Source organism: Streptomyces sp. NPDC022552 (assembly GCF_055561875.1).
In genome coordinates this window covers 166,938-394,482 of the sequence record NZ_JBVHGJ010000003.1, presented here as the reverse complement: position 1 = coordinate 394,482, position 227,545 = coordinate 166,938, and the positions used below count along the sequence as shown (strand labels likewise).

Annotated in this window: 205 protein-coding genes and 1 pseudogene (2 of these 206 only partly in view); 119 read left to right on the top strand and 87 right to left on the bottom strand. The window is 71.3% G+C overall.

Annotated features, from left to right (window positions below; genetic code table 11):
- On the top strand, positions 1–449 hold the end of the coding sequence (locus tag ACZ3OF_RS11565) for a L,D-transpeptidase (protein WP_361667973.1). Its footprint begins 820 nt before the window's first position; 449 of the gene's 1,269 nt are visible here — the last part of the coding sequence; its start codon lies beyond the left edge, outside the window; it ends in the stop codon at positions 447–449.
- 87 nt (positions 450–536) lie between these two features.
- Here the strand turns inward: ACZ3OF_RS11565 and ACZ3OF_RS11560 are convergent, their stop codons facing one another.
- Positions 537–1,400 (bottom strand): helix-turn-helix domain-containing protein, encoded by an 864-nt coding sequence (locus ACZ3OF_RS11560; RefSeq protein ID WP_361667975.1) that lies wholly within the window; start codon positions 1,398–1,400, stop codon positions 537–539.
- Between the two features lie 141 nt (positions 1,401–1,541).
- On the opposite strand from ACZ3OF_RS11560, the gene ACZ3OF_RS11555 reads away from it, so the two are divergent.
- A complete protein-coding gene (locus ACZ3OF_RS11555; RefSeq protein WP_361667978.1) occupies positions 1,542–2,594 on the top strand; it encodes an NAD(P)-dependent alcohol dehydrogenase in 1,053 nt (350 codons plus the stop codon).
- 101 nt (positions 2,595–2,695) lie between these two features.
- Positions 2,696–3,052: a DUF1330 domain-containing protein gene (locus tag ACZ3OF_RS11550; RefSeq protein ID WP_361667981.1), complete on the top strand. Its 357-nt coding sequence runs from the start codon at positions 2,696–2,698 to the stop codon at positions 3,050–3,052.
- Here ACZ3OF_RS11550 and ACZ3OF_RS11545 read toward each other — a convergent pair.
- From ACZ3OF_RS11545 to ACZ3OF_RS11530, 4 genes are all read right to left on the bottom strand, one after another.
- The gene (locus tag ACZ3OF_RS11545) at positions 3,035–4,780 is read right to left on the bottom strand and encodes an ABC-F family ATP-binding cassette domain-containing protein (RefSeq protein ID WP_467304204.1); all 1,746 of its coding nucleotides are present in this window, start codon (positions 4,778–4,780) and stop codon (positions 3,035–3,037) included. The genes ACZ3OF_RS11550 and ACZ3OF_RS11545 overlap by 18 nt on opposite strands.
- A gap of 202 nt (positions 4,781–4,982) precedes the next feature.
- Complete coding sequence (locus tag ACZ3OF_RS11540) at positions 4,983–7,157, bottom strand: eCIS core domain-containing protein (RefSeq protein WP_467304202.1); 2,175 nt, start codon at positions 7,155–7,157, stop codon at positions 4,983–4,985.
- Positions 7,158–7,351: 194 nt separating this feature from the next.
- A complete protein-coding gene (gene msrA, locus ACZ3OF_RS11535; RefSeq protein ID WP_361667987.1) occupies positions 7,352–8,011 on the bottom strand; it encodes a peptide-methionine (S)-S-oxide reductase MsrA in 660 nt (219 codons plus the stop codon).
- A gap of 142 nt (positions 8,012–8,153) precedes the next feature.
- Positions 8,154–9,263, bottom strand: coding sequence for a hypothetical protein (locus ACZ3OF_RS11530; RefSeq protein ID WP_361667989.1), 1,110 nt, complete (start codon positions 9,261–9,263; stop codon positions 8,154–8,156).
- A 73-nt stretch (positions 9,264–9,336) separates the two neighbouring features.
- Between ACZ3OF_RS11530 and ACZ3OF_RS11525 the strand changes: the two genes are divergently transcribed.
- A complete protein-coding gene (locus ACZ3OF_RS11525; RefSeq protein WP_361667992.1) occupies positions 9,337–10,491 on the top strand; it encodes a cystathionine gamma-synthase in 1,155 nt (384 codons plus the stop codon).
- A gap of 108 nt (positions 10,492–10,599) precedes the next feature.
- On the opposite strand, the gene ACZ3OF_RS11520 is transcribed toward ACZ3OF_RS11525, so the two are convergent.
- Genes ACZ3OF_RS11520 through ACZ3OF_RS11505 form a run of 4 tightly spaced genes read right to left on the bottom strand, consistent with a single transcriptional unit; the run spans position 10,600 to position 12,095 of the window.
- Positions 10,600–10,791, bottom strand: a complete 192-nt coding sequence (locus ACZ3OF_RS11520) for a DUF1059 domain-containing protein (RefSeq protein ID WP_361596744.1) — start codon at positions 10,789–10,791, stop codon at positions 10,600–10,602.
- Between the two features lie 44 nt (positions 10,792–10,835).
- Positions 10,836–11,087: a hypothetical protein gene (locus tag ACZ3OF_RS11515; RefSeq protein WP_361667995.1), complete on the bottom strand. Its 252-nt coding sequence runs from the start codon at positions 11,085–11,087 to the stop codon at positions 10,836–10,838.
- Positions 11,084–11,548, bottom strand: a complete 465-nt coding sequence (locus tag ACZ3OF_RS11510; protein ID WP_467304197.1) for a sigma factor-like helix-turn-helix DNA-binding protein — start codon at positions 11,546–11,548, stop codon at positions 11,084–11,086. Before ACZ3OF_RS11510 ends, ACZ3OF_RS11515 begins: the two co-directional genes overlap by 4 nt.
- Before the next feature lie 31 nt (positions 11,549–11,579).
- Complete coding sequence (locus ACZ3OF_RS11505; protein ID WP_361435909.1) at positions 11,580–12,095, bottom strand: MarR family winged helix-turn-helix transcriptional regulator; 516 nt, start codon at positions 12,093–12,095, stop codon at positions 11,580–11,582.
- A gap of 147 nt (positions 12,096–12,242) precedes the next feature.
- Between ACZ3OF_RS11505 and ilvA the strand changes: the two genes are divergently transcribed.
- From ilvA to ACZ3OF_RS11490, 3 genes are all read left to right on the top strand, one after another.
- Positions 12,243–13,472 carry a threonine ammonia-lyase gene (gene ilvA, locus ACZ3OF_RS11500; RefSeq protein WP_361668001.1) on the top strand — a complete coding sequence of 410 codons (1,230 nt, stop codon included), beginning with the start codon at positions 12,243–12,245 and terminating at the stop codon, positions 13,470–13,472.
- A gap of 217 nt (positions 13,473–13,689) precedes the next feature.
- Positions 13,690–14,721, top strand: coding sequence for an ATP-binding cassette domain-containing protein (locus tag ACZ3OF_RS11495; protein WP_361668003.1), 1,032 nt, complete (start codon positions 13,690–13,692; stop codon positions 14,719–14,721).
- A gap of 5 nt (positions 14,722–14,726) precedes the next feature.
- Positions 14,727–15,524: an ABC transporter permease gene (locus ACZ3OF_RS11490; protein WP_361668773.1), complete on the top strand. Its 798-nt coding sequence runs from the start codon at positions 14,727–14,729 to the stop codon at positions 15,522–15,524.
- A 20-nt stretch (positions 15,525–15,544) separates the two neighbouring features.
- On the opposite strand, the gene ACZ3OF_RS11485 is transcribed toward ACZ3OF_RS11490, so the two are convergent.
- The 4 genes from ACZ3OF_RS11485 to ACZ3OF_RS11470 all read right to left on the bottom strand — a co-directional run bounded on the left by ACZ3OF_RS11485 (position 15,545) and on the right by ACZ3OF_RS11470 (position 21,486).
- Complete coding sequence (locus tag ACZ3OF_RS11485) at positions 15,545–17,863, bottom strand: protein kinase domain-containing protein (protein ID WP_361668006.1); 2,319 nt, start codon at positions 17,861–17,863, stop codon at positions 15,545–15,547.
- A gap of 49 nt (positions 17,864–17,912) precedes the next feature.
- A complete protein-coding gene (locus tag ACZ3OF_RS11480) occupies positions 17,913–20,294 on the bottom strand; it encodes a protein kinase domain-containing protein (RefSeq protein ID WP_467304193.1) in 2,382 nt (793 codons plus the stop codon).
- A gap of 106 nt (positions 20,295–20,400) precedes the next feature.
- Positions 20,401–20,898 (bottom strand): transcription elongation factor GreA, encoded by a 498-nt coding sequence (greA, locus tag ACZ3OF_RS11475; RefSeq protein ID WP_361435924.1) that lies wholly within the window; start codon positions 20,896–20,898, stop codon positions 20,401–20,403.
- Between the two features lie 186 nt (positions 20,899–21,084).
- Positions 21,085–21,486, bottom strand: coding sequence for a DUF4307 domain-containing protein (locus ACZ3OF_RS11470; protein ID WP_361668011.1), 402 nt, complete (start codon positions 21,484–21,486; stop codon positions 21,085–21,087).
- Between the two features lie 95 nt (positions 21,487–21,581).
- Between ACZ3OF_RS11470 and mca the strand changes: the two genes are divergently transcribed.
- Together mca and ACZ3OF_RS11460 are read left to right on the top strand one after the other, a co-directional pair.
- Positions 21,582–22,463 (top strand): mycothiol conjugate amidase Mca, encoded by an 882-nt coding sequence (gene mca / locus ACZ3OF_RS11465; RefSeq protein ID WP_361668014.1) that lies wholly within the window; start codon positions 21,582–21,584, stop codon positions 22,461–22,463.
- The gene (locus tag ACZ3OF_RS11460; protein ID WP_467304189.1) at positions 22,456–22,698 is read left to right on the top strand and encodes a hypothetical protein; all 243 of its coding nucleotides are present in this window, start codon (positions 22,456–22,458) and stop codon (positions 22,696–22,698) included. Before mca ends, ACZ3OF_RS11460 begins: the two co-directional genes overlap by 8 nt.
- An 87-nt stretch (positions 22,699–22,785) precedes the next feature.
- Here ACZ3OF_RS11460 and ACZ3OF_RS11455 read toward each other — a convergent pair whose 3' ends face one another.
- Entirely contained in the window at positions 22,786–25,998 is a 3,213-nt protein-coding gene (locus ACZ3OF_RS11455; protein WP_361668020.1) for a tetratricopeptide repeat protein, read from the bottom strand.
- Between the two features lie 244 nt (positions 25,999–26,242).
- Here ACZ3OF_RS11455 and ACZ3OF_RS11450 point away from each other — a divergent pair, with 244 nt between their 5' ends.
- On the top strand, positions 26,243–26,635 hold the full coding sequence (locus ACZ3OF_RS11450; RefSeq protein ID WP_361668022.1) for a rodlin: 393 nt from the start codon (positions 26,243–26,245) through the stop codon (positions 26,633–26,635).
- Positions 26,636–26,784: 149 nt separating this feature from the next.
- Positions 26,785–28,815 (top strand): thioredoxin domain-containing protein, encoded by a 2,031-nt coding sequence (locus ACZ3OF_RS11445; RefSeq protein WP_467304186.1) that lies wholly within the window; start codon positions 26,785–26,787, stop codon positions 28,813–28,815.
- Between the two features lie 22 nt (positions 28,816–28,837).
- On the opposite strand, the gene ACZ3OF_RS11440 is transcribed toward ACZ3OF_RS11445, so the two are convergent.
- Positions 28,838–29,872 (bottom strand): LCP family protein, encoded by a 1,035-nt coding sequence (locus ACZ3OF_RS11440; protein ID WP_467304184.1) that lies wholly within the window; start codon positions 29,870–29,872, stop codon positions 28,838–28,840.
- 180 nt (positions 29,873–30,052) lie between these two features.
- On the opposite strand from ACZ3OF_RS11440, the gene ACZ3OF_RS11435 reads away from it, so the two are divergent.
- The gene (locus ACZ3OF_RS11435; RefSeq protein WP_361668029.1) at positions 30,053–30,262 is read left to right on the top strand and encodes a hypothetical protein; all 210 of its coding nucleotides are present in this window, start codon (positions 30,053–30,055) and stop codon (positions 30,260–30,262) included.
- Positions 30,263–30,407: 145 nt separating this feature from the next.
- Positions 30,408–30,641 carry a chaplin gene (locus ACZ3OF_RS11430; protein WP_361668031.1) on the top strand — a complete coding sequence of 78 codons (234 nt, stop codon included), beginning with the start codon at positions 30,408–30,410 and terminating at the stop codon, positions 30,639–30,641.
- Positions 30,642–30,699: 58 nt separating this feature from the next.
- Here ACZ3OF_RS11430 and ACZ3OF_RS11425 read toward each other — a convergent pair whose 3' ends face one another.
- Both ACZ3OF_RS11425 and ACZ3OF_RS11420 read right to left on the bottom strand, forming a co-directional pair.
- Entirely contained in the window at positions 30,700–31,968 is a 1,269-nt protein-coding gene (locus ACZ3OF_RS11425; protein ID WP_361668775.1) for an FAD-dependent oxidoreductase, read from the bottom strand.
- 14 nt (positions 31,969–31,982) lie between these two features.
- Positions 31,983–33,293: a carboxylate--amine ligase gene (locus ACZ3OF_RS11420; protein WP_467304182.1), complete on the bottom strand. Its 1,311-nt coding sequence runs from the start codon at positions 33,291–33,293 to the stop codon at positions 31,983–31,985.
- A gap of 155 nt (positions 33,294–33,448) precedes the next feature.
- On the opposite strand from ACZ3OF_RS11420, the pseudogene ACZ3OF_RS11415 reads away from it, so the two are divergent.
- Positions 33,449–34,552, top strand: a pseudogene (locus ACZ3OF_RS11415) (glycoside hydrolase family 26 protein); the annotation flags it as partial.
- 655 nt (positions 34,553–35,207) lie between these two features.
- Here the strand turns inward: ACZ3OF_RS11415 and ACZ3OF_RS11410 are convergent.
- From ACZ3OF_RS11410 to ACZ3OF_RS11370, 9 genes are all read right to left on the bottom strand, one after another.
- Positions 35,208–36,350, bottom strand: a complete 1,143-nt coding sequence (locus tag ACZ3OF_RS11410) for a GNAT family N-acetyltransferase (protein ID WP_467304180.1) — start codon at positions 36,348–36,350, stop codon at positions 35,208–35,210.
- Positions 36,347–37,036 carry a YveK family protein gene (locus ACZ3OF_RS11405; RefSeq protein WP_361668036.1) on the bottom strand — a complete coding sequence of 230 codons (690 nt, stop codon included), beginning with the start codon at positions 37,034–37,036 and terminating at the stop codon, positions 36,347–36,349. Before ACZ3OF_RS11405 ends, ACZ3OF_RS11410 begins: the two co-directional genes overlap by 4 nt.
- A 7-nt stretch (positions 37,037–37,043) precedes the next feature.
- Entirely contained in the window at positions 37,044–38,177 is a 1,134-nt protein-coding gene (locus ACZ3OF_RS11400) for a glycosyltransferase (RefSeq protein ID WP_361668039.1), read from the bottom strand.
- Positions 38,174–38,986, bottom strand: a complete 813-nt coding sequence (locus ACZ3OF_RS11395) for a polysaccharide deacetylase family protein (protein WP_361668042.1) — start codon at positions 38,984–38,986, stop codon at positions 38,174–38,176. The genes ACZ3OF_RS11400 and ACZ3OF_RS11395 overlap by 4 nt, the downstream gene beginning before the upstream one ends.
- Positions 38,883–40,601 (bottom strand): lipid II flippase MurJ, encoded by a 1,719-nt coding sequence (locus tag ACZ3OF_RS11390; RefSeq protein WP_467304450.1) that lies wholly within the window; start codon positions 40,599–40,601, stop codon positions 38,883–38,885. Before ACZ3OF_RS11390 ends, ACZ3OF_RS11395 begins: the two co-directional genes overlap by 104 nt.
- A gap of 697 nt (positions 40,602–41,298) precedes the next feature.
- The gene (locus tag ACZ3OF_RS11385; RefSeq protein WP_361668045.1) at positions 41,299–42,597 is read right to left on the bottom strand and encodes an O-antigen ligase family protein; all 1,299 of its coding nucleotides are present in this window, start codon (positions 42,595–42,597) and stop codon (positions 41,299–41,301) included.
- A 2-nt stretch (positions 42,598–42,599) separates the two neighbouring features.
- Positions 42,600–44,039 (bottom strand): sugar transferase, encoded by a 1,440-nt coding sequence (locus ACZ3OF_RS11380; protein WP_361668048.1) that lies wholly within the window; start codon positions 44,037–44,039, stop codon positions 42,600–42,602.
- Positions 44,036–45,166, bottom strand: a complete 1,131-nt coding sequence (locus tag ACZ3OF_RS11375; RefSeq protein ID WP_361668050.1) for a glycosyltransferase — start codon at positions 45,164–45,166, stop codon at positions 44,036–44,038. The genes ACZ3OF_RS11380 and ACZ3OF_RS11375 overlap by 4 nt, the downstream gene beginning before the upstream one ends.
- Before the next feature lies 1 nt (position 45,167).
- The gene (locus tag ACZ3OF_RS11370) at positions 45,168–46,235 is read right to left on the bottom strand and encodes a DUF3344 domain-containing protein (protein ID WP_361668052.1); all 1,068 of its coding nucleotides are present in this window, start codon (positions 46,233–46,235) and stop codon (positions 45,168–45,170) included.
- Between the two features lie 382 nt (positions 46,236–46,617).
- Here ACZ3OF_RS11370 and ACZ3OF_RS11365 point away from each other — a divergent pair, with 382 nt between their 5' ends.
- The 3 genes from ACZ3OF_RS11365 (at position 46,618) to ACZ3OF_RS11355 (ending at position 48,219) form a co-directional block, all read left to right on the top strand.
- Positions 46,618–46,857, top strand: coding sequence for a chaplin (locus tag ACZ3OF_RS11365; protein ID WP_361668054.1), 240 nt, complete (start codon positions 46,618–46,620; stop codon positions 46,855–46,857).
- A gap of 260 nt (positions 46,858–47,117) precedes the next feature.
- Complete coding sequence (locus ACZ3OF_RS11360) at positions 47,118–47,711, top strand: hypothetical protein (protein ID WP_361668056.1); 594 nt, start codon at positions 47,118–47,120, stop codon at positions 47,709–47,711.
- 247 nt (positions 47,712–47,958) lie between these two features.
- A complete protein-coding gene (locus ACZ3OF_RS11355; RefSeq protein WP_361668059.1) occupies positions 47,959–48,219 on the top strand; it encodes a hypothetical protein in 261 nt (86 codons plus the stop codon).
- Between the two features lie 655 nt (positions 48,220–48,874).
- Here the strand turns inward: ACZ3OF_RS11355 and ACZ3OF_RS11350 are convergent.
- The gene (locus ACZ3OF_RS11350) at positions 48,875–49,213 is read right to left on the bottom strand and encodes a hypothetical protein (RefSeq protein ID WP_467304175.1); all 339 of its coding nucleotides are present in this window, start codon (positions 49,211–49,213) and stop codon (positions 48,875–48,877) included.
- A gap of 397 nt (positions 49,214–49,610) precedes the next feature.
- On the opposite strand from ACZ3OF_RS11350, the gene ACZ3OF_RS11345 reads away from it, so the two are divergent.
- Positions 49,611–50,123, top strand: coding sequence for a hypothetical protein (locus tag ACZ3OF_RS11345; RefSeq protein ID WP_361668064.1), 513 nt, complete (start codon positions 49,611–49,613; stop codon positions 50,121–50,123).
- A 290-nt stretch (positions 50,124–50,413) separates the two neighbouring features.
- Positions 50,414–50,683, top strand: coding sequence for a chaplin (locus ACZ3OF_RS11340; RefSeq protein ID WP_361668066.1), 270 nt, complete (start codon positions 50,414–50,416; stop codon positions 50,681–50,683).
- A 92-nt stretch (positions 50,684–50,775) separates the two neighbouring features.
- On the opposite strand, the gene ACZ3OF_RS11335 is transcribed toward ACZ3OF_RS11340, so the two are convergent.
- Both ACZ3OF_RS11335 and ACZ3OF_RS11330 read right to left on the bottom strand, forming a co-directional pair.
- Complete coding sequence (locus ACZ3OF_RS11335; RefSeq protein WP_361668068.1) at positions 50,776–51,642, bottom strand: tyrosinase family protein; 867 nt, start codon at positions 51,640–51,642, stop codon at positions 50,776–50,778.
- Positions 51,626–52,045 (bottom strand): tyrosinase family oxidase copper chaperone, encoded by a 420-nt coding sequence (locus ACZ3OF_RS11330; RefSeq protein ID WP_361668071.1) that lies wholly within the window; start codon positions 52,043–52,045, stop codon positions 51,626–51,628. Before ACZ3OF_RS11330 ends, ACZ3OF_RS11335 begins: the two co-directional genes overlap by 17 nt.
- Before the next feature lie 150 nt (positions 52,046–52,195).
- Between ACZ3OF_RS11330 and ACZ3OF_RS11325 the strand changes: the two genes are divergently transcribed.
- The 3 genes from ACZ3OF_RS11325 to ACZ3OF_RS11315 are packed head-to-tail and all read left to right on the top strand — an operon-like array spanning position 52,196 to position 54,376.
- Positions 52,196–52,699, top strand: coding sequence for a DUF5949 family protein (locus ACZ3OF_RS11325; RefSeq protein WP_361668073.1), 504 nt, complete (start codon positions 52,196–52,198; stop codon positions 52,697–52,699).
- Between the two features lie 29 nt (positions 52,700–52,728).
- Positions 52,729–53,373, top strand: coding sequence for a vitamin K epoxide reductase family protein (locus ACZ3OF_RS11320; protein WP_361668076.1), 645 nt, complete (start codon positions 52,729–52,731; stop codon positions 53,371–53,373).
- A gap of 1 nt (position 53,374) precedes the next feature.
- Positions 53,375–54,376, top strand: a complete 1,002-nt coding sequence (locus ACZ3OF_RS11315; protein ID WP_361668079.1) for a glycoside hydrolase family 26 protein — start codon at positions 53,375–53,377, stop codon at positions 54,374–54,376.
- A 22-nt stretch (positions 54,377–54,398) separates the two neighbouring features.
- On the opposite strand, the gene trhA is transcribed toward ACZ3OF_RS11315, so the two are convergent.
- Positions 54,399–55,070, bottom strand: coding sequence for a PAQR family membrane homeostasis protein TrhA (gene trhA / locus ACZ3OF_RS11310; RefSeq protein ID WP_467304170.1), 672 nt, complete (start codon positions 55,068–55,070; stop codon positions 54,399–54,401).
- A gap of 195 nt (positions 55,071–55,265) precedes the next feature.
- On the opposite strand from trhA, the gene ACZ3OF_RS11305 reads away from it, so the two are divergent.
- Entirely contained in the window at positions 55,266–57,092 is a 1,827-nt protein-coding gene (locus ACZ3OF_RS11305; RefSeq protein ID WP_467304168.1) for a phosphoenolpyruvate carboxykinase (GTP), read from the top strand.
- A gap of 166 nt (positions 57,093–57,258) precedes the next feature.
- Here the strand turns inward: ACZ3OF_RS11305 and ACZ3OF_RS11300 are convergent, their stop codons facing one another.
- From ACZ3OF_RS11300 to ACZ3OF_RS11280, 5 genes are all read right to left on the bottom strand, one after another.
- Entirely contained in the window at positions 57,259–58,164 is a 906-nt protein-coding gene (locus tag ACZ3OF_RS11300) for a poly-gamma-glutamate hydrolase family protein (RefSeq protein WP_467304166.1), read from the bottom strand.
- Positions 58,165–58,235: 71 nt separating this feature from the next.
- Positions 58,236–58,829: a hypothetical protein gene (locus tag ACZ3OF_RS11295; protein WP_361668090.1), complete on the bottom strand. Its 594-nt coding sequence runs from the start codon at positions 58,827–58,829 to the stop codon at positions 58,236–58,238.
- Complete coding sequence (locus tag ACZ3OF_RS11290; protein WP_467304163.1) at positions 58,816–60,390, bottom strand: substrate-binding domain-containing protein; 1,575 nt, start codon at positions 60,388–60,390, stop codon at positions 58,816–58,818. Before ACZ3OF_RS11290 ends, ACZ3OF_RS11295 begins: the two co-directional genes overlap by 14 nt.
- Positions 60,387–61,568, bottom strand: a complete 1,182-nt coding sequence (locus ACZ3OF_RS11285) for a toxic anion resistance protein (RefSeq protein WP_467304162.1) — start codon at positions 61,566–61,568, stop codon at positions 60,387–60,389. Before ACZ3OF_RS11285 ends, ACZ3OF_RS11290 begins: the two co-directional genes overlap by 4 nt.
- Entirely contained in the window at positions 61,565–62,683 is a 1,119-nt protein-coding gene (locus tag ACZ3OF_RS11280; RefSeq protein WP_467304160.1) for a hypothetical protein, read from the bottom strand. The genes ACZ3OF_RS11285 and ACZ3OF_RS11280 overlap by 4 nt, the downstream gene beginning before the upstream one ends.
- Before the next feature lie 112 nt (positions 62,684–62,795).
- On the opposite strand from ACZ3OF_RS11280, the gene ACZ3OF_RS11275 reads away from it, so the two are divergent.
- Complete coding sequence (locus ACZ3OF_RS11275; RefSeq protein ID WP_361668098.1) at positions 62,796–63,248, top strand: hypothetical protein; 453 nt, start codon at positions 62,796–62,798, stop codon at positions 63,246–63,248.
- Positions 63,249–63,314: 66 nt separating this feature from the next.
- Here ACZ3OF_RS11275 and ACZ3OF_RS11270 read toward each other — a convergent pair whose 3' ends face one another.
- Together ACZ3OF_RS11270 and ACZ3OF_RS11265 are read right to left on the bottom strand one after the other, a co-directional pair.
- Positions 63,315–63,707: an SCO4983 family protein gene (locus tag ACZ3OF_RS11270; RefSeq protein WP_467304158.1), complete on the bottom strand. Its 393-nt coding sequence runs from the start codon at positions 63,705–63,707 to the stop codon at positions 63,315–63,317.
- 115 nt (positions 63,708–63,822) lie between these two features.
- Positions 63,823–65,034 carry a pyridoxal phosphate-dependent aminotransferase gene (locus ACZ3OF_RS11265; RefSeq protein WP_361668102.1) on the bottom strand — a complete coding sequence of 404 codons (1,212 nt, stop codon included), beginning with the start codon at positions 65,032–65,034 and terminating at the stop codon, positions 63,823–63,825.
- A gap of 138 nt (positions 65,035–65,172) precedes the next feature.
- On the opposite strand from ACZ3OF_RS11265, the gene ACZ3OF_RS11260 reads away from it, so the two are divergent.
- From ACZ3OF_RS11260 to ACZ3OF_RS11250, 3 genes are all read left to right on the top strand, one after another.
- Positions 65,173–65,631 (top strand): hypothetical protein, encoded by a 459-nt coding sequence (locus ACZ3OF_RS11260; RefSeq protein ID WP_361668104.1) that lies wholly within the window; start codon positions 65,173–65,175, stop codon positions 65,629–65,631.
- A complete protein-coding gene (gene mptB / locus ACZ3OF_RS11255) occupies positions 65,628–67,112 on the top strand; it encodes a polyprenol phosphomannose-dependent alpha 1,6 mannosyltransferase MptB (protein ID WP_467304155.1) in 1,485 nt (494 codons plus the stop codon). The genes ACZ3OF_RS11260 and mptB overlap by 4 nt, the downstream gene beginning before the upstream one ends.
- A gap of 150 nt (positions 67,113–67,262) precedes the next feature.
- Complete coding sequence (locus ACZ3OF_RS11250; protein ID WP_467304154.1) at positions 67,263–67,940, top strand: GAP family protein; 678 nt, start codon at positions 67,263–67,265, stop codon at positions 67,938–67,940.
- A 28-nt stretch (positions 67,941–67,968) separates the two neighbouring features.
- Here ACZ3OF_RS11250 and ACZ3OF_RS11245 read toward each other — a convergent pair whose 3' ends face one another.
- Together ACZ3OF_RS11245 and ACZ3OF_RS11240 are read right to left on the bottom strand one after the other, a co-directional pair.
- Positions 67,969–69,573 carry an N-acyl-D-amino-acid deacylase family protein gene (locus ACZ3OF_RS11245; protein WP_361668107.1) on the bottom strand — a complete coding sequence of 535 codons (1,605 nt, stop codon included), beginning with the start codon at positions 69,571–69,573 and terminating at the stop codon, positions 67,969–67,971.
- Between the two features lie 14 nt (positions 69,574–69,587).
- A complete protein-coding gene (locus tag ACZ3OF_RS11240) occupies positions 69,588–70,871 on the bottom strand; it encodes an amino acid deaminase (RefSeq protein ID WP_361668783.1) in 1,284 nt (427 codons plus the stop codon).
- Between the two features lie 183 nt (positions 70,872–71,054).
- On the opposite strand from ACZ3OF_RS11240, the gene ACZ3OF_RS11235 reads away from it, so the two are divergent.
- The 4 genes from ACZ3OF_RS11235 to ACZ3OF_RS11220 all read left to right on the top strand — a co-directional run bounded on the left by ACZ3OF_RS11235 (position 71,055) and on the right by ACZ3OF_RS11220 (position 74,852).
- Positions 71,055–72,125, top strand: a complete 1,071-nt coding sequence (locus tag ACZ3OF_RS11235; RefSeq protein ID WP_467304448.1) for a sugar kinase — start codon at positions 71,055–71,057, stop codon at positions 72,123–72,125.
- Complete coding sequence (locus ACZ3OF_RS11230) at positions 72,122–72,883, top strand: IclR family transcriptional regulator (protein WP_361668112.1); 762 nt, start codon at positions 72,122–72,124, stop codon at positions 72,881–72,883. The genes ACZ3OF_RS11235 and ACZ3OF_RS11230 overlap by 4 nt, the downstream gene beginning before the upstream one ends.
- The gene (locus ACZ3OF_RS11225; RefSeq protein ID WP_467304151.1) at positions 72,880–73,290 is read left to right on the top strand and encodes a RidA family protein; all 411 of its coding nucleotides are present in this window, start codon (positions 72,880–72,882) and stop codon (positions 73,288–73,290) included. Before ACZ3OF_RS11230 ends, ACZ3OF_RS11225 begins: the two co-directional genes overlap by 4 nt.
- A 95-nt stretch (positions 73,291–73,385) precedes the next feature.
- Entirely contained in the window at positions 73,386–74,852 is a 1,467-nt protein-coding gene (locus tag ACZ3OF_RS11220) for a GntP family permease (protein ID WP_361668117.1), read from the top strand.
- 86 nt (positions 74,853–74,938) lie between these two features.
- Here the strand turns inward: ACZ3OF_RS11220 and ACZ3OF_RS11215 are convergent, their stop codons facing one another.
- Positions 74,939–76,276: a M14 family metallopeptidase gene (locus ACZ3OF_RS11215; RefSeq protein ID WP_361668120.1), complete on the bottom strand. Its 1,338-nt coding sequence runs from the start codon at positions 76,274–76,276 to the stop codon at positions 74,939–74,941.
- Positions 76,277–76,465: 189 nt separating this feature from the next.
- Here ACZ3OF_RS11215 and ACZ3OF_RS11210 point away from each other — a divergent pair, with 189 nt between their 5' ends.
- Positions 76,466–77,743 (top strand): Nramp family divalent metal transporter, encoded by a 1,278-nt coding sequence (locus ACZ3OF_RS11210; protein ID WP_467304147.1) that lies wholly within the window; start codon positions 76,466–76,468, stop codon positions 77,741–77,743.
- 99 nt (positions 77,744–77,842) lie between these two features.
- On the opposite strand, the gene ACZ3OF_RS11205 is transcribed toward ACZ3OF_RS11210, so the two are convergent.
- On the bottom strand, positions 77,843–79,543 hold the full coding sequence (locus ACZ3OF_RS11205) for a chitinase (RefSeq protein WP_467304145.1): 1,701 nt from the start codon (positions 79,541–79,543) through the stop codon (positions 77,843–77,845).
- A 441-nt stretch (positions 79,544–79,984) separates the two neighbouring features.
- Here ACZ3OF_RS11205 and ACZ3OF_RS11200 point away from each other — a divergent pair, with 441 nt between their 5' ends.
- From ACZ3OF_RS11200 to ACZ3OF_RS11135, 14 genes are all read left to right on the top strand, one after another.
- On the top strand, positions 79,985–80,926 hold the full coding sequence (locus ACZ3OF_RS11200; protein WP_361668129.1) for a hypothetical protein: 942 nt from the start codon (positions 79,985–79,987) through the stop codon (positions 80,924–80,926).
- Positions 80,927–80,959: 33 nt separating this feature from the next.
- Positions 80,960–81,664 (top strand): Flp pilus assembly protein CpaB, encoded by a 705-nt coding sequence (cpaB, locus tag ACZ3OF_RS11195; RefSeq protein WP_361668132.1) that lies wholly within the window; start codon positions 80,960–80,962, stop codon positions 81,662–81,664.
- Positions 81,665–81,671: 7 nt separating this feature from the next.
- Positions 81,672–82,961, top strand: a complete 1,290-nt coding sequence (locus ACZ3OF_RS11190) for an AAA family ATPase (protein WP_467304143.1) — start codon at positions 81,672–81,674, stop codon at positions 82,959–82,961.
- Between the two features lie 45 nt (positions 82,962–83,006).
- Positions 83,007–83,339: a TadE/TadG family type IV pilus assembly protein gene (locus ACZ3OF_RS11185; RefSeq protein ID WP_361668138.1), complete on the top strand. Its 333-nt coding sequence runs from the start codon at positions 83,007–83,009 to the stop codon at positions 83,337–83,339.
- Positions 83,336–83,704 (top strand): TadE family protein, encoded by a 369-nt coding sequence (locus ACZ3OF_RS11180; protein WP_467304141.1) that lies wholly within the window; start codon positions 83,336–83,338, stop codon positions 83,702–83,704. Before ACZ3OF_RS11185 ends, ACZ3OF_RS11180 begins: the two co-directional genes overlap by 4 nt.
- A 2-nt stretch (positions 83,705–83,706) precedes the next feature.
- Positions 83,707–85,050, top strand: a complete 1,344-nt coding sequence (locus ACZ3OF_RS11175) for a CpaF family protein (protein WP_361436042.1) — start codon at positions 83,707–83,709, stop codon at positions 85,048–85,050.
- 175 nt (positions 85,051–85,225) lie between these two features.
- Positions 85,226–86,167 (top strand): type II secretion system F family protein, encoded by a 942-nt coding sequence (locus ACZ3OF_RS11170; RefSeq protein WP_467304139.1) that lies wholly within the window; start codon positions 85,226–85,228, stop codon positions 86,165–86,167.
- An 11-nt stretch (positions 86,168–86,178) separates the two neighbouring features.
- Entirely contained in the window at positions 86,179–87,066 is an 888-nt protein-coding gene (locus tag ACZ3OF_RS11165) for a DUF5936 domain-containing protein (protein WP_361668145.1), read from the top strand.
- A 45-nt stretch (positions 87,067–87,111) separates the two neighbouring features.
- The gene (locus tag ACZ3OF_RS11160; RefSeq protein ID WP_361668147.1) at positions 87,112–87,813 is read left to right on the top strand and encodes a response regulator transcription factor; all 702 of its coding nucleotides are present in this window, start codon (positions 87,112–87,114) and stop codon (positions 87,811–87,813) included.
- 126 nt (positions 87,814–87,939) lie between these two features.
- On the top strand, positions 87,940–88,155 hold the full coding sequence (locus ACZ3OF_RS11155; protein WP_467304447.1) for a Flp family type IVb pilin: 216 nt from the start codon (positions 87,940–87,942) through the stop codon (positions 88,153–88,155).
- Between the two features lie 2 nt (positions 88,156–88,157).
- Positions 88,158–88,832: a pilus assembly protein TadG-related protein gene (locus tag ACZ3OF_RS11150; protein WP_467304445.1), complete on the top strand. Its 675-nt coding sequence runs from the start codon at positions 88,158–88,160 to the stop codon at positions 88,830–88,832.
- Positions 88,833–88,894: 62 nt separating this feature from the next.
- Entirely contained in the window at positions 88,895–89,434 is a 540-nt protein-coding gene (locus tag ACZ3OF_RS11145; protein WP_467304136.1) for a hypothetical protein, read from the top strand.
- Between the two features lie 11 nt (positions 89,435–89,445).
- Positions 89,446–90,048, top strand: a complete 603-nt coding sequence (locus ACZ3OF_RS11140; RefSeq protein ID WP_361668152.1) for an OmpA family protein — start codon at positions 89,446–89,448, stop codon at positions 90,046–90,048.
- A gap of 104 nt (positions 90,049–90,152) precedes the next feature.
- Positions 90,153–90,695, top strand: a complete 543-nt coding sequence (locus ACZ3OF_RS11135; RefSeq protein WP_467304133.1) for a DUF1707 SHOCT-like domain-containing protein — start codon at positions 90,153–90,155, stop codon at positions 90,693–90,695.
- A 177-nt stretch (positions 90,696–90,872) separates the two neighbouring features.
- Here ACZ3OF_RS11135 and ACZ3OF_RS11130 read toward each other — a convergent pair whose 3' ends face one another.
- Entirely contained in the window at positions 90,873–91,322 is a 450-nt protein-coding gene (locus ACZ3OF_RS11130; protein WP_361668156.1) for an endonuclease domain-containing protein, read from the bottom strand.
- A 213-nt stretch (positions 91,323–91,535) separates the two neighbouring features.
- Here ACZ3OF_RS11130 and ACZ3OF_RS11125 point away from each other — a divergent pair, with 213 nt between their 5' ends.
- Positions 91,536–91,871, top strand: coding sequence for a DUF7674 family protein (locus tag ACZ3OF_RS11125; RefSeq protein WP_361668159.1), 336 nt, complete (start codon positions 91,536–91,538; stop codon positions 91,869–91,871).
- A 197-nt stretch (positions 91,872–92,068) separates the two neighbouring features.
- Positions 92,069–93,301, top strand: a complete 1,233-nt coding sequence (locus ACZ3OF_RS11120) for a hypothetical protein (RefSeq protein WP_467304130.1) — start codon at positions 92,069–92,071, stop codon at positions 93,299–93,301.
- On the opposite strand, the gene ACZ3OF_RS11115 is transcribed toward ACZ3OF_RS11120, so the two are convergent.
- Positions 93,273–93,632 carry a DUF192 domain-containing protein gene (locus ACZ3OF_RS11115; RefSeq protein ID WP_361668165.1) on the bottom strand — a complete coding sequence of 120 codons (360 nt, stop codon included), beginning with the start codon at positions 93,630–93,632 and terminating at the stop codon, positions 93,273–93,275. The two genes, ACZ3OF_RS11120 and ACZ3OF_RS11115, sit on opposite strands and share 29 nt — an antisense overlap.
- A 40-nt stretch (positions 93,633–93,672) precedes the next feature.
- Here ACZ3OF_RS11115 and ACZ3OF_RS11110 point away from each other — a divergent pair, with 40 nt between their 5' ends.
- The gene (locus tag ACZ3OF_RS11110; protein WP_361668167.1) at positions 93,673–94,452 is read left to right on the top strand and encodes a prepilin peptidase; all 780 of its coding nucleotides are present in this window, start codon (positions 93,673–93,675) and stop codon (positions 94,450–94,452) included.
- Positions 94,453–94,477: 25 nt separating this feature from the next.
- Positions 94,478–96,133: a DUF2079 domain-containing protein gene (locus ACZ3OF_RS11105; RefSeq protein ID WP_361668169.1), complete on the top strand. Its 1,656-nt coding sequence runs from the start codon at positions 94,478–94,480 to the stop codon at positions 96,131–96,133.
- Here ACZ3OF_RS11105 and ACZ3OF_RS11100 read toward each other — a convergent pair.
- Complete coding sequence (locus ACZ3OF_RS11100; protein WP_361668172.1) at positions 96,130–97,287, bottom strand: winged helix DNA-binding domain-containing protein; 1,158 nt, start codon at positions 97,285–97,287, stop codon at positions 96,130–96,132. The genes ACZ3OF_RS11105 and ACZ3OF_RS11100 overlap by 4 nt on opposite strands.
- Before the next feature lie 108 nt (positions 97,288–97,395).
- Here ACZ3OF_RS11100 and ACZ3OF_RS11095 point away from each other — a divergent pair, with 108 nt between their 5' ends.
- On the top strand, positions 97,396–97,761 hold the full coding sequence (locus ACZ3OF_RS11095) for a winged helix-turn-helix transcriptional regulator (protein ID WP_361668174.1): 366 nt from the start codon (positions 97,396–97,398) through the stop codon (positions 97,759–97,761).
- A 344-nt stretch (positions 97,762–98,105) separates the two neighbouring features.
- Here ACZ3OF_RS11095 and mgrA read toward each other — a convergent pair whose 3' ends face one another.
- Positions 98,106–99,143: an L-glyceraldehyde 3-phosphate reductase gene (mgrA, locus tag ACZ3OF_RS11090; RefSeq protein WP_361596956.1), complete on the bottom strand. Its 1,038-nt coding sequence runs from the start codon at positions 99,141–99,143 to the stop codon at positions 98,106–98,108.
- 110 nt (positions 99,144–99,253) lie between these two features.
- Here mgrA and ACZ3OF_RS11085 point away from each other — a divergent pair, with 110 nt between their 5' ends.
- The 5 genes from ACZ3OF_RS11085 to ACZ3OF_RS11065 all read left to right on the top strand — a co-directional run bounded on the left by ACZ3OF_RS11085 (position 99,254) and on the right by ACZ3OF_RS11065 (position 105,194).
- Positions 99,254–100,015, top strand: a complete 762-nt coding sequence (locus ACZ3OF_RS11085) for an isoprenyl transferase (RefSeq protein ID WP_361668180.1) — start codon at positions 99,254–99,256, stop codon at positions 100,013–100,015.
- A gap of 421 nt (positions 100,016–100,436) precedes the next feature.
- Entirely contained in the window at positions 100,437–101,759 is a 1,323-nt protein-coding gene (locus ACZ3OF_RS11080) for a PhoH family protein (protein WP_361436079.1), read from the top strand.
- A 375-nt stretch (positions 101,760–102,134) separates the two neighbouring features.
- The gene (locus tag ACZ3OF_RS11075; protein ID WP_361668182.1) at positions 102,135–102,824 is read left to right on the top strand and encodes an aggregation-promoting factor C-terminal-like domain-containing protein; all 690 of its coding nucleotides are present in this window, start codon (positions 102,135–102,137) and stop codon (positions 102,822–102,824) included.
- Between the two features lie 118 nt (positions 102,825–102,942).
- Positions 102,943–104,505, top strand: a complete 1,563-nt coding sequence (locus ACZ3OF_RS11070; protein WP_467304123.1) for an AI-2E family transporter — start codon at positions 102,943–102,945, stop codon at positions 104,503–104,505.
- Positions 104,502–105,194: a hypothetical protein gene (locus ACZ3OF_RS11065; protein ID WP_467304121.1), complete on the top strand. Its 693-nt coding sequence runs from the start codon at positions 104,502–104,504 to the stop codon at positions 105,192–105,194. Before ACZ3OF_RS11070 ends, ACZ3OF_RS11065 begins: the two co-directional genes overlap by 4 nt.
- Positions 105,195–105,264: 70 nt before the next feature.
- Here ACZ3OF_RS11065 and ACZ3OF_RS11060 read toward each other — a convergent pair whose 3' ends face one another.
- Together ACZ3OF_RS11060 and ACZ3OF_RS11055 are read right to left on the bottom strand one after the other, a co-directional pair.
- Complete coding sequence (locus ACZ3OF_RS11060; RefSeq protein WP_137993612.1) at positions 105,265–105,798, bottom strand: alkyl hydroperoxide reductase; 534 nt, start codon at positions 105,796–105,798, stop codon at positions 105,265–105,267.
- A 6-nt stretch (positions 105,799–105,804) separates the two neighbouring features.
- Positions 105,805–106,359: a peroxiredoxin gene (locus tag ACZ3OF_RS11055; protein WP_260229113.1), complete on the bottom strand. Its 555-nt coding sequence runs from the start codon at positions 106,357–106,359 to the stop codon at positions 105,805–105,807.
- A gap of 132 nt (positions 106,360–106,491) precedes the next feature.
- Between ACZ3OF_RS11055 and ACZ3OF_RS11050 the strand changes: the two genes are divergently transcribed.
- Positions 106,492–107,445 (top strand): LysR substrate-binding domain-containing protein, encoded by a 954-nt coding sequence (locus ACZ3OF_RS11050; RefSeq protein WP_361668190.1) that lies wholly within the window; start codon positions 106,492–106,494, stop codon positions 107,443–107,445.
- A 52-nt stretch (positions 107,446–107,497) separates the two neighbouring features.
- Here ACZ3OF_RS11050 and ACZ3OF_RS11045 read toward each other — a convergent pair whose 3' ends face one another.
- The 3 genes from ACZ3OF_RS11045 to ACZ3OF_RS11035 are packed head-to-tail and all read right to left on the bottom strand — an operon-like array spanning position 107,498 to position 111,047.
- Positions 107,498–109,846: an ABC transporter permease gene (locus tag ACZ3OF_RS11045; RefSeq protein WP_467304117.1), complete on the bottom strand. Its 2,349-nt coding sequence runs from the start codon at positions 109,844–109,846 to the stop codon at positions 107,498–107,500.
- Complete coding sequence (locus ACZ3OF_RS11040) at positions 109,843–110,526, bottom strand: ABC transporter ATP-binding protein (protein WP_361668194.1); 684 nt, start codon at positions 110,524–110,526, stop codon at positions 109,843–109,845. The genes ACZ3OF_RS11045 and ACZ3OF_RS11040 overlap by 4 nt, the downstream gene beginning before the upstream one ends.
- Positions 110,523–111,047 (bottom strand): PadR family transcriptional regulator, encoded by a 525-nt coding sequence (locus ACZ3OF_RS11035; protein ID WP_467304114.1) that lies wholly within the window; start codon positions 111,045–111,047, stop codon positions 110,523–110,525. The genes ACZ3OF_RS11040 and ACZ3OF_RS11035 overlap by 4 nt, the downstream gene beginning before the upstream one ends.
- Positions 111,048–111,296: 249 nt before the next feature.
- Here ACZ3OF_RS11035 and ACZ3OF_RS11030 point away from each other — a divergent pair, with 249 nt between their 5' ends.
- Positions 111,297–113,486, top strand: a complete 2,190-nt coding sequence (locus ACZ3OF_RS11030; RefSeq protein ID WP_361668196.1) for a transglycosylase domain-containing protein — start codon at positions 111,297–111,299, stop codon at positions 113,484–113,486.
- A 118-nt stretch (positions 113,487–113,604) separates the two neighbouring features.
- On the opposite strand, the gene ACZ3OF_RS11025 is transcribed toward ACZ3OF_RS11030, so the two are convergent.
- The 3 genes from ACZ3OF_RS11025 to ACZ3OF_RS11015 all read right to left on the bottom strand — a co-directional run bounded on the left by ACZ3OF_RS11025 (position 113,605) and on the right by ACZ3OF_RS11015 (position 118,078).
- Positions 113,605–115,674, bottom strand: coding sequence for a SpoIIE family protein phosphatase (locus tag ACZ3OF_RS11025; RefSeq protein WP_467304111.1), 2,070 nt, complete (start codon positions 115,672–115,674; stop codon positions 113,605–113,607).
- 290 nt (positions 115,675–115,964) lie between these two features.
- Entirely contained in the window at positions 115,965–116,630 is a 666-nt protein-coding gene (gene fomD, locus ACZ3OF_RS11020; protein ID WP_361668201.1) for a cytidylyl-2-hydroxypropylphosphonate hydrolase, read from the bottom strand.
- A gap of 44 nt (positions 116,631–116,674) precedes the next feature.
- The gene (locus ACZ3OF_RS11015; protein ID WP_467304108.1) at positions 116,675–118,078 is read right to left on the bottom strand and encodes a class II fumarate hydratase; all 1,404 of its coding nucleotides are present in this window, start codon (positions 118,076–118,078) and stop codon (positions 116,675–116,677) included.
- A gap of 105 nt (positions 118,079–118,183) precedes the next feature.
- On the opposite strand from ACZ3OF_RS11015, the gene ACZ3OF_RS11010 reads away from it, so the two are divergent.
- Positions 118,184–119,710: a ricin-type beta-trefoil lectin domain protein gene (locus ACZ3OF_RS11010; protein ID WP_361668205.1), complete on the top strand. Its 1,527-nt coding sequence runs from the start codon at positions 118,184–118,186 to the stop codon at positions 119,708–119,710.
- Positions 119,711–119,818: 108 nt separating this feature from the next.
- Here ACZ3OF_RS11010 and ACZ3OF_RS11005 read toward each other — a convergent pair whose 3' ends face one another.
- The 5 genes from ACZ3OF_RS11005 to ACZ3OF_RS10985 all read right to left on the bottom strand — a co-directional run bounded on the left by ACZ3OF_RS11005 (position 119,819) and on the right by ACZ3OF_RS10985 (position 123,849).
- Complete coding sequence (locus ACZ3OF_RS11005) at positions 119,819–120,472, bottom strand: lipoprotein (RefSeq protein WP_361668208.1); 654 nt, start codon at positions 120,470–120,472, stop codon at positions 119,819–119,821.
- Positions 120,473–120,533: 61 nt separating this feature from the next.
- The gene (locus tag ACZ3OF_RS11000) at positions 120,534–120,929 is read right to left on the bottom strand and encodes a VOC family protein (protein WP_361668210.1); all 396 of its coding nucleotides are present in this window, start codon (positions 120,927–120,929) and stop codon (positions 120,534–120,536) included.
- A gap of 132 nt (positions 120,930–121,061) precedes the next feature.
- Positions 121,062–122,732, bottom strand: a complete 1,671-nt coding sequence (locus tag ACZ3OF_RS10995; RefSeq protein ID WP_361668212.1) for a fumarate hydratase — start codon at positions 122,730–122,732, stop codon at positions 121,062–121,064.
- A gap of 107 nt (positions 122,733–122,839) precedes the next feature.
- Complete coding sequence (locus tag ACZ3OF_RS10990) at positions 122,840–123,490, bottom strand: TetR/AcrR family transcriptional regulator (RefSeq protein ID WP_467304104.1); 651 nt, start codon at positions 123,488–123,490, stop codon at positions 122,840–122,842.
- Complete coding sequence (locus ACZ3OF_RS10985; RefSeq protein WP_361668216.1) at positions 123,487–123,849, bottom strand: DUF1304 domain-containing protein; 363 nt, start codon at positions 123,847–123,849, stop codon at positions 123,487–123,489. The genes ACZ3OF_RS10990 and ACZ3OF_RS10985 overlap by 4 nt, the downstream gene beginning before the upstream one ends.
- 116 nt (positions 123,850–123,965) lie before the next feature.
- Here ACZ3OF_RS10985 and ACZ3OF_RS10980 point away from each other — a divergent pair, with 116 nt between their 5' ends.
- Together ACZ3OF_RS10980 and ACZ3OF_RS10975 are read left to right on the top strand one after the other, a co-directional pair.
- A complete protein-coding gene (locus ACZ3OF_RS10980) occupies positions 123,966–124,679 on the top strand; it encodes a DUF1707 SHOCT-like domain-containing protein (RefSeq protein ID WP_361668218.1) in 714 nt (237 codons plus the stop codon).
- 250 nt (positions 124,680–124,929) lie between these two features.
- Positions 124,930–125,301, top strand: coding sequence for a WhiB family transcriptional regulator (locus tag ACZ3OF_RS10975; protein WP_361668220.1), 372 nt, complete (start codon positions 124,930–124,932; stop codon positions 125,299–125,301).
- 120 nt (positions 125,302–125,421) lie between these two features.
- On the opposite strand, the gene glpX is transcribed toward ACZ3OF_RS10975, so the two are convergent.
- A complete protein-coding gene (gene glpX / locus ACZ3OF_RS10970; protein ID WP_352190458.1) occupies positions 125,422–126,453 on the bottom strand; it encodes a class II fructose-bisphosphatase in 1,032 nt (343 codons plus the stop codon).
- 117 nt (positions 126,454–126,570) lie between these two features.
- Between glpX and ACZ3OF_RS10965 the strand changes: the two genes are divergently transcribed.
- Positions 126,571–127,104 carry a DUF4245 domain-containing protein gene (locus tag ACZ3OF_RS10965; protein WP_467304100.1) on the top strand — a complete coding sequence of 178 codons (534 nt, stop codon included), beginning with the start codon at positions 126,571–126,573 and terminating at the stop codon, positions 127,102–127,104.
- A gap of 87 nt (positions 127,105–127,191) precedes the next feature.
- On the opposite strand, the gene ACZ3OF_RS10960 is transcribed toward ACZ3OF_RS10965, so the two are convergent.
- The 4 genes from ACZ3OF_RS10960 to ACZ3OF_RS10945 form a co-directional block, all read right to left on the bottom strand.
- Positions 127,192–127,782, bottom strand: a complete 591-nt coding sequence (locus ACZ3OF_RS10960; protein ID WP_361668224.1) for a malonic semialdehyde reductase — start codon at positions 127,780–127,782, stop codon at positions 127,192–127,194.
- Between the two features lie 133 nt (positions 127,783–127,915).
- The gene (locus ACZ3OF_RS10955; protein ID WP_467304097.1) at positions 127,916–128,155 is read right to left on the bottom strand and encodes an exodeoxyribonuclease VII small subunit; all 240 of its coding nucleotides are present in this window, start codon (positions 128,153–128,155) and stop codon (positions 127,916–127,918) included.
- 10 nt (positions 128,156–128,165) lie between these two features.
- Complete coding sequence (xseA, locus tag ACZ3OF_RS10950) at positions 128,166–129,386, bottom strand: exodeoxyribonuclease VII large subunit (protein WP_361436130.1); 1,221 nt, start codon at positions 129,384–129,386, stop codon at positions 128,166–128,168.
- Between the two features lie 121 nt (positions 129,387–129,507).
- Complete coding sequence (locus ACZ3OF_RS10945; RefSeq protein ID WP_467304094.1) at positions 129,508–130,872, bottom strand: APC family permease; 1,365 nt, start codon at positions 130,870–130,872, stop codon at positions 129,508–129,510.
- Positions 130,873–130,953: 81 nt separating this feature from the next.
- Here ACZ3OF_RS10945 and ACZ3OF_RS10940 point away from each other — a divergent pair, with 81 nt between their 5' ends.
- On the top strand, positions 130,954–131,982 hold the full coding sequence (locus ACZ3OF_RS10940; RefSeq protein WP_467304092.1) for a 4-hydroxy-3-methylbut-2-enyl diphosphate reductase: 1,029 nt from the start codon (positions 130,954–130,956) through the stop codon (positions 131,980–131,982).
- Between the two features lie 80 nt (positions 131,983–132,062).
- Positions 132,063–132,803, top strand: coding sequence for a polyphosphate--glucose phosphotransferase (ppgK, locus tag ACZ3OF_RS10935; protein ID WP_361668233.1), 741 nt, complete (start codon positions 132,063–132,065; stop codon positions 132,801–132,803).
- A gap of 94 nt (positions 132,804–132,897) precedes the next feature.
- Here ppgK and ACZ3OF_RS10930 read toward each other — a convergent pair whose 3' ends face one another.
- Complete coding sequence (locus tag ACZ3OF_RS10930; RefSeq protein ID WP_467304090.1) at positions 132,898–133,521, bottom strand: DUF6542 domain-containing protein; 624 nt, start codon at positions 133,519–133,521, stop codon at positions 132,898–132,900.
- Positions 133,522–133,705: 184 nt separating this feature from the next.
- Here ACZ3OF_RS10930 and ychF point away from each other — a divergent pair, with 184 nt between their 5' ends.
- On the top strand, positions 133,706–134,794 hold the full coding sequence (ychF, locus tag ACZ3OF_RS10925; protein ID WP_361668236.1) for a redox-regulated ATPase YchF: 1,089 nt from the start codon (positions 133,706–133,708) through the stop codon (positions 134,792–134,794).
- Positions 134,795–135,282: 488 nt separating this feature from the next.
- Positions 135,283–136,026 (top strand): SDR family NAD(P)-dependent oxidoreductase, encoded by a 744-nt coding sequence (locus tag ACZ3OF_RS10920; RefSeq protein WP_361668238.1) that lies wholly within the window; start codon positions 135,283–135,285, stop codon positions 136,024–136,026.
- A 134-nt stretch (positions 136,027–136,160) separates the two neighbouring features.
- On the opposite strand, the gene ACZ3OF_RS10915 is transcribed toward ACZ3OF_RS10920, so the two are convergent.
- The gene (locus tag ACZ3OF_RS10915) at positions 136,161–137,159 is read right to left on the bottom strand and encodes an alpha/beta hydrolase (protein ID WP_467304087.1); all 999 of its coding nucleotides are present in this window, start codon (positions 137,157–137,159) and stop codon (positions 136,161–136,163) included.
- Positions 137,160–137,424: 265 nt separating this feature from the next.
- On the opposite strand from ACZ3OF_RS10915, the gene ACZ3OF_RS10910 reads away from it, so the two are divergent.
- The 10 genes from ACZ3OF_RS10910 to ACZ3OF_RS10865 all read left to right on the top strand — a co-directional run bounded on the left by ACZ3OF_RS10910 (position 137,425) and on the right by ACZ3OF_RS10865 (position 145,718).
- Complete coding sequence (locus ACZ3OF_RS10910) at positions 137,425–137,679, top strand: acyl carrier protein (protein ID WP_361668242.1); 255 nt, start codon at positions 137,425–137,427, stop codon at positions 137,677–137,679.
- A 39-nt stretch (positions 137,680–137,718) separates the two neighbouring features.
- Positions 137,719–138,534, top strand: coding sequence for a hypothetical protein (locus tag ACZ3OF_RS10905; protein ID WP_361668244.1), 816 nt, complete (start codon positions 137,719–137,721; stop codon positions 138,532–138,534).
- Entirely contained in the window at positions 138,527–139,717 is a 1,191-nt protein-coding gene (locus ACZ3OF_RS10900) for a beta-ketoacyl synthase N-terminal-like domain-containing protein (RefSeq protein ID WP_361668246.1), read from the top strand. The genes ACZ3OF_RS10905 and ACZ3OF_RS10900 overlap by 8 nt, the downstream gene beginning before the upstream one ends.
- Positions 139,714–140,493, top strand: coding sequence for an enoyl-CoA hydratase/isomerase family protein (locus tag ACZ3OF_RS10895; protein ID WP_361668249.1), 780 nt, complete (start codon positions 139,714–139,716; stop codon positions 140,491–140,493). Before ACZ3OF_RS10900 ends, ACZ3OF_RS10895 begins: the two co-directional genes overlap by 4 nt.
- A gap of 45 nt (positions 140,494–140,538) precedes the next feature.
- A complete protein-coding gene (locus ACZ3OF_RS10890) occupies positions 140,539–141,288 on the top strand; it encodes a 4'-phosphopantetheinyl transferase family protein (RefSeq protein ID WP_361668251.1) in 750 nt (249 codons plus the stop codon).
- Positions 141,289–141,337: 49 nt separating this feature from the next.
- On the top strand, positions 141,338–142,636 hold the full coding sequence (locus tag ACZ3OF_RS10885; RefSeq protein WP_467304083.1) for an MFS transporter: 1,299 nt from the start codon (positions 141,338–141,340) through the stop codon (positions 142,634–142,636).
- Between the two features lie 119 nt (positions 142,637–142,755).
- The gene (locus ACZ3OF_RS10880; RefSeq protein ID WP_467304081.1) at positions 142,756–143,772 is read left to right on the top strand and encodes a phosphoribosylglycinamide synthetase; all 1,017 of its coding nucleotides are present in this window, start codon (positions 142,756–142,758) and stop codon (positions 143,770–143,772) included.
- Between the two features lie 239 nt (positions 143,773–144,011).
- Positions 144,012–144,590 carry a DUF1062 domain-containing protein gene (locus tag ACZ3OF_RS10875; RefSeq protein ID WP_361668257.1) on the top strand — a complete coding sequence of 193 codons (579 nt, stop codon included), beginning with the start codon at positions 144,012–144,014 and terminating at the stop codon, positions 144,588–144,590.
- 204 nt (positions 144,591–144,794) lie between these two features.
- Positions 144,795–144,968, top strand: a complete 174-nt coding sequence (locus ACZ3OF_RS10870; RefSeq protein ID WP_361668259.1) for a hypothetical protein — start codon at positions 144,795–144,797, stop codon at positions 144,966–144,968.
- Between the two features lie 36 nt (positions 144,969–145,004).
- Entirely contained in the window at positions 145,005–145,718 is a 714-nt protein-coding gene (locus ACZ3OF_RS10865; protein WP_361668261.1) for a response regulator transcription factor, read from the top strand.
- Between the two features lie 43 nt (positions 145,719–145,761).
- On the opposite strand, the gene ACZ3OF_RS10860 is transcribed toward ACZ3OF_RS10865, so the two are convergent.
- From ACZ3OF_RS10860 to ACZ3OF_RS10840, 5 genes are read right to left on the bottom strand one after another with little or no spacing between them, the layout of a single operon-like run.
- Positions 145,762–146,817, bottom strand: coding sequence for an acyl-CoA dehydrogenase family protein (locus ACZ3OF_RS10860; protein ID WP_467304077.1), 1,056 nt, complete (start codon positions 146,815–146,817; stop codon positions 145,762–145,764).
- A 1-nt stretch (position 146,818) separates the two neighbouring features.
- The gene (locus ACZ3OF_RS10855) at positions 146,819–147,973 is read right to left on the bottom strand and encodes an acyl-CoA dehydrogenase family protein (RefSeq protein ID WP_467304075.1); all 1,155 of its coding nucleotides are present in this window, start codon (positions 147,971–147,973) and stop codon (positions 146,819–146,821) included.
- Between the two features lie 10 nt (positions 147,974–147,983).
- Positions 147,984–151,940: a non-ribosomal peptide synthetase gene (locus tag ACZ3OF_RS10850; protein WP_467304443.1), complete on the bottom strand. Its 3,957-nt coding sequence runs from the start codon at positions 151,938–151,940 to the stop codon at positions 147,984–147,986.
- Between the two features lie 5 nt (positions 151,941–151,945).
- Complete coding sequence (locus tag ACZ3OF_RS10845) at positions 151,946–153,070, bottom strand: M20/M25/M40 family metallo-hydrolase (RefSeq protein ID WP_361668268.1); 1,125 nt, start codon at positions 153,068–153,070, stop codon at positions 151,946–151,948.
- On the bottom strand, positions 153,067–153,945 hold the full coding sequence (locus ACZ3OF_RS10840) for a RimK family alpha-L-glutamate ligase (RefSeq protein ID WP_467304072.1): 879 nt from the start codon (positions 153,943–153,945) through the stop codon (positions 153,067–153,069). The genes ACZ3OF_RS10845 and ACZ3OF_RS10840 overlap by 4 nt, the downstream gene beginning before the upstream one ends.
- A gap of 253 nt (positions 153,946–154,198) precedes the next feature.
- Between ACZ3OF_RS10840 and ACZ3OF_RS10835 the strand changes: the two genes are divergently transcribed.
- From ACZ3OF_RS10835 to ACZ3OF_RS10775, 13 genes are all read left to right on the top strand, one after another.
- Positions 154,199–154,930, top strand: a complete 732-nt coding sequence (locus ACZ3OF_RS10835; protein WP_361668272.1) for a sulfotransferase-like domain-containing protein — start codon at positions 154,199–154,201, stop codon at positions 154,928–154,930.
- Between the two features lie 321 nt (positions 154,931–155,251).
- Positions 155,252–155,662 carry a hypothetical protein gene (locus tag ACZ3OF_RS10830; protein ID WP_361668275.1) on the top strand — a complete coding sequence of 137 codons (411 nt, stop codon included), beginning with the start codon at positions 155,252–155,254 and terminating at the stop codon, positions 155,660–155,662.
- A 1-nt stretch (position 155,663) separates the two neighbouring features.
- Entirely contained in the window at positions 155,664–156,716 is a 1,053-nt protein-coding gene (locus tag ACZ3OF_RS10825) for a BtrH N-terminal domain-containing protein (RefSeq protein WP_361668278.1), read from the top strand.
- Positions 156,717–156,756: 40 nt separating this feature from the next.
- On the top strand, positions 156,757–158,055 hold the full coding sequence (locus tag ACZ3OF_RS10820) for a DegT/DnrJ/EryC1/StrS family aminotransferase (protein WP_361668280.1): 1,299 nt from the start codon (positions 156,757–156,759) through the stop codon (positions 158,053–158,055).
- Positions 158,052–158,903 (top strand): transketolase, encoded by an 852-nt coding sequence (locus ACZ3OF_RS10815; RefSeq protein WP_467304070.1) that lies wholly within the window; start codon positions 158,052–158,054, stop codon positions 158,901–158,903. Before ACZ3OF_RS10820 ends, ACZ3OF_RS10815 begins: the two co-directional genes overlap by 4 nt.
- Complete coding sequence (locus ACZ3OF_RS10810) at positions 158,900–159,868, top strand: transketolase family protein (RefSeq protein WP_467304068.1); 969 nt, start codon at positions 158,900–158,902, stop codon at positions 159,866–159,868. Before ACZ3OF_RS10815 ends, ACZ3OF_RS10810 begins: the two co-directional genes overlap by 4 nt.
- Positions 159,865–160,044 carry a lysine biosynthesis protein LysW gene (locus ACZ3OF_RS10805; RefSeq protein ID WP_355832333.1) on the top strand — a complete coding sequence of 60 codons (180 nt, stop codon included), beginning with the start codon at positions 159,865–159,867 and terminating at the stop codon, positions 160,042–160,044. Before ACZ3OF_RS10810 ends, ACZ3OF_RS10805 begins: the two co-directional genes overlap by 4 nt.
- Positions 160,045–160,197: 153 nt before the next feature.
- A complete protein-coding gene (locus ACZ3OF_RS10800) occupies positions 160,198–162,060 on the top strand; it encodes a hypothetical protein (RefSeq protein WP_467304066.1) in 1,863 nt (620 codons plus the stop codon).
- A 114-nt stretch (positions 162,061–162,174) separates the two neighbouring features.
- Positions 162,175–163,206, top strand: a complete 1,032-nt coding sequence (gene argC, locus ACZ3OF_RS10795; protein ID WP_361668795.1) for an N-acetyl-gamma-glutamyl-phosphate reductase — start codon at positions 162,175–162,177, stop codon at positions 163,204–163,206.
- A gap of 22 nt (positions 163,207–163,228) precedes the next feature.
- Positions 163,229–164,101: a [LysW]-aminoadipate kinase gene (locus tag ACZ3OF_RS10790; RefSeq protein WP_467304065.1), complete on the top strand. Its 873-nt coding sequence runs from the start codon at positions 163,229–163,231 to the stop codon at positions 164,099–164,101.
- The gene (gene cysC, locus ACZ3OF_RS10785; protein ID WP_467304063.1) at positions 164,098–164,658 is read left to right on the top strand and encodes an adenylyl-sulfate kinase; all 561 of its coding nucleotides are present in this window, start codon (positions 164,098–164,100) and stop codon (positions 164,656–164,658) included. Before ACZ3OF_RS10790 ends, cysC begins: the two co-directional genes overlap by 4 nt.
- Positions 164,659–164,672: 14 nt before the next feature.
- On the top strand, positions 164,673–165,611 hold the full coding sequence (gene cysD / locus ACZ3OF_RS10780) for a sulfate adenylyltransferase subunit CysD (RefSeq protein ID WP_361668295.1): 939 nt from the start codon (positions 164,673–164,675) through the stop codon (positions 165,609–165,611).
- Complete coding sequence (locus tag ACZ3OF_RS10775) at positions 165,612–166,919, top strand: sulfate adenylyltransferase subunit 1 (protein WP_361668297.1); 1,308 nt, start codon at positions 165,612–165,614, stop codon at positions 166,917–166,919.
- Between the two features lie 76 nt (positions 166,920–166,995).
- Here the strand turns inward: ACZ3OF_RS10775 and ACZ3OF_RS10770 are convergent, their stop codons facing one another.
- A complete protein-coding gene (locus tag ACZ3OF_RS10770; RefSeq protein ID WP_467304060.1) occupies positions 166,996–168,186 on the bottom strand; it encodes an ATP-grasp domain-containing protein in 1,191 nt (396 codons plus the stop codon).
- A 260-nt stretch (positions 168,187–168,446) separates the two neighbouring features.
- Here ACZ3OF_RS10770 and ACZ3OF_RS10765 point away from each other — a divergent pair, with 260 nt between their 5' ends.
- The 7 genes from ACZ3OF_RS10765 (at position 168,447) to ACZ3OF_RS10735 (ending at position 177,274) form a co-directional block, all read left to right on the top strand.
- On the top strand, positions 168,447–169,586 hold the full coding sequence (locus ACZ3OF_RS10765; RefSeq protein ID WP_361668301.1) for a fatty acid desaturase family protein: 1,140 nt from the start codon (positions 168,447–168,449) through the stop codon (positions 169,584–169,586).
- Between the two features lie 279 nt (positions 169,587–169,865).
- Positions 169,866–171,815, top strand: coding sequence for an FAD/NAD(P)-binding protein (locus tag ACZ3OF_RS10760; RefSeq protein ID WP_467304057.1), 1,950 nt, complete (start codon positions 169,866–169,868; stop codon positions 171,813–171,815).
- Positions 171,816–171,899: 84 nt separating this feature from the next.
- Positions 171,900–172,658, top strand: a complete 759-nt coding sequence (locus tag ACZ3OF_RS10755) for an SDR family NAD(P)-dependent oxidoreductase (RefSeq protein ID WP_361668306.1) — start codon at positions 171,900–171,902, stop codon at positions 172,656–172,658.
- A 193-nt stretch (positions 172,659–172,851) separates the two neighbouring features.
- A complete protein-coding gene (locus tag ACZ3OF_RS10750) occupies positions 172,852–175,821 on the top strand; it encodes an AfsR/SARP family transcriptional regulator (RefSeq protein WP_361668309.1) in 2,970 nt (989 codons plus the stop codon).
- Positions 175,822–175,853: 32 nt separating this feature from the next.
- Complete coding sequence (locus tag ACZ3OF_RS10745) at positions 175,854–176,027, top strand: hypothetical protein (RefSeq protein WP_361668312.1); 174 nt, start codon at positions 175,854–175,856, stop codon at positions 176,025–176,027.
- A gap of 333 nt (positions 176,028–176,360) precedes the next feature.
- The gene (locus ACZ3OF_RS10740; protein ID WP_361668314.1) at positions 176,361–176,540 is read left to right on the top strand and encodes a lysine biosynthesis protein LysW; all 180 of its coding nucleotides are present in this window, start codon (positions 176,361–176,363) and stop codon (positions 176,538–176,540) included.
- A gap of 2 nt (positions 176,541–176,542) precedes the next feature.
- On the top strand, positions 176,543–177,274 hold the full coding sequence (locus ACZ3OF_RS10735; RefSeq protein ID WP_361668317.1) for a 2OG-Fe dioxygenase family protein: 732 nt from the start codon (positions 176,543–176,545) through the stop codon (positions 177,272–177,274).
- A gap of 105 nt (positions 177,275–177,379) precedes the next feature.
- On the opposite strand, the gene ACZ3OF_RS10730 is transcribed toward ACZ3OF_RS10735, so the two are convergent.
- Entirely contained in the window at positions 177,380–180,214 is a 2,835-nt protein-coding gene (locus tag ACZ3OF_RS10730) for a hypothetical protein (RefSeq protein WP_467304052.1), read from the bottom strand.
- Positions 180,215–180,272: 58 nt separating this feature from the next.
- On the opposite strand from ACZ3OF_RS10730, the gene ACZ3OF_RS10725 reads away from it, so the two are divergent.
- The gene (locus tag ACZ3OF_RS10725) at positions 180,273–180,833 is read left to right on the top strand and encodes a hypothetical protein (RefSeq protein WP_467304050.1); all 561 of its coding nucleotides are present in this window, start codon (positions 180,273–180,275) and stop codon (positions 180,831–180,833) included.
- 48 nt (positions 180,834–180,881) lie between these two features.
- Here the strand turns inward: ACZ3OF_RS10725 and ACZ3OF_RS10720 are convergent, their stop codons facing one another.
- The 4 genes from ACZ3OF_RS10720 to ACZ3OF_RS10705 all read right to left on the bottom strand — a co-directional run bounded on the left by ACZ3OF_RS10720 (position 180,882) and on the right by ACZ3OF_RS10705 (position 186,142).
- Positions 180,882–182,618 carry a type IV secretory system conjugative DNA transfer family protein gene (locus ACZ3OF_RS10720; protein WP_467304048.1) on the bottom strand — a complete coding sequence of 579 codons (1,737 nt, stop codon included), beginning with the start codon at positions 182,616–182,618 and terminating at the stop codon, positions 180,882–180,884.
- 23 nt (positions 182,619–182,641) lie between these two features.
- Positions 182,642–184,747, bottom strand: a complete 2,106-nt coding sequence (locus ACZ3OF_RS10715) for a peptidoglycan DD-metalloendopeptidase family protein (RefSeq protein ID WP_361668328.1) — start codon at positions 184,745–184,747, stop codon at positions 182,642–182,644.
- Between the two features lie 6 nt (positions 184,748–184,753).
- Positions 184,754–185,431 (bottom strand): hypothetical protein, encoded by a 678-nt coding sequence (locus ACZ3OF_RS10710; RefSeq protein ID WP_361668330.1) that lies wholly within the window; start codon positions 185,429–185,431, stop codon positions 184,754–184,756.
- Between the two features lie 270 nt (positions 185,432–185,701).
- Positions 185,702–186,142 carry a hypothetical protein gene (locus ACZ3OF_RS10705; protein ID WP_361668333.1) on the bottom strand — a complete coding sequence of 147 codons (441 nt, stop codon included), beginning with the start codon at positions 186,140–186,142 and terminating at the stop codon, positions 185,702–185,704.
- Between the two features lie 291 nt (positions 186,143–186,433).
- Here ACZ3OF_RS10705 and ACZ3OF_RS10700 point away from each other — a divergent pair, with 291 nt between their 5' ends.
- The 9 genes from ACZ3OF_RS10700 (at position 186,434) to ACZ3OF_RS10660 (ending at position 197,535) form a co-directional block, all read left to right on the top strand.
- Positions 186,434–188,218 (top strand): conjugal transfer protein, encoded by a 1,785-nt coding sequence (locus ACZ3OF_RS10700; protein WP_467304047.1) that lies wholly within the window; start codon positions 186,434–186,436, stop codon positions 188,216–188,218.
- A 103-nt stretch (positions 188,219–188,321) separates the two neighbouring features.
- Positions 188,322–188,582 carry a TrbC/VirB2 family protein gene (locus ACZ3OF_RS10695; RefSeq protein WP_361436166.1) on the top strand — a complete coding sequence of 87 codons (261 nt, stop codon included), beginning with the start codon at positions 188,322–188,324 and terminating at the stop codon, positions 188,580–188,582.
- Between the two features lie 106 nt (positions 188,583–188,688).
- Positions 188,689–189,288, top strand: coding sequence for a hypothetical protein (locus tag ACZ3OF_RS10690; RefSeq protein WP_361668338.1), 600 nt, complete (start codon positions 188,689–188,691; stop codon positions 189,286–189,288).
- 7 nt (positions 189,289–189,295) lie between these two features.
- Positions 189,296–192,310 (top strand): ATP-binding protein, encoded by a 3,015-nt coding sequence (locus ACZ3OF_RS10685; protein ID WP_467304045.1) that lies wholly within the window; start codon positions 189,296–189,298, stop codon positions 192,308–192,310.
- A gap of 39 nt (positions 192,311–192,349) precedes the next feature.
- A complete protein-coding gene (locus tag ACZ3OF_RS10680) occupies positions 192,350–192,880 on the top strand; it encodes a hypothetical protein (protein WP_361668343.1) in 531 nt (176 codons plus the stop codon).
- Between the two features lie 64 nt (positions 192,881–192,944).
- Complete coding sequence (locus ACZ3OF_RS10675) at positions 192,945–195,209, top strand: hypothetical protein (RefSeq protein ID WP_467304043.1); 2,265 nt, start codon at positions 192,945–192,947, stop codon at positions 195,207–195,209.
- An 11-nt stretch (positions 195,210–195,220) separates the two neighbouring features.
- On the top strand, positions 195,221–195,823 hold the full coding sequence (locus ACZ3OF_RS10670) for a hypothetical protein (protein WP_361668348.1): 603 nt from the start codon (positions 195,221–195,223) through the stop codon (positions 195,821–195,823).
- 127 nt (positions 195,824–195,950) lie between these two features.
- Positions 195,951–197,282 (top strand): WhiB family transcriptional regulator, encoded by a 1,332-nt coding sequence (locus ACZ3OF_RS10665; RefSeq protein ID WP_467304042.1) that lies wholly within the window; start codon positions 195,951–195,953, stop codon positions 197,280–197,282.
- 13 nt (positions 197,283–197,295) lie between these two features.
- Positions 197,296–197,535: a hypothetical protein gene (locus tag ACZ3OF_RS10660; RefSeq protein WP_361597077.1), complete on the top strand. Its 240-nt coding sequence runs from the start codon at positions 197,296–197,298 to the stop codon at positions 197,533–197,535.
- Positions 197,536–197,616: 81 nt separating this feature from the next.
- Here ACZ3OF_RS10660 and ACZ3OF_RS10655 read toward each other — a convergent pair whose 3' ends face one another.
- The 3 genes from ACZ3OF_RS10655 to ACZ3OF_RS10645 form a co-directional block, all read right to left on the bottom strand.
- Positions 197,617–198,000, bottom strand: coding sequence for a DUF4913 domain-containing protein (locus ACZ3OF_RS10655; protein WP_361668354.1), 384 nt, complete (start codon positions 197,998–198,000; stop codon positions 197,617–197,619).
- A 70-nt stretch (positions 198,001–198,070) separates the two neighbouring features.
- Positions 198,071–198,289, bottom strand: a complete 219-nt coding sequence (locus ACZ3OF_RS10650) for a hypothetical protein (protein ID WP_361668357.1) — start codon at positions 198,287–198,289, stop codon at positions 198,071–198,073.
- A gap of 94 nt (positions 198,290–198,383) precedes the next feature.
- Positions 198,384–199,502: a threonine synthase gene (locus ACZ3OF_RS10645; RefSeq protein ID WP_467304039.1), complete on the bottom strand. Its 1,119-nt coding sequence runs from the start codon at positions 199,500–199,502 to the stop codon at positions 198,384–198,386.
- A gap of 178 nt (positions 199,503–199,680) precedes the next feature.
- Here ACZ3OF_RS10645 and ACZ3OF_RS10640 point away from each other — a divergent pair, with 178 nt between their 5' ends.
- Positions 199,681–201,255, top strand: coding sequence for a S8 family peptidase (locus ACZ3OF_RS10640; RefSeq protein WP_467304037.1), 1,575 nt, complete (start codon positions 199,681–199,683; stop codon positions 201,253–201,255).
- 120 nt (positions 201,256–201,375) lie between these two features.
- On the opposite strand, the gene ACZ3OF_RS10635 is transcribed toward ACZ3OF_RS10640, so the two are convergent.
- Complete coding sequence (locus ACZ3OF_RS10635; RefSeq protein ID WP_361668364.1) at positions 201,376–202,842, bottom strand: translation initiation factor 2; 1,467 nt, start codon at positions 202,840–202,842, stop codon at positions 201,376–201,378.
- 218 nt (positions 202,843–203,060) lie between these two features.
- Between ACZ3OF_RS10635 and ACZ3OF_RS10630 the strand changes: the two genes are divergently transcribed.
- Positions 203,061–204,158: a DUF4190 domain-containing protein gene (locus tag ACZ3OF_RS10630; RefSeq protein ID WP_361668367.1), complete on the top strand. Its 1,098-nt coding sequence runs from the start codon at positions 203,061–203,063 to the stop codon at positions 204,156–204,158.
- Positions 204,159–204,298: 140 nt separating this feature from the next.
- Here ACZ3OF_RS10630 and ACZ3OF_RS10625 read toward each other — a convergent pair whose 3' ends face one another.
- Positions 204,299–205,642, bottom strand: coding sequence for a glycoside hydrolase family 18 protein (locus ACZ3OF_RS10625; RefSeq protein ID WP_467304035.1), 1,344 nt, complete (start codon positions 205,640–205,642; stop codon positions 204,299–204,301).
- A gap of 225 nt (positions 205,643–205,867) precedes the next feature.
- Here ACZ3OF_RS10625 and ACZ3OF_RS10620 point away from each other — a divergent pair, with 225 nt between their 5' ends.
- The 5 genes from ACZ3OF_RS10620 to ACZ3OF_RS10600 all read left to right on the top strand — a co-directional run bounded on the left by ACZ3OF_RS10620 (position 205,868) and on the right by ACZ3OF_RS10600 (position 210,928).
- Positions 205,868–206,620 (top strand): GntR family transcriptional regulator, encoded by a 753-nt coding sequence (locus tag ACZ3OF_RS10620; protein WP_361668372.1) that lies wholly within the window; start codon positions 205,868–205,870, stop codon positions 206,618–206,620.
- Positions 206,621–206,953: 333 nt separating this feature from the next.
- Positions 206,954–207,133, top strand: coding sequence for an SPOR domain-containing protein (locus ACZ3OF_RS10615; protein WP_352192255.1), 180 nt, complete (start codon positions 206,954–206,956; stop codon positions 207,131–207,133).
- Positions 207,134–207,188: 55 nt separating this feature from the next.
- Positions 207,189–207,632 carry a (deoxy)nucleoside triphosphate pyrophosphohydrolase gene (locus ACZ3OF_RS10610; RefSeq protein ID WP_361597106.1) on the top strand — a complete coding sequence of 148 codons (444 nt, stop codon included), beginning with the start codon at positions 207,189–207,191 and terminating at the stop codon, positions 207,630–207,632.
- Positions 207,633–207,775: 143 nt separating this feature from the next.
- Positions 207,776–208,195 carry an ATP-binding protein gene (locus ACZ3OF_RS10605; protein ID WP_361668375.1) on the top strand — a complete coding sequence of 140 codons (420 nt, stop codon included), beginning with the start codon at positions 207,776–207,778 and terminating at the stop codon, positions 208,193–208,195.
- Positions 208,196–208,342: 147 nt separating this feature from the next.
- Positions 208,343–210,928: a SpoIIE family protein phosphatase gene (locus ACZ3OF_RS10600; RefSeq protein WP_467304032.1), complete on the top strand. Its 2,586-nt coding sequence runs from the start codon at positions 208,343–208,345 to the stop codon at positions 210,926–210,928.
- 83 nt (positions 210,929–211,011) lie between these two features.
- Here ACZ3OF_RS10600 and ACZ3OF_RS10595 read toward each other — a convergent pair whose 3' ends face one another.
- Positions 211,012–211,719, bottom strand: a complete 708-nt coding sequence (locus ACZ3OF_RS10595; RefSeq protein WP_467304030.1) for a PspA/IM30 family protein — start codon at positions 211,717–211,719, stop codon at positions 211,012–211,014.
- Between the two features lie 98 nt (positions 211,720–211,817).
- Positions 211,818–213,977: a TPM domain-containing protein gene (locus ACZ3OF_RS10590; protein WP_467304027.1), complete on the bottom strand. Its 2,160-nt coding sequence runs from the start codon at positions 213,975–213,977 to the stop codon at positions 211,818–211,820.
- Positions 213,978–214,120: 143 nt separating this feature from the next.
- On the opposite strand from ACZ3OF_RS10590, the gene ACZ3OF_RS10585 reads away from it, so the two are divergent.
- Positions 214,121–215,149 carry a glycoside hydrolase family 18 protein gene (locus tag ACZ3OF_RS10585; protein WP_361668389.1) on the top strand — a complete coding sequence of 343 codons (1,029 nt, stop codon included), beginning with the start codon at positions 214,121–214,123 and terminating at the stop codon, positions 215,147–215,149.
- A 58-nt stretch (positions 215,150–215,207) separates the two neighbouring features.
- On the opposite strand, the gene ACZ3OF_RS10580 is transcribed toward ACZ3OF_RS10585, so the two are convergent.
- From ACZ3OF_RS10580 to ACZ3OF_RS10565, 4 genes are all read right to left on the bottom strand, one after another.
- On the bottom strand, positions 215,208–215,978 hold the full coding sequence (locus ACZ3OF_RS10580; protein ID WP_361668391.1) for a succinate dehydrogenase/fumarate reductase iron-sulfur subunit: 771 nt from the start codon (positions 215,976–215,978) through the stop codon (positions 215,208–215,210).
- Positions 215,975–217,858 carry a fumarate reductase/succinate dehydrogenase flavoprotein subunit gene (locus tag ACZ3OF_RS10575; RefSeq protein WP_361668394.1) on the bottom strand — a complete coding sequence of 628 codons (1,884 nt, stop codon included), beginning with the start codon at positions 217,856–217,858 and terminating at the stop codon, positions 215,975–215,977. Before ACZ3OF_RS10575 ends, ACZ3OF_RS10580 begins: the two co-directional genes overlap by 4 nt.
- 1 nt (position 217,859) lies before the next feature.
- Positions 217,860–218,696, bottom strand: a complete 837-nt coding sequence (locus ACZ3OF_RS10570) for a hypothetical protein (protein WP_361668397.1) — start codon at positions 218,694–218,696, stop codon at positions 217,860–217,862.
- Positions 218,697–218,777: 81 nt separating this feature from the next.
- Positions 218,778–219,008, bottom strand: coding sequence for a hypothetical protein (locus tag ACZ3OF_RS10565; RefSeq protein WP_361668398.1), 231 nt, complete (start codon positions 219,006–219,008; stop codon positions 218,778–218,780).
- A 260-nt stretch (positions 219,009–219,268) separates the two neighbouring features.
- Between ACZ3OF_RS10565 and ACZ3OF_RS10560 the strand changes: the two genes are divergently transcribed.
- The 5 genes from ACZ3OF_RS10560 to ACZ3OF_RS10540 form a co-directional block, all read left to right on the top strand.
- On the top strand, positions 219,269–221,701 hold the full coding sequence (locus ACZ3OF_RS10560) for an ABC transporter family substrate-binding protein (protein ID WP_361668401.1): 2,433 nt from the start codon (positions 219,269–219,271) through the stop codon (positions 221,699–221,701).
- A 345-nt stretch (positions 221,702–222,046) separates the two neighbouring features.
- Positions 222,047–223,948, top strand: coding sequence for a translational GTPase TypA (gene typA, locus ACZ3OF_RS10555; RefSeq protein WP_361668404.1), 1,902 nt, complete (start codon positions 222,047–222,049; stop codon positions 223,946–223,948).
- 483 nt (positions 223,949–224,431) lie between these two features.
- A complete protein-coding gene (locus tag ACZ3OF_RS10550; protein ID WP_361668406.1) occupies positions 224,432–226,075 on the top strand; it encodes a peptide ABC transporter substrate-binding protein in 1,644 nt (547 codons plus the stop codon).
- Between the two features lie 89 nt (positions 226,076–226,164).
- Positions 226,165–227,091: an ABC transporter permease gene (locus tag ACZ3OF_RS10545; RefSeq protein WP_361436229.1), complete on the top strand. Its 927-nt coding sequence runs from the start codon at positions 226,165–226,167 to the stop codon at positions 227,089–227,091.
- On the top strand, positions 227,084–227,545 hold the 5' portion of the coding sequence (locus ACZ3OF_RS10540) for an ABC transporter permease (protein WP_361668408.1). Its footprint extends 492 nt past the window's final position; the window shows 462 of its 954 coding nt (coding positions 1–462); it begins with the start codon at positions 227,084–227,086; its stop codon lies off the right edge, out of view. The genes ACZ3OF_RS10545 and ACZ3OF_RS10540 overlap by 8 nt, the downstream gene beginning before the upstream one ends.

The following is a 227,545-nucleotide window of genomic DNA, read 5'->3' as shown; positions in this document are numbered from 1 at the left end:
GCAAGACGGTCAAGACCATCCCGATCTCCGCCGGCTCCCCGGAGAACCCGACCTACAACGGTCAGATGGTGATCTCCGAGAAGTTCAAGGAGACCCGGATGAACGGCGCCACCGTCGGCTTCACGGACGACGACGGCAAGGGCGAGTACGACATCAAGGACGTCCCGCACGCCATGCGCCTGTCCACCTCGGGCACGTTCATCCACGGCAACTACTGGGGCCCGGACTCGATCTTCGGCTCGGCCAACACCAGCCACGGCTGCGTGGGCCTGAACGACGTCAAGGGCGCGGGCGACCCGAAGCAGCAGGCCGCCTGGCTCTACGACCACTCGATCGTCGGTGACGTCGTGATCGTCAAGAACTCCAAGGACAAGACGATCGCCCCCGACAACGGCCTCAACGGCTGGAACATGAGCTGGTCGGCGTGGAAGGCCGGCTCGGCGGCCTGACGGTCCGGCCCGTCCCGTACGTACGACAGCGGCGGCCCCCTCCCGGCACGGGAGGCGGCCGCCGCTCTCGTACGCGTACGGCAGGAGCTACCGGACGACTTCCTCCTCCACGCCCCACTGCGCGAGCAGCCGCAGCGCGTCCGCCGAGGCCGTCCCCGGCTCCGCCTGGTACGTCACGAGCACCAGGTCCGGGTCCGTCCCGGAGACCTTCAGCGACTCGTACTGGAGCGTCATCTCGCCCACCAGCGGATGCCGCAGCCGCTTGCTGCCGTGCCCCTTGTCCGCGACCGTGTGCGCCGCCCACAGCGAGCGGAACTCCTCGCTCTTCACCGACAGTTCGCCGACCAGCGCGAGCAGCGCGGGATCGTCCGGGTAGCAGCCCGCGTACAGCCGCAGCACGCTCACCACCTCGGTCGCCTTGCACTCCCAATCCAGGTACAGATCACGCGTGTTGGGCCCGAGGAAGACCAGCCGGGCCATGTTGCGCTCCTCCGGCTCCATCGCGGCGAAGTCGCCGAGCAGCGCCCGCGCCAGCCGGTTCCAGGCGAGGATGTCGAGACGGCGGCCGAGGAGGACGGCCGGGACGGAGTCCATCGAGTCCAGCAGATGCTGCAAGCCGGGCCGCACGTGCTGGGGCCGCACGATCGCCGCACGGTGCTGCTTCTTCTTCGCCGTCGGCTTGGCCAGATGCGTAAGATGCGCCCGCTCGGAGTCGGTCAGCCGCAGCGCCCGCGCGATCGAGTCCAGGACCTCCATCGACACATTGCGCCCGTTGCCCTGCTCGAGCCGGGTGTAGTACGCGACGGAGACGCCCGCCAGCTGCGCGAGCTCCTCCCGGCGCAGCCCCGGTACGCGACGATGGCGCCCGAACTCCGGCAGGCCCACGTCCTCCGGCTTCAACCGGGCCCGGCGCGAGCGCAGGAATTCACTGAGTTCGGCACTGAGATCCATGCGGCGATCCATGCGTCCCGATTATCCCAGGTCGTACGTCCGGACGGACGGATGTTCCTGACCCTGCCAGTGGTAGGCACGCTGGACGTAGGCAGAACAGGGGGCTGGGTGAGCCGCGGGCGCTCCGGCAGGCTGGTCGCCATGACCACCAACGTCTCCCTCGTCCCCGCCTACGCCGCCCCCGCCGCCAACGCCCCGCTGGAGCGCACCACCGTGCCGCGCCGGCCGGTCGGCGAGCACGACGTCCTCATCGAGATCAAGTACGCCGGAATCTGCCACTCCGACATCCACCAGGCCCGTGACGGCTGGGGTGAGGGCATCTTCCCGATGGTGCCCGGCCACGAGATCGCCGGCGTCGTCGCCGAGGTCGGCCCGGGCGTCACCAAGCACAAGGTCGGCGACCGCGTCGGCGTCGGCTGCTTCGTCGACTCCTGCCGGGAGTGCGAGTACTGCCTCCAGGGCCTGGAGCAGTACTGCACGGGCGGCTCGACGGGCACGTACAACGCCCTCGACAAGAACGGCGAGCCCACGTACGGCGGCTACTCCACCCACGTCGTCGTCGACGAGAACTACACCCTGCGCATCCCCGAGGGCATCGCCCTCGACGAGGCCGCCCCGCTGCTCTGCGCCGGCATCACCCTCTACTCGCCGCTCGCCCACTGGAACGCCGGCCCCGGCAAGAAGGTCGCGATCGTCGGCCTCGGCGGCCTCGGCCACATGGGCGTCAAGATCGCCCACGCGCTCGGCGCCGAGGTGACCGTGCTCAGCCAGTCGCTGAAGAAGCAGGAGGACGGCCTCAAGCTGGGCGCCGACCACTACTACGCCACCAGCGACCCGAAGACCTTCACCGAGCTCGCCGGCTCCTTCGACCTGATCATCTCCACGGTCTCGGCCCCGATCGACTTCGGCGCCTATCTGAGCCTGGTCAGGACGGACGGCGCCCTGGTGAACGTCGGCGCCCCCGAGGAGCCGATCGCGCTCAACCTGTTCTCGCTGATCGGCGGCCGCAAGACGCTCGCCGGCTCGATGATCGGCGGTATCGCCGAGACGCAGGAGATGCTCGACTTCTGCGCGGAGCACGGCCTGGGCGCGGAGATCGAACTGATCCGCGCCGACCAGATCAACGACGCGTACGAGCGGGTGCTCGCGAGCGATGTGCGGTACCGCTTCGTGATCGACGCGTCGACGATCTGAGGCGCTGGGAGTACGGGCGCTCCGGGGCGGTCCGGAGCGGGTGCCGGGGCATGACGTGCGGAGTAATCGACCCGTACGGCATGTCCCGGCACGCTTGCGTCATGACCGCTTACGCACTCGCGAACCTCAGCCCGCAGGCCTCCCTCCACGAGGAGGTCCTCGTGTACATCGAGCGCATCCAGTCCACGCTCGACCCCTTCGGCGGCCGCTTCCTCGTGCACGGCGCTCCCGAGCGGGAGGTCCGGGAGGGCGAATGGCCCGGTGACCTCGTCATGATCGCCTTCCCCTCGATGGACGACGCCCGCGCCTGGTACGACTCCGCCGCCTACCAGGAGCTGATCCCTCTGCGCGCCCGCCACATTCCGGGCGACGTGCTCCTCGTCGACGGCGTCGCCCCCGGCTACGACCCGGCGGCGACGGCCGCGATGCTGCGCGGGGCGTCAGGCGATCCGGCCTGAGCGCAGCTCCAGGCGGGTGCCGCCGAAGCCCGAGCGGAAGCGGTGGTCGTGGGAGACCGCGACCACCGCGCCCTCGAAGGCGGCGAGGGCCGCCTCCAGCTCCTCGACCAGGGAGAGCGCCACATGGTTGGTCGGCTCGTCCAGGACGAGGAGGTCGGCCGGCCGGGTCACCAGCCGGGCCAGCTCCAGCCGGCGCTGCTGGCCCACCGAGAGCCGGGCCACGGGCACGGTCAGGTCCTCCTCCCGGAAGAGACCGAGGGCGAGCAGCTCCACGGCGTGCTCCTCGGGCAGCCCGGGGCGGCCCGCCGCGTACGCCGTGAGCAGCGGCTTCGGGGACGGAACGGCGGGCAGCTCCTGGGCCAGGTACCCGACCCGGCCCGACCGGACGACCGTGCCGCCGTCGGGCCGCAGATCCCCGGCGAGAACCCGCAGCAGGGTCGTCTTGCCCGCGCCGTTGGGCCCGGAGACGATCAACCGGTCGCCGGGCGAGATCCGCAGCTCGTCGATCCGCAGCCGCTCGCCGACCACGACGTCGGCGAGCTCGGCGATCACACCGCCGCGTCGACGGAGCCCGCCACCCGGCCGGAGGCCGTCACCCCGCCCGGGACCGCCATCCGGCCTGAGGTCGCCATCCGCCCCGGGGCCGCCTCCCGGCCCCCGGTCGGTGGCCGCCGGTGTCGTGGAGTGGGGGGCGGTCGTCGTCAGTCGGGCCGTGAACCGTAGCGGTTCCGGTGGGGCCGGAACCGGCTCCCTGCGCAGCTGTTCGAGCCGTACACGGGCCGCCCTGACCTGCCCGGACAGCTTGTTCTCGTGCGAGCGGCGGTGCTTGCCGAAACCCTGCCGGGGGTCCTTCCCCGCCCCCGCGAGCCGCTGCCCGGCCGCGGCCACCAGCTCTTCCGTACGGGCCAGCTCCTCCCGCCACTCCTCGTGCTCCTGCGCCCAGCGGCGTCGGGCCGCCGCCTTCGCCGCGCGGTAGCCCGCCCAGCCGTCGCCGTACCGGTTCACCGCACGGGTGTCGCGGTCGACCTCCAGGATCGTGGTCGCCATCCCCTCCAGGAACCCGCGGTCATGGGTGACCGCCACGACCGTGCCGCGGTGGGCACGCAGCCGTTCCTCCAGCCAGCCCGCGGCGGCCCGGTCGAGATGGTTCGTCGGTTCGTCGAGCAGGAGCAGCTCGGCGCCCGAGGCGAGGACGCAGGCGAGGGCGAGCCGGGACTGCTCCCCGCCGGAGAGCGTGCCGACGCGGCGCCCATACGGGACGTGGCCGAGGCCGAGCCCGTGCAGCGCGGCGTCGGCCTGCGCGTCGGCCCGGTACCCGCCCCGCTCCTCGTACCGGGCGGCCAGCTCGCCGTACGCGACGAGCTCCTCGGGGGTCGCGGAGCCGAGCGTCTCCTCGGCCGCCCGCATCTCCCGCTCCATGGCGCGGAGTTCGGCGAGCGCCGCGTCGACGGCGTCGCGCACGGTGTGCCCGGGCCCGAGGCCGAAGGTCTCGGCGAGCGTCTGCGCGAGCCGCGCGACGCCTCCGGGGAAGCGGACGGTCACCTCCCCGCCGTCGGGGGCCTCCGCCCCGGCGAGCAGCCGGAGCAGCGTGGACTTGCCGGAGCCGTTCTCGCCGATGACGGCGGCCTTCTCACCGGGGCGGACGGTGAGCGTGAGCTGTTCGAGGACAGAGCGGTCCCCATAGGACTTGGAGACGTCTTTCAAGGTCAACTGGGCGCGGTCGCGCATGGGATCTTTCCCTGAGAGCTGGGGTCGGTTCGGGCCGCAGAGGGGACACCGGGACCACCGCCGCCGCGCCCAGGGGGGCGCCGGATCAGCGGGTCAGACCGTGTCCACGGCCGGAATCAGAGAAAGAAGTAGAACGAACCCATGCGTCCGAGTGTAGCCAGACGGCCCGCGGCCGCCACGGCCTTTTCCGGGCCGCCCCGGATCACCTCTTCTTCTCGTACTTCAGCGTCCGGTCGGCGTTGAGCTGTTCGACCAGCTTGAAGACGGCGACGGCCAGCGGCTTCAGCCGGCCCGTCCGCACGTTGTCCTGCATGCGCCGCAGTTCGGCGACGATCGCCTCCTGGTCGCCCCGCGGGCCGACGAGGTTCTGCTCGCCACCGAGGGCGCCGAGCGACTTGTGGACGGCCTCGGCGCTGTCCTGGTCGACCATGGCCCGCCCGGGCTGGGCCAGGTGCTCCCAGTTCTTGAGCAGATCGTTCCCGGCCGGCAGCGCGCCCAGCCACTGGCCGCGGGTCAGCGTGACGGTGGTCCGGGTACGGTCGTTGGCCAGCCCGCGCTCGACCTCGCTGCCGAAGACCAGGTCGCCGTCGGTGCCGGTCATTCCGGCGGCCTCCAGGACGAGCGCGGTGAACGCGGGCGGGGCAGCCTGGAAGTGGTTCCTCAGGTCCTGCGACAGCAGGCCGAAGGAGCGGGCGAAGTCCGTGCGGGCCATCAGGGCCCCGGCGATCGACTTGGCGTTGGATCCCGGCTGGAGCTTCTGCCCCTGGAGCAGGTAGGCGGCGAGGTGCATGACGAGACCCGTGAGCGCCTTCCTGTCGGACCCCGGCACCTCGAAGCCGAGCGTCGGAAGCAGTGCGGCGACCGCGGCGCCGGCGCCCGCGCGTGCCGCCGGGAGATCGCCGAGACCGCCCGCCGACAGGTCGGTGGACGCCTGCCGGCGGCCCTCGACCCGGCCCGAGCCCAGCAGGGGGACCCGCTCCAGCGCGCTCATCGGCTTGCGGTTCTCGAGGTAGTCGATCAGCTTCGGCAGCCGCTCCAGACGCGCCCCGAGCGTCGCCTGCGGGGCGAAGCTGAGCGCGTTGCCGTCCGGGTAGATCCGCAGACCGGCCCTGGGCTCCCCGCCGCCCGCCCGGACCTCCTCGGAGGGGATGTACTCGTCGTTCCTTCGGCCGTCGAGGTAGCCGGCCATGGCGGTCACGTCGTCCATGACCGACCCGACCTCCGCGACCGAGGTGAGCGGATCGGTGATCCACTCCAGGTTGGAGCCGCCGGTGGGGCTGGCATCCGCCGTCAGGTCGAACTTCGTGCCCTTCACGACGAGACCGTGGACGCGTCCCTTGCCGAGGTTCTCGCCCGCGAGGGGTGCCTCGGACACCTCTCCCCTGTTCAGCAGGGTCGTGATCAGGCCCGTGCGCTCGCCGTCCTTCACGTCGAGTGCGGCGAGGCGCTGCGCTCCGGCTTCGTTCAGCATGCCGTCCGCGCCGAACCACCGTGCGCGCAGGGCGTCCTGTTCGCCCGCGGCGACCTGCTTCCTCTCGCTCTCGTCGAGGCGCGCGTGGTACGGCGAGTACGGGGAGAGGAAGATGCCCAGGATCTTGGCGTCGATCAGCCGCAGTCGCTCCGCCGCGCGCTGGTCGCGGACCGCCTCGGAGTCCGCCTCCATCCTGCGGACGTTCCACTGTGCCTCGAACTCGAAGCCGACGGCGCGCTGCACCGCGCCCTGCCCCGCCTGCGCGTGGGAGCCGGCAGTGTGACCCTCGGCCTCTGCCCCGTGCTGGTGGGGGTGTTCGTGCCCGGCCGGCGCCGGTCCCGCCATCACCCGCGCCGCGTTCGCCTCTGCGGCCCGCTCGAAGCGGTCGGACGGATCGCTCACCCGCAGCCCGTCGCCACTGTCGGTTCCGGAGACGGGGCCCTGCCGCTGCTGGATGACATGCGTCAACTCGTGGGCGAGGGTGTGCTTGTCGGTGCCCCCGGAGCCGATGACGACGTGCTCCCCCGAGGTGTACGCGCGGGCGCCGAGCTCCGAGGCCGAACGCTGGGCGGCGGCGCCGGTGTGCAGCCGTACGGTGGAGAAGTCCGCGCCGAGACGGGCCTCCATCTCGCTGCGCAGGGGCGCGTCCAGGGCCGTGCCCGGCGAGCGCAGCACGTGGTGGGCGGCGGCGCGCTGCACGGGAGGCGCCTCTTCCCGTTCCTGCTCCTGCCGGCCGCCGAGCATCGCGGTGACGGCCCGGTTGCCGATGCTGCGCTGGAGCGCGTGGAGGTGCTGCGGGGAGAGCGGGCCCGGAGCGCGGTCGGAGCCGGTGGTGGTGGGTGCGGACTGCCGTGTCGATCGCCCGGGTTCTTGGCGATCCCGGCCGCCCGGCTCCTGAACGCGCATGGCATCTCCGGCGATTCCGACAGCGAAGCTCCGTCCGCGCCCCACGATGACCGGAGCCGGGCCGGCCCGGTAGTCCCCCGGGGGCAACGTCCGGGCACGCCGGCTGCCCCCGGGGGATCAGGCTCTCCTACGCGGTCCGCGCGGTGCGCCGAGGCCTACGTGGCGTGCGCATCCTGCGCGGCCCGCGTCGAGGCCTACTCGGCCTTCGCGACGCCGATCGGGCAGGAGACTCCCGTACCGCCGATGCCGCAGTATCCGGCCGGGTTCTTGTCCAGGTACTGCTGGTGGTAGCCCTCGGCCGGGTAGAAGGTACGGCCCTCGGCCGGGAGGATCTCCGTGCTGATCGTGCCGTAGCCGGAGCCCGTCAGGACCTTCTGGTACGCGACGCGCGAGGTGTCCGCGGCCGCGGCCTGGGCGTCGGAGTGGGTGTAGACCGCGGAGCGGTACTGCGTGCCGACGTCGTTGCCCTGGCGGAAGCCCTGGGTCGGGTCGTGGGACTCCCAGAAGAGCTTGAGCAGCTTCTCGTACGAGACCTTCGACGGGTCGAAGACGACCCGGACGACCTCGGTGTGGCCCGTGAGGCCCGAGCAGACCTCCTCGTAGACGGGGTGCGGCGTGAGGCCGCCCTGGTAGCCGACCAGGGTCGTCCAGACGCCCTCGGTCTGCCAGAACTTGCGCTCGGCGCCCCAGAAACAGCCCAGGGCGAAGTCGGCCACCTCAAGACCCTCGGGGTACGGGCCGAGCAGCGGGGTGCCCAGCACGGTGTGGCGCTCGGGGACCGCGAACTCGGACTCGGGCCGACCCTTGAGCGCCTGGTCGGGCGTGGGGAGGACGGGGGTGCGTGACAGGAACATGCGGCATCTCCTCGACGGTGGGCGTTACGCACAACGCCCGGGCCCCGGGAGGGATTCCCTCAGGGTCCGGGCGTCGGTCACGCGCGCGTGCCGCCACGGAGTGCCGCCGCGGGCCTCAGGCAGGGGCCCGCCTCCCGCCGCGTCAGTGCGGCAGGGTCGCCGGGCTTCCGCCGTTGGCCTCGTAGCCCGCCACCGCCAGGTTCCGGTACACCGTGTACTCCGCCGCCGGGTCCTCGCTCAGCGTCCACGGCAGGGCGCCCACATGACCGTCGACGTGGACCAGCTGGTGCATGGCCTCCGACCAGCGCTCCCCGCGGACCAGGAAGAGGACCAGCAGGTGCCGGACGTGCGCCAGCATCGGGTCGTCGGCGCGCGCCGAATGGACCGCGTACATCGCGCCCTCCATCGCCTTCCGCACCACCTCGGTCCGGAAGAAGTCCTGGACGAGCACGATCTCGGGCAGGTGCTCGTAGACCGCGAAGAGCGGGAGCGCGGCGAGCAGCGAGCCCTGCGGGGCGCGGGCCGCGGCCGCCGTCGCGAAGCGGTCGGCGTCCTCGCGCGAGCCGTGCCACTTCTCGCACCAGAAGTGCAGCGCGGCCAGGTGCGCGCCCATGTGCTGCGGCGCGCGGTCGATGATCTTCGCCCAGACCTGATCGAACTCCTCGTGGCTGTAGCCGAGTCCCCGCGCGACCGCGAGCTGCACGATGTACGGGACGGGGTCGCCGGGGGCGAGCAGCGCCGCCTCCTCGCTCACCTTCTTCGCCTCTTCGAGGATGATCCGGAAGTCGTCGCTGCCGGCCGAGGACGAGCGCCAGGCCTGCTGCACCAGGAACTCGGCGTGCACGGCCGCCCCGCCCGGGTCCTTCGGCGAGTCGGCCCGCCACGCGCGCAGCCACGCGCCGCCCACACCGGGCTTCTGCTGGAGCTCCAGCGAGGCCGCGCCCGCGAACGCCTGGACACGCTGCCAGCGGACCTCGCCCTCCTTCTCCGTGCCGGCGAGCAGCTGCGAGGCCGCACGCCAGTCCTGGGTCGCCTGGACCACGCCGAGCACGTCGAGCAGATCCCGGTCCGGCCCCGGCATCCGTACGTCCTGCTCCTCCTGGCGCAGGAAGCCGTACGCCTCGGGATCGGCGGCGTCCGGCGAGCCGGGCGCGACCTGCCGGATACCGACGCCGGACCGGCGGCGCCTCACATACGGGGTCACGATCGCGATCAGCAGCGCCATCGCCATCAGGAACCAGAGAATCTCCATGTGTCCATTGTCCAGGACACTCCCTGAGACATTGGGCGGCGGTCCCCGGCCCTCGGGACTACGCTCCTGACCCATGAGCGATGAGCACATCCACCAGAGCTTCGAGACCCGCGCGATCCACGCGGGCAACACCGCCGACCCGCTGACCGGCGCGGTCGTCCCGCCGATCTACCAGGTCTCCACCTACAAGCAGGACGGTGTCGGCGGGCTGCGCGGAGGTTACGAGTACAGCCGGAGCGCCAACCCCACGCGCACCGCGCTCGAGGAGAATCTCGCGGCCCTCGAGGGCGGCCGCCGCGGACTGGCCTTCGCGTCCGGTCTGGCCGCAGAGGACTGCCTGCTGCGGACCCTGCTGGCCCCCGGCGACCACGTGGTGATCCCCAACGACGCCTACGGCGGCACCTTCCGCCTCTTCGCCAAGGTCGTCCAGCGCTGGGGCGTGGACTTCTCCGTGGCCGACACCTCCGACGTCGAGGCGGTGCGCGGCGCGGTCAACGACCGTACGAAGGTGATCTGGGTCGAGACCCCCTCGAACCCGCTGCTCGGCATCACCGACATCGCGGCGGTCGCGGCCGTGGCCCGGTCGGCCGGCGCGAAGCTGGTCGTCGACAACACCTTCGCCTCGCCCTACCTCCAGCAGCCGCTGTCGCTGGGCGCGGACATCGTCGTGCACTCGCTGACGAAGTACATGGGCGGCCACTCGGACGTCGTGGGCGGCGCCCTGGTGACGGCCGACGAGGCGCTCGGCGAGGAGCTGGCGTACCACCAGAACGCGATGGGCGCGGTGGCCGGTCCGTTCGACTCGTGGATCGTGCTGCGCGGCATCAAGACGCTCGCCGTCCGGATGGACCGGCACAGCGAGAACGCGGAGAAGATCGCGGAGATGCTGACGCAGCACCCGAAGGTCACCCAGGTCCTGTACCCGGGTCTGCCGGAGCACCCCGGTCACGAGATCGCCGCCAAGCAGATGAAGTCCTTCGGCGGCATGATCTCCTTCCGGGTGGTGGGCGGCGAGGAGGCGGCGGTCGAGGTCTGCAACCGCGCGAAGCTCTTCACGCTGGGTGAGTCCCTGGGCGGCGTCGAGTCGCTGATCGAGCACCCGGGCCGGATGACGCACGCGAGCGTGGCGGGCTCCGCCCTGGAGGTCCCGGCGGACCTGGTCCGGCTCTCCGTCGGCATCGAGAACGTGGACGACCTGCTGGCGGACCTGCGCCAGGCCCTGGGCTAGTACCGCCGGGAGCGGGCCCGTACCCGAGTCGTACGACCGGCCCGCGTCCCTGACGTGTCCCGGCCGGGCGCCCCTCCGAGGGGCGCCCGGCCGCTGGTCACCGCCCGGTCAGGCCGGTACCTTCTCGTCCTCCAGCGATTCCCGGACCATCGCGCGCAGCTCGGGGCTGTCGTCGTGCCCGTGCACGGAGATCGCGTGTTCGGAGGCGGCCCGGACGACTTCCTCCTCCTCACCGGTGATGGTGAGGGTGCAGCCCATCACGCTGGGGGTCTTGCGGCAGTCGGCGACTTTCCTGGTCATGGGTCCTCCTCGACTCGCCCGCTTCTTCCAGGCTAAGGCCGCCGTCACCAGCCTTCGAGCGGTGGCGTCGTCTCCGCGGGCGGCACGCTCCAGGGCTCGGCCACCGTCGCCCAGACCGCGAACGCGAGCACGGCCGCGACCACCAGCAGCCACAGGGCTCGCCGTACGGCCCGGTCGCGGTGGAGCAGCCGGGCGCCGCGCGCCACGGCCCGCGCGACCAGCTCGGCGGGGACCTGCGGATGCGGGGATTCCAGCATCCGCCGGACCTCGTCCTCCTTGTCCTCGTGGCGGCTCACGAGACGACCCTCCCGCCGCGCCGGTCCCGCAGCGCCGAGACGGACCGGGCGCAGATGGCCCGTACGCGCTCCTCGGCCAGTCCGAGCAGGGCCGCGGTCTGCTCCTCGGCCACCCCCTCGTACAGCCGCAGCACCACGACGAGGCGTTCCTGCGGGGTGAGCGCGGCGAGGAGGCCGCCCCGGCCGCGGTGGTGCCGCCAGGCGGTGCGGGCGAAGCGGGTGGCGAGGTCGGCGCGGGTGCGGTCGTACGGGTCCTCCCCGCGCAGCCGGTCCCAGTGGGCGTAGGTGTGGGCGAGGGAGGCGGTCAACAGCGCCTGGGCGCGGGGGTTGGCGTCCCGCGTCTCGGCGGTCAGCAGCGTCGCGGCATGCAGCAGCCGGCCCGCCGCCCCCGCCACGAACGCCTCGAACTGCCGGGCGCGGAAGCGGTTCTCGCCCGACGGGCCGTCCTGTCGATCTCGCACGTCCTCATATGAGGACAGGGCGGGGCCGGGGTCAAGAGGTCGCGGCGGACTCCGTGTCCGTGGCGGGCGGCAGGCCCGACTGCCGGGCGGAGAGCGCGGAGTTGAAGCGGGTGAGCAGGGTGCAGAACGATTCGCGCTCCGCCGGGGTCCAGCCGTCCGTCACCTGAGCCATCAGCTCGCGGCGCGAGGCGCGGACCTCCTCCAGGCGGGCCAGGCCGCGCGGGGAGAGCTGGAGCACGACCGCGCGCCCGTCCTCGGGGTGCGAGGTGCGCTTGACCAGGCCGGTGTCGACGAGCGGGGCGACCTGGCGGGTGACGGTGGACGAGTCGATGCCCATGCCCGCCGCGAGCGCCTTGACGCCCATCGGACCTTCCTGGTCGAGCCGGTTCAGGAGCAGGTACGCCGCCCGGTCCATCGAGTTGCGGAGCTGTCCGGTGCCGCCGAGACGGGTCTGTTCGGCCCGGCGGGCGAAGACGGCCACCTGGTGCTGGAGGGCATCGAGGAGACCGGGGTCAAGCTCAGTCGTCATGTCCTGAGATGTGGGCATGGCTGTGGGGGCTCTCTCGTGCGGTGGTCGGTTGGTGGGGGACAGAGTACGCGGACCCGCGAGAGTCCGTACCTGCGCTGCGCAAACCGGCTGCGACGGGCGCTCTCCGGGCGGCCACCAGCCCCTTGAGCTGCGAGACTTGCTGTCATGAGCTTCCGTAGGCCAGACCCCTTGCACCCGCTGATCCTCGACGATGTGCGCGGGGCGCAGAAGATGCTGTCCGGGGTGGCCCGAGTGACCGCGATGGAGGGCAGCCGCCATCTGTCGTCGCTGGTGGGAGCCCCGGTCCACCTCAAGTGCGAGAACCTTCAACGAACGGGCTCGTTCAAGCTGCGCGGCGCGTACGTACGGATCGCGGGGCTGCGGCCCGAGCAGCGGGCGGCCGGAGTGGTCGCCGCCTCGGCGGGCAACCACGCGCAGGGGGTCGCCCTCGCCTCCGCGCTCCTCGGGGTGCACTCCACGGTCTTCATGCCGGTCGGCGCCCCGCTGCCGAAGGTCGCGGCGACCCGCGAGTACGGCGCCGAGGTGCGGCTGCACGGCCATGTCGTGGACGAGACGCTGGAGGCGGCCGAGGAGTACGCGGCGGAGACCGGCGCGGTCTTCATCCACCCCTTCGACCACCCGGACATCATCGCGGGGCAGGGCACGGTCGGCCTGGAGATCCTGGAGCAGTGCCCGGAGGTCCGCACGATCCTGGTGGGTGTCGGCGGAGGCGGTCTCGTCGCCGGTATCGGGCTCGCGGTGAAGTCCGTACGCCCCGACGTGAAGGTGATCGGCGTCCAGGCGGAGGGCGCCGCCGCCTATCCGCCGTCGCTGGCCGCCGGGCATCCGGTGGCGATCGAGTCGCCGGTGACGATGGCGGACGGGATCAAGGTCGGCCGGCCGGGCGACGTGCCGTTCGCGATCGTGCGCGAGTACGTGGACGAGATCCGTACCGTCTCCGAGGACGCCCTCTCCTCGGCGCTGCTGCTCTGTCTGGAGCGGGCGAAGCTGGTGGTCGAACCGGCCGGCGCGAGCCCGGTCGCGGCGCTGCTGAGCGACCCGACGGCGTTCCAGGGACCGGTGGTCGCGGTCCTGTCGGGCGGGAACGTCGATCCGGTGCTGATGCAGCGGGTGCTGCGCCACGGCATGGCGGCCGGGGGCCGCTATCTGAGCCTGCGGCTGCGGGTGACGGACCGGCCGGGCGCGCTGGCGACGCTGCTCGCGGTGCTGACGGTGGTGGACGCGAACGTGCTGGACGTGAGCCATGTGCGCACCGATCCCCGGCTGGGTCTGACGGAGGCGGACGTGGAGCTGCACCTGGAGACGAAGGGTCCCGAGCACTGCCGGGAGGTCGAGGCGGCGCTGCGGGACGCGGGGTACGTGGTGCTGACGTAGCGGGCGGCATGGCTCGCCGAACAGCGGCGCCGGGGATCGGTCTTCGACCCCCGGCGCCGCTTTTTCGTCTTGTGCATCTGCTGATGTGCGTGCGAGGGCTTGTGTATCGCGATATGTCGCGTTAGCTTTGTGGGTCAGGTCACAAATTCAGTGGGCGGCGGCTGCCGTTCAAACCTAAACTTGGGTGGAAAACGCCCAAATCCCTGGGAGAACCCACATGCCAGGCGCGATCTACGCCGAAGGTCTGGTGAAGACCTTCGGCGACGTACGAGCTCTGGACGGCGTCGATCTCGACGTACCCGAGGGCACGGTCCTGGGCCTGCTCGGCCCGAACGGCGCGGGGAAGACGACGGCCGTGCGCGTACTGACGACGCTGCTCCAGCCGGACAGCGGAAAGGCCTCCGTCGCCGGAATCGACGTGCTGAAGCACCCCAACGAAGTCCGGCGCTCGATCGGCCTGTCCGGGCAGTTCGCGGCTGTCGACGAGTATCTGACCGGCCGCGAGAACCTCCAGATGGTCGGCCAGCTCTACCAGCTGAGCGCCAAGCGGGCGAAGCAGCGGGCGGTCGAGCTCCTGGAGCGGTTCAACCTCACGGACGCGGCCGACCGCACCGCCAAGACGTACTCCGGCGGCATGCGCCGCCGCCTCGACCTCGCCGCCGCGCTCGTCGTCTCCCCGCCGGTGATGTTCATGGACGAGCCGACGACCGGTCTCGACCCACGCAACCGGCAGGCCCTCTGGGAAGTCATCCAGGAACTCGTCGCGGGGGGTACGACCCTGCTCCTGACGACTCAGTACCTGGAGGAGGCCGACCACCTGGCACACGACATCTGCGTCATCGACCACGGCAAGGTGATCGCCCGCGGCACCGCGGACGAGCTCAAGGCCCAGACGGGCGGCGAGCGCGTCGAGGTCGTCGTCCACGAGCCGGAGATGATCGACCCGGCCCGCAACGTCCTCGCCCGCTACGGAGTGGCGGGCATCGGCCACGGTGAGGTCTCCGTCGAGAACCACACCCGCAAGCTCACCGTCCCGGTCACCGGAGGCGCCAAGCTGCTCGCCGAGGTCATCCGCGACCTGGACACCGTCGGCGTCGAGATCGACGACATCGGTCTGCGCCGGCCCACGCTCGACGACGTCTTCATCTCGCTGACCGGCCACGCGGCCGAGCGGGAGGAAGAGGAGAACGGCGGGGAGCCGCAGGACGCCAAGGGCCCGAAGCGTGACCGGCAGGAGGCGGCGAAGTGAGCACCATGAACGACTCCCTGGTCATCGCCCGGCGGAACCTGATTCGCATGACCAGGATTCCCGAGATGATCCTCTTCGGGCTCATCCAGCCAGTGATGTTCGTGATCCTCTTCACCTACGTCTTCGGCGGCTCGATGAGCATCGGCGGCACCACCGACCCGGACGTCTACAAGAACTTCCTGATGGCCGGCATCTTCGCCCAGACGGTCACGTTCGCCACGGCCGGCGCGGGCGCGGGCATCGCCGACGACATGCACAAGGGCCTCATCGACCGCTTCCGCTCCCTGCCGATGGCCAGGGGCGCGGTCCTCACCGGCCGCACCCTCGCCGACCTCGTGCAGACCGCGCTGACACTGCTGGTCCTGGCGATCGTCGCGCTGATCATCGGCTGGCGGCCCGGCTACGCGGAGCCGACGACCTTCGGGAAGGTCCTGGCAGGCTTCGCCCTGCTCCTCCTCCTCGGCTACGCCTTCACGTGGATCGGTGCGCTCATCGGCCTGTCCGTGCGCACGCCGGAGGCGGCGACGTCCGGCGGACTGATCTGGCTGTTCCCGGTCACGTTCATCTCGAACGCGTTCGTGGACTCCAGCCAGATGCCGTCCTGGCTCCAGCCGATCGCGGAGTGGAACCCGTTCAGCGCCACGGTGCAGGCCTGCCGCAAGCTCTTCGGCGACCCCGGTCTGTCCCCGTCCGACGCATGGCCGATGCAGTACCCGGTGTGGGCGTCGCTGATCTACTCGGTCCTGATCATCGCCATCTTCCGTACGCTCTCCGTCCGCAAGTACCGGCGCGCGGACGGCTGACGCACCCTGCGGACCGGCGCCTAGGGCGCGTAGCCCGACACGATCTGGCCGTCGAAGGTGGTGACGAAGAGCGCCCCTCCGGCGGCCAGAAAACTGTTCGCGCCCTGGGACGCGGAGCTGCCCTCCGCCGTCTCGACGTCGATGCCGTTGCCTCGGTCGTCCGACGCCTCAGGGTCGTCCAGGGGCATCGACCGGATCTGCGTTCCCGTGGTCACCAGCAGCCGGTCGCCGGCGAAGGCCAGTTCCTCCGCGCCCGCGTGCTCGGCGTCCTTCCAGCGCTCCTTGCCGGTCGCCAGGTCGTACAGACGGAAGGTCTCCCGGTCGCTGAGCGCCACGACCCCCTGCGCGTTCACCGCGAAGCCGCCCCAGCCCTGGGTGTCCATGGCGAACGTCCGCACGTTCTTCAGCGTCTTCCCGTCGAAGACGGCGATCCCACGGCCCTCACCGGCCTGGCACAGCACGGACCCCTTGTGGACGACGAGGGAGAAACAGCCCGTCGCCCCCGCGCCCCGTGCGGTCTCCTTGCCGGTACGGGCGTCCAGCGCGACCGGCGTCCCTCCCGCCGGTACGTACACCCGCCCGCCGGTGGCCACCGGCACCTCCGGGATCGACGCCAGCGGAGTGCGCCACAGCTCCTTGTCGGTCTCGCCCAGCTTCACCGCCGTGACCAGACCTGAGGTCTCGTCGGCCACGTTCAGGTACGTCGTGTAGAGCACGCCGTCCAGCAGGTCGGTGCCCTTCACCGCCCAGCCGCCGTCGGGCTCGGCGATCCGGCCCCGCTCCCTCCCGTCCTCCAGGCCGTGCACCGTCACACCGTCCGCTCCCGTGATGTACACGCGGTCCCCGACGACGGCCGGATGCTGCGCCGTCGGCCGCGGCAGGTCCCCGCGCCCCGGCCGCGACCAGAGCTTCGTGCCGTCGGCCGCCTTGAGGGCGACGACCGCACCGCCGTCCCCGGAGCAGACCAGGACCTCGGGGGAGAGGGCACACGGACCCACGCCCTCGTCCACCTTCACCGACCAGGGCGACCAGCCGGCCGGGCGCGCGGCGCGGTCCACGCCCTCCTTGCCGTAGTCGTTGACGTGCCCCTCGCCGCCGTACGGCTGGACGACATGATCGAGCGCGGCGGGCTTGCTCCCGGTCGTCGGCTCGTCCCCTCCGCTCGGAGTGGACCCGCCCGAACCGGAGCCGCCCCCTGCCGTACCCCCGCCGGACGAACCGCCCCGCTCCCCGTCGTCGAGCAGGGATATGCCCACGGCCCCCAGCACGGCGACCGCCACCGCACCCGCCGCGACCGCCGCCCAGGGACGCCGGCGCTTCACCGCGCCCGGGGCGGGGGCCGTGTCCGGCCGGGCCGTCATCGCCGTCGGGGAGTACGGAACCTGCGGGGCGAGCGTCGGCAGGTCGGCCACGCCCGCCCCGGACGCCGCGGCCTCACCGATCCGCCGTGCGGAGTCTCCGTACTCCGCCAGCAGCGACAGCACCCCGCCCGGCCACGGGAAGGCCGCCGGCACCTCGGCCCCCAACAACCGCACCAGCTCCGCGGCCGACGGCCGCTCCGCGGGGTCGAGTCGCAGGCACCTCTCCACCACGGGCCGCAACTCCTGCGGCACACCGTCGAGTTCGGCGTCCGCCCGGCTGATCCGGAAGACGACCGACGCCATCTCCTCGTCATGGAACGGTCCGCGCCCGCTCGCCGCGAAGGCGAGCACCGCGCCGAGACAGAAGACGTCCGAGGCCGGCACGACCGCCCGGCTGCCGATCAGATGCTCCGGAGACATGAACCCCGGCGAGCCCACGACCAGACCGGTCGAGGTGAGCGCCGTCGCCTCGAAGGCCTGCGCGATGCCGAAGTCGATGAGCTTCGGCCCCGAAGCCCCGAGCAGCACGTTCGCGGGCTTCAGGTCCCGGTGCAGCACCTTCGCCCCGTGCACGGACTCCAGGGCACGCGCGAGCGCCGCGCCCAGCGCGCGTACGGCGTCGACCGGCAGCGCGCCCGCCCGCTGGACGGCCTCGGCGAGCGAGGGCCCGGGCACGTACTCGGTCGCCAGCCACGGCACGGCCGCGTCCGCGTCGGCGTCGACGAGCAGCGCCGCGTACGGGCTGTTCACGGCCCGCGCCGCCGTGATCTCGCGGCGGAACCGGGTCCGGAAGTCCCCGTCGACCTCCAGGTCCTCCCGGACGGTCTTCACGGCGACCATCCGGTACGGATCGGCCGTCGGCGCGTCCGCCCGGCACGCCAGATGGACCTCGCCCATGCCGCCCGCCCCGAGCCGGGCGAGCAGCCGGTAGGGGCCGACGAAGCGCGGGGGCTGCCCCGCGGGCAGTGCTACCAGCACGGAAGGGGGTTCCTCTCGGTTCTCAGCCGGTCACGTCGGTTCTCGGCCGTCACTTCGGCAGCTCTACGGAGGCGACGACGCCCTTGTCGAAGACGACATGGGCGATCCCGCCGATCGGCAGGACCTCCGGCTCCCGGGTCGTCTTCGCGAAGCTGTGACCCCAGTCGGGGTCGTACGTCTCCTCCGGGACGCGCGGACCGGGCGCGCCCGGCACGGCCGTGGTCGTGAGTCCGGCCGGCTTGCCGTCCTTGCCGAGGCGCACGGTGTACAGCGCGCTGTAGTCGGCGTAGACGACCTGGTCACCGGCGATCAGCGGCGTGGACCAGTTCTGCTGGAGGCCCTTCGGGGCGGCCTTGGCCGCGTACGTGCCCAGCGGCGTGCCGTCGCGCAGATCGTGGACCTGGAGCCCGCCGTCGAACGTGACGGCGGCCGTCGGGCCGATCACGGCGGGACGCAGTTTCTCGACCGGTCCGGGCAGGCTGCCCTTGAGGGCGAGGGTGGCGGAGTCCAGGACCCGCAGCCGCGGCTCCGCACCCCGGCCGAGGGGGCTGTCCACGCAGTACGCGGTCGCCCCGACGACGTTCACCGACCAGCAGTTCTCGGCGTCCTTGTCGGCCTGGCCGCGCACCTCCCCGGTCTTCGCGTCGTAGGCGACGAGTCCGCCGTCGCTCAGCGCGTACACCCGGCCCCCGGCGAAGGCCACCGGCTCGTAGGGGCGCGTCTCGGACCTCGGGGTCGTGGCGTTGGTCAGCTCCTTCTTCCACAGTTCGGTGCCGTCGGCGAGGGAGTAGGCGGCCATGCCGACCCGGTCCATGGTGAGTTCCGTGGTGGTCTCCGTGGCGGCGAAGACGACACCGTCACCGACGATCGGGCGGGAGCTCGTGCCCTGCGCGCCCCAGGCCGGCTTCTCCCAGCGGACCTTGCCGGTCCGGGCGTCGCGCACCTGGAGCCGATCGGGGACGGCGAGGACGACGGAGTCGTCGTGGACGGTCGGCCGGGTCGCGCTGTCCGCGACGAACACCCCACCGGAAGGGCTGGTCCAGCTGTCGTCCGACTTCGTGACGCCGAGCGTCGCCGACCACAGCTTCTTCCCGTTCGCCGTGTCCAGCGCCTCGTACCGCCCCTTCGTCGTCCGGCAGACCAGCACCGTCGTGCCCGCCGCGCAGCCGAAGGCGGGCGCGGAGAGCTTCGTCGTCCAGCTCTTCCAGCCGGCGGGACGCTGGGCGGGGTTCTGCGGCACGATCCCGGAGGAGTCCGCGAGGCCCTTGAAGTCGACCCCGGCGATCTTCGGCTCGGCCTTCGACACCGGCGGTGCCGCCGTGACCGGGGGCTTCTTCTCGTCCTCGGGCCGCAGCAGGTAGGCACCCACACCACAGGCCACGACCGCGAGCGCCACCGCACCCGCGATCAGCGCCCGGCGCCGCTTCCCGCGCGGGGGCTCCGGGGGAGCGGTCGGCGCCACCGGCGGCATCGTCGGCAGCTGGTCCAGCCCTGGCGCCGCGGCGGGCGCGGCCGCGGGGACCTCGAGGAGCGGGCCGCCCGACGCCACCAGCTGCGCGAGCTCCCGCCCGTACTCCCCGATGTGCTCCCGCACGCTCTCCGGCCACGCGGGCCGTCGTTCGCCGCCCAGGAGCTCCACCAGCTCCGCCGGTGAGGGCCGCTCGGCCGGGTCCGCGTGCAGACACGCGGCGATCACGTCCCGCAGCTCCTCCGGCACGCGGCCCAGGTCCGCCTCGGCCCGGGAGACGCGGTAGAGGACGGCCGCCAGGGGCCCGTCCCCGAAGGGGTCCTCGCCGGTCGCCGCGTAGCAGAGCAGCGAGCCCAGGCAGAAGACGTCCGAGGCCCCCGTGACATGGCGCGCGCCCGCGACGTGCTCGGGCGACATGAACGCGGGGGTGCCGACCATCATCCCGGTCGCCGTCATCGTCGTGGCGCCGTTGCTGCGGGCGATGCCGAAGTCGATCAGGCGGGGCCCGTCGACGGAGAGCATGACGTTGCCGGGCTTGAGGTCGCGGTGCAGCACCCCGGCCGTGTGCAGATCGGCGAGCGCGCGGGCGATCCCGGCGCCCAGCTCCCGCACGGTCGCCACCGGCAGCGCGCCGCCCCGCCGCACGGCCTGCGACAGGCTCGGCCCGGGGACGTACGCGGTGGCCAGCCAGGGCACCTCGGCGTCCGCGTCCCCGCCCTCGGGAGCGGCGGCGTACGTGCTCCGCACCAGGCCCGCGACCTTGATCTCGCGGCGGAAGCGGTCCCGGAAGGCGGGCTCGTTCGCGACATCCCGCCGTACGGTCTTCACCGCCACGTAGACCCCCGCGGCGGGGCCGTTCGACCGGCCGAGGAAGACCTCGCCCATGCCGCCGGCCCCCAGCCGCGCCAGCACCTCGTACGGTCCGATCTGCCGTGGTGCGCCTGCGCGCAGCGGTCCCAGCACGTGCTTCTCCCCCTTGTGACGCGACGTCAGCCCGCATCATGACATGTGCGCGCAGAACGAAGGGCCGGACCCCCGAGGGGGTCCGGCCCTTGATCGTCGCTACGGCTCAGCCGGTGTACGGCTTGGCGCTGAGGATCTTCACCGTGGCCTTGTTGCCGTTCGGCAGCTCGTACTCGGCGTCCTCGCCCGCCTTCTTGCCGTTGACGCCCACGCCGAGCGGCGACTGCGGCGAGTACGTCTCGATGTCGCTGCTGGCGTATTCGCGCGAGGCCAGCAGGAAGGTCATCGTGTCGTCCTCGTCGCCGTCGAACGCGATCGTGACGACCATGCCGGGGGCGACGACACCTTCGTCGGCCGGGGCCTCGCCCACCTTGGCGTGTTCGAGGAGCTGGGTCAGCTGGCGGACCCGGAGCTCCTGCTTGCCCTGCTCTTCCTTGGCCGCGTGGTACCCGCCGTTCTCGCGCAGGTCGCCCTCCTCGCGCGCCGCGGCGATCTTGGCGGCGATCTCGGTTCGCGCGGGACCAGACAGGTACTCCAGCTCGGCCCTGAGCTGGTTGTACGCCTCCTGGGTGAGCCAGGTGACGTTGTCGCTGGTCTGGGTCACAGGTGCTCCTCGTAGGTACTGGGAATACAAAGCATCGCCCTACCCAGAAGGATTGTCCTCCCTGAGTGGGCGAAACCACGAGCCTAACAACGAGTGGCGAAAAGGGGGAGGACATAAACCATCAAGATGACGTCATCCCTGGTCAGCGCGTGATCGGGTGGCGCGCCACCCGGTGCCTACCCACCGCTATCGCGCGGTACACCCGATGAGCTCGGCGCTGGTCGCCCGCGCGGTCGTACGGATGGACACGACGCTGTCGATCCGCTCGCTCGCCTCGTCGAAGCGGACGTCCTTACGGCCGACCTCGGCCCCGTCCTCCGAGCGCGAGCGCAGGGTGCAGACCCCCCGGGCGTCGGCGTCCTTGCGCACCTCCAGGTGCACCTGCACCTCGGTGTCGCTCACCACGTCGAACTTGATCGTCTCCGCGCTGATCCTGCTGTCGACCACGTAGAACCAGCCGAACCAGCCGAGCAGCCCGAGGAACAGCACGCCGAGCACGGCGCCGGCGATCTTGAGCTTGCGGTCGGCGCGCTCGTCCGCGGAACGCCCGTAGCGCCCCTCGGGCAGCCGCTCTCGCACCGCGCTCATGATCGTTCCTCTCGCCGCGGGGGTGGGAATTTTCCGCCCCCCGGTTCCGTCACTATAGAGACCTCCCTCCACGCCACATCACAGAGGATCGAGCCTTGACTGAGCAGCTGCGACTGATGGCCGTTCACGCCCACCCCGACGACGAGTCGAGCAAGGGCGCGGCGACCATGGCCAAGTACGTGTCCGAGGGGGTGGACGTGCTCGTGGTCACGTGCACGGGCGGCGAGCGCGGCTCCATCCTCAACCCCAAGCTCCAGGGTGACGCCTACATCGAGGCGAACATCCACGAGGTGCGGCGCAAGGAGATGGACGAGGCCCGGGAGATCCTGGGCGTCGCGCAGGAGTGGCTGGGCTTCGTCGACTCCGGCCTGCCGGAGGGCGACCCGCTGCCGCCGCTGCCCCAGGGCTGTTTCGCCCTGGAGGACGTCGACACGGCCGCCGGTGCCCTGGTCCGCAAGATCCGCGAGTTCCGCCCGCAGGTCATCACGACCTACGACGAGAACGGCGGGTACCCGCACCCCGACCACATCATGACCCACAAGATCACGATGGTGGCCTTCGACGGCGCCGCGGACACCGAGAAGTACCCGGAGGCCGAGTTCGGCCCGGCGTTCCAGCCCCAGAAGCTCTACTACAACCAGGGCTTCAACCGCCCCCGGACCGAGGCCCTGCACCAGGCGCTCCTGGACCGGGGTCTGGAGTCGCCGTACGGCGAGTGGCTGGAGCGCTGGAAGGAGTTCGAGCGCACGGAGCGGACGATCACGTCGTTCGTGCCCTGCGCGGACTTCTTCGAGATCCGCGACAAGGCGCTGATCGCGCACCGTACGCAGATCGACCCGGACGGTGGCTGGTTCCGGGTGCCGATGGAGATCCAGAAGGAGGTCTGGCCGACGGAGGAGTACGAGCTCAGCAAGTCGCTGGTGCCCACCTCCCTCCCCGAGGACGACCTCTTCGCGGGCATCCGCGACAATGCCTGACATGAGCGCACACCTGGCACTGACCCAGCTTGTCCCCTTCGCCGCCGAAGAGCTGGACAAGAACAAGGTGACCCCCGGCGTCCTCGGCTTCGTCGTCTTCGCGGTGATGGCCGTGGCCGTCTGGATGCTGATGAAGTCGATGAACCGCCACATGGGCAAGGTCTCCTTCGAGGAGGCCCCTGACCCGAAGGCGCCCGCCGCCGCCCAGGGCGGCAAGGCGGCCGCGCAGGAGTAGCGGCGGCACACGCCGTGGTGCGGGCCCTCGGAGGAGGGCCCGCACCACGGCGTCCCCGTGCTCACGCCGGCTACGCCACCTCGACGGCTACGCCACCTCCACCGGAACGCCCATCACCTCCCGGGCGTGGCGGTTCGGCACCATGCCCAGGTCCCACGCCTGCCAGCCGGCGTCCAGCTGGACGCCGCGCTCCAGGACCAGGGCGTACGCTTCGGCGCAGTCCTCGACCTTGCCGTCCCGTCTCGGATGACGGTCCTGGCGCAGCAGGGCCAGCTCCTCCTGCGCCACCGCCGTGCCCACCTCCACGCCACCCGGGGAGGCGTACGGGAGCAGCGTGCAGCGCAGGAAACGGGCCCAGTCGGCGCCCCGGCGGTCGTCGTACGACAGGAAGAGCCGCTCCGACTCCCCGCACAGCTCCAGTGCCTGCGCCGCCTTCCCGTTCCCCGCGTCCACGATCGCCAGCTCCAGGCAGGTCCAGGCCTCGCCGTGCGCCACGCCGATGCGGTGGAAGTCCGCCCGTGCGTCCACCAGGAGCTGCCGGGCGAAGCCGGAGTTGCGCAGGTTGCCGGTCTGCGCGGCCCGCTGGTCGCGGGTGACCCGCCCCGAGTGGTGCCGGGCGCAGGCGAGCCCGTACACGTCCCGCATCCGGGAGAACATCGTGCGGGCCCGCTCCAGCTCCCGTACCGCCTGATCCAGGTCGCCGCGCTCCTCCAGCGCGTGGCCCAGGTAGTACAGCGTCCAGGCCTCGCCCCGGGCGTCCTCCTGGTCGCGGTGGCGGGCGAGCGCCTGGCGCAGGCCGTCGACCGCCGGCGCCACCTCGCCCTCGACGAGCCGCGCGCGGGCGAGCTGCGTCAGCGCCCACGCCTCGCCCCGCCCGTCGCGGGTCCGCCCGTACAGCTCCAGCGCCCTCCCCAGCTCGGCGTCGGCCCCCTCCACGTCGCCCATGCGCAGGCAGACCTGCCCCAGCTGGAAGTGCGCCCACGCCTCGCCGTGCACGGACTCGTTCTCCCGGTGCAGCTCCAGGGCCGCGTGCAGCAGGGTCAGCGCCTCGGCCAGGTTCGCCCGGTCCCGCTCGACCGCCGCCAGGGCGTGCAGGGTCCAGCCCCGGTCGGCCGCGAGCGACTCCGGCTCCTGGAGCACCAGGGCCTCCCGCAGCTTCGCCGACGCCTCGGTCAGATTGCCCTGGTGGTGCAGCGTGATCCCGAGCGAGCAGAGCGCCAGCGCGGCCCCGGCGTCCTGGTGCGCCTCCTGGTAGAGGGAGACCACCGAGGTCAGCGTGGTGCGCGCCTTGTCGAGCTCGCCGAGCTGCCGGGCCGCGATACCGGTCCGCCACTGCACCGACCGGGACAGCAGCCCCTGCCCGACCGCGTCGGTCAGCTCGTTGATCTCGCCGAGCCGGTAGAGGTCGCCGCGCAGCAGGCAGTAGTCGCAGAGCGCGCCGAGCAGATTCAGCACGGCCTGCTGGTCGACGCCCTCGGCGTGCCGCAGCGCCGCCGTGATGAAGCTCGACTCGTCGTCCAGCCAGCGCAGCGCGGCTTCCAGCGAGCCGAAGCCGTGCCCGTCGAACCGGTCCGCGCGGGTCGACATCTTGCCGTCGACCATCCGGATCACCGCGTCCGCGAGCTCCGCGTAGTTCTGGATCAGGCGCTCCTGCGCCGCCGCGATCGCCGCCGCGTCCTCCTCGTCCCGGAGCCGGGCCGCCGCGAAACCGCGCACCGCGTCGTGCAGCCGGTACCGCTCTCCCCGGACATGGTCCAGGAGCCCGGCGCGGGCCAGCTCCGCGAGCAGCCGCGCCCCCTCCTGCCCGCTCGCGCCGAGCAGTGCCCCGGCCGCCGCCGCGCCCAGCGAGGCCCGCCCGGCGAGCGCGAGGCGCCGCAGCAGCCGTCGGCCGTCCTCGTCGAGATCGGTGAAGTACCCTACGGAAAGCGCCCGTTCGAGCGGTGCCGGGCCCCAGTCGGGCCGGTCGAGCAACCGCGCCAGATCGCTCATCGAGCGGTGGCCGAGCGAGGACCCGGCGACCCGCAGCGCCAGCGGCAGTCCGCCGCACAGCTCCCGGATCTCCCCGCAGGCCTCGGAGTCGTACGGCCCCGGGTCGGGCGCCCCGGCCGCCTCCCGCAGCAGCTCCTCCGCACCCGCCGTGTCCAGCGCGGCCACCGGCAGCCGGTGCACCGACGCCGGTACGTCCTCCCCCAGCTCCAGCGGCTCCCGGCAGGTCACCAGGACCAGGCTGTCCGAGCGCTCGGGCAGCAGTGTGCGGATCTGCTCCGCCTCCACCGCGTCGTCGAGGATCACCGTCACCGGCAGCCCGGTCAGATGCTGGTGGTACAACTCGGCCAGTCTGCGCACCTGTTGCTCCGCCGAGGACCGCTCGCGGAACAGCAGCTGCTCGCGCGGGGCGCCCAGCCGGTTCAGCAGATGCAGCAGCGCCTCCCGGGTCGTCAGCGGCTTCTCACCGTGGGTCCCGCCCCGCAGGTCCACCACGCACGCCCCGCGGAACTGGTCCCGCAGCGCGTGCGCCGCCCGGACGGCGAGCGTCGTACGGCCCGCGCCCTGCTCCCCGTGCAGCATCACCACCGTCGGCCGCGTCCGGGTCGACGCCCGCCCGGCCTGCACCCACTGGGTGATCTGGGCCAGCTCGGCCCGCCGGCCCGTGAACGGCCCTCCCGTGTCGGGGAGATGGCCGAAGGACTGCTCCAGGACGGTCCGCCGCCGGGCGGCCGCGCTGCGGTCGACGCCCCGCAGCTGGGACACGACCTTCTGCGCGGGCTGCTGCGTGGTGGCGAGCAGCACCCGCTGCTGATCGATGAACGGCCTCACGCCCCGCACGTCGAGCGCCGTCAGCCACTGCAGCCGCAGCTGCTCGGGGCCGCCCGGCTGACCGAGGGCGCCCGCCCGGCGGTGCGCTGCGGGCCAGTGCCCCGCGGTCACCTTCAGGACGGTCGCCGCCGCGCCCGCCACCGCCACCACGGCCCCGGCGGCCAGCGCCGTCCCGGCCGCCGTGCCCAGTGCCAGGTCCGTGCCGAAGGCCGCGACCGCGGCGACGGCGGTGACCAGCGACGGAGTTCCCACGGCGGCTCCGCTGAATCGATCCCCCAGGGACCGGTGGGCCGCCTCCGACTCCTCGAGGGCCCGTAGATAGGCCGTGTACTCCTCGCCCGCACTCGCCGCCATGGTGTCCAGCGCGGTCCGGCCGCGTGCCAGCAGGGCCGTGGCGTCGAGGCGGCCTCCGGAGCGCCGCACCTCCTCCTCCACGGCGCGTGCCAACAGCCGTTCGGCTTCGGCCCGGTGGCTGTCCCGCATGTACGTCCCCCTCCGAGAGCGTCCGCTTCCGGCCCCAAGTGTCCTGCGGGACGCGCGTCGGCGCGAGGGAGCGGGGGCGACCGGAGTCCCGAACGCCTGCCCCTCGACACGGCGTCCGATGGCGTTCATCTGCGTAATAGCGCGTCCGAGTGATGCCCCGGAACCAATCGTGCTGGGGGCAGTTGATCAGCGTGCTTCGGCTAACGGAGCATTCCAGGGCCCTCGAGCTCAAGAAGGAAGACTCGTGATCAAGAAGGTTCTTGCTACGGCGGCAGTTGCGGCCTCGGTCGTCGGCGTTACGGCGACGGCTGCGTCGGCGGCCGGCAACGACGGCGGCAGCGCCAACATCATCGGTAACACGTCGAAGCAGTCGATCGGCAGCAACTCCACCGGTGGCTACATGAGCCCGAACTTCGGTCTCGTCAACGGCGGCGTCCTGCACTGCTTCGACGTCCAGAAGCTCCAGGCGCAGGTCCCGATCGGCGTCATCGCCGTCCCGGTCGCGGTCCAGGACGTCCTCGGCAACCCCGTGTCGAACCAGACCTGCAACCAGAACGCGGTGCAGCAGAACGGCGACAACGCCCTGTCGCACATCCTGGGCGAGGTTCTGTCCCAGAACGGGAACGTCGGCGGCTGACACCGACCGTACCGCTGAAAACGGCCCCGTTCCTCGCATTCGACCTGCGAGGAGCGGGGCCGCTTTCCGTATGGGTATAGCTGCCCCGTTCGCACGCCGCCACCCGTGGCGTACGACCGGGGCCTTGTCGTGTGCGCGAGGATGGAGACATGCCGAACAGACTGGCCCATGAGACGTCCCCCTATCTCCTGCAGCACGCCGACAACCCGGTCGACTGGTGGCCGTGGTCGGCCGAGGCGTTCGAGGAGGCGGGCCGCCGCGACGTTCCCGTGCTGCTCAGCGTCGGCTACAGCAGTTGTCACTGGTGCCATGTGATGGCCCACGAGTCCTTCGAGGACGAGGCCACCGCCGCCCAGGTCAACGAGCACTTCGTCGCCGTCAAGGTCGACCGCGAGGAGCGCCCCGACGTCGACGCCGTCTACATGGAGGCCGTGCAGGCGGCGACCGGTCAGGGCGGCTGGCCGATGACCGTCTTCCTCACCCCCGACGCGGAGCCCTTCTACTTCGGTACGTACTTCCCGCCCGAGTCCCGGCACGGCATGCCCTCCTTCGCTGACGTCCTCGACGGCGTGGCCCGCGCCTGGGCCGACCGCCGTGAGGAGGTCGGCGAGGTCGCGGCGAAGATCGTCGAGGATCTCTCCGCCCGCTCGCTCGCCTTCGGCGGCGACGGCGTGCCCGGCGAGCAGGAGCTCTCCCAGGCGCTGCTCGGCCTGACCCGTGAGTACGACAGCCGCAGCGGCGGTTTCGGCGGGGCACCCAAGTTCCCGCCGTCGATGGCGCTGGAGTTCCTGCTGCGCCACCATGCCCGTACCGGAGCCGAGGGCGCCCTCCAGATGGCCGTCGACACCTGCGAGGCGATGGCCCGCGGCGGGATCTACGACCAGCTCGGCGGCGGCTTCGCCCGCTACTCCGTGGACCGTGAGTGGGTCGTCCCGCACTTCGAGAAGATGCTCTACGACAACGCTCTGCTGTGCCGGCTGTACGCGCACCTGTGGCGGGCCACCGGCAGTGACCTGGCCCGCCGGGTCGCCCTGGAGACGGCCGACTTCCTGGTCCGTGAACTGCGCACCACGGAAGGCGGATTCGCCTCCGCGCTCGACGCGGACAGCGACGACGGTACGGGCCGGCACGTCGAAGGCGCGTACTACGTGTGGACCCCGGCGCAGCTCGCCGAGGTGCTCGGCGAGAAGGACGCCGCCTATGCCGCGCGGCACTTCGGTGTCACCGACGAAGGCACCTTCGAGGAGGGCGCGTCCGTCCTCCAGCTTCCCCAGGACGCCGGAGTAGCCGACGCCGAACTGACCGCCTCCGTCAGGGAGCGCCTGCTCGCCGCCCGCGAACGGCGCGAGCGGCCCGGCCGTGACGACAAGATCGTCGCCGCCTGGAACGGCCTCGCGATCGCGGCCCTCGCCGAGACCGGAGCCTTCTTCGACCGGCCCGACCTGGTCGAGCGCGCCACGGAGGCCGCCGACCTGCTCGTACGGGTCCACATGAGCGAGGACGCGCGGCTCTTCCGTACCTCCAAGGACGGCAGGGCCGGAGCCAACGCCGGGGTCCTGGAGGACTACGCCGACGTCGCCGAGGGCTTCCTCACGCTCGCCGGGGTGACCGGCGAGGGCGTCTGGCTGGAGTTCGCGGGCTTCCTGCTCGACATCGTCCTCGACCAGTTCGTCGCCGAGGGCGGGGCGCTGTACGACACGGCCCACGACGCCGAGACGCTGATCCGCCGCCCCCAGGACCCCACCGACAACGCGACGCCCTCCGGCTGGACGGCCGCCGCCGGTGCGCTCCTCTCGTACGCCGCCCACACCGGCTCCGAGGCGCACCGCACCGCCGCCGAAGGCGCGCTCGGCGTGGTCAAGGCGCTCGGCCCGCGCGCGCCGCGGTTCATCGGCTGGGGCCTGGCCACGGCCGAGGCCCTGCTCGACGGGCCCCGCGAGATCGCGGTGGTCGGCCCCGGCGGCGACGACGCGCTGACGCGCGCACTGCACCGCACCGCGCTGCTCGGTCCGGCGCCCGGCGCCGTGGTCGCCGTCGGAGCCTCGGACGGCGAGGAGTTCCCGCTGCTCAAGGACCGCCCGCTGGTGGTCGGCGGAGCCGCCGCGTACGTCTGCCGCCACTTCACCTGCGACGCGCCGACGACGGACCCGGCCGACCTGGCCCGCGCGCTCTCCCGCTGAGGAGAGCCGCTGCGGACAGCCGTCACGGACAGATGAGGGAGGCGCCTCCGGCCGGCCGGTACTCGCCCAGACCCCGCGGGATCTCGCTCGTGGAGTCGGGGCGGGCCTTCGGCAGCGGCCGGTCGGAGCGCAGCGCCTCGAAGACCTCCTCCGCATGCTCCTCGTCCACCGCGACGGACGACCCCACGCCCGTGATGAGGGGGTTGAAGCGCCGGATCGGGATCATCGCGAACTCCGTACGGTCCGGGGTGAGGTGCCGCAGCCGGGCGCCGAGGATCAGCATCTCGGTGACGGTCAGGGAGCGCTCGTCCGGTGCCGTGCCGCGCAGGGTCGACGCGAGCTGCCGCAGCCGGGTGGGGGCGGCCAGATCCGCCCGGATCGTCCGCAGCATGTTGGCGACGAACCGCTGCTGCTTCTGGATCCGGCCGAAGTCCATCTTCCCGTCGGCGCGCCGCGACCGTACGTACTGGAGTGCCTCGCCGCCCCCGACGTGACGGGTCGTGCCCGCCGCCAGGTCGAGCCCGGTGACCGGGTCCTCGAGCGGTGCTTCGGTGCAGATCGGCACGCCGCCGCGGACGCGGTTCACGCCGTCGACGAAGCGCCTGAAGTCGATCTCCAGATAGCGGTGGACGGGCGTGCCCGTCATCCGCTCGACGGCCTCGACGGTGAACGAGGGTCCGCCCTCCGTGTGCGCCGCGTTGATCTTCGCCGGATGCGCCTCGTGCGTCTTGCCCGTCCGCCGGTCGACGTGGTTCCCGGGGAACTCGGTGAGCGAGTCGCGGGGCAGACTCACCACGCTGACCCGGTCGTTGGCGGCCGAGATGTGCACCAGCATCAGCACGTCGGTGCAGTCGCACCCCTTGCCGCCCGCGTGGTACCGCTTCAGCTCGGCGGCCGTGAGGCCCTCCCGGCTGTCCACCCCGGCCACCAGGACGGTGAGCCCGTGCCGGGGCGCCGGCAGGGCCGGGGCGACGGCGATCGCCCCGGACGCGAGGGTGACGAGCGCCGCGGAGACGAGCACCAGCCGGCCGGGGCGGCGGAATTTCCTGACGGTCACGGGGCACACCACCTGACTCCGAAAATGGGATGAGCGCACAGTAGACCCATATGCCTCGCACACAGGTTCGCGACGCGACATGGCGCGGACGAATCACCCGGCTGCGGGGTCTGTGTAATGATGCGAGAACCGCTGTGGATGGGAGGGAAGATGGCGCCCGATCCCGGGAAATGGGAACGGATGGCCTTCATTCCGAAGAGCCGTTATGTGGCGGACCCGCCACCTGCCGACCGGGGACCCTTCCCCGTCTATTCCTCGTTGGTCCAGCAGTGGGCCCAGGCCGGGCGCACCGTGCCGGGGATGCCGGACCGCGAGTGGGAGCGGCTGGTCTCGATGCCGATCTGGCCCGACGACGTGCGGACGCGATGGAGCCGGGGCTCAATGGAGTGAATACCGGCCGGTCGGCGATAAGCCGGTTTCCTTTTCGGGGCATGGTCGTTGTGATGTGTGCGGCGGAGGCCGGGACGCTTCTGTGTTCACCGGCGATTCGCGAAATCCGTGAAATTCCGTCCGCCGCGGAAGGGACGTAAGAGAAATGAAGTGCAAGAAGGCCGCGGTCGTCGTCGCCGGACTGTTCATGGCCCTGGGTGCGGCCGCCCCCGCGATGGCGGACTCCGAGGCGTACGGCGCGGCGATCGGTTCGCCGGGTGTCCTCTCGGGCAACGTCGTCCAGGCTCCGATCCACATCCCGGTCAACGTCTGCGGCAACTCGGTGAACGTGATCGGGGTCCTGAACCCGACCGCCTTCAACACCTGCATCAACGCCTGACGCACGCTCAGGGCCGGCCCCCGGAGTGTCCTTCGACGCCCCGGGGGCCGGCCCTTCGTCATGCCCGCCCGGCGGGCGTCCGCGCCGTACCCGTACGAGGACGGCCCACCGCGCCACGGGACGTGGCCCGCAGATGCTGCCGGACCCCGCGCACCAGCCGCCCCGCCGTGTAGCCCGCGCCGAACACGAACCGCATCGAGGGGCCGTACGACGGTGCGGTGAGCAGCCCCGCGAGGAACAGGCCCGGCCAGGACGACTCGAACAGAGCCCCCACCTCCGGCGCCCCGCCCACGCGCCCGCCCGCGCCGACCGTACGCAGCGACTCACGGAGCACGGGGGAGAGGACCTCGGCCCGGTCCAGGCTCGGCGTGAACCCGGTCGCCGCGATGACGTGGTCGGTCTCCAGGACGGACGGACCGTCCGGTCCGGTCACGTCGAGCCGCAGCCGTCCGTCGGCGGTCGGCGCCGCCGCGACGACCCGCCGTCCGAGGCGTACGTCGGTGACGGCCGCGAACCGTTCGCGCAGCCACCACGCGCCCGCCGGGCCGAGCGCCGAGCCGAAGATCCGCTCCCGGGTGGGAGCGGGCAGCCGCCGGAAGAGCCCGGGGGTGTCCGCGTACAGCCGGTTGTGCCAGCCGCAGCCCAGGCCCGTGTGCGGGGCGCGCAGCGACTGCCACAGGCCGCGGTCGAGGGCCGGTGGGAGGGTGTTCCAGTTCAGCCGGTCCGAGCGGGCCAGGATGCGGGTGCGCGCGCCCTGTTCGGTGAGGATCGCCGCCGTCTCCAGGGCGGCCTGTCCGGCGCCGACGACGGTGACGTCCCGCCCGGCGAAGCCGTCCAGTTCGCCGTGGTGGCTGCTGTGGGTGACGTACTGGCGCGGGAGCCCGCGCAGCGGGCCGGGGATCTCCATGAACGGCAGGACGCCGACGGCCAGGGCCACCGTGCGCGTACGGAAGCGCTCGCCGTCCTCCGCGGCGACCTCGAAGCCGTCCGCGTGCGGGGCGACCGAGGTGATCAGGCGCTCGTCGAGGGCGGGGGCCGTCCGGCGGGCGAACCAGTCGCCGTACTCGGCGAAGAAGCCGACCGGCAACGGGACGCCGTGCTCGGCGCGGGCGCCGCGCGTCGCCGCGTAGGCGTCGAGCCCGAACGCGCCGCGCGGGTCGGACAGGTGGGAGGCCCACGGTTCGGACTTCAGGAACATGCCCGAGGGCATGGCCCGCCAGGAGGCCATCGAGCGGCCGAAGGTCCGCAGGTTCAGTCCGTGGGCCGCGGCGTGGGCGGCCACGGAGAGGCCGTAGGGTCCGGCTCCCACAATCACCAGGTCGTACATCGTGCCTTCCGTCTTCATCGTCGGGTCGTACGGGCGGAGGCGGTACGGGCCGGGGCCATCGGCGGCGAGACGGCTGCCACCTTCCGGGCGCGGCCGGACCGGATCAGTCGACGGAGCGTCATCAGGCCCTTGCGCAGGGCGTGGAGAAGCCATGCGCCGGCCATCGCGAACCCGGGCGCGAGGTCGTCGGCGGCGAACCAGGCCGTCTCCGTCCGCCCGCGCGGGACGCCGCCGGGCTCGGCGCCGTGCCGCCCGCGGGGTGAGGTGAGCACGGAGAGCGTGGCGTAGTTCTCGACCACGAACCGGCGACCGTACGAGGGGGAGTGCCCCGGAATCCGACGTCCGGTCAGGTCCAGGTGCATGGCGCGGACGACGTCGAGCCCCGCCGGGTCCGCGAAGAGCCGGAACTGGGCGCCGGGCCGCGGGTTGAAGTCGAGCAGGTGGTACGCCCCGGTGGCGCGGTCGAGCCGGAAGTCGAGGTCGAACACGCCCCGGTAGCCCAGCGCGGAGTGCAGCTCGCGCGCCATCCGCTCGATCGCCGGGTTCGCGGTCCAGCGGCCGACGGCCGTGAGCCCGGCCCCGCTCGGCCACGACCGCTCCTTCCGCCCGGCGGCCAGCGTGGCGCAGCGCCCGGCGGCGTCCGCGTAGCCGTGGACGAACCAGTCCAGGTCGCGGCCCGCGGGCAGCAGCCGCTGGAGCAGTAGCCGGCTGCCGGCCTCCGGCGTACGGGCGTACAGGGCGCGGACCTCGGTGAGCGACCGGACGATCGACGTACTGCGCAGCCCGGCGCCGGGCGGGAGCAGCCACGGCCGGCTCCACTTGGCGACGACCGGGAGCCCGAGCGTCCAGGCCATGGCCGCGGCCTCGTCGGCGCTCTCCGGGAGTTCGGTCGGGGGGTGGGGGAGGGAGAGGGCGCGGCAGGTCTCGGCGAGGGCGGCCTTGTCGGCCACCCTGGCGAGCTGCTCGGCCGACTGGTCCGGCAGGAGGTAGCGGTCCGTCAGTTCGGCGCGGTGCTCGGCCAGGGCGAGGGCGCCGAGGTCGTCGAGGGGGAGGAGGAGCGCGGGGGTCGGATGCTCGGCCGAGAGCCGCAGCAGGAGGTCGGCGAGGGCGGCCGGGAGAGCCGTGGGGGAGGCGGGCGCGGGGCGCGCGTGGACGGAACGGACGTAGCGGGAGCGGGCGGCGGGGCTGGTGCGCGACTCCAGCACCGCGTGGACCGGGATGCCCGCCCGGCCCAGGGAGCGCGCGGCGCCGAGGGTGCCGTGATGAAAGGGGTTCCGGTCGAGCCGCACGAGGACGGCGGGGACGCGGGTGTCAAAACTCGGCACGGCTTTCCTTCATCTTGGTGCCCCAACTGGGCGATGAAATACACCAATGGACTACTGATCAGGTGGGAGTCGCGTTCACGGTCGGCTTATTAGGAATACTTTCTGAGTATCGGACTGACGGTGCATCAAGCGGCGCGGATCGTGAAGGAGTGGCCATGGCCAACAGGAAGCGGAAAGCATCGAGAGTGTGGCTGGGGGTGTTCACCGCAGGTCTCCTTGCCTCAGGTTCCGTCGTGCTGTCCTCTCCCGTTCACGCCGCCGAATCCGTAACGACACGAGACCCCGAACCGACTCTCTCCACCGCACTGGGCGCGTTTCTCGAATCGGGACCGCCCGGCGTCGGCCGGATCGGTCAGCTGGAGCGATGGCTCGGCGGACGGGAGCTCCGGGTCGGCCACACCTACCTCCCGGGCGACCTGTGGTCGAACATCGAGAGCCCTCCCGGCTTCCTGGACGCCTGGGCGGCCTGGCGCAACCAGCGGGCCGACCGGCTGTTCGTCCTGAACGTGCCGATGCTGGAGCGGAACGAGGCCGGGGTCTCCGACCACGAGGTCCGCCGCCAGCTCCAGCTCGGCGCGGCGGGGTACTACGACCACCACTTCAAGAAACTGGCCGAGCGGCTCGTCGCCCTGAAGGCCACGGACACCGTCATCGTCCTCGGCTGGGAGATGAACGGAACGACGTACACCCACCGGTGCGCGCCCGACCCGACGTCGTGGAAGAAGTACTGGACGCGGATCGTCACCGCCATGCGGTCCGTTCCCGGTCAGGAGTTCCGCTTCGACTTCAATCCGAGCCGGGGCAGGGACGCCATTCCGTGGACGGAATGCTATCCGGGTGACGACGTCGTCGACATCATCGGCATGGATTCGTACGACCAGCCGGCGGGTGCGGACTTCGACCGGCACATCGACGAGCCGTATGGGCTGCAGAAGCAGGTGGATTTCGCGGCCGAGCACGGCAAGGAGATCTCCTACCCGGAATGGGGTCTCTTCCGGAACGGGGACAATCCCGAGTACATGCGGCGGATGCTCGAATGGATCGACGAGCACCAGCCGCTGTACCACACGATCACGGACTACTGCCCGCACGGCGTCTGGCAGTGCGACAACAACCCGAAGTCCTCGCAGGTGTTCCGGCAGATGCTGATGGGTGACGAGCCGGAGGTCCCGGAGGTCCCGACGGAGCCGGAGCTTCCCGAGGTTCCCGAGGTACCCGAGATCCCGGCCGAGCCCGAGCTGCCGGAGCTTCCGGACGTACCCGAGTTCCCGGAGATTCCGGAGTTCCCGGAGTTCCCGGAGTTCCCGGAGTTCCCGGAGTTCCCGGAGTTCCCGGACATTCCTGAACTCCCGGACGAGCTCGAGATCCCCGAGGTGCCGTCGGAGCCGGAGGACCCGGCGCTCCCCGAGCCGAAGCCGGAGGTCCCGCCGAAGCCGGAGCCGAAGCCGGAGCCCAAGCCGGAGCCGAAGCCGGAGGCCCCGCCGAAGCCGGAGCCGAAGCCGGAGCCGAAGCCGGAGCCGGAGCCGGAGCCGAAGCCGGAGGTCCCGCCGAAGCCGGAGCCGAAGCCGGAGCCGAAGCCGGAGCCGGAGCCGGAGCCGGAGCCGGAGCCGAAGCCGGAGCCGAAGCCGGAGCCCAAGCCCGAGCCCGAGCCGAAGCCGGAGCCCAAGCCCGAGCCGAAGCCGGAGCCCAAGCCCGAGCCGAAGCCGGAACCCCTGCCCGTCCCGGCGCAGAACTGCTGGACCGTGAATCTCGGTCCGTGGGTCCAGAGCTGGATCGGTGACCAGGTCTGCGTCCCCAAGGTCGACATGAACTGGAAGGACGAGGTCGAGGCCGAGGTCAACGACGCCTGGGAGAACGTCCTGGACAGCGACTCCTGGCCCTTCTGACACCAACCCCGCGCGGCGGCGGAGGAGATCATCCTCCGCCGCCGCGCGGCCGTACCGGCAGCCGTGCGAGCGCCCGCCCCACCCACGCCCGCTCCCGCGCCTGCCGCGCCGCCCAGCGCCTGCCGTCCGCCGCGCCCGCGCGCAGCCACAGCAGCGGAGCCGTACCCCGGCCCGTCAGCATCAGCCGCTGATTGGGTACGGACTCCGGCCGCCAGTGCTGCTTGTACGGCTCGTTGCCCCGCAGCATGCTCAGCGTGGCCCGCCCGCTGGCGCTGGTCTCCCGGGCCCCGTGGCGCAGCAGCATCGTCGCCACGTCGATCTTCCGCGCGCGCAGCACGGGATCCGCGCCGTAGAGGTATCCGCCCGCCAGCCGGGGTGACATCAGGGTCAGGTCGGCCGCGACGACGTCACCACCCAGCCGGAACTCCGTGACGCGCGCGTCCCCGCGCTCGACCATCGGCCGCACGGCCCGCGCGAGATGCTGGGCGAACCGGTCGCTGGTGTGCTCGGCGGTCACACCGCGCCCCTGCCACTGGAGCTGATGGAGCCTCAGCAGATGGCCGAGCGCGGTCGGCACCTCGTCCCCGGACACGATCCGCTCGTCGATCCCGAGCGCGTCCAGCTTGCGCAGCTTCGCCCGCATCCGCTGCTGGGCCTTGCCCGTGGGGATCCGTTCGACAAGGGCGTCGATCGGCAGAGCGGGAAGCTCCAGGCAGAGCGAGTCCGGGAGCCGTCGGCGCGGTCCCCGCCAGCGGGCGAACACCTGCTCGGCGGACGCCCCCGGCCGGACCTCGCGAAGATCGACCACCGTGCCGCGCGCCGCTTCGGCCAGCGCCCTGGCCAGCGCGGGAGCGGCCTCGGGGCACGCGTCGTCGAGCAGGACGTCCGTGAAGTCGGTGATCGAGCCGCCGAGCTGGGTGAGGACGGGCAGGGGGCCCGGGGCGCGCATCAGGGGCGCCGCGGCGACCAGTTCGCCGTCCTCCCGCCGTACGAGCACGACCCGTAGCGCGCCGGGCGTCCCGTACGACTCCCACCAGGAGTGCAGCCAGGAGTGGGACTGGAAGGGAGTGGCCGTCGAGCAGCGGGCGTACAGCGACGCCCACCGCTCGCCGAGCCGGCCGAACTCCGCACCGTCCCGGCAGACCTCGCTTCTCCAGCCGTCCCCCGTCACACCGCCCCCCGTCCCACCGTCTCCGACGCCGGTTCCGCCTGGGTCTTGCCGACCGCCGGGCCGGGGACGGAGGCCGAGGCGGGCCGGGAGTGCCGGGCCTCCGTGCGTGCCGCGCGCTGGGGGCGCACGAGCAGCGCCAGACCGCCGAGCAGACCGCCCGCGCAGCCGCCGACCAGCGCCGAGAGCGGGGCCGAGGGAGAGACGGGCTTCACGGGCTTGGTCGCCCGGGAGAACTGCACGACCTTCACGCCCGTGCTCCCCGAGACGTGCGTGCTGTTGAGGATCAGGGCGCGGGCGACACCGTCCGCCATGGCGACGGCCTTGCCCGGCGTGGCGGACCGCGCGGTGAGGGAGATCATCGGCGCGTCGGGGGAGGTCTCGGCCTGCACGCTGTCGCGCAGGACCGCGGCGGAGACGCCCGCCCACACCTGCGCGTCGCCGGTCACCGCGATGTCGGTGGCGACTCTTCCGTACGCCTGGGCGAAGCCGAGCGCGGCGGCCGGGTCGGACTTCTCGCCCGGGACGACGATGACGTAGCTCGTGGCCGCGTACTGCGGGGCCTTCGCGGCCCCGTAACCGCCGCCGAGCACCGCGCCGATCAGCACGGACGAGGGCAGCACCCACCAGCGGCGGGGGGTGCGCAGGACCGTCACGAGACGGGAGCGTTGGGGACTCAGGGAGCTCATCGGTGACTCACTTCGCGAGGAGAGGGGTGCCGTGGACGGCCTGTTCGTAGAGGGACATCAACTGCCGGGCGCTGTGCGCGATGTCGTAGCGGCGTGCCGCGGCGGGCTGCGGCAGCCGGGCGAGCCGGGCGTCGCGGATGCCGCGCAGCGCGGAGACCAGCTCGGGTACGGACTCGCCGACCCGACGGGCCCCGGGGGCAGCGTCCGGCGGCAGGTCGTCGATCGCCGGGCACGCCACGTACAGCGCCGGCAGCCCGGCGGCCAGCGCCTCGACGACCGCGAGCCCGAAGGTCTCGTCGGGAGAGGTGGAGACGAAGACGTCCATCGCCGCGAGCAGCGACGGAAGATCGGGGTCGGCCGAGTCCGCGGACGGCGGGTCCTCGCAGGCGCCCGTGAGGAGCACCCGGTCGGCTGCCCCGCACTCGCGCGCCACGGCGAGGAGCCGCGCGCGCTCCCCGCCCTCCCCGACCAGCAGCAGCCGCGCCCCGGGCACCGACGCCACCGCCCGTACGAGCCGGTCGAAGCGCTTGCCCGGTGCGAGCCGGCCCACCCCGCCGACGACGAACGCGTCCTCCGGCAGGTCGAGCAGCTTCCTGGTCATCCGGCGCGCGTCCTCGTCGAAGCCGAAGCGGGCCCGCTCGATGCCGTTGGGGACGACCTGGACACGGGACGGTGCCACCCCCCATGCCTCCAGACGGCGGGCGACGCTGGGCGAGACGGCGACCGTCGCCGAGCCCAGCCGCTCCGTGGCCAGATAGAGCGCGCGGGTGCCCGCCGACAGCGGCCTGCCCTCGATCTGTGTGTCCCCGAGGGAGTGCTCGGTCGCCACGACGGTACGGACACCGCCGAGGCGGGCGGCGATCCTGCCGTACACGCAGGCCCGGTACAGGTGGGTGTGGACGAGGTCGTAGCCGCCCCGGCGGACGAGCCCCGCCAGGCGGGGAAGTGCGCCGAGGTCCCGGTTGCCGGCCATGCCGAGATCCGTGACGGGGACCCCGTCGGACTCGAGGCCACGGGCGACCGGGCCCGGGTTGGTGAGCGTGACGACCTCGCTGCGGACCGGAAGGTGACGCAGCATCAGCCTGAGCTGCTGCTCGGCGCCGCCGATCCCGAGACCGGTGATGATGTGGAGGACCTTCATGACATCTCCCGGACGGCGTCGCGGCCGGACGCACCGGCGAAGCCGGCGTCGAGGTCGCGGGGGTGGCGGCGGCGCAGCGGGTGCAGAAGCCGCTTGGCGGTCAGGCGCCAGGAGGTGTCCTGCTCGTCGATGTGGACTCGGGGCAGCGCGTGCGCGCAGGTCAGCGGGCCCGGGTCGATGGCGCAGCCGTACCGGTACCCCGCCTCCCGTACGGACCGCACCGCGCGCGCGTCGATGTCCCCGTACGGGTAGCAGAAGCCCTCCACCGGGCCGCCCGTGATCTCCTCCAGGAGCTCTCGGCTGCGCCGGGTCTCCTTGGCGAGCGTCTCGGTGTCGACCGTGGGCAGCGAGACGTGCCGCAGTCCGTGCGAGCCGATCTCCATGCCGGCCTCGGCGACGGCCACGATGCCGTCCTCCGTCAGCAGCGGCTTGCGCGGGCCGTCGTCGTCCCAGGCGTTCACGCCGCCGATACGGCCGGGCAGGACGTAGACGGTGGCCGTGAAACCGTGGCGGCGCAGCAGGGGCAGGGCCGAGTCGGCGAAGTCGGCGTACCCGTCGTCGAAGGTGAGACCGACGAGCCCCTTCGCGCGGCCCGCGGCTCGCGCGGCGAGCAGCTCGCGCACGGAGACACCGCGCAGCCCTCGGTCGTTCAGCCAGTGCAGCTGCCGGGCGAAGCGCACCGGCGAGACGGTCACCCGGTACGGATCATCCGTGGTGTCGGCGATCGAGTGGTACATCACCACCCACGGGGGCGGCTTCGGTAGCAGTCGACGGATCGCGGCGGTGCGGGGCGCCGTGGCAGCGGGCATGGGCGAGCCTTCGTGACGCGGTACGGGTGAGGGGAGGGATGTCCGGCGCATGGGCGGCGCAGGCGAGGAAGAGCAGGAAGACGGCGACCGAGACCACGCTCGCGACGGCGAGGGAGAGCACCGCGGGCTCGACCAGGGCCGAGCACAGCCAGCCGGCGGCGGTGGCCCATGCGGCGGCGGTGGCCAGCCGCAGCAGCCCCTCGCCGAGGTAGCGGATCCGGACCGGGATGGCCTGGCGGCGGGCGCCGAGCAGCATCATCACGGCGGTGAGCGTGATCCCGAGGGCGTTGGCGGCGGCGATGCCGGCGGCGCCCCACAGTCCGGCGCCGACGACCCCGGCGACGGCCGTCACCGCGAGACCGGCGGCCATGGCGGCGGCCGGGTACCAGAGCGGGCGGGAGGCGGAGAAGTAGCAGCGGACCAGCGTGCCGACCAACGTCTGGCCCAGCAGACCGAGGGCGTAGACGCGCATCACGGCGGCGGTCGCGGCGGTGTCGGAGTGGTCGAAGGCGCCGCGCTGGAAGAGGACTTCGACGATCTGCGGGGCGGCGGCGATGACGATCGAGGTGCCGACGAGGACGACGACGGAAGCGAGCAGGAGGTCCCGCTCCACACGGCGGCGCGCACCGTCCGCGTCGCCCGCCGCCATGGCGCGGGCGACGACGGGGAAGCTGACCGTGCACAGCATCAGCGAGAGGATCATCGGCATCTGCGCCACCTTCTGCGCGTAGTTCAGATGCGAGATCGCGCCGGAGGGCAGGGGCGAGGCGAGGAAGCGCTCGATGAGGATCTGGGACTGGCGGGAGACGGTGAAGGCGATGACCGGGGCGATGAGGCCGAGCACGAGGAGCCGCCCGTCGCCGGTCGGCGCGCCGTGCGGTACCCGCTGCCGGCCGCGCAACTCCCGCACGAGGTAGGGCGCCTGGACCGCCACCATCAGCACACCCCCGACGGCGACCCCGGCCGCCGCCGCCCGTACGCCGAAGGGCTCGCGCAGCACCACGATCGTGCCGATGATCCCGATGTTGTACGCGACGTAGATGGCGGCCGGGGGGAGGAAGGAGCCGTGCGCCCGGAGCGCTGCGGAGCAGTAGCCGGCGAGTGCGAAGGTCAGGACGCAGGTCGCGGTCAGCCGGGTGCAGTCGACGGCGAGCTGCGGGTCGGGGAGGCCGGGCGCGAGGGCGGCGACGAGGAGCGGCGCGGCGAGGATCAGCACCCCGGCGAGGGCGGACATGACGAGCGCGAGCCGGGGCAGCGTGGAGCGTACGAGCGCACGGACGGCGCCCCGGCGGGTGAGGGCGCGGCTGAACGCGGGCACGAGGATGAGGGCCATCGCGTCCTCGATGAGCAGCGTCGACGCGAACTCGGGCACGGTCCAGGCGACGAGGAACGCGTCGGTCTCGGCCCCGGCACCGAAGTAGCGCGCCAGGCTCTGGTCCCGTACGAGACCGAGCACGGCCCCCGCCGCGGTGAGCCCGGCCGTCACGGCCGCGGCGCGCGCGAGGAACCCGCCGGAGCCGGCGGACTTCGGCGCCTTGTGCCGCGCCCGCCTCGGGGCGCCGCCGCCCGCGTCACGTGGCGGACGGGGCCGCCAGTCCTCGGGATAGTCCACCACCGCCGGAGCGTCCGCCGCCCGGAGAGCCGGCGGCTGGACGGCCGTCGCGGCCCCACCGGGGCGGGTGCCGACGGGGGTCTTGGCCGCCGGGCGGCCGACGGGACGTACCGCTGCCGGGCCCGCGGTCCCGCCGTGAGGCCGGCCGGCCCGCGCATCGGCCTGCGGCTGGTGCCGGACGAACCGCTCGTGCGCGTCCGCCGCTCCGGTCCGCAGGGCGGCCGAGCCGTCGGCTCCGCCGTACGGCGGGTGCGGCGGCATCGGGGGGACGGGCGGAGGGAGTTGCCCGTCGGCACCCGTCGTATCGGGCACGACGCCGCCGTACGGCGGCGGGGCCGACGGGGCCGGGCCCGCGCGGTGGCCGGACACGGACCCGAGCCGCGGAGCCGCCGTGGGCCCGCCCGCGAGGTGGCTCCGGCCGGCACCGGCTCGGCCCGTAGGTCCCTCGGCGGACCGGGCCGCCGGGCCGCCGGGCAACCGGCCGGCCGCGGCCCCCGGGCCCGTGCCGGCGGGGGCAGGGCCCGGGCCGGTCCGGCCCGCGAGGCCGTCCGGGACCGGGGACGTCGTGCCCGCCCAGCGCCGGCCGCCCGACGCGAGGTCGGGCGTGGACCAGGGGTCCGTCCACACGGGCGTACCGCCGGCCCCGGAGCTCTCCGGAGGCGGCACCCGGTCCGTGGACTCGGGCTCCCCGCCCCACGGGTCACGCACGTTTCACCTCCGCCAGCGACCACCAGGCCGCGAGACCGAGGACTACCGACATCAGGACCGTCGAAGGCCCTCCGATGTCCGCGTAGAAGAAGTCGATGAGCTGCCACGACAGCAGCCCGATCGCGACGAGCCCCAGCCGCCGCACCGCCCCCACCAGCAGCGCCGCCCAGCTGCCCGCGAGGGCCAGCAGACCCAGCAGGCCCTGCTCGCTGAGCACCAGGAGATACATGTTGTGCGGGGAGAGCAGCGGCTGGCGGCGGAACGAGGCGCCCGCGCCCGCCGTGTCGCTGCCGGACGACAGGGCCACCGAGGCGTGCGAGTCGCGGTACGCGGGAAAGCCCTTGAGCCCCACCCCGGTCAGCGGATCCGACCGCCACATCTCACCGGCCGCCGCCCACATCGTGTACCGGTCCGTCACCGACTGGTCCGGAGCCCCCGCCACCTGCGTGATGCTGGCGACCCGCTCCTTCACCATGGCCGAACCGACCCCGAGACCGCCCACCAGGACCACCGCGAGCGCGCCCACCACGAGCGCCACCCGCCCCGCCCGCCGCAGCCCCGACAGCACCAGCTGGATCGCGATCGCCAGCACCGTCGCGATCCACGCGCCCCGGCTGAAGGAGAGCACCAGAGGGAGGAACAGCAGCCCCGCGCAGACCAGCGCCGCGGTCCGCGCCCGGCCCCGCCCGCTCCCCAGCGCGATCCCGGTGACGATGACCAGGCCGTAGGAGACGACCGTCGCCATCCCCATCACGTCGGTCGGTCCGAACGTCCCCACCGCCCGGATGTCCTCGCCCTGGTACGACGCGCCCGTCCCGGTCAGATACTGCGTGACCCCGACCGCGCCCTGGAGCAGCGCCAGACCGACCAGCGCCCACGCGACCACCGCGAAGTCCCGCCGGTCGCGGATCATCAGCAGCACGGCCGCCGGGACGAGCACGAAGACCTGGACGTAGCGGGCGACGCCCGGGAGGCTCGCCGCCGGATCGTTCGAGGTGATCGCCGCCAGACAGATCCCGAGCACCGGCAGCCCGAGCACGACCGCCGCCGCGCGGCTCAACGGCCGCGCCCCGCTGCGCACCACCCGCACCAGGCAGATCAGCACGAGCAGCCCCGAGGCCGCGTCAGCGACGGTCCCCGTACCGCCGGTGCCGCCCTCCGCGCCGCCGCCGCCCGGGACGAGCAGCAGCGCGATCACCGCCAGGACCGGGGACAGCGCCCCGGCCCGGCGCGCACAGTCCCGTACGTCGGTCCCGGCCGCGCCGGGCAGCACCCAAGCCGCCGTCGCCATCATCAGCTCCCCGCCGGTCGGACCAGGCCCGCCGCGGTGCGCAGCAGGATCCGGACGTCCTGCCAGAGCGACCAGTGGTCGATGTAGTGGTTGTCGAAGCGGCAGCGGTCCTCGATGGACGTGTCGCCGCGCAGCCCGTGCACCTGCGCCAGGCCCGTCAGCCCGACCGGCATCCGGTGCCGGTCCGCGTAGCCGGCGTGGATCCGGCTGAACTGCGTGACGAAGTACGGCCGCTCGGGGCGCGGCCCGACGAGGCTCATGTCCCCGCGCAGCACGTTCCACAGCTGCGGCAGCTCGTCGAGCGAGGACTTCCGCAGGAAGCTGCCGACCGCGCTCATCCGCCGGTCGTCGGCGACGCTCCACCGGGTCGCGGACTCGGCCTCGTCGGCCGGGCGGATCGTACGGAACTTCAGCAGCGTGAACAGCCGCCCGTTCTGCCCCACCCGCTCCTGCCGGAACAGCACCCCGGGTCCGTCGGTGAGCCGTACCGCCAGCGCGCACAGCAGCAGGACGGGCAGGGCGAGGGCGAGCGCCGGACCGGCCAGGACCACGTCGAGCGCGCGCTTCGCACCCTGCCCGGGCCGCTCGCCCAGCGGGACCAGGCGACGGCAGGCGTACCCCCAGAGGTGGTCGCCCATCGGCCCGTCCTGGTCCCGGCCGCCCACCCGCCAGGTGGCGCAGCCGTAGTGCTGGAAGAGCGTCACCAGACTGCTGTCGTCGGTCAGGAAGACGGCGTCGCGGACGGTGTTCTGGATGACCGCCCGATGGATCTCCTCGGCCGACGTGAGCACCGGAAGCCCGGGCTCCCCGTCCGGCCGCGGCCCGACGATCCCGACCGGCCTGATGCCGTACTCCGGGTGCTGCGCGAGCGCCGCCGCCAACCTGCGCGCGGCGGCGGGACCGCCGACGACCAGCGCGGAGCGCGGATGCGTCCGGGCCCTGCGCCGCCTGCGGGCGTGCACGGCGGCACGGCCCAGGCAGACGGCGGCGAGCTGTGTCGCGTACGCGGAGCAGAGCGCGCCCGGACCGATGGCCAGGGCCGGGGCGTACGCGGCGACGGCCGCGGCGGTCACGCACCAGGCCACCCCGGCGCGCCCGGCGAGCGCGGGCAGTTCGTCCAGTACGGAGGTGAGGGCGCCGGACGGCCGGTGCAGGCCCGCGTGGGCGTTGAGGACGAGCACGCACGCGGCGACCAGCAGGAACAGCCGGAGCCCGCGCTGCGGTTCGGGCAGCAGCGCGGCCGCGAGCAGCACGGCGAGACCGTCGGCCGCGATCAGCGGTACGGCGGTGAGCCGCGGCGGCGCGGGCCGGCGCGGCGGCAGCGCCAGCCGGTCCGGCCTGCCGCGCTGCGGTGCGAGGGAGGCGAGTCCGGGGGCCGGGCCCTGGACCGCCGAGGGCCAGGGGCCCGGTGAAGGAGGAACGCTGGTGCTTTCCGTAGTCACGGCGAAATCGGCTCTCTGTGCTCGGTGCACCGCACTCCGGCCAGCTCGCGGTACACACCCGCGACGGCCGCGCCGGTGCGCCGCACATCGAATCTGCTGAGTACGTGCTCGTGGGCCTCCCGGCCCAGGGTTCGCCGCAGCTCCGGCCCGCCGAGCAGGCGGCCGACGGCGGCGGCGAGGGTGGCCGGGTCCTCGGGCGGGACCAGGCACAGGGGTTCGTGGCCGGGCGGCAGGCTCTCGCGCGCCCCGTCCACATCGCTGACCACCACCGGGCGTCCGCTCGCCATCGCCTCCAGGGGCGCGAGCGCCATGCCCTCCCAGCGGGACGGCAGGACGACGAGATCGGCAGCCCGGTACCAGGGCGCGGTGTCGTCGACGTTTCCGGTGAACCGCACCGACGGCGGAGCCGCGGCCCGCAGCCGCTCCCCCTCGGGCCCGTCGCCGACCAGCACGAGCCGGGCGGTGGGAACCTGCTCCAGGACGGCGGGCCAGGCGGCGAGCAGGACGTCCTGCCCCTTCTGCCGGCAGAGCCGCCCGACACAGACGACGGTGGGCCCGTCGGCGGAGCCGTCCGCGACGAGGTCCGTCCCGGCCGGCGCCCCGAACCGCGCCACGTCCACACCGTTGTGGATGACCGACCAGGGCGCGCGGACGCCGGCGGCCTCGCCGGTACGGCGTTCCGCCTCGCTGACGCAGATGATCCGGTGCGTCCAGCGCGCCGCCCACCCCTCCCAGCGACGGGCCGCGGCGGCGACCGCGCCGTCGACCGCCTCGAAGGACCAGGCGTGCGGCTGATACACCGTCGGGATCCGCCCGCGCACGGCCAGTCGGGCGCACAGCCCGGCCTTGGCGCTGTGCGCGTGGACCAGGGCGGGTCGGGTCGTACGGATCACCCGCGCGAGGTCGCGGGTCTCCCGGACGAGGCGGGGGCCCGGGTCGCGCCCGGCCCGCCAGTCGAACGGGTCCGCGCCCTCGGCCCGGACGGCCGCGGCCAGCGGCGTGCCCGGCGGGCACGCGACGGCGACCCGCAGCCCCGCGTCGAGCTGGGCGCGCACGAGGTCGACGACGACCCGTGCGACCCCGCCGTCACCGGGCTGGACCGCGTGAAGAACGGAGAAGGACAGCACGTCAGCGCCGGACGTCCGCCTGGAGGAAGAGCGCCCCGAGCCAGACGGTGTCCTGCCGGGTGCCGATGCGGACGTGGAAACGGTCGGCTCCATGGCGCAGCGCATCCCCCAGATCGAAGACGTCGGAGTCGTACCCCAGGGTGTTCTGATGAGCGGGAAGTCGTTCGATCCGACCGGCGCCGAAATCGGTGATGCTGGAGTTCATCACGTCGTCCGCGGAATTGGCTGAATCCGAGAGCGGAACGCTCTTCGAGCGGCTCGTCTCCACCGCGAGGTAATCCCCGGAAGTGCCCCGGTCGCCGTCATAGGCGACCACTCCCAGTTGTCCGGAAGCGCCCTGCGGAACAGCCGTTTCGCCCATCGCGACCCGCAGCTCACCGCCGTTCGGACCGACCGTTTCGAAGCCGTCCCAGAGCGCCAGCCGGCGCAGCGGCTCGTCGGCGTTCTCGTACGCGACGACCAGCGTCCAGCCGCCCCAACCACCCACCGCGGAACGGCCCATCGCCACGTTGACCTGGGCCACCGTCCACATCCCGTCCCGGGCCGAGCGAACGAGGTCGGTCACGTCCGCGGAGGCCTGGAAGGCGTCGGCGCCGTCCGCCGTGCGGTGGCCGATCGTGGAGTCCGCGAGGACCGCCTTGTACCGGCCCCCCGGCTCGGCGATCAGGACCCTGCCGTTGTCCTTGTGCGGCTTCTGCTCGCCGACCTTCAGGTTTCCGCCCCAGTAGAGACGGGCGTAGCTGACCCGGGAGCCCTCGGGGACACGGACCTCGGCGCTGCTGGAGTTGTAGGTGTTGGGGTCGCTGTCGACGTCGACGTACCCGATGGCGAAGCCGTCGTTGCGGGTGCCCGTGTCCGTGGCGTTCCCGGCGGCCGTGGCCGAGGTGTTGGCGGCGCGGACGATCCCTCCGTGCTGCACCACCTGGTACCGCGGGGCGAAGGGGACGCGGGGAGCTTCCCTGGGCTGGGGCGCGGCGGCGGAGGCGGCCGGCAGCGCGGCGGACAGGGCCGCACACGACAGGGCGCACAACAGACCGCGACGCACGGCACGAACCGCTGAATTCCGCATACAGGTTCTCCGCTTTGATGAGAGAAGCAAGGGAACACCCGTGAAGACCGGGAGAGAAGAAGATGTCGACCGTGCGAAAAGGCTGTCCGCGCGGCTGGACCGTAAGCGACGCTCGGGAACGTTATAACCCCGGCGTCGGGCGATAGTAAGCATTAGATGCTCACAAACGCTAACTCCCGTACCTGTTCGGCAGTTTCCTCGTTGTGCGTGTTGCGCCATTGTTCGGCCACTCGCTCGAATGGCCCTCTTATGGCCCAAAGATCGGTTGAACGTCACCCGTTCGGGAGAGCAACCGATGAATTGCGGCAGCGTTGTTGAAGGAGTCGGACGAAACCGTCCGCGCCGTCTCTGTGATCTGCCAACAATCGAGGAGCGCTTCTCCATGTCCCGTATCGCGAAGGCTGTAGTCCTGTCCGTGGGTGTCGCCGCGTCCGTCGCGGGTGCCACCGGTGTCGCCTCTGCCGACTCCCTGGCTGAGGGCGCGGCCGTGAAGTCCCCGGGGGTTCTGTCCGGCAACGTCGTCCAGGTCCCGATCCACATCCCGATCAACCTGTGCGGCAACACCGTCAGCGTCATCGGCGCCCTGAACCCGGCCTTCGGCAACAGCTGCGCCAACTTCTGATCTCGCACGCCGGATCGTGGTCCTTCCGAGGCCGGCGCGCCGCCCCTTCCCGGGGCGGCGCGCCGGCCTTCTGCATCATTCGGACGCACCCTCGTGCGCCGCCCGGTGCAACGGCGTACGCCCCTCGGAGGGCCAGGTCAGGGCAGCGGATTCACTCGAACGGAGGGGGTGGCGCTCCGTAGCGTTCCTGTTGCGGAGCGCTATATATGCAGCGCACGGTGGCGGAGATGTTGTCCGACGCATAAGGAAAAGGAACACATATGCGTCCCCTCGCTTGCAGCCGCCTCACCGTCCTGGCGATAACCGCCGCCCTCACCCTCGGCGCGGCCGGAACCGCCGTCGCCGACGAACACCACCCGTCCCGCGTCTCCGCCGTGACAGCCGAGATGCCCCCCTCCGAGATCGAGGCGCTCAAGTCGAAGGTCGCCACGGCGGTCGACGCCGCCAAGGGCATCACGCCGGCATCGAGCCCCAAGGTCTCGGCCGAGGTCGGAGCGGCGTCCGCGAAAGCGGCGCCCACCGATGTCATCTCCGACGCCCTCGCCACCGCCCAGCAGGCGGTCGCCGGTCTTCTCGCGGCGGTCACCGGCGGTGTCAGCGGCCTCGTGCCGCAGGTCACCGCGCCCCTCACCTCGCTGATCGACTCGGTCCTCTCCGGGGTGCTCGGTGGGCTGCCGGCGCTGCCGACGCTTCCGGCCCTTCCCGTCGAGCTGCCGGCGCTGCCGGTCGAGCTGCCGGAGGTGGAGGTGCCCGAGGTGGAGCTTCCCGAGGCGGAGCTCCCCGAGGTCGCACCGCCCGAGGTGGCCGTGCCCGAGGCGGCCCTGCCCGAGGTGGCTCTGCCCGTCCTCTGGTAGTCCCGCCTCATCACCCGACGCCGTGCCGCCCGGTTTCCCCCGGACGGCACGGCGTCCGGGTATCCGATCCGCAAATAGCACCGGGTCCAGTCATTCGAGTGCAGTGAGGAGAAAACCCTGCTCTCGGAGTTTCCGGCGAGCGTACCTCTCGTTACAGAAGGCAGAACGACGTACAGGAATCGCCCAAGAGGCCTGTACAGCAAGCGACTTGCTTGCACAGTGACGCCAAAGAGGAAGGATTCGATTCATGAAGCCCACCAAGGTCGCCGCGATCGTCGCCGGTTCTGTGATGGCTCTGGGTGCTGCCGCGCCCGCCATGGCCGGCGAGGCGATGATGCCCACCAGCCTGAACGGTGGTCTCGGGACGCTCGCCAGCGAGGGTCTGAAGACGGACGCGCTGAGCAGCACCACCGACGGCTCCGTGGTCAAGACCGTGGGGGACACCGCCAACCAGCTCAACAAGACGACCCAGAACGCCCCGCTGCTCGGCGGCCTCCCGGTCGGCTGACCAGCCCTCAGCAGGACTGCTCCACCCGCGCCGTCCCCCGGCGCGGCGGATCGCGTACGCGGTCCCGACCCTCCTGGATGGAACCTCGCTCCGCCTGGCCCGGGCGGACGCTCTCGCCAGGCGCATGCCGCTGCCCACAGTGATCGGCTGATCGAATGATTTTCAGATCGGCTGCCGTGTGGTCACGGCTTCCGCAGTGTGCCGCTCCCTAGGCTCTCGCCGACCCCTCACGGAAGGTCGGCCCATGGAGAGACCGAGGGCGGCAGCGCTCGACCTCGCGCCGCTGTCCGCGGCGCCGTTGCCTGGTGTCCCTGAGCCTGACGTTCCGTAACCAGTCCGTCAGTCACTGACGCACTGAGTGCGCGGACAGGCCGGTCGGAGCGAGGGGGGTCACCGCCGGTCTCTCCCTTCTCCAGAGGAAGATCGGTATGCGATCCATCATCAGCCGGAAGCTGATCACCGCGGTGGCGACGACGGGCATCCTGTCACTGACGGGAGGCCTCGCCCTGGCGGCGAACTCCCTGAGCGGTGACGGTGATTCGCCCGAGCCCGACCCGGGCCACCACCTGCAGATCCCCCTCCCCGAAGACCTGTGCGGCCATTCCGTCCACCTCGGCGACCTGTGCGCCCAGCCGGCCGAGGACGAGCCCGGCGGTTACGGGGATGACGACGGTCCGGGCACCGAGACCCCCACGCCGCCCACGAAGCCGCCGACGTCGCCGCCCACGAAGCCGCCGACGTCGCCTCCGACGACTCCGCCTACCAAGCCGCCGACGACTCCGCCTACCAAGCCTCCGACGACTCCGCCTACCAAGCCTCCGACGTCGCCTCCGACGAAGCCGCCGACGACTCCGCCTACCAAGCCGCCGACGTCGCCTCCGACGAAGCCGCCGACGACTCCGCCTACCAAGCCTCCGACGACTCCGCCTACCAAGCCTCCGACGTCGCCTCCGACGAAGCCGCCGACGACTCCTCCCACGAAGCCGCCGACCACTCCGCCCACCAAGCCGCCGACGACGTCGCCCAGCCACCCCGGTGGGCCCGGGGGGCCGGGGGAGTCGCACGGTCCCGACAAGCCCCACCTCCCCGACACCGGTGGTGACTCCATGACGATGGGCGCGGCGGCCGTCAGCGCCGCTCTGATCATCGGCGGTGCCGTCGTCTACCTCCGCGCCGGGCGCATCGTGGGCACCGGCCGCGCCGGACGGCGTGAGCGCCGGCACTGACGTCCCGTACTGACGACGCGTCAACCAAGACCCCCACCGTCACCGGTGGGGGTCTTCGACGTTGCTGCACTCAGGGGAATTTCGCGACGTTCCCTCCGCCGGGCTCGTTCTCATGGCGCAGCACCTCAGTACCGTCGACACTTGCTCTGAAGGGCCTACGCAGTCATGAATCTGCGCTCTCACGCCGGCATGGGAATCCTCATGACCGCTCTCGCCTCCGCGGCCATGGCCTCCCCCGCCGTCGCCGCCGACGCGCCGGTCGTCGTTCCGCTCCAGGGACTGGAGCCGGTGATCCCGATGGACGCCCCCACGGTCGCCAGCGGGGTGCCCCTGCCCGTGCCGGGAGGCCCCACCGGCTTCCAGGAGGGGCAGGCCGGCCTGTTGCCGGACGTCAGCCTGCCCCGGGTGCCGTTCACGAGCACGCTCCCGCAGACCGTCCTCGCGGCCCCGCTGCCCGAGGTCGTCGAGGGCAGCGAGCCCGGCAAGGCCCTCTTCACCACCCCGCGCTCGGAGATGGCGGCCGCCACCCCCGGCGCCACGGTCGGCAACCCGGTCGTCGCACCGCGCGGTGACCGGCTCGGGCTGCCGGACCTCGCGGTTCCGGAGGTCGGTGTCGTCGCTCCGATGCTGCGCGGAGCGCTGGACTCCCAGCTGGGTCTGGCGCAGCCGACGGCCTGACGGCGTTCTTTTGTACGACCAATGGCCCGGCGGGTGAAGACACGATTCTTCCCCGCCACCCGAGGGGTCGTTGCTCGTTACAACGGAAGGCTGGTCGCATGGCCGTGGCCCACAGATCCCGGGCTCGTCCCGTCGTATCCGACGGCGGGCGTACCCAGCGGGTCTGCGGGCCTTCCCTCACTTTCATTCCCGTCCGGCGTAAAGGCCGTGACCCGTACGTCATTTCGGCGTTGAACGGGAATGTCGGCCGTGATACTCGCGGTCGCCTTTCCACGTCCAAGGAGTTCTTGATGTCTCGCATCGCGAAGGCTGCCGCTGTTCTCGCCGGCACGGGTGCCGTTGCCCTCAGCGGAGCCGGCATGGCCGTCGCCGACTCGGGCGCCCACGGTGTCGCCGCCCACTCGCCCGGCGTCGGCTCGGGCAACGCCGTCCAGGTCCCGGTCCACGTGCCGGTCAACCTGTGCGGCAACACCGTCACGGTCATCGGCCTGATCAACCCGGCGTTCGGCAACCAGTGCGCGAACGTCGACGGTCACGGTGACGGCGGCTACGGAGGCTGACGCCCCCGCTCTCGTCCTCGAACGTCCCCCCGGCCCAGGCGGTCGGGGGGACGTTCTGTCATGCGGACCGGCGGATCGCGTGCAACCTCGGATCACGCGTACCGGTAGATCGTGCTGTGGTCGAGCATCTCGGCCGGGGTGACCTGCCAGGGCCCCATCTTCTCGTCGCGGGCCGCGATCCGGCGGTACTGCGACTCGCCCAGCTGCGGCGGGTGCGTGGGGAGATAGCCGGCCCGCGGGTTGCGCTGCTGCCAGCGCGACCAGAGGAGGTCCACGAAGGAGTGGTGGAGCCAGAACACCGGGTCGTTGACCGAGGCACCGCCGAGCATCAGACCGCCGACCCAGCGGTGGACGCGGTTGTGGATGCGGAACCGCGTGTTGCCCCGGCCCGGGGCCCAGCCCTCCAGCGCGTTGCGGAACCCCGACCCGCTCGTGGAGTTCCAGGGCTCGACGTCGTACACCGTCTCCCGCATCACCTCGTCGAGCTGCGCCTTCGTGGGCAGCGTGATCGGGTCCTGGGGGCGGCCGAAGTCCCTGGTCAGGAAGCGGCCTTCGGTCATGCCGTGCTTCACCGTCCACCGTCCGCCCGCGTAGGCGAAGGGGCCGGTCATCACCTGGAGGTCCTCGCGGCGCCCGTTGCCGCCCAGGAAGTCCTCGCTCCAGAGGGAGGCGGCCGGTGTGTTGTCCCGGGTCCAGTCCCAGTACGGCACGGTGACGGTCGGGTCGATCCGGCGCAGCGCCCGCTCGAACTCCAGCAGGAACTTGCGGTGCCAGGGCAGGAAGCTGGGCGTCATATGGGCCACGCGCAGGCGGTTGTCCCCGTCGGCGACGTAGTAGTCGATGTGTGTACGGACGAAGTCGTCGTACGTGCCGGCGCGCTTGAGCTCCAGGACGGCGGCGACGAACTTCTTCCGCTCGGCGCTCGTCAGATCGCGCTGGTTCTTACGTGTGTACGCCACGAGGGCTCCCTCCCTGGTGGACGCCGTGGGCGGCGGCGTAGCGGGTCAGCGGTTCGGACCCCAGTCCGTCCACGGCCGCGCGGGTGGCCGCCAGTGGTGTCGCGTGGGACTCGTAGTGGTCGATGGGGGTGAGAAAGCCGCCGTCGGCGCGGCGCATCAGATGGAGCGGCCGGCCGTCGACGAGGACCAGGGGCTCACCCGAAGGGCCGGCGAGGCTGCGGATGCGGCGCCCGCGGTACATCTCGTCGAAGGGCGCCCCGAACGGCTGCTCGGCGGTGTCGCCCGAGGCGCGGGGCAGGCCCTCGCGTGGTGTGGCGGCGATGCGGGCCAGGGCGCCGCCGGTGAAGGCGGCGACGGCCAGGGTGAAGAGGGACCGCAGTGCGGCACGGCGCGGGACGATCATGAGTGATCTCCAAGTGGTCGGAGAATGCCCTCAGGGCACAACGATGGAAACCCGACTTCGTTGCGAGGGAAATGCCAGCGGGTGGAATGTCGGCCGTTCGAGTGAATTCAGCGCGGGGAGGCGGCTGTTCGACCACTAGCATCCGGGTCCATGACTTCTCCCTCCGCCGTTTCCGCGGCGCGCAGCGACAATCCGCTGGGAACGCTCACCGTCGTTCCGTGGACCATCGGTCCCACCGACGACACCCCCGTCACTCCTTTTCTGATGGTGTATTCCCTCGGGGACGGCCGGGACGGCCCCGAGGCCGGTGAGGAAGCCATGAAGGCCGCCCTCGAAGGCATGGGTCTGCCGCTCGGGGACCGGGTCGTCGACGCCTCGCAGGAGCGCGCGACCGGCGCCCATCTGCTCGTCGAGGCCCAGCGGGCCGTGCTCACGCTGCCGTTCATGAAGGCGCAGTGCCCGGTGCCCGCGGAGTGGGAGGCGGCCGCCAAGGAGAACGGGCACGTCTATCTGATCTGCTCGGTGCGCCCCTGGCCCGACGCCGTGCCCGGCGAGGCGGTCACGGAGGAGCGGCTGAAGAGCTTCGTCACCGACGACCAGGTCGTCGGCGCCGCGGCGCACGTCCTGCTGCCGGTGCGGCGCCTGCAGGGCTGAGCGGAGAGCGACGGAGAGGGGGTGGCGGCATGGCGACGGTGAACGTACGCGGCGGGGTCCCGGGCCAGCGGCAGGAGGAGTCCCCGGAGAGCGCGGGGGCGGTCGGCGCGAGCCGGGCCCTCGGCCTGCTGCTCGTGATCACCGGGGCGGCCGGGGTGCTGGCCGGCTGGGTCATCACGATCGACAAGTTCAAGCTCCTGGAGGATCCGAACTTCCAGCCGGGCTGCAGCCTCAACCCGGTCGTGTCCTGCGGCAACATCATGAAGAGCGAGCAGGCGACGGTGTTCGGCTTCCCGAACCCGATGCTCGGTCTCGTGACGTACGGGATGGTCGTCGCGATCGGCGCCGGGCTGCTCGCGGGGGCCCGCTACCGTGGCTGGTTCTGGCTCGGACTCAACGCCGGGATGCTCTTCGGCGTCGGGTTCTGCACCTGGCTGATGCAGCAGTCGCTGTACGAGATCAACGCGCTCTGTCTGTGGTGCTGCCTGGCCTGGACCGCCACGCTCGTCATGTTCTGGTACGTGACCTCGCACAACGTCCGTACGGGCGTCCTGCCGGCGCCCGCCGCCGTGAAGGGGTTCTTCGAGGACTTCACCTTCGCGCTGCCGGTGCTGCACGTCGGGATCATCGGGATGCTGATCCTGACCCGGTGGTGGGACTTCTGGACCAGCTGACGTGACCCTTCCCTCCTGGCCGCGGGCCGCACTGACGGTGCTGCTCGCGGCCGTTCTCGCGCTCGTCCTGCTGCCCGCCGCCCGGCTCGCGCCCGGGGACCGCGCGGCCGCTCCCGTACCGGAGCGGCCGGACGTGCCGTCCGGGTTCTTCACCGGTTCCGACGCGGCCGGGGTGCTGCGGATCGCCGAGGTGCAGCGCTGGCTCGGCGGGACCTCGCTGACCGTCGGGCACACCTATCTGCCGGGCGACCACTGGTCGAACATCGAGGGGCATCCCGCGCTCTTCGAGCCGTGGGCGCGGTGGAAGGAGGAGCGGCCCGGGCGGCTCTTCGTCCTGAACGTGCCGCTGCTCGACCGCAGCGAGGAGGGGCTGCCCGACGAGGAGGTCCGGGCGGGTCTCAGGAGCGGCGCGGGGGGCGCGTACGACGCGCACTTCCGCGCCCTGGGGGAGCGGCTCGTGGCGCACCGGCTCCCCGACGCCGTCCTCGTTCTGGGCTGGGAGATGAACGGCACCACCTACAGCCATCGCTGCGGGCCGGACCCCGAGGCCTGGAAGGCGTACTGGCAGCGGGTCGTGGGCGTGCTGCGGGACGTGCCGGGGCAGCGGTTCCGGTTCGACTTCACCGCGAGCCGGGGGCGGGACGCCGTCGAGTGGCCGCGGTGCTACCCGGGCGACGCGTACGTCGACATCATCGGGCTCGACGCGTACGACCAGCCCGAGGGGGTCGGGTTCGAGGAGCAGGTGACCGAGGACTTCGGGCTCGCGCACCATGTGCGGTTCGCGGCGGAGCACGGCAAGCCCGTCTCGTACCCGGAGTGGGGGCTCTTCCGCAACGGGGACAATCCGGCCTACGTACGGGGGATGCTCGACTGGTTCGCGCGGCACCGGCCGGTGTACCAGACGTTCACGGACTACTGCCCGCACGGGGTGTACGGGTGCGCGGACAATCCGGAGTCGGGCCAGGTCGTCAGGGGTGCGCTCGGCGTGCCGGACGCACCCTGAGGGTGTCGGCGATCCGGTCGGCTCAGGCGTTGTAGGCGACCAGCGAGATGCCGATGTAGTGGACGATGAAGGCCGCGAGGGTCAATGAGTGGAAGACCTCGTGGAAGCCGAACCAGCGGGGTGACGGGTTCGGGCGCTTCATGCCGTAGATGACCCCGCCCGCGCTGTAGAGCAGCCCGCCGACGATCACCAGGACGAGGACGGCGACGCCGCCGGCCCGCATGAAGTCGGGCAGGAAGAAGACCGCCGCCCAGCCCATCGCGATGTAGCAGGGCGTGTACAGCCAGCGAGGGGCACCGACCCAGAAGACCCGGAAGGCGATGCCCGCCGCCGCGGCGATCCAGACCGCCCACATGAGCGGGCGCCCGGTCGAGTCGGGCAGGAGCAGCAGGGTCAGTGGGGTGTAGGTGCCCGCGATGATCAGGAAGATGTTGGCGTGATCCAGGCGCCGCAGGATCGCCTCGCCGCGCGGTCCCCAGGTGCCCCGGTGGTAGAGCGCGCTGATGCCGAAGAGCAGGCAGGCCGTGACGACGTACACGCCACAGGCGATCCGGGCGCGGGGCGAGTGGGAGAGGGCGACCAGGATCACCCCCGCGATGATCACGGCGGGGAACATCCCGGCGTGCAGCCAGCCTCTGAGCCGCGGCTTCACGAACTGCTCGATCTCGTTCACCGAGGGCATGGCTGAAGTCATGAGACGAATGCTACCTACGCACCCGTAGGTCCCGAACGGGAGTGGCGATGCTCACGTGGGCGGCCCTCTGGACATATGGGCACTTGCGTCGGATGATCAAATGAGTGTGGTCGGCACCGGATGAGCAGCTACGACGCATCCGGGTCGCAGCCCCCACGGGGCAGACATCTAAAAACCCCTCATCAAGGAGCAATCGTGGCGCGCGAGAACGCGGCTCCCACCACCGCCGTCCCCACCCAGCACCAGGAACTGGTCGCCTGGGTGAACGAGATCGCCGAGATCACGCAGCCGGACAGCATCGTCTGGTGCGACGGATCCGAGGCCGAGTACGAGCGCCTGTGCGAGGAGCTCGTCGCCAAGGGCACGTTCAAGAAGCTCGACCCCACGCTGCGCCCGAACTCCTACTACGCCGCCTCCGACCCGTCCGACGTCGCGCGCGTCGAGGACCGGACCTTCATCTGCTCCGAGAAGGAGGAGGACGCGGGCCCGACCAACCACTGGAAGGCCCCCGCGGAGATGAAGGAGATCTTCGCCGGTGAGGAGGGCATCTTCCGCGGCTCCATGAAGGGCCGCACCATGTACGTCGTGCCCTTCTGCATGGGCCCGGTCGGCTCCCCGCTCTCCGCCATCGGCGTCGAGATCACCGACTCCGCGTACGTCGCCGCCTCCATGCGCACCATGACCCGCATGGGACAGGCCGTCCTCGACGAGCTCGGCACCGACGGCTTCTTCGTGAAGGCCGTCCACACCCTGGGCGCTCCCCTGGCCGAGGGCCAGGAGGACGTGCCGTGGCCCTGCAACTCCACCAAGTACATCTCGCACTTCCCCGAGACCCGCGAGATCTGGTCGTACGGCTCCGGCTACGGCGGCAACGCCCTGCTCGGCAAGAAGTGCTACGCGCTGCGCATCGCCTCCGTCATGGCGCGTGACGAGGGCTGGCTCGCCGAGCACATGCTGGTCCTGAAGCTCACCCCGCCGCAGGGCGAGGCGAAGTACGTCGCCGCCGCCTTCCCGTCCGCCTGTGGCAAGACCAACCTCGCCATGCTGGAGCCCACGATCTCCGGCTGGACGGTCGAGACCATCGGCGACGACATCGCCTGGATGCGTTTCGGCGAGGACGGCCGCCTCTACGCGATCAACCCCGAGGCCGGCTTCTTCGGCGTCGCGCCCGGCACCGGTGAGCACACCAACGCCAACGCCATGAAGACCCTCTGGGGCAACTCCGTCTTCACCAACGTCGCGCTCACCGACGACGGCGACGTCTGGTGGGAGGGCATGACCGAGGAACTGCCCAAGCACCTCACCGACTGGAAGGGCAACGACTGGACGCCGGAGTCCGAGACCCCGGCCGCCCACCCGAACGCCCGCTTCACCGTCCCGGCCGGTCAGTGCCCGACCATCGCCCCGGAGTGGGAGGACCCGAAGGGCGTGCCGATCTCGGCGATCCTCTTCGGCGGCCGCCGCGCCTCCGCCGTGCCGCTGGTCACCGAGTCCTTCACCTGGCAGCACGGTGTCTTCCTCGGCGCGAACGTCGCCTCCGAGAAGACCGCCGCCGCCGAGGGCAAGGTCGGCGAGCTGCGCCGCGACCCGTTCGCCATGCTGCCGTTCTGCGGCTACAACATGGGCGACTACATGGCGCACTGGATCAAGGTCGGAGCCGACGCGGACGCCGCGAAGCTCCCGAAGATCTACTACGTCAACTGGTTCCGCAAGAACGAGGCCGGCAAGTTCGTCTGGCCCGGCTTCGGCGAGAACAGCCGCGTCCTGAAGTGGATCGTGGAGCGCCTGGAGGGCAAGGCCGAGGGCGTCGAGACCCCGATCGGCATCCTCCCGACCGCCGACGCGCTCGACACCGAGGGCCTGGACCTGCCGGCGGAGGACCTGGAGTTCCTGCTCAAGGTCGACCGCGACGTCTGGCGCGAGGAGGCCGCCCTGGTCCCCGAGCACCTCAACACCTTCGGCGACCACACGCCGAAGGAGCTGTGGGACGAGTACCGCGCGCTGGTCGAGCGCCTGGGCTGAGCCCGTACCCCTGAGGTACCACTCTGAGGTACCACCGAAGACTCGTGGCGAGTCGCCCCGAACACCGCCCTGACCAGTGGGGTCACGAACGGCTCGCTGCGACGCACACCGGCCCCCGGAGCCCCCTCACGGCTCCGGGGGCCGGTGCATGTCCGCGGGGGGCGCCTCAGAGCAGCGGCTGACCGGCCTCGACCGTCGCGATCGCCCGGCGGCACGCGTCACGGAGCCTCACGAAGTCGCCGTTCCAGCTGCTCGCCCGGCCGCCCCGGCTGTCCGGGTCGTCGAAGAGGCTCTTGCGCAGCTCGGTGGTGAGCTCCAGCTGCGCGCCCATGCCGAGCATGGTCCGGTTGCAGGGGTTCGCGGCGTGGTCGCCGTTGTACTCCGTGAGCAGCGTGGCCCAGGCGGGTGCGAGGGAGTCGATCGCCGGGAAGCCGGCCGCGTTCAGCTCCGTCACCAGTGCCGTACGGAAGGCCTGGTTGCGGCCGCCGACGACCGCCATCCGGCGGTCGCCGGCCGGGGGGTACGTGCCGGTGGGCAGCTTCAGCTGGTCGAACGTGCAGCCGTGCAGGCTGAGTACGTTGAGATGGCCCGCCGCCGTCGCCAGGGCCACATGGTCGTCGCAGTTCTTCGAGGTGACGTGGAGGTCCTTGTTGCCGGCGGAGAGCAGGCCCTCGAACATCCAGTAGTCGTGCGTGGTCGGCAGGACCGGGGCGCCCGCGGCGTCGCCCGGGCTGTAGCCGGCGATGCCCAGGCAGAGTTCGCTGGTGCCGATCTCGATGCCACCGCCGTGCAGCGCGAGGATCGCGGTGCGCCGGAACGGGGCGACGGTGGTCATCGAGGTGTCGAACTGCTCGTGGCGCCGGAACCGGCGGCTGAAGGTGGTGCCCTCCTGGCCGGCCAGCTCACGGTAGAGCGCGGTGTTCGAGGGGTACTCGAGCTCCACCGCGTTCGCCGGGGTGGCGGTGGCCAGTTGGGCGAGCAGCGGGGAGCCCGCCGTCGCCGCCGCGGCCAGGGCCGTGAGGACCGTGCGGCGGGAGGCAGAAATCGGTGCGGAAGCATGATCCGGGGTCATGGCCGGAACATAACCGATCGTGACGGTGGGATGTGGATCTTTCCCCGGCCATGCCACGGAGAGGTGTCAGGTCAGGACTTTCCGCGTTCCTCCAGATAGCGCGTGTGCGTCTGCTGCCGGATCGCCTCCGCGTCCTGAAGGGCGGCGGCGATGGCCGAGGCCTCCTCGTGGAGCGCGGCCAGCTGGCGTTCCAGATGGGACTCGGGGGCCTCGGAACCCGGCGTGACCCGGTGCCACCAGCGGGTCCGTACGAACGTGTCCACCGCCTCCGGGATGTCCTGGCGCACCGCGCGCGCCAGGACGTGCAGGTGCTCCGGGTCGCTGACCCAGCCCGGCGCGAGGAGCGCCTCGACCAGCTCGTCCAGCTCGGTGAGACGGTCGGCCGCCGCCGACGGCAGCTCGACCTCGGTGAGGTACTCCCGCAGGGTCGCGAAGTCCGTCCGCAGGGCGTCGAGCTGCTCGGCCGCGTCCGGGAACGCCGGGGCGGGCGGCCGCTCGGGCGGGGCGATCAGCGCGCCGGCGGCGTACAGGCCGACGACGACCAGCGGCCACAGGGAGCCGGCCGCACCGGTGAGGGAGAGGGCGAGCCCCACGATGCCGCAGGCGCTGCCGGTGAGGTTCTTGCGGGACTCCAGGAACCGCAGGACCGGATTACTGGTAGCCACGGATCTCCTCGAAAGCTCCGTCCAGCGAGCCCTTGTTCGCGTCGAAGAGCCGGCCGCCGGTGAGGGTCGCGATGTGGTCGAGTTCGGCGCGGTCGGAGTCCCCGAAGAGGATCGGGAAGACCGGCGTCCGCTGCTGGGCGGGCGACTGGCTCTTGAAGAAGGCGTCGAACGCGCCGGCCGGGTCGCCGTCGGTGTTCTCGCCGTCCGTCATCAGCACGATCGACGTGAACGTGTCGTCGGCGGTGTCGCTGCCGAGCTGGGAGTACGCCTCCTTGAGGCTGGAGTAGATCGCCGTGCCGCCCGAGGCGGTGAGCCCGCTCGCCTGCGCGCGCATGGCCTCGATGGCCTTGTCCGGGGCGGCCGGGTCGACCGTGTACGTACGGACCTCGTTCCGCTTCACCGAGGAGCCGAAGGGCATCAGGGTGACCGTCTCGCGGTCCCGGAAGTCCCCGGTCAGCTCGGCGAGCGCCGACCTCAGCCGGGGGAGCCGGTCGCCCGCCATCGAGCCCGAGGTGTCGAGGACGTAGACCGTGCGCGAAGGGCGGCGGAGCTTGTTCTCGTACGCGTCGAGGAGGCCGTCGGCGACGGCGCGGCTGCCGGGGAAGGGCAGTTCGCGGCGCTGGTCGGCGGTGAGCGGCTCGGCGAGCTCCACGCCTGGGACCACCGGGCGGCGCAGGGTCCGATTGGTGATCATCCGCTGGGCGGCCGGGGTGCGCAGATGCGCGGTGAGGCTCGCGGCCGCCTGTTTCGCGTCGGCGCTCGCGGAGGTGAGGAGGGTGAAGGGGTAGTCGGCGGTGACCACACCGTCGGCGGGACGGACGACCGTGAGCTTCTCGGGCCCATTGAGCAGCACCGACTCGTAGTTGATCAGCGCGTCCACGTCGGTACGGCGGGACCAGGCGGTCGCCAGCCACCCCGAGGAGCCGGAGGTCAGCTTCTGGCCGCCGAAGAACTCCTTGAGCTTCGGCGTGGCCGCGGCGACGTCCTTCTCGGTGAGCGCGGACTGGGCGCCGGAGAGACCGGAGGCGATGGAGACCAGGGCGGAGAACCCCGAGTTGGACCGGGCCGGGTCCGTCATCCCGTACCCGAGCTTCTTCTCGGCGACGGCCTGGTGGATCTGCGACCAGGTGACCTTCGCCGGGTCCCAGCCGAGGCGGGTCACGGCCGCCGGGCGGATGCCGAGGGCCACCGGCGAGGTCATGACCGGCGTCTCGCCGGTGATCTTCTTCGCGGTGTCGGGGCGCAGCCGCAGATAGTCGTTGGAGGAGAGCCAGACCGCGTCGTACGCCTTCTCGGCGGCACCGGACGCGATCTGCTCGACGGCGTCGAGCGTGCCGACGTAGGTCGGCTCGACGGTGACCCCGGTCGCCTTCCGGGCCTCTTCGAGGACCGGCTCCATGTCGGCCAGCTCGGAGGAGGCGAGGACGCGCAGCGTACGGGGGGAGGCGGCGCCGTCGTCACCCGTGCCGCCGGCGTCCGTGCCGTCGGCGGTGCAGGCGGCCACCGTCAGGGTGGCCAGAAGGGCGACGGCGGCCGTCACACGGCGGCGGAGGGATCTCATGCGAGGCCGCCTTCCAGGGCGCTCGTGCGGCGGGTACGGTCCAGATACGAGCCGGCCGACCGGAGTTCGGCGGTCAGGGACTCGACCGTCGCCGCCATGGACTCGGTCGCCTGGACCTTGTACGTGTCGATCGCGTCGAGCGTCCGGTAGATCTGCTGGAACGCCGTGCGCAGCGTCTCCGCGCCCACCGCCGGGTCCGCCGCGATGCGCTGGATCTCACCGCTCTGCGTCGCCAGCATCTCCGCGTTCCCGCGGATCAGGTCCTCGGTCGTCGAGCGGAGCACATCGACCTGCTCGGCCACCTTGCGCTGGTTCTCCAGCGCGGAGGAGAGCATGACCGCGATCCGCAGCGCCGAGACCGTGGTCGTCGCCGCCCGTTCGACGCCCTTGATCAGCTCGTCGTTGTTGCGCCGGACCACGTCCATCGCCAGATACCCCTGGGCGCATACGGCCAGCTGGGTCAGCAGGTCCTGGTGCTTCTGGCGGACCGGGAAGAGCACGTCCGAGCGGAGCGCGTCCGCCGCTACCGGGTCCGGGGTGAGGGCGATGCGCTCCTCGACGGCCCCGTCGAGGGCCTCGGTGAGCACCGCGTACTCCTGGAGCTTGCCCATGGTCTCCCAGAGCCGGGCCCGCTCGGTCTGCAACGCCGCGTTGTCGCGGCGCAGCTCGTCCTGGCCGCCGCGCAGCGCGCCCACGATCTTGGTCAACGTCCCTTGGGACGAGGCGTACTTGGCGACGTGGTCGCGCAGCTTGTTGCCGCCCGGCAGCTTGGACAGGAACCGGCGCGCCCCCTTCCCGGGGGTGTCACGCGGGTCGAGGTCCTCGACGGTGCGGCGCAGCTCGACGAGCGAGGCACCGACCCGGGACCGGGCGTCCCCGCCGCCCTCGCCGAGCGAACGGACCGTCCGGTCGAGCATGCGGTTCGACTGGGCGGCCGCACTGCGCATCTCGCCCGCCCCGAGCGCCGCGATCTCCCCGATACGGCCCGCGAACTCGGGCGAACGGGTGTCGAGCCCGGCGAGCGAGCCGACGTACTCGACCGCGCGCCGGCTCATCTCCGTGACGACGGACTCGTCCAGCGGGACCAGGCCGGAGGCCTGCTCGGTACGGACCGGGGGCACCGGCTCGGGCGGGGTGAGGATCAGTTGCGCGGTGGCAGGGTCGTTGGGCGTGGTCATGCGGAGTCCCCCTGGTTGCGGGCCCGCTGTGCCATCTCGTGCAGCACCTCGCTGGTGGGCACGGGCGCCTGGCGGACCCCGGTCAGTGTCTGGTTGAGGCGGTCCTTGAGGCCCGCGGTCGCGGCCGTGAACTCGGCGGCCGCGCCCTGCGGGCGGAAGCCGTGACGTACCGCGAGCTTGCGCAACTCCGGGTCGGAGGTCAGGAGTTCGCCGACGGCCCGGCCGTTCTCGGTGAGCGGTACGAGCGTGTGGTCGCTGATCACCGTGGTGTCCGGGTAGAGCACCACGAGATCGCCCATCTGCTGCTTGGCCATGAGCGGGGAGGCCACCTGGGACTCGTACACGAGCACCAGCGGATTGCCGACGCCGCTGACGAAGTCCCGGAAGGGTGCGTCGGAGCTCGACTGCTGGGCGCCCTGGACCCCGATCAGCTTCCGCAGCAGCGGCGCCGTGCGGTCCACGGCCGCCTTGTCGCCGGCGACCTTGCCGCCGTCGGCGACATAGCCGGCCGCGGCGAGGTAGAGGGCGCCGGAGTTGGAGGCGATGGGGTCGGTCGAGGTGATGAAGACCGTGCCGCTCAGCTCGGGGTGGCCGCTCGCTCCCTTGAGCTGCTGCCAGGTCCTGTCCGCCTTCGCGGCCTTCAGATAGGGGTCCATGAGCAGGGTGCCCGTCTGGCCCCCGGAGCCCAGCTGCACCAGACCGTTGTCGGCGAGGACCTCGGCGGCGGCGCGATGGGCGACGACGACCAGCGGCGAGTAGAAGGGCCGCAGCGCGGCGCCCTTCACGTTCTCCTTGGACCGCAGCTCGTCGGCGGGCGCCTTGGAGGACGGGAACGCGAAGTCGTGGCCCTTGAGGGGCAGCTCCTCCATGTCCCAGGACCCTGAGGTCTCCGTCCGTACGGTGAAGCCCTTGTCGGCCAGGGCCTTCACGACCTTCGGGTCGGCGAAGAACTCCGCCTTCTCCGACCCGATCACTCCTCGCACAGTCTTCGTTGCCGTGCCCTTGTCCTTGTCGCCGCCCGCCACGAGGACGGCGGCCACGCCGCCCAGGAGCAGGACGGCAAGGACGATTCCCAGGATGCGTCTCACGAGGGCAGGTTGCTCACGGAAGCCCACATTCCAGGGGGAGTTGGGTGGACGGGGGGTGAAGTGGTGATCCCGGTACAGAACCGGAGTGCGGGGGGGGCGGGTGTGGGGGAGAACGGGCCCGCGCAGGCCCGCGTGTACCGTGATCGCACTCTGGGGAGGGGGTGGCGAGGTGCCGCGGTGGGCGATCGTTCTGCTGGTCGTGGTGGGCTCGGTGGTGGTGCTGGCGCCCGTCGGCCTGCTGGTCGGGTTCGTGTACGTCTACGGGGAGAACCACGAGGACATGCGGTTCCCGTCGGACGACGTGACGGTGGCCCGGTGTGCGGTGGACCCCGTGTCGCAGCGGCCGGTCGCGGAGTTGACGGTCACCAGCCAGGCGGCCGGCAAGGGTACGTACACCGTGATGCTCGACTTCCAGGACCGGGAGGGCCGGTTCGTCGAGACGCGCTACCCGGCCGTCGAGGACCTGTCGCCGGGCGCGACGGACCGGGCCGTCGTCGTGGGATTCCGGCCGATCGAGGGCGGCGAGCCGAGGTGTGTCGTGAGGGAGGCGCGGTTCGAAGCGACGGAGCCCAAGGAGACGGCCTCGCCGTAACGGGGCCGCGTCGCGGGGGAGGTGGCACCCGGGCCGCGCGCCTCCCCGGCACGCGGCCCGGGGCCGTCAGGGGGCGCTGACCAGCTCGGACGAGGCCAGCGCCGCGGTGTGCGCGTCCATGCGCTCGGCGGCGAGGATCGCGGCGGCCGTGTCGGCCCGGGAGGCGGCGACGACCAGGGCGCGGCCCGCGAGGGCGTGGGCGCGCCGGTGGAGCGACGGCGTGTTCGAGCCGCTCAGGCCCGCGTGCCGGGCCGGCGGCGCGCCGCGCAGCCGCGCGACCTGCCGGGCGATGAGGTCACCGGCCTCCGTGTCGCCCAGCTCGTCCGTGACGGCGAGGAGGGCGGCGAGGTGTCCGGCGAGCTGGATGTCCAGCTCCTCCTCGCGGGAGCGGTGCGGGTACGCGTCCTGGTCGTCGTCGGCCATCCGGTGGACCGACTTCGTGCGGATCGGTTCGTACATGGGACGGCCTCCTGAGGTATCTCTGGATCCATCCTAGCTTGGATTCAATCTAAAGTTGAGTGCGGTCCGAGAGTGAGGCCCTGGGCAGCACCCGCCGCACCCGAGGCGTGGCAGGTCAGTGCTGGCTGTATCCGTCCAGGAAGGTGCCGATCCGGGTCACCGCGTCCGCCAGGTCGCCGGCGTTCGGCAGCGTCACGATCCGGAAGTGGTCCGGCTCGTGCCAGTTGAAGCCGGTCCCGTGGACCACCATGATCTTCTCGGCCCGCAGCAGGTCGAGGACCATCTTGCGGTCGTCCTTGACCTTGTAGACGCTCGGGTCGAGCCGCGGGAAGAGGTACAGCGCGCCCTTCGGCTTCACACAGGTCACGCCCGGGATCTGCGTCAGCAGGTCGTACGCCACGTCACGCTGCTCCAGGAGCCGCCCGCCCGGCAGCACCAGGTCCTCGATCGACTGCCGGCCCTGCAGGGCGGCGGCCACCGCGTGCTGCGCCGGCATGTTGGCGCACAGCCGCATGTTGGCGAGGATCGTGAGGCCCTCGATGTACGAGGTGGCGTGGGCCTTGGGGCCGCAGACCGCGAGCCAGCCGGAGCGGAAGCCGGCCACCCGGTAGTTCTTGCTCATCCCGTTGAACGTCAGGACGAGGAGATCGGGGGCGATCGCGGCGGTGGGGGTGTGTGTGGTGCCGTCGTAGAGGATCTTGTCGTAGATCTCGTCCGAGCAGACGACCAGGTTGTGGCGGCGGGCGATCTCCGTGAGGGAGCGCAGCATCTCGTCGTCGTAGACGGCGCCCGTGGGGTTGTTCGGGTTGATGATCACGATCGCCTTGGTGCGGTCGGTGATCTTCCGCTCGATGTCGGCGAGGTCCGGCATCCAGTCCGCCTGCTCGTCGCAGCGGTAGTGCACGGCCGTACCGCCGGCCAGGGAGACCGAGGCGGTCCACAGCGGATAGTCCGGGGCGGGGACGAGCACCTCGTCGCCGTCGTCGAGCAGCGCCTGCATCGACATCTGGATCAGCTCGGAGACACCGTTGCCGAGGTAGATGTCCTCGACGGAGAGCGGGATGCCCTTGGTCTCGTAGTGGCTCATCACCGCGCGGCGGGCGGACAGCAGGCCCTTCGCGTCGCCGTAACCGTGTGCGTCGGCGAGGTTGCGCAGCACGTCCTCGAGGATCGCCGGCGGGCACTCGAACCCGAAGGCGGCCGGGTTTCCGGTGTTGAGCTTGAGGATGCGATGACCCGCGGCCTCAAGCCGCATCGCCTCTTCGAGCACCGGACCCCGGATTTCGTAACAGACGTTGGCGAGCTTCGTGGACTGGATCACCTGCATGTCGAGAGCTTACGGCGGTGCGGCGCGGGACGCCTCGTGTTTTGGGACACGTCGGGCAGAACGGAGGGCCGTCTGGGCGGGGCAGGGGGGTGACCTCGCGCGCCGGCGCGCGGCGCCCGCTCCGTAGAATGCGCGGCCATGAGCCACCAGGACGACCTCGCCGCCGCCCCCCGGAGCCGCCGCCGTCATGCCACGAAGCGGCGGGCCCGGGGCGGGCGCCGCCTGCTGGCGGGTGCCGGTGTCGTCGGCCTCGGGCTGCTGGCCGCCGTCCTCTCCGGAGCGTTCCGGCCGGGGCAGACCGGCGGGGCGCCGGCGGGGGACGACGGGCGGCCGGGAATGCCGTCGCTGATCCAGGCCGATCCCTCGGGCGACGACGGGTCGGGTACGAGCGGCACGTCGGCGCCGTCCTCGACCTCCGCGCCCCGGTCCGCGTCCGCCTCCCCGTCGACGTCCGTGCAGGCGAACGCCTCCGCCACGGCGACCACGCGTCCCACCGCGACGGACGACGCGTCCTCGGACGGCTCGGTCGACGGTGCCACGAGCGACAGGCCCGGGAAGTCGGGATCGGCCCCCGGGCAGTCGAAGCGGCCGAAGTGAGGCAGGACGCCGTGGCGTGGTGGAGCCGTGCGGGGAGTGTCACCGGTTGCCGGTGGCTGGGGGCGTTCGGCGCGCTCGCCGTCACCGTGGGCGGCTATGCGGCCGGCACGCTCCCGGCGCGTGAGCCGTGGGGGGTGTGGACGGCCCGGGGGTCCGTACCGGCCGTGGCCGGCGCCCTCCTCGCGTACCTCGGCCTGACGCTGCTCGTCGTGGCCTGGTGGCGGTACGGGGTCCTGCTGGCCCGTGGCCTACGGGACGCCAGGGAGCGGGTCCTCTCCACGCTCACGTGGTGGACCGCGCCGCTGGTGCTCGCGCCACCGCTGTACAGCGCCGACGTCTACAGCTACATCGCGCAGGGCGCCATGGTCCTGGAGGGGTACGACGTGTACGGGGCGGGGCCGTCGGTCCTCGGCCCCGGCGACCTCGGGGCGGACGCGGCGGCGAGCGTCGGCGGGAACTGGACGGACACCCCGGCGCCGTACGGACCCGTCTTCCTCGTCCTCGCCCGGGCGGTCGTCCAGCTGACCGGCGGCGAGATCGTGCCGGCCGTGCTCGGCATGCGACTGATCGCCCTCGGCGCGCTCGCGCTCATCGTCTGGGCCGTTCGGGGGCTGGGGGGCGGCGGCGGTGCGCTCTGGCTGGCCGCGCTCAACCCGCTGCTCCTCATCCACGTCGCCGGCGGGATGCACAACGACGGCCTGATGATCGGGCTCATGCTCGGCGGGGTGCTGCTGGCGCAGCGGGGGCGGTGGGTGCTCGGCTGCGTACTCGTCGGACTCGCCATGATGATCAAGTCGCCGGCGGCGGTCGCGTTGCTCTTCGTCGGGGTGATGATCGCGCGGCGCGACGGTGGCGTACGGGGCGTGGCGAAGGGGCTCGTACTGCCGGGGCTCGTGGCGGGCGCGGTCGCCGTGGGCGCGACGGTGGCGGCCGGGACCGGGTTCGGCTGGCTGCGCACGCAGAGCGTCGCCGGGGCGATCCACACCGCGCTGTCGCTGACCAGCGACGTGGGGCTGGGCCTCGGGCTGCTCCTGGCGGACGACCCCGATCCGGTGAAGGGCGTGGTCCAGAAGCTCGGGCTGCTGGCGGCCGTGGCGATCATCCTGACGCTGGCATGGCGGGCGTGGAAGGGGCGGATCGATCCGGTGCCCGGGCTCGGGCTGTCGCTGGTGGCCCTTGTGGCGCTCTCGCCGATGGTGCAGCCCTGGTACCTGCTGTGGGGCGTCGTCGTGGTGGCCGCGACGCCGGCCTGGCGTACCCGGGTGGGACAGGTGCTCGCCGTCGTGTCGGCGGCGCTCGCTTACGAGACCGCGCCCTCCGGGGCCACGCCGTGGTACGGCTTCGTGGCGGCGGGCGTGGTGCTCGCCCTGGGACTCGTGTGGGCGCGGCGGGAATCGTGGGCAGGGCCCGCCGAAGGGATCGCGCCGTCGGTCCCGGCGCGTCGGACGGCGCAGGACGACCAGGCCGCCAAGCCGTCGTAGACGGCGCGCGGGAGGCCGCCGGCGGCGCGGGGGGCACCAGGCTGTGACCCGTTCGGACGGCGCGGGGACGGGCGCTCGACGGGTGGCCGCTCGATAGCGTTCCCGGCGGGGCACCTCGGAGCGGCCGACGTGCGGGAGGGAGGCCGTACCGTGCTGCTTCAGGCGATCGGGGCCCTGCTGCCCGCCGCACTCGCCGTCGCGCTCAGCCCCTTCCCGCTGATCGCCGTCGTACTGATCCTGACCGGCCGGCACGGACGCCGCAACGGCACGCTGTTCGCCTTCGGCTGGGTCGCCGGACTCGCGGTCGTCGCCACCGTGGTCGTGGTGCTGTTCGGCGCGGCCGACGAACCCGACAGCACCTCCTCCTCGGTCGCGGACTGGGGCCGGGTGGTCGCCGGAGCCGCAATGATCGCCCTCGGGGTGCGCAAGTGGTGGCTGCGGCCGAGGGCGGGTGACGATGTCGAGGAGCCGCGATGGATGGCACGGCTGGACGGCGTGACGGCAGGGCGGTCATTGCTTCTAGGCGCGCTTCTGTCGGGCGCCAACCCCAAGAACTTCGTCCTGACGGCGTCGGCCGCCACGGCGGTCGTCGAAGCGGGCCCCCACGAGGTCGATCTCGTGGTGGCCGTCGCCGTCTTCGTGCTCCTCGGTTCCTGCTCCGTCCTCGGGGCCGTCGCCGTCGAGCTCGTCGGCGGCCGGCGAGCGGGGGCGCTCCTGGACGGTGTTCGGAGGTTCATGGTCGCCAACAGCACCGTGATCATGGTGATCGTGCTGCTCCTCCTGGGCGCCGACGTGCTCGGCGACGGGCTCACCGGAATCGGCCGGTGACGCGGCCGCGCACCGGACACCCGTCACGTCACGGCTGCCTCCTGACGGCCCGGCCGGCCAGGACATCGGTCCGCCTGCCGTCCTCGATCACGAACTCTCCGCCGATCAGCACGTGCGGTATGCCCACCGGGAGGGTGCGGGGGGCCGCGTACGTCGAGCCGGCCGCGACCGTTGCCGGGTCGAAGAGGACCAGGTCCGCCACGTAGCCCTCGCGGACCAGGCCGCGGTCCGGGAGGCGGAGCCGGGCTGCCGGGCGGGACGTCAGGTGCGCCACGCACTCCTCCAGCGACAGGACGCCCTCGTCCCGCGCGTACTTCCCGAGGTACTCCGGGAACGTCCCGTACGCCCGCGGGTGCGGCTTGAGGCCCTGGAGGATGCCGTCCGAACCGCCCGTGTGGACCCGGTGGCGCATGATCGTGCGGACGTTCTCCTCGTGCCCGACGTGCTGGAGGATCGTCGAGCCGAGCCGGTCCTCGATCAGCAGACGGCGGGCCGTCACCCACGGCGCCTCGCCGCGCATCTCGGCGGATCGGGCGATCGTCCTGCCCACGCAGTGCGCCAGAGCCGGGTCGCTCACCCCGGAGATCTCGATCGTGTCCCACTCGATCGGCACCCCGTGGCAGCCGTCCGAGCCGAGCTCCTCCAGGTGGTGGCGGATGCGTTCCGAGGTCTCCGCGTCCCGGAGCCGCGCCAGGACCGCCTCCGGGCCGCCCTCGCTCGCCCAGCTCGGCAGCATCGCCACGAGAGTCGTGCAGCCGGGCGTGTACGGGTACGTGTCGAGAGTGATGTCGGAGCCCCGCTCCAGCGCCTCGTCGAGGAGAGCCAGGAGGTCCTGCGCCCTGCCCTTGTTCACGCCGAAGTTCATCGTCGCGTGCGCCAGGTGCAGCGCGCAGCCCGCGTCCCGGGTGAGGGCGACCATCTCCTCGTACGCCTGGAGCGCACCGGCGCCGTACGAGCGGTGGTGCGGGCAGTAGTAGCCGCCGTACGCCGCCACGACCTTGCACAGTTCCGTGAGTTCGGAATCGGGCGCGTACATGCCGGGGGTGTAGGTCAGGCCCGAGGACATGCCCACCGCGCCCTGCTCCATGCCCTCCGCGACGAGCTGCCGCATCCGGTCCGTCTCGGCCTCGGTCGCCGGGCGGTCGTCCCAGCCGACCGCGTACATGCGTACCGTCCCCTGGGGGATCAGATACGCCGCGTTCACCGCGATCCCGCGGTCGAGACGGTCCAGGTACTCGCCGACCGTGCGCCAGTCGAAGTCGATGTCGGAGCCGTCGCCGTTCCAGCCCGTGATCGACCGGCGGACCTCCGCGAGCGTGCGGTCGTCGACCGGGGCGTACGACAGCCCGTCCTGGCCCAGGACTTCGAGGGTCACGCCCTGCGCGGCCTTCGCGGTGTGCTCCGGGTCGCGGAGCAGCGCGAGGTCGCTGTGGGCGTGCATGTCGATGAAGCCGGGGGACAGGGCGAGGCCCTCGGCGTCCAGGACGCGCCGGGCGGTGGGGCGCTGGCAGCCCGCCGCCGCGGCCTCCTTGACGATGGCGGCGATCCGGCCGCCGTCGACGGCGACGTCGGCGCGGTACGAGTCCCCGCCCGAGCCGTCGATGACGTCCACGTCGCGGATGACCAGGTCCATGGTGGCCGGCTCCTCTAGAAGAAGGTACGGATGTAGTCGACGACCGTGCCGTCCGCCTCGACCAGCGGGATCAGCTGCCACTTGTCGAAGGACGTACAGGGATGGGACAGGCCCATGCCCAGCCAGTCGCCCACCTCGATCTCGGCGCCCGGTTCCGTCCGTACCCAGCCGTGCTGGTCGGACAGGCCGGTGACCGCGATGCCGTCGGCGGGGCGGACCGCGCCCGTGCGGGCGTCGCGGACGACCTGCGCCTCGGGGAGGTGGAGGTCGTACGCGGCGTCGCGCTTGCCCGCGTTGGTGAACGCCTGCTCGGGCGTCGGGCGGGAGACGACCTGCGCCCAGAGCCGGAACGCGGGCTGGAGCGCGCCCTCGTCGGGGACCCGGTTGAACGGGGTGAGCTCGCGGTAGTGGCCGGAGTCGTGCGAGACGTAGGCGCCCGATCGGAGCAACTTCAGTACCGGGAGGGAGAGTCCGGGGATCTCCGCGAAGACGTCGGCGACCGCGTCGAACCAGGCGCTGCCGCCCGCGCTGATCACGATCTCCTCGATCTCCGGGGAGAAGCGGCCGGCCTTGTCGAACTCCACGGCGATGGCGGTCAGTCGGCGCAGCCAGGCGTGGACGCGGTCGGTGTCCGCCCGCGGGACCTCGCCCTCGTAGCCCGCCACGCCGACCAGGCGCAGGGTCGTGGTCGTGGCGACGGCGTCGGCGACGGCGGTGCAGTCGGCCTCCGTACGGGCTCCGGTACGGGCTCCCTCGCCGCCGCCGAGCTCGACGACGACGTCCACGGGCCGGCGGGCGCCCGCCTCGGTGAGCGCCTCGTCCATCAGCTCCACGCCGCGCACGGAGTCGACGTAACAGACGAAGCGGAAGTCGGGGTCCGTGTCGAGCTCGGAGGCCAGCCAGCGGAGGGCGGGGGCGTCGACGAGTTCGTTGGCGAGGAAGATCCGTGCGATGCCGTGGGCGCGGTAGACGCGGGCCTGGTGCGGGACGGCGGCGGTGATGCCCCAGGCGCCGTGCTCCAGCTGGCGGTCGAAGAGCTGCGGAGCCATCGAGGTCTTGCCGTGCGGGGCGAAGGCGAGGCCGTGGCGTTCGGCGTACGTCTCCAGGAGGCGGAGGTTGTGCTCGACGGACTCGGCGGAGAGGGCGAGGACGGGGGTGGTGAAGCCGCCCGTGAAGAGGTTGCGGCGCTGGGCGGCCAGCTCGCCGACGGTCATGCCTTCGGCGTCCGGGGGCAGGGCCTTGAAGCGGTGGTCGACACGCTCGTTGGCCAGCTGAGGGGTGGGCCGGTCGGCGGGCATGGAGTCCTCCTCGTCGAGGTGTTGCACGATGTGCAACGGTCATTGCGCATATCGCTTGAGGCTGTCTAACATCCGGGCCAACGCCGGGTCAATGGACCCGTACGACCGACGAGGAGTCCGCACGTGACCGGAGCCCCGCCCGTGGACGCGCCGCCCGTGGACGTCGTCTGCCTCGGCGAGTCCATGGTCACCTTTCTGCCCTCCCGGCCGGGCCGCCTCGCCGACGCCCCCTCCTTCGCCCGCACCATAGGCGGCGCCGAGTCCAACGTGGCCTGCGCGCTGGCCGCGGCCGGGCACCGCGCGAAGTGGGTGAGCCGGGTGGGCGCGGACGGCTTCGGCGACCACCTGGTGGAGGCGATCGGGGCGTACGGGGTCGACGTGTCGGCGGTGGGACGGGACGCCGTGCGGCCCACCGGGATCTACTTCCGTACCGCCACGGACCGGGCGACGGCCGGGCACGAGGTCGCGTACTACCGGGCGGGGTCCGCGGCGTCGGCGATGTCGCCGGCGACCGTGCCGTACGACTCCGTCGCGGACGGACGGGTGCTGCACCTGTCGGGCATCACGGCCGCGCTGTCGGACGACTGCCTGGGCCTGATGCGCTCGCTGACCGCGCCACGGGCAGGCCGGCCGGTCGTCTCGTTCGACGTGAACTTCCGCGCGGGACTGTGGCGCGACGCGTCGGTCGGCGGCCGGGTGCTGCTCGAGCTGGCGCGGGGCGCGTCCGTGGTGTTCGTGGGGGAGGACGAGGCGGAGGAGGCGTGGGGGGTGTGCGGGGCGGCCGCGGTGCGGGCCGCGCTGCCGGAGCCGGAGGTTCTCGTGGTGAAGCGGGGTGCGGCGGGTGCGGTCGTGTTCGAGCGCCGCGCCGAACAGGGAGCCCCACCCCCGGACCCCCGCGCCTCACACGTCGGCGAGGCCGGGTTCGATCCCCGCGCCGTCAACTCCGGCGGGGCTGGAAGCGACGCCGTCACCACCGTCCCCGCCCCCCGCGTCGACGTCGTCGCGGCCGTCGGTGCCGGTGACGCCTTCGCCGCAGGGTTCCTCTCCGGAACCCTTCGGGGGCTGCCCGTTCGGGAACGGATCCGGCACGGGCACCTGATGGCCGCCGCCGCGCTCACCGTCCCCGGGGACCTGGGCGCCCCCGCCCGTACCGCACACGCCGACCGTCTCGTCGCCCTCGACGACGAGGGCTGGGGGAGACTGCACCTCGGCCCCGGCTGGACCGGGGAGGACCAGGAGGTACGTACGCCATGAGCCAGACCGTCGACCGCGCGCTCAGCATCCTGCCGCTGCTCGCCCAGGGGCCCGCCGACCTCGGACAGGTCGCCGACCGGCTCGGGGTGCACAAGTCCACCGCGCTCCGGCTGCTCCGCACCCTGCACGAGCACGGGCTCGTCTACCGCCAGCAGGACCAGCGCTACCGCCTCGGCGCCCGCCTCTTCGCCCTCGCGCAGGAGGCCGTCGAGAACCTCGACATCCGGGAGATCGCGCACCCCCACCTCACCGCGCTCAACGAGCAGATCGGACACACCGTCCACCTCGCCGTGTACGAGGAGAGCGAGGTCCTATACATCGACAAGGTCGAGAGCCGCTACCCCGTCCGGATGTACTCCCGCATCGGCAAGCCCGTCGCGATCACCGTCGCCGCCGTCGCCAAACTGCTGCTCGCCGACCTCCCCGAGCCCGAGCGGCGCGCCGTCGCCGGAAAGCTCGACTACCCCATGTACACGCCCCGTTCGACCCCCAACGCGGCCGCCTTCCTCAAGGAGCTTGCGACCGTACGCGAACAGGGCTGGGCCACCGACCTCGGTGGCCACGAGGAGTCCATCAACTGCATCGGCGCCCCCATCCGCGGCGCCGACGGCCGCGTCGTCGCCGCCATGTCGGTCTCGGCGCCCAATGTGGTCGTGACGGCCGAGGAACTCCTCACCCTGCTCCCGCTGGTGCGCCGCACCGCCGACGCCATCAGCCGGGACTACTCAGGCAACACCCCTACCAAGGACCGGACATGACCGAGAAGATCGCCCTGACCCCCGCCACCCACACCGCCCCGCCCGCGAAGTTCTCGCACGGCGTCAAGAAGAGCAACATCCTCCAGGTCGCCGGCCAGGTCGGCTTCCTGCCCGCCGAGGAGGGCAAGGCACCCACCCCGGCCGGCCCCACCCTGCGCGAGCAGACCCTCCAGACCTTCGCCAACGTCAAGGCGATCCTGGAGGAGGGCGGCGCGAGCTGGGACGACGTGATGATGATGCGCGTCTACCTCACCGACGTCGACCACTTCGCCGAGATGAACGAGATCTACAACGCGTACTTCGAGGAGCAGGGCCTCAAGGCGCCCGCCTCGGCCCGTACGACGGTCTACGTCGGCCTCCCCAAGGGCCTCCTCATCGAGATCGACGCCCTCGCGGTCCTCGGCTGACCTGGACTGATCTTCCTGAAACCGCCGCTCCACGGCACGGCGTCCGCCCCGGGACGCCGTGCCGCGCTCCCCCCTACCCAAAAACGAGGCCCCCCTTGCTGCTCGCCGCCGCACCTCCCGCCGCCGAGACCCCACCCCACACGGGTGGTCTGCTGATGCTGATACCGGGTACCGCCGGACTGCTCACCGTCGCCGCCCTCGGTATCGCCCTCCTCCTCGTCCTGATCATCAAGGTCAGGCTGCAGCCGTTCGTCGCCCTGCTCGCCGTCTCCATCAGCGTCGGCCTCGCCGCCGGTCTCTCCGTCACCGAACTCTTCGGCACGGTCCAGAGGTCCGCCGCCACGTCCGTCATCGAGACCGGCATGGGCGGCATCCTCGGCCATGTCGCGATCATCATCGGCCTCGGCACCATGCTGGGCGCGATCCTCGAGGTCTCCGGCGGCGCCGAGGTGCTGTCCTCCCGCCTCCTCGGCCTCTTCGGCGAGAAGCGGGCGCCGCTGGCGATGGGCCTCACCGGGCTGATCTTCGGCATCCCGGTCTTCTTCGACGTCGGCATCTTCGTCCTCGCGCCGATCGTCTACGCGGCCGCCAAGCGGTCCGGAAAATCGATTCTGCTCTACTGCATGCCGCTCCTCGCGGGTCTCTCCATGACCCACGCCTTCCTGCCGCCGCACCCCGGTCCCGTCGCGGCCGCCGGACTCCTCCACGTCTCGCTCGGCTGGGTCATCCTGATGGGCATCGTCGTCGGCATCCCCGCCGTCCTCGCCGCCTGGGCCTACGCCGCCTGGATCGGCAAGCGCATCTTCGTCGAGGTCCCGCAGGACATGGTCGAGGCCGCGGAGGACGCCAAGGCCCAGGTCGCCGCCGAGCGCAAGGACGGTGCCTCCGAGGCGCCCGTCTCCCTCGCCACCGTGCTCCTCATCATCGGTACGCCGCTGGTCCTCATCCTCGCCGCGACCTTCTCCTCCATCGCCCTGGACGAGTCGACCGCCCGCTCCGTGATCGAGTTCTTCGGCAACCCGTTCGTCGCCCTGACGATCGCGCTCCTCCTCGCGTACTACCTGCTCGGCATCCGGCGCGGCTGGTCCCGCAAGTCCCTGGAGCAGGTGTCCACGTCCTCGCTGAAGCCGGTCGGCAACATCCTGCTCGTGGTCGGCGCCGGCGGTGTCTTCGGCGCGGTCCTCAAGGCGAGCGGTGTCGCACAGGCGCTCTCCGACACCTTCAACGACGTCGGCCTGCCGGTGATCGTCCTCGCCTACCTGATCTCGCTCGTCCTGCGCGTCGCGCAGGGCTCGGCTACGGTCGCCATCGTCACGACCGCCGGCATCGTGCTGCCCCTGGTCGAGGGCGGCGACCACTCGCAGGCGTTCCTGGCCCTGGTCATCATGGCCATCTCGGCGGGCTCGATCTTCGCCTCGCACGTCAACGACGGCGGCTTCTGGATCGTGTCCAAGTACTTCGGCATCTCGGAGCGGGACACCCTGAAGTCCTGGACCGTCCTGGAGTCCGTCCTCTCGCTGGCCGGCTTCGCGGTCGCGGCCGCCCTGAGCCTGGCGGTCTAGGGCTCCGCGCGGAAACGAGGGAAGGGCGCCCCGGAGTCCCGGGGCGCCCTTCCCGTACCGTCAGCTCGCGCCGGCGGCCCGTACCGTCAGCTCGTGCAGTACTGCGCCTGCTTGCCGATCGAGCGGTACATGCAGTCCGCGTTCTCCAGGAGCTGGAGGACGGCGTCCCTGTTGCGGCTGGTCTCGCGTTCGATCACCTCGTCGGGCGGGTAGAAGCCGCCGTTCCAGGACGAGGCCGGATACATCTCGAAGGTGTAGCCGAAGATCTTGTGCGCGCCCCAGAGGTAGTCGTCGATCGACCCGTCCGTGATGTACAGGTCGCTGGACTGCTCGGGGGTGTAGCCGTTGCTGGCCGCCATCTTCTGGCCGACGGTCGCGAACGCGTCGCGGTCGTCCTGGGTCAGGCCCGGCGCGGTGTTCGCGGTGGTCCAGCCGTAGGGCCAGAGCACCAGCTCGCTGTACGTGTGGAAGTCGATCGCCGCCCTGATCTGCTGCTTGCCGCCCACCACGCGCGACCGGACGAAGTCGGCGACGACCTTCACCTCGGGGGCCGACTCGGGGGCTGTGCCCCGGTAGGTCTCGGAGCTCTTGGAGCCGGAGGAGCCTCCGCAGCAGCCCCACTTGTAGTCCCAGTTCCGGTTCATGTCCGTACCGACGTAGGACGAGCCGGAGTTGGGCTGCCGGTTCTTGCGCCAGCTGCGGTAGGAACCGGAGGCGATGTCGTACTCGCCGCCGTCCGGGTTGAGGTCCGGCACGATCCAGATCTCGCGGTTGTTCACCATGTTCGTGACACGGCTGTCGGAGCCGTAGCCCGCGCCGAGCTCGCGCAGCAGGTAGAGCGCCATCTCGACGGTCAGATGCTCACGGGCGTGCTGGTGGTGGGTGAAGAGCACCTCGGGCTCGGCCTCGTCCGTGCCGACGTTGTCGCTGATCTTGATGGCGACGATGTCCCGGCCCTGGTACGTCTTTCCGATGACCCGCTTGTTCATGATGTTCGGGTACTGGGTGAGGCGCTGGTCGATCTCCGCGTTCATCTCCGCGAAGTTGTGGTACTTCGAGTCGGCGGAGGGGAAGTCGAAGGGCTCGACGGCCATGCCCTTGACCGACCGGTCCGGCGGCGCGGGCAGCGCCTCCGGGCGGTGGCCGAGCGCGCGGAGCTTGCGCAGCTGGGCGGAGTTGGCGCTGACGACGACGCTGTGGTCGTCCGCCTCGTCGATCGAGACGCCGGTCGCGGCGAGCGCGGTGCGTTCGGCGACCGTGGACGGGCCGTGGATCTCGTACTGGCGGATCACTTCCTCGGTGGCGGCGGTCGGTTCCGAGTCGGCTCCGGCCTGGTACGCGCCGGCGGAGAGAGGCGCCGCGAGGGCGAGCGCCAGAAGGGCCGCGAGGGTGGCGGACCTTCTTCCGCGGGTTCGAAGTCGCATGCTGTCTCCTGGGTGGGGAGTGTGGGGGTGTGCGACAGGCTGTGCGGGTGTCAGGGCACATCGTCCGGCGCTGACATGAACTGGTCAAGAGGGAGTTCGGCCATGCCCTCTTGTGCTGCCGCGTCGCACCCGCTTTGGTGACCTGGGCCAACCAGCAGATCACACAGGACGGGTGAAAGGCGGTCGGACATGGCGGAGATCGCTCGGGAGGAGGGCACCGGTGACACGGTCGCCCGCCCGCGCAAGGCCGCGTGGCGGTCCATCGGCCCCGGCATCGTGGTCGCGGCCACCGGCGTCGGCGCCGGAGACCTGGTCGCGACCCTGGTCGCGGGCTCGAAGTTCGGCTACACACTGCTCTGGGCCGCCGTCATCGGCTGCCTCGTCAAGATCTCCCTCGCCGAGGCCGCGGGCCGCTGGCACCTGGCCACCGGCCGCACCCTCTTCGACGGCTGGCGCAGCCTCGGCTCGTGGACCACCGTCTACTTCGTCGGCTACGTCGTCGTCTGGGGCTTCGTCTACGGAGCGGCCGCGATGTCCTCCAGCGCCCTGCCGCTCGGCGCGCTCTTCCCCGGCCTCATGGACCTCAAGGCCTGGGCGGTGCTGTGCGGTCTGGTCGGCCTCGTCTTCGTCTGGTTCAACCGGTACGCCGTCTTCGAGAAGGTCATGACCGTCCTGGTCGGCGTGATGTTCGTCGTCACCGTCTATCTGGCCGTGCGCGTCACGCCCCACCTCGGCGACGCCGTCGCCGGACTCGTCCCGGTCCTCCCCGCCGGCTCCCTCGTCTACACCCTCGGCCTGGTCGGCGGCGTCGGCGGCACCATCACCCTGGCGGCGTACGGCTACTGGATCAACGCCAAGGGCTGGCGGGACAGCGGCTGGATGAAGGTGATGCGGCTCGACAACCGCGTCGCCTACGTCACCACCGGCATCTTCGTCGTCGCGATGCTCTTCGTCGGCGCCGAGCTGCTGCACTCCTCCGGCATCGCGATCGCCAAGGGGGACAAGGGGCTCCTCGACCTCAGCGGCGTCCTGTCCGAGCGGTACGGGAACGCCACCGCGAAGCTCTTCCTGGTCGGCTTCTTCGCCACCTCCTTCACCTCGCTCATCGGGGTCTGGCACGGCGTCAGCCTGATGTTCGCCGACTTCGTGGCGCACTACCGGCCCGCCCTCGTCCCCGCCGGCACGGAACGCGACAAGTCGCTGCCGTTCCGCGCGTACCTCCTCTGGCTCACCTTCCCGCCGATCGCACTGCTCTTCCTCGACCAGCCGTTCGGGCTCGTCATCGTGTACGGCGTGATCGGCGCGTTCTTCATGCCGTTCCTGGCGCTGACCCTGATCCGCCTCCTGAACTCCTCCCGTACCCCCGCCGAATGGCGCAACGGGCCGCTGAGCAACACGATGCTCGCGGCGGCCGGGCTGCTCTTCGTCGTGCTCTGCGTCCAGCAGGTGCGCGAACTGCCCTGGTGAGTGGGCCCCTGGCGGGCGAACTGCCCTGGTGAGAGGGGTGTGCACGCGCGGACAGCGCCGCCGGGGGAGCGGCGGCGCTGCACGTACGCGATGTCCCCGCTACGGGAGGTTGTGCACGTGCGGTCCGACCGCGTTGGACCAGGCGTTGCCGGCCGTCGCGTCCCAGTTGGTCGACCAGGTCATCGCACCGCGCAGGTTGGGCCAGGTCTGCGAGGGCTTGAACGAACCGCAGTTGGTGCCGCGTGCCAGGCAGTCGAGCGCGTTCCTCACGATCGACGGGTCGACGTAGCCGCTGCCCGCGCCACGGGTCGAGGCCGGCACGCCGAGTCCGACCTGGGAGGCGTCGAGGCCGCCCTGGAGCTGGATGCAGGCGAGCGCGGTGAGGAAGTCCACCGAACCCTGGCTGTACACCTTGCCGTCGCAGCCGAGCATCGAACCGCTGTTGTAGTACTGCATGTTGACGACCGTGAGGATGTCCTTCACGGCCAGCGCGGTCTTGAAGTACTCGGTGCCCGTGTTCTGCATGTCGATGGTCTGCGGGGCCATCGTCAGCACCATCGACGAACCGGCCTTGGCGGAGAGCTGGCGCAGCGCCTTCGTCAGGTACGTGGAGTTGATGCCGTGCTCCAGGTCGATGTCGACCCCGTTGAAGCCGTACTCCTGCATCAGGGCGTACGCGCTGTTCGCGAAGGCGGTGGCGGAGGCGTCACTGTTGATCGTGACGTTCCCCTTCTCGCCGCCGACCGAGATGATGACCGACTTGCCGGCCGCCTTCTTGGCCGCGACGTCGGCCTTGAAGTCGGCGACGGAGGCGTAGCCGACGGCCGGGTCGAGGTTGAAGACGATCTGGCCGGGCGTGGTCGTGGAGTCGGCGAAGGAGACGGCGATGATGTCGTACTGCGCCTGCACGTCCCGCAGCTTCTGGACGGTGGCGCCGTTGTTGAAGTTCTGCCAGTAGCCGGTCAGCGCGTGCTTGGGGACGGACGGGCCGGGGCCCGGGTTGGTGGTGCCGGTGCGGGCCGAGACGGCTGTGGACCTGGCCGACTCGCCCGCCGCGTTGGTGGCGGAGACCTGGAACTGGTACGAGGTGTTGGCGGCGAGGCCCGTCACGGTGGCCGAGGTGCCGGAGACGGTCTGCGCGAGCGCGCCGTCACGGTAGACCTTGTAGCCGGTGGCGCCGGAGACGGCGTTCCAGCTCAGCGCGACCGAGGACGAGGTGACCGTGCCCGCGGCGAGGCCGGCCGGGGTCGACGGGACGACCGGGTCGGGGTCGGTGCCGCCGCCCCCGTCGGGGCCGAAGACGGAGACGTCGTCGACGTGGTAGGCGGCCTGGCCGTACCAGCCGTGGGTGTAGACGGTCACCGAGGTGGTGCTCGCACCGGTGGTGAAGCTGGTGGTCAGCTGCTTCCAGGAGGAGCTGTCGGGGGTCCAGGTGGAGACGTCCGTGGTCCCGGTCCCGCTCGCGCCGAGGTAGGCGTACCCGCCCTGGACCCAGGCGCTCAGGGTGTACGTGGAGTTGGGCTTGACGGTGACGACCTGGCTGCAGCGGGCGTTGTCCTGGCCGGCCGGGGTCGCCTTGAGGGCGCCCGCCCCGGTCCGTACCGGCGAGGAGACCGCGGCGCCGCTTCCCGCGGTACAGGTCCAGTTGGCGGTGCCGGACTCGAAGCCCGCGTTCTTGGCCACGTTGACGTCCGCGGCCTGGGCGGTGCCCGCGCCGCCGACGAGAACGAGCCCGGAGCCGACGGCGAGCGCGAGGGCGCTGCCGATCCATCTGCGCGAGCGTGTGGTGGTGCGGTCCACTTTGCTGCCTCCGGTGGGGGAGTGTGGGAGGGGTCGGGAACGGTGGCCACCGCTTGGGGGAACAAGCTGGTCCAGACCAATCGACTTGTCAAGACCTCTGGCGGGGAGGGGGAGTTGACGGGGGCCGGGCGTGAGGGCCTGGCGCGCACTGCCGCAGGGCCTGGGCGGGGGCTTGGGTGGGGCCTGCGTGAGGCGCGGGCGCGGACCCGTGCGGGCCCACGCGCGGACCCATGCGGGGGCCCACGCGGGGCCCACGCGAGGGCCCATGAAGGGCCCAGTGTCAAGTCCCTCGCAAGACCCGTTCGGGCCCAGATTTCTCTTTGTGCTTGGCGGATTGTGTGTTCACCACCCCGCGGGACGTGGATAAAGTGCAGAGGCACCGCCGTGCAGTGACGCGGTGAACGCAGTGAGTCATGGGGACATGGGGACGGGGAGCCCGACGTGCCGACAGCGATCGCGGTCACCAGCGCCGATCTGGTGCTGCCACCGACCGACCAGCAGACACCCACCGCCGCCGTCCTGCCCGCACTCGAGACCCGACCGCTCGCCTCCGCCGTCGCCGACCTCCAACTCCTCCTCGACCGCTACGGTCACGTCGTCGTGGTCTGCCCGACCTCCCTGCCGAAGACGGCCGAACAGCGACTGCACGCCGGCCGCGCCCTCCTGGAGAGCGACCGGATCGCCCTGGTCAAGACGGACCTGCCACCCCTCGGCGTCGCCGTCCTCGCCCGGCAGCTGCGCCAGCTCTCCGTCTGCGACTTCAGCCCCGGTGTCGTCGCCTCGGCGGCCCGGCTCCTCGCCCACTACATCTACGCCGGGGCCGTCCTCGGCTCGGTCGCCAAGCTCGACCGCGTACCCGTCGGCCTGAAGTCCCACCTCAAGGGCTGGCTTCCCGGCGCCCAGTTCGCCGTACTGGCCGGACCCGCACCCCAGCTCGTCCGCGTCGGACCGGGCGTCGAACCACCCGCGGGACCCGAGTTCGCCACCCAGCTCCTCCTGGCCAGAGGCCAGCTGCAGACCGACTGGCCCACCGGCACCCTCGCCCCGCGCTGGCAGGTCCAGGCGGTGCACGAGGCGCCGCTGCCCGCCGAGTCGCCCGGCTGGTGGGGGACGGGAAAACTAGTGGAGTTCGCCGCGTACCTGCCGGACATCGCCGTCCTCCACCGGCTGGTCTCCTCCGTACGGCGGGAGTCCTGCCACTGGTGCGGGATGGAACTCATCGGCGACCGCTGCGCCTTCTGCTGCGCCCCGCTGACCGCCACCGTGCCGCCCGCCGGAGCCGTCGCCGGATCCCGCGCCTCCGGACCGCCCCCCGCCGCGGCGGAACCGCGGGCGCTCCGGTCGTCCCGAGCGCCCCGGGCGCTCACGTCCCCCGTCCGCTGAGCCACACGTACCCCCGATCGAGGTTGTCCGGCAATGAACTCCCGCCAGCGTCGTGGCGTCATCCTCCTGCTGCTGTCCGTCCTGTGCGCCCTCGCTGCCTTCGCCGGTGTCCTCTCGGTGATCGACGACGTGAACTCCAAGGTCGGACCCGAGGTGACGGCGTATCGGATCAAGGGCAAGGTGAAGCCCTACACGCCGCTGAACGCCGGGCAGTTCGAGAAGATCTCGATGCCGAAACGCTGGCTCTCGGACACCGCCGTCACCGACCTCGACCAGATCGACGGGAAGATCGCCGTCACCACCCTCGAATCCGGCTCGATCCTCCAGTCCGACATGATCGTCCCGCGCCCCGCGCTCCAGCCCGGCCAGCAGGAGATCGCCATCATGATCGACGCCGCCACGGGAGTCGCCGGCAAGATCACTCCCGGTGCCACGGTCAACATCTACGCCACGTTCGCCGGCGAGAAGGGCGGCCAGGCCGCCCAGTCCAAGGTCATCGTGAGCAACGCCCGCGTCCTCGACATCGGCGAACTCACCCCCATCTCCGACCGCACCGACCGGAGCAGCCGCCCCACCGAGGCCGTCCCCATCACCTTCGCGCTCTCCACGATCGACACCCAGCGCGTCGCCTACGCCGAGTCCTTCGCCGAACACGTCCGGCTCGCCCTCGTGGCGCCCGGCAGCGAGCCCACCCTCGCCCCCGGCGACCGCACCTACACGCTCGACAAGGACAAGTGAGGCCGGTATGACCACCAGGATCCTGCCGGCCGTCGCCGACCCCGACGCGGCCCGGACCGTCACCAGCCTGCTCAGCCAGCTCCCCGACGCCGAACCCGCCCCGCCCGTCGCCGACTCCACCCAGCTCGTCGACACCCTCGCCCGGCTGGCCGCCGAGTCCGTCGCCGAACTCCCCGAAGTCGTCCTGGTCCACGAACGGATCGGCCCGGTCCCCGCACTCGAACTGGTCCGCGAGGTAGCCCTCCGCTTCCCCGCCGTCGGCGTCGTCCTCATCACCGCCGACGCGAGCCCGGTGCTCTTCTCCGCCGCCATGGACTCCGGCGCCCGCGGCCTCGTCACCCTCCCGCTCGGGTACGAGGAGCTCGCCAGCCGCGTCCAGGCCGCCGCCCAGTGGTCCGTCGGGGTCCGCCGCCACCTCGGCGGCGGCGCCGACGTCCTCACCGGCCCCGGCGGCACGGTCGTCACCGTCAGCGGCGCCAAGGGCGGCGTCGGCACCACCATCACCGCCGTCCAGCTCGCCCTCGCCTCCCGGGCCTCCGGCCGCAACGTGGCCCTCGTCGACATGGACCTCCAGGGCGGCGACATCGCCTCGTACCTCGACGTCCAGTTCCGCCGCTCGGTCGCCGACCTCGCGGCCGTCGACGACATCGCGCCCCGCGTCCTCCAGGACGCCCTGTACGTCCACGAGACGGGCATCGCCCTGCTCCTCGCCCCCGCGGAGGGCGAACGCGCCGAGGACGTCGCCGACCGCTCCGCCCGCCAGATCGTCAGCGCCCTGCGCTCCCGCTACGACGTCGTCATCGTCGACTGCGGCACGTACCTCGACGGCGCCAACGCGGCGGCCGTCGAGATGGCCGACACGGCGCTCCTGGTCACCACACCCGACGTGGTCGCGGTGCGGGCGGCGAAGCGGACGGTACGGATGTGGGACCGCCTCCAGATCCGCAAGGCGGAGGAGAGCACCCTCCTGGTGAACCGGTACACACGGGCCACCGAGATCCAGCCCGCCCTCATCCAGAAGATCACCGGGACCCGGATCGCGGGCGTCGTGGTCCCCGCCAACTTCAAGGAGCTGCAAGGCGTCGTCGACGCCGGCCGCATGCACGAACTCGACGCCCGGTCCAGCGTGAAGCAGGCCCTCTGGTCGCTGGCCGGCGAGCTGGGACTCGTCGGCACGCCCGGTCAGGACGGTCACGGCGGCCGGGCCGGGCAGGGCGGGCGCGGCGGACAGGGCGCGGTCGCGGTCGGTACGGGGAAGCAGCTCGCGCGGCTGACCCGCGGCAAGGGCGGGCGCTGAGCCATGCCGGTTTCCGGGCGTACACCGCGGGACGACAGGGGGCAGGTGGCCGTCGAGTTCCTCGGCATGGTCCCGCTCATCCTGCTCACGCTCGTCCTGCTCTGGCAGTGCGTCCTGGTCGGCTACACCTTCACGCTGGCGGGCAACGCGGCGGACGAGGCGGCCCGGGTCTGTGCCGTGGACGGCGACTACGCCGGGGCCGGGAAGCGGCATGTGGGCGAGGCGTGGTCGGCGCGGGTGAGCTGTACCTCGTCGGGAGACCTGGCCCAGGCGAGGGTGGAGCTGAAGGTCCCGGTCCTCTTCCCCGGCGCGATCGACTTCCCCTTCACCGTGCCCGCCGAGGCCGGAGCCGTGAAGGAAGAGAGGGCCCGGCCATGAGGAAGCCACGCGACCGGGGACAGGTCGCCGTCGAGTACCTCGGCTTCCTGCCGATCCTGCTGCTCGTCGCCCTCGCCGGCATCCAGCTCGGCATCGTCGCGTACGCCGCACAGCAGGCGGGCACCGGCGCGCGGGCAGCCGCGCGTGCCGGCACGCTCGACGAGGCGACACTCGACCCGCAGAGGGCGGGCCGGGCCGCGATGAGCGGTTGGATCGGCGAACGCAGCCGCATCAGCCCGTCCGAGGGATCCGGTGAGTTCACGGCGACGGTGACCGTACGGATCCCGTCCGTCGTCCCCTTCTGGGACGGATTCGGTTCCGTGACGAGGAGCGCCACCCTGCCGCTGCCCGAGGAGGACGAGTAGCCATGAGTCTGCGGGCCCGTATCAGCACACCCGACGAGACCGGTGCCGGAGGAGCCAGGGAGGACGGTCACCTCGTCGCGACCTTCCGCGCCAAGCTCCTGGAGGAGATCGACCTCACCGAGATGTCGGCCCTCGCCGCCGCGGAGCGCCGCGCGCGCCTCGAACGCGTCCTCGGCCACATCATCAGCCGCGAGGGCCCGGTCCTCTCCACCGCCGAACGGGCCCAGCTGATCCGCCGCGTCGTCGACGAGGCGCTCGGCCTCGGCGTCCTCGAACCGCTCCTCGAAGACGCCTCCATCACCGAGATCATGGTCAACGGCCCCGACCAGATCTACATCGAGCGGGCGGGCCGGGTAGAACTCCTCCCCCTCCGCTTCGCCTCCCACGAACAACTCATGCAGACCATCGAGCGGATCGTCTCCACCGTCAACCGGCGCGTGGACGAGTCCAATCCGATGGTCGACGCCCGGCTGCCGTCCGGCGAGCGCGTCAACGTGATCATCCCGCCGCTCTCCCTGACCGGGGCGACCCTGACGATCCGCCGTTTCCCCCGCGCCTACACCCTGCGCGAGATGGTCGGCCTCGGCTCGCTCGACGAACAGATGGTCCTGCTGCTCGCCGGACTCGTCCAGGCCAAGTTCAACGTGATCGTCTCCGGCGCCACCGGCACCGGGAAGACCACCCTCCTCAACGCGCTCTCCGAACTGATCCCGGAGGGCGAACGGGTCATCACCATCGAGGACTCGGCCGAACTCCAGCTCCAGCAGTCCCACGTCATCCGCCTGGAGAGCCGCCCGCCGAACATCGAGGGCCGCGGCCAGGTCACCATCCGCGACCTCGTCCGCAACTCCCTGCGCATGCGCCCCGACCGCATCATCGTCGGCGAGGTCCGCGGCGGCGAGACCCTCGACATGCTCCAGGCGATGTCCACCGGACACGACGGCTCGCTCGCCACCGTCCACGCCAACTCGGCCGAGGACGCCCTGATGCGGCTCCAGACGCTGGCGTCGATGTCCGAGGTCAAGGTCCCCTTCGAGGCGCTCAGGGACCAGATCAACAGCGCCGTCGACGTCCTCGTCCAGCTCACCCGGCACGCCGACGGCACCCGACGCGTCACCGAGATCGCCGTCCTCGCGTCGAACGGACGCGAGCGTTTCACCCTCGCCACCGTGTGCGCCTTCCGCGCCCGGCCGCTGGCGGCCGACGGACGCGTCTACGGCGTGTACGAGTACCACCCGCTGCCCCGCCGGGTCGCCGACCGGCTCTACCTGGCGGGCCAGCCGATCCCCCAGGCCTTCGGCGTCGCCGCGTCCGACGACCAGCTCGCCACCCGAGAAGCGAAGTAGCGGGGGGCGGAGATGAGACGGCGCGCGGCCGGAGAAGCGACGGAGTGGGACGGCGTGAGGCGGAGATGCGACGCCGGGGGACGGCGTGCGACGCAGTGGGACGGCGGCACGTGGAGTGGGACGGCGTGAGGCGGAGTGAGGCGGACATGAGGCGTGAGGCGGAGACGAGGCGGAGATGAACTCACTCACCTGGCTGGTGACCGGCGTCGCGCTGCTCGCCTGCGTCCTCGGCGTCCTCGGCGTCCGCCTGTACGCGCGCGGCGCCGCCGACCGGGCCGCCCTCGTCGCACGGCTGACCCAGAGCGGCGCCCCGGAGAACACCGGCCGCCGCAGACGAAGCTTCCGCGGCATCGACCGGCGCGTACGACGTACCGCGTTCGGACGGAAACTGGAGCTGCGGATCTCCGCCACCGGCCTCGACGTCACGCCCGGCGAGTTCGTCGTCGCCATGACGGTGCTCGTGATCGTGCTGTGGATCGCCGGACAGGCCGCGCTCTCCGCGTTCTTCGGTCCGATCTGCGGACTCCTCGGCCTGTGGGTGGCCATGGGCTTCCTCAACTGGCAGCGCCAGAAGCGCATCGAGAAGTTCATCAACCAGCTGCCCGAGCTGTCGCGGATCCTCGCCAACGCCACCCAGGCCGGACTCGCCCTGCGGATGGCGCTCAGCATGGCCGCCGACGAGATGGAGGCACCGGCCGGCGACGAGCTGGAGAAGGTCGCCCAGCAGCTCGCCGTCGGCACCTCAATCGACGACGCCCTGGGCGAACTCGCCGAACGACTGCCCTCCCGCGAACTGGTCGTCCTCGTCACCACCCTCGTCCTCGCCAACAAGGCGGGCGGCACCGTCGTCTCCTCGCTGCGCAACCTCACGGAGACCCTGGAGGAGCGCAAGGAGACCCGCAGGGAAGTCCGTACACAGCTGTCCCAGGTGAGCATGACGGCGTACGCGGTCCCGGTCATCGGCATCGGCTCGCTGCTCCTCATCGACAACATGCAGCCGGGCGCGCTCGACCGGATGACCGGCACCGGCCTCGGCCAGTTCGCCGTCGTCACCGCCTTCGCGCTGTACGTCGTCGGCTTCGTCATCATCCGCCGCTTCTCGAAGATCGATGTGTGAGGAGGCTGGACATGGAGCTTCTCCTCGCCCTGGCCGCCGGCGTCTCCGTGGCCGGGATCTGCTACGGCATCCGCCTCTACCGGGCCGACGCCAAGCTCCCTGACGACCTGCAACTCGCCCTGGAGGTCGGCTCCACGCGCACCGGCGCCGTCGACTCCGTCGTGGACCGGCTCGGAATGCGCTACTCCGCCGCCGTCCTGCGCGCCATGGGACCCAAGCGGGTCAACGCCGTACGCCGCCGCATCGACCTGGCGGGCAACCCCGGCGGCCTGACCATAGACCGCTACGGAGCCCGGCGCGCCGTCTACGGTTTCCTGGGCGGCCTCGGCGGCCTGATCATGCTCTCCGACGGTGACGTGCTCGTCGCGCTGCTGCTCTTCGCCTTCGGTGCCTTCTGGACCGAGGTCGGCATCTGGTCGGCGATCCGCATCCGCAAGGACCAGATCGAGCGGACGCTGCCGGACTTCCTCGACGTCCTCGCGGTGGTCGTGTCGGCCGGACTCGGCTTCCGGCAGGCGCTCGACCGGGTGGCGGACCAGTACGAAGGGCCCTGGTCGGACGAACTCCGCATCACCCTGCGTCAGATGGACATGGGCGTGAGCCGACGGGAGGCCTTCGACGAACTGCGCCGGCGGAACGACAGCGAGCAGGTCGCCCAGTTCGTCACGGCGCTCCAGCAGGGCGAGGAGCTGGGCGCGCCGATCGTGGAGACGCTGATACAGATCGCCAACGACATGCGGAGGACGGACGCGCAGAACGCCCGCCGGAAGGCCGCGAAGGCGGTCCCGAAGGCGACGATGGTGATCACGACGCTGATGGTCCCGGCGACGATGATCCTGCTGGGCGCGGGTCTGTTCCTGGGTACGGGGACGAACCTCGGCTCGATCACGGGGGAGTGACTCGGTGACGACGACCCTGCACGGCGCCGAGGAGGTGGGCGCACGATGACACTGACCGTGGTCGTCGCCGACGACAACCCGGTCGTACGGGCGGGCGTGCGGGCCCTGCTCGACGCAGCCGGCACGGGTATCCGCGTCGTCGCGGAGGCCCCCGACGGCCGCACGGCGATGGACGAGACGCGCCGCCACCGCCCGGACGTCGTCCTCCTCGACGTCCGCATGCCGGTCGTGGACGGCCTGACGGCCCTGCCGCACCTGGTGCGGGTGGCACCCGTGCTGATGCTGACATACAGCGGCGAGAGCGAGGTGGTCCAGGAGGCGCTGCGGCTGGGCGCGGGAGGCTACCTGGTCCACGGCGAGTTCACGGCGGAGGAACTGGTGACGGCGGTCTGCGACGTACGGGCGGGCCGGGCACGGTTCACACCGACGGCGGCGAACGCCTTGGTGGGAGTGGTGCGAGGTGCGACTGCACATGGTCTCGGAAGGCCAAACGTCTCGGATCCACTGCGATTTGGCGGAATGCCTTCGCAGGTGCAATCGGATGTGGCACGCTTTGGGCTGAGCGTGAGGGAGGGGGAGGTGATGGACTTGATCGCGTCGGGCCTGAACAACCGGCAGATCGCCGACACGTGCTTCATCAGCGAGAAGACGGTCAAGAACCACATCAACCGCATCTTCGCGAAACTCCACGCCACCTCCCGCAGCGAAGCCATAGCGGCCTGGCTGGGCACACGGGCGGCGTCATGACCGCCGACACGAGGTGGGCCCGGGTTTGGGCCTACGGGCCCTGTGGGGAGGAGGGGTTGGGGGCGTACCGTGCGCCTGCCGAGCTCGGCATCGGCACGGGGACGTACGAATCCGGAGGGGACGACCATGAGCGACCTCATGCTGAAGGCTGCGACGAGGGCGAAGGTGCACTTCGGCGACTGGCTCCGCGCCAGGACGGCGAACGACCGCGGGCAGACGGCGGTCGAGTACCTGGGGATCATCGTCGTGGTGGTGGCGATCGTGGTGGCGATCAGCGGCACGGACATCGGCAACACGATCAAGACCGCTATCTCGAACGAGATCGCCGATCTGCTCGACTAGTACTGGTCGGCAGAGCCAGGGACTCCGGACAGGCGTTCCCCATCTACATCACCGTGATGGCGGGCCTGCTCTTTCTCGCGTTCGCGTACTTTGCCGTCGGCCAGGCCGCAGCGAACCGAAATGGCGCTCAGACGGCGGCCGACGCCGCAGCACTGGCCGCTGCCCAGGACGCTCGCGACCAACTGCGGGACGGCTGGCTGGGGGTCATCCTGGACCCCACGCAGTGGGGAGAGTTCCTCTCGGGCGGGGAGTACGACGAGTACGCGGCCTGTCAACGCGCGGCTTCGTTCGCTGCGAAGAACGACGCGGATCTCTCGGGAGAAGGATGCGTACCGCTCGCCTTCGGCGAGCACGGCTTCCGGGTGGAAGTGCGAGCCCTCGACAGCGTCGGGCGATCGGTGATCCCCGGTACGGAGAACCAGCACGCCACGGCGACAGCCACCGCCGTGATCGAGCCGCTCTGCACCTTCGAGGCTCCTGAACCGACCGTGGAGCCCGAACCGCCCGAACCGACCGAAGAACCCGATCCGGACCCTGAGCCGGACCCGAGCCCCACGCCAACGGAACCCGGCCCGATCCTGGGTCTTACCTGCGACGGTGTCCCCTGGACGATCGACCCCGACCGGCCGGATCTCCCCACCGTCGCCGACCTCTTCACCGTTCGACTGGCCGACTGACAAACGAAGGATTCCCGTTCATGAGTGTTCGGTACGCAACGACGGCCCTCAGGAGGTGGGCCGTGGCGGTCACGACGGCCGGCCTGGTCCTCGGCGTAGCCGGCTGCGGCAGCGAGGACGAGCCTCCGAAGAGTCAGCCGCCCGCGACTTCATCGGCGCCCAGCCAGAGCCAAGGCAACGAGAAACCTCAGTCGGAGGCGCCGGAGGAGACCTTGGCCGTACTCAAGGGGCAGGATGGCTTCGAGTTGACGATCACGTCGGCCGAGCGCGATCCGGGCGGCTTCCTCACGGTCAAGGGCCGGCTGAAGAACACAGGTGACAAGGGGCGAGCGATTCCGGCCGGGGTGAAGGGTAACGAGACCGAAGTGCTGAAGCACGGCAGTTCTCTGGGGGGTGCGACCCTCGTGGACACCGTCGGGAAGAAGCGCTACTACGTTCTTCGCGACACGGACGGCAGGCCATTGACGACGACCGGCCTCGACATCCTCGGCTCCGAGGACTCGGCCGAGGTCTTCATGCAGTTCCCCGCCCCCGCAGCAGGAACCAACGAAGTCACCTTCCAGCTCCCCACCTTCGAACCCGGCACCATCAAACTCTCCTGACGGACGCCGCCATGACTCCCCACCGCCTCGCCGCCCTCGCCGCCTTCACCCTCGTCCTCTCCGTCGGAGGCGCCACCCCCGCCCTTGCCGACGATCCCCCCAACTCCACCTCCAGCGCCTCCCCACCCCCCGCGATCGACGCCAACTCGCCCGAACTCATGCTTCCCGACGGGGCCACCCTCGCCGCGCCCAAGGTCCTCGACATCAAGCAGGTCGTCGAGGAGGAAGGCGGGGAGCAGCGGCGGGAGGACACCAACGTCGACGTGACCTTCGCGCTCCAGGCCGAGGTGCTCTTCGGGAAGGACAGCGCCAAGCTCAGCCCCGCCGCCACCGCCCGGATCGCCGCCATCGCCGTGGAGATCAACAAGCAGAACTCCAGCCGCGTCCGCGTCTTCGGGTTCACCGACAACCTCGGGACGTACGAGCACGGACTCAAGCTCTCCAAGCAGCGCGCCGACGCCGTGCAGCAGGAGCTGTCCAAGACGCTCGATCCGGGGAAGACCTTCGACATCCGCGGATACAGCGAGGACTACCCGATCGCCGACAACGCCACCGAGGAAGGCCGCACCAAGAACCGTCGCGTCGAGATCTCGTTCCCCCGGACCACCCCGTAGCGCTGTGGCCGGCCGCGACGACACGCGTTCGGCCCGTGCCAAACGGCTTGCCCGCCAAGGGAATTGGCGTATTCGTGTCGCAGGTACGGAAGTAGAGTGACAAGGTGACCGCTCTGCCGGAAGACCGATCGCGACCGATCGGCGAAGACGACCGCGCCACGGCTGTGCGGCGCCTGCAGGAGGCGTACGCCGAAGGGCATGTCTCGCACGAGGACCTGGACGCATGCCTCCACCAGGTACTCACCGTCGAGACGCGCGGTGAGCTGGCGTCGGCTCTGGCCTCGCTCCCGGAGGAGAAGGCCATCACGACGTCCACGATCGGCGCCGCGAGCGGACGGATCAAGCGGCGCGGTGCGTGGCGGGTCCCCCGGAGCCTGAAGGTCGAGTCCGCGTTCGGCAGGGTGCACCTGGACCTGTCCCGGGCGGTCATCGAGCATTCGGCGGTCGACATCGAGCTACAGCTCGGCACCGGGCGGGCGAAGATCACGGTGCCTCGCGACGCGGTCGTCGAGCTCGAGGATCTGACCACCGGGTGGAAGGACGTGCGCTACAAGCCCCCGCAGGGCTCCCGCCCGGGCGGGCCGAGGATCCGGATCTCCGGGGCCATGGGCTACGGACGGCTGAAGATCCGCCATGCGCACCGCTGACGTTTCCCCGCCACCAGGCACGGGGCGCCAGGCACCCGCCAGGCAACAGGCGCGAGGCAACAGGCACCAGGCGCGAGGCACCTGGCATCTGGCCCCCGCCTGGAGCCGGGCCCCCGCCGGGCACCCGGCCCCCGTCAGACACCGGCACCGCACCCGATCGACCCGCCAACGCCTGGCTCACGAGCACAACTGCCCCAACACCCCCCGGATCGTCGCGATCACGGACTCCGGGCGGTGGAAGACGTCCCGCGCCGTGAAGCGCAGGACCCTGCGGACCTCCGGGCAGTCCGCGAGGTCGTTGTAGCGGCGGATGTCGCGGTCGTGGGCCTGGCGGCTGCCGTGGAAGGTGTAGCCCTCGATCTCGACCGCCAGGCCCTCCACACGGAAGAGGAAGTCGGGGCGCAGGGAGCGGCCGGCTCGGGTGTGGAGGAGCGGCTGGGACTCGGGGCGGAGGCCCGCGTCCCGCATACGGAGGCGGGCGACCGTCTCCGCGGGGGAGCCGCACGCCGTGTCGGCGAGCGGCAGCCAGCGGCGGGCCCGGGCCGCACCCGGCAGATCCGCTGCCAGCCCTCCGCGCGGAGCCGCCCCGCCACACGGCCCGGCGGCCAGCCCGCCCCGTACGCCCACACGGTGAGAACCACCCCGCCCCGGGCGATCCTCACCAGCTCCTCCGTCTCTCCCGCCATGACTCAACGATCCACGGACGGGGGAACGTTCGCATCCCCTGTGGATAACTTGGGCCTTCATGCCGCATCCTGGTCGGAACGGGCGGAACGGGCGCCGGGACTGCTGCTCCGAAGTGGACTGCCGATGGAAACGACATCCCCCAGCGTGCGACTGGTGAGCGACCTCGTGACGCACATCCCCGAGTTCCGGGACGCGTACGACGACCACGTGTTCAGTCAGGGCGGCGTGCTCCCGCACGTGTTCTTCTGGGACGTCGTCCAGAACACCGTGCGGTCCTTCCTCGGCGAGGACCCGTCGGCCGCCGACTGGCGCCGTACGCTCGCCTTCCTGGAGGAGCAGAGCGCCCGCGGGGAACTCGGCGTCGACGAGGTCATCGTCACGTCGTTCCTCAACGATCTGCCGTATCCCCACGAGCCCGGGTACGCCATCGTCCAGGAGCTCGGCCCGGTCATGGCCGCGCGGTTCGGCCGTATCCGCCCGTCGGGGTGAGCGGCCCCGCCCCCGGGCCGGTCCCATGACGCCTCCTGCCCCGGCCGGCCATTGGGTGCCCCCTGCCCCGGCCGGCCACCGGACGCCCCTGCCCCCGGCCGGCCACCGGACGCCCCTGCCCCCGTGCCGGCCGCCGGTCGTCCCCAGCCCTCGGGCGGGTCGTCGAGCGGTGCCGGTCGGCGGACATAATCGAGCGCATGTCCCCAGACCGGCCCCGCACACCGGATTCACCTGAATCGCCCGAATCACCCGAATCGGCCGAGTCGCTCGACTCGCGCGATCCGCTCCACTCGCGCGATCCGCTCGACTCGCCCCGCGATACGCCCGCCCTCGCCCTCGGCGGTTACGCCGCCACCCGCGTCATCGGCCTCGCGATCCTCGCCCTCGCCGCCGTAGTGACCGGCAAGGACGGGCTGCACCGGCTGTCGGGCCGCTGGGACTCCGTCTGGTACGTCCGTATCGCCGAGAACGGTTACGGGTACGAGGTCACGCTCCCCAACGGCAGCGTCCACTCCGACCTGGCGTTCTTCCCCCTCTTCCCGGCCCTCGAACGGGCCCTGGCCACCGTCCTCCCCATCGACGCGGCCACGGCCGGACTTCTCGTCTCCTGGACCGCCTCGCTCGCCGCCGCCTGGGGCATCTACGCGGTCGGCTCCCACGTCGCCGGGCGGCCGGCCGGTGTCGTGCTCGCCGTCCTCTGGGGGGTGTACCCGACCGCGTTCGTGCAGTCGATGGCGTACACCGAGACGCTGTTCACCGCGCTCGCCGCATGGTCGCTCCTGGCCGTGCTGCGCGACCGCTGGATCCTGGCCGGGGTGCTGTGCGCGTTCGCCGGGCTCACCCGGCCGACGGCCGCCGCCCTGATCGCCGCCATCGGGATCACGGCCCTCGTCACCGTCGTGCGCGAACGGAAGCTGCCCGCAGAGGGCACCTCCCGGGCCGCCGGGCCCAGGGGGAGCGTGGTGGCCGGTGTCCTCCTCGCGCCCCTGGGCTGGCTCGCGTACGTCGTCTACGTCGGTGTGCGTGAGGGCAGCGCCACGGCCTACTTCGACGTCCAGGCCGCCTGGGGGAACTCCATCGACGGCGGTGTCGCCCTCGCCCGCTTCATCTGGGGTCTGCCGCCGCTCGCCGCGCTCGGTCTGTGTGCCGCGCTCGCCCTGCTCGGCTGGCTCGTCGTCCTGTGTGTACGGCAGAAGCAGCCGCTGCCGCTGCTCGTGTACACGATCGGGGTCGTCGTCGTCTCGCTCATCGGCGCCGCGTACTTCGGCTCCCGGCCGCGTCTGATGATGCCCGCGTTCGGTCTCCTGCTGCCGGCCGCGGCGGCGCTCGTACGGCTCCGTGTGCGCAACCGGGTCCTGGTGCTCACCGGCCTCGCGCTCGCGTCGGGCGCGTACGGCGCCTTCACCCTCCTCGGTTCGGGACCACCGTGACCCGGTCGCCCTTCCGCAGCCCCCAGTCGGCCATCGCCCCGCCCTCCGCCTCGAGGACGTGCCGCGCGCGCGGGCGCACCATGCCGAGTCGCCCCGGCCTCATGGTGACCACGGCGAGGACCGTGAGGTTCCGGTCCAGATAGGCCACGTCGATGGTGAAGCGCATACCGAAGGTGTGAATGCTGTTGGTCGGGGTGATGAGCATCGCGCCCTCGATCCCGTCCCGGCCGAGCAGGCCGCGTCGTCGCGCACGGTAGGTGGCGGCGATCTCCAGCCCGACCTGCCCCGTGGGCACGGTCAGTGTTGCCGCCCCGTCATGCCATCTCCCCATGGGGGAGACGGTAGCGGTGGGTCTGGGTAGGGTGCGGCGGGTGTTCGTCACGCTGATCGCCGTCGCCGCGTTGTGGGGTGCCGCCGCCGGGCTGCTCGTGCCGCGCGCCGCGTTCCGGCTCTCGGTCGAGCCGGAGGAGCCGTGGCGCGACAGCTGCGAGGCGGGTCACGAACTGGCCGGCCCGGCGCGCGGCTGGCTCGGCGCTCCGGTGTGCGCGGCCTGCGCGACTGCCCCCGGGCAGGTCGTCGCTCCGGCCGCGGACCCGGCTCCGGTCGGGCGGCGGCCTCTCGCCGCGCCTCTCCTCACCGCCCTCGCCTGTGCCGCGCTCGCCGCCGCCACCGGACCCCGCCCCGAGCTGGCCGTCTGGCTGCTCCTCGCGCCGTTCGCGGTGCTCCTCGCCACCGTCGACGCGCGCGTGCGCCGGCTGCCGGATCCGCTCACGCTCCCGCTCGCCGCGGCCACCCCGCTGCTTCTGCTCGGCGCCGAGCTCCTGCCGTACGACGCCGGCTCCTGGCTCCACGCGCTGCTCGGCGGACTCGCCCTGGGCGCCGGGTACTTCGTCCTGTTCCTGATCCGGCCGGGCGGCATGGGTCTCGGTGACGTCAAGCTCGCGCTCTCGCTCGGTGCGGCCCTCGGCTGGTACGGCTGGGGCATCCTCTTCGTCGGTACGTTCGCGGCTTTCCTCGCCGGTTCGCTGTACGGGCTCGGTCTCGTCCTCGCGCGGCGCGGGAGTCGGAAGTCCGCGATCCCCTTCGGGCCGTTCATGATCGGCGGCGCCCTGGTCGGGCTGCTCCTCGGCGCGCTCTCCGCCTCCCCCTGAGGTCTGCGACCTAGCATCCAGACACATGCGGACAATGACTGCCAAACCGCCCGTGGTGTCGCAGCGGGTGGCCACTCCGGCCCCCGCCCCCTGGCATCGGCGGCCCGCCGTCCTCCCCTGGGCGTGGGCCGGAGCCCTGTCTCTTCTGTACGCGACCGTCGCCGTGCGCCGCCACCAGCTCCTGCGTACCACCGGCTACGACCTGGGCATCTTCGAGCAGGCCGTCCGCGCCTACGCCGAACTCCGCGCCCCCGTCGTCCCCTTGCGCGGCCCGGGCTTTCACCTCCTCGGCGACCACTTCCACCCCCTCCTCGCCGTCCTCGCCCCCCTGTACCGCCTCTGGCCCTCTCCCCTCTGTCTCCTCGTCGCGCAGTCCGCCCTCCTCGCCCTCGCCGTCGTCCCCCTCGCCCGCTGGGCCCGACGCGCGCTCGGCGTCCGGGCCGCGCACGTGGTCGCCGCCGGGTACGGGCTCAGCTGGGGCATCGCCTCCGCCGCCGCCTTCGACTTCCACGAGGTCGCCCTCGCCGTACCGCTGCTCGCGTTCGCCCTCGAAGCGCTCGGCCGCCGGCGCTGGGGTGCGGCCGTCGCCTGGGCCGCGCCCCTGCTGCTCGTCAAGGAGGACCTCGGGCTGACCCTGGCGGCCGTCGGCGTCCACATCGCCGTCAAGGGGCCCCGGCGGCTCGGGGTGGCCACGGCGGCCGTCGGCCTCCTCGGCTCGCTGGTCGAGGTCAAGCTGCTGCTGCCCGCGTTCAACCCCGGCGGCGCCTACGCCCACGGCGGGCACCTCTCCGACGGACACGGCTCGCTGCTCTCCACCCTCGCCCACGCCCCGCTCGACGCCCTGCGCCCCGACATCAAGGCGATGACCCTGATCCTGGTCTTCGCCCCGTCCGCACTGCTCGCCCTGCGCTCCCCGCTGTCGCTGATCGCGGTGCCCACGCTCGCCTGGCGGATGTTCTCGGAGAACACCTTCCACTGGGGCACGGCGTACCACTACAGCGCGATCCTCATGCCGGTCGTCTTCGCCGGCCTGATCGACGTCCTCGGCCGCGAGCGACACGCGGCGGGGACGCCGTCCGCCGATCCCTCGTCCGCAAGGACACCGTCCGCGAAGAGACCGTCCGCCGGTGCGTCCTCCGCCAGTGCCTCCCCCGCCGATCCCGCGAAGAAACCGTCCGAGGGTGCCTCCTCCGCCCACGCGTCGCCCGCCCATGCGGCATCCGCCCGGAACGTCCGCGCCTCGCTCGCCATCGTCCTCGCCGTGACCGTCGTGATGATCCCGTCCTTCCCTTTGGCCCAGCTCGTCCAGCGGCCCACCTGGCGGACCACGCCGCACATCGAGGCCGCCCGCGCGCTGCTCGCCCGCATCCCGGACGGCGCCACGGTCGCCGCGTCCAACCGGCTGGCCCCGCAGCTCACTTCGCGCTGCGAGGTCGTGATCTTCCCGACCTTCCCGGTGGACACGCGACTCGATCTCCGGGAGACCGGCCCACTGCCCGCCCCGACGGCCGAGTGGATCGTCCACGACGCCGTACCGCCGGAGGCCTGGCCCCAGCAGAGCGGCCCCTGGCCGTACCCGCGGGAGCAGCAGGAGAGGGAGCTGAGGGCGGCGCAGGAGTCGTACGGGTACGAGGTCGTGGCGGCCCGTGACGGCGTGACGCTCCTGCGCCGCGCCCGCTAGGCGTGGGGGCCGACCGCCACCGTGCCCACCACCAGCTCCGGCCTGCCTTCCAGGATCGTCGCCACCCGCTCGGCCTGGGCCTCGACCTCCCGCAGGCGCGCCGCGCCCAGCCGCTTCAGCGGTTCGACCGTCACCGTGATCCGCTTCCCCGAGCGCCGCTGGTGCCAGACGCCCGCCACGACGCCGTCCACCAGCAGGACCGGGTAGTTCCCGGCCTGGCCGCCCGCCAGTGCCCGGTCGTGGGCGGCGCCGGGGAAGAGCCGTTCGCGTGGCTGCGAGGCGATGGTGAAGGCGTCGAAGTACGGCAGCAGCCGCACGCCGCGCGCGGCGCGCTCGTCCGGGAAGCCGGTGTCCCCGGCGACGACCCAGCCGGTCGCGCCGTCGAAGGGCACCTCCTCGATCCGGCCGGCCGTGGCCAGCGAGGTGAAGAGTCCGGTCGCCCAGCCGGCCGGCGCCGCCAGCCATTTCGCGAAGTGCTGCGGGGACGCCGGACCGTAGGCGTACAGATAGCGCTCCACCAGCTCGCCGAGCGCCTTCGTCCCCTCCGCCGGGTGTACGCCGGGGTTGGTGTACGTGACCTTCCGGCCCCGGTCCCGGCCGAAGCAGAGCACGCCGCGGTGTCCTGCCAGGTGGGTGATCTGCCGCCAGCGGGGCCACTTGTCCTGGAACGCTTCCATCACCCGGTCACCCGCCCAGGGCCCGGTGCGCGCCACGATCGCGTCGGTCAGTTCGTCGACGGTCAGCTCGGTGTCCGTCAGGGCGTCCGCGACGGCGGCCAGGACCTGGTCCGTCTGCGCCGCCGTCATCCGTACGTCGGGCGGCAGCGGATTCGCCCCGCCGGGGATCGCCGACAGGGCGCCGGTCCACATCGGCAGATCGGCGGCCGGCAGCAGATGGACCGTGCCGCGCGGGCCGAACGTCTTGACCAGCGTGCCGTCCTCCCAAAGGGCCGTCCGTACGTCCGCCCGTGTGGCGTCGGCGGTGCGCAGGGCGACGGACAGTTCGGCCGCGGACAGGACCTGGGCGTGCGCGCCGAGCATCGCGGCGGTCACCGCCGCCGGCGGGGCGTCCGTCGGCTCGTCCAGGAACTGCCGGTGGATCCGGCGGGCGTCGGCCTGCGCCCAGGTGACCTGTGGCGGGGTGGAGGTCGTCATGGTCCGACGGTAGGGCGGGAATAGGTCAGGGCCTGTCCGCCTTGGCCGTGGAGCAGGGACGTCGAGGAGTCGGCGCGTCGAAGAGTCGGGACGGGACGGGGAGTTGGCATGGCCAAGGGGCGGTTGACGTACGGCTGTGGGCTGGATGCGGCCGTCGACGTGGTCGGCGGGAAGTGGAAGCCGCTGATCCTGTGGGCGCTGCACGCGCACGGCCCGACCCGCTTCGGGGAGCTGAGGCGGCAGATCACGGGCGTCAGCGAGAAGGTGCTGATCCAGCAGTTGCGCGAGCTGGAGGCCGACGGAGTCGTCCACCGGGAGGTCTACCCGGAGGTTCCGCCCCGGGTGGAGTACTCCCTCACGGGGCTCGGCGAGGCGCTGAACACCGCGCTGCTGCCGCTGGGGGAGTGGGGCGAGCGCTTCATGGCCGAGATCCTCGCCGCCAAGGAGGCCCAGCGGTCCGTGGAGGCGGTCTGACCCGCGGCGCCGTCAACCGGGTGCCCTTCGTCGAGGGTCCCTCTTGGGAGGTACGGAACCCGCCGCCACGCCGGGGCACAAACCCGCCAGCGGGCCCTGTGGCCCTTGTCCCGACTGGGCTCCGCGTCATCCCGGACAGGCCGTCCGTACCGCTTGGCACGCAGCACGGCTTCTGAAGGGTTATGGTGGAAACCCCCCCTCGGGCCGGTCCGTATCCCCCCCACGGACCGGCCCGTTTTTTCTTTCCCCCGGCCCGCCGCCTCGGCCTCCCGGCCCGCCGCCTCGGCCTCCCGGCCGCCGCCCAGGACCGGTATCGCCTCGTCCCGTGCCTCGGCGCGGTCGCCTCAGCCGCGTCCGGCCCAGATGTTGGTGCCCTCGGTGTCCACGGCGAAGGAGTCGATCTCCGTCAGCTCCGCCTCCGTCAGCGGAGGCCCGGCCAGCGCGGCCACGTTCTCCTCCAGCTGCGCGACGCTGGACGCGCCGATCAGCGCCGAGGTCATCCGCTCGTCGCGCAGCACCCAGCAGAGCGCCAGCTGCGCCAGCGACTGCCCACGGCGCTCGGCGATGCCGGCCAGGCCGTGCAGCCGGCGCATCACCTCGTCGGAGAGCAGGTTCGGGTCGAGGGACTTGCCCTGCGTGGCCCGCGACCCCTCCGGGATGCCCTTCAGGTACTTGTTCGTGAGCAGACCCTGGGCCAGCGGCACGAAGGAGATGCAGCCCATGCCGGCCGCCTCCAGCGTGTCGAGGAGGGCGTCCTCCTCGGTCCAGCGGTTGATCATCGAGTACGACGGCTGGTGGATGAGCGCCGGGACGCCCATGTCCTTGAGGATCCGCGCGGCCTCGGCCGTCTGCTCGCTGTTGTAGGACGAGACGCCGACGTACAGCGCCTTGCCCTGCTGGACGGCGGAGGCGAGCGCCCCCATCGTCTCCTCCAGCGGGGTGTGCGGGTCGAAGCGGTGCGAGTAGAAGATGTCGACGTAGTCGAGGCCCATGCGCTTCAGGGAGGCGTCGAGCGAGGACATCAGGTACTTGCGGGAGCCCCACTCGCCGTACGGGCCGGGGTGCATCTCGTATCCCGCCTTGGTCGAGACGATCAGCTCGTCCCGGTACCGGGCGAAGTCCTGGGCGAAGATCTTGCCGAAGTTCAGCTCGGCGGAGCCGGGCGGCGGCCCGTAGTTGTTCGCCAGGTCGAAGTGGGTGACGCCGAGGTCGAAGGCGCGGCGCAGGATCGCGCGCTGCGTGTCGAGCGCGCGGTCGTCGCCGAAGTTGTGCCAGAGGCCGAGGGAGACGGCGGGGAGCTTGAGTCCGCTGCGGCCCGTGCGGCGGTACTCCATGTGCTCGTAGCGGTCCGCCGAGGCGCGGTAGATCGGGGAATCAGTCACGTATCTCTGCTTATCACGGACTTGTGACAGTCCCGGGCTGGGAGCCTGTTACCCGTCCGCAGTAATGTGTCGGCTTCGGGGACCGCCGCAGCATGGAGGGGTTAAGAACAGTGAACCTGCGCGACCTGGTGTACGGGCTATACGCACGCCGGGTGGAAGGCCGCCTCGACCACACCCAGGTGCCCAAGCACATCGGTGTCATCCTCGACGGCAACCGGCGCTGGGCCAAGGCCTCCGGTGGGACCCCCGAGCAGGGCCACAAGGCCGGCGCGGACAAGATCCAGGAGCTGCTCGGCTGGTGTGCCGAGACGGACGTCGAGGTCGTCACGCTCTGGATGCTCTCGACGGACAACCTGAACCGGCCCGAGGACCAGCTCGTCCCGCTGCTCTCCATCATCGAGGGTGCGGTGCGCGCCCTGGCCTCCGACGGCCGCTGGCGGGTGCACCACGTGGGCACGCTGGACCTGCTGCCGGCCCGTACCCAGTCCGTACTGAAGGAGGCCGAGCAGTCCACGCGCGACAACACGGGGATACTCGTGAACGTCGCCGTGGGCTACGGAGGCCGTCAGGAGATCGCGGACGCGGTCCGCTCGCTGCTTCTGGAGCACGCGGAGAAGGGGACGAGCTTCGAGGAGCTCGCCGAGATCGTCGACGTCGAACACATCTCCGAGCACCTCTACACGCGCGGCCAGCCCGACCCGGACCTGGTGATCCGTACGAGTGGTGAGCAGCGGCTGTCGGGCTTCATGCTGTGGCAGAGCGCGCACTCCGAGTACTACTTCTGCGAGGTCCACTGGCCGGCCTTCCGTAAGGTCGACTTCCTGCGGGCGCTGCGCGACTACGCCGCCCGTCACCGCCGCTACGGCACCTGACGCACCTGAGGCGGGCGCGGGCGCGGGCGGTACGGAAGCGGAAGCAGCCCGTACGCCCGGAGCGGTACGGGAGCGGTACGGGAGCGGTACGGAAGCAGCCCCGGAAGCCCGGGAAGGCCGGAAGAGCGGATTCCGTCGCGGGACGATCACCGGACGTTCGACTCTGTTCACGAACACGTCGTCATATGCCATGGCATGGCTGAGGGTCTTCCAGGGAATACCCCTTCCAGAGTGAGCGGCACGGAGACCGCCACCCGGGAGGCCCGTTGCACCAGGACGACCGTGCAGGACATGTACGGACGGAGCGGAGGGCCGGAGCTCGGCCCGCGCATCGTGGCCAGAGCCCGGTCCCATCCCGCAGCGACACCGCTTCCGTCGCGCCCCGACCTCTCAGGGGTCGTCAAAGGGGGTCTGTCCTTCCGTGGTGACCAGCACTAAGCGCCGCTTGTCCGACAGGCGCACCTATGTACTCGACACCAGCGTCCTGCTGGCCGACCCCAACGCAGTGTCACGGTTCGACGAGCACGAGGTCGTGCTCCCGATCGTCGTGGTCACCGAGTTGGAGGCCAAGCGGCACCACCCCGAGCTCGGCTACTTCGCCCGGGCGGCCCTGCGCCTCCTGGACGACTTCCGGGTCCGGTACGGGCGCCTGGACTCGCCGCTCCCCATCGGGGAGCTGGGCGGCACCCTGCGTGTCGAGCTGAACCATTCGGACCCCGGTGTGCTCCCGGCCGGCTACCGGCTGGGGGACAACGACTCCCGGATCCTGGCCGTCGCGCGCAATCTCCAGGCCGAGGGGTACGACGTCACGGTCGTCTCCAAGGACCTGCCGCTGCGCATCAAGGCGTCCTCGGTCGGTCTCCTCGCGGAGGAGTACCGCGCCGAGCTCGCCATCACGGACTCCGGCTGGACCGGAATGTCCGAACTGGCCCTTTCGGCCGACCAGGTGGACATCCTCTACGACCAGGAGACGCTGTACGTGCCGGAGGCCGCCGAGCTTCCGGTGCACACGGGCCTGGTCCTGCAGTCCGAGCGGGGCAAGGCGCTCGGCCGGATCACGGCGGAGGGCAACGTCCGGCTGGTGCGCGGTGACCGGGAGGCCTTCGGCATCCGCGGCCGCAGCGCCGAGCAGCGGATCGCGCTGGATCTGCTCCTCGACCCTGACGTCGGCATCATCTCGATGGGCGGCCGGGCCGGTACGGGCAAGTCGGCGCTCGCCCTGTGCGCGGGCCTGGAAGCGGTCCTGGAGCGCCGGCAGCACCAGAAGGTGATGGTGTTCCGTCCGCTGTACGCGGTCGGCGGCCAGGAGCTCGGCTATCTGCCGGGCAGCGAGGCCGAGAAGATGAGCCCCTGGGCGCAGGCGGTCTTCGACACGCTCTCGGCCGTGGCGGGCCGTGAGGTCATCGAGGAGGTGCTCGGGCGCGGGATGCTGGAGGTCCTGCCGCTCACCCACATCCGGGGCCGCTCCCTCCACGACGCGTTCGTCATCGTGGACGAGGCCCAGTCGTTGGAGCGGAACGTCCTGCTGACCGTTCTGTCCCGGATCGGGGCGAATTCCCGGGTGGTGCTGACCCATGACGTCGCGCAGCGCGACAACCTGCGGGTCGGCCGGTACGACGGAGTCGTCGCCGTCGTCGAGAAGCTGAAGGGGCATCCGCTCTTCGCGCACGTCACGCTGACCCGCTCGGAGCGCTCGCAGATCGCCGCCCTGGTGACCGAAATGCTGGAGGACGTTCAGATCTGACCCGTTTCGCACACTCCCGTACGGGTACGGGAGTTGGCGCCGCCCGGCAGAGCGCAGGAGCTTAGCCGGGCGGCGTCGTGCTGTCCGGGGAATCGGCCAAATCTCCTGCGACTTACGAGGTGTGAGCTTTCACACGCAACTCAGAATTGCCTTGCGGTATCGGCGTCCGGCAGAGTCTTGCTTCCGTCAGGCCCCGCATACGGCACACGTGCACCTCCAGAGGTGCTGCACCACACAACTCAACAGCCGTTCGCCGTATGCCGCCCACAGCACCACGGGCCCGTGTCTTCTGTGACCCAGTATTCGGAGACCAGCGCCAGGGGCACGATTTCGCCCACGTGGTCACCTCTGTGGGCGATGCTGGAAGGAAACCGTGTGAGCCGGATCTCGGTCCGGGGATTCGCGGTGGCTTCGGCCACTGCGGTCACCACCGTCGGCGCCGTCGTGGGCGTTGCCTCGGGCAACACCCAGCCCTCGGGCGACAACTTCGAGGCCACCGCGGCCGACACCACGCTGCTCGCGGACATCCCCGTGGGCGAGCAGGCCCAGGTACAGGTCTCCTCGCTCTCGGAGCAGGCCGACGTCCAGGCCGCCGCGGCCGACTCGGCCATGAAGAAGTCCGCGGAGGAAGCGGCCCGTGTTCAGGCCGCCAAGGACGCAGAGGCGAAGAAGAAGGCTGCCGACAAGGCGGAGAAGGAGCGCAAGGAGGCCGCCGAGCGCGCCGAGCGTTCCTCCGTCCGTGACGCGTCGAGCTTCTCGGCCCAGGGGTCCTACTCCATCTCCGAGGTCAAGGCGATCGCTCGTCAGATGATCCCGGCCTCGCAGTTCCAGTGCTTCAGCAACATCGTGGACCACGAGTCCGGCTGGAACTACCGCGCGACCAACCCGTCCTCGGGCGCGTACGGTCTCGTCCAGGCACTCCCCGGTTCGAAGATGTCGTCGGCGGGCGCCGACTGGCAGACGAACCCGGCCACCCAGATCAAGTGGGGCCTGAACTACATGAACAACCGCTACGACAGCCCCTGCGGCGCGTGGAACTTCTGGCAGGCCAACCGCTGGTACTAGTACCGGCGCTCTCAACCCTGCTGAGCCCCTCACCGTCCTACGGTGGGGGGCTTCATGCGTGTAGGTTCGGGCCCACGTGCTCCCCGGGGGAGTGAGCGGGGGAAGAGGGAAGAAAGAGATGTCGAGACTGCCAGGATGGCTGAGTCGGCTGGGCGACGAGCTGAGCCGCATGGGCGAACGCCTGGACGAGCGCCGTGCCCGCGCGGAGCGCGCGCACGACCTGGGCGTGGACGACGTGTCCACGCCCGGCGGCGGCTCCGGCGGGGGTGGCAGGCCGGGCGCCGGGCCGGAGCGTGACGACGAAGCGGCCACGGGCCACGGCCCGGAGGGAGCACCCGAGCCGGCGTCCGGCGACGACCGGTTCGCCAAGGGCGCGTCCTCGTCCGAACCCACATCCGGTGCCGACCGTGAACCCGGGCGCGAGGGAGGCCGCGAGGCCGAGCGGTGGCCCGGCAAGCGGCGGACGCCGCAGCGGAGCGCCGCGGCCGTCTCCGTACCTGCGCCCCCCGACTACGCCCCCGCCGTCGCCGCCCGGCCGGACCCCGTCGCCGCGATCCCGTGGGGCATGCGGGTCGCTGCCGAGGCGGGCTGGCGGCTGCTCGTGCTCGCCGGCACCCTCTGGGTGCTGATGAAGGTGATCAGCTCGGTGCAGCTGGTCGTCCTCGCCTTCGTCGCCGCCCTCCTCATCACCGCCCTGCTCCAGCCGACCGTCGCGCGGCTGCGCAAGATGGGTCTGCCGCGCGGGGTGGCCACGGCGGTCACCGCCGTCTCCGGCTTCGTGATCATGGGGCTCGTCGGCTGGTTCGTGGTCTGGCAGGTCATGGACAACATCGACAACCTCTCGGACCGTGTCCGGGACGGTATCGAGGAGCTGAAGCGCTGGCTGCTGGACAGCCCGTTCCATGTGACCGAGAAGCAGATCAACGACATCGCCAAGAACCTCAGCGACACGATCGGCGCGAACACCGAGCAGATCACCTCCGCCGGGCTCCAGGGCGTGACCGTCGTCATCGAGGCGATCACCGGGATACTGCTCGCGATGTTCTCGACCCTCTTCCTCCTCTACGACGGGAAGAAGGTCTGGCAGTGGACGCTGAAGCTGGTGCCCGCCCAGGCCCGGCCCGGTGTCGCGGGCGCGGGGCCGCGGGCCTGGCGGACGCTGACGGCGTATGTGCGGGGAACGGTGCTGGTCGCCCTGATCGACGCGGTCTTCATCGGCCTCGGGCTGTACTTCCTCGACGTGCCGATGGCCGTCCCGCTCGCCGTCTTCATCTTCCTGTTCGCCTTCATCCCGCTCGTCGGCGCCGTGATCTCCGGCGCCCTGGCGGTCGTGGTCGCGCTGGTCACCAACGGGGTGTTCACCGCCCTGATGGTGCTCGTCGTGGTCCTGGCCGTGCAGCAGATCGAGGGCCATGTGCTCCAGCCGTTCATCCTGGGCCGCGCGGTACGGGTCCATCCGCTCGCCGTCGTCCTCGCGGTCGCGGCCGGCGGACTGACCGCCGGCATCGGCGGCGCGGTGGTCGCGGTGCCGCTGGTCGCGGTCACCAACACCGTGGTCGGCTACCTGCGCGCGTACAGCCATGAACAGGCCCTGCTCAGTACCCCCGAGCCGCGGGGCGCGACCGCGTTCGCCGTCGCGCCGACCCCGGCGCCCGGCTCCAAGGACCGGGGCGACGCGTGATCTCCGAGCCGGAGCTGGTGGGCGGGGCGGACTTCCCGGCCGGCCAGGTCCTCACGCCGGAGCCGACCGAGCCTCGGGAGCCCCGCCCCCGCCGCCCCTGGCTGTGGGCGCTCGGCGGCGCGGTGGTGGCTTCGGCGGTGTGGGGCGCGGGACTGTACGCGTACGAGCGGAGCCAGGACGAAGGGCCGGACCTCGGGGGGTACCGCACCGTCGCGGACCTCTGCGAGAAGGCGGAGCTGAAGGCGCTGACCGGGATCCTCGGCGCGAAGTCCACGGACGTCGGGGCATCGGCGGAGGACCACGCGGCGCTCCACACGGCGCACTGCTCGGTGACGCTCGGCGCGCCGGACACCGGCTACAGCGTCTCGCTCACGTACCGGCTGCACAAGGTGACCGACCCGGGGCCGGAGTTCGCGGCCATGCACGAGAGTCCCGCCATGTCGGACTACGAACGGGTCGAGGGCGTGGGGGAGAGCGCCTACACCGTCCTGCACCCGGACGACGAGGGTGCCGAGATGAGCGTGCTGGACGGGCAGGTCGAGCTGATGATCTCCCTCAGCGCGAACGTCGTCTGGGACGAGGACGAGGGCCGGGGGGTCGTCGAGACCGAGAAGATCGACCTCTCCGGTATCGAGACCGTGCTCGCCCAGGACCTCGACGCGCTGATGGCCGCGCTCAAGAAGCCCTGACGGCCGCGCTCAGGACATGACGGAAGGGCCCCGGGGAAACCCGGGGCCCTTCCTGTCGAGCGTGTTCGCCCTACTCGGCGATGAGCGCTTCCGCGTCCAGCGTCACGCCGACCGCCTGGATCACCGAGGCGATCTTGACGGCCTCCTGGATCGTCTCGCGGTCGACACCGGCCTTGCGCAGGACCTGCTCGTGCGAGTCCAGGCACTGGCCGCAGCCGTTGATCGCGGAGACGGCCAGCGACCACAGCTCGAAGTCGACCTTCTCGACGCCCGGGTTGCCGATGACGTTCATCCGCAGACCGGCGCGCATCGTCCCGTACTCCGGGTCGGACAGCAGGTGCCGGGTCCGGTAGAAGACGTTGTTCATCGCCATGATCGCGGCGGCGGACTTGGCCGCCGTGTACGCCTCGGGCTTGAGGTTGGCCTTGGCCTCCGGCTCCAGCTCCGCGAGGACCTTCGGCGAGCGCGAGGCGATCGCGCAGGCGAGGACCGTGCCCCAGAGCTGCTGCTGCGGGAGCTCGCTGTTGCCGATGACCGAACCGAGGTTCAGCTTCAGGTCCTTGGCGAAGTCCGGTATGGCGGACTTGAGTTCATCGAGAGCCATGGCGGATCACTCGCCCGACAGGAGCGCGACCGGGTCGAGGGTGTTCTCGCCCTTGGTCCAGTTGCACGGGCACAGCTCGTCGGTCTGCAGGGCGTCCAGGACCCGCAGGACCTCCTTGGGGTTACGGCCCACGGAGCCGGCGGTCACCATGGTGAACTGGATCTCGTTGTTCGGGTCCACGATGAAGACGGCGCGCTGGGCGAAGCCGTCCTCGCCCTCGACGCCGCAGTCGCGCATCAGCTCGTGCTTGGAGTCGGCGAGCATCGGGAAGGGCAGGTCACGCAGGTCGGCGTGGTCCTTGCGCCAGGCGTGGTGCACGAACTCGGAGTCGCCGGAGGCGCCGAGGATCTGGGCGTCGCGGTCCGCGAACTCGTCGTTCAGCTTGCCGAAGGCGGCGATCTCGGTCGGGCAGACGAAGGTGAAGTCCTTGGGCCAGAAGAACACCACGCGCCACTTGCCCTCGTAGGACTTGTGGTTGATCTGCTCGAACTCCTTGCCGCTCTCCAGCGACACGCAGGCGGTCAGGTCGTAGGTGGGGAACTGGTCACCGACAGTGAGCACGCGCTCTCCTTGCAAGTTGGAAGGTCCCTTTTGAGGTCTTCCGTGAGGGGTTGGACGGGCTTCATCCTGGCACGGAGTGCATTGATCAGTGAAATAGCTAGACTGCGTCGGGTTGATCGAAGGTGGTTATCAGTGATCCCTGCACGACGTGTGAAGCAGCCCAGCCTGTCCCAGCTCAGAGCCTTCGCGGCGGTCGCGGAGCATCTGCACTTCCGGGACGCGGCGGCGGCGATCGGAATGAGCCAGCCGGCGCTCTCGGGCGCGGTTTCGGCTCTCGAAGAGGCACTCGGTGTCCAGCTCCTCGAGCGTACGACGCGCAAGGTGCTGCTCTCGCCCGCGGGTGAGCGGCTCGCGGTGCGGGCCCGGGGTGTGCTGGACGCCGTGTCGGAGCTGATGGAGGAGGCGGAGGCGGCGCAGGCCCCGTTCACGGGGGTGCTGCGGCTCGGGGTGATCCCGACCGTCGCGCCGTATCTGCTGCCCACCGTCCTGGGTCTGGTCCATGAGCGCTATCCGGAGCTCGACCTCCAGGTCCACGAGGAGCAGACCTCCTCGCTCCTGGAGGGGCTCGCGGCCGGCCGGCTCGACCTGCTGCTGCTCGCCGTGCCGCTGGGTGTGCCCGGCGTCACCGAACTCCCGCTCTTCGACGAGGACTTCGTGCTCGTCACCCCGCGCGGCCACGCGCTGGCCGACCGGGACGACATTCCGCGCGAGGCCCTGAAGGAGCTGAACCTGCTGCTCCTCGACGAGGGACACTGCCTGCGCGACCAGGCCCTCGACATCTGCCGGGAGGCGGGGCGTACGGAGGGGACGCCGGTCACCACGACCGCGGCGGGTCTCTCCACGCTGGTCCAGCTGGTGGCGGGCGGGCTCGGGGTGACGCTGCTCCCGCGCACGGCGGTCAAGGTCGAGACCGGGCGCAACGCGGCCCTGTTCACCGGCTGCTTCACCGACCCCGCGCCCTCGCGCCAGGTCGCCCTCGCCATGCGCACGGGTGCGGCCCGGCAGGCGGAGTTCGAGGAGCTGGCGGAGGCGCTGCGGGGTGCGATGAGGCGCCTTCCGGTACGGGTGGTGGGCGCCGGCTCCTGAAACCCCCGGTTCCAGGATCCGACGCCCAGGCGTCGTACATGCGCTCGACGGGTTATTCGGTCCTCAGCCCGTCCGCTCGCATCAGGCGCCACAGCACCGGCATGCTCAGCAGCGTGACGGCCGCGATCAGCGCGATGCCGATTCCGGTGACGGGCAGGAAGACCCACCAGTCCAGGACCTGTTGCCCCGTCATCTTCAGCAGGACGACGCCGAGTCCGAGCCCGCCCGCCACGGCCAGGGCGAGGCCGAGCGCGATCGGTACGGCCGTCTGCCACAGCACCGACCAGCTCAGTGTGGTGCGCCGGGTGCCGAAGGCGACCAGCGAGGAGAGCAGCCGCTTGCGGTCCCTGAGCTGTTCGAGCGTGGTCACCAGGAGCGAGGCCGCCACCAGGAGCATCGTGAGGGTGGAGCCGACGAGGATGCCGGTGCGGACGCTGGCGAACTGCGCGTTCCGCTCGGTGTTCTTGAGCGTGCGTACCCACGAGGTCGGGTCGAGGGCCACCGCCGTGTTCCGTACGTACTCGGCGGCGTCCGGCACGGCCGGGTCGAGCCGCACCATGGCGAGCGCGGCGGGATCGTCGAGCCGGGCCGCGTCGATCGACGACGGGGTGGCGAGGATCCCGAACTCGTACATGCCCGTCGGGTCGGGGCGGGAGTCCACGATCCGGGCGGTGGTGGGCAGGCGCCACTGGGGGAGCGTGCCCTTGTGCTCGTCCGGGTCCCGCAGGGCGACCGTCCGGCCCGGCTTCGCGGTCTGCGTGACCCAGCTGTCGGGCGGCGCGCCCTGGGCGCCGTGGGCGAGGGCGATGAAGACGTCGCCGTCCGCGCAGGAGGGCAGCTTCGCGAACTCGCGGAGGGAGGCGCAGTCGCCGACCTTGATCGAGGTGAGCGGGGCGAAGTCCTCGCCCTCCTTGAGGGCGCCCGGCCGCCACGCGTAGGACGTGATCGTGCCGGACACTCCGCTGACGCCCGGGGTCTGCCTGAAGCGGGTGATCATCTCCCGGGCCTCGTCGCCGGTCGTCGCCTCCGTCTCGGCGACGAGCTGGGCCCGTGTGGAGTCCTCGCCGGTGGCCTGGGTGAATCCCTGCTCCATCGCCTGGAAGAGCATCTGGAGCGCGATCGCGCCGGCCGCCGCGACGACGATGCCGCTGACGGCGCGGGCCGCCGTCCCGCTGCTCAGCTGGAGCCTGCGGACGGCGAGCTGCCAGGACACCGGCCCCCGGTGCAGCCGCTTCACACCGGCTTCGACGAGCCACGGCAGCAGGGTGGTGAGGCCGATCAGGGCGAGCGTGACACCGGCTCCGATGCCCACGGTGTCGATGGCGGTCTGGTTCACCTCCACCGTCCCGAACAGCGGCACGAGCAGGGCCACGCCCGCCGCCAGGAGCAGCAGCCGCCACCACAGCCGGCGGCGGCGCGGCGCGGCGGAACGGACGACGCCGAGCGGCTCGATCGCCACGCCACGCAGGGCGAAGAGGGTGACGACGACCGAGGCGACCGGGACCACGACGAGGACGAGTGCGGCGAGGGCGGGCACCGGCACGACGTCGGACGGGAACGCGTTGACGTCCCAGATGGTGACCGTACCGGCGAACTGCCGGGCCACGGCGAAGAGTCCGACGCCGACCGCGAGGCCGAGGAGCGCGCCCGCCAGGGACTCGCCGGCCGCGATCCGCCGGGTCGTCGCGGTGTCCGCGCCGACGAGGCGGAGCGCCGCGAGCCGCCGGTCGCGCTGTTCGCCGCCGAAGCGGACGGCGGTCGCGATGAAGACGAGCACCGGGAGGAGCAGGACGACGGAGGCGACGAGGACGAGGAGGATCAGGAACGCGTTGAACGGTTCGGCGGGCACCGACCAGCCGTAGCGCGATCCGCGACCGTCGTAGTTGTCGGTGGTGAGGAAGTCGACGTGGGCGACGTAGCGCAGTTCGGCGGGGCCGATGAGTCCCGCGTCGCCGATCGTCCCGACGGCCTCGTAGGGGAGCCGCTCCTTGAGGAGGGTGCCTTCGGGGGAGTCGAGCAGGTCGCGGAGCGCGGGCGAGACGAGCATCTCGCCGTTCGCGGGCAGCTTCGCCACGCCGGGCGGGAGAGGTGTCTCCGTGCCCTCGGGGCGCAGGAGGAGCCCGGTGACGGAGGTGTCCCGGTAGGTCGTGGTCTGTCCGAGGTGGAGAAAGGTGTCGGCGCGGGGGCCGGTCTCCTGCTCGCTGCCGTCGACGGAGCGGGTCGCCTCGCGGACCTCCCGCTGGAAGAGCATGCCGGGCAGGGAGGCGGCGGCGAGCAGCAGGGCCACGCCGAAGCCGACGCCGAGCGCGGTCAGCAGGGTGCGGAGCAGGCCCGACCGTCCTCCGGTGACCGCGAACCGGGCGCCGAGCGTCAGATCGCGGGACCAGGTACGGAGCCTCATACCGCCCACTCCGTGTCGCGCACGGCGCCGTCGCGGACGACGACCTCGCGGTCGGAGTAGGCGGCGACGCGGGGCTCGTGGGTGACGAGGACGACGGCGGCGCCGGTGTCACGGGCGGCGTCCGTGAGCAGCTCCATCACGCGTTCGCCGTTGAGGGAGTCGAGCGCGCCGGTCGGCTCGTCGGCGAAGAGCACCCGGGGCGCGGTGACGAGCGAGCGGGCGACCGCGACCCGCTGGCCCTGGCCGCCGGATATCTCGCCGGGCCGCTTGCCGGCGATGTCGCCGACCTCCAGGCGGTCCAGCCACTCCCGGGCGCGGGTCTCGGAGCTCCTGCGCCGCTCGCCGTTCAAGCGCAGCGGAAGGGCGACGTTCTCGACGCAGGTCAGCTCCGGCACGAGCTGTCCGAACTGGAAGACGAAGCCGAAGTCGGTGCGGCGCAGGGCGCTGCGTTCGCCGTCCGACAGGGCGGTCAGCTCACGCCCGTCGTAGGTGATGGTTCCGGCGTCGGGTCGGACGATCCCGGCGAGGCAGTGCAGCAGCGTGGACTTCCCGGAGCCCGAGGGGCCCATCACGGCGACGACCTCGCCGGCCCGGATGGCGAAGTCGGCGCCGGAGAGCGCCGGGGTCGGTCCGTACGCCTTGTCCAGGCCCGTCGCCCGGAGCAGGGGGGTGGCGGTCATCGGCTGATCTCCTCGGCGAGGCGGTCGAGCCGGGCGGCGGTCAGCTCCAGCCAGCGCAGATCGGCTTCGAGGTGGAAGAGCGCGTGGTCGCAGATCAGCTGGTCGGCGAGGTCGCCGCCCTTCTTGCGCCGGGTCAGGTCGCGCATCAGCCGAAGGTGCTCCGCGCGCTGGACGTCGAGCAGCTCGGCGGCGCCGCGTCCGGTGAGGAGCGCGAGGACGACCTTGGTGTAGAGCGTGGACTGGAGGTACGGCTCAGGCTTCTCGGGCCGGCTCAGCCACTGCTCGACGTCGGTGACGCCGGCCTCGGTGATGGCGTACCGCTTCCGCTCGGGGCCTTCGCCGGCCTCGATGCTGTCGACCTCGACCAGGCCGTTCTTCAGCAGCCGGGACATCGTCGAGTAGACCTGCCCGTAGTGCAGGGGACGGTCGTGGCCGAACTTCTCGTCGAAGGCGCGCTTCAGGTCGTAGCCGTGGCGCGGACCGGACTCCAGGAGCCCGAGAAGGGTGTGTCCGATTGACATGCCGTCACTCTACACCCTGTGTATACGCACAGTTTATAGCTGCGCTGACCAGGGGTGACGTGAGTTGTGACCTGCGCCGCACAACCATCCGTGCCTCAGGAGCGTCGGTTCCAGCGGGACAGGTGCTGATTCTCACGTCCGGAAAAGACCGGATCGAGTGCACTTTGTCAGCATCGGCGGTGTTAGCTTGCTGAGCTGATTCGGAGCGGACACCTGCCCGAGACCACGACGAGCGGAGCGACGGAGAACATGGGCCGAGCGGACAAGGGCCAGGGGAAGAAGGGCGGGCGCATACGCCGTCTCTTCACCTGGAAGAAGATCCTGGGCACGTTCTTCGTCGGCTGCCTGCTCCTGATGGGCGCGTTCTACACGATCTACGTGATGGTCCCGGTGCCGACCGCCAACGCCCAGGCGACCATGCAGAGCAACGTCTACAAGTACGCGAACGGCAAGATCCTCGCCCGCACCGGCGAGATCAACCGCGAGATCGTTGGCCTGGAGAAGATCCCGCGCGAGGTGCAGTACGCCTTCGTCGCCGCCGAGAACAAGACCTTCTACAAGGACAACGGCATCGACATCAAGGGCACCGTCCGCGGCGCCCTGAACACCATCTCCGGCAAGGGCAAGCAGGGTGGTTCGACCATCACCCAGCAGTACGTGAAGAACTACTACCTGGACCAGGACCAGACGGTCACCCGCAAGCTCCGGGAAATGGTGATCGCGCTCAAGGTCGACCAGCAGAGTTCGAAGTCGGACATCCTCGCCGGGTACATGAACACGAGCTTCTACGGCCGCAGCGCGTACGGCATCCAGGCCGCCGCCCAGTCGTACTACGGCGTCGACGCCGCCAAGCTGAACGTCGCCCAGGGCGCCTACCTCGCCTCCCTGCTCCAGGCCCCCAACCAGTACGACTGGACCGCCGCCTCGCCCACCGGCCGCAAGCTGGTCGAGGAGCGCTGGAACTACACCCTCGACAACATGGTCGAGGAGGGCTGGCTCGACCCGGCCGAGCGCGCCACGCTGAAGTTCCCCGCCCCGCTCAAGGAGAAGGCCGCCCCCGGTATGGAGGGGCAGCGCGGCTACCTCGTCGAGGCCGCCAACCAGGAGCTGATGCGTCAGGGCATCAGCGCCGAGGACATCAAGGCCGGCGGCTGGACGATCACGCTCAACATCGACGAGCAGAAGCAGAAGGACCTGGTCAAGGCGGTCGAGCGGCAGCTCGAGAAGAAGCTCGACCGCAAGGGCGACAAGAAGGACGCCACCGTCCAGGCCGGCGCCACATCCGTCGACCCGAAGACCGGCAAGGTCGTCGCGATGTACGGCGGCATCGGCGCCACCGAGCACTGGACGTCGAACGCCACCCGCCGCGACTACCAGCCCGCCTCGACGTTCAAGCCGATCGTCCTCGCCTCCGCCCTCGACAACCGCGCCCTGACCCAGGACGGCCGGAAGATCGGCCTCGGCACGATCTACGACGGCACCAGCAAGCGCCCCGTCGTCGGCAGCTCCATCCCCTTCAAGCCGGAGAACGAGGACAACCGCAGCTACGGCCCGGTCACCGTCCAGAAGGCCACCAACAGCTCGATCAACTCCGTCTTCGCGCAGATGATCGTGGACGTCGGCCCGGGCCCCACCAAGAAGACCGCGCTCGACCTCGGCATGAAGGACGGGGCGGACTTCGGCGAGACGCCCGCGATGTCGCTCGGCACCATGGGCGCCTCCACCTGGGACATGGCCGGCGTCTACGCCACGCTCGACAACCACGGCGTCAAGGTCACCCCGACGATCGTGAAGTCCGCCGAGCACAAGGACCGCAAGGCCGACCCGGTGAAGTCGATCGGCGGTCAGGTCATCAGCCGCGAGGCCGCCGACACCGTCACCAAGGGAATGACCGGCGTCGTCCGCAACGGCTCCGGCTTCCGCGCCGCGGGCGACTACGCGGCGGCGGGCAAGACCGGCACCTCGGAGAACAACCGCTCCGCCTGGTTCGTCGGCTACACCCCCGAACTGGTCACCGCCGTCGGCCTCTTCGGCGAGGACCCCAAGGGCAACCAGGTCACCCTGACCGACACGATCAACCCGGGCCGCGCCAACGGTGGCCGTACCCCCGCCGAGATCTGGGGCGACTACACCACCGCGGCGCTCGACGGCGGCTCCGACGCCCGGTTCGACCTGGAGACCGACGGCTCCGGTGACGTCGTGGAGCCGGACCCGACCCCGACGCGGACCGGCGACGCCCAGACGTCGACCCCGCCGCCCGTCACCCAGTCCCCGGACCCGACACCGCCGCCGACCTCGACGGCGACCACGCCGCCGCAGCCGACGGACACGATCACGGTGCCGCCGCCGCCCACGGAGACGACGGACCCGGTGCCACCGACGATCGAACCGCCGGTCGACGGCGACACCGAGAACGACGACGGACGCACCCGACGGTGACACGACGAAGGCCGGACCCGAGAGGGGTCCGGCCTTCGCCGTACGTCGCAACGCTCGGGCGGGCGTGACCGCTCAGGGCTGGACGTGAGGTCCGCGCCGCACGCTTGCGGCCGAACGCTCAGGAGCGCGTGGCCAGTTCGAACCAGACCACCTTGCCGCCCGAGAGCCGCGTCGCCCCCCACCGTCTGGCCAGCCGGTTCACCAGGAACAGCCCGCGTCCGCCCTCGTCCGTGTCCCGCGCCCGCCGCTGGCGCGGCAGCTGCGGGGAGTCGTCGCCGACCTCGCAGCGCAGGACGTCGGTCCTGAGCAGCCGCAGGGTCACCGGCCGCTCCGCGTACCGCACGGCGTTCGTCACGACCTCGCTGATCAGCAGCTCGACCGAGTCCGAGAGCTCCTCGAGGTCCCAGCGCGCCAGCGCCCGCCGGGCGAGCCGCCGGGCGCGACCGGGCGCCGCGTCCTCCGGCTCCAGGAACCAGTACGCCACATCGCTCGGCGCGATCCCGTCGAAGCGGGCCGCGAGCAGCGCGATGTCGTCGTCCCGGTCGCCGGGGCCGAGCATGTCGAGGACGTCGTCGCAGAGGGCCTCCAGGGGCGGTGAGTGGTCCGGGCCGGTCAGCTGGGCGGTCGCCGCCAGGCGCTCGCGGAGCTGCTCTATCCCGGTCCACACGTCCCGCAGCCGCGACTCGACCAGGCCGTCCGTGTACAGCAGCAGCGTGGCGCCCGCCGGGGCGTCCAGCTCGACCGCCTCGAAGTCGACCCCGCCCACGCCGATCGGCGCGCCCGGCGGCACGCGCAGGACCTCCGCCCGGCCGCCGAGGTGGAGCAGTATCGGCGGCGGATGGCCCGCGTTGGCGATGGTGATCCGGTGCGAGACCGGGTCGTACACCGCGTACATGCAGGTCGCCATGCGGTCCTGGCCGAGCCGCTGGGCCTGCTCGTCGAGGTGGTGCAGGACCTCCTGGGGCGGCAGGTCGAGCCCGGCCAGGGTCTGCGCCGTGGTCCGCAGCTGGCCCATGATCGCCGCGGAGGTCATGGAGTGGCCCATGACGTCGCCGACGACCAGCGCCACCCGGCTGCCGGGCAGCGGGATCGCGTCGTACCAGTCGCCGCCCACCCGGGCCGTCTCGGCGGCCGGAAGGTAGCGGGAGGCGAGCCGGACGCCGGTCGGCTGCGGCAGCGAGTCGGGGAGCATCGTGCGCTGGAGCTCGTCGGCGATGTACGCCTCACGGCCGTACAGCACGGCCTTGTCGATGCCGAGCGCGGTGTGGGTGGCGAGCTGGGCCGCGACGAGCAGGTCGTTGGGCTCGAAGGCGGGCCGTTCGGGACGGCGCAGGAAGACGGCGGCGCCGATGACCCGGCGGCGGCCCCGCAGCGGGGCCAGGATCGCGCGGTGGCCGCCGGGCAGGACGTGGTCCCGCCCGAGCAGCTCGGACAGGGCGGCGCGGGCGGCGGCGGAGTCGCCGAAGACCGGCCGCACCCCGCGCAGCACCTCGGCCAGGGCCCCACCGGAGCGCACCTCGCAGAGTTCGGCCGCGGGGGTCGGGTCGGGGTCGGGGACGAGGGTCAGCTCCTCGCCCTCCACGTCTGTTAAACGGAGCCGGTCGGTGCGGCGCAGCCGCAGCACGAACGGCGCGACCGGCCGTTCGTCGCCCACCGGGAGCGGGTCGCGCAGATAGACCAGGATCGCGTCGGAGAAGGTCGGCACGGTCGCCCGGCAGAGCCCGAGCACGATCTCGTCGAGGTCTATCCCGCGCGCGATCCGCCGCGTCGCCGCGCCCACGAACCGCAGCCGGTCGCCCTCGCGCCGGGCCGCGGCCCCGTCCTGTGCCGGCGGGGCGCCGGGGGTTTCCGGGGCGCTCGGGGTGGCGGGTGTGGCGTTCACGGCCATCGCGACCGCCGGGGCGGCCGTCTGCGCGGGCGTGCCGCCTCCGGCGTCGCCCGCCGTGTGCGGCGCCGCCTGCCCGGGCACGGGACGGCCGGTGCCGTCGCCCGTACCGTCCGCTGTGTGCTCACGGTCGGTGCCCGGCGTGCCGTCGGGGCGTCTGCCGGCGGCGGCGGACCGGGGACCTGCCGAGCCGGGCTGCGCCGGCACCGGCGCCTCGGCCGCTTGCTGCCGGGGGCGGGTGCGCTCGTGCGGCCGGGCAGCCAGCGGCTGCCGGCCTTCGTGGGAGGTGGGATGCTCCGTCACGCGTGGGATTCCGTCCGTCCGGGCCGGTGGTGCGATGCACTCGCTCTTCTCGCCGATGCCGCGCCTTCACGGGGGATAAACCCCTGGCGCGCGGTGGATCTGAATGCCCCGCGAGCAGCGGCTACGACAGGGGTCGGCACACCCGGGCAGACGTCCGGCACTGCTCTCCCCCTCAAGGATGACTTACGGTCAGGTCCTGCGCTGTGCTCTGTGGTTGACACCGTGTTCGGTGGATCATCGTCGTGCGGAGGACGATCCTACGTTTGCACCCCAGGGGCGCATCAAGGGTCTCACGGTGCGGTGTGCACCGGGGTGCGATCCCAGTCCGACGGCAGTTCGGGCACGGTCCAGCCGGGATCGGGCCGCCAGTCCTCCCACCCGTCGCGGAACGGCGTCCCCCAGGCCCGGATCACCTCGACGGCGGCGTCGCCCGCCGCACGGACCCGCGCGGCCTGCGCCGCGTCCATCAGACCGGCCCGCTGGGCCTGCGCGAACTCGTCCTCGTCCCGCCACAGCCAACTGCGGTCGGGGTAGACGGAGATGTCGAGGAAGTGGTCCACGGAGTCGACGCCGCCGGACCACCGGGTGCGCGGCTCCTCCAGGTTCACGTACCAGCTGCGGAACTGCCAGCCGCGTTCCCAGAACAGCCAGACCGACCAGGGGTCGCCCGGCCGGGCCAGCTTCAGCACACCCGTACCGAACCAGCGCGAGCGGACCGTGGTCCGCGGGGCGGTGTAGCGGGTGGCGAGCGGTTCCTGGTGGACGGGCGTGCCGTCGGCGAGCACCGGCTTGACGCACTCGGTGCCCGGCGCCATCCAGACGGCGAGCAGGTCGGCGGTGTCGCGCACGACCGTCACGGGACGGCAGATGTGCACGTCGCCGGATGCGTTGTCGCGGTAGCGCCAGAGGATGTGATCCCCCGGCGCCCAGTGCTGAGAACCGCCCGATCCTGTCATGCGCAGATATTAGGGGCGCACCCCCTCGGCCGCTGCGACGCAGGTCACGGATGAGTCATACGCAGCACGTCGAGTGCCTCGTCCAGCTGTTCGACCGTCAGGTCTCCCCGGTCGACGTACCCGCCCTCCAGGACCACCTGGCGGATCGTCTTCCGTTCGGCCAGGGACCGCTTGGCCACCTTCGCCGCCTCCTCGTAGCCGATGTACCTGTTCAGCGGGGTGACGACGGACGGCGAGGACTCGGCGTACTCCCGTGCCCGTTCGACGTTGGCGGTGATCCCGTCGACGGTACGGTCGGCCAGCAGGCGCGCGGCATTGGCCAGAAGTCGTACGGACTCCAGCAGGTTCTTGGCCATCACCGGGAGCATCACGTTGAGCTCGAAGTTCCCGGCCGCGCCCGCCACCGCCACCGTGGTGTCGTTTCCGGTCACCTGTGCGGCGACCATCAGGACGGCTTCGGGAATGACCGGATTCACCTTGCCCGGCATGATCGACGAGCCGGGCTGGAGGTCGGGGAGGTTGATCTCGGCCAGGCCGGTGCGCGGGCCGCTCGCCATCCAGCGCAGATCGTTGGAGATCTTCGTCAGCCCGACGGCGATGGTCCTGAGCTGGCCCGACGTCTCCACGAGGCCGTCCCGGGCGCCCTGTGCCTCGAAGTGGTCGCGAGCCTCGGTCAGGGGCAGGCCGGTCGTGCCGGCGAGTTCGGCGACGACCGCTGCGGAGAAGCCGGGTGGCGTGTTGATGCCGGTGCCCACCGCCGTACCGCCGAGGGGGAGTTCGGCGAGCCGGGGGAGCGAGGCGCGCAGCCGCTCGACGCCGTACCTGACCTGCGCCGCGTAGCCGCCGAACTCCTGGCCGAGGGTCACCGGCGTGGCGTCCATGAGGTGCGTACGGCCGGACTTCACCACCGTCGCGAATTCGGCTGATTTCCGCTCCAGCGCGGCGGCCAGATGGTCGAGGGCGGGGATGAGGTCGTGGGTCACGGCGGCCGTCGCGGCGATGTGGATCGAGGACGGGAAGACGTCGTTGGACGACTGCGAGGCGTTCACATGATCGTTGGGGTGGACCTCGCGGCCCTCGGGGAGCCGCTCGGTGGCGAGCGTGGCGAGGACCTCGTTGGTGTTCATGTTGGAGGAGGTGCCCGAGCCGGTCTGGAAGACGTCCACCGGGAAGTGCTCGTCCCAGCGCCCCTCGGCGACCTCGGCGGCGGCTGCCGCGATCGCGTCCGCGCGGTCCTGGTCGATCACCCCGAGCGAGGCGTTGACCTTGGCGGCGGCGGCCTTGATCCGGGCCAGGGCCTCGATGTGGGCGCGCTCCAGTCGCTGCCCGGAAACGGGGAAGTTCTCCAGGGCCCGCTGGGTCTGGGCCCGCCACTTGGCGTGCGCGGGAACCCGCACCTCGCCCATCGAGTCGTGCTCGATCCGGTACTCGCTCGTGTCGTCGCTCATGACGTCAACCTCCATGCAAAGGTGAGCACTTGTCTTGTTCTGGCTATTCCCATTGCGCTTACCGGCCAGTAAAAACCGTGGGTAACCCCACTTCCAGGAGGCGCAATGAGGCGCACCAGGTACAGACTCCGTTGGGCGATCGCGGTCACGGCCGCGGCCGCCGCGGCCTTCGGAACGACGGCGGCCGCCGCACCCGCCGGCGCGGCCCCGAGCACACTCCGTACCGTCTCCGCCGTACCGCTGCCGCCCGAGCTCGAGGCCGTCCGGGCCGCCGAGGCGACCAGGATCTACGGCAGCCCCGAGGAGCGCCCGCTCGCGCAGCGCAAGAGCGGCCTGATCTCGCTCGGTGACAGCGAGATCTCCGGCGAGGGCGTCGGTACGTACGAGCCGCCCACCAACGGACCGAGCAACTGGTGCCACCGCTCGCCCGAGGCCGCCGTCCACCGCACCGGGATCCCCGCGGACCTCACGTTCAACGTGTCCTGCTCCGGTGCGTACAGCGGCAACATCAGGATCGGCGGTTCCAAGCAGTACGCCGACGAACTGGTCCAGAGCGACAGCCTGGCCATCAAGGCCCGCAACACCCGGATCAAGATGGTCGTCCTGGTCGCCGGAGCCAACGACGATCTCCAGTTCGGTCCCGTGATGACGGACTGCGTCACGCGCTATCTGACCCTGCAGGGCCCGTGCGAGTCGAAGTACGCCCCCGGCTGGCAGGCCCGGGTCGACGCCCTCGTGCCCAAGGTCGAGCAGACCGTCCGGGACCTGAGGACCGTGATGCGCGACGCCGGGTATGCCGACGGCGACTACAAGCTGGTCGTCATGGGCTACCCGAGCCCCATCGGCCCGGACTTCCCCGACAACCCGAACTTCCCCGGCAAGCTCGCCTGCGGCGGTCTGGGCTACGACTCCGACACCGTCTGGGGCCGCAACACCGCCGTCCCCGCCTTCGAGCGCGGCATGCGCAGGGCCGCGGCGAACACCGGCGCGACCTACCTCGACAACTCGCGGCTCTTCCACGGCCACGAGGTCTGCATGGAGGACACCTGGGCCCGCGGTCTGTACATCGACCTCTCCAAGCCCGGCACCCCGGACGAGAACTCGGTCCGGCAGTCCTTCCACCCGAACGCGAGCGGCCACCGCGCCTTCGCGTCCTGCCTCACGCAGATCTACAACTCCGGCCTCCGCGAGGCCAGTTGCGCGGACGTCAACTCCAGCGGGACGCCGACCCTCTTCCCGTACGCCTGGGACGACGTCTACCGGCCGCTGAAGAACCAGGCCACCGGCAACTGCGTGGACATCGAGGCGGCCACGTCGAGGAACGGCACCGCCGTCCTCGGCTGGGACTGCCACGGCGGCCGCAACCAGGGCTGGTGGTACGACTCCGCCCGCCGCACAGTCCACACGGAGCTGACCCAGGACCGCTGCCTGGACGTCCCGGGCGCCCGCTACCGGGCGGGCGAGGCGCTGGTCGTCTGGAACTGCTCGGGCTCCGCGAACCAGCAGTTCGTACGCGACGGGGCCACGATCAAGCCCGCGGCCGCGACCGGGCTCTGCCTGACGCAGGCGGCGGCGAGGCAGCCGCTGAGGCTCCAGACCTGCGACGGCTCGGCGAACCAGCGCTTCGCCTGACCGGCCCCACGACGCCGTGGCCCCCGTCCGGTGCGGGACGGGGGCCACGGTCATGCCCGGAGGGCCGGTCGGATCCCGGGGACGCCCGCCCTCCACGGGCCGTGACCTCTAGAGGGCCTTGAGACTGGTGCGGGCCAGCTCGTAGGCAGGGAGCATCTCCCGGTGCTCCTCGGTGTCGAGTCCGCCCAGGTGGACGATGACCGTCCCCTTCGGAGTGGCGACGGCGAACGCGCGCTCCTCCTTCGACTCCTCCATCAGCTTGTTGTAGACGGTGTACGTCACCTCCACGGCCGGCAGCTCACCGGCCTTCGTCTCCTTGTAGGAGACCTTGGAGGTGTTCTCCTCCGCCTTCACGAACCCTTCGAGCGCGGTACGCGCAGGGCCCTCGCCCGCCGTCCAGACGCGCAGATAGCCGATGTTGCCGGCCGGCTTGGCGTCGATCTCGCAGGTCATCGTCGCGGGCCCCTGCTTGCCGAGGGCGGCGAAGACCTCGTCGTCGGTGGCCTTGACGGCCTGCGGCTTCCAGTCAGCGGCCAGGCCGAAGGAGACCGGCAGCGCACAGGCGGTCCCCGAAGCCCCGACGGACGCGGCGGCCTCGGCGGACGTACCGGAACCGGCCGCCGCGGTGGTCGCGGCGGCGTGGGGCGCCTTGTCGGGCGCCGAGTCGGGGGCGGGCTTCGCGCCGGTGCCGCAGCCGGTCAGCGCCCCGGCGGCCGCCAGGACGGCGAGGGCCGGGACCACGGCCCGTATCGGATGTCTCATGCGCGCAGGTTATCCGGGCCGTCCCGGCCCCCACCTCCGGGTTTCCACCGGGCGGCGGGCGCTACCGGGGCGCGGCCAGGACGTCCAGGTAGTGCTGGTTCTCCATGACACCCAGGACGTTCCCGAACGGGTCGGTCACCGAGGCGGTGACGAATCCCGGGCCGCGGGGCGTGAGCGGCTCGTACTCCTTCGCGCCCAGGGCGAGCAGCCGGGCGAGCGTCGCGCGCACGTCGTCCACGTGCCAGTAGACGATCGCGCCGCCCGGCCCGTCCGCCGCCGCGGCGGGCGCGTAGGCGCGGTCGATCAGCCCGAGCTCGTGCTGGTGGTCGCCGATGCGGAACTCCGCGTACCCGGGCCGCTCGAAGTACGGCTCAAGACCCAGCAGTTCCGTGTACCAGGCCTTCGCGGCCGCCAGGTCGTCGGCCCAGAAGCTGACGGTGGTGAGACCTCGCAACATGGATGTTCCCCTCTCCTCGTCGGATGACGGGATCGTAGGAGCCAATGAGGTCTGATCCTGACCTAGTTCTAGGGGGATGAGGGCGCCGGTGGAGGGGCCCCGCAACCGGGGCCCCTCGGGCCGGCGTACGGGTCAGGCGAGGCCGGGGCCGCGGACCGGGATGTGGGTGAACGTCGGCTCCGGGGCCGGGTTCTGGAAGAAGTCGTTGCCCTTGTCGTCCACGACGATGAACGCCGGGAAGTCCTCGACCTCGATCTTCCAGACCGCCTCCATGCCGAGCTCCTCGTACTCGACGACCTCGACCTTCTTGATGCAGTCCTGCGCGAGGCGCGCCGCCGGGCCGCCGATGGAGCCCAGGTAGAAGCCGCCGTGGCTGCCGCACGCGTCCGTGACCTGCTTCGAGCGGTTGCCCTTGGCCAGCATGACCTTGGAGCCGCCCGCCGCCTGGAACTGCTCGACGTAGGAGTCCATCCGGCCGGCCGTCGTCGGGCCGAAGGAGCCGGAGGCGTAGCCCTCGGGGGTCTTGGCCGGGCCCGCGTAGTAGACCGGGTGGTCCTTCAGGTACTGCGGCATCTCCTCGCCCGCGTCGAGCCGCTCCTTGATCTTGGCGTGCGCGATGTCGCGGGCCACGACCAGCGGGCCGGTGAGCGAGAGCCGGGTCTTGACCGGGTACTTGGTCAGCTCGGCGAGGATCTCGTCCATCGGCTGGTTGAGGTCGATCTTCACGACGTCGCTCTCGGTGGAGAGGTGCTCGTCCGTCGTCTCCGGCAGGAAGCGCGCCGGGTCGGTCTCCAGCTGCTCCAGGAAGACGCCCTCGGCGGTGATCTTCGCGACGGCCTGGCGGTCGGCCGAGCAGGACACGGCGATCGCGACGGGCAGCGAGGCGCCGTGGCGCGGCAGCCGGACGACACGGACGTCGTGGCAGAAGTACTTTCCGCCGAACTGCGCGCCGATGCCGATCTTCTGCGTGAGCTCGAAGACCTTCTCCTCCAGCTCCTTGTCCCGGAAGCCGTGTCCGGTCTCGGCCGAGCCCTCGGTGGGCAGCTCGTCCAGGTAGTGCGCGGAGGCGTACTTCGCGGTCTTCAGCGCGAACTCGGCGGAGGTGCCGCCGACGACGATCGCCAGGTGGTACGGCGGGCAGGCGGCCGTACCGAGCGAACGGATCTTCTCCTCCAGGAACTTCATCATGCTCGCCTCGTTGAGCACGGCCTTCGTCTCCTGGTAGAGGAAGGACTTGTTGGCCGAGCCGCCGCCCTTGGCCATGAAGAGGAACTTGTACGCGCCGCCGTCGGTCGCGTACAGCTCGATCTGCGCGGGCAGGTTCGAGCCGGTGTTCTTCTCCTCCCACATGGTGACGGGGGCCATCTGCGAGTACCGCAGGTTGAGCTTGGTGTACGCGTCGTAGATGCCCTTGGACAGGGCCTCCTCGTCGCGGCCGGGGGTCAGCACGTTCTGGCCGCGCTTGCCCATGACGATCGCCGTGCCGGTGTCCTGGCACATGGGGAGGACACCCGCGGCCGCGATGTTCGCGTTCTTGAGGAGGTCGAGCGCGACGAACTTGTCGTTGCTCGACGCCTCCGGGTCGTCGATGATCCGCCGCAGCTGGGCGAGGTGGGCCGGGCGCAGGTAGTGCTGGATGTCGTGGATCGCCTCGGCGGCGAGGGTGCGCAGCGCCTCCGGCTCGACCTTGAGGAACGTACGGCCGTCGGCCTCGAAGGTGGAGACACCTTCGGCGGTCACCAGGCGGTAGGGCGTGGTGTCCTCTCCCAGGGGGAGCAGATCGGAGTACGAAAACTCTGGCATGACGGCAGCCATTCCTCACTCGGCAGACAGCGGCGCCACCTCCATTGGCGGCGCCTCCTCCAGCGTAGAGCGCGGCCGGGGGACCGATCCTGTGAGGTAAGGCTCACTTAGGCGGAGTGTGGCAGCGGTGTGCGGTGGAGGGAGATCAGCAGCCGCCAGGTGCGGTCGGCGAGCTGCTCCGGGGAGGCGTCGATCAGGCCGTGCACCCAGTCCGCGAGCAGCCCTCCGAAGGCCGCCGCGACCGCGGAGGCGACGAGGGCCGGCTCGGGACCCCGGGCCAGTTCTCGCTCGCGCAGGCTGTACGCGCGCAGCTCACGGTGGAGCAGCTCGCCGAGCGGCCCGCCGCCGCCCGGTCGCAGCAGGCCGCGGTAGAGCGGCGCCCGGGGCTCGACCGCGGCGAAGAAGGCGGCGAGGGCGGGCGGCGGGGCGGCCGGGTCGGGCGTACCGCGCCAGGCGTGGAGGGCCTCGACCGCGTCCCGTACGACATCGGCGCAGGCGTCGACGGCGAGGGCCTGGAGGTCGGGGTAGTGCAGGTAGAACGTGGCCCGGCCGACGCCGGCCCGGCGGGCGAGCGCGGCGACCCCGACCTCGTCGAGGGGGCGCTCGGCGCACTCCTCCCACAGCGCGGCGCGCAGCCGCGCGCGGGTGCGGGCGGCGCGGGGGTCGGTGGCCCCGGGCTGGGTCGGGCCCGGGTCGGTGGCGCGGGGGGCGGTCGAGCCGGGGCCGGTGGCGCGGGGGTCGGCGGCTGAGGCGGTCATCCCGCCCACAGTACGGCGGCGAGGGCGAGCGCCCCGGGCAGTGCCTGCGCGAACAGGATCCGGCGGTTGGCGGTGAGGCCGCCGTACACCCCGGCGATCACCACGCAGGAGAGGAAGAAGACCTGGACCCGGTACCCGGTGGGGTCGTCGGCGATCAGACCCCACACCAGACCGGCCGCGAGGAACCCGTTGTACAGGCCCTGGTTGGCGGCCAGGGGCGCGGTCGCGCGGGCCATGGGGGCGTCGAAGCCGGAGAGTCCGCGCCCCGGGCGGCGCTCCCAGAGGAACATCTCCAGGACGAGGATGTAGGCGTGCAGGGCGGCGACAAGGCCGACGGCGACGTTCGCGATGATGGACATGTGTCCAGGATAGCTGGACAGGTGTCCAGAAACTCGGGCGACGGCGGGGCGTCGCGTTCGAGGCGTCCCGTCGTGCCCACTAGTCGCGATCTATCGCGTTTCGCTAGGCTGGGGTCGTGGACCTCGAAAAGCAGCCTCAGAAGCCGGTCGCCCCCGCCGAGCCCGTCCCCGCTCCGGCCGTTCCCGCCGCCGCTCCGGGGGATTCCCTGCGTGCGTCGGACGCCGACCGGGACCGGATCGCGGACATCCTCAGGGACGCCATGGCCGAGGGGCGGATCGACGCCGAGGAGCACTCCGAGCGGATCGACGCCGTCTACCGCGCCAAGACCGTGGGCGAGCTGGAGCCGATCGTCCGCGACCTGCCCGCGGGGAACCGCCCCGGCCGGCAGCCCGAGGTGTCGTACGCCTACGGCCCCGACGACACCTCGGGGCCCGCCGACAACCTGGTCGCCGTCTTCTCCAGTACCACCCGTAAGGGCCGCTGGCGCGTGGGCCGCAGGACCAACGCCTTCGCGCTCTTCGGCAACATCGAGATCGACCTGACCGAAGGGCTCTTCGCCCAGCGGCTGACCACCATCAACGCCACCTCGATCTTCGGCAACGTCGAGGTGCGCGTCCCGGAGAACATCAGCCTGCGGGGCAACGGCACAGGGATCTTCGGCAACTTCGAGGTCGTGAACCTGGAGGCCGCCGACCCGCAGGCCCCGGTCGTCGTGATCAACGGCTTCTCGGTCTTCGGCAACGTCGAGGCCAAGCCCAAGCGCGGCAAGTGGATCACGGACCTTCAGAACCACGTGCAGGACAAGCTGCGCAAGCACCTCGGCCACTGACCCCCGGCACCTGACCCACCACCCATGGTCCCCGGGCCCGCCTCCCGGGTCCCGAGCCCCGGCCCTCATTCCAGGCCGTGCTCCCCGGCCTCTGATCCACGCCCCTGACCAGGGGAGACGGAGTGACCGGATTCCGCCCATGGGATTCCGCACTCCGGAACTCGGCGGCACGCAGTGCATAGGCGCGCGTACAGCGGGTAGGGCTTGCTGCATCGTCTCTCGCTCGCGAAGCCGTCGTCAGGAGTAGACCGTGCTGCAACTGCCGCATCAGCCCCTCCAGGTCGCCGCCGTCCCGCCCCAGCGTGCCCCCGCTCGGGAGGACGAGGCCGGTCCCTGGCACACGGAGGCGGTGTGCCGTCGGGACGAAGCCGGGCTGTTCTTCGCCCCGTCCAAGGAGCCGACCGCCTCGCGGCTCTCCCGCGAGGAGGCCGCCAAGCGCGTCTGTGCCCGCTGCCCCGTCATGGTCGAGTGCCGGGAGCACGCGTTGCTCCAGCCCGAGCCGTACGGAGTGTGGGGAGGGCTCACCGCGGCCGAGCGCCGCGTCGTGCTCGCCCGGCGCAGGCGGCGCGAGGTGGAGCTCAAGAAGGCGGCGTCCGCCGATCCCATCGCCGCGGCCGGCTGACGGGGCCGAGCGGCTCCGTCGACGTCGGCCGTACGTACGGGAAGGGGCGCCCCCACCGCACATGGGGGCGCCCCTTCCCGTACCGCACTGCCCTGTCGTGCGGCGCGGTCACGTGGCCTGCTACTTGGCGCGGTCGAAGTCGATCTTGCTGTACGCGCGGAGCTTCGAGAGCCGGTGCGTGGAGTCGATCTGGCGGATCGTGCCGGACTTCGAGCGCATCACCAGCGACGACGTGGTCGCGGTCTCCGAGCGGTAGCGGACGCCGCGCAGCAGCTCGCCGTCCGTGATGCCGGTGGCGACGAAGAAGACGTTCTCGCCGCTCACCAGGTCGTTGGTGGAGAGCACCCGGTCCAGGTCGTGCCCGGCGTCGATCGCCTTCTGGCGCTCGGCCTCGTCCTTGGGCCACAGCTTGCCCTGGATGACACCGCCCAGGCACTTTATGGCGCAGGCCGAGATGATGCCCTCGGGCGTGCCGCCGATGCCGAGGAGCAGGTCCACGCCGGTGCCCTCGCGGACGGCCATGATCGAGCCGGCGACGTCGCCGTCGGTGATGAACTTGATCCGGGCGCCGGTCTCGCGGATCTCCTTGACGATGCCCTCGTGGCGGGGGCGGTCCAGGATCACGACGGTGACGTCCTCGGGGGCCATGTTCTTGGCCTTGGCGACGCGGCGGATGTTGACCGAGACGGGCGCGTTGATGTCGACGAAGTCGGCGGCCTCGGGGCCGGTGACCAGCTTGTCCATGTAGAAGACCGCGGACGGGTCGAACATGGTGCCGCGGTCGGCGGCGGCCAGGACGGCGATCGCGTTGGGCATGCCCTTGGCGTTGAGCGTCGTGCCGTCGATCGGGTCCACGGCGATGTCCACCTCGGCGCCGGTGCCGTCGCCGACCCGCTCGCCGTTGAACAGCATCGGGGCTTCGTCCTTCTCGCCCTCGCCGATGACGACGACGCCGTTCATCGAGACGGTGGAGATCAGCGTCCGCATCGCGTTCACCGCGGCGCCGTCCGCACCGATCTTGTCGCCGCGGCCGACCCAGCGGCCGGCGGCCATGGCGGCGGCCTCCGTGACGCGGACCAGCTCCAGGGCGAGGTTGCGGTCGGGGGCCTCGGGAGAGACCTCCAGCTCGGACGGCAGGGAGTGCTCGGTCATCGGAGCGCACCTTTCTGTACGGCGACGGCCGGAATAAAGAGGGTGATGCGACTCTATCGGTACGTCGACAAATTGAGCAGAGGGGCCCACGGATGAGCACAACACCATGATGCGACCATGGGGGGCGTGGCAGGTATGCGAGGCAGGCAGACGGTACGCGGGATGTTCCAGTCCCTGGCGGTGATCATGGCCGCGGCGGGCGTGATGTATCTCTTCATCCCGCACGACGAGGACGCGGATCCGGTCAAGGCGAAGGACTACCGGGTCGAGCTGGTGACGGCACAGCGGGCGGCGCCGTACGCGGTGCTGGCCCCCGAGGGCCTCGGGGAGGGGTGGAAGGCGACCGTGGTCTCGTACAAGCGCGAGCAGCACGACGCCTGGCAGCTGGGCTTCCTCGACCCGGACACGCAGTACGTGGCGATCCACCAGTCGACGGAGGAGCCCGACAAGTACGTGCCCGACGTCACCCAGAGGGCCAAGGACTCCGGCAGGACGCAGACGGTCGCCGGTCAGGTCTGGCAGCGCTGGGAGGGCCCGAAGTACGACGCCCTGGTCCGCACGGACGGCGGCGCGACGACGGTCGTGACGGGGACGGCCTCGTTCGAGCGGCTGGCGGAGATGGCGGGCGCGCTGCAGTCGAAGAAGGCGTGAGCGTCACGCTACGTGCGGCACGTGTGTGTACGCGAAAGCCCCCGGACTCCTGGAGTCCGGGGGCTTTCGCGTGGCTGCCGACGGGGGTCAGACGGTGGTGACGACCTCGTCGTAGGCGAGGCGCGGGGAGCGCGGGAACCAGGCGTCCTCGCCCGGCTTGCCGATGTTGACGACCATCAGCGGGGTGTGGTCGGCGTCCAGGAACTCCTTCTGGAGTCCGGCGAAGTCCAGGCCGGTCATCGGGCCGGCGGCCAGGCCGGCGGCGCGGACGCCGACGATGAAGTACGCGGCCTGCAGGGCGGAGTTCAGGAGCGCGGCGCTCTCGCGTGCCGGGCGCTCGGAGAAGAACATGTCCTTGGCCTGCGGGAAGTGAGGCAGCAGCGCCGGGAGCTCCTCGTGGAACTCGTTGTCGGCAGAGAGGATCGCGACCAGCGGCGCGGCGGCGGTCTTCGCCTGGTTGCCCTCGGCCATGTGCTTGACCAGGCGCTCGCGGGCCTCGGGGGAGCGGACGAGGGTGATGCGCAGCGGGGTCTGGTTGAAGGCGGTCGGCCCGTACTTGACGAGGTCGTAGATCGCCTGGACCTGCTCGTCGGTCACCGGCTCGTCGGTGAAGGTGTTGGCGGTCCGGGCCTCACGGAACAGGAGGTCCTGGGCGGCGGGGTCAAGGGCGAGGGACATCTGCGTACCTTCCGGGCAAGGGGGTTCGAGCGATGCCCTCACCGTACGGCGGAGATTGGTTAACTTTCAACCAAATGAACCGGATAGTGATCCGGTTCACATCTCCGCCGGTCGCATGAGGTCTCCGACGGCCTCAGTCGGACTCGGCAGGTTCGGCCCCGTCGCCGTCGTCAGGAGCGGACATCGCGGCGTCGAGGCGGGCTCGGGCGCCTTCCAGCCAACGCCGGCACACCTTCGCCAATTCCTCCCCACGCTCCCAGAGCGCGAGCGACTCCTCCAGGGTCGTTCCGCCCGTCTCCAGACGGCGAACGACCTCGATCAACTCGTCGCGTGCCTGCTCGTATCCGAGCGCCTCTTCCGTGGTGGCTGCCATGGGAACCACCCTATGCGTCGGGTCCGACAGCGCGCCGCACCGTGAACTCACCCGCCGCGACCCGCGCCCGCAGCTCCTCGTCCACGGCGACCTCCTCCGGAGACCGCACGACCGTCCCGTCCGCCTTCTGGAGCACGGCGTACCCGCGCTCCATCGTCGCGGCGGGCGACAGCGCGCGGACGCGGGCCCGGGTGTGCGAGAGCTCCGAGTCGGCCCGGTCGAGCAGATGCCCGAGCGTCCGGCGGCTGCGCGCGAGCAGCGCGTCGAGCTCGTCCTCGCGCAGCTCCACCATCCGCTGCGGATGCTCCATGACCGGCCGCCCGAGCGCGTGCGCGAGCCCGCGCTCCTCCCGGTCGAGCAGCCCACGCACGGTCCGCAGGGCCCGGTCCCGCAGGCCCTGCACCCGGTCGAGCTCCTCGCCGACGTCCGGTACGACCTTCTTGGCGGCGTCGGTCGGCGTGGAGGCGCGCAGGTCGGCGACGAGGTCGAGCAGGGGCGAGTCCGGCTCGTGGCCGATCGCCGAGACCACCGGCGTACGGCAGTCGGCGACGGTACGGATCAGCTGCTCGTCCGAGAACGGCAGCAGGTCCTCGACGCTGCCGCCGCCCCGCGCCACGATGATCACGTCCACCCCTTCGTGCGCGTCCAGCTCCTTCACGGCCTGGACGACCTGGGGCACGGCCTTCACGCCCTGCACCGCCACGTTCCGCACCTCGAACCGCACGGCCGGCCAGCGGCGCCGCGCGTTCTCCAGGACGTCCCGCTCGGCGGCGGAGGCGCGGCCGACGACGAGGCCGACGAGCTGGGGGAGGAAGGGCAGCGGCTTCTTGCGGTCGAGCGCGAAGAGGCCCTCGGCGCCGAGGCTCCGCTTGAGCTGTTCCAGGCGGGCCAGGAGTTCGCCGATGCCGACCGGCTTGATCTCCACCGCGCGCAGCGACAGCTGCCCGCGCGGCGCGTACCACTCGGGCTTGGCGTGCACGACGACGCGGGCGCCCTCGGAGACGATGTCGGCGACGGCGTCGAAGACCTGGCGGTAGCAGGTCACGCCGATGGAGATGTCGTACGAGGGATCCCGCAGCGTCAGGAACACGACTCCGGCACCGGGCCGCCGCGACAACTGCGTGATCTGCCCCTCGACCCAGACGGCACCGAGCCGGTCGATCCACCCCCCGATCAGCCGGGAGACCTCTCCGACGGGCAGCGGGGCTTCGGCGGACGTGTTGAGAGCCATGCGCCGAGCGTAGTGGCGACCACGGACATCGCGGGGCGCCGATGGAGGGAGCCTGCAGGACCCCGACCCCTCAAGGCGGCCTGACCCCCGCCGGCCGCTCACCCGCCCCGCCGCTTTCGGCTCACTCGCCACGTCGCCCGGTCGACTCGCCGCGCGTCGCGCCCTGGACCGCCAGGACCACCAGGCCGATGCCCAGCCAGATCACGCCGACCATCTGCGCCGTGGCCGACGCCTCCACGATCACCGCGATCAGGATCGCCGCCCCCACCACCGGCATCGCGACGTGCCACAGCCAGTGCGGCGGTCCCTCCATCCGCCGGACCGCGAACCAGCCCACCACGCTCGCGTGCAGCAGCACGAACGCCGTCAGCGCCCCGATGTCGACCACCGACACCAGGTGGTCGAGGCCGTCGTCCCGCTGGGCGGCCCAGACCGCCGCCACCATCGTCACCACCGCCGCCAGCAGCAGAGCCACCCGCGGCACGCCCCCGTCCGTGCGGCCGAGCAGCCGCGGCAGCCGCCGCTCACGGCCCATGGCGAAGAGCAGCCGGCCCGCCGCCGCCTGCCCCGCCAGCGCCGCGAACGCCGCGCCGATCGCCTTCGACACCGCCACCAGGTCGTGCAGCCACGTCCCCACGGACACGTCCACCGCGTCGTAGAAGGCCGAACCCTGCTTCGCCGGATCCGCGGCGAGCTCCGCCGACGACAGCGGTTCCAGGAGCGCCACCAGATACGTCTGCGCGACGAAGAGCACGCCGGCGAGCACCAGGCAGAGGAGGACCGCCCGCGCCACCTTCTCCGAACCCCCGGTGACCTCCTCCGCGAACGAGGCGATCGCGTCGAAGCCGAGGTACGAGAGCACAGCCACCGACACCGCGCCCAGGACGGCCGCCGCCGAGAACGTCTCGTCACCGGCCAGCGGCGACCACCAGTCGCGCCGTGCCCCGTCCCGTACGAGTACGACCACCGCCGACACCACGAAGACCAGCAGCACCACGATCTCCATGGCGAGCACCGCGAAGCCGACCCGCGCCGCCGCCCGCACCCCCCACAGATTCAGCAGCGTGGTGACGACCACCGCGATCGCCGTCCACACCCACCGGTCCACCTCCGGGACCAGCGCCTCCATCGCGATGCCCGCGAAGAGATAGGCCACGGCCGGGATCAGCAGGTAGTCGAGCATCGCCATCCACCCGGCGATGAACCCCGGCCCCTCACCCAGGCCCTTGCGCGCGTACGTGAAGACGGAGCCCGCGAACGGGGCGACCCGCACCATCTGCGCGTAGCTGAAGGCGGTGAACGCCATCGCGACCGTGGCGACGACGTACACGAGCGCCACCGCGCCGTGCGACTTCGCGTCCAGCGTGCCGAAGACGCCGACGGGGGCCATGGGCGCGATGAAGAGCAGCCCGTAGACGACAAGGTCGCGGAACCCCAGGGTCCGCCGCAGTCCGGTGTGCGCTGCCACCTGAGCTTCCTCGGCCATGCGCCCCAGTCTCGGCCACGTTCTCGATCACTCGCCGCACCGACGCGGCCGCAGCCGGCCGTGGTATCACGCGGCCTTACGATGGGACGCATGACTGCTACGCCCGCGTCGACGCCCGAAAACGCGACCACGACGAACCGCCCGAAGCGTGTCCTGCTCGCCGCTCCCCGCGGCTACTGCGCGGGTGTGGACCGTGCCGTGATCGCGGTGGAGAAGGCGCTGGAGCAGTACGGCGCGCCGATCTACGTGCGCCACGAGATCGTGCACAACAAGTACGTCGTCCAGACCCTGGAGCGGAAGGGCGCCGTCTTCGTCGACCAGGCGACCGAGGTGCCGCCGGGCAACATCGTGATGTTCTCCGCCCACGGTGTCGCCCCGACCGTCCACGAGGAGGCCCGTGAGGGCCGTCTGAAGACCATCGACGCGACCTGCCCGCTGGTCACGAAGGTGCACAAGGAGGCCGTGCGGTTCGCCAAGGAGGACTTCGACATCCTCCTGATCGGCCACGAGGGCCACGAGGAGGTCATCGGCACCTCCGGCGAGGCCCCCGACCACATCCAGCTCGTCGACGGCCCGGAGGACGTGGCCAAGGTCGAGGTCCGCGACCCGTCCAGGGTCGTCTGGCTCTCCCAGACCACGCTCTCGGTCGACGAGACGATGGAGACGGTGGACGCGCTGAAGGAGAAGTTCCCGCAGCTGATCTCCCCGCCGTCCGACGACATCTGTTACGCGACGCAGAACCGCCAGCTGGCCATCAAGGAGCTCGCCGGCCAGGCCGAGCTGGTGATCGTCGTCGGCTCGAAGAACTCCTCGAACTCGATCCGTATGGTCGAGGTCGCCAAGCAGGCCGGCGTGCCGGCCGCGTACCTGGTCGACTTCGCGAGCGAGATCGACGAGGCCTGGCTGGAGGGCGTCACCTCGGTCGGCCTGTCGTCGGGTGCCTCGGTGCCGGACGTCCTGGTCCAGGAGGTCCTGGAGTGGCTCTCCGAGCGTGGCTACGCGGACGTGGAGATCGTCAAGACGGCCGACGAGTCGCTGACGTTCTCGCTGCCGAAGGAGCTCCGGAACAGGGACCTGCGCGCCGAGGCGGCGAAGCTCGTCAAGGAGTAGCCTCCCGCGTCCCCTCTTCGGGGGGTGGCGGAGTGGCGCCCAAGGAGTAACTCCCGGGCGCAGCCCTTACCGTGGGGGCCATGAACGTCTTCGGAGTGGACATCGGCGGCTCGGGCATCAAGGGCGCTCCCGTCGACCTGGAGCGCGGTGAGCTGGCCGAGCCCCGCCACAAGGTACTGACCCCGCATCCCGCCACACCTGACGATGTGGCGGGATGCGTCGTCGAGGTCGTGGAGAACTTCGGCTGGACGGGCCCGGTGGGCGTCACCTTCCCGGGCGTGGTCACCGGCTCGACGATCCGCACGGCGGCCAACGTCGACAAGGGCTGGATCGGGGTCGACGCGGGCAAGCTCCTGAGCGACCGGCTCGGCGGGCTCCCGGTGACGGTCCTGAACGACGCGGACGCGGCCGGCGTCGCCGAGATGACCTTCGGCGCGGGCCGGGGCCGTAAGGGCACGGTGATCCTGCTGACGCTCGGTACGGGCATCGGTTCGGCGCTCTTCGTCGACGGCCGGCTCGTCCCGAACACGGAGCTGGGCCATCTGGAGCTGAAGGGCCACGACGCGGAGAAGCGGGCGTCGACGAAGGCCAAGGAGGACGAGGACCTCAGCTGGGAACACTGGGCGACGCGACGCGTGCAGAAGTACCTGGCGCATGTGGAGATGCTGTTCTCGCCGGAGCTGTTCATCATCGGCGGCGGGGTGAGCCGTAAGGCGGACAAGTTCCTGCCGCTGATCGAGGGCATCAGCGCGGAGATCGTGCCGGCGGAGCTGCAGAACAACGCGGGGATCGTGGGCGCGGCGATGGCCGCGGCGGGCTGAGGGCGGGGGCTCGGGCGGGCTCGTACGGGCCTCTCGCCCACGGAGCTGTCGCCTCTACCGCCTGCGGAGCCGGGTGGCCTGCGGGGCAGGCCGCCTACGGAGCCGGTCGCCGCTGAGGGGTGGCCGGCCGTGCGGCGGCGCGCTGGCGGCGCCCCATGTCGCGTACCTTCCGGACGCAGGTGATCAGTCCGGCGACGAGCGTGCCGCCGTACAGCCACCCGGCCTGCACGGCGAGGGCGGTGACGAGGGCCATCGCCTGCCCGCCGAAGCCTCCGGTGCCGCCCGAGATGGGCACGACGCCGACGGCGAAGGCGATGGGGACGCTGATCGGGGCGGTGACCAGGTCGGCGGTACGGACCCAGAGCGCGGTCAGGGCGCTGACCGGCAGGAACAGCAGCCCGTAGACGAGCGGTGAGCCGTCGAGGATCAGCCAGTCGAGGAAGCCGAGCACCAGCATGGTGGCGGAGGCGAAGAGCCCGGCGCCGAGGCCGGTCAGCCGCGGGTTGGGCAGTCGGCGCAGGGCGAGGACGACGGGCGGCACGGGCGGTGCGGGCCGTCGTGCGGGCGCGGTGGCCCGCTCGACGCGGCCCCGGCCCGGGCGGCCCGGGCGGGCGGCGACGCGATAGACGGCGGCGCCTTCCACGAGCGCGCCCGGCGGCGTGAGAGGGGTTTGCGGCCGTCGGCGGCCTTGAGGCTGACTTGTCCGTTGCTGCTCCACTACACCAACGTAGGTCGGGAAGGCCCGGGGGAGCGGCACAGGACACGCCCTTTGGGTGACGTTGCCGTAGAGAACGGCCGAAGGTCGGCGTCGCAGGCCGGTTCGCACCGCCCGTAAACTGGGGGATCGGCCCACACACCGCACCCCAGTCGCACCCCCATCCGTACTCCAGGAAGTCGCCACCGTGTCGCTCACGATCGGAATCGTCGGTCTGCCGAATGTCGGCAAGTCGACCCTGTTCAACGCCCTGACCAAGAACGACGTCCTGGCGGCCAACTACCCGTTCGCCACGATCGAGCCGAACGTCGGCGTCGTCGGTGTCCCCGACGCCCGTCTGACGAAGCTGGCGGAGATCTTCAGCTCGCAGCGGATCCTCCCGGCGACGGTCGATTTCGTGGACATCGCGGGCATCGTCCGCGGCGCGAGCGAGGGCGAGGGCCTGGGCAACAAGTTCCTGGCGAACATCCGTGAGTCGGACGCGATCTGCCAGGTCATCCGCGCCTTCAAGGACGAGAACGTCGTGCACGTCGACGGCAAGGTCTCGCCGAAGGACGACATCGAGACGATCAACACCGAGCTGATCCTCGCCGACCTGCAGACGATCGAGAAGGTCCTGCCGCGTCTGGCGAAGGAGGCCCGCATCAAGAAGGACGTGGCCCCCAAGGTCGCGGCGGTCGAGGCGGCCAAGGAGATCCTGGAGCGCGGCGACACGCTGTTCTCGCAGGGCATCCTGCAGGGCTCGGACAAGGCGGAGCTCCTGCACGACCTGCACCTGCTCACGACGAAGCCGTTCCTCTACGTGTTCAACGTCGACGAGGACGAGCTGACGGACGACGCCTTCAAGGACGAGCAGCGCGCGCTGGTCGCCCCGGCCGAGGCGATCTTCCTCAACGCCAAGCTGGAGCAGGACCTCGCCGAGCTGGACGAGGAGGACGCCATGGAGCTCCTCCAGTCCGTCGGCGCCGAGGAGCCGGGCCTGGCGATCCTGGCCCGCGTCGGCTTCGACACCCTGGGCCTCCAGACCTACCTGACGGCCGGCCCGAAGGAATCCCGCGCCTGGACGATCAAGAAGGGCGCGACGGCCCCCGAGGCGGCCGGCGTGATCCACACGGACTTCCAGAAGGGCTTCATCAAGGCCGAGGTCATCTCCTTCGCCGACCTCGTGGAGACGGGCTCGGTGGCCGAAGCCCGCGCGGCGGGCAAGGCCCGCATGGAGGGCAAGGAGTACGTGATGCAGGACGGCGACGTGGTGGAGTTCCGCTTCAACGTGTAGCGGCCGGCATCACGAAGGGTCCGACTCTTTGGAGTCGGGCCCTTTTCCCGTTGCTGGGGATGGTGCTGGGACGGGATGAGGACGCCCGTGCCGGGTCGGGGCCTGTCCTGCGGGGCGGCGGGGCGGCTGGGCGCACGGGCGAGTGGCCCTCCCGCACGTTTCTTCACGACTTCGAGGTCGCTCGCGACATCGTTCGGCCCGAGCTAGAGCGGGCGATAGGTCTGGTACATGCCTTCCAGTGACGTGGCCGCTGCATCGGCCACGTCCGTCCGCGGACCTGCCACACACCTCTCCAAGAATGTGCGGACCCGCTCACCTGGCCAGCCGGCCGCTGCTGCCGCAGCCCAGAAGCGCAGTCCGTCGTGAGATGGCAGTGGTGCGAGGAAGTCGAGGATGCACTGTCGCCATGCTGCGCGCGGTGCCGGAGCCGGAGACCGTCGACGCAGTCCGCGCTGAGCGGAAAAGATCTCCGACGGTACGATCATCGCATGACGCGCAATGTAGTGATCAGCGGTGGTGGAACGGGGCTCGGGCTCGCGGCCGCGCGGACCTTTGCGGCGGGTGGGGACCGGGTGCTGCTGCTCGGGCGGCGGCGCGAGGTGCTGGAGGAGGCCGGCGTTCCGGGCGCGAGCGTGTACGCGGCCGATCTGACCGAGCCCGAAGAGGTGCGGGGCGTAAGGAAGTTCGTGGACGCGGAGCTCGGCGGCCGGGTCGACGTGCTGATCCACAGCGCGGGCGGCAACGGCGGACTCGAGCCCCCGGTCGCCTCGGACGATCCGCTGGACGCCATCGCCCACGACTGGACCGTCAACTTCCGGATCAACACGCTCACGGCCGCCCTGCTGACGGAGGCGCTGCGCGAGCAACTCGCCTCTCCCGGCGGCCGGGTGCTCTTCCTGAGCTCCATCGCGGCCTACCGCGGGTCGAACGCGAGCCCGTACGCCGCCTCCAAGGCCGCGCTCCACCCGTACGCCCATGAGCTGGCCCGCGTCATGGGCCCGCGGGGGATCACGGTGAATCTGGTGGCGCCCGGCTTTATCGAGGACACCGGGTTCTTCGGCGGGCCCCCGCCCGAGGAGCGGCGGGCGATGTGGATCGGCGAGACCTCCACCGGACGCGCGGGCACGCTCGAGGACATCGCCGAAACCCTGCACTGGCTGGCCTCTCCCGCCGCCGGGCACATCACCTCGCAGGTGATCCAGGTCAACGGCGGGGCCGAGCGCGGGCATTGAGACCCGGGAGCGGGTCCGCCCCACGGCAACGACAGGGCTCCCGCGTCGCCGGGCCGGCGATCTCGATCGCCGGCGCGTCGACGCGGGAGCCCTGTCTCACGTAACGGGCCTCGTCGCGGGGCCGTCGGCGCCCCTCAGACGCCGGAGGGCACCCTCTCCTTCGTCGCCGGAGCGGCGTCCTCCGTGGAATTCAGGAGGTCGGTCCCCAACCGCCGACGCAGATATCCGGCGATCAGCGCCAGGGCGTCCCTGGACGTCTGGAGTTTCGCCGCCACGGCCAGAAAGCCGTGCGGCAGACCCGGGTAGTCGTGGTGTTCCACCGGTACGCCCGCCGCCGAGAGCGCGTTCGCGTACGCTTCGCCCTCGTCCCGTACGGGGCACAGTTCGGCTGTCAGAATCAATGCCGCGGGAAGTCCGCCGTACTCGGCCGCCTTGAGCGGTGAGGCATACGGGGAGTCGCCGTCGGCGGGATTCGCGAGATAGTGATTCCAGAACCATGCGCTCGAATGCGCGTTGAAGAACATGAGGTCTTTGTTCTCGCGCATGGACTTCGAATCCATGTTGTTGTGCAGCGGCGGGTAGACCAGCACCTGGGCGGAAATCTCAGGACCCTTCTTGTCCCGCGCCATCAGAGCCATGGTCGCGGCCAGGTTGCCACCGGCGCTGTCTCCCGCGACGGCGATGCGCCGACTGTCCGCGCCGAATTCAGCAGCATGTTCCGCTGCCCATTTCACCGCGGTGTAGCAGTCGTCGACAGCTGCCGGGAACGGGTTCTCGGGCGCGAGTCGGTAGCCCACGGACACCACGACGCAGGGGACCATGGTGGCCAGCGCGCGGCAGATCGAGTCCGAGGTGCTCAGAGAGCCGACGACGAAACCGCCGCCGTTGAAGTACAGCACCATCGGGAGCGGTTCGTCGCTCCGCGGGCGGTACACCCTGACCGTCTGCCGGCCGGCCGAGCCGGTGAAGTCTACGTCGAAAACCTCTTCCGGGTGCTCGTGCCAATCCCAGTTCACTGCTTCGGTTTCCGCATCCGCGTGGCGGGCCTCTGCCACCGACATCTTGTAGAGCGGGGTGAATCCGGTCACCTCGCGATAACGCCTGATCATCGCATAGGTTGGATCAAGCGGCATGGAAACTCCTCAAACTCTCCGCCATCGTTTCCGTACTGTGGGCGCGGTGAGTGGTGACCGGACGACACGCGCCCGATCCGCCGCGCCAGAACGGACGGTAGGATCACCCTCCGATTTGGCGCGTCCGCACCGCGCTGGTCCGAGCGGAAGCGTTTCGCTGATAATTCCTCTGCACGGGTAAGTCTCGCGATTACTGCGGGCCAACCTCCCCCCTGCCAGACTCGATTCACGTTCGAAGCGTGTTCGGCAATCGCTAGGAGGGGAAATGTCTGACATTCTCGATGAGCAGCTCGTGACTGCGCTCAAGGGAGTCGCTGAACTGCCGGAGGAGTTCGAGGTCACCGGCGAGCAGAACCTCAGGTCGGACCTGGGAATCGACTCCCTGGGGATGATCGACCTGGTGATGCACGTGGAGGAGTCGCTCGGCATCAAGATCGGCGAGGAGTCCATCGGTAATTTCGCCACCGTCGCCGACCTCCAGAACCACGTCCGCGAGCTGTCCGTGACGGCGGCCGCGTAAGTCCCCCTGCCCCCTGTTCCTGATGCAACGGAGTGCCGTGTGTTCGAGTTCAGTCTCCGTCAGGTCGCGCTCTGCGGACAGCAACCCGGGGAAGAGCCAGGAGAACTGGCCGAGCCCCCGTCGGATCTGACCGCGGTCATCGGAACCATCGGTGACCAGTTCCGCGACTCCTTCACCCGTCTCTGCCTGTACCTGGCCCGTACCCACGACGAGGCGCCGCAGACGCGCACCGACGACACAGTGGTGATCGGTACCGAGTACGGCAACACCGCGGCGCTGGCCAGGCTGCAGCGTCGCGCGGAGACCGACGGCAGGATGCTGTCCGCCAAACACTTCCCGAACGCCACGTCGAGCTCCGCCTCGGCGTTCGTGAACATCGGGATCGGCGCCACCGGCAGGAATCTGACGCTCAACGCGGGTCTGCTCACGCCCGTGCTGGCGATCTGGCAGGCCCTGCTCGCGCTCGCCGTCGACAGGTCGCCGATCAGCAAGGTGCTGATCGGCGACGTCTACTCGCCGGAGGCGCTCCTGGACGCCGGCCGCGAATCCCACGGCCTGCGGTGTCGGTCGGGGCTGACCCACGCCACGTTCGTCAAGGGCAGCGAGTTCCGGGCGGAGTTCGACTTCATGTCCGACGACGACGAGACCGCGGCGCTCGGCGGACAGATCGGGTCGAGCCGGTCGGACGACCGCAACGGCGCTTTCGTCACCGCCGAGTTCCTCGCATTGATCCAGACGCTGGAGGTGGGCGAGCGGGCCGTGCTCACCTGCCGGGGTCCGCTCGCGCGCCGCGGCGCGCTGACCGTCACCAGGCAGAGCGTCGACACGGCACGTAACGGAGGTCGCGGTGAATAGGTCAGCACGAATCTTCGTCACCGGCCTGGGGATCATCTCTCCGGCCGGCGCGGGCACCGCCCCGTTCTGGGACGACCTGTGCGCGGCACGCAACCGTTTCGCCGACCTCACCCCGCTGTACCCGGGGATGAAGGAGGGCATGCTCGGCGGCCGGGTGCCCAAGGACGCCTGGGACATCGCGCTCGAACAGGTCAGTGAGCAGACGCGCGCGAAGCCGCGGGCGGCGTCGGTGTTCGCCGAGTACGCGGCGCTCGAAGCGCTCCGCGACGCGGGCCTGGCACGCGGCGACGACCTGGTGCGCGACGCCGTGGTGTGCATCGGCACCAGCGACGGTCAGGCCGACGCGCTGGAGGACCTCGTCGCCGGACGCAGGGACATCGTCGAGACGGGCGGCTTCTCCAGCTACTCGATCACGGCGGACGTCGCGGCGGCCGTCGGCGCTCGGGGGCCGGCGTTCACCACGCAGAGCACCTGCGCCTCGGCGAACGTGGCGGTGTCCAGCGCGATGGAGATGCTGCGCAGCGGGGTCGCCGACACCGCGGTCGTCGGCGGCTGTGATCCGTACTCCGAGAAGAACATCATCGGCTTCAGCTCGCTGCAGACCATCGGCGCCCAGCGGTGCAGGCCGTTCTCCGCCGACCGGCGCTACGTGACCCCGTCCGAGGGCGCCGGCATCCTGGTGCTTCAGACGGAGGACGCGCTGCGCCCCGGGCAGCGCCCGTACGCCGAACTCCTCGCGACGGCGATCACCAACGACGCGAGCCACCCGACGGCGCCCGACCGCAGCGGTGTCGAGGCGTGCCATCGCCGGGCGCTCGACGAGGCCGGGATCACCGCCGCCGACGTCGACGTGATCTTCGCCCACGGCACCGGTAGCCGGGCCAACGACACTGTCGAGGGCGGCATCTTCACCGAGATCTACCCGCGAGCTGCGGTGACCGCGATCAAGGGAACGGTCGGGCACCTGATGGGCGCGGCCGGTGCGGCGGGCGCGGTGGCGTCCTGTCTGACGATGCGGCACCGGCTGGTGCCACCGACGGCCGTGGACCACACGGAGGTCGAGGGCGGTCTGAACCTGGTCACCGGTGCGCCGCTGGCGCTGCCCCGCCTGCGGTATGTGCAGAGCAACGCGTTCGGCTTCGGGGGCAACAACGCGATCAGCATCTTCCGGAGCGTCGCGTGAACGCGCCGCTCCGGCTGACCCACGACGGTCCGCTCGCGATTCTCACCATGGACAGCCCACCGTTGAATCTGTTCGACCTCGCGATGTGGGACGCGTGGGAGGCGGCGGTCGCGCGGCTCACGGACGATCCGCCCCGGGCGCTGCTGATCAGGGCGGAAGGACGTGTGGTCAGCGCGGGCGTCGACGTCCAGGTGTTCGCCGACACCGATCCGGCCGACGCGGAGTCGTTCTGGGCGAGGCAGCTGCGGATCACCCAGGCGGTGGAGGCGCTGCCGTGCCCGACGGTGTTCGCCGCGCACTCGCTGACGCTGACCGCCGCGTTCGAGCTCGCGCTCGCCTGCGACCTGATCGTCTCGACGGGGTCCGCGAGGTTCGGACTCGTCGAGCGCAAGGTCGCCTTCACCCCGTCGATGGGCGGCACCCAGCGACTGGCCGAGCGCGCCGGCCCGGCGCGCGCACGCGAGCTCGTGATGACCGGCGACCTGTACCGCGCGTCGGAACTCGCCGAATGGGGCGTCGTCAACGCGCTGTTCGAGCCGGCCGGCTTCCACGAGGCCGCACGCGCCTATGCGATGCGGCTGGCCACCGGGCCGACCGTGGCGCACGCGGCGACCAAGCGGATCGTACGCGCGTACCTCGACGGCGGGGTCCCGGCCGCCGACGCCGTGCTCGCCCCGACCGCGGCCGGCGTCGTGCGCAGCGAGGATCACCGCGCGGCCGTCGCGGCCTTCCTGGCGGAGGGTCCGGAGCACCGCACGGCCTACGCCGGCCGGTAGGCCGTCTCTTTCGGATCGGACGGGATCAGGAGTGGAGGGAGAACCGTGGAGGAGCGGAGCGACCGGGCCGACGCCTGGTACGTCGGCGTCGACCAGGTGCCCGAGTCGCTCGCCGTCCTCCTGGACGAGCGGGACCGCGCCCGCCGCCGGCGGATCGCGCGCCCGGCGGACCGGAGCCGCCATCTCGCCGCGTGGGTGCTGGCGCGCCTCGTCCTCGGCGAGCGACTGGGCCGGGATCCGGCAGCCCTGGGCTTCGATCGGGTCTGCGGCCACTGCGACGACCCGACGCACGGGAAGCCGGTCGTGGCGACGGCCGGACCGCGGCCGGACTTCTCGCTCGCGCACAGCGGCGGACTGGCGGTGGTCGTCGTCTCGGATCGGGCCGTCGGCGTCGACGTCGAGGACGCCACGGCCAGGGAGCAGCCGCTGGCCCCGGCGCTGACGGCGCGGGAACGCGCGGACTGCCGGAGCTATGCCGACTTCGCACGGCTGTGGACGCGCAAGGAGGCCCTGCTCAAGGCGGTAGGGAAGGGACTGGCGGTCCATCCGAGGCACATCGAGGTGCACGGCACGACGCTGCTCGCGCTCCCTCCGGCACTCGGCCGCCCGGAGGACTACACCCTTCGGGACCTTCCGCTGCCCGCCCCGTACGTGGGGTCCGTCGCCACGCTCGGATCCCGGTTGTCCTTGTCCGTCCGCAGCGGCGAGGACCTGGTCGGCCGCGCCGCGCGGGGACGCGCGGAGCGTGCGGCCCCGGCGCGGACCGCCGGTCCGGAGCAATCAACCGTCACCTGACCGCGAGCTGCCTCAGCACAGGGGACGCCCGCGAGAATTGCGAGCCATCATGTCGCCCACCCCGTCCGTAGACGCCCCGAGCACCAGCGACAGCGCGGAACCGCCGGAGAGCCGGGAGGACCGTGCCCCGGAGCCCCGGACCGCGAAGAACCCCTTCGTGGCGATCGTGCACGACAAGGTCATGCGCACCCCGCTGTTCTGGAGCGCCGTCGGTCGGCTCCCGCTCTACCTGATCTCCGTCTCCATGGTGGTCTTCACCGCGTCACGTGGGCTCAGCTACTTCGCGGCCGGTCTCCTCCTGTCCGGGTACAGCCTGGGCGGGGCGGCCCTCGCGCCGTTCGTCGCCCGGATCGTCGACAGGTACGGGCAGCCGCCCGTGCTGCTGATCACCGGCGCGGTCTATCCGGTCGCCCTGATCGGCTTCGTGCTCGCCGACCCGAAGGCGGTGGCCCTGCAGCTGGTGTGCGTGGTCGTCGCCGGTGCCGCGATGCCGCCGATCAGCGGCTGCATCCGCTCCCTGTGGAGCGCGCCGGGCAACACCGAGCGGGTGGGTCTCTCGCTGGAGGCGGTGCTGGGCGAGGTCTTCGTGATCGGCGGGCCGCTGCTGTTCAGCCTGGTGCTGATCTGGGGCGGCGCGGGGTCGGCCCTTGTCGTCGGCGCCGTGCTCACCAGCGTGGGCGCCATCGGGTTCGCGATGACCCGGGCCTCGCGGGACCGGAAGGTGGCCCCCGTCACCGGCAAGCGCGACCCGCTGGGCGCGCTCCGTTCCCCGGCCCTGGTCCGGCTGCTGGTCCTGCTGCTCGTCGCCGGATGCGCCACCGGCGCGTACAACGTGGCGGTGCCGGCCTTCGTCGAGAACCACGGCTCCGCCGGTGACATCGGTCTGGTCTTCGGAGTGTGGGGCGTCGGCGGCATCCTCGGCGGGCTCTGGTACGGCAGCCGCACCCTCCGCCAGCCGTCCGAGACCGTCTTCGCCTGGGGCCTGCTCGCCCTCGGGGGTGCCTCCGCGCTGGTGCTGGCCGCCTGGGACAACTGGTCGATGGGCGTCGCCCTCGTCGTCCTCGGCCTGCTCCAGGCGCCGGTGACCGCGCTCTCGTACGAGCTCATCTCCCGCACCGCGCGGGCGGGTTACGTCACCGAGGCGTACACCTGGGCCATCACGGTGAGCGTGGGCGGCTCGGCGATCGGATCTCAGCTGGGCGGCCTCGGGCTCGGCGCGTACGGCACCTCGGCGCCCTTCCTCGGAGCGGTCGTCGGCATGCTCGTGGTCGCCGCGCTGGCCTTCGGTGCGCGCCGGCTGTTCGCGGCACCGGCCGAGCCGGCCGGAGCCGTGAAGTCACCCGCCTGAGCCCGTTGCCCTGGACGGTGAACGCCTTTCGGTCAAAGGGGCGTTCACCGTTACGCAAAGGCAACCGGGGGGAACTGAAAGGGAATTGCAGGGGAAGTAGTCCCTGCATACTGGGAATTATGCGTGCACACTCCGAGAGAAGCTCGCAATTCAGGCTGCTGCTGGTGATGCCGAGTCATCAACTGGTGCGCAAGGGAACGGAGTTGGGTTTTCGCATCTGGTCGCTATGGGATCCTGCACAGCTCGACGCGGATCTGCGGCCGCTCCTTGAAGGAGTATCCGAAGAACTGCTGCTCACCGACTTCACCGACGAGAGCGGTCTGCGCGAGCTCATCGCGCGCACCGCGCGGACCCACGACCTCGACGTCGTGCTCCACTGTGGGCACGACGGCTCGGTCCTGCCGGTGGCCCGGGAGGCATGGCGGCTCGGCCTGACCCCGAACGCGCCGGAGGTCCACGAACGGCTCCGGGAGGGCGAGGCGGACGACCGGATCCCCGCCGAGGCGCCCCGGGTGAGCGTCGAGACGCTGACCGTGGACGGCATCCACCACGTCATCGGCATGACGGCCCAACGCACCACGGGGGCACCGGACTTCCACGTGACCGGCCACCTCCACCCGGCGCCCCTGGAGGAAGCGGCGCAGAAGATCGTCGCGGATGCGGTCACGGACCTGCTGTCGGCGAGCGGATACCGCTCCGGGCCCGCCCACACCCAGGTGGCACTGCTGCCGCTCGGCCCGCGGATCGTGTCCTGCCGGGCGCACCTCGGCGACGACCGCATCCCGCTGCTGATCGACATCGCGCGGGGCTTCGACCCGGAGGCGGCGGTCTTCGCCGGCCTGCTCGGCACCCGGCCGGTGGTGGGGCCCGCCTCGCGGTACGCGGAGATCGGCTTCTTCCTGCTGCCCGAAGGGCGCCTGGAGACGTACACCGGCACGGAGGAGATCGCGGTCACGCCCTGGGTCCGCGGCGCGCGCTTCCCCTACCGGCCCGGTGACCGGGTCGCCCCGATCGGCGATCGGGCCTCCCGCCGCGCCTACGTGGTGGTCGAGGGGGACACGCCGGAGCTCACCCGTACGCGGGTGGCCGGGGCGCGCCGGGATCTGGTCACGGACATCCGGCCGGCCGAGCGCTGACCGGCACGGGGTCGCCCGTCCTCCGACGGTTTCGGCGGCGGCCCCGGTAAGCGAGATGCGCAGACGGGCCGGCCGGACGTCATCACCGCGTGTCGTACCGGTTGCGCAGCTCGCGGACGCGCCGGAACCCCCAACGTCCGTAACGTCCCAGGTACTTGCCGGCGCACGGCCGCCGACACGAATCGTCCCGAGTCCCCGGTTGACGAAGTGCCGATCGCTCACCAGTACCTGGCGGTGAAATGTCCGAGAACCAGTCGAGCAGTACTGCTCTCCTCGAGAACTGGGTGGTCAAACCTGTCCGTCTCCCGCTGATTCGCCGCCGTTGCCACGGGTGTGCGTCCGACACGTTCCGGACGACCGGCAAATTCCGCGCCAACGCGAACCACAAACTCATCGACATCTGGCTCCTCGCCCTCTGCACGGGGTGCGGGGACACCACGAAGATCGTGGTCATGGAACGCGTCCACGTGAGATCCGTGCGTCCCGAGCTGCTGGACCGGGTGCACGACAACGACCCCAGCCTCGCGGCCGAACTGCTCCACGACGCGGCCCTGCTGCGCCGCAACCACATCGACCTCGACTGGTCGGACGCCTGGCGTCTCGACACCGGCGGATCGGACCACCTGGACCGTGAGGTCGTCGACGTCTCGGTCCGCTTCGCGGCGCGCATACCCGTCCGGCCGGCGCGGCTGATCGCCGAGGGCTGCGGCCTCTCGCGGGCAGGGGTCGAGAAACTGATCAACGACGGCAAGCTCGTCTCGTCCGTCCGGCTGAGCGGCAAGCTCTCCGGCGACTTCACCTTCACCCTCAAGCGCTGAGCCCTCTGCGCCCCGCGCGTCGATCCTCCTCCGTACGCCCGTGACCTCGCTCCCCGCGAGGTCACGGGCGTCTTTCGTGCGGGCGCGGGCGCCCCGGTGAACCGCGGGGATCGGGTGGGTGCTCAGAGGGGAACGGACCGGGAAGAGAGATCGGGACCATCGGCGATGTCGGAACAACCGGCTTCCACGAAGGAGTCACCTCTCATGCGCCGTATCGCCCTGTCCGCCGCCTCGGTCCTCATCGGTGCGCTGGCGGTCTGCTTCACCGCCTCCCACGCCACCCAGGCGTCGGCGCCGGCGGCACAGCAGCACGTCCTGGCCACCGAGGCGTCGACCGGGACCGTCGTCGAGCCTCGCGACAACCACGGCAACGACTGAGCTTCGCACGTTCCCAGGCCTCGGAGGGGCAACACAATGACCATCAGGGTGCTCATCTGTGACCAACTGCCCGTCATCGCGGATGGTCTCAAGACCCTTCTCGACGCGATGCCGGAGATCGAAGTGATCGGCACCACCCACAACGGCATGGAAGCCATGGTGCTGGTGCGCACCAACCGTCCCGATGTCGTCGTCACGGATCTGGAACTCCAGACCATCTCCGGCCTCGAGCTGATCCGCCGGCTCGGCAAGGAGGAGGACTCGCCCAACGTCGTCGTCTTCACCGCGACCCCGTCCGACAGGACGGTGAGCGACGTGCTGCACGCCGGGGCGAGCTGTCTGCTCGGCAAGGCCGCCAGCCCCCAGGAGCTGATCGCCGCGATCCAGGCGGCGGCCGCGGGGCAGACCCTGCTCGCCCCCAGCATCGCGGAGCGGCTCGTCAGCTGGTTCCGCGCCCAGCCGGAGCCGCAGGAGCCGGTGGCCTGCCCGGAGGTGACCGAACTGACCCCGCGGGAGCGGGAAGTGACCCGGATGGTCGCGCTCGGCATGTCCACCGAGGAAGTGGCCAGCGAGCTGATCATCGGCGAGGCCACCGTCCGTACGCACCTCTACCGGGTGCGGACCAAGCTCGGCGTCCGCGACCGCGCCGAGCTCGTGTCCCTGGCGTACCGGACCGGACTGATCCACTCGGGGGAGCAGTCGTTCGGCGGCGAGCCGGCGCTGTCGCCCGGCGGCCTCAGAGCCAGCTGATCCGCCCGGGCGCGTGGCGGCTGCGGCCCGCCCGCCGCCCGGCTCACCCGGGGAACACCGCCGCGGCCCGGCTCCCGCGCGCCGCGCGGACGCGGTCCGCGCCGACCGCCCGCCACAGGGCGGCGGGATCGCCGTACCGGGTGGACTCGGCCGCGGCCAGCCGGTAGTACCGGTGCAGGCCCAGTTCCGACGTCATCGCGCGTACGCCGCAGGTCTGCATGCTCAGCCGCACCACGTCGCGCGCGGTCTCGGCGGCCATCGCCAGCGCCACGGCCGGCGCGGTGCCGACCGCGTAGGGCTCGGAGTCGACCAGCCAGGCGCCTCGGTACACCGCCGCCCGGGTGGCGCGCACCGTCACCAGGGCGCGCGCCAGCGGGAAGGAGACGGCCGGCAGGTCGCGCAGCCGGGTGCCGAACTGGCGCCGGAATCCGGCGTACTCGACGGCGGTCCGGTGCGCGCCGGCGGCGATGCCCAGCAGGTAGCCGGCCTGCCGCAGCCGTGCCCGGGAGAGCGGGCCGGCCGGCGCGTCGTCCAGCGGCCCGGCCACCTCCCCGACGGACACCGGCGTGCGGTCGAAGCGGACGGCCGGCGGCCAGCAGGTGTCCTCGACGGACAGACCGGGCGCCCCGCGCCCCACCGCGACGAGTACCGGCCCGTCGCCGGTCCGGGTGGCCACCAGGATGTGGCCGGCCGTGACGTCGTCGACCGTGGCCGTGCCGGTGAGTTCCCAGCCGCCCGCCACCGGGACCGCGGTGACCCGGCCGCCGGCCGGCAGGGTCTCCAGCCCGGCCAGCGCCGCGCCCGGCGGGTGACCCAGGTCGGCCGCCAGCGCGTCGGCGCGGTAGGAGTTGCCGCGGGCCGCGCGGCCGAGTTCTTCGCTGACCAGCACTCCGGCGGTGAGGCCGAGACCGAGGCCGCCGGCGGAGACCGGGCGTTCGAAGTCGGCCGCGTTCAGGGCGTCGAGGACCGGCCGGGTCGGGCCGGAGGATCCGTCGGCGACCGGCGCACCGTGCAGGTCCATCCGGGCCTCGACGCCGGCCAGGCCCTTGCGCAGTGCCTTGCGCAGTTCGGTGAGGAGCGGATCGGGGTGCAGGTTCATGTCAGTACTCTTCCTGTCCGACGGAGTCGAACGCGACGGTCACGATCTGGAGCATCACCTCGGAGGTCCCCGCCGACAGCGTGAGCCCCGGGGCCTCCCGGTAGGCGGAGTCCAGGACCAGCGACTCCCCGGTGCGGTCGGCCCGCTGCCCGGGGGTGGGGATGCCGACGGCCCAGGCCGCCACGGACTGCGCGAGTTCGCTGCTGTGGTACTTGGCGACGGCCGCCGAGAGCTGGTCGACCCGGCCGGCGGCGAGGCCGGTGAGAACCTCCCAGGAGAGCACGTGGTCGGCGGTCAGCGCCCCGTGCCACCGGCCGATCTGCTCCAGACGGTCCTCGTGCCCCGAGTCGGGGGCGTCGTCGATCAGCGCGTCGAGCGCCGCGCCGAACCAGCGCTCGGCCTTGAGGTAGTAGTCGAGGCCGGTGCGTTCGACGGCCAGGGCCTCGTTGAGCAGCGGCCATCCGCCGTCGCGCGCCCCGATCAGGTCGCCGCCCGGTACCGGAACCGCGTCGAGGTCCACCCGGTGGAAGTGTTCGTCGCCGATGCCGGGTATCACCGACACCGTGACGCCGGGGGCCGTCATGTCGACCAGGAACAGACTGATGCCCTGGTACTTCCCCGCGCCCGGCGTGGTCCGGGCCGCGCACAGCCCGAGGTCGACGAAGCGGGTCTTGAGGCTGAACACCTTCGTTCCGGTGATCCGGTAGTCGTCGCCCTCGGGCCGGGCCACCGCGCGCAGTGCCCCGAGATCCGATGCCGCGTCCGGCTCGGTGTAGAGCACCGAGGCGAAGCTCTCACCGCGGGCCATCGCCGGCAGGTACCGCCGCTTCTGCTCCTCGCTGCCCGCCATCAGCAGGAACTGGCCCACGATCTGGATGGTGTTGACGTGGAAGGTGTCCGGCACGCCGGCCCGCACCAGTTCCTCGGCCACGATCGCCGCATCGGTCGGCGGGCGGCCCGAACCGCCGTACTCGGCCGGCCAGTGCACGGCGAGCAGGCCCAGCCGCCCGAGCAGCCGGTACAGCGGGCGCGCGTCCGGCTCGACGCCGTCCGCGCCGGTGGCCTCCGCCGCGGCGGCGCGTACCTCGGGTGAGCGCAGCGCCTCGCGCACGTGCGCCCGGAACTGCCGCTGGTCCTCGGTGAATCCGAACCGCATGGTGGTCTCCTCAACTGGGGAGCGTCGCTTCGAGCGCCGCGACGACCCGGCTCAACGCCGGTTCCGTGAACAGGGTGTAGTGGTCGCCGGGCACGTTCTCGGCCCGGAACGGGCCGGTGCACACCGCCCGCCACTGCTCTTCCATGGCGATCCGCGGCGAGGCGGTGAGCAGGGTCACCGGTCCGCCGTACGGGCTCGGCGGGCGGTACTCCTGCATCGCCAGGGCGCAGAACCGGAAGGTCCGGTAGCTGTCCGCCACCTCCCCGTCGTCGAGCTCCGGCTCGATGTCCTTCGGGTCGCGTCCGGTCAGCCTGGCGAGGTCGTGCACGAAGCGCTCCCGCACCGTCGCCTCGTCGAGCGGGACGGGATCCTCGTCGTAGGCGGAGTCCAGCAGGACGACCGGAGCCCGCTGTCCGGTCTTCTCCTCGATCTGCCGGGCGACCTCGAAGGCGAGCACCCCGCCGTACGACCAGCCGGCCAGGCAGTACGCGTCCGGCAGCCCGGTCTCAAGGAGACGGTGCGCGATCCTGGCGGCGGACGCCGTCAAGCCCTCCTGCGGAGGCAGTGCGCAGTCCTGCGGATCGGCGGCGAACCCGGTCACCGAGACGGACTCCGGCAGCGCCCTGAGCAGCGGTACGTAGCAGAACAGCGCACCTCCCGAGGGGTGCATGAGGATCACCTGCGCCGGGCCCGAGGCGCGCATCGCCACCGGTGCCCGGCCGGCGTCCGGCCGGACGGCGCGGCGGGAGTCGACGGTGGCGGCCAGGTGGGCCACGGTGGGCGAGGCGAAGAAGTCGCCGAGCGCGATCTCCACCCCGAACCGGCGCTTGATCGCCGACATCAGCTGGACCGCCTGGAGGCTGTTGCCGCCGGCCAGGAAGAAGTCGTCGTGCACGCCGACCCGGTCCTCGCCCAGCAGCGGGGCGAGGACCTCGCGCAGCAGCCGGCGTTCGGTCGCGGTCGGCGGACGGCGCTCGCCCCGCTCCTCGCCCGCGCGGCTCGGGTCCGGCGCGGGCAGCCTGCGCCGGTCGACCTTGCCGCTGGAGGTGACCGGCAGCTCGCCGAGGACCACGAAGTAGGACGGGATCATGTACGCGGGCAGGAGCGCGCCCAGGTGTTCGCGCACCGCCGGCACCTGCTGCTCGGTCACTCCGGTCAGGTAGCCCACCAGGTGCTTCGCCCCGTGGTCGTCGGTCCAGGCCACCACGCAGACCGGGCCGATGCCGTCGAAGCCGGTCAGCGCCGACTCCACCTCGCCCAGTTCGATCCGCAGGCCGCGGATCTTGACCTGCTGGTCGATCCGGCCGAGGAAGACGAGGCGGCCGTCCGGCAGCCGCTTCACCAGGTCGCCGGTCCGGTACAGCCGGCCGCCGGGCGCGGTGCCGAACGGGTCGGCGATGAACTTCTGCGCGGTCAGCTCGTCCCGGTCGAGGTAGCCGCGGGCCAGCCCCGCGCCGCCGATGACCAGTTCGCCCGGCACACCGACCGGGACCGGGCGCAGCTCGCGGTCGAGCACGTGCGCCACGTGGTTGGTCATCGGCAGGCCGATCGGCGGCGAGGTCTCCCAGCTGCCCGGGCACTCCTCGACGATCATGGTCACCGTGCACTCGGTCGGCCCGTAGCCGTTGAACAGCCGGCGCCCGGGATTCCACCGGTTCACCAGCTCGCCGCTGAAGCTCTCGCCGCCCACGAAGGCGATCCGCAGCGCGGCGAACCGCTCCGGGGCCAGCAGCGGCATGACGGTCGGGGGCAGGTCGATGACGGTGATGCCGTGCCGCTCCATCAGCGACTGGAGCCGGTCGACGGAGAGCCGTTCCTCGTCGGTCGCCACGTAGAGCCGTGCCCCGGTCAGCAGGGCGGAGAAGGTCTCGAACACGGAGACGTCGAAGGTCGCCGAGGCGAAGCCGAGCACCCGGTCGGCCGGCGTCAGCTCGAACAGCTCCCGGGTGGAGTCGATGAAGTTCACCACGCCGCGGTGCTCCAGGAGCACGCCCTTCGGCTTGCCGGTGCTGCCGGAGGTGTAGATGACGTACGCGACGTCGCCGGGCCGCGCCGCGAGCGGCGGGTTGTGGCCAGGCAGCGCCGCCAGTTCGGCGTGGACCTCGTCCAGCACCACGACGGGAGCGCCGACCTCGCTTACGGCCCGGCCGGCCTCGGCGTGGGCGACCACGACCCGCACCTCCGCGTCGGCGGCGATCTCCGCGACCCGCCCGGCGGGGCTCGCCGGGTCGAGCGGTACGTAGGCCGCGCCGGTCTTGAGCACCGCGAGGATCGAGGTCGGCAGGTCCACGTTCCTGCGCAGGCACAGACCGACCCGCATGCCCGGGCCGACACCGCGTTCGCGCAGCAGGGCGGCGAGCCGGTTCGCCCGGAGGTTGAGTTCGGCGTAGCCGGTCTCGGCGCCGGCGACGACGACCGCCACGCTGTCCGGGGCCTCCTCGACGCGCGCCTCGAACTCCTGCACGACGGTGGACTCGCGGATCGGCCGCGCCGGTCCGCTGCCGACCTCGGCCAGGAACGCCAGGTCGGCCGGGCCGAGCAGCTCGGCGGCCGACAGCGGGGCGTCCGGGTCGGCTGTCAGGGTGTGCAGCAGGCCGTCGTAGTGCCTGGCGAACCTGGCGACACTCTCGGCGTCGAACAGACCGCAGTCGAAACCGATGTCCAGGGAGCCGTCGGTGCCGGCCTCGTGCGGGCAGGTCAGGGTCCAGCTCATGTCGGTCCGCGGGACGCCTGCCCGGACCGTCTCCAGCGAGGTGGTGAGACCGGGCAGGGCGGCGGCGGCCTCCTCGTACCGCACACCGAACTCGATCGGGAAGACCGGCGGGCGCGACGGGTCGACGACCGGTTCGACCGCCTCGGCGAGCCGGTCGAACGGCAGGCCGCCGTGGGCCGACGCCTCGGCCGACTCGCGGGCGACCCGCCGCACCAGGGTGCGGAAGTCCGGGTCGCCGGAGAGGTCCGCGCGCAGCACCCGCGGTGCGGTGAAGAGCCCGACGGTCGAGGACAGGGCGGTGTGGGGCCGGTCGGTGTCGGGCGAGCCGATCACCAGGTCGTCCACGCCGCAGTACCGGTGCAGCAGCATGAGGAATGCGGCGGTGAGCACATCGGCCGTGGCCGCGCCCTCCTGCCGGGCCAGTTCCGCCGCCCGCTCCAGGGCCTGCCGTCCGATCGCGAAGCGGCGGGCGTCGCCCTCGGTGCCCCGCATCTCACCGCGGGGCCGGTCGGCCGGGAACTCCAGCACCTCGGCGCCGGCCAGCCGCTCGCGCCAGTACGCGGTGAGCCGGTCCAGGTCGTCGGCGCCGCGCCGCTCGTGCTCCCACAGCGCGAAGTCCGGGTACTGCACCGCGGGTTCGGGCAGCCGGACGGCGTCGCCCTCGCGCGCCGACCGGTAGTGCTCGGCGAGGTCGCGGAGCAGGAGGCCGTGCGACTCCGGGCCGCAGTGGATCGGGGGGACGTCGAGCAGGAACAGGTGATCGTCGGCCGCCACCCGGACCAGCAGCGCGCGCCAGGCCGGCGTGCCGGCCGGGTCGAACGGCTCGCGGGTGCGGCGCGCGATCAGTTCCCGCGCGGCGCGGAGCCGCTGCTCGTGGTCCGCGCCGTCGGCATCGATCAGCGGAAGCCTCACCGGGACCCCGGGCGCGACCACCTGGACCGGGCCGTCCTCGTGCTCCACGATCGTGGTCCGCAGCGCCTCGTGCCGGGCCACCAGCGAGGCCAGCGCCGAGTGCAGCGCGTCCTGGTCGAGCTCGCCCCGCAAGCGCAGCAGCAGGGGCGTGCCGCCGGCGGGGCCGCCGCCCGGCGCGGCGGCGCGGTCGAGGAAGCGGAGCGACTCCTGCGCGGGCGAGAGCGGGGCCGGGCCCGTGTGCCCGCGCGGGACCAGGCCGGGTTCCGCCGCCGCCTGCCGGCGTACCCGGGCCAGGAAACGCGCGCGGCGTTCCTCGGGCAGCGCGGCGAGGCGCTGGGTCATGTCGGTCACTTGATGCTCCTCAGCGGCGGCGGCGCGGCGCTCACCCGGTCGTCCGGGCGCCCGGTCAGGTGTGCCAGCTCCGCGATCGCGATGGTCAGCACGTCGATGCCGCGCAGGTAGTCCGCGAGAATGATGTGCTCGTCGTCGGCGTGGTCGAGGCTGCTGTCGCCCGGACCGTAGGTGGCCATGGGGATGTCCCACTCCTCGGCGAGCGTGTTCATGTCCGAGGTGGCCGTCTTCAGCACGAGCCGCGGCTGGGCGTGCAGTTGGCGGATGCCGGTGACCAGGGCGCGTACCGCGGGGTCGGCCCGGCCCACGCGGCAGGCCGACACCGCGTTCAGCACCTTGAGCTCACCGTCGGTCAGCCGCTCGCGCAGCTCGCGCACCAGCTTCTCGTCGTCGAAGCCCGGCGGGGTGCGGATGCTGAGGTCGACCGTCGCCGTGGTCAGGTCGGCGTTGAGCCGGCACAAGGTCGCGCCCGGCCGGTCGAACACGGCGTGGCTCGCGTCCGGCCCGAGCAGGTCGAGCAGCGAGTTCCAGCAGACGACGGCCAGTTCGGACGCCTTCGGCACCGGGTTGCTCGGGTGCGTGGCGGCGCACTTGACGGTGTAGCGCAGGTCGAGCTTCCCCTTGTAGCCGAGCACCACGCTCGACCAGCCGCTCGGCTCGCCGATGATCAGCGCGTCCGGCCGCTCGTGGCGGGCCCGGATCGCCATCGCGCCCCGCGAGGCCGGGGTCTCCTCCTCGACGACGCCGATCACCACGATCCTGCCGGGGAAGTCCACCGCGCCGGCCGCGGCGCAGATCATCGCCGCCAGCGGCCCCTTCGCGTCCACCGCGCCGCGGCCGTACAGCCGGCCGTCCTCGGACCGGACCGGGACGTGGCCCGAGACGGTGTCCATGTGTCCGAGCAGCATCAGGGTCGGGCCGTCACCGCGCTCGATCACGCCGATCACGTTGCCCACGTCGTCGATGTGCGTGGCGAAGCCCAGGCCCGTCATCGCCTCGACGAGGAAGTCGGCCAGCTCGCGCTCGTGGTACGAGGGGGAGGAGGTCTCCAGCATCGTGCGCAGCAGCCCTGCGGCGTATGTCTCGGTGACTCTGCCCGAGGGGGTGAAGGGCCAGTTCATCGCTGACTCCGTTCCAGCAGGTGGTCGAGGATGTGGTCCGCGACACTGACCCGGTCGCCGAGGACGGACTGGAAACCGGAGAACTCCACCCGGTGGTTGACCTCGAGGACCAGCAGCCGGCCGTCGCGGTCCTCGATCAGGTCGACGCCGGCGATGTCCGCGCCGACGGCGACGGCCGCTTCGAGGGAGAGCTTCTCGATGTCCGGCGTCACCTCGCACGGCAGCGTCCGGCCGCCGAGCGCCACATTGGTGCGCAGGGCCTCACCGGTCCGGTAGATCGCGCCGACCACCTGTCCGCCGATCACGATCACGCGGATGTCCCGGTCCGGCTTGTCGACCAGCTCCTGCACGTACGCGAGGTGCGACTGCGGTCCGGGCAGCGCGCCGGCGTACTCGAGCACGCCCTCCGCCGCGACGCGGTCGGGGAGCTGGACCACCAGCCGCCCCCACGAGCCGACCAGCGGCTTGAGCACCGCCGGGTAGCCGAGGGAGTCCAGGGCGTCCAGGGCGGCCTGCGGGGTGAGGGCGAGCGCGGTGCGCGGCGTCGGTACGCGGGCCGCCGCCAGGGCCTGGGTGGTGAGCCACTTGTCGCCGCACACCTCGGTCGCGGGCACGCTGTTGACCATGTCGACCCCCGCGGCGGCGAGGCAGCGGGCTGCGTACCCCGCTCGCGTCTGGCCGATCTCCCGGTTCAGCGCGAGGCTCCAGGGCAGCTCGCGCTGCCCGGCCGGAAACCACTGCCGCCGGGGGTCGAGGTGCTCGAAGAGGACACCGCGCCGCTCGAAGGCGTCGAACAGCCGCTTCTCGTCAGCGCCGATCCTGCTGGCGAGCACGGCGATCCTGGGGGCGTCTGGGCGCTCGGGCGTTGCTGACACGTGACCTCCGTATAACGGACCACTGGTTGGCCGGGCGGCATGGCGGGCCTGCCGCGTGGAGGAAAAAAATATGCGGGCACGGTCGGTCCGCGCGTCCGCGCCGAATGGAATCGTGAGGACGTATTGCAGGGACCCCGGCCGCTTCGGTTGCGAATTCTGATTACCCGGCTCCGGTCAGTGCCGTGTCATTCTTGACCGCATTCGAAAACCCGGCGGAAATCGTTGACCGCCGCGAGGCACAGAGGGGGAAGTCGTGGAGAACACGTCGGAGCGGATTCCGGTGCTCGCGCTGTGGAGCGCGCCGCGCTGCCGTTCGACCGCGTTCGCGCGGATGATGACGGAGCGGGGCGACCACGCCGTCGTGCACGAGCCCTTCTCCCGGGTGGTCGACTTCGGCGAGGTGGAGGTCGGCGACCGCGTCGCGCACAGCGAGCAGGACGTGCTCGCCCAGCTGCGCGCCATGGGGACCCGTCAGCCGGTGTTCTTCAAGGACACCACGGACTTCCACTACCCGGCGCTCCTCGCCGACGAGGCCTTCCTCGCCGCCGCGACCCACACCTTCATCATCCGTGACCCGGCCGAGGCGATCGCCTCGCACCACGCGCTCAACCCGGAGCTGGGCCAGGACGAGATCGGCTTCGCCCGGCTGTACGAGATCTTCGGCGCCGTGCAGGCCGTCACCGGCGCCACGCCGGTCGTGATCGACTCCGACGACCTGCTCGACCGCCCCGCCGAGACCGTGCGGGCCTACTGCGAGGCGGTGGGCATCCCCTTCCGCCCCGAGGCGCTGAGCTGGCAGCCGGGCATGCGCTCGGAGTGGCGGTCGACCAGCAAGTGGCACCGGGCGACCAGCGAGACCTCCGGCTTCGCCCGCGGCAGGGCCGACGGAGCGGAGAAGGTGGAGGCGGACCCGGTGCTGCGCGCCTTCCGCGACCACCACCAGCCGTACTACGAGAAGCTGCGCGCCGTCGCACTCCGCCCGTGACGCCCGGCGGAACCGTCCGCATGATTACCCGGCGCGTACGTTGCATCCGCATTCGGATGTGCAGGGTAATCGCCACGCGGACGATGGGCGCGAATCAGCAGACTACGTTCGAGTCGTAAATTCCGTTCCAGCGAGGTGGGGCACTTGACGGGGATCTCGACGTCCTCAGCCACAAGGTTTCTGTTCGATCGGATCGACATTTCCGAGCACCGCAACAATGCGGCAATATCTTCGGCGGCGGAGACCGGAGCAGGGGCATTCAATGTGTGGCGTAACTCGTTCGCGGCGGAATACCTGCCGGCGGGCGGGAGCCTCGTCCACGTGGACGGGGTTCCCTTCGAGTTCCCTCCGGTCTGCGAGGGGTCCGACAACATCCGCTGCGCCGGCCAGTTCATCAAGGTCCCCCGGGACCGGTACGACTGGATCCACGTCCTGGCCGCGTCCGAACGGCGCTCCGAGGACACCGTCGAGCTGACGTACGCGGACGGCTCGGTCGACGCGGAACCGCTGCGGGTCTCCGACTTCTGGGCGGCCCCGGCGTGGTTCGGCGAGGTCAAGGCCTTCGAGAGCCTGGCCATGCACTACCCGCACCACGTGCAGCGGGGCGTCCCCGCGGTGATGTGGGCGCAGCGGGTGGCCGTGACCCGGCGCGCGGACCTCACCGGCATCCTGCTGCCGCGCAACGTCGCGGTGCACATCTTCGCCGTCACCCTCCAGCGGACGGAGCTCTGACATGACCGTCGAAACGACCGCGCGCACGTACACGATCAACGGTCCGGAACCCGAGCTGTGGTACCGCGATCTCATCAGCTGCCTGCAGGCCACCATCGGTTCGGTGCTGGCGCGCCAGGGCGTCGACCCCCTCGCCGTGCTGGGCGCGGGGTGGCGGTTCCTGCACCTGCCGGGCGACGTCCGGCACGAGGAGTTCTACTACCCGTGCCTGCCCGACGAGTCCGGGGCGATCGACCTCGGCACCGCGCTGGCACCGCACCACGCACTGAGCGTGCGCTGGTGGAGGCCGGCCGACGAGCAGGACGTCTGGAGCGAGGTGCGCGCCTCGCTCGCCGAGGACCGGCCGGTCATCGCCGCCGTCGACAACTTCCACCTGCCGTTCCGGCCCGCGTACGGAGACGTGCACGCCGCGCACCAGGTGGTGATCTACGGTCTGGACGAGACCCGTGGCGTCGTCCACGTCTCGGACGCGATGCCGCCTGCCTTCCGCGGCGCGGTCCCGATCGAGCAGTTCCTGCGCAGCTGGAACTCGGAGAACCCGACCGACGTCCAGGACGCCTTCTTCAGCGACTCCCGGATCGGCCGGCGCTGCCTCGACGTCCGGCTGGACGCCGTGCCCGCCCCGCTGACGCCCGAACTGCTCGGCGGCTTCCTCCGCTCCAACACCGAGGACTTCACCACCGCGGGCCCGGTCCGCACCGGTCTCGCGGGCTTCGACCAGTTCGCCGCGGAACTCCTCGAACGGTGCCGGGCGGGCGACGCCGGAGCGCTGCGCGAGCTCTACCCGTTCGGCTGGGCCATGCAGGCGCAGGCCTCGCTCCACGGTGAACTGCTGCGCCGCTGCGGCGGTGAGTGGCGCGATCCGGCGCTGGCCGGAGCGGGCCGCGCCGTCGAGACCGTGGCGCACGCCTGGACCGGGCTGCGCTTCACCGGCGCGCACGGGCTCGAGGACCCGCGCGCGGCCGCCCTCGACATAGCGCACCACACCACGCTGCTGCGCAGCGCCTACGCCCGCGCGGTCGACGCCGTCGGCGCGGTGGCGGCCCGGCTCTGATCGTGTACGCATCGACCCTCGTGACCTCCCGGAGTGAAGAGTGAGCAGCAAGCTGGCAGCGCTCGGCGGTACGCCGGCCGTGCCGAAAGACCGACGTCATGTGCAGTGGCCCCTGATCGAGGACGAGGACCGCAAGGCCGTTCTCGACGCCCTCGACGGCGCACGGCTGGTGTCCGACACCGACGGCGTGAACCCGGTCTCCGAGCTGGAGCACGACTGGGCCCGCCGCTTCGGCTTCGCGCAGTGCGTCGCGGTGTCCAACGGGACCGCCGCGCTGTCCCTGGCGCTGTCCGCGCTCGGTGTCGGACCGGGGGACGAGGTGATCGTGCCCGCGCTCAGCTTCATCGCGACCGGGCTCGCGCCGGTGCACCAGATGGCCGTCCCGGTCTTCGCCGACATCGACCCGGTCACCTTCAACATCGACCCGGACGACATCGAGCGGCGGATCACGCCCAGGACCCGCGCGATCATCCCCGTACACCTGCACGGCGCGCCCGCCGACATGGACCGCATCATGGCGATCGCCCGCAAGCACGACCTCGCGGTGGTCGAGGACGCCGCACAGGCCCCCGGGGCGACCCACCGCGGCCGGCCGGTCGGCGGGATCGGCGACGCGGGCTCCTTCAGCCTCCAGGTCAGCAAGAACATACCGACCTGCGGCGAGGGCGGACTGCTCGTGACCGGCAGCGACGAGCTGGCCGAGGCGATGCGCAGGGGCCGGCAGTTCGGCGAGGTGATCGAGGCCGGCCGCGACCGCGACTACGTCTCGTACGGCCTCGGCTGGAACCACAAGATGAACGCCCTCCAGGCCGCGTTCACCTCCGCGCAGCTCGCCCGCTTCGACGGGTACGAGGAGCGCCGGCAGCGGAACGTCACCGCGTTCCTCGCCCGGCTCGCGGGGCTGCCCGGCCTCCAGGTGCCCACCGCACTCCCGGACACCACCCACGTCTGGCACATCCTGCGCTTCCGCTTCGACGCGGCCGCGTTCGGCCTGGACGGCGTGAGCCCGCAAGCGCTGCGCTCGGCCCTGCGCCGGCTGCTGCGCGCCGAGGGCGTCCCGATGTCGCAGTACCAGCTGATGCCGCTGCCCGACCAGAAGGTGTTCGTCGACCGCCTCGGCTTCGGCTCGGGCCACCCGTGGGCCGTGACCGGTGCGCCCGGCACGCTCCAGGGCGAGGGCTACCCGGTGACCCGCGAGGTCATCGCGGACTCGCTGACCATCCAGAAGCGCCACCTCAACCCCGGGGCGGGGGAGCTGCTCTCGCTGTACGCCGACGCCTTCGAGAAGGTGTGGGCGAACAAGGACATGGTGGCCACGCTGGCGAAGGCGGCGTCATGACCGGAACCCAACTGCTGGAGCGGGACGCACTCGGAACGCTCGACGCGATCGCAGCCCGCATCCGCCGGCACGTGGTCGACATGTGCGCCGGGCCCGAGGGCGGCCACCTCGGTGGCGGGCTCTCCTGCACCGACGTGCTCACCGCACTGTACTTCTCCGTCCTCGACGTGGACCCGAGCCGGCCGGACGATCCGCACCGCGACCGCTTCCTGCTCAGCAAGGGCCACGCCGCCGTCGCGCTGTACGCGACCCTGGCCGAGCGCGGCTACTTCCCGGTCGAGGAGCTCGCCGAGTTCGGCCGCCCCGGCAGCCGGCTGATGGGCCACCCGGTCCGCGCGGTGCCCGGCGTGGAGCTGCCGACCGGCTCGCTCGGCCACGGGCTCGCCCTGGGCTGCGGCTTCGCGCTGGCCGCCCGCTACGCGCAGAGCCCGGCGCGCAGCTTCGTCCTGCTCGGCGACGGCGAACTGCAGGAGGGTTCGGTGTGGGAGGCCGCGATCGCGGCCGCCAGCCTGCGCCTCGACCGGCTGGTCGCCGTCGTGGACTGCAACGGCCTGCAGCTGACCGGACCGACCCAGGGCATCGCACCGATGGAGCCGCTGGCCGAACGCTGGCGCAGCTTCGGATGGTCGGTGCGCGAGGTGGACGGCCACGATCCGGCGCTGCTCGCCGAGCACCTCGACGGCGCGCCGTGGGAGCCGGGCAAGCCGAGCGTGCTGCTCGCCCGCACGGTCAAGGGCCACGGCCTGCCCTTCCTGGCCGGCCGCCCGGCGAGCCACTACGTCACCCTCTCGCCCCGCAACCACGCGCGGGCGCTGAACGCACTACGAGCCACGGAGGCCCTGGGATGAGCCGCGCGACCCGCGAGGCGTACCGGGACGCCCTGCTTCCGCTCCTGGCGCGCCACCCCGAGCTGATGTGCCTGGACTCCGACACCGGACTGTTCAGCGCGGACCACGCGGCGGCCGCCGGAGAGCAGTACCTCAACCTCGGTATCGCCGAGCAGAACCTGATGGGCGTGGCCGCCGGCATGGCGGCCTGCGGACGAGTTCCGTTCGTCAACACGATGGCCGCCTTCGCCACCTCCCGCGCACTGGAGGCCATCAAGATCGACATCGCCTACAACCGGCTGCCGGTCCGCATCATGGCCACCCACGGCGGCCTGGCCGCGGGCCACCTCGGCCCCACCCACCAGGCCCTGGAAGACCTCGCCGTGATGCGGGTGCTGCCCGGCATGACCGTGGTGGTGCCGGCCGACGCCGCCGCCACGGAGGCGTTCGTCGAGCAGAGCCTGAACCTGCCCGGACCGCTCTACGTCCGCCTCGGCCGCAAGGCGACCCCGCCGCTGCCCGTCGGCCCGCCTCCCGTCATCGGGCAGGCGCAGACGCTGCGGGAGGGCGGCGACGTCGTCCTCGCGAGCTGCGGCCCGTACCCGGTGCTCGCCTGCCTCGCGGCGGCGGACGTGCTCGCCGGGCACGGCATCGAGGCCACCGTGCTGAACATGCACACGCTGCGACCGCTCGACACCGAGACGCTGATCGCCGCGGCCCGCCCGGCCGACCTCGTCGTGACGCTGGAGGAGCACTGGCGGGGCGGCGGACTCGGCGGCGCGGTGGCCGAGACGCTGGCCGAGCGCGAGCCGGTACGGGTGGTGCGGCTGGGTGTGCCCGACACCTTCGTCACCCAGGTCGGCCACCAGGAACACCTCGTCGCGCACTACGACCTCACCGCGGAACGGGTCGTGAGGACGGTCCGTACCGCCCTCGACACCGCGGCCCGCACGGGAAGAACCGGCCGAAAGGAACACGTCTCTTGACCACCACGACTGCCCTGTCCTGCCCGGAGTGCGAGGAGCCGGTGACCATCGGCGACTCGGTCAGGCTCAACGAGATTCTGGAATGCGGGGGTTGCCGGAGCGAGCTGGAGGTCGTCGCGCTCGACCCCATGGTGCTCGCCCTCGCCCCCGAGGTCGAAGAGGACTGGGGCGAGTAGCCGTCCCAGGCAGTGGCCCGCCCCGGCGCGCTGTGTACGCCGGGGCGCGCCGCGTTCCGGACCTTCCGCAAAGCCCAGAAGCGCACGACTTCCCCGAAGGAGCCCCACCTCATGCAGTCCGAGTCCCACGGTCCCGGCGTCGGGACGGCAACTTTGACGCGCTCGCCGTTCTCGGTCCTCGACGACGCGGGTTCGTACGCCGCCGCCGTCGACGAGTTCCTCGCCGCGGACGCGCCCGTGTCCGTCCCGGTGTGGACCGGCGGACGGGCCGACCTGGCCGCCTCCGCCGAGCGCGCGGCCACCCTCTACGGGGAGGTGACCCGCCCGGCCGCCCGCACGTACGGCGTCGTGCTCAGGCCCGAGTCCCTGCCGGCCGGACTGCACGCGCTGATCGCGCCCTGCGCCCTCACCTGGCTCGACCAGGAGGAGCTCGCCCCCGCCCTGCTCGAGCGGCTCGCCCCGGAGGAGAACGGCCGCACCGAGCCGTACTCCCTCCTGATCGCCGGTCTCTACGAGCACTTCACGGTGGACCTCATCTGGCCGCTGGTCCGCGCCGCCTCGCGCCGGCCGGACGTGCGGCTGTCGTTCCTCACCGGCCGCGACGCCGCCTCCCTCGCCTGGTTCACCGCCAAGCAGTACGTCGCGCCGGCCCCGGACGTGCACGAGCTCGGCCTCTTCACCGGCGTCGACCGCGGTCTCACCCGCGACGGCATCCACCTCCGCAACGAGGGCGAGGTGGGGACCACCGACGTCAGGTCCGAGATCCTCGGCACCCGCTGGCGGCGGCTGATGATCCAGGGGCACGGCAAGGACGACTCGATCAACCTCGCCGAATACACCCTCTGCGGTCTGAACGAGACCGTCGGACGCAACCTGGCCATGGTCGCCCCGATCTGCGCCACCTCCACCTGCTACAAGCCCGTGGACAAGCTGATCCAGCTCAGGGACGTCCGCGCCGCCGAGATCGTGCTGAGCTCCTGCAACAACGCCCCCTTCGCCGACGCCGCCGTCTTCGACCCGAAGTACCAGCTGATGCTCAACGCCATCGACGGGACCGCGAGGAACGTCGTCGGCGCCATCACCGTCCACGCCTCCGCCCGCCCGGAGAACCTCGTCTGGACGGACGCCGCCCTGGCGGGCGCCTCCTCGACCGAGGCGCTCAACGCGAGCATCGGCACCTCGGAGCCGTACCCCGCCTACGTCCAGTTCGGCACGGGCGAGGACACGGGCCCCACGCCCGAGTTGCCCGCCGTCGAGCCGGAGCCGCTGCTCCTCACCGCCTCCGCCCGCCTCACCGCGTACCTGGCCGGCGGGGTGCTGGCCCCCAACCACCCGCTCCGCCCCCGCCTGGGCAAGCTCGCCACCAAGGTCGAGAGCCAGGTCTCCCGGCGTGACCTGGCGGTGAACCAGGACCGCACCCCGGTGCTCCGCGGCCTGATGGACGACCTGCAGTCGCTGGACATGACGATCGCCACCCAGTTCACCAAGGACCCGGAGAACGAACTCAGCAACTGCTTCGCCTACTTCGGCGAGCGCAGCCGGATCGACATGTCCGACGTCAGCCACGTGCGCTGCCAGTGCGGCCGGCCCGCCGAGCGCTACAGCCGGCGTGCCCTCGTCCCCACCTCGCTCGACTTCGAGGGCGTCGTCTGCACCCGCTGCGGTGACGTCGCCTTCCGGCTCTTCGACTCCCCGTCGCTGCTGATCCACGCCGAGGACGGCGCCGAGCAGGGGACGACCAACGAGGTGCGGGTGGCCGTGCGCGGCGCCCGGCCCGGCATCCTGCGCCTCGGCCTCTTCTTCGCCAGCTACGGGCGCGCCGGCTGCACGATCGAACCGGACCTGCGCAAGGTCAGGATCGCCCCGGACGGGACCGGCGAGACGACGTTCACCCTGACGCTGGACCCCGGCATACCGCCGCACGGCTACTACATGACGGCCTTCGCCGTGCAGGACCTCGCCGTGTCGATCGCCCGCCGCAACTTCGGCGTCCTGGCCGCCGAGAACGACGGCTGACGGGCCCGCGGGCCGGACCGGCCGCGTACGTGCATTCCCCTTGAGGTCAAGACCGTTCGAATTGGAGGACGTGGTGGAGGCGCTTCGGAGCGTGCAGGTGAGGAGGGCGTGGCCGTGCTGAGAGTGACGGTGGTCGGTGCGGCCGGCTACATCGGCGGGGAACTGCTGCGGCTGTTGCTGGGGCACCCCGAGGTCGAGGTGGTGGGCGCCGTGTCGTCCCGCTTCCCCGGCAAGCGGATCGACGGTGTGCATCCCAATCTGCGCTCCGTGACCGATCTGACGTTCTGCTCGGCCGAGGAGGCGCCGGAGAGCGACGCGGTGTTCCTGGCGCTGCCGCACCGGGTGGCGATGACCCAGATCGAGCGCTGGCGCTCGCGCGCCGGCGTCGTCCTCGACCTGACCGGCGACTTCCGGCTCTACGACACCGAGGTCTTCCGGCGCTACTACGGCGAGGAGCACCTGGCGCCGAAGCTGCTGGACGACTTCGTCCCCGGTCTGCCGGAGCTCTACCGCGAGCGCCTGCGCACCGCCGACCTGATCAGCGTGCCCGGCTGCATGGCCACGGCCGCCGTGCTCGCCCTCCACCCTTTGGTGGCGCACGACCTGATCGACCTCGAACGAGGCGCCCAGGTCGACGCGAAGACCGGCTCCAGCGGCTCGGGCGCCACCGCGGGACCGGCCAACCTGCACGCCGAACGCAGCGGCGCGATGCGCGTCTTCGCGCCCACCCGGCACCGGCACGAGGCCGAGATCGCCCAGCACCTCGGCCTGCCGACCGCCATGACCGCCACCGGCGTCGAGGCGGTCCGCGGAGCCCAGACCCTCTGCCACGCCACCCTGCGCCCCGGGGCCGACACCAAGGCGGTCCGCCGGGCCTTCCGCGAGTGCTACGCGGCCGAGCCCTTCGTCCGCGTCGTCGCCCACCAGCGCGGCATCTACCGCTACCCCGACCCGAAGATCCTGCTCGGATCGAACTTCTGCGACGTCGGCTTCGCCCTCGACGAGGACACCCGCCGGCTGAGCGCGATCGGAGCCCTGGACAACCTGGTCAAGGGCGGTGCCGGCAACGCCGTGCAGTCCCTCAACGTCCGCATGGGTCTCCCCGAGACCCTCGGCCTCACCTTCCCCGGCCTGCACCCGCTGTAGCCCCGGCCGAACCGGAGAGAGCGTGATCACCCAACCCTTGACCGTCGTCAAGTGCGGCGGCAACCCCGCCGTCGACGCCGCAGGCATCTGCGCCGACATCGCCCGCCTGGTCCACGAGGGCCACTCCATCCTGCTCGTCCACGGCGGCTCCGGCGAGATCGCCCGGCTGTCCGGCCGGCTCGACGTCCCGCAACGCACCCTGGTCGCACCGGACGGCGTCTCCACCCGCTACACCGACCCGGACACCCTCGACGTGGTCGTCCTCGCCCTGGCCGGTGCGGTCAAGCCCCGGCTGGTGGCGGAACTCTCCCGCCACCGCGTGCCCGCCGTCGGCCTCACCGGCATGGACGGCGGCATGCTGCGGGCCCGCCGGAAGGCCGCCGTCCGCGCCGTCGTCGACGGCCGCACCGTCCTGGTCCGCGACAACCACAGCGGCCGGATCGCCACCGTGCGCCCCGAACTCCCCAGGAACCTGCTGCGGGACGGCTTCGTACCGGTGGTCTCGCCTCCGGCCATCGACGAGCACGACCAGCCCGTCAACGTCGACGCCGACCGGGCCGCCGCCGCACTGGCCGCCGCCCTCGGCGCCGACCAGCTGCTGCTGCTCACCGGCGCACCCGGGGTGCTCGCCGATCCCGCCGACCCCACCAGCGTGCGCGACGGCATCGGGATCGCCCCCAGCGGCGCGCCCGACCCGTCGGCGACCGGCGGCATGGCGCTCAAGCTCATCGCCGCCCGCGAGGCGCTGGCGGGCGGGGTCCCCACCGTACGCATCGCGGACGGACGCACCCCGGATCCCGTCAGCCGGGCGCTCGCCGGGGCCGGCACCACCGTGCACCTCGCCGACGCCGGCGCGGTGCGGGGCGGTCCACGCAAGGAGGAGGTCCGGGCATGAGCGAAGCCGACGACAGGCCGGCCGGATGGCGGGGCGGCACGGTCTGGCTGACCGGACTGCCGAGCGCGGGCAAGTCGACCATCGCGGTCGGTCTCGCCGAGCGGCTGTCGGCCGAAGGACACCGGGTCCAGGTCCTCGACGGTGACGAGGTGCGCGCCGCCCTCTCCCCCGACCTCGGATTCTCGAAGGCCGACCGGGACACCAGCGTGCGGCGCATCGGGTTCCTGGCCAGGCTCCTCGCCGAGCACGGCGTCACCGTGCTGACACCGGTCATCGCCCCGTACGCGGAGTCCCGCGCCGCGGTGCGGGACCAGCACGCCGCGCGCGGCGTCGGCTACCTGGAGGTGCACGTGGCGACCCCGGTGGAGAACTGCGCCGCCCGGGACGTCAAGGGCCTCTACGCCAGACAGGCGGCGGGCGAGATCAGCGGTCTCACCGGCGCGGACGACCCCTACGAAGCGCCGGTCGACCCCGATCTGCGCATCCACACGCAACACAACACGATCGACGAGTCGGTCCGGCAGGTGCGTGCGCTGCTCGCTGCACGGGGACTGTGACGAAGGAGACTGACATGACTGTTGTCGACACCGCCGGCGCGCTGCGCCCGCCGCGCCCGGCGCCGCCGGACCACCTCGACGCCCTCGAGGCCGAGGCGGTGCACATCTTCCGCGAGGCCGCGGCCCAGTTCGAGCGACCGGTCCTGCTCTTCTCCGGGGGCAAGGACTCGATCGTCATGCTGCACATCGCGGCCAAGGCCTTCTGGCCCGCGAGGGTGCCCTTCGGCCTGCTGCACGTGGATACCGGGCACAACTTCCCCGAGGTGCTGGAGTTCCGCGACCGCGCCGCCGCCCGGGCCGGCGTCCGGCTGGACGTGGCACGGGTCCAGGACTACATCGACGACGGGCGGCTGCGCGAACGCCCGGACGGCACCCGCAATCCGCTGCAGACCGTGCCGCTGCTCGACGCCGTGACCACGCACCGCTTCGACGCCCTGTTCGGCGGCGGACGGCGCGACGAGGAGAAGGCCCGGGCCAAGGAACGGGTCTTCTCGCTGCGCGACGAGTTCGGGCAGTGGGACCCGCGGCGCCAGCGCCCGGAGCTGTGGTCGCTGTACAACGGCCGGCACAGCCCCGGCGAGCACGTGCGGGTCTTCCCGCTGAGCAACTTCACCGAACTGGACGTGTGGCAGTACATCGAGCGCGAGCGGATCGACCTGCCCTCGATCTACTTCGCCCACGAGCGCGAGGTCTTCCGGCGCGGCGGCATGTGGCTCACCCCCGGCGCCTGGGGCGGCCCCGCGCAGGGCGAGACCGTCCGGACCCGCCGGGTGCGCTACCGCACCGTCGGCGACATGTCCTGCACCGGTGCCGTCGAATCCGAAGCCGTGACGGTGCAGGAGATCATCGCGGAGATCGCCGCCTCGACGCTGACCGAGCGCGGCGCGACCCGAGCCGACGACAGACTGTCCGAGGCGGCCATGGAAGACCGCAAGCGCGAGGGGTATTTCTAGATGAGCATGCCTACGGTGCCGCTCGCGGCCGGGAACACGGATGCCACACGGCCGGGCTCACTGCTCCGACTCGCCACGGCCGGCTCGGTCGACGACGGCAAGTCGACGCTCGTCGGCCGACTGCTGCACGACACCAAACAGGTCTTCGCCGACCAGCTCGACGCCGTCGAGCGGGTCTCCCGCGAGCGCGGACTGGAGACCGCGGACCTCGCACTGCTGACCGACGGGCTGCGCGCCGAACGGGAGCAGGGCATCACGATCGACGTCGCCTACCGCTACTTCGCGACGCCCCGGCGCCGCTTCATCCTGGCCGACACGCCGGGACACGTGCAGTACACCCGGAACATGGTCACCGGCGCGTCGACCGCGCAGGTCGCCGTCGTGCTGGTCGACGCGCGCCACGGCGTGGTCGAGCAGACCCGCCGGCACGCCGCCGTCGCCGCGCTGCTGAACGTGCCGCACGTCGTCCTGGCCGTGAACAAGATGGACCTCGTCGGCTACGCCGAGGACCGCTTCGCCCGGATCGCGGACGAGTTCACGGAGTACGGCCGGGCGCTCGGCATCGCCGCCATGACGGCGATCCCGATCAGTGCCCTGCGCGGGGACAACGTCGTGCAGCCGTCCGGGCGGATGGACTGGCACACCGGCCCGACCCTGCTCGAACACCTGGAGACGGTCGACGCCGACCGCGACGCCTCGGCCTCCCCGGCGCGACTGCCGGTGCAGTACGTGCTGCGCCCGCAGAGCGCCGAGTTCCGCGACTATCGCGGCTACGCGGGCCAGATCACCTCGGGGGTCTTCCGTCCGGGCGACGACGTGGTCGTGCTGCCCTCGGGCAGGCGGACGTCGATCGCCGGGATCGACCGGCTCGGCGAGCGCGACGTCGACGGGGCCCGCGCCGAGGAGTCGGTGACGATCCGCCTGGTGGACGACGTGGACGTCGCGCGCGGCGACCTCATCGCCGCCGTCGACCAGGCCCCGCGGGTGACCCAGGAGGTGACGGCGACCGTCTGCCACATCGCCGACCGGCCGCTTCGCGCCGGAGACCGTGTCCTGCTGCGCCACGGCACCGCCGTCGTCAAGGCCGTGGTCCGCTCGCTCGACTCGGTCCTCGACCTGGAGACGCTCCGCCGGCTGCCGGGCCCGGGGGCCCTGCGGGCCAACGACATCGGCCGCGTCACGCTGCGCACGGCCTCGCCGCTGCCGCTCGACGACTACGCCGACCACCGGCGCACCGGTTCGTTCCTGCTGGTCGACGAGGCCGACGGAGCCACGCTGACGGCGGGCATGGTCGCGGTGGAGAGCTGAGCGGGCAGCACGAAGCCCGGTCCACCACACCCCGCGGGTGGTGGACCGGGCTTCAGGCGTTTCCCGGGGGAGCGGGTCAGGGCCTGACGCGGTACTCGACGGTGTCGAGGACCCGCGCCGCGTGCTCGCGCAGCTGGTCCACGGAGTCGCCGGTCATCGAGAAGGTGAGGAAGAAGTTCTCCATGTCCAGGCGGGTGACCCGGAACCCGTCGGCCAGCCGCACGTGGAGGACGCCGGGCAGGGCGAGCAGCTCGGCCTCGGTGGTGGTGACCTCCACCGTGCCGATCTCCTCGGCCTCCACGTCCATCCAGCCGATGAACGGCCGCTCGCGCAGCGCCGGCAGCTCCTGCGGCGCGTACTCGCCCAGCGCCATGGAGACGATCACCGCGAACACGTCGATGCCGTAGAGCTCCTGGATCGACCGGGGGATCTCTCCGCCGCCGGCCCGGACGTTGATCTCGATGAGCTCGGTCCGGCCGTCCTCCGAGCTCCGGCCCTCGAAGTGCAGCCAGAGCTGGTCGAGGCCGCGGTCCGCGCACAGCTTGTCGATCGCCTCGCACAGGACGCGCACGCCTTCGCGCACGTGGTCCTGCTGGGGCGGGTGGAATTCGAGACCGGCGTCATGGTGCCGGACGTCGTCGTGGTCGGGCTTCTCGACCGCGAGGAGCGGGTGGAAGCGGCCGTTCAGCACGGGGCCGTCGACGGAGAACTCGGTGCCCGGCAGGAACTCCTCGGCGATCAGCTCCACGCCGCCCGCCCCGGACTCCTCCAGGTGCTTCAGGTGGGCGAGCAGCTCCGCCCGGTCGTCCACCCGCTTCACCAGGTACGAGGCCGAGGACTCCCGCGCGGGCTTGACGATGGCGGGGAAGAAGTCCACGGTCGCCGGGTCGTCGGTGAACCTGATCCCGGACAGGCCCAGGGCCCGCATGTGCTCCCGGACCAGGTTCTTGCTCGCCAGCACGGCGCGGCCGGTGCCGTCGCCCGGAAGGTCGTAGTGCGTGGTGAGCGCGATGTTCCACTCGATCAGCTTCTCGATCATGCTGACGACGGCGATCGGCACGATGCCGCGCTCGTCGATCCGGGCCGTGAGGGCCGAGAGCTCCTCGCCGTCCCAGTCGAACACGAGGTGGTCGTCGCAGAGGCCGGCGTTGGGGTCGTCCGGCAGGTTCGAGACCAGCACCGGCCGCAGATCGCGGGACCGGAGCTCCTCGACCGCAGCGGGCACGTTGCCGATGGCTATCCAGGAAAGGATGAGCACGGATTTCATGTCGCGGACCTCCGGAGGCTTTCAAGAAGGGGTGTCTGATGACACGCGGGCGCCAATGCTGGCACAGCAGGAGGCCGTACCGGATAAGCGAGATGACTAGTCGTCGGCGGTCCGGTAAATGCCTTGATCCCCCGTGGATAAACCTGCGGCAGACGTGCCCGGAGACATGGCGCGTATAGCGTCCGTCGGACGGCGCCGTCCGGCGTCTCCCTCCATCCGAAAGAACGCATTGCACAGTGCGTACAGACCGAAGGACGGGCATGTCCGCAATAGAGCAACTGAACTTCGACCGACTGGCACCCGAAGTCAGAAAGGAACTCCGGGAGCTCTGTCGGCTCGACAACTACCACGGCCCGCTGGCAATCCTCTTCGAGTACGCACTGATCGCCGCATCCGTAGCTCTCTGCGTCGCGGGCTCGTACTGGTTCTATCCGGTGGCCCTGGTCGTCATCGGCTCCACCCAGCGCTTCCTCGCCCATTTCCTGCACGAGTCGTCCCACAAGGTGCTCGCCCGGAACCGGACGCTGAACCTGATCGGCGGCACGGTGCTCTCCGGGTACCTGGTGTGGCACCTGCTCGGCCCCTACCGCAGCTCGCACGTCGGCAACCACCACCGCAACCTGGGTGACGCCGAGAACGACCCCGACTACAGCTTCCACATCGAGTGCGGTCTGTACGACACCGAGCGCTCCGACCGGTACTTCTTCTACAAGCACCTCGTGCTCTCGGCCCTCGGGCTGCGCGCCTTCAGCTACATCCGGTACGTGGCCCGTGAACGGCTCTTCTTCGACGCCTCCCAGGTCACGGTCTCCGTACCGGTGTCGCTCCGGGTGGAGCGCGTCGTCGTGCTCGCCCAGTGGGCGGCCGTCGTCGGGATCTGCGCCTGGTTCGGGTGGCTGCCGGAGCTGGCCCTGTTCTGGTTCGTCCCGCTGTTCACCACCAACGCGGCCATCGGCTGGCTCGCCGAGCTGGCCGAGCACTACCCGATGCCGGAGAGCGAGCAGCAGCCGGTGCTGCTCACCCGCAACCGCCACGGCCGCTTCCTGGAGCGGTTCCTGATCAGCCGCCACAACGACCGGTACCACCTGGTCCACCACCTGAACACCGGCATCCCGCACTGGAACCTGGGCCGGGCCCACCGGGTCATGCTCCAGGACCCCGGGTACGCCGCCTGGGACGGTCTGTGGGCCGGCGCGTTCACCACCCCCCGCTCGCGCAAGGGCAAGGAGACCGTCATCAGCTACGCCGCCAAGTACCGCCGGTGGCGCCAGGCCGGCGGTGACCCCGCCGGGTCGAACCCGACCTTCGCCCAGCTCATGATGCTCGCGGCCGACCCCGACTCCGCGCCCGTCGTTCCGGCGCAGCGGTCCGGTACGCAGTTGACGGGCGTGCCGGGCTGACGCCGCCTGCCCCGACGCCGCGGTGATGCCGCCGGGAGCCGGAGTCGACGTCCGTCGACTCCGGCTCCCGGCCGCCCTTGGATGGCATGCATCGCGCGCCTAAGCGAAACGTGTACACGCGCATGGAAAGTCAGCGCGATACGTCCTTGCACATGAACTTGACGCGGATGCGCAGAGCCCGAATGCGTATTTAGTCTCGCGTTTCAGCAGTGGTTCTGCACTAAAGATCTTGTCGGTCGGTCCCCATGAACGGCAGCCGGACCGGCGTAGGAGCGGAATATGACCAGGACACTGACCGTGGCAATCATTGGTGCCGGCCCACGTGGCACGTCACTTCTCGAACGTCTCATCGCCAACGCTGCCGAGTGTGCGCCGGACCGGACGATCGCCGTCCACGTCATCGATCCCTATCCGCCAGGGGGCGGTCGCATCTGGCGTTCCCAGCAGTCACCGCTGCTGTGGATGAACACCACGACCGACGAATGCACGATGTTCACCGACGAGACCGTCGAATGCGAAGGCCCCGTCGTCTCCGGTCCCACGCTCGGCGAATGGGCCCAGAAGCTTGCCACGGGCAGCCTGTCGTCGCCCCCGGGATTCCGGCTCGCCCCCTCGACGTCGGCCGAGGCAGGGAGGATGCAGGACAGCTGGTTCACCACTCGTCAGACGCAGAGCGACTATCTGTCGTGGGTGTTCTGGCAGTCGGCGAAGAACGGCATGCCCCAGGTGCAGGTCCATTCACACGTGGGCCGGGCCGTCGATGTGCACGACCTTCCTCTCGGCCGGCAACGCGTCGTCATGGCGGACGACCTTCCCCCGGTGGACGCCGACATCGTACTGTTCGCCCAGGGCAACGTCGACATCGCGCCGAATGCGGAAGAGGTGCGGCTGACGGAATACGCGGCCGCCCATGACCTGTGTTATCTGCCCTCGGGATCGACCATCGATCATTGCTTCGACCGGATACCCGCCGGCGAACCGGTGATCGTACGTGGGCTTGGATTGTGTTTCATCGACACCGCCGTGCTGCTCACCTCCGGACGCGGCGGCACATTCCATCGTGACGACGCCGGCGAGCTGCACTACAAGCCATCCGGTCATGAACCCGTCCTCTTCGTGGGCTCGCGGCGCGGCGTACCGTACTGGTCGAAGATGCACTACAGCCTGTCCGGATCCCCGGAACCGTCGGGCCACCTCAGCGCGGAGGCTGTGGCCGCCCTCGGCGACCGCCCCCTGGACTTCGCCATGGACATCTGGCCGTTGATCGCCCGCGAAGTCACCCACGCGGGCTATCGCGAGCTCGCCGAATCGCACCAAGAACGCCTGGACATCGACGCTCGTGAGTTCATTCACCGCCTCGATACCCTCGATTGGGACGGGCCGGCACTCAAGGAACTGGTCGATCAGGCAGTGCGGTTCGACGAGGACCGGATCGATCTGGACGAAACAGCCCATCCGCTGGCCGGTCTCCACTTCCCCGACCTGGATGCCCTGCAGAACTGGATGATCAGTCATATCGCTGCAGGAGTTCGACGCGGGCGCGATCCTCGTCACAGCGCGAGCCTGGCGATGTTGCACGGTCTGAGCTCTGCCTTCTACAGGCTGGCCGGACTCGTCAACGAAAAAAGGCTCTCTCCCGCGTCATGGGAGCACGATCTGCCCGCGTTCCTCGATCTCTGCCGATTTCTCACGAGCGGACCGCCTGGACCGCGGCTGGAGGAGCTACTCGCCCTGACCCGTGCCGGTATCGTCAGATTCCTTGGCTCGGAGATGACGGTGACCGCCCACGAGGGGCTCTTCCACGCGCGGTCGGGCAACGTAAACGAATCGATCACAGCGCGATCCCTCATCGAGGCCCGGCTCCCGGAGCGGACGATGCTTCGCGTGAACGACCCGTTGCTGTGCAAGCTCATCGAACGCGATGAGATCAGGGAAGAGATCCGATCGGCCCCCGACGGCAGCGACCGGTATCCCGCTGGTCTCATCGATACCGCGCGTCTCATCGATACCGACGATGCCAATCGCCTGAAGCGTGCCGACGGAACCCCCCACAAGAGTCGCTTCGGGGCAGGAATCCTGTTCTCGGGAAGTGTGCTGGCATCCGGCCGTTTCCCGTCCCCGCGGAGCAATGACGAGTTCTTCCGACAGAACGACACGATCGCTCGTGCTGCGCTCCACGAACTGTGTGGACGCGAAGCAGCCACTCACAGCTCTCGCGACCTTGAGTGAGCGGGTTCGCCCGACGGGCCGACGCCCGACGTTGGTTCCTTTTCTCTGATCACCACATACCTCGAAATACACAGGAGAGAACCAGTGAGTGACTTCACGGGACTGGTCGCGATCGTCACCGGCGGTGCGTCAGGAATCGGTCTGGCCACGGCGAAACTGCTGAACAGCCGGGGAGCCTCGGTTGCCGTACTCGATCTCAAGCCGGACGGGCTCCCGGACGACCTCATGGGTGTCGAGGCCGACGTCAGCAACGACGCCCAGGTCAAGGCCGCTGTGGACGCTGTGGTCGAGCGATTCGGCAGGCTGGACGTCGTGGTGAACAACGCCGGCATCGGCGCGGTCGGGGACGTGACGGGGAACAGCGACGAGGAGTGGGCACGGGTCCTGGACATCAACGTGATCGGGATGGTCAGGGTCGCCCGGCACGCCGTGCCGCACCTGCGGCGATCGCCCGCCGGGGCGATCGTCAACACCTGCTCGATCGTGGCCTGGGCCGGAGTGCAGCAGCGGGCGCTCTACTCGGCGAGCAAGGGCGCGGTCCAGGCACTGACCCTGGCCATGGCGGCGGACCACGTCCGCGAGGGCATCCGGGTCAACTGCGTCGCCCCCGGCTCCGCCGACACCCCGTGGATCGGCCGCTCGCTCCAGGACACGCCCGACCCCGGTGCCGCCCGGGCCGCCCTCGACGCCTTCCAGCCGACCGGACGCCTGGTGACGGCCGACGAGATCGCGGGCGCCATCGCCTACCTGGCCAGCCCCCTGTCGACCGCGACGGTGGGCACCGTACTCGCCGTGGACAACGGCATGCACGGCCTGCGCCTGCGCCCCCCGGCCCAGGCCTAGTCTGTCGCCGACGCCTGCACTACCTGTGCGAGAACGCCTCGGTCAAGAAGCCCTGCTGCAATACCTGGTGATGCGCTGCACGAGATGATCTACTCTCTCGTGGCTGGTATTCCGTCCGGGGGGAGGCTAAGGGGTGCAGGCTGCGACGTCGAGGCGTAATCAGGACGAAATGAGTCGCTGGCCGGAGTTTGCCGTGCTGGGATCTCTGGAAATCCGCAGCGGTGATGAGCCGGTGCCGGTCAGCGGGGCTCTGCAGCGGCGCGTTCTGGTGATGTTGCTGCTGGAGGCCGGGCGCGTCGTGCCCGTCTCCCGTCTGGTGGCGGCCGGATGGAATGAAGAACCTCCGGACAGCGCCGAGCACCAGGTGCGCAAGGTGGTGGCCAAGCTGCGCAGTCGCATTCCGCGCGGCCCGGACATCATCGTCACGGACGGGCCCGGATATCGCGCGGTCGTCGACACCGAGCAGCTCGACCTGCTGCGCCATAAAGAGCTGTTGGGCCAGGCCAGAGGGGCGCTGGAGGCGGGGGAGCCGGAGCGGGCCGTCGCACGGTTTCGTGAGGCCTTGGCCCTGTGGCGGGGACCGGTGCTGTCCGGTGACGGCGGTCCGGTGATCGACGCCGCCTCGGCGGCCCTGGAGGAGCGGCGACTCACCGCAGCCGAGCAGCTCTACGATCTGTGCATGGCCGCGGGCGAGGCCGCCGGGATCACGGGCGAGCTGCGTGCCCTCGTCGAGGAGCACCCGCTGCGCGAGACGCTGCGCAGCCGGCTGATGCTCGCCCTCTATCGCTCGGGCCACCAGGCTGCCGCACTCGCCGAGTTCGCTCGTGCCCGAAAGCACCTCGCGGACGAGCTCGGCATCGATCCGGGCATCGAGCTCACCGAGCTGCACGAACGCATCCTGCGCCAGGACCGGTCGCTCACCCGCCCGGAACGCCCCCCGTCGCCCGCCTCGACCGAACCGACCGAGGCCCCGTACGCGCTCCCCTTCGACGTACGCGACTTCTCGGGCCGCAGCGCCGAGCTGCAGTGGGTCTGCGATGCGGTCAAGCGTGCCCTGAAGCGCGTGCCGACGGTCCTGGCTCTCGACGGCATGGGCGGCAGCGGCAAGACGGCGCTGGCCGTCCGCGCCGCCCATCAACTGGCCGAGCACTATCCGGACGGCAGCCTCTTCATCGACCTGCACGGCTTCACGCCGGGCAAGACACCGCTCAGCGCGTTCGACGCCCAAGGAGACCTGCTCGCCGCCGCCGGCGTTCCCAGCGACGAGATCCCCACGGTACCGGCGGGACGTGCCGCGCGGTGGCAGTCGTACATTCGGGGGCGGCGCATGCTGCTGCTCCTGGACAACGCCGCCGCATCCGAGCAGGTGCGGGGGCTGATCCCCGCCTCGTCCGACAGTCTGGTCCTGGTCACCAGCCGTCCTCGGCTGACCGGTCTCGACGGGGCCGAGTGGCTCTCCGTGGGCGCTCTGTCGGAGTCGGACAGCCACCAGATCCTGCTGAGCACGCTGGGGAGCGAACGGGTCCAGAACGAGCCGGACGCGGCCCGTGAGCTGCTGCAGCTGTGCGGAGCACTGCCGTTGGCGGTCAGGATCGCCGCGGCCCGGCTGGCGAACCGTCCGCACTGGACCATTCGGCGACTCGTCGAAAGGCTGCGGGACCACAACCGGCGTCTGGACGAACTCACCAGTGAGGGCAGGGGGGTCGCCAGCGCACTGCTGCTGTCGTACCAGTCCATGCCCGATGACCAGCGCACGGCTTTCCTGCTGCTGGGACACCACCCCGGACGCTATCTGGACACCGAGGAAGCCGCGGCACTGCTGGACACCGATGTCCTGACGGCCGAGGGCGTACTGGAAGAACTCGTCGACGTCAGGCTGTTGGAGGCCAGGGAGTCGGGGGTGTACGCCCTGCACGACCTGGTGCGCAGCTTCGTCCAACGGGTCGCGCAGGGCGAGCAGGCGTGGGAGGTCGGGCAGGCGGTGCACCGGCTGCTCGATCACTACGTGCACATGGCGGAGCGCGCGGGCAACACGCTGTTTCCCGGTCGGCGCAGGGTGGGCGAGAGTGGCGAAGCGGGTCGGGCCCGCGCGGAGTTCGACCACAAGGACAAGGCGCTGCAGTGGCTCGACCAGCACCGCGACGGCATGCTGGCGGCGGTGGACGCCGCGTATGACGAGGGCCTGCTGTGGCACGCCGCACGGCTGCCGCGCGAGCTGGGCTTCCACTCCAGCGTCCGCGCCTACGACGCCAGCGCGAACGCGGCCCTGGAGAAGGGGGTGAGCGCGGCGAGACAACTCGGGGACCTGTCCCTGACCCGGCTGAACCTGACGAATCTCGCCATGGGCAAGTGGCGCCTCGGACAGTTGAGCGATGCGATCGCCCGGCTGGAGGAGGCCGTGGAACTGTCCCGGCAGATGGCGGACGAGCACAGCGAGGCTGCGTGCCAGGCCCGGCTGGGACAGGCGTACAACAGCATGGGGGAGTTGGAACGCGCGCTGCAGCTGAACCAGGAGGTCAGCCGGCGTGCCAAGGAGCTCGGGCTCACCCGGCTCGGCGGCTCGTCGCTCAGCATGCTGAGCCTGATACAGGTGCGCCTGGGGCGTTTCGACGAGGCGGCGGAGTCGGCGGAGCAGGCGCTGTCCATCTTCGACTCGATCCAGGAGATCCAGCTGTCCGTGGACGCGCTGAGCAATCTCTCCCAGGCGATGGAGGGTCTGGGCCGCCTGGAGGAGGCCCTCGCCCGGGCCGACGCGGCGCTGGAACGATGTGAGCGGATCAGCATGCCCTCGGTGCTGCCTCTCGTACTCGCCCGCAGGGCCGACGTGCTGACGCGCATGGGGGAGCTGGAGGAGGCGGCGCTCAGCGCCGACCACGCGCTCACCACGGCCGGCAGCAGGACCGACGACATCCACCGCGCCAGCGTGCACCTCACGGTGGGGCGGGTCCGGTACGCGCAGGGGGAGCTGGAGCTCGCGCGGGCCCAGCAGCTGCTGGCCCACGAGATCGCCTGCCGCATGGAGTTGCGCTACGACGAGGCGTGCGCGCTGTGGGACCTCGCGCGCACCGCCGAGACCCGGGGGCAGTTGGAGCTGGCGCGGCAGCACCGCTCGGCTGCGGACGACCTGTTCTCTCTCATGAACGTGCCGGAGACCGCACGGTGAGCCCTGATCGGCTTCTACGAAGGAGTCAGCTCATGCGCCATTTCGCTCTGTCCGCCGCCTCGGTACTCGTTCTCAGTGCGCTGCCGGGCTGCTTCACCGTCTCCTACGCCGCCGAGGCGTCGGCGACGGTCCAGCTGCACGCCCCGGCCGCCGAGGAGCCGACCGGTATCGTCGCCGAGCTCGGCGACAACCACGGCAACGACTGAACCGCTGCGCGCCTTCGCGCTCCGGCCATGACAGCGTCGGCCGGAATCGTCGGCATGATTACCCGACACGTGAGCCGGTCAGCGATCCGCACGCTCAGGGTAATTGCGACGCGGACGAATGACGTGACGGGCCGGGCTAGATTTTGGCCCAAGACGGCGCCTCGACCAGGTGGGTCACTTGAAGGGAACTCCGATGCCCTCCTGAAGGGCATTCCGATGTCCTCCGTCAGAAAAGGGTTGTGCGAACCGGTGGATATCTCCGGTCGCTACAAAAATCTGGCCGCCTCTGCTGATGCGGGGACCAAGGCTGACCGATCGGAAGGAGCACATCTCATGACCACGGCCATTGCACACGCCTGCCCGGAGTGCGAGGAGTCGGTGCGGATCGGCGATTCGGTGCGACTCAACGAGATTCTGGAGTGCGCGGGCTGTCGAATCGAGCTGGAGATCGTGGCGCTGAGCCCCGTTGTGCTCGCGCTCGCGCCCGAGGTCGAAGAGGACTGGGGAGAGTAACGATGATCACTGTAGAGACGGCCGGCGACGTCGCACTTTCCGCGACGTCGGACTTGTCCGAATCCGGTACCCATCTTGTCCGGCACGACGACTTCTCGTCGCTTACGGGCATCTCGCGTGACGACTGGGCACGTTTCTCCGAGAACTGGGAGGTTCTCCAGCGCGACCCCTACATGGCGGACGGCGGTACCTACCGCTACCGCAGGTACGGCCAGTTCGAGCTCGACATGGAGTCCGGCGACCTCGCCCAGCTTCCGCACGGCCCGTACCGCCAGGAGGCAGACGTCAACAAGCTGCACGGTGGCGTGGACCGGTTCTACGAACCGCTCACCGAGGCGTTCGTGGGTGGCCCCGTCCTGCGCAGAGTGCTGATGAGCGTGGCCGAGATCTTCAGCGGAGTCGACGGCACCAAGCGGTGGAACATCAAGGTGACCCCCATCCGCACCGTCGCCACGAAGGATCAGGCCGGTGAGCCGACTCCGGAGGGCCGGCACAAGGACGGCGTCACCTTCATCACGTCGCTGATGATCGGTCGCAGCAACGTGACCGGTGGGGAGAGCACCGTCTACACGGAAGACGGCGAACTCCTCGTCACCACGACGCTCTCCGAGTCCGGCGACATCCTGCTCGGTGACGACCGCCGCACCCTTCACGCGGTCACGGCGGTGCGCCCCGAGGATGACCGGGAGCCGGGGTACCGCGACGTCCTGATCATGGCCTTCACCGCGCTGTGATCCCAACCCGCTTGCTGAGCGGCTGGGTCGAGGCGAGAGCACGCCGGCGGCGCGCAGCCCGAGTGGGTCGGGCCGCCGGTGCGGCCCGGCCCACTGGTGCCGCTCTCAGTCGCTCATGCCGAGATCCGGGCCGGGGCGCTGAAGGTCCGGTGGGGGCCGCTGCGGCTGGGCGGGGCCGGTCGCCCGGGCCGGGCGGGATTGGGGCACACCCAGCTGCCACAGGTGCGAGTCGGGCGCACCACGGCCCGGTGCCGGCCGGGGGGCACGCGGTGCGGGCTGCTGGGGTGTCGGCTGTCCGGGTGCGTCGACCGGCTGCTTGGGTACGTCGACCTGCTGCTTGGGTACGTCGACCGGTTGCCTGGACACGTCGACCTGCTGCTCTTGGACCGGCGCGGACGGGCTGGGGCCGGGGCCGCTGCCGGGTCCCTCCGTCTCGACGGCCGGTCCCGGTCGCTGCCAGCGCTCCGGGATGTCGGCCCTTCGCTGTACGGCGTTCTCGTCACCGGCCCGCTCGGCCGCCACGGCGCGCGCCTTGAGCGCGCTCTGCCGGGCGATGGGGGAGAAGCCGGGTGCGGCGTTGCCGGTCTCGGAGGGCAGTCCGCGAAGGCCCATGGCGTTGAGCTCCGCCTGGACACCCGACTCCGGGGGGAACACCTCGCGCGGAAGCTGCCACGAGGCCGCCCCGTCGACGTCGACGCGGTGCTCCTGGCCGCCCTTCGTACGGACGGTGAGTCCGTAGCCGATGTACTGGTCGTCCTTGTCGAACAGCAGGTCGCCGCTGATCTCCCCGCCCTGGGCCCGCACTTCGTTCGCCAGCGTCTGGACGGCGGACGGGAGGGGGTTGGTGCGGCCGAGGCTGGCGACGTAGCCGTCGCCTTCCAGCACCTTCCGTTGGGGCGGGTCACCCTCCGTGTAGGGGACGCGGAACGACGCCTGCCCGTTCTCGTCCTCGAACGTCTCGATCGCGCCGAGCCCCGCCTGGACGAAGGTCAGGCGACCCGACTTCTCGAACTGCTCACGCATCTCCGGGAACTGCACCTGGTGTTTCAGGGCGGCGGGCGGTTCACCACCGATGATGGTCACCCTCGCGTTCGGGTCGTTCTTCAGGATGATCTCCGCGTTGGCGACGCCGGTGCCGCCCGAACCGGCGACGATCCAGTGCTTGGCGTCTCCCGGGTTGAAGCGGTTCTCCGCGACCTCGTCGCCCATCAGCGCCCGCCCCGGCGCCGCCTCGCGCGCGGACTCCCACTTCTCGGTCGCTTCGAGCGTGGTGAAGCAGCCCTCGATGCGTCCGAGGGCCTTGCCGTCGAGGCCCGCTCTGAGCGCTTCGACGAGAGAGGGTTCTTCCTCCAGTTTGGCGCGAACCGCCGCTGCGTTCTTTCCGCTCTTCTCGGCGTCGGTCAGCCACTCGCGCAGCTCCGCCGTTCCGGCTACTCCCTGCCCTTCCAGGTCCTGGAGTCGCTCGCCGATCAGCCGCACGGCCTCGCTCCGGCTCTCCACGCCGGGCTCCCCGTCCCTGTCACGCACGATTCCAGGGACCACCTCCGGCGGCAGGCCGGTCGCCACGCTGGGTATGCCCTCGCACGCCACGCGCAGAGCCGCACCGCTCGGGTTGCCGTCCCTGTCGAACGGCTGGACCTCCGCCTCCAGCCCGTCCCGCCCGAGCCTCAGGTGCGCCTGTCCGTTCACCACCGGTCCCTGGGTGGCCAGTTGGTCCTCCCAGAGACGCACGGCGTCGATGGATACCCGTTCCCCGGGCTTCGACACCGCCTGGTAGGGATCGACGCCCATCCACTGCTGGAGGTCCCGGTCCTGATCGGCCGACTGGACGATGCCGTCGCCCGGGTCGAGGTGCCAACGGCCCACGGCGTCCACGAGCAGGGCGTCCGGATTCCGGCCGGCGAGACTCGCGCCGCCGCCGATCACCACCTGACGCCGGGGGAGTCCGTTGTCCGTCCCCTCCTGCTGGAGGTTCTCCACGGTGTGGTCACTGACCTGGGCGCGATATTCGGCCCACTGGGGTGCGGCGTCCTTCAGCGCGTCGCGGGGGTAGGGCAGCCCGTTCTGGGCGTAGCCCGGCATGGGCATGGTCACTTCACGACGCCCGATGAACGCCTCGACCTGCCGCTGGGCGACGAGTGCGGCCTCCCGTGAGGCCTGGAGGGCGGAGGCGTCGGAGGGGTCGAGCTGCTCGATGGGGCGGGCGAGTTGGCCGATCAGGCGCTGAGCGTCGTTCGAGAGGGACGGGTTCGACAGGAAGAAGCGCCGCCGGGCAGCCCTGTCCTGGGCGGCAAACGCTTCCTTATCGGCCATGGCCACAACCGGGCGGAGCCCTGAGTGATCGAGGAGGGCGGACAGCTCGGCTCGTGCCTGGATCCGTTGGTGCTCGGGGTGGTCCGCGGCTGTAGCACGGTCGGCGAGCCAGTTCAGTTCACCGATACGACCGCGGTCCTGGCTCGACAGCTCGTGCCGATCGCGAATGTCGGACCCTTGCTCCAGGAGGCTCTCGCGTACTGGCGCCAGTCCCTGGGCGGACCGATCACGTACGGCGATGAGTTCCCCTACCTCATGGGCGAGGACTCGGGTCAGATACTCGCGAGGCAGCCGGTCCGAAACATGAACTATGTACTGGTTCGTCGTCGTGTTCGTCACCGAATTGGCGATCATCCCGGCCGGCAGGGGGATGGCGTCCAGCCAGAGGGTCGCCTTTTTGCCCTGCGAGTCGGTGAGCACGACGAACTCGCGGTTGTCCTCTTTGGTTCGCCCCGTTCGGATCGACCCGAACCGCTCTCCCATCACGGACCGCGCGACGCCGTTCAATTCGCTGTGGGCTGCTGCTGTCAGTGCTGCCTGCTGGGCGCGCAAATCCGCGCCGGTGGCCGATGCGGCCGCCGACGCGAGCACGTCCGCCTGCATGCGGGGATCAGCCGGACTGTTCATGTGATGCTCCCCCGTGCTCTTCTCGTCGCATTCATCGAACAGACCCTAAGATCATGGCATGTTGACAGCGCGCTCCTCGTTCGAAGCACACCTGTACATGGACCTGCACCCCTGTACATGCGGTTCCAGAGACTTCGATCGTCGGCACTGGCTGGAGCAGCACGGCGAGGACATGGTGGCGGTGTACGAGGGTGCGTGCCGTCAGTGCGGTAGGACCCGTCGGTTCGATTTCCGCATGGCGGAGGAAATTCCGCCGCCCCCGCCTGCGTTCGGTGGTTCCCAACCCTCGCAGATCATCGACCCGGGGGAATTCCTCGAGGTCGCCTTTCGGATTGCGGAGTCCACCGGACTCCGACTCCTCAACACACCCGAGTCCGAGCACCGTGACCTGCGTGATGCGGCCGCCTACTGCGTCGCGGCGTACGAAGAAGTACTCAAGTTCATTCCCTCGGGCCAGGACGCGGTCCCTGCCGATGCCTTCACCTCTGAGGCGGGCACGGCTCGTTACCGACGCGACCCGGGCAAGTTCGCCCGCGACCTGCTCGAAATGAATGTCAGGAACGCTCGGGCCATCCTCGCCGACATCGACGAGGTCAGCCCCCCGCAGGCCCCCCAGTAACCACAGAGCGGCGAGGCCATCGGCCCCGCCGCTCTCGCGTAACAAGCCTCAGCGCCTCGCGCCCGGGTCGTACTTCGCCAGGGACGCCTGGACCGACGGGGCGTACGGGCCCTCCCACCACGGGATCGTCTCCACCAGGACCGGCTTCGTGCCCGAAGCCAGGACCAGGGCGCGGCCGGGGGGCATCGAGCCCAGGTCCGAGACGTGGAGGACCCGTTCGCGGCGGACCGACTCGTTGACCGTGCGGTTGCCCGACCAGTGGCCGTGCTCCGATTCACGGGTCGTGGAGTACTCGCGCAGCTCGTATTCGCCCGCCAGGTCCGACAGGTCGCCCAGGAAGCGGGTGTCCGAGACACCGCCGCCGTACACGCGGACGTTGGCGGCCGACCACAGCTTCTCCATGCCGCGGTCGCCCCACACCTCGACGCCCTGGGCCCAGGACTGAAGGATCGTCATGAGGATGATGCCGCGCGAGCCGTAGTGCGAGTACAGGTCGGGCAGGGCCCGCCAGCGGCAGACGTTCGCCGCCTCGTCCAGGACGCCGACCAGAGGCAGGGGGAGCCGGCCGCCGCGCTGGGTCGTGGCGTACTCCTCGGCGGCCTCGACCGTCGCCACCGTCAGGGCCGTGACCAGCGGACCCGCCGAGTCGGTGCCTTCGCGGGAGAGGGAGTAGAGCGTGCCCGGGGTACGGACGAACTCGTGCGGGTTGAACTGCGGGCGCGTGTCCTCCGGGCCGTTCGGTGTGACCCACTTGTTGATCTCGGGGTTGATCAGGCACGACGCCATCTGCTGGGCCACACCGTAGATACCGCTGCGCTGCTTGTCGGGTGCGGTGATCACGCCGTTAAGCGCGTCGGCCGGCATGGTGATGCCGGCGCCGCGCAGGATGCGCTCCGGGGTGTCGTCCTTGGGGTTCGACAGCCAGGTGTAGACCTGGGTGATCGGGGCGTTCCCGGTGGCCGCCGCCAGGAGCAGGTTGGCCAGGAGGTCCTGGCCGGCCGGGTCGAAGTACGCGTCGGTGGAGGCGTTCGGGTCGCGTGAGCCGGACGCGAAGTGGTCCGCGAGCTTGCGGGCCTTGGCCACGTCCGTGACGTACGACAGCGGGTTCCACCACCACGCCGGCGGCTCCGTCGCCACCTGCTGCGGGTCGAACACCCAGACCGGGCCGAGGGCCTGGCGCGGACCGCGCGTGGCGTCCACGATGTCCCGCTTGTTGGAGGTGACCAGCACCGCGCCCGGGCCGTCGAGGATCGCCGGAATTGCGCGCCGCGTGGTCTTACCGGTACGCGGACCCCAGATGTCGACGTGCATGTCCTCGAAGGAGCCGAAGAGCGGCTGCTTCCCCTTCACCGAACGACCGATGAAGACGCCCGGGACCCGGCTCGTCACGCCCAGGCGCTCGGCGATGGCCGCCGCGCCCTTCATCGTCAGCTTGCCGAGCTGCTCGCCCTTCGCCAGGTGCTGGGCGGCCGTGTCGACGTCCGGCTTCCTCTTCGAGCGCTGTCGCAGCCGGTAGCCCCACAGGACGAGGATGCCGAGCAGCAGTGCCTCGCCGGCGGCGATGGCGCTCGCCGCGCTGCCCGGCCACTCGTAGTCACCCTTCGCGAGGGCGACCGCGAACGAGAACGGGTTGCCCGGCGGGGCGGGCGAGTCGTCGAAGGACGCGCCGAGGTGGGCGGCGCCCCAGGCGCCGCACAGCACGACCAGGACGACGGCGACGAGACCGACTATCTCGTACGTCCAGTCGTCCTCGGCGCGCGGCTTCTTCTTCTGCTCAGCGGCCATTTTTCTTCCAGACCTTCCTCACGTCATGCATCTTCGTGGCCGCCCGCCTCGGCCGGGTTGGTGCCGGCCGGGATCGGCACCCGGAACACGCCGGTGATCTGTCCTTGGACGTCCCAGGTGCTGAACTCGACGTTCTTGTCCTTGCGCGGGGCGTGCAGGATCTTCTTCGTCTTCGGGTCCCAGATGATCCCGACGTGCTCCGAGCCGTTGCGGCCCGGGCGGAAGAAGATCAGGTCGCCCGGCTGCGACTTCGACAGGTCGACCTCGGACGCGGCGAGCTTGTCCTCCTGGACGTACGTCGTCGCCCCGATGTTGATCTTGCCGCCACTCGCCTGGTAGTACGCCCACTGCGTGAAGCTGGAGCAGTCGAATGACACGGGGCTGTCGCCCTGGAGGCGCGGCGCGCCCCACACGTACGGCAGGCCGATGCCCCGCTGCGCCCAGCCGAGTGCCGCGCGGACCACCGGGTCGTCGGAGTCGGGCATGACGCCCGTCACTCCGGCGCCGTCAGGGGCGACCGGGGTTCCGCCGCTGCCCTTGGCGCACTCGGCGAACTCGGCGTCCTTCCCGCTGCCGTCGCCGCCCGGCACGCTGCCGTAGTCGGGGCTGGCGGAGATCTTGCCGTCCAGCCAGGCCTCGGGGTCGACCATGCCGGGGCCGTTGTCCTGGCCGCCGACGAACGGGTTGTCGACGCCGGGGACGCGGACCTCCCAGTGCAGGTGCGGTCCGCTGGTGTTGCCGGTCATGCCGACGGCGCCGATCTGGTCGCCGCGCTTGACCTGGGCGCCTGCCTTGACGTCGAACCGGGACTGGTGGGCGTACTGGGTGATGACACCGTTCGCGTGCTCGATGAGGGTCTCGTTGCCGTACGCGCCACCGCTGCCGGTCTTCACGATCTTGCCGTCGGCGGGGGCGTAGATGGCCGTGCCGACGCGGGCTTCCAGGTCGAGGCCGGTGTGGTAGCCGAGACTCCACATGCTGCCGCTCTTACGGTATTTCGTGCCGACCTTGTACGTCCCCTCCTTCAGCGGCCACTGCCAGTCCTTGCCGGACGAGGGCGCGCCGGGCTCAAGGGGCAGGGCGGCGAGGGAGAGCGGCACCATGCCGGACGTGCCCTGGGCGTCCTCGAGCCGGTAGGAGGCGGCCATGGCCTGCGTGGTCGTTCCGCCGCCCGCCAGCGGGGGCGTGGACCAGGAACGGGCCGGAGAACTCGCGATGTTCAGCGCCGTGTTCGGGTCGGCGTTGTTACCGACAGGCTCCGGGATGTCGGACTGCTGTCCGAGCGTGGGGAAGGCGGGGTTCTTGTCGACGGTGGCCTTCAGGTGCGCGTACCAGTCCTGGATCAGGTCCTTCTCGCCGGTGAGGTTGCCCCGGTAGCGGGCGGCCTGCGTGAGGACGACGCGCATGTAGATGGTGTTGCTGGGGCGGGAGCCCGAGTACCGCATCAGCGCGTTCCAGGCGTTGGTCTCCGCCTTCATCGCGTGCAGGAAGTTGGCGGCGGCGAAGGCGGCGTCGTCGATGTTGTACAGGTCCTCCTTGCCGTCGCCGTTGCCGTCGTCGCCGTAGTCGGTCCAGGCCGGCGTGCCGAACTGGAGGATGCCCATGTACCCGGCGCTGTTCTTGCCGCCGGGCGCCGCCGACGGGTCCTGCCCGTACTTGGTCTCCTGGTACATCTGTCCGGCGATGAGCGTCCAGTCGAGCCCGTCGTAGCGGGCAGCCGCGCGCATGGCGGCGAGGATCATCTTCGGGGGTATCTCGTTCCGGGCCGTCTCGCTCGGCATGTACATCTTGCCCGCGGGCATGATCGGCGAAGTGGCCGCCGCGTCACCCGTGTTGCCGGCCTGGGTGTTGTCGCCGTAGTCACCGCAGGTCGAGGCCGCGGCACCGCCGCCCATGGCGCCCATCAGGCCGCCGATCATGACGAGGATGACGAAGCCGATGCCGCCGATCGGCAGCAGCCCGCCGCCGCCGAGGAGCAGCCACAGCTTGAGGTTGCTCTTCTTCCCACCGCCGGGGTCCTGTCCGCCGCCGCCTCCGCGTGCGGACTGTGCGACGTCCTTGGCGGCTTTCGCCGCCTTGGCGACCTTGGCGGCCTTGGCAGCGGCCGCGAGAACGGCAGGAGCCACCATCGGTGCCTACCCTCCCGCCTGGTCGGACGCGCCCACGTTGCCGAGGCCGAAGAGGGAGACCGAGGACACCTGCCACGCGCCGCCACCACTGTCGCGGACCGTCACGAGCCAGGAGTTGGTCTCCTTACCGGTCTCCTTGCCGTTCTCGCTCCGGACGGCCGTCACCTCGACAAGGCTGGAGACGGAACGCCCGCTGCCACGTACGAGATCGTTGGCGACCATCGCGTCGCGGACCACGGTGGCCGTACCGCGCGAAGCGCACTTGGCGGCCACGCAGGTCGCCCACGCCTTGCCGGTGGGCAGGGCCGTGTCCTGCCTCAACTGCCGGTCCTGGGTGGTCAGCGCGAGCAGCGGCGCGGCCCAGGCGGCGTTCTTGTCGGTGTGGGTGTAGGTGTTGATGCCGACCATGTAGTCGGTCATCCGCTTGTGCGCGGCGACGGCCTCGGCCTCGGCAAGGATGGGATCGACCGCGGAGGCATCGCCGCCCGAGGGCTTGCCGTCGGAGGATCCGGATGCCCCGGTGCTCCCCTCCGTGGGCGCGCTCGTGACGGCCGACTCCCCGGCGTCCGAGGACTCGTCGTCCCCGTCGAAGACGGTCAGCACGACAAGGGCGCCGACCATCAGGAGCCCCAGAATCGCCAGGGCGAGTGCCGCAGTTCGCTTGTTGTCGGCAGGTGACTCCACCGTCCCGGGCCTCCCTCAGTCAGGTTGCCGGGACACGGTAGGGGGAGAGGCGGCCGGTCGATCAGTTGTTTTCCTCGCCGGGAAAGGCGGGGAAAGGCGCAGGAAAGCGGGGAGCGGGCGGGGGACGGACGGGAGGTGTGGGCCGTGTGCCCGTCTTTCGGTGAACAGATGGCGATCGGTCCCGGATCCGGGAACTCAGCACCCGCGGACACAGGGGCTGGTCCGGGCTTTTCCCCACACATTCGATGCACCTGCCCGACCGGATCCCGGTCAGGCGATGAAGATCCCGAGGAGCAGGAGAACCACCACGACCGCGCCCATGATGAGGCGGATCTTCGGATCCTCGCGTTCCCAGAGCTCGTGGACCACGGCCCAGCCCGTCAGCCGGGCGGCGCGGCCTTCGTGCAGGCCTGAGCCGGTGGTCTGGGGCGAGTCGGGCGTCGCGGGGGCGTCCGGGGCGAGGTCGCCCGTGATGCCCTGCTGCTCCTGGGCCACCAGTACGAGGCCCTCGAGGAGGTCGGGCATCGTGTTCGGGGTGAGGGGGTACGCGACGGTGCCGAACTCGGTCTGGAAGCAGAGGCGCGACTGCCAGGGGTTGCCGGGTTCGTAGCCGTCGATCCAGGCGTGCTGGGCGTTGTACGTGGGTACGGGCGGGGTGGGCGCGGCGGCGACGGCGGGATCGGCCGGTGCTGCGGGTGTCTGGTCGCTCAACTCTCGTCCTTGGCAGGGTCGGGGACGGTACGGCGCGCCCGGCGCGCGGGCACAACCCCCGCATTGTGCCGAGCCGTCGGGAACGGGGCCCCGGGGAGTCGGTCACGTGACACGTCCGCTTTCCTCGCTCCTCCTCGGCTTTCCTCGCTCTTTCCTCGACGAGGAAATGGCGGTGTTCCCGTCCGGTCCGTTTGCCACACTGCCCTCCGCACCTGGCCTCACCAGGGCCCGCCGCGTCCGAATCCGGCCGGCCGGGGATCAGGGGATCACACGCGGGGGGAGACCGAGCCGATGACGGACCACAGCAGTCCCGCCGGTGGTGCCGGCGGAAACCAACCGCCCGCGCAGCCGGGCCAGTTCGGGTCGCCGCACATGGCCGCCGGGCAGCAGCCGCACCAGGCGCAGCAGCCCCAGCAGCCGCATCAGGCCCAACCGCCTCAGCAGGCCCAGCAGATGCCGCCCCAGGCCCCGGCGCCGTACGGCTACCCGGCGGCCCACACGCAGGCTGCTCCGGCCCCCGCGGCGCCCCAGCAGCCGATGGCGTCCGAGGCCGCGCGCGCCCAGGTCGCCGCCGCGTGGACGCGACGCGCCCCGCAGGCCGCCGTACCGCCCGCGGAAGCCGCCGTCCCGGCGCTCCCGCCGCGCCGGAACTCCTCCTCGGACGGTGCGAAGCAGGACAAGAAGGACCGCCGCGAGCAGGCCAGGGCCGAGCGGAAGGCCGCGTACGAGGCGAAGAAGGCGGAACGGGAGAGCCGTAAGCGCGGTGGAACCCCGGCGCCCGCGCCCGTCGCGGCCTCCGCGCAGGTCGGTACCACCGCGTCCGTCGCCCCCGCCCCCGGCGGCGTATCCGGTCAGGCGCCCGCGCCCACCGGATCCGCTTCACCCTCCTCCGCGGGTGCCGCGTTCGACATACCCCGTCCCGGCGGCCGCCTGCCCGCGACCGGCCGTGGAACCCACGTCGCCCTGCGAGCCACGCTCCTCATCACGACCTGCGTCTTCGCCCTCGGTTCGTGCGGCGTTGTCGGGCTCGCGATCGGCAGCTCCTCCTCCGCGCCGACCGCCTCCCTCGACACCAAGGACGTACAGCGGTACCGGCTCACCGAGTACCCGACCCAGGCAGCGGGCACGTTCGCCGAGAAGTACGCGACGCTCTGTCTCGCGTACGACCCGAAGACGGCCGACCGGCGCCGCGAGGAGCTGGCCCGTTACGCGACGTCCGGCGTGGACCGCGACTGCGGCTGGAACGGCCAGGGCGAGCAGAGCGTCACGGCCGCCACCTGGGACGGCAGCGTCGAAGAGCTTCCCGAGTACGGAAAGAACGGCCGGTACCTGGGCGTTCAGGTCACCCTGTCGACCGGGCGGATCACCACCGTCTCCGTCCCCGTGTTCGTGGCGAATCCGGCCGCCGGGTCGGGGCTGCGGGTCGTCGGCGACATCGGCGAGATGCCGCTGCCCGGCCGCGGCACCGCTCCCGAGGTGGACCGGGACGACGAGATCGTCGACGACACGCTCTCGGACCAGCTCAAGGCGCAGGTGATGCCGGGCTACTTCACGGCTTGGGGCGCCTCCGACTCCACCGCGATGTCCCGCTTCACGACCCCCGACGCCACCGCCGCCGCCACCTCCGGCCTCGCGGGCGCGCTCTCCGCGCCCCAGGTCGAGACGGTCGAGGCGCTGGCCCCGGCCGGTACGGAGGACGGCGACACGATCACGTACAAGTACGGACAGTCCGTGCGCGTGCGAGTGACGGTCGTCTGGGGCGAGGCCGGGGACGAAGGCGCCACCGGTGAGGCCACCGCGCCGCAGGTGAAGCGTTCGTACCGGGTGACCGTCGTGAACACCGCCCAGGGCTGGTTCATCAAGGACGTACGGGGAGCGGTCCTCGATCCGGCGGGCGGGAGCGGCGACGGCGGCGAGCCGAGCGCCTCCCCGTCCCCGGGGCAGGGCACGCCGTCGGCCGGGACGACCACTCCGCCCGCCACCGGCGCCGCCACGCCGCCCGCCACCGGCGCCGCCAAGCCGCCGGCCAAGCCCGCGAACAAGCCCAGCACGAAGCCGGCCGGCCGGAAGCCCTGACGGGGGGCCAACGGCTCCCCGTCCGTCCCCGCCTTTCCGGCCGACCCTCCTCACCCACCCCCATGAGCGGACCGCAGCACTCCGCAGAACGAAAGGACACCTCATGTACCTGGCGGCGACCTCGATGACGGAAATGTTCACGCAGATCCAGAAGATCCTGCGCGACGCAGGAACGATGGTCGCGGTGATCGCCCTGCTCATCCTCGGCATTCGGATGCTGATGTCCATGAAGCGCGGCGACGGTATGCGCGAGGCCTTCCAGGGCTTCGGCATGATCGCGCTGGCCGCCCTGATCATCGGTGGCGCGACCGGCCTCGCCGGTGTGCTGATCGGCCTCGGTGGCCAGATCGGTGGCGGTAGCTGAGCCACCCGGCAGGGGACCGAGCCGTCCCCGCCCGGAGGGGCCCCAGCCGGGCCCTGGCCGCCGCCGACGGCGGTCGAGAGAGGTCGAGAGAGAGGGGGAGTGACCGATGGCGCAGGACGTGACGGGCGAGCCGGAGCCGATGGTCGCGTACGACCACACGGATCTGCTCAACCGGCCCAAGCGCATCTGGAACTGGGGCAACATCCCGCTTCCCGGACTGCTGCTGCCCGCGCTCGGCGCGGCGTTCGGCTTCGGTGTGGTGTGGATGGTGACGCTGCTCTCCCTCTCCGCCTTCGTGCCTGCCCTGGGTATGTCGATCCTGACGGCGGTGCTGTACCTCGGGCCGCCCGTCGGCGTGTACTTCGTCTGGGGCCGGCCGCTCCCCTCCGCGCTCACCCTCAGCCAGCAGCTGGTGGTCTGGGCCGACTACTGGTGGCAGCCGAAGCGGCTCCAGGGCCTGGCCGCCGACCGTGAGCCGGGCGAACTGCACTGGCAGGTCATCCTCTGGCAGCCGGGTTCGCAGCGCTGGCAGCAGAGTTACGAGCGGGCGCTGGACGAGGCCGCGCGACACGGTTCGTCGTACGGCGGTACGGAACCCCCGATCCCCGCGCCCGCCGCGCTCGCCGACCACGCGGGATCTTCCGCATCGGCCGCCGTACCCCCGGCCCACACCGCCGCACCCTCCCCCTCCAAGACCGCAGGATGACTTCTCCATGTTCATGATGATCCTTCTGGGCGGGGCGGTCGCCTTCTTCGCGATCGCCATGATCATGGCCGCCTCCTCCTCCAAGGCCAAGGCCGCCAACGGCAACCAGGGCGGCGACGGAAAGTCCGGCTCCGGCGGAGGCTCCGGCAGCCGCGGCCGGTCCCAGGGTGACCGGGCGCAGGCCCGGCGCGAGGAGATGCGTCTGCCGTACCGCTACGCCGACGACATGATCTTCGTGCACGGCGACTCGGTCTGGACGGGCATCGTCCTGCCCACCTCCATCGACGAGTACCTCAACGCCACCGAGCTCCAGGCCATGGCCGAGGCGCCGGCCCGCGCGCTGCTCAACCTCGCGCGCGGCGACCGGAACGTCGAGTGCCACTACCGCAAGGTGTACCGGCCGATCACCGCCGTGGGCTGGGCCGAGGAGCTCAACGCCGTCGCCTGGGACCCGACCGAGAACTACAAGGCGTACAACTTCCGCAAGGCCGAGTACCAGGAGCGCATCGGGGCGATGCGCGAGCGGAACATCCTGCTGGTCAAGCTGGGTTCGCTCAAGCGCGGCTCCGGTGACGGCAGCGGTGTGCTGCCCGGCGGCGACGACCCGGTCGAGGAGCTGGCCCTCTCCCGTGCCCTGACCGGCCCGGCCGACAAGCTGGCGGCGGGCGCGACCGGTGTCCACGGCGAGTACCTGTCCCCGGTCCTCCTGGCCCAGTGGACGCAGGTCGCGCGCGAGGTGCACGAGAGCCTGGAGAGCCTCGGCGGTACGCCGCTGGCCCGCGAGGAGCTGGTCTGGCTGATCCGCAAGCCGCTCCACGGCGACCTGCCGGTGCCGCCCGAGCCGGTGCTCGGTTCGCGGTCGTGGGGGCCGGACCAGTTCGACCTGGTGGTCGACTTCTCCGGCGAGAACCGCAAGACGCACATCGTGCTGCACCAGTACGACGAGGTCACCGGCGAGCAGCACACCAGCTACACGACGACGCTGGTCGCCGCCAACTGGCCGACGGAGACCCGGTTCCGCCAGTCGACCGCGTGGGCGCGGTACGCGGCGCAGAACGTGGAGTTCCCGGTCGAGATCGACATGCGCTTCACCCTCATCCCGTACCTGAAGTTCAAGGACCGCGCCGGAAAGATCAGCGGCAACCTCGTGGACGAGATGAACGACATGGCCAACTCGGGCCGTTCGCCGGACACCAGGCTCGCCAACCAGGTCACCCGCGCCAAGCACCTCGTCGACGACATCGAGGAGCACAAGATGCCGGGCATGGAGGCGCAGATCCGTTTCACGGTCTCCGCGTCCGACCCTGCGGAGCTGGAGCGCCGGCGCCGTGTCCTGGAGATGCAGTTCAAGCAGGACCTGAAGGTGACGCTGCTGCGTCCGACGCGCCAGCAGTGGCGGCTGCTCCAGTCGCAGCTGCCGGGCAACGCACCGAAGCTGCCCATCGCGCCTTACCTGCGGCTCCAGGAGGTTGAGCAGCTCGGCGCGGGGCTGCCGACGGCCGGTACGGAGCTGGGCGACAACCCGGAGCAGCGGTCCGGCAAGAAGCTCGGCTGGGTGGGCAACCTGGTCGGCTGGGCGGGCAAGATGCCGGTCCACTACTCGCTGCACGTCGGCCCGGCCCGTAACGACGGCGGTGGCCTGGCCATCGTCGGCGCGTCCGGTGGTGGAAAGTCGTCACTGGCGCTGCAGAAGTTCTACGAGGAGTCGGAGTCGGGCGTCCGTTGCCTGGTCATCGACCCCAAGACGGACTTCGCGCAGCTCTGCTACTACCTGGGCTTCGGCGCGCAGGTGAACGACCCCGAGTTCGCGGGGGACGCGGAGCGCGGTGTGCTGGGTACGCCGGAGAGCCGGTTCCAGCCGGTGAACCCGGAGTTCTGGGCGGAGACGGAGGTCGTCGACCTTCTCAAGGGCCAGGCGGGCGTGCTCGACCCGTGGGTGATCGCCCGCGACGTGCCGTCGGGCCGGCTGCTCGCCGAGTCGATGCTGCGGGGCTTCCTCGGTGACGAGGACTACCAGCGGGTGCGGCTGCCCGTCATCGAGGCGATGGCGACGGTCGTCGGCTGGTACAACTCGGCGATCCGGCAGGCGACGGAGCAGGGCCTGAGCGCCCGGGACGCCGAGGTGCAGGTGCCGAGGCCGACGCTGTGGCAGGTCGTTGACGAGGTCGTCCAGGCCTACGACCACGCGGTCGCGACGAACGACCGTGAGGCGGCGAAGGAGCTGAAGCTGGCGCAGATGCTGCTGACGGAGCTGCGCACGCTGCCCTACGCGCGTCTGGCGTTCGCGGAGAAGCCGCAGACGCTGTCCGCGATGCGCAAGCGTCGTACGGTCATCACCCTTCGCGGCTTCCAGTCGCCGGCGGCCTCCGACCCGCGCAACTGGAACCCGGCCGAGCGGCTCGCGGCGACGGCGCTGATGGCGGTCGTCGAGCTGGGCAGCCAGATGCTGGACGTCGGGTACGAGAAGAACCCGGTGACGGGCGAGATCGGCCTTCGTCCGAAGGCGCTGTTCGTCGATGAGGCGTACGTCGTCACGGCGACGGAGAGCGGCCGGGACCTGATGCGACGGGCGCTCAAGCAGGGGCGTTCGTACCTGGCGGTGACGGTGCTGATCACGCAGCAGGCGATCGACCTGGTCCAGATCGAGGACTCCGAGGCGCGCAGCGGTGGCGCGAACCAGATCCACACGGTCTTCGCGTTCAAGCAGAAGTCCGCTCAGGAAGCGTCGCTTGTGGCACCGTTGCTGGGCCGTCCGGAGACGGACGCGAAGGTGGTTTCCGCTCTCCAGGAGCTGCGGACCGGTGTCTGCCTCCAGAGGGACGCGGACAAGCGGGTGGGGACGGTGGCGGTGGACCTGGTCTTCAAGGAGATCCTCGCCGCCACGGACACCAACGGCACGACCCGTCCGTCGAGGCAGGGCGTGAACCCCCCGCTGAGCGTCTGGGACTGGACGTTCCTCCAGGAGACGAACGACCTGGACCCGACGCCGAGCCCGGCCCAGGAAGCCACGGCCGCGGTCTGACCCGCCCGGCCCATCCGAATCGACCCAAGGAGCATCCCGATGCGTCTGACCAAGAACCTCGCCGCCGGAGCCGTCGCGCTGACGGCCGCGTTGACCCTGACGGGGTGCGGGGGCGACGGCGGGGCCGCCGCCGAAGGTCCGCTGGGCGGTCTGCCGAAGGCGGACACGATGGCCGATGTCCAGAAGGCCGTCCAGGAGCGCGGAGAGGACTGCAGTCCCCTTGAGCAGAGCCGTGAGGGGCACTCCTACATGGCGGACGAGGCCAAGGACCCGGCCTGGGGCATCAAGGAGCGCGCTGTCTGCTTCGACAGCGGGGGCGGTTCCGTCACCGTGTTGCTCCTCAATGACATGACCAAGTTCCAGGAGTCCCTGGCCAAGGGCGGCGGCAGCTTCACGATCGGCCAGAACTTCGCTCTCGCCGGCGAGAGCGATTCCTTCGGCCAGGCCCTGAACCGGGGCGGTCTGCACACGTTGTCGTGCAACAAGGGCAGCCGTGACGACGTGCCCAGCGGCTTCGAGATCCACGACGGCCTGGTCAAGGGCTGCTTCACCACGAACTACGACCTGTAGCCGCTCCGCGCCCCGGAACCCCGGACCCCTGGAAGGAAAATTGATACCCGTGCGCCGTAGGGCCATGTCACGCGGAACCCGTACCGTTCCTCGTTCGCCGGGCAGCCTGGTGCGCGGCGCTGGGCGGATCGTCAGAGCAGGCCTGTTCCTGGTTCTCGCGCTGGTCGCGTTGACGCTCTCCGTCCCGGACACGGCGCGGGCCTTGGGCCCGAACCTCAATCTGAGCTGCAAGATCACCGGGGACGACGGCTACAGCCACGACAGCCCGGGCGCCAGCGGTGAGTCCATCATTCCCGCGGTCCAGCAGTGGTCGGAGTCCGGTCAGACCGGTGAGGACATCAATGACACGTCCGGGATGGTCACAGGCGCGGTCAAGATGCCCAAGTCCCCCGACAGCTACACGTTCTACGAGATGAACGCCATGCGGGGGATGGTCTGGACGACGACCTTCAAGGGCCGGGGCGACGCCTCTCGTAAGAACGGCGAGGACGACACCGGCGCCGACAAGTGCTCGGTCATGGACTTCGTCAACAACGGCGTGGCGAACATGGTCTTCAACGGAACGAAGATCCTCTCGCGCTCGGCCATCTCCATCAAGGAGCTGGCGTCCAACCCGAGTCCCCTCAAGGGTCTTTACGCCGGACGCAACAACGCCGTGACCACGCTGGAGGACAACGTCTTCCGCCCGGCCGTACCCGCCATGATTCTGCTCACCGGCATCTGGGTCTTCACCAAGTGGCGCCGACAGGAGATGCGCGAGGTCTGGTCCGGCGTCGGATGGGCCTGCCTGACGACCATTGCCGTGATCGCCCTTCTCGCCGGCGGCGGCAAGAACAGCAACTACCACAAGGTCATCAACGAGGCCGACGCCGGTATCGCGAACTTCAACTCGGCGCTGGCCGAGACGGTGCTGGCGGGCGCGTCCGGAAAGATGCAGCCGCCCTGTGACCTCCCCGACACGGAGAAGCACAACCGAGGACTTCGCTCCTCGAGCTGCGCCATGTACGACACCCTCGTCTTCCGGCCGTGGGCCCTGGGCCAGTTCGGCGAGAACGGCGCGAACTGCATCTTCCGGAAGGACGGTGGGGCCAAGCTCATCAACGGTGTGTGCACCCTGGGCAGCGCCAAGGGTGAGTGCGACTTCGGAAAGGGTGTGCGCTGCGAGGACCTCCGGGTCAAGCAAGCCGTGTCGCAGTCCACGACGAACTTCGACCAGTTCCCTCTGCAGGGCAACAAGAAGGAGATCGACAAGGAGATAGAGCAGTGGATGCCCATCCGCATCGACGTCGCGGGCGGCTACGGGCTGGGCTACCCGGACAAGTCCCCCCGTGTGGCGGACCAGCACGTCTACGCGGTGCCCTTCGACGACTGGGCAGGCCGTAACGCCGGTGGCCGGGTCGGGCTCGCCTTCTACTCCCTGGTGGCCGCCCTCATCGTCGGCATCATGGTCATCGTGCTCAGCGCCCTCACACTGCTCTGGCACTCCGTGACCCTGATCCTCATCATCATGCTTCCGCTGATCGCCACGCTCGGCATTCACCCCTCCCAGCAGAAGCTGCTGAAGGGCTGGCTGCAGTCGTTCATCCACAGCTTCGTGCTGCGGGCGGGCTTCGGAATCATCCTGACCGTGCTGCTCCTGCTGTACCAGATGATCCTGCCCGCCCGGATCCCTCTGGGCATGCAGCTCCTCATGCTCCTCCTCGTCACCGTCGCCGTCGTGATGATGCTCAAGAAGCTCATCGCCGGGAACTTCAGCCCGCAGATAGCCGGCGCCCAGGATGCCCTGGGTGTGGGTGACATGCCGGGTGCCGTCGCCGCCAAGGCTGTGCCGATGGCCGGGTCGGTCGGACAGGCCGCCGCCAAGGGGACGGGACGCGTCGCCGGTAGCGTCGCCCGTGGTATGGACAACGCGGTGCTCAAGGGGCGTCTGCGCAAGGGTGGTTGGATCCCGCAGAACAACTCCGGGCGACAGCAGCGCAAGAGTGCTCGCCAGGCCCGGGTCATCCAGAACGACTCGTTCCAGGAGGCGGAGAAGAGGATCAAGGAGCGCGAGGCAGAGGCGAACGGTTCGGAGCAGACGCCCACTGGTCAGCAGCCCCCCCGTCGTACCGGCCGCGTCAGCCAGGGCAACACCACTCCGCCCCCCGCTGCCAACCCGACCCCCACCGCTGCTCCCGCGCCGCAGCAGCCCGCGCCGCAGCCCGAACCGCCCCGCCCTCCGCGCGTCCAGCCGCCGCAGCAGCCGGTCGTGCAGCAGCCCGCGCAGCCGAACCCGCCTCAGCTGCCCCCGCAGCGGCCGCCGGGTGACGGCAACCGTCTGCCCCGATAGGAGGAACGTCCATGTCACGAACCGACTCGGTCGTCGGGGCCGTACGGCGGCTCGTCCGGCAGGAGAAGAGCGACGCCTGGGCCGTTCGGCTGCTGCCGAGGCTCGTCCTCGGGATCGCCGCGGCGTACACGCTCTTCATCCTCGCCTCCTCCAGCATGAGCTCGTTCGTCACGATCTGCGCCCTGCTGGTGCTCGGCCTGCTGGTGTTCCTGCTGCGCCGGCGCGGCCAGTTCCTGCTGGCGGTCGGTTCGACGGTCCTGACCGCCGCGTTCGCGGGCTACCTCGCGGCCGTGGCGGACATCGCCCGGGGCATTCCGGCCGGGTGGGCGAGCGGGCAGGCCGTGTTCGGGTACTGGGCGATCTCCGGGATGGCGCTGCTCGGTGCGTGGATGGTCAAGGACCATCCCGGGCGGCGCGGGCTCACCGTCGTGCTCGCCGACGTCGTGCTCCTCGCGGCGGCCGGCGTGGGGACGGTCGCGCCCCCGGCCGCCGTGCCGCTCGGGTTCGCGGGTGTGGTCGCCGTGCTCATGGTCCGGGGTGGGGGCGCCGCCGCGCTCCGCCGCGTGGCGCGGCGGGCCACGCGGCGCGTCTCGAGACGCGCCAAGGGAGCCTGATGTCACATCAGAAAACTTCTGAGCAACTTGGTTACAGTTCAGAACGGCTTTGCTGTCGCCAATTGCACTGCTCTAGAGTCCCCAGGTATCAAATTTTGCCACGGGGGGCACTTTCATGGTCACAACCATGCGCAGGACGCACGCTGCGCCCATATCGGCAACGCCGGGCGCGGCCGCAGCTTCGCTGCCCTGCCACCGCCGGCCGGACATCTTCCGGCATCCGCTTCTGGAGAACCCGCCCGTCAGCTCCGCCGAACTTCCCATCCAGGGAAAGCGCATCCAGGCGCTGGCCCACGCGGCCCGTCAGCTCTGCGCCTCCTGCCCGCTCCGGCGGGAGTGCCTGCAGGACTCTGTCCTCCGCCCGGATCCGGGCGGGTACCTCGCCGGTACCACCGAGCAGGACCGGCGGCTCATCCGCCGTCGGCTCGGCATCGGCACCTCGCAAGGGGACCTGACGACCCCGGTGGACCTCCGGCAGCGGTCCGCCGACTTCGACGCCGAACTCAGCGCCGTACTGGACGCGTTCGCGCCGGGGCACACCCCCCGGCGCCCCCGCCCGCGTACACCGGTCCGGCCGGGACCGCGGTCCGTGGTCCCACCCCAGAAGACACATCACGTAGCAGAGGTATCAATGGCGGCGCCGGCAGGTGAACGGATCACCTTCCCCCTCGACGACCCGGTTCTCGCCGTGCAGAAGGCCGTCCTCACTCCGCTGCTGCTCGCCACGCTTCCCGCGCTCGAAGCCTGCGAGCGGCTCGCCGGCATGCTGGCGCACGCGCCGTCCGTCGGCCTCGCGCCGGAGCTGACCGAGTCGTGCCGACGGGCGCGACTCGGCATGGAGACCTGGCGGGCCGAGCTGGCCGAGGACGCCCCGAGCCTCCCGGTGGACACCGGACTGGTCGGCTCGGTCAGCGTCGAGCTGGCCACCAGCGACCCGATCACCGCCCTGCGCCAGGACCTCTTCGAGCCTCTGCTGCGGCGGGTCTCGGATTCGATCGCACGGATCGAGCAGGTCATGACGGTTCTGGACACCGGGCGGAGCACGGACGACGGAGTCACGGGCCGCACGCCCACCACCCTCGCCGATCTCCGGGCCGCCCTGCGGGAGCTCGCCGTGCGCATAGAGGCGTACGAAGGTGTGGCCCCGGCAGCCGCCCCGCGTCTGCGCGCCGTGGGCAGCGAGGTGGCGGTGGCGCGCGCCTTCCCGACCCCCACGAGCCTGCGCCGTGCCGTGGACGAGGCCGTCGCGTCCTTCCCCGGTCCGTTCACCGCCCGCGACGTCCTGCTCGCGCTGCCTCCGGAGGTGTTCCAGGAGTCGGCGAAGTCGATCAGCAACATCCTGTCCGCCATGGTCAAGTCCGCACGGCTCCGGCGCGTGTCCCGTGGCACGTACACAATTGACCCCACGGCACCCCCCGTCGCTCCGTTCGTCGGTGACGACGTCGCCGAGCACTCCTGAAAGGACCCGAGTCGTGCAGCCCACGCCCCCGGCGGCCGAAGTCCGTATCTTCTCGCCCAACGCCGGTCTGATCGACGGCGTACCCGTCACGGCGCCGCCGTACGGTGACATCCAGGAGGTCGTCATCTCGATCCTCCAGCAGCGCGCCCAGCAGTTCGGCGCGCCCGCCGCGGCCTCCATCACCGACGACCGGTTCGGCGGTGCCATCCGTCTGCTCATCCACCCGGACGGCACCACGGAAGCGCTGGACTGACGCGCCCCCGCCGGTGCGGCGGCCGGGGACGATCGGCCGACCGCACCCCCACCGGCCTGCGGTGATGTGCGGGACACCGGGCTACGACGCGGGGTCGTACGGCTCCAGAGGCAGCGGGTCGAAGGGGTAGGCCGTGTGCCCGCCGACCTTGGGCGAGCAGGCGGCGAACGGGCCCAGGTCCGTGTCCATGAGCACCCGCAGGTGTGGATCGGCGTGGTGCAGCCACCACGTGGACATGCCCAGGGCCGGATCGTGGCGCAGATGTTCCCAGGCCAGCCACAGCGCGGAGAGCCGCGCCCCGGCCTCGGGGTGCTCCCACCACCGGGGGCACCAGGTGGCGGAGGATCCGTTCACGCGGCGGCGGATCGTGGGGGAGAGGTACTCGGAGACGAAGGCGAAGACGTCCGCGAAGTAGAACTCCGCTTCCTCGCCGTTCTCCGGACCGTCTTCGGGGCTCGTGCTCACTTGCTGTCCTTCACGGGGTGGTTGTGGGTCACCGGTATTCGGCGGGTGCATACACGTCGAGGGAGATCGCTCATGTCCAGTGACCGCCGCCAGGCGTCAGTGGTTGCAACTGCCGGTCGAACGTCTGCGGCTCCCAGCCGTACCGCCCGCACCACTCGTCGAACTCCCCCGACCCGCCCTGCGGCGGTCCCGACCACACCGACGGCCGGTCGTCGACGGCCCGCATGTTCGCCACCTCGGCCGCAAGGTCCTGCGGCGTCCGGCCGGTCGTCCCCGTCAGCATCTTCACGCCCCTCATCCGTGGTGTGTTCGACCGTACCCGGTCAGGACGGGGAGACCCCCGCGCGGGGAGAACGCGAGGACAAGCGCGTGAGACCCCGCGCTCACCCCCGCCGGCTCAGCCCCGTCTTCGCCCCCGCCCCGCACAGCGGAAGCACCGTCAGACCCGGGCGTGGAGGCGTTGCGCGCACCGCCGCCCAGCAGGCCACGCCCGTCGACTCGACGAAGAGCCCGCGCCGGGCCAGGTCCGTCTGGGCGGCGAGGAGTTGGTCCTCCGTCACGGTCAGGAAGGTGCCGCCCGTCGCCCGTACCGCGCGCAGGATCTGCGCGGCGCGTGGTGGGTTCGGGATCGCGATTCCCTCCGCCAGGGTGGGGCGCACATCCGTCGGTTCCAGCAGTTCGTCCGCACCCGCCGCGAACGCCTCGGCCAGCGGGGACACCGCCTCCGCCTGTACGGCGATCAGCGCGGGGCGGCCGTCGATCAGGCCGTGGCCGTACAGCTCCTCGACAGCCAGGGCGGCGCCCAGGAGGAGTGTGCCGTTGCCGACCGGGACGACGAGTGTGTCCGGAAGCCGGCCGCCCAGGTCCTCCCAGAGTTCGTACACGTACGTCTTCGTGCCGTGCAGGAAGTGCGGGTTGTACACGTGCGAGGCGTAGAACGTGCCCGGCTCGTCGGCGGCAGCCCGCGCCGCCCGTGCCGTGGCCTCGCGGTCGCCGGGGACGACGGTCACCTGCGCTCCGTGCGCCCGCATCTGCTCCAGCTTCTTGGCGGACGTGCCCTCCGGTACGTACACGACGCAGCCGAGGCCAGCCCGCGCGCAGTACGCGGCGATCGCCGTGCCCGCGTTGCCGCTGCTGTCGGCGAGGACACGGCGCGGGGAGAGCCGGCGGGCGAGTTCCGCGAGCATGACGGCGCCCCGGTCCTTGAAGGACAACGTCGGCATGAGGAAGTCGAGTTTGGCCGAGACCCCGTCGCTGAGCGGGACGAGTGGAGTGCGCCCCTCCCCGAGCGTCACCCGCGGGACTCCGGTCGCCAGCGGCAGCGCCTCCTCGTAACGCCACAATGAATTCACACGTGACGCAAGGGACGTGAGTGAAACGGGTCCGCTCGTGAACTCGAGATCCCACGGGCCGCGGCACCGCGGACAACACCAGGTGAGGGCGTCGGCGGGGGACCGGACCCGGCAACGGGGGCACACGTAGGCGGTCATGAGCGCCAGCATGGCAGCTGTGTGACGCACGTGTGTCGGGGCGCTCAGGGCCCTTGTGAGATTCCTATGGATCCGTCAATCTTTCGCTCGGCAGCCGGATGTGCGAAACGGCGTGGACACTTCACGTCCTCTTGTCATGTCCCTGTCGTACCCCCACAGCAGCGCACCACCTATGAGGAGGATCCCTCACATGTCAGTGATGCGTGACTCGCGGCGCAGACTTGCCGCCGCCAGCGCCATAGCCGTCGCCGCCCTGGCTCTCGGCACCGCCGCTACCTTCCCGGCCACCGCGGCCGAGGCCGCCCCCGAAGGTGTCATCCAGAACGCCGGGGCCCCGGGGACGATCGCGGACAGCTACATCGTCACCCTGAAGGACTCCGCCCCGGCGGAGACCTCGATGGGCCGGGCGGTCGCGGCCAAGCACGGCGCGAAGATCAAGAAGACGTACACGGCGGCGCTGAACGGCTACAACGTCGAGCTGAGCGAGGCCCAGGCGAAGAAGCTCGCCGCCGACCCGTCGGTCGCCTCGGTCGTGCAGAACCGCGTCTTCACGGTCGACGGCACGCAGCCCTCCCCGCCGTCCTGGGGCCTGGACCGGATCGACCAGCGGGCCCTCCCGCTGAACCAGAGCTACACCTACCCGGACAGCGCGGGCCAGGGCGTCACGGCGTACATCATCGACACCGGTGTACGGATCTCCCACAGCGACTTCGGCGGCCGGGCCTTCAACGGCTACGACGCCATCGACAACGACAACGTCGCCCAGGACGGCCACGGCCACGGCACGCACGTCGCCGGCACCGTCGCGGGCACTGCCTACGGTGTCGCCAAGAAGGCCAAGATCGTCGGCGTCCGCGTCCTCAACAACCAGGGCTCGGGCACGACCGCGCAGGTCGTCGCGGGCATCGACTGGGTCACGCAGAACGCCGTCAAGCCGGCCGTCGCCAACATGAGCCTCGGCGGCGGCATCGACTCCGCCCTCGACACGGCCGTGCGCAACTCGATCGCGTCGGGCGTCACCTACGCCGTGGCCGCCGGCAACGACAACTCCAACGCCTCCAACTACTCGCCGGCGCGGGTCTCCGAGGCCATCACGGTCGGTTCCACGACCAACACCGACGCCCGCTCCAGCTTCTCCAACTACGGCAGCGTGCTGGACATCTTCGCCCCGGGCTCCTCCATCACCTCGGCCTGGAACAGCAGCGACAGCGCCACGAACACCATCTCCGGTACGTCGATGGCGACCCCGCACGTCGCGGGCGCGGCCGCGGTCTACCTCGCGGACAACCCGTCGGCCACCCCGGCCCAGGTGTCGACGGCGCTGACGAGCGCGGCCACCCCGAACGTGGTCGGCAACCCCGGCTCCGGCTCCCCGAACCGGCTGCTCTTCGTCGGTGGCGGCGGCACCACCCCGCCGCCCGGCAAGAAGTTCGAGAACACCGCGGACTACGCCATCGCCGACAACGCGACCGTCGAGTCCCCGGTCACCGTCAGCGGTGTCGCGGGCAACGCCCCCTCCACCCTCCAGGTGCCCGTGAACATCGTTCACACCTACATCGGTGACCTTCAGGTCCAGCTGATCGCCCCCGACGGCACGGCGTACACGCTGAAGGGGTACGGCACCGGCGGCAGCTCCGACAACATCAACACCACGTACACGGTCAACGCCTCCTCCGAGGTCGCGAACGGCACGTGGAAGCTGCGGGTCAGCGACAACGCGAACTACGACATCGGGAAGATCGACTCCTGGGCGCTGCAGTTCTGAGCGCGTACGCGTGTGACTGACTGACTCTCCGACAGAACGAGGGGCGGTCGCCGGTTCCGGCGGCCGCCCCTCCGTCGTCGGCTGGCCCCTGCGGCGTCGGCCCCTCCGTCGTCCGCGGCGTCAGGGGGAGTCGAGGAGCGCGTACATCGTCTCCCTGGGGAGTTCCCGATTCGCGGCCGCCTCCCTGGACAGTTCCTCGTCCTCGAGGAGTTGAAGAAGCCGCTTCGGGGGGAGGGCGGGGTTGCGGACCGCCCCGGCACGCACGCGTGCGTCCGGATCCCGCGTGAGCCCGTCCACGAGCGCCGGGTCCGCCTCCGGGTCCAGTGTGGCCAGCAGGCGTACGGCAGGGTCCTCGGCGGTCCCGAAGCGCGCCGCGAGCCCGGCGACCGGGAAGCGCGGCAGGCCGAGCAGCCGGTCGCGGTTCCTCCCTCCGTACTCCAGATAGCAGCGCAGGAGCAGCTCGGCGGGGGCCTCGGGGTGGTGCTGGGCGAGGATGATCCGTACGCCCGGGTCCTCGTCGGCGGCGAGCAGCTCGACGAGCTCGGCCGGCAGCTCCGGGTTGTACGCGACACGGCGGCGCAGCAGTGGGTGCGCCGACCGGGCGTGGGAGAGGGGCGCTTCGTGCGGGTCCGCACCCACCTGGACGACCTCGTGCGGCTCGACGACGTAGTCGATGGCCGCCCGCTCGTCCTCGGTCAGTTCGGGGCGTACGGAGACGGCCGTACGGACCTCCGGGTCGGGATCGCGCGCGAGCAGGTCCACCAGCTCGCGCGGGAGGTGCTCCCGCCGGGCGACCTCCCGCCGGGTCCTGGGGTCGCCGACGCGGGCGACGTGCGCGACGACGTCCGGCGGGGTGCTGCGGTTGTGCGCGAGACACCACAGATCGCCCTCCTCGCGCTCCTGGAGCAGCTCGTCCACGACGGCCCGGGAGAGCCGGCAGTTGACGAGGATGTGGCCGCGGGCGTGACCGCCGCTGTGCGTGGTGCGCAGCCGCCGCTCCATCTCCTCCGCGTCGTCCTCCGCCGTCACATGGGCCAGCATCCGCTCGGCCGAGGCGCGCACGTCCGGGTCGGGGTCGTCGAGCAGGGCCGCTCTCCGTTCCTCGGACAGGTGCCCCCACACGTCGGCGCCGTACGCACGGACCGCGGCGACGGGGTGGGTCGCGGTCGCGAGCCGGAAGCGGAAGGGGACCTGGCGGGAGAAGGCCAGCGACTGGAGTTCCTGGCCGTCGTAGGTCGTGTACATCCGCTCGACGACGTGGTCGGGCAGGTGGCGGGGCCAGACGTCCTGTCCCGGCCCCTCGGCCAGATGCGCCCGCACGAGCCACATCTCGTCGTCGACGACCCGTCCCCGCACCTCCCCGGGCACATGGGGGTTCCGCGCGAGCGCGCCACGCACGCGTGGGTGCGGATGCGCGACGATCGCGTCCACGACGTCCGCCGGCAGTTCGCGGCGGTGGCGGCACAGGGCCGACCAGGCCGCCGCGTAGGACGGTTCGAGGAGGCGCAGGAGGATGTCGGCGGGAGCGGCCGGGTTGAGCGCGAGACCCTCCCACACCGCCGGTGTCCAGATTGCCGCAGAAGTCATCCCTGTACCGCCCCCGCCCCTGCAGCACGTACGATGCGCGCGCCTGATCGCACGTTCGTATCATCCGCCCGCACAGGAGCACCGTACTCGTGGAGCCCTCCCAGCCGCCCCAGGACTCTCAGCCACCCCACAGAGCGTGGCCCGCCCCTGAGCCGTCGAACCCTACGGCCCCTCCGGCGGCTCCTCACGGTGCTCCGGCGGCCCCTCACGGTGCTCCGGTGGTTCCGGGGCCGTACAACGCCAACCCTTACGCCCCGTACGGCCCCTACGGGCCCGGCGGCGTGGGTCCCGTCGCCTACGCCACCCCGCGGCCGACCACCAACGGCCTGGCCATCGCGTCCCTGGTCTCCGGTGTGGTCTGCTGCCTGCCGCCCCTCGGCCTGATCTTCGGCCTGATCGCCCTCCCGCAGATCAGGAAGAGGAACCAGACGGGCAAGGGGCTCGCGATCGCGGGCATCGTCCTGTCCTCGCTCAGCTGCCTCATCATGATCGCCGGTCTGGTCACCGGCGTCTTCGGCGAGGCGTGGCGCGGCTTCCAGAAGGGCCTGGACGAGGCGGCGAGTTCGAGCTCCGCGTTCTCGCTGCGCACGGGCGAGTGCTACAACGTCGACGGCGAGATCGAGGCCGACACCGCGGTGGTCGAGGTCGTCGACTGCGAGCGCCCGCACGAGGGCGAGGTCACCGGCGGCTTCAAGCTCACCGGTTTCACCAAGTGGCCCGGCGAGAGCTCCATCGAGGGCATCGCGGAGAAGCGCTGCGAGGACATCGGCAAAGCGTACGCACTGGACACCTGGGCCTTCCCCGAAGACGTCTACGACTTCTACTACATGCCGAGCCGGGCCAGCTGGCGGGCCGGTGACCGCGCCGTGACCTGCGCGTTCATCGTCGACGGCGGTGAGCCGATGAACGCGTCGCTGCGCAGCGACAAGACCACCCTCGACGCCCACCAGCTCCGCTTCCTCACGGCCATGAACCCGATCGACGACGCGCTGAACGAGGAGCCGGAGGAGGACGTGGACGAGGATCTGGCCGGCAACAAGGAGTGGGCCGGGAAGGTCCACGACTCTCTCACCGGGGCGAGCCGGGACCTGAAGAGCCACACCTGGTCGTCGGCCGCCGCGCCTCGCGTCGCCGAGCTGGTCAAGGAGCTGGACGCGTCCGCGAAGGAGTGGGACAAGCTGGCGAAGGCGGCCGACGCGGACGTCTTCTGGGAGCACTACGACAGCGCGTACGACGGGACGTTCTGGGAGGCGGAGTCCGAGGCGCGCCGGGCACTGGAGCTGACGGTTTCGCTGGAGTCCGACACATCCGCCTGAGGCCTTCCGAGGCGTGGCACGGGTTGCCGCACGCGTGAACAGGGGCCGGGCCTCCTTCGGGAGGTCCGGCCCCTTGGTGAGACGCGGCCACTGCGGGAGGGCCGGCCCCGTTCACGCGCGCGTGCGGGCCGGCCGGTGGGTCAGCGGCGGCCGAGGCCGCGGTCCACGGCGGTGATCAGCTCGCCGTCGGGGGTGTCCCCGTCCAGCGACCAGAACATCGCGCCGCCGAGCCCCTTGGCGCGCACGTACGCCGACTTGGTGCGCAGCACCTGCGGGTCGTCGTACGTCCACAGGGTCGTGCCGTCGAAGAGCCAGGCGTGGCCGTTGCGGCGGTCGCGGTGCACGGTGTACGCCCCCGAGTCCGCGAGCTTCTTCAGCGCCTTGTAGTCCTCGGAGCCGTTCGCCCAGGTGCCTGGGGCGGGGCCGGTCGCGGGCTGTCCGAGCCCGTCGCCTCCGCCTGTGACGCCCGTCCAGCCCTGGCCGTAGAACGGCATGCCCACCACGAGCTTGCGGGCGGGCGCACCGCGCCGCAGCCAGTCGTTGACGGTCTGGTCGACGCTGAAGTCGCCCTTCGCCGCGGAGAGAGCCGACTGCTGAGCCGTCGTGGACTCCCAGGAGCCGTGGAAGTCGTACCCCTGGAGGTTCACGAAGTCGAAGTCCCGCATGATCTTGGGTACTTCGAAGCCCGCGTCGATCTTGGCGGGCGCGGTCGGGACGAAGGCGGTCAGCTCGTAGTGCTTGCGCTTGCCTTGCCGCTGCGCGGACTTGGCGTACGCGTCGAGCTGGCTGCGGAACTCCCGTACGAGCGCGGTGAAGTTCTGCTTGTCCTCCGGGCGGAAGACGGTGTCGACGTCGCCGGCGGAGGCCGGCCACTCCCAGTCGAGGTCGATGCCGTCGAAGAGACCCGCGGCGGCTCCCGCGCCGCCACGGGCGCCATCGGTGGGCAGGTTGCCCTTGATGTAGAGGTCGATGCAGGAGGAGACGAAGGCCTTGCGGGACGCGGGGGTGCGAGCCGCGTCGGAGAAGTGGGTGGACCAGCTCCAACCGCCCAGCGAGATCAGGACCTTGAGGCCCGGGTGCTTCGCCTTGAGCTCGCGCAGCTGGTTGAAGTTGCCGGCGAGGGGCTGGTCGGCGGTGTCGGCGACGCCGTCCACGGAGCCGGCAGCGTCGAGCGGACGTACGTAGTCGGCCCACGCGTCGGCCTCTCCGGGCACATTGCCGGTGAAGCACTTGCCGTCGGAACTCACGTTTCCGAAGGCGTAGTTGATGTGGGTGAGCTTGGCCGCCGTACCGCTGGTATCCAGGTCCTTGACCTGGAAGTTGCGTCCGTAGACGCCCCATTGGGTGAAGTAGCCGACGCGCTTGTGCGACGGGCGGCTGGTGCTGTGAGCGGCGGAGTCGGCGCCCGCGGCGGGCGCGAGACCGGCCACGAGGCCGAGGGAGAGGGCGGCGATCGTCAGCCGGGAAAGGGTTCTACGACGCATGAGGCTCGTTTCCTGTGCGTGTGCCGGAAGGGAGCTGTGCTCACAGGAAAGTATTGGTCTGGACCATTGAGGTCAAGACTCCGGCGGGGAATCCGCCGCTATACCCGCGGTAAGCGCAGGCGTAAAGGCAAGTCATCACTTCGGGTGAAACTCTGGCCCATGCTTGCGGGCGGCCACCGAGGGTTGTCAGTCTGTAGCTGTCCGTCAACCTGAGGGGAGTGTCCAGTGACGTTCGGTGAGCAGCCCGCCTATCTTCGCGTGGCGAGCGATCTTCGAGAGAAGATCGCCAATGGCTCGCTTCCGCCGCATACCCGACTCCCCTCGCAGGCGCGCATCCGCGAGGAGTACGGGGTCTCGGACACCGTCGCTCTCGAGGCCCGCAAGGTGCTGATGGCCGAGGGGCTCGTCGAGGGCCGCTCGGGCTCGGGGACGTATGTGCGGGAGCGCCCGGTGCCGCGCAGGATCGCCCGCTCCGGGGACCGGCCGCCGTCCGGCGCCAACCCGTTCCGGCAGGAGCAGGCGGCGGAGGGGGCGCGCGGCACATGGGAGTCCAGCAGCGAGCAGGAGCACGCGAGCGCCGCCGTGGCCGAGCGGCTCGGCATCGAGCCGGGGGAGCGGGTGATGCGCACGCGGTACGTCTACCGGGACGCGGGTGAGCCGATGATGCTCTCCACCTCCTGGGAGTCGCTCGCGGTGACGGGCCGGACGCCCGTGATGCTGCCCGAGGAGGGGCCGCTCGGCGGCTGCGGAGTCGTGGAGCGCATGGCGGCGATCGACGTCGTCGTGGACAACGTGGTGGAGGAGGTCGGCGCCCGCCCGGGCCTCGCGGAGGAGCTCCTGGCCCTCGGTGGCGTCCCCGGCCATGTGGTGATGGTGGTCGAGCGGACGTACTACGCGTCGGGCCGGGCGGTGGAGACGGCCGACGTCGTCGTCCCGGCCGACCGCTACCGCATCGCGTACCACCTTCCGGTGCGGTGAGAGCGGCGCTCCTGCCGCTGGACCGTGAGCCGGGCCTGCCCGCTGCTGTGCGATGAGCCCGGCCCGTCCTCCTTTCCCTTGATTCGGGGCCGGCCCTCCCTTCCGGGATCCGGCCCGCTTCTCCGTGCCCTGAACCCGCCCGCGCCGGCGGCGCCCCGGGCTGCCTTCGGGGCTTGATCTTCGGCCTCCCTTCGTCAATTCCCGGCCGGATCCGTACCTCTTTGTGAAATCTCATATCCGCTGTGTAAAGGTCAGGCGTAAGGTCAGGCATATGCGGATTGCCATTTCAGGGAGATCCTTAGAGACGACCGGACCGGCGGAGGGAGATGTCCGATGACCGACAGTGGCCCTGTCCTGCCCTGGCTGGTCATTCGACAGGACGACAACGGGAATCGCTATCGGGTCGGGCGGTACGCGACGAGGGACGAGGCGCAGAAGGTCGCCGACAGTCTCGATGACCGGGGGCACAAGCAGCTCTACTGGGTGGAACGGATCGGTCAACCCGCGGTCTGACCTCCCCCAGAGCCTTCGGCCTGGGGGTACCCCCGCGCGGGATACGCTCCGGCCCATGACAGATCGCAGTGCCGACCACGTGGCCGACCACGTGGTCGTGGTCGCCGGAGCCGTGTACGACCGGGGGCGTCTGCTGGCCGCGCGCCGCAGTGCCCCCGCCGAGCTGGCGGGCCGTTGGGAGCTCCCTGGCGGCAAGGTGGAGCCGGGGGAGAGCGCCGAAGCCGCGCTGGTCCGTGAGTTGCGCGAGGAGCTCGGCGTCGAGACGGAGCCCGGGGAGCGCATTCCGGGTGAGTGGCCGCTGAAACCCGGCTACGTTCTCCGGGTGTGGACCGCCCGCCTCCTCTCCGGTGAGCCCCGACCGCTGGAGGACCACGACGAGCTGCGCTGGCTGGCCCGCCATGAGCTGGACTCCGTCGACTGGCTCGACCAGGACCGGCCCGCCGTCGCCGAGGCCGGGCTGCGACTGCCGCCCGTCGCCGCCGACGGAGCGCGGGGCTGAGGCCTTACGCCGTTCGAGCCACCGTGCTCCCATTGGTCCACTCCCTGCGATACCCCGCCCCCGATATCGGGTATGTGCTGATTAATCCCCCGAAATAGGACGCGGGCCTTCCTTCTGTTAATGGGTTGGGGAAGTGATCGGGAGTGATCGACACCGATGGCGAGTGCGTCGAGTGGAACTTCCCGGCGGAGGCAAACGCCGTACGCACCGCCCGCCACGCGGTGCGCGACACCCTCCGGTCCTGGCGGATCGACCCGACGGTGGGTGATCTCACGGTCCTCCTGGTGAGCGAGCTGGTGACCAATTCCCTGCGCTACGCCTCCGGCCCGATCGGCGTCCGGCTCGTCTTCCTCCAGCCGGAGTCGGACGGCGACGCCCATCGCCCCGCCCTGCTCGTGGAGGTCTCCGATCCGCTTCCGGATCCGCCCACCGAACGCGCCGCCGGCCCGGACGACGAGGGAGGTCGCGGTCTCCAGCTCGTGGCCTGTTCCGCACGGCGCTGGGGGATCCGTAAAGGCAGAACGGGCAAGACAGTGTGGTTCGAGCTGGCCCTGCCGGGTTAAGAGAGGGGAGGGACAACGATCACCGAGGGCTCGGCCGGAAATGAACGAGACCACCCTGTGATCGTGAACGTCGTGCCGTCGGGGGCCGTAGTGCTGAATACTGCGGGCATGGCCGGTCCGGTGCGGTGAGCTGGAGGGGACGGTCGCGTGAGCGAGATACCTGAGACGGCGAGCGGCTTCGTGTGGCAGAGCAGCCCGCCCGGCTCGATCTATGACTACATCCGGGTCGCCTCCTTCTCGATAGGGCCCGACGGGCTCGTCGACCAGTGGAGCCGCCGGGCCGTCGACCTCTTCGGTGTGCCTGCCGAAGAGGCCATGGGCAAGGATCCCGTCGAGGCCTTCATGCCCGCCGACCTGCGCGAACGCGGTCGTCGCAGGATCGCGGAGATCCTCGACGGCCGGGAGTGGACGGGCCTCGTCCCCTTCCGGACCCCCGGGCAGAGCCGGCACGAGAGCCGTGACGGCATCGCCGAGATGTACGTCATGCCGAGCCAGACCACGACCGGGGAACGGGCCGCGCTCTGCATCGTCGTCGACGTGCGGGCGCTGCGGCACATCGAGACCGACCTTGCCGCTTCTCAGGCGATTTTCGGCCAATCCCCTTTTGGGTTTCTGCTCTTCGGTACCGACCTCACCGTGAAGCGCGCCAACCAGCGCTTCGCCACCGTCTTCGGCGGCTCCGCCGACGAACACCGGGGCCGTACCGTCCACGACTACCTCTCGCGACCCGAGGCCGAGCGGATGACGGCCGCGCTCCAGAGCGTCCTGGAGACCGGTGAGGCCGTCACCGAGCTGCAGATCGTCGGCGCCCCTCCCGGCTCCACCGACCGGCGCCACTGGTCGATCAACCTCTACCGCGTGCACAGCGGCACCGGCCGGCCCGTCGGCGTCGCCGGCCTGGGCATCGACGTGACCCGCCGCCACAACGCGGCCCGCGAGGCGGCCAGCGCGCGCCGCAACCTCGCCCTCCTCAACGAGGCCGGCGCCCGGATCGGCAACTCCCTGGATCTGGAGTCCACCGCCCGTGAGCTGCTCGCCGTCGCCGTCCCCGGCTTCTGCGACCTCGCCTCCGTCGACCTCTACCAGGGCCTGCTGACCGGGGACGAGGCTCCGCCCGGACGGTGGGGTAGCTCCCACGACGTCGGCTACGGCGCGGGCAGCGCGGAACTGCGCCGGGTCGCCTTCGCCAGCGCGGTGTCCGACACCCCGCTCCGAACCCCCGACGGGACCGTCGGCACCGACTCCGGCGGCTGTTGCGGCACCGACCCCGTCGAGGTCGGCTCCGTCCACCGCTACCCCTTCAACTCGCCCTGCGCCGGGGCCCTCCGCACCGGGCAGGTGAGAACCGTCCCCGGCGGCGACGGCAGTCTCGTCCACTCCACCCTCGTGGTGCCGATGGTCGCCCACGACACCGTCGTCGGTCTCGTGCAGTTCTCCCGGGCCAAGGGCAGCGAGTCCTTCGGGGAGCGGGACCGGGCCCTCGCCGTCGAACTGGCCGCCCGCGCGGCGGTCTGCATCGACAACGCCCGCCTCTACCGCCGCGAGCACGAGCGGGCCCTGATCCTGCAGCGCAGCCTGCTCCCGCCCGGCGACCCCGAGGCCGCCGGCCTGGACATCGCCTGCCGCTATCTCCCCGGCACCACGGCCACCGAGGTCGGCGGCGACTGGTTCGACGTCATCGAACTCCCCGGCCACCGCACCGCCCTGGTCATCGGGGACGTCATGGGCCGCGGCCTGCGCGCCGCCGTCGCCATGGGCGAACTGCGCACCGCCGTCCGCACCCTGGCCCAGCTCGACCTGGAACCCGCCGAGGTCCTCTCCCACCTCGACGAGATCGCCCGCGGTCTCGGCGCCCCCGCGGGAGCCCAGCAGAGCGCCCGCGCCCACAAGGCCCGCGGCCCGGAGCTCTCCGAGGTCTACCTCGCCACCTGCGTCTACGCCGTCTACGACCCCGTCACCCGGCGCTGCACCTTCGCCAACGCCGGCCATCTGCCGCCGGTCCTCGTCGAACCGGGCGAGAAGGCCCTGCTGCTCGACGTGCCCCCGGGGATGCCGCTCGGTGTCGGCGGGGAGCCCTTCGAGGAGGTGGAGGTCGAGGTGCCCGAGGGCTCCCTGCTCGCCCTCTACACCGACGGACTCGTCGAGTCCCGCGACCATCCCCTCGACGAGGGGCTGACCGCCTTCCGCAGCGCGCTCACGGACGCGGCCCTGCCCCTCGAGGACGTCTGCGACCGGGTCCTGACCACCCTCGACACCGAGCACGGCGAGGACGACATCGCCCTCCTGATGGCCCGTATCCAGGGACTGCCGTCCGACGCGGTGGGGGACTGGCGGCTGCCCCGCGAGCCCCGCTCGGTCGGCCGGGCCCGCGAACTGGCGCGCGCCCAGCTCACCGCCTGGAACCTCGAACCGCTCGTCGACACCGTCGAACTGCTCGTCAGCGAACTGGTCACCAACGCCCTGCGCTACGGCGAGGGCGAGATCCGGCTCCGGCTGCTCCGCGACCGGACCCTGGTCTGCGAGGTCTGGGACGCCGGGCTCGTCCAGCCGCGCCGCCGCCGTGCCCGGGACACCGACGAGGGCGGACGCGGACTCCAGCTGGTCGGGCTCCTCAGCGCCGCCTGGGGCTCGCGCCGCACCCCCCGAGGCAAGACCGTCTGGTTCGAACTGCCCCTGCCGGACGGCGACGGAGCTGCGGAGCCGACCGTGGAGCAGCTGCTGAGCATGTTCTGACCACCGCCGCACCACCCCGCGGACGACCGGCGCCGGCGCCTGTGTCCGTAGCCGTGAGCGCACGCGTGGCCGCGGGGTGAGCGCTACCCCTTGAGCGCGGCCAGCCGCGCCTCGATCTCCGCGCTGTCGCCGAGCGCGTCCAACTGCTCGAACTGGGCGTCCAGCGAGGAGGCGGCCAGCTCCTGCTTGCCCATCGCCCTCGCCTCCTCGCGCCGGACCTTGTCCTCGAACCGGCTCAGCTCGCTCGTGGGGTCCAGCACGTCGATGTCCTTCACGGCGTCCATCATCCGGTTCTGCGCCTGCGCGGACGTGGCCCGGGCCACCAGCTCGTCGCGCTTCGCCTGGAGCTCGCCCAGCTTGGCCTTCATCTGGCCCAAGCCGCTCTTGAGCTTCTCCACCACCTCGGTCTGCGCCGCGATCGTCGGCTCGGCCGTCCTCGCCTCCTTCTCCGACTGGAGCTGGCGCCCCAGCGCGACCTTCGCCAGATTGTCGAACCGGTCCGCATCCGCCGTCTGCCCGGCGGCCCGCAGCTCGTCGCCCTTCCTGCTCGCGGCCAGCGCCTTCTCGCCCCACTCCTTCGCCGCGCCCACGTCCTCCTGGTGGTCCTGCTCCATCAGCCGCAGATTGCCGATCGTCGCCGCGACCGCCTCCTCCGCCTCCGTGATGTTGTTGCTGTAGTCGCGGATCAGCTGGTCCAGCATCTTCTGCGGGTCCTCGGCCTGGTCCAGCAGCGCGTTGATGTTGGCCTTCGCCAGCTGGGTGACGCGGCCGAGGACGGTCTGCTTCGTCATGGTCCTTCTCCTTGAACGCGATGAACGCGATGAACGTGATGCGAGCGATGCGAGCGATGAGAGCGATGAACGCGACGGGCGCGATGAGCCGTGAAGCGTCAGAAGCGGCCGCCGCCGCCCAGCCGGCCGCGCGTGCCCCCGCCGCCGAAACGTCCGGGTCCGCCACCGAACCCGCCCCCACCGAGACCCCCACCGAAGCCGCCACCGAAACCCCCGCCATGACCCCCGCCTCCCGTTCCTCCGCCGAACAGTCCGCCGAGGATGATGCCGCCGAGCACCGCTCCGCCGAGCCCGCCGCCGCCACCTCCCACCCCTGTTACACCGCCCAGGCCGTTCGGGTTCCCATACGTGCGGACGTCCTGCTCGGCGAGGTCCTGCGCGCGACGGGCCAGCGCGTCCGCCTGCTGCGCCTCGGCGAGGCCCGTCTGCGGGTCGTCGGCCTCCGCGAGGGCAGTGGCCTTCTCCAGCCGGCGCTGGGCCTCGGCCAGGCGCGTACGGGCCTCGCTGCCCACGGCCCCGCGATGCGTCGTGATGTAGTCGGCGGCCGCCCCGATCGCGGAACGGGCCGTCAGCAACGTCTGGTCGAGGAGCGCACGGGCGCGCCGCCTGCCCGACTCGCGCTCCCGGGCGCCCGCCAGCGCCTCGTCGAGCGCCGTGTCGGCCTCCTCGATCCGGCGCAGCGCGTCCAACGGGTCGTAGCGGCCCGCGTCCACCGTCCGCCGCACATCGGCGACGACCGCCTCCGCACGGGCGATCCGGCCCTGGAGGTCGGCGGTGGAGACCCCTTCGGCCGTGCCCTGGAGCAGTCCGCGGGCGTCGGCGAGGTCGGCCTCGGTCTCCGTGAAGGCGGTCGTCAGCCTGCCCACGGCCTCCGCCAGCTCCTTCGCGCGCCGGTCGACGGCCTCGCTCAGCCGGGCCGCCTGGTCGACGGCGCCCTCGGCCGCCCGGATGTGGACGGCCGCGACGCCGTTGTCACCCGCCTCGACGGCCTGCCGCGCCTGCTCCACATGCGTCGTCGCGAACACCAGCCGGTCCTTGGCCTGTTCGACGTCGCTCGCCACGGGGGAGGCCGCCGACTCGGCGTACCGCTCCCGCATCGCGGTCAGGGCAGCCTCCGCCGTGCCGACGCGCCCGGACTGCTCACGGAACGCGGCCTCGGCGGCGGCCAGGGCCTCCGGGGCGTTGCGCTCCAGGGCCCGTAGCCGGTCGAAGTCCTCGGACTCCGCGTCGAGGCGCGCGTTGACCCCGTCGCAGCGCCGGACGATCTCGTCGAGCATCGAGCGACGGGTCGCGTCGTCCTCGGGGAAGGCGTCGTCGAGCTTCTGCCGCAGCCGGAACGCGGCCGTCAGCTCCTCCTTCGCGAACGCCATCGCCTCCGTGAAGGGCTGGACCGCCTCCTCGCCGAACTGGGCGGTCGCGAATCCGAGTTCCTCCTCGCTGGTCCGGACGGCGTCGTCCGTGGCGACCAGGGCCTGCCGGGCCTGCCGGTCCAACACGGTGAGTGTCGGCTGCGCGGGTTCCTTCGGAGCGCCCCAGCCCTGCCCGCCCGACGGTGTCGCACCGCCCCCTGCCGCCGCACCGGCCCCCGCACCGCCCCCCGCACCGCCCCCCGCGCCCGGACGTCGGCGGCGCTTCGTCCAGGCGTACACAGCCACCGCCCCGGCCCCGCCGACGAGGACGACCGGCAGGACGAGGTCCGTCCCGGAGGTGCCGTCGTCCGCCGTGCCGCCGGGATCGGCGACGCCCGGGGTGATCGTCGGTGTGGGCACGGGCCGCCCGGCGAGGACCGCGTCGTAGCCGTTCGCCGCACCGATCGCGGCGCCCGCCCAGTCGTTCTGCCGGAGCGGCGGCTCGATCGCGGTCCGGGCGACGTCGTCGAGCTGCGCCTGGGTGAAGCGGGAGTTCGGGTCGGCCGAATAGCCGTACTGCCGGTCGTGCGTGGCCACCGCGAGCAGTACGTCGTCGATGCCCAGGCCGTTGCGTACCGCGGTGGCGTCGGCCCAGCTCTGGGACGAGCGCCCGGAGAAGTCCCGTACGTACACGACGAAGAGCTGGACGCGCCGGTCGTCGTAGAGCTGGTCCAGGGCCTGGACGACCGCGCTGCGACGGTCGCCGAGCGCCCCCACCGTGTCGGTGATCTGCCCCTCGCGAGACAGCACGACGGGATCGTCGGCGCGGGCGCCGTGAACGGCGGGCACGGTCAGCCACCACGCCGCCACCAGCACCGCGAGGAGGGCTCGGGTGGCTGTTCGCGTCACATGGGGAGGTTATGTCCCGATCTATGCGCCCGCGACCGGGCTCTTCGCTCGCGACCGGGCGAAACCGTTCCTCGGCCCCGAGCGTCACTGTCGGTAGCCGCCTCTAGGGTGGTGATCACACGTCGACGATCTTGGGGGCTCGGGTGAACGGACGCGTACGCGGCTGGTGGCGGCGGGGGCGATGGATCGTCCTCGGCCTCGTCCTCCTTCTGGTCCTGCCCCTGGCCGGCAGCGCGATCGCGCTGCGTGTGAACTACGCGGGCGATCTCCAGGAAGGGACGAAGACCCGCGGCAAGGACGCGATCTGGCTGGGCCACGCCTGGGTGGACGGCCGGAAGAAGGACGCCGACCTCGCCGAGTTCGCGGCCCGTATCAAGGGGACGGGGATACGCGACCTCTACGTCCACGCCGGGCCGCTGGAGCACGACGGCACTCTGCCCGCCGCGCGGTACCCCCGGGCCGCGTGGCTGATCGAGAGCGTCCACCGGACGATGCCCGGCATACGGGTGCACGCCTGGCTGGGCGACATCCTGGCCAACGAGGGGCCGGAGGGGCCCGACGGGCTGCGCCTGGAGGACGCGGCCTCGCGGACCGCCGTGGTGGGTTCGGCCCGGCAGATCCTCGACGCCGGTTTCGACGGGGTCCACTTCGACCTGGAGCCCCTGCTCTCGGGCGACGCGAACTATCTGTCCCTCCTCGACGACCTCGGCGAGCTGACCGAGGCCCGCAAGGTCCCGCTCTCCGTGGCCGCCCACCAGATCGACCCGCTGCCCGCCCTGCACTCGGTGAACGGCGCGGTCAGCGGCAGCGAGAAGTGGTGGTCGCAGGAGTTCTTCGGGCAGGTCGCCCGCAGGGTCGACCAGATCGCCGTCATGTCGTACGACACCTGGATGCCGCTGGAGAGCCTGTACGGCGGGTACGTCGCCCAGCAGACCAGCCTCGCCCTGGAGGTCACGCCCGAGGACACCGACCTGCTGATGGGCCTGCCGTTCTTCCACGAGGACGACCTCGGCCATCACGACTCGGCGGAGACCGTCGCGGCCGCGGTCCGCGGCACCCGGCTGGGCCTGGGGCGCACGGACCGTGACCGCGAACGGTTCGGTGTCGCGCTCTACGTCGACTTCGCCGCGAAGGAAGGGGACTGGACGGCCTACCGCGAGGGCTGGCACTGACGCCTGCCCCGGCCCGAGGGCCGGCACTGACGCCTGCCCCGGCCTGTCAGCGGCAGCCCTACCCCTCCCGCCGCCGGATCTTGTTGCCCAGCCACACCAGCGGGTCGTACTTGCGGTCCACGGCCCGCTCCTTCAGCGGGATCAGGGCGTTGTCCGTGATCTTGATGTCCTCCGGGCACACCTCGGTACAGCACTTGGTGATGTTGCAGTATCCGAGCCCGTGCTCGTCCTGCGCCGTCCGCCTCCGGTCGAGGCCGGTCTCCGCCGCCGCGTCCAGCGGGTGCATGTCCAGCTCCGCCACCCGCATGAGGAAGCGCGGCCCGGCGAACGCGGCCTTGTTCTCCTCGTGGTCCCGGACCACATGGCAGGTGTCCTGGCAGAGGAAGCACTCGATGCACTTACGGAACTCCTGCGAGCGCTCCACATCCATCTGCCGCATCCGGTACTCGCCCGGAGCGACCCCCTCCGGCGGCACGAAGGCCGGGATCTCGCGAGCCTTCGCGTAGTTGAAGGACACGTCCGTCACCAGGTCGCGTACGACGGGGAAGGCCCGCAGGGGCGTGATCGTGAGGGTCTCGGCGCGGTCGAAGGTCGACATCCGGGTCATGCACAGCAGCCGCGGCCGGCCGTTGATCTCGGCCGAGCACGAACCGCACTTGCCCGCCTTGCAGTTCCAGCGCACGGCCAGATCCGGGGCCTGTGTGGCCTGCAACCGGTGGATGATGTCGAGGACCACCTCGCCGTCGTTCACCTCGACCGTGAAGTCCCTCAGGTCTCCGCCGTCGGTGTCGCCCCGCCACACCCGGAAGTGCGCGTCATAGGTACTCACTCGTACAGCTCCTCCTCGGCCAGGTATTTGACCAGCTCCTCCTTCTCGAACAGCGCGAGGAGGTCCGGACGAATGGGTTCCGTACGGGTGCGTTCGAGGGCGACTCCGTCCTCCGCCGGGTGGCACAGCAGGTTCACCGGACGCCACCCCCGGTCCATCGACGGATAGTCCTCCCGGGTGTGCCCGCCGCGGCTCTCGGTCCGCTCCAGCGCGGCCCGGGCGACGCACTCGCTCACGAGCAGCATGTTCCGCAGGTCGAGCGCCAGGTGCCAGCCGGGGTTGAACTGCCGGTGCCCCTCGACCCCGGCCCGCCGCGCCCGTGTGCGCAGCTCGGCGATCCGCTCCAGGGCCTCGGCCATCTCGCCCTCCCGCCGGATGATGCCGACGAGGTCGTTCATGGTCTGCTGGAGCTCCTGGTGGAGGGTGTACGGATTCTCCGCCGAGGGCTCCTCCGCCGCCCCGAACGGCGCGAGGGCCTCCGCGGCCGCGGCCTCGATCCCCGCCTCGGTCACCGAGGAAGCGCCGGCGGACGCCGCGTACTCGGCCGCGTGCCACCCCGCCCGCCGCCCGAAGACCAGCAGGTCCGAGAGCGAGTTGCCGCCGAGGCGGTTGGATCCGTGCATCCCGCCCGCGACCTCGCCCGCCGCGAAGAGCCCTGGCACACCCACCGTCGCCGCCGTGTCGGAGTCGACCGCGACCCCGCCCATCACGTAGTGGCAGGTCGGTCCGACCTCCATCGCCTCGGCCGTGATGTCGACGTCCGCCAGCTCCTTGAACTGGTGGTACATCGAGGGCAGCCGCCGCTTGATCACCTCGGCCGGCATCCGGGTCGACACGTCGAGGAAGACTCCGCCGTGCGGCGAGCCGCGCCCCGCCTTCACCTCCGAGTTGATGGCCCGCGCCACCTCGTCGCGCGGCAGCAGTTCGGGCGGGCGCCGGTTGTTGTCCGGGTCCTCGTACCAGCGGTCGCCCTCGTCCTCCGTCTGCGCGTACTTCTCCTTGAAGACGTCGGGGACGTAGTCGAACATGAACCGCTTGCCCTCGGAGTTGCGCAGCACACCGCCGTCGCCGCGCACCGACTCGGTGACCAGGATCCCCTTCACCGACGGCGGCCAGACCATCCCGGTCGGATGGAACTGCACGAACTCCATGTTCACCAGCGGCGCGCCCGCGAGCAGCGCCAGCGCGTGTCCGTCGCCCGTGTACTCCCACGAGTTGGACGTCACCTTGAAGGACTTGCCGATCCCGCCGGTCGCCAGGACGACGGCCGGCGCTTCCAGGACGAAGAAGCGGCCGGTCTCCCGCTCGTAGCAGAAGACCCCCGCCACCCGCCCCGATTCGTCCCGCAGCACGCGCGTGACCGTGCACTCCTGGAAGACCTTCAGCCGGGATTCGTACTCCCCGGTCTCCCGGAAGTCCTCCTGCTGGAGGGCGACGGTCTTCTGCTGGAGCGTACGGATCAGCTCGAGGCCCGTCCGGTCGCCGACGTGAGCGAGGCGGGGGTACTCGTGCCCGCCGAAGTTGCGCTGGGAGATCCGGCCGTCCGGGGTACGGTCGAAGAGGGCGCCCCAGGTCTCCAGTTCCCACACCCGCTCGGGCGCCTCGCGGGCGTGCAGCTCGGCCATCCGCCACTGGTTGAGGAACTTCCCGCCGCGCATGGTGTCGCGGAAGTGGACCTGCCAGGTGTCGTGCGGGTTGGCGTTGGCCATGGAGGCGGCGATACCGCCCTCGGCCATCACCGTATGGGCCTTGCCGAACAGGGACTTGCAGATGACTGCCGTCCGCGCGCCCCGCTCGCGGGCCTCGATCGCGGCGCGCAGTCCGGCGCCGCCCGCGCCGACCACGACCACGTCCCACTGCTGCCGCTCGACTTGAGCCATGTCAGAAGATCCTCGGGTCGTCGAAGGTGCCGGTGGCGAGCAGGTACACGTACAGGTCGCAGACCGCGACGGAGATCAGCGAGGCCCACGCGAGCAGCATGTGGCGGGCGTTGAGCTTCCCGACCAGGTTCCACATGCGGTAGCGCACGGGATGCCGGGAGAAGTGCCGCAGCCGACCGCCGACGATGTGCCGGCAGGAGTGGCAGGAGAGGGTGTACGCCCAGATCAGCACGATGTTGACCAGGAAGATCACGGTCCCCAGGCCGGCGTGGCCCCAGGCGTACGAGGAGTCCCGGAAGGTCAGCACGGTGTCGTACGTGAGGATCGCGGCGACCGGCAGCGCCGTGTAGAAGAAGTACCGGTGGATGTTCTGCAGGATCAGCGGGAAGCGGGTCTCGCCGGTGTACGTCCGGTGCGGTTCGGCGACCGCGCAGGCGGGGGGTGAGGCCCAGAAGCCCCGGTAGTACGCCTTGCGGTAGTAGTAGCAGGTCAGCCGGAAGCCGAGGGGGAAGATCAGGATCAGCAGGGCGGGGGAGAGGCCCCACCAGCTGCCGAAGATCTCCCAGTTGGGCCCGCCCTTCATGGGCACGCAGTTCTCGGCCAGACAGGGCGAGTAGAACGGTGAGACGTACGGGGCCGCGTAGTAGTCGCTGTTGGCGAAGGCTCGCCAGGTGGAGTACGCGACGAAGGCGAGCAGTCCGGCGGCGGTGGCGGCCGGTGCCAGCCACCAGCGGTCGGTGCGCAGGTGGCGCGGGGCGATGGCCGCACGGGAAGGGGAGTGCACGCCGGTGGCGCGCACCCCCCTTCCGGTGGACGGCGGTTCGGTTCCAGTGGCCAAGGTCGGTCTCCTCGGGCGCGTTCCGACTGTCGGTGTCCTGGGGGTCCTCCAGCGGCTGCCGCTCCCGGAGGCTCGCCGCCCCTAGGGTGCGTGCCGGTCGCTTGCTCCCAGACCCTCGTCGTCGGTGTCCGACCCCCACAGCGCGCTGTCGTACGGCGTGTCGGGGATCGTCACGAGGTTCTCGGGCCGGCCGGGCGCCGATGGCGCGGGGGCGCCCCGCTCCGCCGCGATGCTGCGTTCCAGCTGTCCGACCGTGCGGACCAGGTCTTCGAGGCAGCGCTTGACGGCCGCCAAATCATCCTGAACGGACATGGGTTGCCCTCACTTCCGCGATGGCGGGTGGCGAACACGCGCCTGAGAGTGTCGCGCGTCACATCCCGCTTGTGAAGCCATGTGTACGGGATTCCGCTCGTTCGGTGAGCCGCGCCGCCCGGCGGTTGGGCCGCACGGGTGGGGTTTGTCCGCCCCGCCGCCGTGTCGACATGGCCGGATCCGTTCCGTCGTTTTCAGTGTATGAGCAATAGGTGTGATCATCTCCAAATGCCATAAAACTGGACGAAGGGGTACAAGTCATGTCCCAGGTCGGCGCCCCTCGCGGGAGGACATGTTCCAGGAGCCCCCGCTCCCGCACGCTCCGCTCCGTCGCCACCCTCACCAGCGCGGTCCTCGCCATCTCCGTCCTCGCCGGATGCAGCTCCGGGGACGAGGCCGACGACACCCCGGCCGCAGCACCGGACCACGCTCCGGCCGCCCGCGACAAGGTCGCCGACGGTGGCACGCTGAACTGGGCCGTGGACGCGATGCCGACCACGCTCAACGCCTTCCAGGCCGACGCCGACGGCACCACCGCGCGCGTCACCGGAGCCGTCCTCCCCGCCCTCTACACCCTCGACGAGCGCGGCCGGCCCCGGCGCAACGCCGACTACCTGGAGTCCGCGCAGGTGGTCGAGACGGAGCCGAAGCAGGTCGTCCTCTACAAGCTCAACCAGCAGGCGGTGTGGAGCGACGGCCGGGAGATCGGCGCCCCCGACTTCGTCGCGCAGTGGCGGGCCCTGAACGGACGGGACACCGCGTTCTGGACCGCCCGCAACTCCGGCTACGAGCGGATCGAGAAGATCGAGCGCGGCAAGGACGACCTGGAGGTGCGGGTCACCTTCGCCCGGCCGTACGCCGACTGGCAGTCCCTCTTCACCCCCCTCTACCCGAAGGAGGTGATGGGGACCCCGGGCGCCTTCAACGACAGCGCGCGCACGACCCTGAAGGCGACCGCAGGACCGTTCCTGCTCAAGGCGACCGACCGCAAGGCCGCCACCGTCACGCTCGTCCGCAACCCCCGCTGGTGGGGGCAGTCCGCCAAGCTCGACAAGCTCGTCCTGCGCGCCGTGCCACGCGCCGAGCGCATCGCCGCGCTGGCCGCCGGCACGCTCGATCTGGCCGAGATCGATCGGTCGGCCGCCGACCGCATCGCCCTCGCCGTACGGGACGCCCGCGCCGGTCAGAGTGCCGGGCAGCCGCTCGCGCACGGCCCCGGCGCCGCGATCACCCCGTCGGCGGCCATGAAGTCCTGGGCGCTGGCGAACGGCTCCGACGAGCGGAAGGCGGAGGCCGTCCAGGCCGCGCGCGAGAAGAACCAGCAGGCCATCGACGGGTACGCGGCCGAGCAGCGGGCGCTCGGGAAGTTCGTGGTCCGCAAGTCGCTGGAGCCCGCGTACACCCAGCTCTCCCTGAACGGCGAGAGCGGTCCGCTCGCCGACGAGCGGGTGCGCCGGGCGGTGGCCCGCGCGCTCGACCGCCAGGAACTGGCCGAAGCCGTGCTCAAGCCGCTCGGGCTGCCCGCCCGGCCGCCCGGCAGCCACCTGGCGCTCGCGGGGCAGGCGGCCTACGCGGACAGCAGCGACGCGCTCGGCGACCAGGACACCACGGAGGCGCGGGCGCTGCTCGCGGACGCCGGCTGGGTCCCGGGCGGCGCGAACAAGAAGCCCGCCGGGACGAAGGCCGGCAGCGAGGCCGAGAAGAAGGCCGAGGCGGAGAAGGCCGAGGCCGAGAAGAAGGCGGAAGCGGAGAAGGCCGAAAAGGCGGCCCGCAAGGACGAGGCGGACAAGGCGAAGAAGCCCGACGCCGCCTCCGACGAGGGCCTCTACATCGTCGGCGACGGCAAGCCGGGCGACACCGCCGCCCGCGTCGGGGCGGGCGAGCCCGTGATCGGCGCCGCGGGCCCCGAGAACGGCACCACCGTCCTCGCCCCTGCCCAGGCGCTGCTGCACCAGGCCGCCCTGCTCGACACCGGCTCCGGGGCCCGCGCCGACGGCACCGCCGACTCCGGCGGCACCGAGGCCAAGGCGCAGAACCCGGCCCGGCCCGACCAGGGCGCCCCCGGGGCCTACGCCCCGCGCGGCACCGCGGCCCCCGCCGTCCCCGCGGCCGCCTCCCAGGCCCTCGGCAAGGACGGAGAGCCGCTGAACCTGCGCTTCGTCCTGCCCTCGGGCCCGGGCTCGGAGTCACTCCGGGTCGTCGGCGAAAAGATCGTCCGGATGCTCGACGAGGTCGGCATCCGTACCGAGGTCACCAAGGTCGCCGACGAGAGCTTCTTCAAGGACCACATCGCCTCGGGCGACTACGACCTGGCGCTCTACTCCTGGCCCGCCTCCGCCTTCCCGGCGACCGACGCGCGGCCGATCTTCGCCAAGCCGGAGCCGGCCTCGGACGGCTCCCTCCTGGTGGAGCAGAACTACTCACGCGTCGGCACCGACCGCATCGACCAGCTCTTCGACCAGGCGGTGGCCACCCTCGACGAGAAGGAGGCCCGGGACCTGGTCCGCCAGGCGGACGCCCGGATCTGGGCCGCTGCCGGATCGATTCCTCTCTATCAGCGTCCCCAGCTGGTGGCGGCCAAGCCCGAGCTCGTGAACGCGGGCGCCTGGGGCTTCGCGGCCCCGCGCTACCAGGACATCGGGTTCAAGAAGCCCGGATCCGCCAAGGGCGCGGAGCGCAACACCACGAAGTAGGAGCGCAACACGACGAAGTGGGAGCGCACCACCAAGAAGTAGGAGAAACCGCAGGTCACAACCTCAGATGCAGCTCAATTTCCTTGCCCGCCGGCGTCCCCGGCGGGCAGGATCACGTCCGGCCCCTTGACCCGGCCGGTTCCGCACGCTCAGTGCCTCTCCTCACCCCCAGTGCACCGCACCACCGAGGCAGCCCAAAGCCTCCAGTAGACCCTCTCGAATCCGGGCGGGGAAGCCCCTTGCGCGGCGGCCCCGTACCATAGGACATAGCCGTGGCGCGTCCGCCCGGCGGGCGTAAGAGGAACTGACGCCGCATCCCACGATCCGAGAGAAGCGCAAGCACCCATGCCCACGCGCCACGACATCCGTAACGTCGCCATCGTCGCCCACGTCGACCATGGCAAGACGACCATCGTCGACGCCATGCTCAAGCAGGCCGGTGCCTTCGCCGCCCACCAGCAGCTCGACGACCGCATGATGGACTCGAACGACCTGGAGCGTGAGAAGGGCATCACGATCCTCGCCAAGAACACGGCGGTGAAGTATCACCCCAAGGACGGCGGGGCCCCGATCACGATCAACATCATCGACACCCCCGGCCACGCCGACTTCGGTGGCGAGGTCGAGCGCGGTCTCTCGATGGTGGACGCGGTCGTCCTCCTCGTGGACGCATCCGAGGGTCCGCTCCCGCAGACCCGATTCGTGCTGCGCAAGGCCCTCCAGCAGCGCAAGCCCGTCATCCTCTGCATCAACAAGACGGACCGCCCGGACTCCCGGATCGACGAGGTCGTCAACGAGACCTACGACCTCTTCCTCGACCTGGACGCGGACGAGGACCAGATCGAGTTCCCGATCGTCTACGCCTGCGGCCGTGACGGCATCGCCTCGCTGACCAAGCCGGAGAACGGCACCGTCCCCGCGGACAGCGAGAACCTCGAGCCGTTCTTCTCCGCCATCCTGGAGCACGTCCCGGCCCCGGTGTACGACGAGGAGGCCCCGCTCCAGGCCCACGTCACCAACCTGGACGCCGACAACTTCCTCGGCCGTATCGCGCTCCTCCGCGTCGAGCAGGGCGAGCTGCGCAAGGGCCAGACGGTCGCGTGGATCAAGCGGGACGGCACGATCTCCAACGTCCGCATCACCGAGCTGATGATGACCGAGGCGCTCACCCGCAAGCCGGCCGAGGTCGCCGGCCCCGGTGACATCTGCGCCGTCGCCGGTATCCCGGACATCATGATCGGCGAGACCCTGGCCGACCCGGAGAACCCGATCGCGCTGCCGCTGATCACGGTCGACCAGCCGGCCATCTCCATGACGATCGGCACCAACACCTCGCCGCTCGTCGGCCGCGGTGGCACGGGCAAGGGCGCGGAGGCCAAGTCCGCGGTCAAGAACCGCAAGGTCACCGCCCGCCAGGTCAAGGACCGTCTGGACCGCGAGCTGATCGGTAACGTCTCGCTCCGCGTCCTCGACACCGAGCGTCCCGACGCCTGGGAGGTCCAGGGCCGTGGTGAGCTCGCGCTCGCCATCCTGGTCGAGCAGATGCGCCGCGAGGGCTTCGAGCTGACCATCGGCAAGCCGCAGGTCGTCACCAAGGAGGTCGACGGCAAGATCCACGAGCCCGTCGAGCGCCTCACGGTCGACGTGCCCGAGGAGCACATGGGCGCGGTCACGCAGCTCATGGGTGTCCGCAAGGGCCGCATGGACAACATGTCCAACCACGGCTCCGGCTGGGTTCGCATGGAGTTCGTCGTTCCGTCCCGTGGCCTCATCGGCTTCCGTACGGAGTTCCTGACCAACACCCGCGGTACGGGTATCGCGCACTCGATCCACGAGGGCCACGAGCCGTGGTTCGGCACGCTGACGACCCGTAACAACGGTTCGCTGGTCGCCGACCGCGCGGGTGCGGTCACCGCCTTCGCGATGACCAACCTCCAGGAGCGCGGTGTCCTGTTCACCGACCCCGGCACCGAGGTGTACGAGGGCATGATCGTCGGCGAGAACTCGCGCTCCGACGACATGGACGTGAACATCACCAAGGAGAAGAAGCTCACCAACATGCGCTCCGCCTCCGCCGACTCCTTCGAGGCGATCGTCCCGCCGCGCAAGCTCTCCCTGGAGCAGTCCCTGGAGTTCTGCCGCGACGACGAGTGCGTCGAGGTCACCCCGGAGGCCGTGCGTATCCGCAAGGTCGTCCTGGACCAGAACCAGCGCGGTCGCACCGCGTCGCGCGCCAAGAACGGCTGACCGAGCGCCAGGCCGGCACCTGGCGTCCACCGACGTCCGGCACGGGCGTCACGCACGCCACAGGTGCCACCTGAGCACCGGCGACGGCCCCCGCGGGATCCCCGCGGGGGCCGTTCGCTGTTCCGGGACCTCGGTCGGGATCTCGTCAAACTGATTTCTCGTCACGCTGTCCGGTTTCCGGACGTCGCTCTCCGGAACGTGTGTTAACGGTCCGTTTCGGGGGTGTCTGTCTGTGATCAGTTTGTCCGGATTTCGGTCTCAAGGCCCTTACTGATGTTGCCAAAACGAGACCACTTAAGTGTGGTTTACAGCCCGGACGTACTTAATAGTTGGCTCCATTGAGCTCGGGTCAATGGGTCACGCACTGTGGGGAGTGTCGACTCACGAGCACACTAGGGGCACTTGAGTCCAATGCCGTCAGGGGTGTCGGCGAACTCGAAGTGCCCCCCTTGTAGTGACAAGTGGACTCATGAGGAGGAACCCATGCGCGGTGCCAAGAGCGCCAAGTGGGTAGCGGGCGCGATCGTCGTGGCCCTGGCAGCAACCGCCTGTGGCGGCAGCAACGACAAGGGCGGGGAGGGTGAAGGCAAGGCGAAGGCCGGCGGCGCTGTGAGCGTCGGCATCTCCGAGCCGAAGCGCCTCGTCCCGCAGACGACGACCGAGTCCGAGGGCTCGCAGGTGCTGGACGCGCTGTTCCGTCCGCTCGTCAGCTACGACGACAAGAACCAGCCGGTCGAGGACGCTGCCGAGTCGGTCACGACGACGGACAACCAGCTCTGGACCATCAAGATCAAGCCGGGGCAGAAGTTCCACGACGGCACCCCGGTGACCGCCAAGAGCTACGTCCAGGGTTGGAACTGGGGTGCCTACGGCCCGAACGCGGCCGACGGCAACTACTTCTTCGCCACCATTGACGGCTACGACGCCCTCAACCCGGCGGACCCGGACGGCGAGGAGGGCCCGAAGAAGGCCCCCGAGCCGAGCGCCAAGGAGCTGTCGGGCCTCAAGGTCGTCGACGACACCACCTTCACGGTCAAGCTGGCGAAGCCCTTCGCCGACTACAAGACCGTCCTCGGCTACACGGTCTTCTACCCGCTGCCGGACGCCGCGATCGCCAACATCAAGGCGTACGAAGAGGCTCCGATCGGCCAGGGTGCCTTCAAGATCGAGGGCAAGTGGGACCACAACAAGGCGATCAAGGTCGTCAAGAACCCTGACTACACGGGCACCAACAAGCCCAACGTGGACTCGGTGACGTACAAGATCTACCAGAAGCAGGAGACGATGTATAAGGACGTCGTCGCCGGCGCCCTTGACGTCATCCCGCAGGTTCCGACCTCCGAGCTGGCCAACGCTCCGAAGCAGTTCGGTGACCGCTTCAAGTCGTCCCCGGCCTCGACCTTCCAGTTCGTGTCGTTCCCGACGTACGACAAGAAGTACTCGAAGCCGGAGGTCCGCAAGGCGATCTCGATGGCCATCGACCGCGAGGAGATCACCAAGGTGATCTTCAACGACTCGCAGTCCCCGGCCCGCTCCTTCGTCTCCCCGGTCGTCGGCGGCTACCGCGACAACACCTGCGGTGAGTCCTGCAAGTTCGACCCGGCCGCTGCCAAGGCTCTCCTCGCGAAGGCCGGCGGCATCGAGGGCAACAAGATCAACATCGGCTACAACGGCGATGGCGGTCACAAGGAGTGGGTGGACGCCACCTGCAACCAGGTCAAGAAGAACCTCGGTGTCGACTGCGTCGGCCAGGCCGTCCCGCAGTTCGCCGAGCTGCTGACCCAGGTCGAGCAGAAGAAGTTCTCCGGCATGTTCCGCATGGGCTGGATCATGGACTACCCGTCCATGGAGAACTACCTCGGCCCGCTGTTCACCACCGGTGGTTCCTCGAACTACTACGGCTACAGCAACAAGCAGTTCGACAAGCTGGTCGAGGAAGGCCGCGCCGCCAAGACCCCTGCCGAGGCCATCAAGCTCTGGCAGCAGGCCGAGGACGTGCTCGTCCAGGACATGCCGGTGATCCCGCTGCGCTTCGGCAAGAACGTGTTCGCGCACAGCAAGAAGGTCGCGAACGTCGAGATGGACCTCTTCAACCGGGTCGACGTCACGAAGATCTCCAAGGCCTAACAGCCTCAGGCATCTGACCCAAACGAATAGTCGAGAACGGCGGCGGGGGCCGGAACACCGGCCCCCGCCGCTTCTCGCGAGGAGGACCCATGGGCCGGTTCGTCATCCGACGAATCCTTCAGATGGTGCCCGTCTTCATCGGCACCACGTTGATCGTCTATTTTCTCGTCACGCAGATGGGTGGCGACCCCATCCAGAATCTGTACGGCGAGAAGCCAGTACCTGACAACATCAGAGCGACGCTGACCGAGCAGTACCACCTGAACGAGCCATTCCTCATCCGGTACTGGTACTACTTCAGCGGCCTGCTCCAGGGCGACTTCGGTGAGTCCATCGCGCAGGGCCGGCCCATCGTCGAGCTCCTCGCCGAGGCCTGGCCCGAGACGCTGAAGGTCGCCGGTGTGGCCTTCGTCTTCGAGCTCGTCATCGGCGTCGTCGCCGGTGTGCTCGCGGGCATGCGCCGCGGCAGCTTCATCGACAACCTGGTGCTCGTCTCCACCCTGACCGTCATCGCCATCCCGATCTTCGTGCTCGGCAACGTCGGCCAGACCTTCCTCGGACAGGAATGGGGACTGTTCCCCGTCGCCGGCACCGACGACGGATTCATCAGCTACCTGCTGCCGGGTATGGTGCTCGGTTCCGTCTCGCTCGCGTACATCGCGCGACTCGCACGGGCCTCGGTCGCGGAGAACCTCCGCGCCGACTACATCAGGACCGCGAAGGCCAAGGGCCTTCCGAAGAGCCGAGTGATCGGCATCCACGTGCTGCGCAACTCGCTGATCCCCGTGGTCACCTACCTGGGCGCCGACCTCGGCTCCCTCATGGGCGGCGCCATCGTCACCGAGGGCATCTTCAACATCCCCGGTGTGGGTTTCCAGCTGTTCAGCTCGCTCAACGTGGAGGACGGACCGGCGGTCGTCGGATTCGTCAGCCTGCTGGTGCTCGTCTATCTGATCACCGCGCTGATCGTCGACCTGCTGTACGCCGTGCTTGACCCGAGGATTCGCTATGAGTAACGCCTTCAAGGCGCCCGAAGAGGCCTACACCGAGAGCATCGCCGGGACAGTCGCGCCGGGCCCGACCGCAGCCAGGCAGGACAAGCCGCGCAGTCTCGCCCAGGACGCGTTCCGGGACCTGATCCGCCGGCCGATGTTCCTCGTGTCGGCGGTCCTCATCGTCGCCATCCTGACCATCGCCGCCTTCCCGGGTCTCTTCACCAGCGTCGAGCCGCTCGACTGCGACCTGAAGAACTCGATGGCCGGCCCCAGCGGCGACGCCTGGTTCGGCTACAACTTCCAGGGCTGCGACGTCTATTCGCAGACCATCTACGGCACCCGTAACTCGGTGATCGTGGGTGTGCTGACGACGATCTTCTCGCTGCTCCTCGGCGGACTCGTCGGTGTCCTCGGCGGCTTCTTCGGCAAGTGGACGGACGCCCTCCTCTCGTTCGTCACCAACGTCTTCTTCGGA

Coding starts and splice junctions, on each gene's coding strand:
- ACZ3OF_RS11560 (WP_361667975.1), bottom strand. CDS start 1,400: ATGGATCTCAGTGCCGAACTCAGTGAATTCCTGCGCTCGCGCCGGGCC.
- ACZ3OF_RS11555 (WP_361667978.1), top strand. CDS start 1,542: ATGACCACCAACGTCTCCCTCGTCCCCGCCTACGCCGCCCCCGCCGCC.
- ACZ3OF_RS11550 (WP_361667981.1), top strand. CDS start 2,696: ATGACCGCTTACGCACTCGCGAACCTCAGCCCGCAGGCCTCCCTCCAC.
- ACZ3OF_RS11545 (WP_467304204.1), bottom strand. CDS start 4,780: ATGCGCGACCGCGCCCAGTTGACCTTGAAAGACGTCTCCAAGTCCTAT.
- ACZ3OF_RS11540 (WP_467304202.1), bottom strand. CDS start 7,157: ATGCGCGTTCAGGAGCCGGGCGGCCGGGATCGCCAAGAACCCGGGCGA.
- msrA (WP_361667987.1), bottom strand. CDS start 8,011: ATGTTCCTGTCACGCACCCCCGTCCTCCCCACGCCCGACCAGGCGCTC.
- ACZ3OF_RS11530 (WP_361667989.1), bottom strand. CDS start 9,263: ATGGAGATTCTCTGGTTCCTGATGGCGATGGCGCTGCTGATCGCGATC.
- ACZ3OF_RS11525 (WP_361667992.1), top strand. CDS start 9,337: ATGAGCGATGAGCACATCCACCAGAGCTTCGAGACCCGCGCGATCCAC.
- ACZ3OF_RS11520 (WP_361596744.1), bottom strand. CDS start 10,791: ATGACCAGGAAAGTCGCCGACTGCCGCAAGACCCCCAGCGTGATGGGC.
- ACZ3OF_RS11505 (WP_361435909.1), bottom strand. CDS start 12,095: ATGCCCACATCTCAGGACATGACGACTGAGCTTGACCCCGGTCTCCTC.
- ilvA (WP_361668001.1), top strand. CDS start 12,243: ATGAGCTTCCGTAGGCCAGACCCCTTGCACCCGCTGATCCTCGACGAT.
- ACZ3OF_RS11495 (WP_361668003.1), top strand. CDS start 13,690: ATGCCAGGCGCGATCTACGCCGAAGGTCTGGTGAAGACCTTCGGCGAC.
- ACZ3OF_RS11490 (WP_361668773.1), top strand. CDS start 14,727: ATGAACGACTCCCTGGTCATCGCCCGGCGGAACCTGATTCGCATGACC.
- ACZ3OF_RS11470 (WP_361668011.1), bottom strand. CDS start 21,486: ATGAGCGCGGTGCGAGAGCGGCTGCCCGAGGGGCGCTACGGGCGTTCC.
- ACZ3OF_RS11460 (WP_467304189.1), top strand. CDS start 22,456: ATGCCTGACATGAGCGCACACCTGGCACTGACCCAGCTTGTCCCCTTC.
- ACZ3OF_RS11455 (WP_361668020.1), bottom strand. CDS start 25,998: ATGCGGGACAGCCACCGGGCCGAAGCCGAACGGCTGTTGGCACGCGCC.
- ACZ3OF_RS11445 (WP_467304186.1), top strand. CDS start 26,785: ATGCCGAACAGACTGGCCCATGAGACGTCCCCCTATCTCCTGCAGCAC.
- ACZ3OF_RS11435 (WP_361668029.1), top strand. CDS start 30,053: ATGGCCTTCATTCCGAAGAGCCGTTATGTGGCGGACCCGCCACCTGCC.
- ACZ3OF_RS11430 (WP_361668031.1), top strand. CDS start 30,408: ATGAAGTGCAAGAAGGCCGCGGTCGTCGTCGCCGGACTGTTCATGGCC.
- ACZ3OF_RS11425 (WP_361668775.1), bottom strand. CDS start 31,968: ATGTACGACCTGGTGATTGTGGGAGCCGGACCCTACGGCCTCTCCGTG.
- ACZ3OF_RS11405 (WP_361668036.1), bottom strand. CDS start 37,036: ATGAGCTCCCTGAGTCCCCAACGCTCCCGTCTCGTGACGGTCCTGCGC.
- ACZ3OF_RS11400 (WP_361668039.1), bottom strand. CDS start 38,177: ATGAAGGTCCTCCACATCATCACCGGTCTCGGGATCGGCGGCGCCGAG.
- ACZ3OF_RS11395 (WP_361668042.1), bottom strand. CDS start 38,986: ATGCCCGCTGCCACGGCGCCCCGCACCGCCGCGATCCGTCGACTGCTA.
- ACZ3OF_RS11385 (WP_361668045.1), bottom strand. CDS start 42,597: ATGGCGACGGCGGCTTGGGTGCTGCCCGGCGCGGCCGGGACCGACGTA.
- ACZ3OF_RS11370 (WP_361668052.1), bottom strand. CDS start 46,235: ATGCGGAATTCAGCGGTTCGTGCCGTGCGTCGCGGTCTGTTGTGCGCC.
- ACZ3OF_RS11365 (WP_361668054.1), top strand. CDS start 46,618: ATGTCCCGTATCGCGAAGGCTGTAGTCCTGTCCGTGGGTGTCGCCGCG.
- ACZ3OF_RS11360 (WP_361668056.1), top strand. CDS start 47,118: ATGCGTCCCCTCGCTTGCAGCCGCCTCACCGTCCTGGCGATAACCGCC.
- ACZ3OF_RS11355 (WP_361668059.1), top strand. CDS start 47,959: ATGAAGCCCACCAAGGTCGCCGCGATCGTCGCCGGTTCTGTGATGGCT.
- ACZ3OF_RS11345 (WP_361668064.1), top strand. CDS start 49,611: ATGAATCTGCGCTCTCACGCCGGCATGGGAATCCTCATGACCGCTCTC.
- ACZ3OF_RS11340 (WP_361668066.1), top strand. CDS start 50,414: ATGTCTCGCATCGCGAAGGCTGCCGCTGTTCTCGCCGGCACGGGTGCC.
- ACZ3OF_RS11330 (WP_361668071.1), bottom strand. CDS start 52,045: ATGATCGTCCCGCGCCGTGCCGCACTGCGGTCCCTCTTCACCCTGGCC.
- ACZ3OF_RS11325 (WP_361668073.1), top strand. CDS start 52,196: ATGACTTCTCCCTCCGCCGTTTCCGCGGCGCGCAGCGACAATCCGCTG.
- ACZ3OF_RS11320 (WP_361668076.1), top strand. CDS start 52,729: ATGGCGACGGTGAACGTACGCGGCGGGGTCCCGGGCCAGCGGCAGGAG.
- trhA (WP_467304170.1), bottom strand. CDS start 55,070: ATGACTTCAGCCATGCCCTCGGTGAACGAGATCGAGCAGTTCGTGAAG.
- ACZ3OF_RS11300 (WP_467304166.1), bottom strand. CDS start 58,164: ATGACCCCGGATCATGCTTCCGCACCGATTTCTGCCTCCCGCCGCACG.
- ACZ3OF_RS11290 (WP_467304163.1), bottom strand. CDS start 60,390: ATGAGATCCCTCCGCCGCCGTGTGACGGCCGCCGTCGCCCTTCTGGCC.
- ACZ3OF_RS11285 (WP_467304162.1), bottom strand. CDS start 61,568: ATGACCACGCCCAACGACCCTGCCACCGCGCAACTGATCCTCACCCCG.
- ACZ3OF_RS11270 (WP_467304158.1), bottom strand. CDS start 63,707: ATGTACGAACCGATCCGCACGAAGTCGGTCCACCGGATGGCCGACGAC.
- ACZ3OF_RS11265 (WP_361668102.1), bottom strand. CDS start 65,034: ATGCAGGTGATCCAGTCCACGAAGCTCGCCAACGTCTGTTACGAAATC.
- ACZ3OF_RS11260 (WP_361668104.1), top strand. CDS start 65,173: ATGAGCCACCAGGACGACCTCGCCGCCGCCCCCCGGAGCCGCCGCCGT.
- ACZ3OF_RS11245 (WP_361668107.1), bottom strand. CDS start 69,573: ATGGACCTGGTCATCCGCGACGTGGACGTCATCGACGGCTCGGGCGGG.
- ACZ3OF_RS11240 (WP_361668783.1), bottom strand. CDS start 70,871: ATGCCCGCCGACCGGCCCACCCCTCAGCTGGCCAACGAGCGTGTCGAC.
- ACZ3OF_RS11235 (WP_467304448.1), top strand. CDS start 71,055: ATGGTCACCTTTCTGCCCTCCCGGCCGGGCCGCCTCGCCGACGCCCCC.
- ACZ3OF_RS11230 (WP_361668112.1), top strand. CDS start 72,122: ATGAGCCAGACCGTCGACCGCGCGCTCAGCATCCTGCCGCTGCTCGCC.
- ACZ3OF_RS11225 (WP_467304151.1), top strand. CDS start 72,880: ATGACCGAGAAGATCGCCCTGACCCCCGCCACCCACACCGCCCCGCCC.
- ACZ3OF_RS11215 (WP_361668120.1), bottom strand. CDS start 76,276: ATGCGACTTCGAACCCGCGGAAGAAGGTCCGCCACCCTCGCGGCCCTT.
- ACZ3OF_RS11210 (WP_467304147.1), top strand. CDS start 76,466: ATGGCGGAGATCGCTCGGGAGGAGGGCACCGGTGACACGGTCGCCCGC.
- cpaB (WP_361668132.1), top strand. CDS start 80,960: ATGAACTCCCGCCAGCGTCGTGGCGTCATCCTCCTGCTGCTGTCCGTC.
- ACZ3OF_RS11190 (WP_467304143.1), top strand. CDS start 81,672: ATGACCACCAGGATCCTGCCGGCCGTCGCCGACCCCGACGCGGCCCGG.
- ACZ3OF_RS11180 (WP_467304141.1), top strand. CDS start 83,336: ATGAGGAAGCCACGCGACCGGGGACAGGTCGCCGTCGAGTACCTCGGC.
- ACZ3OF_RS11175 (WP_361436042.1), top strand. CDS start 83,707: ATGAGTCTGCGGGCCCGTATCAGCACACCCGACGAGACCGGTGCCGGA.
- ACZ3OF_RS11170 (WP_467304139.1), top strand. CDS start 85,226: ATGAACTCACTCACCTGGCTGGTGACCGGCGTCGCGCTGCTCGCCTGC.
- ACZ3OF_RS11165 (WP_361668145.1), top strand. CDS start 86,179: ATGGAGCTTCTCCTCGCCCTGGCCGCCGGCGTCTCCGTGGCCGGGATC.
- ACZ3OF_RS11160 (WP_361668147.1), top strand. CDS start 87,112: ATGACACTGACCGTGGTCGTCGCCGACGACAACCCGGTCGTACGGGCG.
- ACZ3OF_RS11155 (WP_467304447.1), top strand. CDS start 87,940: ATGAGCGACCTCATGCTGAAGGCTGCGACGAGGGCGAAGGTGCACTTC.
- ACZ3OF_RS11140 (WP_361668152.1), top strand. CDS start 89,446: ATGACTCCCCACCGCCTCGCCGCCCTCGCCGCCTTCACCCTCGTCCTC.
- ACZ3OF_RS11120 (WP_467304130.1), top strand. CDS start 92,069: ATGTCCCCAGACCGGCCCCGCACACCGGATTCACCTGAATCGCCCGAA.
- ACZ3OF_RS11115 (WP_361668165.1), bottom strand. CDS start 93,632: ATGGGGAGATGGCATGACGGGGCGGCAACACTGACCGTGCCCACGGGG.
- ACZ3OF_RS11105 (WP_361668169.1), top strand. CDS start 94,478: ATGCGGACAATGACTGCCAAACCGCCCGTGGTGTCGCAGCGGGTGGCC.
- ACZ3OF_RS11100 (WP_361668172.1), bottom strand. CDS start 97,287: ATGACGACCTCCACCCCGCCACAGGTCACCTGGGCGCAGGCCGACGCC.
- ACZ3OF_RS11095 (WP_361668174.1), top strand. CDS start 97,396: ATGGCCAAGGGGCGGTTGACGTACGGCTGTGGGCTGGATGCGGCCGTC.
- ACZ3OF_RS11070 (WP_467304123.1), top strand. CDS start 102,943: ATGTCGAGACTGCCAGGATGGCTGAGTCGGCTGGGCGACGAGCTGAGC.
- ACZ3OF_RS11060 (WP_137993612.1), bottom strand. CDS start 105,798: ATGGCTCTCGATGAACTCAAGTCCGCCATACCGGACTTCGCCAAGGAC.
- ACZ3OF_RS11045 (WP_467304117.1), bottom strand. CDS start 109,846: ATGAGGCTCCGTACCTGGTCCCGCGATCTGACGCTCGGCGCCCGGTTC.
- ACZ3OF_RS11040 (WP_361668194.1), bottom strand. CDS start 110,526: ATGACCGCCACCCCCCTGCTCCGGGCGACGGGCCTGGACAAGGCGTAC.
- ACZ3OF_RS11035 (WP_467304114.1), bottom strand. CDS start 111,047: ATGTCAATCGGACACACCCTTCTCGGGCTCCTGGAGTCCGGTCCGCGC.
- ACZ3OF_RS11030 (WP_361668196.1), top strand. CDS start 111,297: ATGGGCCGAGCGGACAAGGGCCAGGGGAAGAAGGGCGGGCGCATACGC.
- fomD (WP_361668201.1), bottom strand. CDS start 116,630: ATGACAGGATCGGGCGGTTCTCAGCACTGGGCGCCGGGGGATCACATC.
- ACZ3OF_RS11015 (WP_467304108.1), bottom strand. CDS start 118,078: ATGAGCGACGACACGAGCGAGTACCGGATCGAGCACGACTCGATGGGC.
- ACZ3OF_RS11010 (WP_361668205.1), top strand. CDS start 118,184: ATGAGGCGCACCAGGTACAGACTCCGTTGGGCGATCGCGGTCACGGCC.
- ACZ3OF_RS11005 (WP_361668208.1), bottom strand. CDS start 120,472: ATGAGACATCCGATACGGGCCGTGGTCCCGGCCCTCGCCGTCCTGGCG.
- ACZ3OF_RS11000 (WP_361668210.1), bottom strand. CDS start 120,929: ATGTTGCGAGGTCTCACCACCGTCAGCTTCTGGGCCGACGACCTGGCG.
- ACZ3OF_RS10995 (WP_361668212.1), bottom strand. CDS start 122,732: ATGCCAGAGTTTTCGTACTCCGATCTGCTCCCCCTGGGAGAGGACACC.
- ACZ3OF_RS10990 (WP_467304104.1), bottom strand. CDS start 123,490: ATGACCGCCTCAGCCGCCGACCCCCGCGCCACCGGCCCCGGCTCGACC.
- ACZ3OF_RS10985 (WP_361668216.1), bottom strand. CDS start 123,849: ATGTCCATCATCGCGAACGTCGCCGTCGGCCTTGTCGCCGCCCTGCAC.
- glpX (WP_352190458.1), bottom strand. CDS start 126,453: ATGACCGAGCACTCCCTGCCGTCCGAGCTGGAGGTCTCTCCCGAGGCC.
- ACZ3OF_RS10965 (WP_467304100.1), top strand. CDS start 126,571: ATGGGGGGCGTGGCAGGTATGCGAGGCAGGCAGACGGTACGCGGGATG.
- ACZ3OF_RS10960 (WP_361668224.1), bottom strand. CDS start 127,782: ATGTCCCTCGCCCTTGACCCCGCCGCCCAGGACCTCCTGTTCCGTGAG.
- ACZ3OF_RS10955 (WP_467304097.1), bottom strand. CDS start 128,155: ATGGCAGCCACCACGGAAGAGGCGCTCGGATACGAGCAGGCACGCGAC.
- xseA (WP_361436130.1), bottom strand. CDS start 129,386: ATGGCTCTCAACACGTCCGCCGAAGCCCCGCTGCCCGTCGGAGAGGTC.
- ACZ3OF_RS10945 (WP_467304094.1), bottom strand. CDS start 130,872: ATGGCCGAGGAAGCTCAGGTGGCAGCGCACACCGGACTGCGGCGGACC.
- ACZ3OF_RS10940 (WP_467304092.1), top strand. CDS start 130,954: ATGGGACGCATGACTGCTACGCCCGCGTCGACGCCCGAAAACGCGACC.
- ppgK (WP_361668233.1), top strand. CDS start 132,063: ATGAACGTCTTCGGAGTGGACATCGGCGGCTCGGGCATCAAGGGCGCT.
- ACZ3OF_RS10920 (WP_361668238.1), top strand. CDS start 135,283: ATGACGCGCAATGTAGTGATCAGCGGTGGTGGAACGGGGCTCGGGCTC.
- ACZ3OF_RS10915 (WP_467304087.1), bottom strand. CDS start 137,159: ATGCCGCTTGATCCAACCTATGCGATGATCAGGCGTTATCGCGAGGTG.
- ACZ3OF_RS10910 (WP_361668242.1), top strand. CDS start 137,425: ATGTCTGACATTCTCGATGAGCAGCTCGTGACTGCGCTCAAGGGAGTC.
- ACZ3OF_RS10885 (WP_467304083.1), top strand. CDS start 141,338: ATGTCGCCCACCCCGTCCGTAGACGCCCCGAGCACCAGCGACAGCGCG.
- ACZ3OF_RS10880 (WP_467304081.1), top strand. CDS start 142,756: ATGCGTGCACACTCCGAGAGAAGCTCGCAATTCAGGCTGCTGCTGGTG.
- ACZ3OF_RS10875 (WP_361668257.1), top strand. CDS start 144,012: ATGTCCGAGAACCAGTCGAGCAGTACTGCTCTCCTCGAGAACTGGGTG.
- ACZ3OF_RS10870 (WP_361668259.1), top strand. CDS start 144,795: ATGCGCCGTATCGCCCTGTCCGCCGCCTCGGTCCTCATCGGTGCGCTG.
- ACZ3OF_RS10865 (WP_361668261.1), top strand. CDS start 145,005: ATGACCATCAGGGTGCTCATCTGTGACCAACTGCCCGTCATCGCGGAT.
- ACZ3OF_RS10860 (WP_467304077.1), bottom strand. CDS start 146,817: ATGAACCTGCACCCCGATCCGCTCCTCACCGAACTGCGCAAGGCACTG.
- ACZ3OF_RS10855 (WP_467304075.1), bottom strand. CDS start 147,973: ATGCGGTTCGGATTCACCGAGGACCAGCGGCAGTTCCGGGCGCACGTG.
- ACZ3OF_RS10850 (WP_467304443.1), bottom strand. CDS start 151,940: ATGACCCAGCGCCTCGCCGCGCTGCCCGAGGAACGCCGCGCGCGTTTC.
- ACZ3OF_RS10845 (WP_361668268.1), bottom strand. CDS start 153,070: ATGAACTGGCCCTTCACCCCCTCGGGCAGAGTCACCGAGACATACGCC.
- ACZ3OF_RS10825 (WP_361668278.1), top strand. CDS start 155,664: ATGACCGTCGAAACGACCGCGCGCACGTACACGATCAACGGTCCGGAA.
- ACZ3OF_RS10815 (WP_467304070.1), top strand. CDS start 158,052: ATGACCGGAACCCAACTGCTGGAGCGGGACGCACTCGGAACGCTCGAC.
- ACZ3OF_RS10810 (WP_467304068.1), top strand. CDS start 158,900: ATGAGCCGCGCGACCCGCGAGGCGTACCGGGACGCCCTGCTTCCGCTC.
- cysC (WP_467304063.1), top strand. CDS start 164,098: ATGAGCGAAGCCGACGACAGGCCGGCCGGATGGCGGGGCGGCACGGTC.
- cysD (WP_361668295.1), top strand. CDS start 164,673: ATGACTGTTGTCGACACCGCCGGCGCGCTGCGCCCGCCGCGCCCGGCG.
- ACZ3OF_RS10775 (WP_361668297.1), top strand. CDS start 165,612: ATGAGCATGCCTACGGTGCCGCTCGCGGCCGGGAACACGGATGCCACA.
- ACZ3OF_RS10770 (WP_467304060.1), bottom strand. CDS start 168,186: ATGAAATCCGTGCTCATCCTTTCCTGGATAGCCATCGGCAACGTGCCC.
- ACZ3OF_RS10765 (WP_361668301.1), top strand. CDS start 168,447: ATGTCCGCAATAGAGCAACTGAACTTCGACCGACTGGCACCCGAAGTC.
- ACZ3OF_RS10760 (WP_467304057.1), top strand. CDS start 169,866: ATGACCAGGACACTGACCGTGGCAATCATTGGTGCCGGCCCACGTGGC.
- ACZ3OF_RS10745 (WP_361668312.1), top strand. CDS start 175,854: ATGCGCCATTTCGCTCTGTCCGCCGCCTCGGTACTCGTTCTCAGTGCG.
- ACZ3OF_RS10740 (WP_361668314.1), top strand. CDS start 176,361: ATGACCACGGCCATTGCACACGCCTGCCCGGAGTGCGAGGAGTCGGTG.
- ACZ3OF_RS10735 (WP_361668317.1), top strand. CDS start 176,543: ATGATCACTGTAGAGACGGCCGGCGACGTCGCACTTTCCGCGACGTCG.
- ACZ3OF_RS10730 (WP_467304052.1), bottom strand. CDS start 180,214: ATGAACAGTCCGGCTGATCCCCGCATGCAGGCGGACGTGCTCGCGTCG.
- ACZ3OF_RS10725 (WP_467304050.1), top strand. CDS start 180,273: ATGTTGACAGCGCGCTCCTCGTTCGAAGCACACCTGTACATGGACCTG.
- ACZ3OF_RS10720 (WP_467304048.1), bottom strand. CDS start 182,618: ATGGCCGCTGAGCAGAAGAAGAAGCCGCGCGCCGAGGACGACTGGACG.
- ACZ3OF_RS10715 (WP_361668328.1), bottom strand. CDS start 184,747: ATGGTGGCTCCTGCCGTTCTCGCGGCCGCTGCCAAGGCCGCCAAGGTC.
- ACZ3OF_RS10700 (WP_467304047.1), top strand. CDS start 186,434: ATGACGGACCACAGCAGTCCCGCCGGTGGTGCCGGCGGAAACCAACCG.
- ACZ3OF_RS10695 (WP_361436166.1), top strand. CDS start 188,322: ATGTACCTGGCGGCGACCTCGATGACGGAAATGTTCACGCAGATCCAG.
- ACZ3OF_RS10690 (WP_361668338.1), top strand. CDS start 188,689: ATGGCGCAGGACGTGACGGGCGAGCCGGAGCCGATGGTCGCGTACGAC.
- ACZ3OF_RS10685 (WP_467304045.1), top strand. CDS start 189,296: ATGTTCATGATGATCCTTCTGGGCGGGGCGGTCGCCTTCTTCGCGATC.
- ACZ3OF_RS10680 (WP_361668343.1), top strand. CDS start 192,350: ATGCGTCTGACCAAGAACCTCGCCGCCGGAGCCGTCGCGCTGACGGCC.
- ACZ3OF_RS10675 (WP_467304043.1), top strand. CDS start 192,945: ATGTCACGCGGAACCCGTACCGTTCCTCGTTCGCCGGGCAGCCTGGTG.
- ACZ3OF_RS10670 (WP_361668348.1), top strand. CDS start 195,221: ATGTCACGAACCGACTCGGTCGTCGGGGCCGTACGGCGGCTCGTCCGG.
- ACZ3OF_RS10665 (WP_467304042.1), top strand. CDS start 195,951: ATGCGCAGGACGCACGCTGCGCCCATATCGGCAACGCCGGGCGCGGCC.
- ACZ3OF_RS10645 (WP_467304039.1), bottom strand. CDS start 199,502: ATGCTGGCGCTCATGACCGCCTACGTGTGCCCCCGTTGCCGGGTCCGG.
- ACZ3OF_RS10640 (WP_467304037.1), top strand. CDS start 199,681: ATGTCAGTGATGCGTGACTCGCGGCGCAGACTTGCCGCCGCCAGCGCC.
- ACZ3OF_RS10635 (WP_361668364.1), bottom strand. CDS start 202,842: ATGACTTCTGCGGCAATCTGGACACCGGCGGTGTGGGAGGGTCTCGCG.
- ACZ3OF_RS10625 (WP_467304035.1), bottom strand. CDS start 205,642: ATGCGTCGTAGAACCCTTTCCCGGCTGACGATCGCCGCCCTCTCCCTC.
- ACZ3OF_RS10615 (WP_352192255.1), top strand. CDS start 206,954: ATGACCGACAGTGGCCCTGTCCTGCCCTGGCTGGTCATTCGACAGGAC.
- ACZ3OF_RS10610 (WP_361597106.1), top strand. CDS start 207,189: ATGACAGATCGCAGTGCCGACCACGTGGCCGACCACGTGGTCGTGGTC.
- ACZ3OF_RS10595 (WP_467304030.1), bottom strand. CDS start 211,719: ATGACGAAGCAGACCGTCCTCGGCCGCGTCACCCAGCTGGCGAAGGCC.
- ACZ3OF_RS10575 (WP_361668394.1), bottom strand. CDS start 217,858: ATGGCTCAAGTCGAGCGGCAGCAGTGGGACGTGGTCGTGGTCGGCGCG.
- ACZ3OF_RS10565 (WP_361668398.1), bottom strand. CDS start 219,008: ATGTCCGTTCAGGATGATTTGGCGGCCGTCAAGCGCTGCCTCGAAGAC.
- ACZ3OF_RS10560 (WP_361668401.1), top strand. CDS start 219,269: ATGTCCCAGGTCGGCGCCCCTCGCGGGAGGACATGTTCCAGGAGCCCC.
- typA (WP_361668404.1), top strand. CDS start 222,047: ATGCCCACGCGCCACGACATCCGTAACGTCGCCATCGTCGCCCACGTC.
- ACZ3OF_RS10550 (WP_361668406.1), top strand. CDS start 224,432: ATGCGCGGTGCCAAGAGCGCCAAGTGGGTAGCGGGCGCGATCGTCGTG.
- ACZ3OF_RS10545 (WP_361436229.1), top strand. CDS start 226,165: ATGGGCCGGTTCGTCATCCGACGAATCCTTCAGATGGTGCCCGTCTTC.